Origin of the sequence: Streptomyces sp. NBC_00076 (assembly GCF_045041235.1) — a bacterium.
Taxonomy (GTDB): Bacteria; Actinomycetota; Actinomycetes; order Streptomycetales; family Streptomycetaceae; genus Streptomyces.
On the sequence record NZ_CP108242.1, the window covers coordinates 1,378,510 to 1,609,195 of the forward strand.

The 230,686-nt window shown below is 71.0% G+C and carries 195 protein-coding genes, 8 pseudogenes and 1 riboswitch (2 of these 204 running past the window's edge); of the genes and pseudogenes, 85 read left to right on the forward strand and 118 right to left on the reverse strand.

The genetic code is table 11. The features are described from left to right. From OHA64_RS06360 to OHA64_RS06375, 4 genes are all read left to right on the forward strand, one after another. Positions 1-956, forward strand: the 3' portion of a protein-coding gene (locus OHA64_RS06360; protein WP_405609158.1) for an amidase. The gene continues 469 nt to the left of window position 1, outside the view; only the last 956 of its 1,425 coding nucleotides appear in the window; the start codon falls outside the window, past its left edge; its stop codon occupies positions 954-956. A gap of 26 nt (positions 957-982) precedes the next feature. Next, a complete protein-coding gene (locus OHA64_RS06365) occupies positions 983-1,201 on the forward strand; it encodes a hypothetical protein (protein ID WP_405609161.1) in 219 nt (72 codons plus the stop codon). 155 nt (positions 1,202-1,356) lie between these two features. Then, on the forward strand, positions 1,357-2,859 hold the full coding sequence (locus tag OHA64_RS06370) for a flotillin family protein (protein WP_405609164.1): 1,503 nt from the start codon (positions 1,357-1,359) through the stop codon (positions 2,857-2,859). A 117-nt stretch (positions 2,860-2,976) separates the two neighbouring features. Further along, positions 2,977-3,423, forward strand: coding sequence for a type II toxin-antitoxin system PemK/MazF family toxin (locus OHA64_RS06375; RefSeq protein WP_405609167.1), 447 nt, complete (start codon positions 2,977-2,979; stop codon positions 3,421-3,423). Positions 3,424-3,552: 129 nt separating this feature from the next. Here the strand turns inward: OHA64_RS06375 and OHA64_RS06380 are convergent, their stop codons facing one another. Further along, a complete protein-coding gene (locus OHA64_RS06380; RefSeq protein ID WP_405609170.1) occupies positions 3,553-4,383 on the reverse strand; it encodes a TIGR02452 family protein in 831 nt (276 codons plus the stop codon). Between the two features lie 304 nt (positions 4,384-4,687). Here OHA64_RS06380 and egtA point away from each other — a divergent pair, with 304 nt between their 5' ends. The 4 genes from egtA to egtD are packed head-to-tail and all read left to right on the forward strand — an operon-like array spanning position 4,688 to position 9,157. Continuing rightward, positions 4,688-6,025 (forward strand): ergothioneine biosynthesis glutamate--cysteine ligase EgtA, encoded by a 1,338-nt coding sequence (gene egtA, locus OHA64_RS06385; protein ID WP_405609173.1) that lies wholly within the window; start codon positions 4,688-4,690, stop codon positions 6,023-6,025. Next, positions 6,022-7,371 (forward strand): ergothioneine biosynthesis protein EgtB, encoded by a 1,350-nt coding sequence (gene egtB / locus OHA64_RS06390; protein WP_405609176.1) that lies wholly within the window; start codon positions 6,022-6,024, stop codon positions 7,369-7,371. Before egtA ends, egtB begins: the two co-directional genes overlap by 4 nt. Further along, positions 7,371-8,198 carry an ergothioneine biosynthesis protein EgtC gene (gene egtC, locus OHA64_RS06395; protein WP_405609179.1) on the forward strand — a complete coding sequence of 276 codons (828 nt, stop codon included), beginning with the start codon at positions 7,371-7,373 and terminating at the stop codon, positions 8,196-8,198. The genes egtB and egtC overlap by 1 nt, the downstream gene beginning before the upstream one ends. Further along, positions 8,195-9,157, forward strand: coding sequence for an L-histidine N(alpha)-methyltransferase (gene egtD / locus OHA64_RS06400; RefSeq protein WP_405609182.1), 963 nt, complete (start codon positions 8,195-8,197; stop codon positions 9,155-9,157). Before egtC ends, egtD begins: the two co-directional genes overlap by 4 nt. A 74-nt stretch (positions 9,158-9,231) precedes the next feature. On the opposite strand, the gene OHA64_RS06405 is transcribed toward egtD, so the two are convergent. After that, positions 9,232-10,701, reverse strand: coding sequence for a glycosyl hydrolase family 28-related protein (locus tag OHA64_RS06405; protein WP_405609185.1), 1,470 nt, complete (start codon positions 10,699-10,701; stop codon positions 9,232-9,234). 62 nt (positions 10,702-10,763) lie between these two features. Here OHA64_RS06405 and OHA64_RS06410 point away from each other — a divergent pair, with 62 nt between their 5' ends. Then, positions 10,764-11,465, forward strand: a complete 702-nt coding sequence (locus OHA64_RS06410; protein ID WP_405609188.1) for a CDP-alcohol phosphatidyltransferase family protein — start codon at positions 10,764-10,766, stop codon at positions 11,463-11,465. A gap of 12 nt (positions 11,466-11,477) precedes the next feature. On the opposite strand, the pseudogene OHA64_RS06415 reads toward OHA64_RS06410, so the two are convergent. The 5 genes and pseudogenes from OHA64_RS06415 to OHA64_RS06435 form a co-directional block, all read right to left on the reverse strand. Further along, positions 11,478-11,894, reverse strand: a pseudogene (locus OHA64_RS06415) (adenylyltransferase/cytidyltransferase family protein); the annotation flags it as partial. A gap of 5 nt (positions 11,895-11,899) precedes the next feature. Further along, positions 11,900-13,387 (reverse strand): fibronectin type III domain-containing protein, encoded by a 1,488-nt coding sequence (locus OHA64_RS06420; protein WP_405609191.1) that lies wholly within the window; start codon positions 13,385-13,387, stop codon positions 11,900-11,902. Between the two features lie 142 nt (positions 13,388-13,529). After that, a complete protein-coding gene (locus OHA64_RS06425; RefSeq protein ID WP_405609194.1) occupies positions 13,530-15,071 on the reverse strand; it encodes a lipopolysaccharide biosynthesis protein in 1,542 nt (513 codons plus the stop codon). Continuing rightward, the gene (locus tag OHA64_RS06430; RefSeq protein WP_405609197.1) at positions 15,068-16,648 is read right to left on the reverse strand and encodes a hypothetical protein; all 1,581 of its coding nucleotides are present in this window, start codon (positions 16,646-16,648) and stop codon (positions 15,068-15,070) included. Before OHA64_RS06430 ends, OHA64_RS06425 begins: the two co-directional genes overlap by 4 nt. Then, positions 16,645-18,129 carry a hypothetical protein gene (locus OHA64_RS06435; protein WP_405609200.1) on the reverse strand — a complete coding sequence of 495 codons (1,485 nt, stop codon included), beginning with the start codon at positions 18,127-18,129 and terminating at the stop codon, positions 16,645-16,647. The genes OHA64_RS06430 and OHA64_RS06435 overlap by 4 nt, the downstream gene beginning before the upstream one ends. Before the next feature lie 296 nt (positions 18,130-18,425). Here OHA64_RS06435 and OHA64_RS06440 point away from each other — a divergent pair, with 296 nt between their 5' ends. After that, positions 18,426-19,406, forward strand: coding sequence for an NAD-dependent epimerase/dehydratase family protein (locus tag OHA64_RS06440; RefSeq protein ID WP_405609203.1), 981 nt, complete (start codon positions 18,426-18,428; stop codon positions 19,404-19,406). A gap of 32 nt (positions 19,407-19,438) precedes the next feature. Beyond that, on the forward strand, positions 19,439-20,638 hold the full coding sequence (locus OHA64_RS06445; protein ID WP_405609206.1) for a glycosyltransferase family 4 protein: 1,200 nt from the start codon (positions 19,439-19,441) through the stop codon (positions 20,636-20,638). 85 nt (positions 20,639-20,723) lie between these two features. On the opposite strand, the gene OHA64_RS06450 is transcribed toward OHA64_RS06445, so the two are convergent. From OHA64_RS06450 to OHA64_RS06460, 3 genes are all read right to left on the reverse strand, one after another. Then, a complete protein-coding gene (locus OHA64_RS06450; RefSeq protein ID WP_405609209.1) occupies positions 20,724-21,851 on the reverse strand; it encodes a glycosyltransferase in 1,128 nt (375 codons plus the stop codon). Continuing rightward, a complete protein-coding gene (locus OHA64_RS06455) occupies positions 21,848-22,474 on the reverse strand; it encodes a putative colanic acid biosynthesis acetyltransferase (protein WP_405623878.1) in 627 nt (208 codons plus the stop codon). The genes OHA64_RS06450 and OHA64_RS06455 overlap by 4 nt, the downstream gene beginning before the upstream one ends. A gap of 217 nt (positions 22,475-22,691) precedes the next feature. Next, a complete protein-coding gene (locus OHA64_RS06460; protein WP_405609212.1) occupies positions 22,692-24,119 on the reverse strand; it encodes a sugar transferase in 1,428 nt (475 codons plus the stop codon). A gap of 164 nt (positions 24,120-24,283) precedes the next feature. Between OHA64_RS06460 and OHA64_RS06465 the strand changes: the two genes are divergently transcribed. Both OHA64_RS06465 and OHA64_RS06470 read left to right on the forward strand, forming a co-directional pair. After that, positions 24,284-24,412, forward strand: a complete 129-nt coding sequence (locus OHA64_RS06465; protein ID WP_405609215.1) for a hypothetical protein — start codon at positions 24,284-24,286, stop codon at positions 24,410-24,412. Between the two features lie 58 nt (positions 24,413-24,470). After that, complete coding sequence (locus OHA64_RS06470; RefSeq protein ID WP_405609218.1) at positions 24,471-24,686, forward strand: dodecin; 216 nt, start codon at positions 24,471-24,473, stop codon at positions 24,684-24,686. Between the two features lie 24 nt (positions 24,687-24,710). On the opposite strand, the gene OHA64_RS06475 is transcribed toward OHA64_RS06470, so the two are convergent. Continuing rightward, complete coding sequence (locus OHA64_RS06475; RefSeq protein WP_405609221.1) at positions 24,711-25,202, reverse strand: hypothetical protein; 492 nt, start codon at positions 25,200-25,202, stop codon at positions 24,711-24,713. 43 nt (positions 25,203-25,245) lie between these two features. On the opposite strand from OHA64_RS06475, the gene OHA64_RS06480 reads away from it, so the two are divergent. From OHA64_RS06480 to rpmF, 3 genes are all read left to right on the forward strand, one after another. Then, positions 25,246-25,371 (forward strand): hypothetical protein, encoded by a 126-nt coding sequence (locus OHA64_RS06480; RefSeq protein WP_405609224.1) that lies wholly within the window; start codon positions 25,246-25,248, stop codon positions 25,369-25,371. A gap of 94 nt (positions 25,372-25,465) precedes the next feature. Beyond that, a complete protein-coding gene (locus OHA64_RS06485; protein WP_405609227.1) occupies positions 25,466-25,870 on the forward strand; it encodes a (2Fe-2S) ferredoxin domain-containing protein in 405 nt (134 codons plus the stop codon). A gap of 101 nt (positions 25,871-25,971) precedes the next feature. Beyond that, positions 25,972-26,142, forward strand: coding sequence for a 50S ribosomal protein L32 (gene rpmF / locus OHA64_RS06490; protein WP_405609230.1), 171 nt, complete (start codon positions 25,972-25,974; stop codon positions 26,140-26,142). Positions 26,143-26,179: 37 nt separating this feature from the next. On the opposite strand, the gene OHA64_RS06495 is transcribed toward rpmF, so the two are convergent. Further along, a complete protein-coding gene (locus OHA64_RS06495) occupies positions 26,180-26,911 on the reverse strand; it encodes a DNA polymerase beta superfamily protein (RefSeq protein WP_405609233.1) in 732 nt (243 codons plus the stop codon). 162 nt (positions 26,912-27,073) lie between these two features. Here OHA64_RS06495 and OHA64_RS06500 point away from each other — a divergent pair, with 162 nt between their 5' ends. Together OHA64_RS06500 and OHA64_RS06505 are read left to right on the forward strand one after the other, a co-directional pair. After that, complete coding sequence (locus tag OHA64_RS06500) at positions 27,074-28,072, forward strand: LLM class flavin-dependent oxidoreductase (RefSeq protein ID WP_405609236.1); 999 nt, start codon at positions 27,074-27,076, stop codon at positions 28,070-28,072. Between the two features lie 153 nt (positions 28,073-28,225). After that, entirely contained in the window at positions 28,226-30,592 is a 2,367-nt protein-coding gene (locus OHA64_RS06505; protein WP_405609239.1) for an ATP-binding cassette domain-containing protein, read from the forward strand. Here OHA64_RS06505 and OHA64_RS06510 read toward each other — a convergent pair. After that, entirely contained in the window at positions 30,549-31,565 is a 1,017-nt protein-coding gene (locus OHA64_RS06510) for a DMT family transporter (protein WP_405609242.1), read from the reverse strand. The genes OHA64_RS06505 and OHA64_RS06510 overlap by 44 nt on opposite strands. 86 nt (positions 31,566-31,651) lie before the next feature. Between OHA64_RS06510 and OHA64_RS06515 the strand changes: the two genes are divergently transcribed. Further along, on the forward strand, positions 31,652-32,248 hold the full coding sequence (locus tag OHA64_RS06515) for a TetR/AcrR family transcriptional regulator (protein ID WP_405609245.1): 597 nt from the start codon (positions 31,652-31,654) through the stop codon (positions 32,246-32,248). A 7-nt stretch (positions 32,249-32,255) separates the two neighbouring features. On the opposite strand, the gene OHA64_RS06520 is transcribed toward OHA64_RS06515, so the two are convergent. The 5 genes from OHA64_RS06520 to OHA64_RS06540 all read right to left on the reverse strand — a co-directional run bounded on the left by OHA64_RS06520 (position 32,256) and on the right by OHA64_RS06540 (position 37,426). Further along, the gene (locus tag OHA64_RS06520) at positions 32,256-33,065 is read right to left on the reverse strand and encodes a lysophospholipid acyltransferase family protein (RefSeq protein WP_405609248.1); all 810 of its coding nucleotides are present in this window, start codon (positions 33,063-33,065) and stop codon (positions 32,256-32,258) included. Then, positions 33,065-33,835, reverse strand: coding sequence for a GNAT family N-acetyltransferase (locus tag OHA64_RS06525; RefSeq protein WP_405609251.1), 771 nt, complete (start codon positions 33,833-33,835; stop codon positions 33,065-33,067). The genes OHA64_RS06520 and OHA64_RS06525 overlap by 1 nt, the downstream gene beginning before the upstream one ends. A gap of 221 nt (positions 33,836-34,056) precedes the next feature. Further along, positions 34,057-34,803, reverse strand: a complete 747-nt coding sequence (locus OHA64_RS06530; RefSeq protein ID WP_405609254.1) for a succinate dehydrogenase/fumarate reductase iron-sulfur subunit — start codon at positions 34,801-34,803, stop codon at positions 34,057-34,059. Further along, positions 34,800-36,752: a fumarate reductase/succinate dehydrogenase flavoprotein subunit gene (locus OHA64_RS06535; RefSeq protein ID WP_405609257.1), complete on the reverse strand. Its 1,953-nt coding sequence runs from the start codon at positions 36,750-36,752 to the stop codon at positions 34,800-34,802. The genes OHA64_RS06530 and OHA64_RS06535 overlap by 4 nt, the downstream gene beginning before the upstream one ends. A 2-nt stretch (positions 36,753-36,754) precedes the next feature. After that, positions 36,755-37,426, reverse strand: a complete 672-nt coding sequence (locus tag OHA64_RS06540) for a succinate dehydrogenase (protein WP_405623879.1) — start codon at positions 37,424-37,426, stop codon at positions 36,755-36,757. 120 nt (positions 37,427-37,546) lie between these two features. Between OHA64_RS06540 and OHA64_RS06545 the strand changes: the two genes are divergently transcribed. Next, a complete protein-coding gene (locus OHA64_RS06545; RefSeq protein ID WP_405609260.1) occupies positions 37,547-38,431 on the forward strand; it encodes a LysR family transcriptional regulator in 885 nt (294 codons plus the stop codon). A gap of 7 nt (positions 38,432-38,438) precedes the next feature. Here OHA64_RS06545 and OHA64_RS06550 read toward each other — a convergent pair whose 3' ends face one another. Beyond that, positions 38,439-39,347 (reverse strand): NAD(P)H-binding protein, encoded by a 909-nt coding sequence (locus OHA64_RS06550; protein ID WP_405609263.1) that lies wholly within the window; start codon positions 39,345-39,347, stop codon positions 38,439-38,441. A 124-nt stretch (positions 39,348-39,471) separates the two neighbouring features. On the opposite strand from OHA64_RS06550, the gene OHA64_RS06555 reads away from it, so the two are divergent. After that, on the forward strand, positions 39,472-40,317 hold the full coding sequence (locus OHA64_RS06555) for a LysR family transcriptional regulator (RefSeq protein ID WP_405609266.1): 846 nt from the start codon (positions 39,472-39,474) through the stop codon (positions 40,315-40,317). 191 nt (positions 40,318-40,508) lie between these two features. On the opposite strand, the gene OHA64_RS06560 is transcribed toward OHA64_RS06555, so the two are convergent. The 3 genes from OHA64_RS06560 to OHA64_RS06570 all read right to left on the reverse strand — a co-directional run bounded on the left by OHA64_RS06560 (position 40,509) and on the right by OHA64_RS06570 (position 44,771). Then, the gene (locus OHA64_RS06560) at positions 40,509-42,644 is read right to left on the reverse strand and encodes a putative bifunctional diguanylate cyclase/phosphodiesterase (protein ID WP_405609269.1); all 2,136 of its coding nucleotides are present in this window, start codon (positions 42,642-42,644) and stop codon (positions 40,509-40,511) included. Continuing rightward, positions 42,641-43,453 carry an SAM-dependent methyltransferase gene (locus OHA64_RS06565; protein ID WP_405609272.1) on the reverse strand — a complete coding sequence of 271 codons (813 nt, stop codon included), beginning with the start codon at positions 43,451-43,453 and terminating at the stop codon, positions 42,641-42,643. Before OHA64_RS06565 ends, OHA64_RS06560 begins: the two co-directional genes overlap by 4 nt. 349 nt (positions 43,454-43,802) lie before the next feature. Beyond that, the gene (locus OHA64_RS06570; protein ID WP_405609275.1) at positions 43,803-44,771 is read right to left on the reverse strand and encodes an SCO0930 family lipoprotein; all 969 of its coding nucleotides are present in this window, start codon (positions 44,769-44,771) and stop codon (positions 43,803-43,805) included. 904 nt (positions 44,772-45,675) lie between these two features. Between OHA64_RS06570 and OHA64_RS06575 the strand changes: the two genes are divergently transcribed. Beyond that, positions 45,676-46,440 carry a hypothetical protein gene (locus tag OHA64_RS06575; protein WP_405609278.1) on the forward strand — a complete coding sequence of 255 codons (765 nt, stop codon included), beginning with the start codon at positions 45,676-45,678 and terminating at the stop codon, positions 46,438-46,440. 255 nt (positions 46,441-46,695) lie between these two features. After that, positions 46,696-47,211, forward strand: a complete 516-nt coding sequence (locus OHA64_RS06580) for a hypothetical protein (protein WP_405609281.1) — start codon at positions 46,696-46,698, stop codon at positions 47,209-47,211. 188 nt (positions 47,212-47,399) lie between these two features. On the opposite strand, the gene OHA64_RS06585 is transcribed toward OHA64_RS06580, so the two are convergent. Beyond that, a complete protein-coding gene (locus OHA64_RS06585; protein WP_405609284.1) occupies positions 47,400-47,915 on the reverse strand; it encodes a hypothetical protein in 516 nt (171 codons plus the stop codon). Positions 47,916-48,246: 331 nt separating this feature from the next. Here OHA64_RS06585 and OHA64_RS06590 point away from each other — a divergent pair, with 331 nt between their 5' ends. After that, complete coding sequence (locus OHA64_RS06590; protein WP_405609287.1) at positions 48,247-48,921, forward strand: class F sortase; 675 nt, start codon at positions 48,247-48,249, stop codon at positions 48,919-48,921. A 34-nt stretch (positions 48,922-48,955) separates the two neighbouring features. On the opposite strand, the gene OHA64_RS06595 is transcribed toward OHA64_RS06590, so the two are convergent. After that, on the reverse strand, positions 48,956-49,822 hold the full coding sequence (locus OHA64_RS06595) for a polysaccharide deacetylase family protein (protein ID WP_405609290.1): 867 nt from the start codon (positions 49,820-49,822) through the stop codon (positions 48,956-48,958). Between the two features lie 129 nt (positions 49,823-49,951). Continuing rightward, positions 49,952-50,239 carry a hypothetical protein gene (locus OHA64_RS06600; protein ID WP_405609293.1) on the reverse strand — a complete coding sequence of 96 codons (288 nt, stop codon included), beginning with the start codon at positions 50,237-50,239 and terminating at the stop codon, positions 49,952-49,954. A gap of 166 nt (positions 50,240-50,405) precedes the next feature. Between OHA64_RS06600 and OHA64_RS06605 the strand changes: the two genes are divergently transcribed. Both OHA64_RS06605 and OHA64_RS06610 read left to right on the forward strand, forming a co-directional pair. Then, positions 50,406-51,311, forward strand: coding sequence for a hypothetical protein (locus OHA64_RS06605; protein ID WP_405609296.1), 906 nt, complete (start codon positions 50,406-50,408; stop codon positions 51,309-51,311). A gap of 38 nt (positions 51,312-51,349) precedes the next feature. After that, entirely contained in the window at positions 51,350-51,811 is a 462-nt protein-coding gene (locus OHA64_RS06610; RefSeq protein WP_405609299.1) for a universal stress protein, read from the forward strand. A 10-nt stretch (positions 51,812-51,821) separates the two neighbouring features. Here OHA64_RS06610 and OHA64_RS06615 read toward each other — a convergent pair whose 3' ends face one another. After that, positions 51,822-52,970, reverse strand: a complete 1,149-nt coding sequence (locus tag OHA64_RS06615; protein WP_405609302.1) for a CapA family protein — start codon at positions 52,968-52,970, stop codon at positions 51,822-51,824. Positions 52,971-53,248: 278 nt separating this feature from the next. Here OHA64_RS06615 and OHA64_RS06620 point away from each other — a divergent pair, with 278 nt between their 5' ends. The 3 genes from OHA64_RS06620 to OHA64_RS06630 all read left to right on the forward strand — a co-directional run bounded on the left by OHA64_RS06620 (position 53,249) and on the right by OHA64_RS06630 (position 55,253). Beyond that, positions 53,249-53,794 (forward strand): sigma-70 family RNA polymerase sigma factor, encoded by a 546-nt coding sequence (locus tag OHA64_RS06620; protein ID WP_405623880.1) that lies wholly within the window; start codon positions 53,249-53,251, stop codon positions 53,792-53,794. Positions 53,795-53,930: 136 nt separating this feature from the next. Continuing rightward, entirely contained in the window at positions 53,931-54,446 is a 516-nt protein-coding gene (locus tag OHA64_RS06625; RefSeq protein WP_405609305.1) for a hypothetical protein, read from the forward strand. A 150-nt stretch (positions 54,447-54,596) separates the two neighbouring features. Beyond that, on the forward strand, positions 54,597-55,253 hold the full coding sequence (locus tag OHA64_RS06630) for a zf-HC2 domain-containing protein (RefSeq protein WP_405609308.1): 657 nt from the start codon (positions 54,597-54,599) through the stop codon (positions 55,251-55,253). Between the two features lie 10 nt (positions 55,254-55,263). Here the strand turns inward: OHA64_RS06630 and OHA64_RS06635 are convergent, their stop codons facing one another. Next, positions 55,264-56,127: an Fpg/Nei family DNA glycosylase gene (locus OHA64_RS06635; protein WP_405609311.1), complete on the reverse strand. Its 864-nt coding sequence runs from the start codon at positions 56,125-56,127 to the stop codon at positions 55,264-55,266. Positions 56,128-56,158: 31 nt separating this feature from the next. Continuing rightward, positions 56,159-58,246 carry a SpoIIE family protein phosphatase gene (locus OHA64_RS06640; protein ID WP_405609314.1) on the reverse strand — a complete coding sequence of 696 codons (2,088 nt, stop codon included), beginning with the start codon at positions 58,244-58,246 and terminating at the stop codon, positions 56,159-56,161. 305 nt (positions 58,247-58,551) lie between these two features. Here OHA64_RS06640 and OHA64_RS06645 point away from each other — a divergent pair, with 305 nt between their 5' ends. After that, positions 58,552-59,973, forward strand: coding sequence for a lipase maturation factor family protein (locus OHA64_RS06645; RefSeq protein ID WP_405609317.1), 1,422 nt, complete (start codon positions 58,552-58,554; stop codon positions 59,971-59,973). A 34-nt stretch (positions 59,974-60,007) separates the two neighbouring features. Here the strand turns inward: OHA64_RS06645 and OHA64_RS06650 are convergent, their stop codons facing one another. The 8 genes from OHA64_RS06650 to OHA64_RS06685 are packed head-to-tail and all read right to left on the reverse strand — an operon-like array spanning position 60,008 to position 67,950. Further along, a complete protein-coding gene (locus tag OHA64_RS06650) occupies positions 60,008-60,832 on the reverse strand; it encodes an amidohydrolase family protein (RefSeq protein WP_405609320.1) in 825 nt (274 codons plus the stop codon). Next, the gene (locus OHA64_RS06655; RefSeq protein ID WP_405609323.1) at positions 60,829-61,143 is read right to left on the reverse strand and encodes an L-rhamnose mutarotase; all 315 of its coding nucleotides are present in this window, start codon (positions 61,141-61,143) and stop codon (positions 60,829-60,831) included. The genes OHA64_RS06650 and OHA64_RS06655 overlap by 4 nt, the downstream gene beginning before the upstream one ends. Continuing rightward, entirely contained in the window at positions 61,140-62,126 is a 987-nt protein-coding gene (locus OHA64_RS06660) for an aldo/keto reductase (RefSeq protein ID WP_405609326.1), read from the reverse strand. Before OHA64_RS06660 ends, OHA64_RS06655 begins: the two co-directional genes overlap by 4 nt. Next, positions 62,123-62,878, reverse strand: a complete 756-nt coding sequence (locus OHA64_RS06665; protein WP_405609329.1) for an SDR family NAD(P)-dependent oxidoreductase — start codon at positions 62,876-62,878, stop codon at positions 62,123-62,125. The genes OHA64_RS06660 and OHA64_RS06665 overlap by 4 nt, the downstream gene beginning before the upstream one ends. Beyond that, positions 62,875-64,263, reverse strand: a complete 1,389-nt coding sequence (locus OHA64_RS06670) for an L-fuconate dehydratase (protein WP_405609332.1) — start codon at positions 64,261-64,263, stop codon at positions 62,875-62,877. Before OHA64_RS06670 ends, OHA64_RS06665 begins: the two co-directional genes overlap by 4 nt. Before the next feature lie 36 nt (positions 64,264-64,299). Continuing rightward, positions 64,300-65,325 (reverse strand): ABC transporter permease, encoded by a 1,026-nt coding sequence (locus OHA64_RS06675; protein WP_405609335.1) that lies wholly within the window; start codon positions 65,323-65,325, stop codon positions 64,300-64,302. Next, complete coding sequence (locus tag OHA64_RS06680; RefSeq protein WP_405609343.1) at positions 65,318-66,880, reverse strand: sugar ABC transporter ATP-binding protein; 1,563 nt, start codon at positions 66,878-66,880, stop codon at positions 65,318-65,320. Before OHA64_RS06680 ends, OHA64_RS06675 begins: the two co-directional genes overlap by 8 nt. Then, a complete protein-coding gene (locus OHA64_RS06685; protein ID WP_405609346.1) occupies positions 66,877-67,950 on the reverse strand; it encodes a sugar ABC transporter substrate-binding protein in 1,074 nt (357 codons plus the stop codon). Before OHA64_RS06685 ends, OHA64_RS06680 begins: the two co-directional genes overlap by 4 nt. 164 nt (positions 67,951-68,114) lie before the next feature. Here OHA64_RS06685 and OHA64_RS06690 point away from each other — a divergent pair, with 164 nt between their 5' ends. Then, complete coding sequence (locus OHA64_RS06690) at positions 68,115-68,816, forward strand: FadR/GntR family transcriptional regulator (protein WP_405609349.1); 702 nt, start codon at positions 68,115-68,117, stop codon at positions 68,814-68,816. Between the two features lie 75 nt (positions 68,817-68,891). Here the strand turns inward: OHA64_RS06690 and OHA64_RS06695 are convergent, their stop codons facing one another. After that, on the reverse strand, positions 68,892-70,427 hold the full coding sequence (locus OHA64_RS06695; protein WP_405609352.1) for an alpha-L-fucosidase: 1,536 nt from the start codon (positions 70,425-70,427) through the stop codon (positions 68,892-68,894). Positions 70,428-70,444: 17 nt separating this feature from the next. Continuing rightward, entirely contained in the window at positions 70,445-72,280 is a 1,836-nt protein-coding gene (locus OHA64_RS06700) for a family 20 glycosylhydrolase (RefSeq protein ID WP_405609355.1), read from the reverse strand. 248 nt (positions 72,281-72,528) lie between these two features. On the opposite strand from OHA64_RS06700, the gene OHA64_RS06705 reads away from it, so the two are divergent. After that, positions 72,529-73,872 (forward strand): amidase, encoded by a 1,344-nt coding sequence (locus OHA64_RS06705; protein WP_405609358.1) that lies wholly within the window; start codon positions 72,529-72,531, stop codon positions 73,870-73,872. Positions 73,873-73,891: 19 nt separating this feature from the next. On the opposite strand, the gene OHA64_RS06710 is transcribed toward OHA64_RS06705, so the two are convergent. Both OHA64_RS06710 and OHA64_RS06715 read right to left on the reverse strand, forming a co-directional pair. Then, entirely contained in the window at positions 73,892-74,374 is a 483-nt protein-coding gene (locus tag OHA64_RS06710) for a GNAT family N-acetyltransferase (protein ID WP_405609361.1), read from the reverse strand. A gap of 55 nt (positions 74,375-74,429) precedes the next feature. Then, positions 74,430-74,603 (reverse strand): hypothetical protein, encoded by a 174-nt coding sequence (locus OHA64_RS06715; protein ID WP_107122162.1) that lies wholly within the window; start codon positions 74,601-74,603, stop codon positions 74,430-74,432. 447 nt (positions 74,604-75,050) lie between these two features. Here OHA64_RS06715 and OHA64_RS06720 point away from each other — a divergent pair, with 447 nt between their 5' ends. Together OHA64_RS06720 and OHA64_RS06725 are read left to right on the forward strand one after the other, a co-directional pair. Continuing rightward, positions 75,051-75,503, forward strand: coding sequence for a hypothetical protein (locus OHA64_RS06720; RefSeq protein WP_405609364.1), 453 nt, complete (start codon positions 75,051-75,053; stop codon positions 75,501-75,503). A 25-nt stretch (positions 75,504-75,528) separates the two neighbouring features. Beyond that, positions 75,529-76,332, forward strand: a complete 804-nt coding sequence (locus OHA64_RS06725; RefSeq protein WP_405609367.1) for an SDR family oxidoreductase — start codon at positions 75,529-75,531, stop codon at positions 76,330-76,332. Between the two features lie 111 nt (positions 76,333-76,443). On the opposite strand, the gene OHA64_RS06730 is transcribed toward OHA64_RS06725, so the two are convergent. From OHA64_RS06730 to OHA64_RS06755, 6 genes are all read right to left on the reverse strand, one after another. After that, positions 76,444-77,937 (reverse strand): SDR family NAD(P)-dependent oxidoreductase, encoded by a 1,494-nt coding sequence (locus OHA64_RS06730; RefSeq protein WP_405609370.1) that lies wholly within the window; start codon positions 77,935-77,937, stop codon positions 76,444-76,446. Between the two features lie 104 nt (positions 77,938-78,041). Next, complete coding sequence (locus OHA64_RS06735; RefSeq protein WP_405609373.1) at positions 78,042-79,382, reverse strand: wax ester/triacylglycerol synthase family O-acyltransferase; 1,341 nt, start codon at positions 79,380-79,382, stop codon at positions 78,042-78,044. A 166-nt stretch (positions 79,383-79,548) separates the two neighbouring features. Continuing rightward, positions 79,549-82,152: a PA14 domain-containing protein gene (locus OHA64_RS06740; RefSeq protein WP_405609376.1), complete on the reverse strand. Its 2,604-nt coding sequence runs from the start codon at positions 82,150-82,152 to the stop codon at positions 79,549-79,551. 133 nt (positions 82,153-82,285) lie between these two features. Further along, positions 82,286-83,506 carry a glucose-1-phosphate adenylyltransferase gene (gene glgC / locus OHA64_RS06745; RefSeq protein WP_405609379.1) on the reverse strand — a complete coding sequence of 407 codons (1,221 nt, stop codon included), beginning with the start codon at positions 83,504-83,506 and terminating at the stop codon, positions 82,286-82,288. 52 nt (positions 83,507-83,558) lie between these two features. Beyond that, positions 83,559-84,710, reverse strand: a complete 1,152-nt coding sequence (gene glgA, locus OHA64_RS06750) for a glycogen synthase (RefSeq protein WP_405609382.1) — start codon at positions 84,708-84,710, stop codon at positions 83,559-83,561. A gap of 38 nt (positions 84,711-84,748) precedes the next feature. Beyond that, entirely contained in the window at positions 84,749-85,504 is a 756-nt protein-coding gene (locus OHA64_RS06755; RefSeq protein ID WP_405609385.1) for a (2Fe-2S)-binding protein, read from the reverse strand. Between the two features lie 210 nt (positions 85,505-85,714). Here OHA64_RS06755 and OHA64_RS06760 point away from each other — a divergent pair, with 210 nt between their 5' ends. Continuing rightward, positions 85,715-86,968 carry a DMT family transporter gene (locus OHA64_RS06760; RefSeq protein ID WP_405609388.1) on the forward strand — a complete coding sequence of 418 codons (1,254 nt, stop codon included), beginning with the start codon at positions 85,715-85,717 and terminating at the stop codon, positions 86,966-86,968. Here OHA64_RS06760 and OHA64_RS06765 read toward each other — a convergent pair. Together OHA64_RS06765 and OHA64_RS06770 are read right to left on the reverse strand one after the other, a co-directional pair. Beyond that, positions 86,958-87,734 (reverse strand): annotated as a pseudogene (locus OHA64_RS06765) (peptidoglycan DD-metalloendopeptidase family protein); the annotation flags it as partial. The gene OHA64_RS06760 and the pseudogene OHA64_RS06765 overlap by 11 nt on opposite strands. Before the next feature lie 216 nt (positions 87,735-87,950). Continuing rightward, positions 87,951-88,259 (reverse strand): annotated as a pseudogene (locus OHA64_RS06770) (transglycosylase family protein); the annotation flags it as partial. 275 nt (positions 88,260-88,534) lie between these two features. On the opposite strand from OHA64_RS06770, the gene gndA reads away from it, so the two are divergent. After that, complete coding sequence (gene gndA / locus OHA64_RS06775) at positions 88,535-89,974, forward strand: NADP-dependent phosphogluconate dehydrogenase (protein WP_405609391.1); 1,440 nt, start codon at positions 88,535-88,537, stop codon at positions 89,972-89,974. Positions 89,975-90,944: 970 nt separating this feature from the next. Here the strand turns inward: gndA and OHA64_RS06780 are convergent. From OHA64_RS06780 to OHA64_RS06875, 20 genes and pseudogenes are all read right to left on the reverse strand, one after another. Further along, positions 90,945-92,246: an MFS transporter gene (locus OHA64_RS06780; protein ID WP_405609394.1), complete on the reverse strand. Its 1,302-nt coding sequence runs from the start codon at positions 92,244-92,246 to the stop codon at positions 90,945-90,947. A gap of 285 nt (positions 92,247-92,531) precedes the next feature. Then, a complete protein-coding gene (locus OHA64_RS06785) occupies positions 92,532-95,009 on the reverse strand; it encodes a tyrosine-type recombinase/integrase (protein WP_405609397.1) in 2,478 nt (825 codons plus the stop codon). Continuing rightward, positions 95,006-96,253 carry a tyrosine-type recombinase/integrase gene (locus OHA64_RS06790; RefSeq protein WP_405609400.1) on the reverse strand — a complete coding sequence of 416 codons (1,248 nt, stop codon included), beginning with the start codon at positions 96,251-96,253 and terminating at the stop codon, positions 95,006-95,008. Before OHA64_RS06790 ends, OHA64_RS06785 begins: the two co-directional genes overlap by 4 nt. Before the next feature lie 218 nt (positions 96,254-96,471). Next, on the reverse strand, positions 96,472-97,143 hold the full coding sequence (locus tag OHA64_RS06795) for an aspartate/glutamate racemase family protein (protein ID WP_405609403.1): 672 nt from the start codon (positions 97,141-97,143) through the stop codon (positions 96,472-96,474). A 36-nt stretch (positions 97,144-97,179) separates the two neighbouring features. Next, complete coding sequence (locus OHA64_RS06800) at positions 97,180-97,524, reverse strand: GNAT family N-acetyltransferase (protein ID WP_405609406.1); 345 nt, start codon at positions 97,522-97,524, stop codon at positions 97,180-97,182. 28 nt (positions 97,525-97,552) lie between these two features. Further along, positions 97,553-97,972 carry an aspartate 1-decarboxylase gene (gene panD / locus OHA64_RS06805; protein WP_405609409.1) on the reverse strand — a complete coding sequence of 140 codons (420 nt, stop codon included), beginning with the start codon at positions 97,970-97,972 and terminating at the stop codon, positions 97,553-97,555. A 306-nt stretch (positions 97,973-98,278) separates the two neighbouring features. Then, the gene (locus OHA64_RS06810) at positions 98,279-98,896 is read right to left on the reverse strand and encodes an HNH endonuclease (protein WP_405609412.1); all 618 of its coding nucleotides are present in this window, start codon (positions 98,894-98,896) and stop codon (positions 98,279-98,281) included. 693 nt (positions 98,897-99,589) lie between these two features. Continuing rightward, positions 99,590-100,050: pseudogene (locus OHA64_RS06815) on the reverse strand (nucleotidyl transferase AbiEii/AbiGii toxin family protein); the annotation flags it as partial. Next, positions 100,047-100,409: a hypothetical protein gene (locus OHA64_RS06820; RefSeq protein WP_405609415.1), complete on the reverse strand. Its 363-nt coding sequence runs from the start codon at positions 100,407-100,409 to the stop codon at positions 100,047-100,049. The pseudogene OHA64_RS06815 and the gene OHA64_RS06820, both read right to left, overlap by 4 nt. Positions 100,410-100,538: 129 nt before the next feature. Continuing rightward, positions 100,539-100,793 carry a hypothetical protein gene (locus tag OHA64_RS06825; protein WP_405609418.1) on the reverse strand — a complete coding sequence of 85 codons (255 nt, stop codon included), beginning with the start codon at positions 100,791-100,793 and terminating at the stop codon, positions 100,539-100,541. A 537-nt stretch (positions 100,794-101,330) separates the two neighbouring features. After that, entirely contained in the window at positions 101,331-101,792 is a 462-nt protein-coding gene (locus tag OHA64_RS06830) for an SAVMC3_10250 family protein (protein WP_405609421.1), read from the reverse strand. A gap of 502 nt (positions 101,793-102,294) precedes the next feature. Then, positions 102,295-103,920, reverse strand: a complete 1,626-nt coding sequence (locus tag OHA64_RS06835; RefSeq protein WP_405609424.1) for a phytoene desaturase family protein — start codon at positions 103,918-103,920, stop codon at positions 102,295-102,297. Between the two features lie 51 nt (positions 103,921-103,971). Further along, a complete protein-coding gene (locus OHA64_RS06840) occupies positions 103,972-105,654 on the reverse strand; it encodes a class I adenylate-forming enzyme family protein (protein ID WP_405609427.1) in 1,683 nt (560 codons plus the stop codon). Beyond that, positions 105,651-107,471, reverse strand: coding sequence for a CoA transferase (locus tag OHA64_RS06845; protein WP_405609430.1), 1,821 nt, complete (start codon positions 107,469-107,471; stop codon positions 105,651-105,653). Before OHA64_RS06845 ends, OHA64_RS06840 begins: the two co-directional genes overlap by 4 nt. Continuing rightward, positions 107,468-108,289 carry a class I SAM-dependent methyltransferase gene (locus OHA64_RS06850; RefSeq protein WP_405609433.1) on the reverse strand — a complete coding sequence of 274 codons (822 nt, stop codon included), beginning with the start codon at positions 108,287-108,289 and terminating at the stop codon, positions 107,468-107,470. The genes OHA64_RS06845 and OHA64_RS06850 overlap by 4 nt, the downstream gene beginning before the upstream one ends. A gap of 252 nt (positions 108,290-108,541) precedes the next feature. Further along, entirely contained in the window at positions 108,542-110,125 is a 1,584-nt protein-coding gene (locus tag OHA64_RS06855) for a class I adenylate-forming enzyme family protein (RefSeq protein ID WP_405609436.1), read from the reverse strand. Next, complete coding sequence (locus OHA64_RS06860) at positions 110,112-111,482, reverse strand: FAD-dependent oxidoreductase (RefSeq protein WP_405609439.1); 1,371 nt, start codon at positions 111,480-111,482, stop codon at positions 110,112-110,114. The genes OHA64_RS06855 and OHA64_RS06860 overlap by 14 nt, the downstream gene beginning before the upstream one ends. Further along, entirely contained in the window at positions 111,479-112,453 is a 975-nt protein-coding gene (locus tag OHA64_RS06865; RefSeq protein ID WP_405609442.1) for a UbiA family prenyltransferase, read from the reverse strand. The genes OHA64_RS06860 and OHA64_RS06865 overlap by 4 nt, the downstream gene beginning before the upstream one ends. Before the next feature lie 114 nt (positions 112,454-112,567). Continuing rightward, the gene (locus OHA64_RS06870) at positions 112,568-113,710 is read right to left on the reverse strand and encodes a DegT/DnrJ/EryC1/StrS family aminotransferase (RefSeq protein WP_405609445.1); all 1,143 of its coding nucleotides are present in this window, start codon (positions 113,708-113,710) and stop codon (positions 112,568-112,570) included. Next, entirely contained in the window at positions 113,707-114,801 is a 1,095-nt protein-coding gene (locus tag OHA64_RS06875) for a DegT/DnrJ/EryC1/StrS family aminotransferase (protein ID WP_405609448.1), read from the reverse strand. Before OHA64_RS06875 ends, OHA64_RS06870 begins: the two co-directional genes overlap by 4 nt. Before the next feature lie 353 nt (positions 114,802-115,154). Here OHA64_RS06875 and OHA64_RS06880 point away from each other — a divergent pair, with 353 nt between their 5' ends. From OHA64_RS06880 to OHA64_RS06905, 6 genes are all read left to right on the forward strand, one after another. Then, entirely contained in the window at positions 115,155-116,231 is a 1,077-nt protein-coding gene (locus OHA64_RS06880) for a Gfo/Idh/MocA family protein (protein ID WP_405609451.1), read from the forward strand. A gap of 1 nt (position 116,232) precedes the next feature. Continuing rightward, positions 116,233-117,138: a sugar phosphate isomerase/epimerase family protein gene (locus OHA64_RS06885; protein WP_405609454.1), complete on the forward strand. Its 906-nt coding sequence runs from the start codon at positions 116,233-116,235 to the stop codon at positions 117,136-117,138. Further along, positions 117,135-118,427, forward strand: coding sequence for a M20/M25/M40 family metallo-hydrolase (locus OHA64_RS06890; RefSeq protein ID WP_405609457.1), 1,293 nt, complete (start codon positions 117,135-117,137; stop codon positions 118,425-118,427). The genes OHA64_RS06885 and OHA64_RS06890 overlap by 4 nt, the downstream gene beginning before the upstream one ends. Positions 118,428-118,490: 63 nt before the next feature. Further along, the gene (locus OHA64_RS06895; protein WP_405609460.1) at positions 118,491-119,618 is read left to right on the forward strand and encodes an Ldh family oxidoreductase; all 1,128 of its coding nucleotides are present in this window, start codon (positions 118,491-118,493) and stop codon (positions 119,616-119,618) included. Then, positions 119,615-120,580 carry a Gfo/Idh/MocA family protein gene (locus OHA64_RS06900; protein WP_405609463.1) on the forward strand — a complete coding sequence of 322 codons (966 nt, stop codon included), beginning with the start codon at positions 119,615-119,617 and terminating at the stop codon, positions 120,578-120,580. The genes OHA64_RS06895 and OHA64_RS06900 overlap by 4 nt, the downstream gene beginning before the upstream one ends. Beyond that, positions 120,577-121,023, forward strand: a complete 447-nt coding sequence (locus tag OHA64_RS06905) for a DUF6917 domain-containing protein (RefSeq protein ID WP_405609466.1) — start codon at positions 120,577-120,579, stop codon at positions 121,021-121,023. The genes OHA64_RS06900 and OHA64_RS06905 overlap by 4 nt, the downstream gene beginning before the upstream one ends. A 251-nt stretch (positions 121,024-121,274) precedes the next feature. Here the strand turns inward: OHA64_RS06905 and OHA64_RS06910 are convergent, their stop codons facing one another. The 3 genes from OHA64_RS06910 to OHA64_RS06920 all read right to left on the reverse strand — a co-directional run bounded on the left by OHA64_RS06910 (position 121,275) and on the right by OHA64_RS06920 (position 123,631). Then, a complete protein-coding gene (locus OHA64_RS06910) occupies positions 121,275-121,808 on the reverse strand; it encodes an EF-hand domain-containing protein (protein WP_405609469.1) in 534 nt (177 codons plus the stop codon). 206 nt (positions 121,809-122,014) lie between these two features. After that, a complete protein-coding gene (locus OHA64_RS06915) occupies positions 122,015-123,274 on the reverse strand; it encodes a nucleotide sugar dehydrogenase (protein ID WP_405609472.1) in 1,260 nt (419 codons plus the stop codon). A 48-nt stretch (positions 123,275-123,322) separates the two neighbouring features. Next, complete coding sequence (locus OHA64_RS06920) at positions 123,323-123,631, reverse strand: hypothetical protein (protein ID WP_405609475.1); 309 nt, start codon at positions 123,629-123,631, stop codon at positions 123,323-123,325. Positions 123,632-124,074: 443 nt separating this feature from the next. Between OHA64_RS06920 and OHA64_RS06925 the strand changes: the two genes are divergently transcribed. Next, positions 124,075-124,845 carry an SDR family NAD(P)-dependent oxidoreductase gene (locus tag OHA64_RS06925; RefSeq protein ID WP_405609478.1) on the forward strand — a complete coding sequence of 257 codons (771 nt, stop codon included), beginning with the start codon at positions 124,075-124,077 and terminating at the stop codon, positions 124,843-124,845. A 186-nt stretch (positions 124,846-125,031) separates the two neighbouring features. Next, complete coding sequence (locus OHA64_RS06930; protein ID WP_405609481.1) at positions 125,032-125,754, forward strand: response regulator; 723 nt, start codon at positions 125,032-125,034, stop codon at positions 125,752-125,754. A 116-nt stretch (positions 125,755-125,870) separates the two neighbouring features. Here the strand turns inward: OHA64_RS06930 and OHA64_RS06935 are convergent, their stop codons facing one another. From OHA64_RS06935 to OHA64_RS06945, 3 genes are read right to left on the reverse strand one after another with little or no spacing between them, the layout of a single operon-like run. Next, positions 125,871-127,886: an ABC transporter permease gene (locus OHA64_RS06935; RefSeq protein ID WP_405609484.1), complete on the reverse strand. Its 2,016-nt coding sequence runs from the start codon at positions 127,884-127,886 to the stop codon at positions 125,871-125,873. Positions 127,887-127,930: 44 nt separating this feature from the next. Beyond that, positions 127,931-128,614 carry an ABC transporter ATP-binding protein gene (locus OHA64_RS06940; RefSeq protein ID WP_405609487.1) on the reverse strand — a complete coding sequence of 228 codons (684 nt, stop codon included), beginning with the start codon at positions 128,612-128,614 and terminating at the stop codon, positions 127,931-127,933. Between the two features lie 19 nt (positions 128,615-128,633). After that, entirely contained in the window at positions 128,634-129,005 is a 372-nt protein-coding gene (locus OHA64_RS06945) for a DUF4333 domain-containing protein (RefSeq protein ID WP_405609490.1), read from the reverse strand. A gap of 151 nt (positions 129,006-129,156) precedes the next feature. On the opposite strand from OHA64_RS06945, the gene OHA64_RS06950 reads away from it, so the two are divergent. Beyond that, on the forward strand, positions 129,157-130,341 hold the full coding sequence (locus OHA64_RS06950) for a sensor histidine kinase (protein ID WP_405609493.1): 1,185 nt from the start codon (positions 129,157-129,159) through the stop codon (positions 130,339-130,341). A gap of 95 nt (positions 130,342-130,436) precedes the next feature. Here the strand turns inward: OHA64_RS06950 and OHA64_RS06955 are convergent, their stop codons facing one another. After that, positions 130,437-132,083 carry a glycoside hydrolase family 27 protein gene (locus OHA64_RS06955; RefSeq protein ID WP_405609496.1) on the reverse strand — a complete coding sequence of 549 codons (1,647 nt, stop codon included), beginning with the start codon at positions 132,081-132,083 and terminating at the stop codon, positions 130,437-130,439. A gap of 484 nt (positions 132,084-132,567) precedes the next feature. Here OHA64_RS06955 and OHA64_RS06960 point away from each other — a divergent pair, with 484 nt between their 5' ends. The 3 genes from OHA64_RS06960 (at position 132,568) to OHA64_RS06970 (ending at position 137,585) form a co-directional block, all read left to right on the forward strand. Continuing rightward, positions 132,568-134,217 (forward strand): glycoside hydrolase 43 family protein, encoded by a 1,650-nt coding sequence (locus tag OHA64_RS06960; protein ID WP_405609499.1) that lies wholly within the window; start codon positions 132,568-132,570, stop codon positions 134,215-134,217. 54 nt (positions 134,218-134,271) lie between these two features. Continuing rightward, on the forward strand, positions 134,272-136,308 hold the full coding sequence (locus tag OHA64_RS06965) for a non-reducing end alpha-L-arabinofuranosidase family hydrolase (protein WP_405609502.1): 2,037 nt from the start codon (positions 134,272-134,274) through the stop codon (positions 136,306-136,308). A gap of 311 nt (positions 136,309-136,619) precedes the next feature. Next, positions 136,620-137,585: a glycoside hydrolase family 6 protein gene (locus tag OHA64_RS06970; protein WP_405609505.1), complete on the forward strand. Its 966-nt coding sequence runs from the start codon at positions 136,620-136,622 to the stop codon at positions 137,583-137,585. Between the two features lie 72 nt (positions 137,586-137,657). Here OHA64_RS06970 and OHA64_RS06975 read toward each other — a convergent pair. Continuing rightward, positions 137,658-138,764, reverse strand: a pseudogene (locus OHA64_RS06975) (polysaccharide lyase family 1 protein); the annotation flags it as partial. Between the two features lie 382 nt (positions 138,765-139,146). Continuing rightward, positions 139,147-140,367, reverse strand: coding sequence for a right-handed parallel beta-helix repeat-containing protein (locus OHA64_RS06980; protein ID WP_405609508.1), 1,221 nt, complete (start codon positions 140,365-140,367; stop codon positions 139,147-139,149). A 631-nt stretch (positions 140,368-140,998) separates the two neighbouring features. Between OHA64_RS06980 and OHA64_RS06985 the strand changes: the two genes are divergently transcribed. After that, complete coding sequence (locus tag OHA64_RS06985; protein WP_405609511.1) at positions 140,999-142,186, forward strand: right-handed parallel beta-helix repeat-containing protein; 1,188 nt, start codon at positions 140,999-141,001, stop codon at positions 142,184-142,186. Positions 142,187-142,297: 111 nt separating this feature from the next. Here the strand turns inward: OHA64_RS06985 and OHA64_RS06990 are convergent, their stop codons facing one another. The 10 genes from OHA64_RS06990 to OHA64_RS07035 form a co-directional block, all read right to left on the reverse strand. Further along, positions 142,298-143,065, reverse strand: a complete 768-nt coding sequence (locus tag OHA64_RS06990; RefSeq protein ID WP_405609514.1) for an SDR family oxidoreductase — start codon at positions 143,063-143,065, stop codon at positions 142,298-142,300. 97 nt (positions 143,066-143,162) lie between these two features. Further along, positions 143,163-144,188 carry a sugar-binding transcriptional regulator gene (locus OHA64_RS06995; RefSeq protein WP_405609517.1) on the reverse strand — a complete coding sequence of 342 codons (1,026 nt, stop codon included), beginning with the start codon at positions 144,186-144,188 and terminating at the stop codon, positions 143,163-143,165. Between the two features lie 66 nt (positions 144,189-144,254). After that, on the reverse strand, positions 144,255-145,760 hold the full coding sequence (locus OHA64_RS07000; RefSeq protein WP_405609520.1) for a sugar ABC transporter ATP-binding protein: 1,506 nt from the start codon (positions 145,758-145,760) through the stop codon (positions 144,255-144,257). Between the two features lie 19 nt (positions 145,761-145,779). Then, positions 145,780-146,742, reverse strand: coding sequence for a substrate-binding domain-containing protein (locus OHA64_RS07005; RefSeq protein ID WP_405609523.1), 963 nt, complete (start codon positions 146,740-146,742; stop codon positions 145,780-145,782). A gap of 91 nt (positions 146,743-146,833) precedes the next feature. Next, positions 146,834-147,847: an ABC transporter permease gene (locus OHA64_RS07010; protein ID WP_405609526.1), complete on the reverse strand. Its 1,014-nt coding sequence runs from the start codon at positions 147,845-147,847 to the stop codon at positions 146,834-146,836. 130 nt (positions 147,848-147,977) lie between these two features. Further along, positions 147,978-148,844: an SDR family oxidoreductase gene (locus OHA64_RS07015; RefSeq protein ID WP_405609529.1), complete on the reverse strand. Its 867-nt coding sequence runs from the start codon at positions 148,842-148,844 to the stop codon at positions 147,978-147,980. Further along, positions 148,841-150,520: a glycerol kinase gene (locus tag OHA64_RS07020; RefSeq protein WP_405609532.1), complete on the reverse strand. Its 1,680-nt coding sequence runs from the start codon at positions 150,518-150,520 to the stop codon at positions 148,841-148,843. The genes OHA64_RS07015 and OHA64_RS07020 overlap by 4 nt, the downstream gene beginning before the upstream one ends. Continuing rightward, positions 150,513-151,499: a transketolase family protein gene (locus OHA64_RS07025; protein ID WP_405609535.1), complete on the reverse strand. Its 987-nt coding sequence runs from the start codon at positions 151,497-151,499 to the stop codon at positions 150,513-150,515. Before OHA64_RS07025 ends, OHA64_RS07020 begins: the two co-directional genes overlap by 8 nt. After that, complete coding sequence (locus tag OHA64_RS07030) at positions 151,496-152,377, reverse strand: transketolase (protein WP_405609538.1); 882 nt, start codon at positions 152,375-152,377, stop codon at positions 151,496-151,498. The genes OHA64_RS07025 and OHA64_RS07030 overlap by 4 nt, the downstream gene beginning before the upstream one ends. Before the next feature lie 519 nt (positions 152,378-152,896). Then, positions 152,897-153,934 carry a glycoside hydrolase family 5 protein gene (locus OHA64_RS07035; protein ID WP_405609541.1) on the reverse strand — a complete coding sequence of 346 codons (1,038 nt, stop codon included), beginning with the start codon at positions 153,932-153,934 and terminating at the stop codon, positions 152,897-152,899. 472 nt (positions 153,935-154,406) lie between these two features. On the opposite strand from OHA64_RS07035, the gene OHA64_RS07040 reads away from it, so the two are divergent. Next, complete coding sequence (locus OHA64_RS07040) at positions 154,407-155,891, forward strand: glycosyltransferase family 2 protein (RefSeq protein WP_405623881.1); 1,485 nt, start codon at positions 154,407-154,409, stop codon at positions 155,889-155,891. Between the two features lie 120 nt (positions 155,892-156,011). Here OHA64_RS07040 and OHA64_RS07045 read toward each other — a convergent pair whose 3' ends face one another. From OHA64_RS07045 to OHA64_RS07060, 4 genes are all read right to left on the reverse strand, one after another. Further along, positions 156,012-156,482, reverse strand: a complete 471-nt coding sequence (locus OHA64_RS07045) for an OsmC family protein (protein WP_405609544.1) — start codon at positions 156,480-156,482, stop codon at positions 156,012-156,014. A 79-nt stretch (positions 156,483-156,561) separates the two neighbouring features. Then, positions 156,562-157,353, reverse strand: coding sequence for an ABC transporter ATP-binding protein (locus tag OHA64_RS07050; RefSeq protein WP_405609547.1), 792 nt, complete (start codon positions 157,351-157,353; stop codon positions 156,562-156,564). Beyond that, the gene (locus OHA64_RS07055; protein ID WP_405623882.1) at positions 157,350-158,351 is read right to left on the reverse strand and encodes a FecCD family ABC transporter permease; all 1,002 of its coding nucleotides are present in this window, start codon (positions 158,349-158,351) and stop codon (positions 157,350-157,352) included. Before OHA64_RS07055 ends, OHA64_RS07050 begins: the two co-directional genes overlap by 4 nt. Positions 158,352-158,374: 23 nt before the next feature. After that, entirely contained in the window at positions 158,375-159,406 is a 1,032-nt protein-coding gene (locus OHA64_RS07060; RefSeq protein ID WP_405609550.1) for an ABC transporter substrate-binding protein, read from the reverse strand. Positions 159,407-159,443: 37 nt separating this feature from the next. Further along, a riboswitch (cobalamin riboswitch) is annotated at positions 159,444-159,626 on the reverse strand. Positions 159,627-159,784: 158 nt separating this feature from the next. Here OHA64_RS07060 and OHA64_RS07065 point away from each other — a divergent pair. The 11 genes from OHA64_RS07065 to OHA64_RS07115 all read left to right on the forward strand — a co-directional run bounded on the left by OHA64_RS07065 (position 159,785) and on the right by OHA64_RS07115 (position 176,608). Beyond that, on the forward strand, positions 159,785-161,593 hold the full coding sequence (locus OHA64_RS07065) for a methylmalonyl-CoA mutase family protein (protein WP_405609553.1): 1,809 nt from the start codon (positions 159,785-159,787) through the stop codon (positions 161,591-161,593). Beyond that, complete coding sequence (gene scpA / locus OHA64_RS07070; RefSeq protein ID WP_405609556.1) at positions 161,593-163,767, forward strand: methylmalonyl-CoA mutase; 2,175 nt, start codon at positions 161,593-161,595, stop codon at positions 163,765-163,767. Before OHA64_RS07065 ends, scpA begins: the two co-directional genes overlap by 1 nt. Then, positions 163,764-164,747 carry a methylmalonyl Co-A mutase-associated GTPase MeaB gene (gene meaB / locus OHA64_RS07075; RefSeq protein WP_405609559.1) on the forward strand — a complete coding sequence of 328 codons (984 nt, stop codon included), beginning with the start codon at positions 163,764-163,766 and terminating at the stop codon, positions 164,745-164,747. Before scpA ends, meaB begins: the two co-directional genes overlap by 4 nt. Positions 164,748-164,835: 88 nt before the next feature. Then, a complete protein-coding gene (locus OHA64_RS07080; RefSeq protein WP_405609562.1) occupies positions 164,836-166,224 on the forward strand; it encodes an aminotransferase class V-fold PLP-dependent enzyme in 1,389 nt (462 codons plus the stop codon). Between the two features lie 263 nt (positions 166,225-166,487). After that, positions 166,488-167,717, forward strand: a complete 1,230-nt coding sequence (locus OHA64_RS07085) for a PP2C family protein-serine/threonine phosphatase (RefSeq protein WP_405609565.1) — start codon at positions 166,488-166,490, stop codon at positions 167,715-167,717. Positions 167,718-168,168: 451 nt separating this feature from the next. After that, complete coding sequence (locus OHA64_RS07090; protein ID WP_405609568.1) at positions 168,169-169,587, forward strand: cytochrome P450; 1,419 nt, start codon at positions 168,169-168,171, stop codon at positions 169,585-169,587. Beyond that, positions 169,571-170,575, forward strand: coding sequence for a (-)-alpha-amorphene synthase (locus tag OHA64_RS07095; protein WP_405609571.1), 1,005 nt, complete (start codon positions 169,571-169,573; stop codon positions 170,573-170,575). The genes OHA64_RS07090 and OHA64_RS07095 overlap by 17 nt, the downstream gene beginning before the upstream one ends. Before the next feature lie 204 nt (positions 170,576-170,779). Continuing rightward, on the forward strand, positions 170,780-173,710 hold the full coding sequence (locus OHA64_RS07100; RefSeq protein WP_405609574.1) for an ATP-binding protein: 2,931 nt from the start codon (positions 170,780-170,782) through the stop codon (positions 173,708-173,710). Positions 173,711-173,784: 74 nt separating this feature from the next. Then, entirely contained in the window at positions 173,785-174,855 is a 1,071-nt protein-coding gene (locus OHA64_RS07105) for a bifunctional class I SAM-dependent methyltransferase/NUDIX hydrolase (protein WP_405609577.1), read from the forward strand. 55 nt (positions 174,856-174,910) lie between these two features. Beyond that, positions 174,911-175,294: a DUF779 domain-containing protein gene (locus OHA64_RS07110; protein WP_405609580.1), complete on the forward strand. Its 384-nt coding sequence runs from the start codon at positions 174,911-174,913 to the stop codon at positions 175,292-175,294. 75 nt (positions 175,295-175,369) lie between these two features. Then, complete coding sequence (locus tag OHA64_RS07115; protein ID WP_405609583.1) at positions 175,370-176,608, forward strand: phosphodiester glycosidase family protein; 1,239 nt, start codon at positions 175,370-175,372, stop codon at positions 176,606-176,608. Positions 176,609-176,611: 3 nt separating this feature from the next. On the opposite strand, the gene OHA64_RS07120 is transcribed toward OHA64_RS07115, so the two are convergent. The 6 genes from OHA64_RS07120 to OHA64_RS07145 all read right to left on the reverse strand — a co-directional run bounded on the left by OHA64_RS07120 (position 176,612) and on the right by OHA64_RS07145 (position 181,946). Next, positions 176,612-176,806, reverse strand: coding sequence for a hypothetical protein (locus OHA64_RS07120; protein WP_405609586.1), 195 nt, complete (start codon positions 176,804-176,806; stop codon positions 176,612-176,614). A gap of 151 nt (positions 176,807-176,957) precedes the next feature. Continuing rightward, entirely contained in the window at positions 176,958-177,821 is an 864-nt protein-coding gene (locus OHA64_RS07125; RefSeq protein ID WP_405609589.1) for a phosphatidylinositol-specific phospholipase C/glycerophosphodiester phosphodiesterase family protein, read from the reverse strand. Between the two features lie 174 nt (positions 177,822-177,995). Further along, a complete protein-coding gene (locus tag OHA64_RS07130) occupies positions 177,996-179,078 on the reverse strand; it encodes an acyl-CoA dehydrogenase family protein (protein ID WP_405609592.1) in 1,083 nt (360 codons plus the stop codon). Continuing rightward, entirely contained in the window at positions 179,075-180,253 is a 1,179-nt protein-coding gene (locus tag OHA64_RS07135; protein ID WP_405609595.1) for an acyl-CoA dehydrogenase family protein, read from the reverse strand. Before OHA64_RS07135 ends, OHA64_RS07130 begins: the two co-directional genes overlap by 4 nt. Beyond that, positions 180,250-181,227 carry an NADPH:quinone oxidoreductase family protein gene (locus OHA64_RS07140; RefSeq protein WP_405609598.1) on the reverse strand — a complete coding sequence of 326 codons (978 nt, stop codon included), beginning with the start codon at positions 181,225-181,227 and terminating at the stop codon, positions 180,250-180,252. The genes OHA64_RS07135 and OHA64_RS07140 overlap by 4 nt, the downstream gene beginning before the upstream one ends. Before the next feature lie 47 nt (positions 181,228-181,274). Continuing rightward, positions 181,275-181,946, reverse strand: coding sequence for a helix-turn-helix domain-containing protein (locus tag OHA64_RS07145; protein WP_405609601.1), 672 nt, complete (start codon positions 181,944-181,946; stop codon positions 181,275-181,277). Between the two features lie 78 nt (positions 181,947-182,024). On the opposite strand from OHA64_RS07145, the gene OHA64_RS07150 reads away from it, so the two are divergent. The 5 genes from OHA64_RS07150 to OHA64_RS07170 all read left to right on the forward strand — a co-directional run bounded on the left by OHA64_RS07150 (position 182,025) and on the right by OHA64_RS07170 (position 186,722). Beyond that, entirely contained in the window at positions 182,025-182,975 is a 951-nt protein-coding gene (locus OHA64_RS07150) for an NAD(P)/FAD-dependent oxidoreductase (RefSeq protein WP_405609604.1), read from the forward strand. Between the two features lie 29 nt (positions 182,976-183,004). After that, positions 183,005-184,543, forward strand: a complete 1,539-nt coding sequence (locus OHA64_RS07155) for an ATP-dependent DNA ligase (RefSeq protein ID WP_405609607.1) — start codon at positions 183,005-183,007, stop codon at positions 184,541-184,543. Continuing rightward, positions 184,540-184,998: an NUDIX domain-containing protein gene (locus OHA64_RS07160; RefSeq protein ID WP_405609610.1), complete on the forward strand. Its 459-nt coding sequence runs from the start codon at positions 184,540-184,542 to the stop codon at positions 184,996-184,998. The genes OHA64_RS07155 and OHA64_RS07160 overlap by 4 nt, the downstream gene beginning before the upstream one ends. Positions 184,999-185,074: 76 nt before the next feature. Beyond that, positions 185,075-186,460: an NADP-dependent succinic semialdehyde dehydrogenase gene (locus tag OHA64_RS07165; RefSeq protein WP_405609613.1), complete on the forward strand. Its 1,386-nt coding sequence runs from the start codon at positions 185,075-185,077 to the stop codon at positions 186,458-186,460. 25 nt (positions 186,461-186,485) lie between these two features. Beyond that, positions 186,486-186,722, forward strand: a complete 237-nt coding sequence (locus tag OHA64_RS07170) for a DUF6213 family protein (protein WP_030041549.1) — start codon at positions 186,486-186,488, stop codon at positions 186,720-186,722. A 131-nt stretch (positions 186,723-186,853) separates the two neighbouring features. Here OHA64_RS07170 and OHA64_RS07175 read toward each other — a convergent pair whose 3' ends face one another. Next, complete coding sequence (locus tag OHA64_RS07175) at positions 186,854-188,080, reverse strand: acyl-CoA dehydrogenase family protein (RefSeq protein WP_405609616.1); 1,227 nt, start codon at positions 188,078-188,080, stop codon at positions 186,854-186,856. Positions 188,081-188,253: 173 nt separating this feature from the next. Between OHA64_RS07175 and OHA64_RS07180 the strand changes: the two genes are divergently transcribed. Next, a complete protein-coding gene (locus tag OHA64_RS07180; protein ID WP_405609619.1) occupies positions 188,254-188,913 on the forward strand; it encodes a TetR family transcriptional regulator in 660 nt (219 codons plus the stop codon). Between the two features lie 39 nt (positions 188,914-188,952). Here the strand turns inward: OHA64_RS07180 and def are convergent, their stop codons facing one another. Continuing rightward, complete coding sequence (gene def / locus OHA64_RS07185) at positions 188,953-189,492, reverse strand: peptide deformylase (RefSeq protein WP_405609622.1); 540 nt, start codon at positions 189,490-189,492, stop codon at positions 188,953-188,955. A gap of 146 nt (positions 189,493-189,638) precedes the next feature. On the opposite strand from def, the gene OHA64_RS07190 reads away from it, so the two are divergent. From OHA64_RS07190 to OHA64_RS07220, 7 genes are all read left to right on the forward strand, one after another. Beyond that, positions 189,639-190,877, forward strand: a complete 1,239-nt coding sequence (locus OHA64_RS07190; protein ID WP_405609625.1) for a MurT ligase domain-containing protein — start codon at positions 189,639-189,641, stop codon at positions 190,875-190,877. Between the two features lie 23 nt (positions 190,878-190,900). Then, a complete protein-coding gene (locus OHA64_RS07195) occupies positions 190,901-191,629 on the forward strand; it encodes a type 1 glutamine amidotransferase (protein WP_405609628.1) in 729 nt (242 codons plus the stop codon). Positions 191,630-191,993: 364 nt separating this feature from the next. Beyond that, on the forward strand, positions 191,994-193,019 hold the full coding sequence (locus OHA64_RS07200; RefSeq protein ID WP_405609631.1) for a 6-phosphofructokinase: 1,026 nt from the start codon (positions 191,994-191,996) through the stop codon (positions 193,017-193,019). 113 nt (positions 193,020-193,132) lie between these two features. Next, on the forward strand, positions 193,133-194,083 hold the full coding sequence (locus OHA64_RS07205; protein ID WP_405609634.1) for a cytochrome c oxidase assembly protein: 951 nt from the start codon (positions 193,133-193,135) through the stop codon (positions 194,081-194,083). 159 nt (positions 194,084-194,242) lie between these two features. After that, positions 194,243-195,637: a DUF6777 domain-containing protein gene (locus tag OHA64_RS07210; protein WP_405623884.1), complete on the forward strand. Its 1,395-nt coding sequence runs from the start codon at positions 194,243-194,245 to the stop codon at positions 195,635-195,637. Between the two features lie 28 nt (positions 195,638-195,665). After that, a complete protein-coding gene (locus OHA64_RS07215) occupies positions 195,666-198,041 on the forward strand; it encodes a protein kinase domain-containing protein (RefSeq protein WP_405609637.1) in 2,376 nt (791 codons plus the stop codon). A gap of 13 nt (positions 198,042-198,054) precedes the next feature. Further along, entirely contained in the window at positions 198,055-198,225 is a 171-nt protein-coding gene (locus tag OHA64_RS07220) for a hypothetical protein (protein WP_362435681.1), read from the forward strand. Positions 198,226-198,228: 3 nt separating this feature from the next. Here the strand turns inward: OHA64_RS07220 and OHA64_RS07225 are convergent, their stop codons facing one another. The 4 genes from OHA64_RS07225 to OHA64_RS07240 are packed head-to-tail and all read right to left on the reverse strand — an operon-like array spanning position 198,229 to position 202,318. Next, positions 198,229-199,443 carry a sensor histidine kinase gene (locus tag OHA64_RS07225; RefSeq protein WP_405609641.1) on the reverse strand — a complete coding sequence of 405 codons (1,215 nt, stop codon included), beginning with the start codon at positions 199,441-199,443 and terminating at the stop codon, positions 198,229-198,231. 40 nt (positions 199,444-199,483) lie between these two features. Then, positions 199,484-201,196 carry a cation acetate symporter gene (locus tag OHA64_RS07230; RefSeq protein ID WP_405609644.1) on the reverse strand — a complete coding sequence of 571 codons (1,713 nt, stop codon included), beginning with the start codon at positions 201,194-201,196 and terminating at the stop codon, positions 199,484-199,486. A gap of 10 nt (positions 201,197-201,206) precedes the next feature. Beyond that, positions 201,207-201,566 (reverse strand): hypothetical protein, encoded by a 360-nt coding sequence (locus tag OHA64_RS07235; protein ID WP_405609647.1) that lies wholly within the window; start codon positions 201,564-201,566, stop codon positions 201,207-201,209. A 2-nt stretch (positions 201,567-201,568) separates the two neighbouring features. Next, positions 201,569-202,318, reverse strand: a complete 750-nt coding sequence (locus OHA64_RS07240) for a LytR/AlgR family response regulator transcription factor (RefSeq protein WP_405609650.1) — start codon at positions 202,316-202,318, stop codon at positions 201,569-201,571. Between the two features lie 101 nt (positions 202,319-202,419). Between OHA64_RS07240 and OHA64_RS07245 the strand changes: the two genes are divergently transcribed. The 7 genes from OHA64_RS07245 to OHA64_RS07275 all read left to right on the forward strand — a co-directional run bounded on the left by OHA64_RS07245 (position 202,420) and on the right by OHA64_RS07275 (position 211,102). Next, the gene (locus tag OHA64_RS07245) at positions 202,420-202,935 is read left to right on the forward strand and encodes an Lrp/AsnC family transcriptional regulator (RefSeq protein ID WP_405609653.1); all 516 of its coding nucleotides are present in this window, start codon (positions 202,420-202,422) and stop codon (positions 202,933-202,935) included. 124 nt (positions 202,936-203,059) lie between these two features. After that, a complete protein-coding gene (gene ddaH / locus OHA64_RS07250) occupies positions 203,060-203,881 on the forward strand; it encodes a dimethylargininase (protein ID WP_405609656.1) in 822 nt (273 codons plus the stop codon). After that, on the forward strand, positions 203,878-205,101 hold the full coding sequence (gene rocD, locus OHA64_RS07255; protein WP_405609659.1) for an ornithine--oxo-acid transaminase: 1,224 nt from the start codon (positions 203,878-203,880) through the stop codon (positions 205,099-205,101). The genes ddaH and rocD overlap by 4 nt, the downstream gene beginning before the upstream one ends. A gap of 238 nt (positions 205,102-205,339) precedes the next feature. Beyond that, entirely contained in the window at positions 205,340-207,796 is a 2,457-nt protein-coding gene (locus OHA64_RS07260; protein ID WP_405609662.1) for a SpoIIE family protein phosphatase, read from the forward strand. Positions 207,797-207,852: 56 nt separating this feature from the next. Next, on the forward strand, positions 207,853-209,082 hold the full coding sequence (locus OHA64_RS07265) for a PP2C family protein-serine/threonine phosphatase (RefSeq protein ID WP_405609665.1): 1,230 nt from the start codon (positions 207,853-207,855) through the stop codon (positions 209,080-209,082). A gap of 201 nt (positions 209,083-209,283) precedes the next feature. Further along, positions 209,284-210,009, forward strand: a complete 726-nt coding sequence (locus tag OHA64_RS07270; protein ID WP_405609668.1) for a lysophospholipid acyltransferase family protein — start codon at positions 209,284-209,286, stop codon at positions 210,007-210,009. Between the two features lie 58 nt (positions 210,010-210,067). Next, positions 210,068-211,102: an NAD-dependent epimerase/dehydratase family protein gene (locus tag OHA64_RS07275; RefSeq protein ID WP_405609671.1), complete on the forward strand. Its 1,035-nt coding sequence runs from the start codon at positions 210,068-210,070 to the stop codon at positions 211,100-211,102. 43 nt (positions 211,103-211,145) lie between these two features. Here OHA64_RS07275 and OHA64_RS07280 read toward each other — a convergent pair whose 3' ends face one another. From OHA64_RS07280 to OHA64_RS07315, 8 genes are all read right to left on the reverse strand, one after another. Continuing rightward, the gene (locus tag OHA64_RS07280) at positions 211,146-212,750 is read right to left on the reverse strand and encodes an alpha/beta hydrolase (protein ID WP_405609674.1); all 1,605 of its coding nucleotides are present in this window, start codon (positions 212,748-212,750) and stop codon (positions 211,146-211,148) included. 124 nt (positions 212,751-212,874) lie between these two features. Next, the gene (locus OHA64_RS07285; RefSeq protein WP_405623886.1) at positions 212,875-213,687 is read right to left on the reverse strand and encodes an urease accessory protein UreD; all 813 of its coding nucleotides are present in this window, start codon (positions 213,685-213,687) and stop codon (positions 212,875-212,877) included. Beyond that, complete coding sequence (gene ureG / locus OHA64_RS07290) at positions 213,684-214,361, reverse strand: urease accessory protein UreG (RefSeq protein ID WP_405609677.1); 678 nt, start codon at positions 214,359-214,361, stop codon at positions 213,684-213,686. Before ureG ends, OHA64_RS07285 begins: the two co-directional genes overlap by 4 nt. Before the next feature lie 222 nt (positions 214,362-214,583). Beyond that, positions 214,584-215,258, reverse strand: a complete 675-nt coding sequence (locus OHA64_RS07295; RefSeq protein WP_405609680.1) for an urease accessory protein UreF — start codon at positions 215,256-215,258, stop codon at positions 214,584-214,586. A gap of 15 nt (positions 215,259-215,273) precedes the next feature. Further along, positions 215,274-216,995, reverse strand: a complete 1,722-nt coding sequence (locus tag OHA64_RS07300; protein WP_405609683.1) for an urease subunit alpha — start codon at positions 216,993-216,995, stop codon at positions 215,274-215,276. Continuing rightward, positions 216,988-217,299 carry an urease subunit beta gene (locus OHA64_RS07305; RefSeq protein WP_405609686.1) on the reverse strand — a complete coding sequence of 104 codons (312 nt, stop codon included), beginning with the start codon at positions 217,297-217,299 and terminating at the stop codon, positions 216,988-216,990. The genes OHA64_RS07300 and OHA64_RS07305 overlap by 8 nt, the downstream gene beginning before the upstream one ends. 14 nt (positions 217,300-217,313) lie before the next feature. Continuing rightward, a complete protein-coding gene (locus OHA64_RS07310; protein WP_356770408.1) occupies positions 217,314-217,616 on the reverse strand; it encodes an urease subunit gamma in 303 nt (100 codons plus the stop codon). Between the two features lie 717 nt (positions 217,617-218,333). Beyond that, positions 218,334-218,612: a type II toxin-antitoxin system Phd/YefM family antitoxin gene (locus OHA64_RS07315; protein WP_405609690.1), complete on the reverse strand. Its 279-nt coding sequence runs from the start codon at positions 218,610-218,612 to the stop codon at positions 218,334-218,336. Positions 218,613-219,798: 1,186 nt separating this feature from the next. Here OHA64_RS07315 and OHA64_RS07320 point away from each other — a divergent pair. From OHA64_RS07320 to OHA64_RS07335, 4 genes and pseudogenes are all read left to right on the forward strand, one after another. Continuing rightward, a pseudogene (locus tag OHA64_RS07320) lies at positions 219,799-220,032 on the forward strand (sodium:proton antiporter); the annotation flags it as partial. 2 nt (positions 220,033-220,034) lie between these two features. Then, positions 220,035-220,235, forward strand: a pseudogene (locus OHA64_RS07325) (hypothetical protein); the annotation flags it as partial. Between the two features lie 269 nt (positions 220,236-220,504). After that, positions 220,505-221,020, forward strand: a complete 516-nt coding sequence (locus OHA64_RS07330) for a hypothetical protein (RefSeq protein ID WP_405609693.1) — start codon at positions 220,505-220,507, stop codon at positions 221,018-221,020. Positions 221,021-221,097: 77 nt separating this feature from the next. After that, positions 221,098-222,530, forward strand: a pseudogene (locus OHA64_RS07335) (flotillin family protein). Here the strand turns inward: OHA64_RS07335 and OHA64_RS07340 are convergent. The 7 genes from OHA64_RS07340 to kdpB form a co-directional block, all read right to left on the reverse strand. After that, positions 222,520-223,323 carry a DUF4118 domain-containing protein gene (locus OHA64_RS07340; RefSeq protein WP_405609696.1) on the reverse strand — a complete coding sequence of 268 codons (804 nt, stop codon included), beginning with the start codon at positions 223,321-223,323 and terminating at the stop codon, positions 222,520-222,522. The pseudogene OHA64_RS07335 and the gene OHA64_RS07340 overlap by 11 nt on opposite strands. A 598-nt stretch (positions 223,324-223,921) precedes the next feature. After that, complete coding sequence (locus tag OHA64_RS07345) at positions 223,922-225,226, reverse strand: SLC13 family permease (RefSeq protein WP_405609699.1); 1,305 nt, start codon at positions 225,224-225,226, stop codon at positions 223,922-223,924. After that, a complete protein-coding gene (locus OHA64_RS07350) occupies positions 225,223-226,467 on the reverse strand; it encodes a cation:proton antiporter (protein ID WP_405609702.1) in 1,245 nt (414 codons plus the stop codon). The genes OHA64_RS07345 and OHA64_RS07350 overlap by 4 nt, the downstream gene beginning before the upstream one ends. 169 nt (positions 226,468-226,636) lie before the next feature. Further along, positions 226,637-229,189, reverse strand: coding sequence for an ATP-binding protein (locus tag OHA64_RS07355; RefSeq protein ID WP_405623887.1), 2,553 nt, complete (start codon positions 229,187-229,189; stop codon positions 226,637-226,639). 46 nt (positions 229,190-229,235) lie between these two features. Further along, a complete protein-coding gene (locus OHA64_RS07360; protein ID WP_405609705.1) occupies positions 229,236-229,919 on the reverse strand; it encodes a response regulator in 684 nt (227 codons plus the stop codon). Positions 229,920-230,034: 115 nt separating this feature from the next. Continuing rightward, on the reverse strand, positions 230,035-230,646 hold the full coding sequence (kdpC, locus tag OHA64_RS07365; RefSeq protein WP_405609708.1) for a potassium-transporting ATPase subunit KdpC: 612 nt from the start codon (positions 230,644-230,646) through the stop codon (positions 230,035-230,037). 5 nt (positions 230,647-230,651) lie between these two features. Next, positions 230,652-230,686, reverse strand: partial view of a potassium-transporting ATPase subunit KdpB gene (gene kdpB / locus OHA64_RS07370; protein WP_405609711.1) — the 3' portion only. The gene runs 2,113 nt beyond the window's last position; the window shows 35 of its 2,148 coding nt (coding positions 2,114-2,148); its start codon lies off the right edge, out of view; its stop codon occupies positions 230,652-230,654.

The window sequence follows — 230,686 nt, forward strand, 5'->3', positions numbered from 1 at the left end:
CGGCCGCCGCCGTCGCCGCCGGTCTGGTGCCCGCCGCGCTCGGCTCGGACGGGGCCGGATCGGTCCGCATCCCCGCCTCCTGGACCCACCTGATCGGCATCAAACCGCAGCGCGGCCGGATCTCCACCTGGCCGCGCGGCGAGTCCTTCCAGGGCATCACGGTCAACGGCACGCTCGCCCGTACGGTCGCCGACGCGGCCCTGCTGCTGGACGCGGCGAGCGGCAACCACGAGCGGGATCCGCACCGGCCGCCGGCCGTGCGCGCCGCCGAGGCCGTCGGCCGCGACCCCGGACGGCTGCGCATCGCGCTCGCTCTCAAACCGCCGTTCACCGCCGTACCCGCCCGGCTGCGGCCGGAGGTGCGCGCCCAGGTCGTCCAACTCGCCGAGCTGCTCGCCGACTTGGGGCATCACGTCGAGGAGGCCGACCCGCCGTACGGCCAGATCGGGCTGACCTTCGTCCCCCGCGCCACAGCCGGCATCGCCGAACGCGTCCGCGAGGCGCCCTTCCCGGCACTCCTGGACCCCCGGACCCTGGGGTCCGCACGGCTGGGCGGGCTGCTCGGCGGGGCACCACTGCGGGCGGCCCGGCGCGCCGAGGCGGTGCTGCACCGTCGTATCGGACGGTTCTTCACCTCGTACGACGTGGTCCTCGCGCCGACCACGGCCGCTCCCCCGCCGCGCATCGGGGCCATGCAGAACCTGAGCGGTCTGGCCACCGACCGTGCGATCATCGCCGCCTGCCCCTACGCCTGGCCGTGGAACGTCCTGGGCTGGCCCGGGATCAACGTGCCCGCGGGGTTCGTCATGGGCGGCCTGCCGGTGGGCGCCCAGTTGCTCGGGCCGGCGAACAGCGAGCCGTTGCTGATCTCCCTCGCCTCGCAGTTGGAGGCGCGGGCGCGCTGGCACGAGGCCTGGCCGCCGCCGGTGACGGCCACCGACTCACCGGTCGTATAGGGGCGTTCCGCGCTTACCCTGTGACCATGGACGACGCGTCGATGGTCGGGCTGATGGGGCGGGTCACCGGGACGATCGGGCCGGGGCTGGTCGGCGAGGTGATCGTCCGCGTGCGCGGGGGCGCCGAGCACTTCCTCGCCTACCCCGCCTCCGGCAGGGACCGCATCGAGCCGGGCACCGTGGTGATGGTCGTGGAGTACCTGGCGCCCAGGACGGTCTACGTCTCGGCGGCGTACGACAGTTGAGGGACTGGGCGTACGACAGGTGAGCCCACCGCGTCGCAGGTGAGAGCCGTCGCGTCAAGGTTTCGACAAGGATGCGTCAGCGTCTTCACCCGCGGCTCACACGGGCGCACACTCCCTTCGTTCGGTGCCGAAAGGGCACCATCCAAAGGGGGCGTATGCCGATGGTTGTCGGCGTCGTTGCGGGAGCGGCGGTTCTCGCCGTTCTCGTTCTGATCGGTCTGTTCAAGATGATGTGGCGGGTCGCCGAACCCAACGAGGCTCTGATCATCTCCGGGTCCAAGCACCGCACGGAGGGCCTCGAGGAGGGCATGGGATTCCGCATCGTCACCGGGCGCGGCACGCTGGTGCTGCCCGGTGTCCAGGCGGTGCGCAAGCTCTCACTCGACCTGAACGAGACCGAACTGCATGTGGACTGCGTGACCCACCAGGGCATTCCGCTCAAGGTGCGGGGCGTGGTCATCTTCAAGGTGGGCGACGACTTCGTGTCGATCGCCAACGCGGGCCGTCGTTTCCTCGACCAGCAGAAGCTGATGGCGGAGCGGGTGCACAACGTCTTCGCCGGTCATCTGCGCTCCATCGTGGGCGGGTTGACGGTCGAGGACATGATCCGCGACCGGGAGAAGCTCACCGGGCAGACCCGGGCCGCCTGCGGCACGGAGATGGAGAAGCTGGGGCTGATCGTGGACTCGTTGCAGATCCACGAGATCGAGGACCCGACCGGGTACATCCGGAACCTGGCGATGCCGCACGCCGCGGCCGTGCAGCGGGACGCGCGGATCGCGCAGGCGGAGGCGAACCGGCTGGCCACCGAGGCCGAGCAGCAGTCGTTCGCCCGGATGGCGCAGGCCACCCGGGACAGCGAGATCCTGCAGGCCGGGTATCAGGCCGAGCGCGACAAGGCGGGCGCCAAGGCCCGCCAGGCCGGGCCGCTCGCCGACGCCGCCGCCCGGCAGGAGGTCGTCGTACAGGAAACCCGGGTCGCCGAGCTGGAAGCACAACGGCGTGAGCAGCAGCTCCAGGCGGACGTCCGCAAGCCCGCGGACGCGAAGGCGTACGAGAAGCGCACGCTGGCCGAGGCCGAGCGCGACGCGCGGATCTCGGGAGCCGAGGCGAAGGCGAAGGAGACGGAGTTGGCCGCCGCGGCCGAGGCGACGCGGGTCAAGACGGCAGCGAGTGCCGAGGCCGAGGCGACGAAGGCCAGGGGTGTGGCCACGGCGGCGTCGACACGGGCCACCGGTGAGGCCGAGGCCGCCGCGGCGCAGGCCAAGGGTCTCGCGGAGGCAGAGGCGACCAAGGCCCAGGGTCTCGCCGAGGCGGAGACCATCAAGGCGCGCGCCGCCGCTCTCGCGGAGAACCAGGAGGCGGTCGTCGCCCAGCAACTCGCCGAGAACTGGCCGGAGATCGTGAAGGCCGGCGCGTCCGCGTTCGGCAGCGTGGACAACATGGTGGTGCTCAACGGCGCCGACGGTATGGCGGACATGCTCGCCAAGGCGCTCACCATGGGCGGTACGGGGCTTGGTCTCGCCCGTCAGCTGCTGTCCTCGATGAACCAGAACGGGCAGACCACGAACGGGACTTCGTCCCTCAACGGGGTCGTGCCGCCTCCGGTGCAGACGGTTCCGGTGCAGAAGGTCCCGGTGGAGAAGGACGCAGGGTGACAGTCGGGGCGTGACGGGCGGAAGGGCGACGGGCGGGCAGTGACCGGACCGGAGGTGCCGGCGGAGGGCGAGGGGCGCGTGCGACTGGTCCGGAGGCCTGGCTCTAACGTTGCCTCCGTGACTGCGTCTACCGATGAGAACGTCCCCGGCCGATTCGGCCCCACCGCCACCGTCGAGGCCGACCCCCGTGAGGTGGGCCGGGTGCGCACGGAGTACTCGCCCGCGCACGACGGGGACCCGGATCCCGGCGAGATCGTCTGGACCTGGGTCCCCTTCGAGGAGAACGACGGCCGGGGCAAGGACCGCCCCGTCCTCGTCGTCGCCCGCGAGCCCGGCGGCACCGTCCTCGCCGTCCAGCTGTCGAGCAAGCGGCACGACGGGGACCGGGAGTGGGTGCCGATCGGCAGCGGTCCCTGGGACCGGTCGGGGCGGGACTCGTGGGTCGCCGTGGACCGGGTCCTGCGGCTGCACGAGGACGGCATGCGCCGTGAGGCGTGCGCCCTGGACCGGATGCGGTTCAACCTGGTCCGCCACCGGCTCGGGGAACGCTACGGCTGGAGCTGACGGGGCCGACGCCCTACCGGCGCCGCTCCCCCGGCCGTGGCCACCTCGGCCACGCCCACCGGATGCCAGGTCACCGGCCGCAGCTGACACCCGGGACCAGCACCGACACCCCGTTCCGGCCCGCCGACATCACCCCTGTGGCCGAAGCCGACGCTCTGGAAACGCCCGTACGAACGCCTCTCGCACCACCGCGCCCTGCGTGCGGTCGAGGACGCCGAACACCACGTGCTCGAAGACCCCTGCGAACCGGCCGCCGGGGCCGAGCAGAGTCCGGAAGGCGCCCGCGACCCGCGCCGGGTCGTTGCGGAAAACGCCGCAGCCCCACGCACCCAGCACCAGTCGTCGGTAGCCGTGCGCGGCGGCGGTCTCCAGTACCCGTTCGGCACGGACCGCGAGGGCCCGCGGCAGCTCGGCCGCCCGCTCCGGTGCCGTCCGCAGCACCACGCCCGCGTTCGGCGCGGCCGCCGTCAGGAAACCGGCGGTGTACGGCTCGTCAAGGAGACGACCTCGGTCGTCACGGAAGACGGGCACGGCCGGCGCGTGGATGACCCGGTCCGTGTAGAACGGGTCACGGTGGGCGCGGTGATGGTCGTAGAACTCCCGGACCCCGACCAGGCAGGCGTACAGCGCCGAGGCCCGGCACAGGGCCTCCTCCTGGGCCTGGGCACCGTTGCGGAACCCGCCGCCGGGGTTCCGGGCCGAGGCGAAGTTCAGCACGGCCACAGGTCCGGCGATCCGGCGGGCCGCCTCCAGGCTGCTCTCGCCGGTGACCTCGACCAACGTGTCGGCCGACGGGAGCGACGGCACCGCAACCGGCCCCGGCCCGTGCATCCGCGTGGCGTCGCGGGCGGTGTCGACGGCCGCGGCCACGGACACCTCGTGCCCGGCCGGCGCGCGGTAGGCCCCCGCCGCCACGATCTGCTCGGTCTCCCGTGCGATGCCGCGCAGCCGCGCGCTCATGGCGCCACCCCCGTGCGCGCCATGACCGCGTGCCGCGCGGCATCCCCCGGCCTGGTCTCCCCCGTCGTGCCCATGCAGGCATCGTGAGCGATTCTGGTCATGCGGTGCAATGAGTTTTCCCGGCCCCGGGCCCATCCGGAAAACTCCTCGACAACATCCCGGAAACGGAGATCACCGGCCACGAGGACGACGATTTGCCCCCTTGTGCTGATCGGCGCGAGGGTCTTGGGTAGTACGGATGATGTCGGCCCGGCCCATCAGAAACCGGGTCGGCGGCATGGTGGAATCTCAGGAGGATCCCGACATGTCCGATTCGATAGGTGACTGTACGGAGGCCCGTACGGCAGTCACGGAACCCGAGGTGGAGGCCCTGGTCAAGGGCATCTGCTTCAAGACCGGCCCGCCCCGCACCGTCGGGGTCGAGGTGGAATGGCTCGTCCGGGAACTGCGCGACCCGCAGCTCCCCGTCACACCCGAACGACTCGAAGCGGCCTATGCCGCAGCACGTACCGTGCCCCTGAGGTCGGCGCTCACCGTGGAGCCCGGCGGCCAGCTGGAACTGAGCTCGCCGCCCGCCGCCTCCCTGATGGAGTGCATCGGTACCGTCTCCGCCGACCTGGCCGCCGTCCGCGCGGCCCTGGCCGCCGAGGGTCTCGGTCTCCTCGGCGTCGGCCAGGATCCCTGGCACCCTCCCCGCCGGTTCCTGCGCGAACCGCGCTATGACGCCATGGAGGCCTGTCTCGACCGCACCGGCCCGGCCGGCCGCGCCATGATGTGCACCTCGGCCTCCGTCCAGGTGTGCCTGGACGCCGGGTACGAGGAGCCGGGCCCGCTGGGGCTCGGGCGGCGCTGGTGGCTGGCACACCAGCTGGGCGCGGTGCTGGTGGCCGCGTTCGCCAACTCCCCCCTGGCCGGATCCGAGCCCACCGGTTGGCTCTCGACCCGGCAGCTGCTGTGGATGGAGATCGGCGCCGGCCGCGCGGGCGCGCCCACCCTGGACACAGACCCGCGGACGGCCTGGACCCGGCACGTCCTGGACGCCCCGGTGATGTGCGTACGACAGGACGAAGGCCCGTGGGCCGTGCCCCAGGGCCTGACGTTCCGGGAGTGGACCCACTCGCGGGAGCCGAGGCCGCCGACCCGGGAGGACCTCGACTATCACGTCACGACGCTGTTCCCGCCGATCAGGCCGCGCGGTCACCTGGAACTGCGCATGATCGACGCGCAGCCCGGGGACGACGGGTGGATCGTGCCGCTCGCCGTCACGACGGCCCTGTTCGACGACCCGGAGGCCGCCGAGACCGTGTACCGGATCGTGAAGCCGCTGGCCGAACGGGGCGGACCGCTGCCCGCGCCGCACAACCCGCTGTGGATCGACGCGGCCCGGCAGGGCCTGAGAGACCCGGAGCTGCACGAGGCGGCGGTGGCGTGCTTCGCGGCGGCCCTGGGGGCCCTGCCCCGGCTCGGCGCCACCCGCGAGGTGACGGACGCCGTCGCGGCCTACCGGGACCGCCATGTCGTCCCGGGCCGCTGTCCCGCCGAGGACCTGCTCGACAGCCTGCGCGGCACCGACCTCTCCGGATCCCGGCTTCCCTCGGCCGGAGAGATCCCCACCACTCACGGGAAGGACATCCGCACATGACCGACGCCGCCATCGACACCGATGCCGCCGACTCCGCCTCCGTTCTCGATGCCGAGGCGTTCCGCGACCGGGCGCTGAACACCCTCGTCACCGCGAGGGACCGCACCACACTCCTCACCAGCTGCGTGGAGGGGCCCGACCTGACCGCCCAGCACTCGCCGCTCATGTCGCCGCTCGTGTGGGACCTCGCCCACATCGGCAACCAGGAGGAGCAGTGGCTGCTGCGGACCGTCGCGGGACAGGAGGCGATACGGCCCGAGATCGACAGCATCTACGACGCCTTCGAGCACCCGCGTTCCGAACGCCCCACCCTGCCCCTGCTGGCGCCCGCGGAGGCCCGCGGCTACGCGGCGGACGTCCGAGGCCGGGTGCTGGACGTGCTGGAGCGCGCCGCGTTCCACGGCACTCGGCTGACGGAGGCCGGCTTCGCCTTCGGGATGATCGCGCAGCACGAACAGCAGCACGACGAGACGATGCTGATCACCCATCAGCTCCGTAAGGGCCCGCAGGCCCTGACCGCCCCCGACCCGGACCCGGTACCGCTGTTCACCGGTCCGGCCGAAGTCCTCGTCCCCGGTGGCCCGTTCACGATGGGCACCTCGACCGAGCCGTGGGCCCTGGACAACGAACGCCCCGCGCACCGGCGTGAGGTGGCGCCGTTCCACATCGACACCACCCCGGTGACCAACGCCGCGTACCAGGCGTTCATCGAGGACGGCGGCTACGACGACGAGCGCTGGTGGGAACCGGCGGGCTGGGCGCACATCCGCCGGAACTCCATCCACGCCCCGCTGTACTGGCACCGGGACGGAAAGCAGTGGCTGCGGCGCCGCTTCGGTGTCACCGAGGTCGTGCCGCCCGACGAGCCCGTGCTGCACGTGTGCTGGTACGAGTCCGACGCGTACGCCCGCTGGGCCGGACGCCGGCTGCCCACCGAGGCCGAGTGGGAGAGGGCGGCCCGCCACGACCCCGCCGGCGACCGTTCGGCCCGCTACCCGTGGGGCGACGCCGACCCGGCGCCCGAGCACGCCAACCTGGGACAGCGGCATCTGCGCCCGGCGCCGGCCGGGAGCTATCCGGAGGGCGAATCCCCCCTCGGTGTGCGGCAGTTGATCGGTGACGTGTGGGAGTGGACGTCGAGCGACTTCCTGCCGTATCCGGGGTTCCAGGCGTTTCCGTACAAGGAGTACTCGGAGGTCTTCTTCGGCCCGGACCACAAGGTGCTGCGCGGCGGTTCGTTCGCCGTGGACGCGGTGGCCTGCCGGGGAACGTTCCGCAACTGGGACTATCCGATCCGGCGGCAGATCTTCTCCGGGTTCCGCACCGCCCGCTCCGGGGCCGTCTGATGTGCCGTCACCTGGCCTGGCTGGGCCCGACGGAACCGGTCGGTCACGTCCTGATCGATCCGCCGCACAGTCTGTACCGGCAGTCGTGGGCGCCCCGGCGGCAGCGGTACGGGACGGTCAACGCCGATGGTTTCGGCGTCGGTTGGTACGCCGACGGCGATCCCGTGCCGGCCCGCTACCGCCGCGCCGGGCCCATCTGGGCGGACCAGTCGCTCGCCGACCTGGCCCGGGTCGTGCGCTCGGGGGCGGTGCTCGCTGCCGTACGGGACGCGACCCTGGCGGGCGCGGACGCGGAGGCCGCGGCGGCGCCGTTCGCCGCGGGGCCCTGGCTCTTCAGCCACAACGGCGCGGTCGCCGGCTGGCCGGGGTCGCTGGCGCCACTCGTGGCGAGCCTGCCCCCCGCCGAGGTGCTGTCGCTGGAGGCGCGCAACGACTCCGCGTTCGTGTGGGCCCTGGCCCTTGCTCGGCTGCGAGGAGGCGACACGGAGGGCCAGGCCCTCGCCGACACGGTCCTGGAGGTCGCCGCGGCGGCCCCCGCCTCCCGGCTCAACCTGTTGCTGACCAACGGGGAGACGATCACCGCGACCGCCTGGGGCGACACCCTCTGGTACCTCTCGGAGCCCGGCCGTCGCACCGTCGTGGCCTCCGAACCGTACGACGACGACCCGCACTGGCGGGAGGTCCCCGACCGCACCCTGCTCGCGGCGAGCCGCACGGAGGTGCTGCTCACCCCGCTCAAGGACCCGGGCGACGACCTGGCGCCCTCCCCCACGCCCGGTCCCGCCCGGGCGGGGGAATCCCCATCCCCGAAGGAGCCCAGCACGTGAGTCCGTTCCTTCTCACCCGCACCCTGCCCGAGGACGCCACCGAGGCCGCCCTGCGCGCCGACGTCCTCCGAGGCCTGACCGACTCCCCCAAGGCACTGCCGCCCAAGTGGTTCTACGACGCCCGCGGCAGCGACCTGTTCGAGCAGATCACCGAGCTCCCCGAGTACTACCCGACGCGCGCCGAACGGGAGATCCTTATCGCCCGCTCCGGCGAGATCGCGGCGGCGACCGGCGCCCGCACCCTGGTCGAACTGGGATCGGGCTCCTCGGAGAAGACGCGGCATCTGATCGAAGCGCTCACGGACCTGCACACGTACGTCCCCGTCGACGTCAGTGAGAGCGCGCTCACCCAGGCCGGGCACGCGCTCATCGCCGAGCGCCCCGCTCTGCACGTCCACGCGCTCATCGCCGACTTCACCGCGCGGCTGGCCCTGCCCGAGACCCCGGGTCCCCGCCTGGTGGCCTTCCTCGGCGGCACGATCGGCAATCTGCTCCCGGCCGAGCGGGCCGCGTTCCTGTCCTCCGTCCGCGCGCTGCTCTCCCCGGGGGATGCCCTGTTGCTCGGCACGGACCTGGTCAAGGACGAGCAGGTTCTGGTGCGGGCGTACGACGACGCGGCCGGGGTGACGGCCGCGTTCAACAAGAACGTCCTGACCGTCGTCAATCGCGAGCTGGGCGCCGACTTCGATGCCGGGGCCTTCGACCATGTGGCCCTGTGGGACGCCGAGAACGACTGGATCGAGATGCGGCTGCGGTCCCGAACGGCCCAGACGGTGAAGGTCCCCGCGCTCGATCTCGCCGTCGACTTCGAGGACGGCGAGGAACTGCGCACGGAGATCTCGGCGAAGTTCCGGGAGGGCGGAGTCCGCACCGAACTGGCCCGATCCGGGCTGGAGTTGACGCACTGGTGGACCGACCGGGAGGACCGTTTCGCGCTGTCGCTGAGCGTGGCGCGCTGATCGCGGGGCTCACCGCGGGCCGGCGTCCGGCACCTGTGTGCCGACGCCGGCCCTGGTGAGTTCCTGCTGTGCGATCACCTGCCCGCCACTGACGGGGCGGTTTCACCGACAGGTGGCGGCGGACTCGCGGGCACGGCCGGGCCGGTGGGCGCGGCCTCCGCGGGTGCTTCCGGGCCGGTGGGCGCGGACTCCGCCGGTACGTCCGGGCCAGTGGGCGCGGACTCCGCGGGCGTACCGTCGGCGGACCCGTCCAGGCAGTCGACGAAACTGACGAGTTCGGGCTGATCGGCACCTTCGAAAACCACGAACTCGCTCTCCGGATGACTGCGGAGCAGACACATGTCGTAGCGGGCGACGGTCGGGAGGGGGCCCTGCTGAGCGGTCGTCCGGTACTCGTGGCGGCCCACCAACTGGCAGGAGTCGTAGCGGATCAGCGGTCCTCGCGGCCCCACCGTGTAGCGGTGCGGACGTACTTCGGCCGCGTAGTCCTTGAAGGCGAGTCCGGTGTCGTCGCAGTCGCTGAAGTGGATCGTTCCGCTCTTCCACGTGCTGTCGATGATCCGCACGTCCGGGTTGCGCACCTCGAACCGGATGTCCTCCGCGTGGAACCGCTGCACCGAGTCGTGGTGCTGGGCGACGGGGAAGCGGAAGAACGTACTGGTGGTGCCGTACTCCTCGGTGCTCTGGGGGCGGGTGCCGGTGATGATGTACGAGCCACCCCGACAGGAGATCGATCCTCCGTAGGGGAACTCGAGGAAGTTGCCCCACCCGTACTCGACCTTCATGTCGTTGAACCAGTAGTTGAGGAACTGGTCCTGGTCGTTGGGGTCGGACTGCTTGCGCCCCGTGAGACCCGAGTACAGGAAGGCCCGGCGGTAGCTGCCACCGACCCGGCACGCCTCCCACAGCATCTCCGAGTTGGTGTCCGTGCCGTCCAGGGCGAACCCGAACTCCCACTCCCCCATCCACTCGCACTCCGAGAACCGGTAGTCCTGCGCCTGCCCGGTGGAGAACGAGCTGAAGAAGGAGGCGCCCGGCGTGGCCGAGCGGAACTGCATGCGCTCGAAGGAGAGATTGGCCCAGATGTTCTCGTTGCGGCACATGTAGGAGCCCGGGCCGACGTCCGGACGGAACACCAGGGTGGTCATGCGCTTGCCCGCACCGGAGAAGCGCAGCCCGTTGGTCGGCTGCGTCGGAGCGACACCGTTCATCAGCGCGTACGGACGGGTGATGAGGAACTCCCCGGCCGGAATCTCGATCACCGTGCGCCCGACCCCGCGAAGAACCCGGTCGGCCGCGAGCTGGTAGGCGCGTTCGAACGCCCAACTGTCGTCGGCCCGTCCGTCGCCCACCGCTCCGAGGTCGGCCACATTGACCACGAACGTCCTGAGACCGGTGAAGGGACGGCCCAGCCCGGGGCCGACCGGGGCCACGGAACCGTCCCCCGGGCCTACGGCGGCGGACGCGCTGTGGCCTGTCAGGGCCGTCGCGGCCAGCACCGAGGCTCCGCCACGCAGAATCTGCCGACGGCTGACACGAGGCATCCAGCCTGCCCTTTCTGCCATAATCGCCTTCTTTCCAGCAATTTCTCCAGCTAAGGAGGAAAGTGTCCGAATTTGCCGAGGTACTGAGACAACTGTCAACGGCGCAGAAGCCCTCGAAGGGGGCATCGCTCTACACCCTGTTCGTCAATCGTCCGGCCGGCCGTGTACTGGCTGCCGTGGCCTACCGAGTGGGCGCGACGCCCAATCAGCTGACCGTTCTGGGCGCCCTGTTCACCTTTCCGGCCCTGGCGGCGGTCGCCCTGCTCCCGCCCGGACCGACGATGGCCGTCTGCGTCGGCGCGGCTCTGGCAGTGGGGTTCGCCCTGGACGCGGCGGACGGTCAGCTCGCGCGCGGCCAGCGCTCGGGGAGCCCGTCCGGCGAATGGCTCGATCACGTCCTGGACTGCATCAAGATCGTCGCCCTCCACCTGGTGGTACTGGTGTCGTTCTACCGTTTCTTCTCCTTGCCCAGCCCGGCCTTCCTGCTGGCACCGATGGTGTTCCAGCTGGCGGCCGTGGTGATCTTCTTCGGCGGGATCCTGACGGAGAAACTCAAGCTGCGGACACCGGGCCGAGGCCAGGCCGGGTCGACGGCGGGATTGCGGTCCGTGCTGCTCCTGCCGGTCGACTACGGCCTGACCTGCATCAGCTTCCTATTCCTGGGGAGTCAGCACGTCTTCCTTTCGGTGTACTGCGCGCTGCTGCTGGCCCATGTCCTGTTCATGGCCGTCTTTCTGGTCAAGTGGTTCCGCGAGTTGAGCTGAGCGGATCTCCGGCGGCTCGTGCCCGGACAGCATTTTCAGGGCGCCGCTCAGCAGGGTGCTGGAGGTGTGCCTGGTGTACGGGAAATAGACGACTTCGACGCCCACCTTCGCGAAACGGCGCTCGAACTCTTCCCACTTGGGTGTTCCCCGCCAGTCGTCGCCCTTGAAGATGACGTGGAAACCGACCCGTTTCCAAGTGTTCAGCTTGTCGACCTCCGACTCCACGACGGCCTCGTCGACGTAGCGAACACTGCGGACGATGTCCAGGCGCTCGGCGAGCGGGATGACCGGAACCTTGCCCTTCAAGCGCACGGTCAGGTCGTCGGTGGTCACTCCCGCGACGAGCCGGTCGCAGCGCTGGCGGGCCTCGCGCAGGATGTTGAGGTGTCCGATGTGGAACAGGTCGTAGACGCCGGGTGCGAATCCGATGCGTGTCACGGTCGGCCACCCGCCGTTCTCGAGGGGGCCTTCGGCGGCGCGGTCACGGTCAGGGCGGCGGACTTGCGCGAGGTGTTCGTCCCGTCCGTCACCTCGATCGTGTACCGGTGGCGCGAGCCGGCCTTCACGGAGTCCGTGTAGCGCATCTGCGGGCGGTCCCAGTAGGTGGAGGACTCCGTCTGGCGTGCCACGAGCTTGCCGTCCCGGTAGATCTTGTAGGTCAGCGACGCGTCGTCACGGTCCCACGAGGCGCGCCAGGCGATGGTGACCTTGCCGGCCTCGGTGGCTGCGAGCGAGAGGGCGGGAACCTTCGGCGCTCCGGTGTCACGACTTCCGAAGCGGGTGATGCCCTGCTGCGGCTTCTCGTTGACCTGGGTGAACTCGCCGCCCACCCACAGGACCCCTTGCGCGACCGCCAGGGCGCGGGGCCCCACGTGCTCGCCGAGTCCGTCGTTGGTGTCGGGGAACCAGTGCAGGATCCTCCGGTCCGCCATCGACTGGGCCAGCAGGTGCTGCCGGTCCCCCCTGTCGGGGAACCCGCCGGGCGTCTCGGCGCAGTCGTGCGCGTGTGAGGCGCTGTAGAGGACGCCCTGGAAGGGCACGAGGGCCTGGGTGGCGCCTCGGCAGGTGTCCTTCCACACCATGGTGCCGTTGGTGAGACGGCCCGCGATGCGGCCGTCGAAGATGCCCGGCCCGTGGCCCTCGGCGCCCACGTAGAAACGAGTGGTGTCACGCGCGATCGCCTTCACCGACGACTGGGGTGGGAACCAGCCCGGGTAGGACAGCAGCGTCGAGCCGCTGGTGGCGTTGAGGGTGACCAGCGCGCGGTCGTTCTTGCCGTTGGCCGACTCGAAGTCGCCGCCGACGAAGACCCTGCCGTGCGAGGCCGCGGCCGACAGGGCGCGCACCGGGTGGTCGAGATCCGCCTTGAAGGGCAGCAGGGAGCCCTTGGGGGCGAAGGCGGCGACGCGATTCCTGACCTGACCGCTGACGCGGCCGAAATCGCCTCCGAGGTATACCGCGCTGTCCGTCGTGTCGATGGCCCGGACGGTGGCGGAGACAGAGGGGTGGAAGTCCTTGCTCAGTGAGCAGTCGGCGGTCTTGAGGGCGACCACGTTCGCCGCCCGGGTGGATCCGACGGTGTTGAAGGAACCGCCCACGTACAGCGTCCGGCCGTCGGGCGAGGCCTTCATGGCCCGCACGGTGTGGTTCAGGCCGGTGAACGACGGCGCACAGGGCAGCAGTTTGCCGGTCGTGGCGTCGAACGCGGCGAAGTTGGTGCGCTTCACCGTCCGTTGGCCGGGCGCGGCACCCGGCGGGCGGACGGTGCCGAAGGTTCCTCCGACATAGACGACGCCGTTCGCCGAAGCCAGCGACCAGACGATGCCGTCCGTCTGCCAGGTGCTCAGCGGATCGGCTGCGAGCGGACCGGAGCCGTCGGCGGCCGCGGCGAGGGAGGCGTCGAGCAGGGCTGCGGTGCACACGAGGGTTGTGACGGCAGCCCTCGTGACCGACTTGGTACGGAGCTTTTTCAGGCGCAATGGACACCCCGGATGGCAGTGGCGTGAGTGGAACGAAGGAAGTGACGCCGGCTGAGTGGGCCCGGACGGTCGACCGTGTCCGGTCTCATGCGGCGCGACGGCGCAGCACTCCGACCAGCTCGCTCACCCTCAGCGACGTCCGATATCGCCACAAAGTAATAGCAAATACACACATTCCCAAAGCCATTCCCACGGCGAGTCCTGATGGCGTGTCACCTTCCAGCGCGCGGCAGGCCGCCAGCACGACCGAGACGGCCAGCCCGAGTCCGAGGGCGTTCACATAGCCGCCGTCCACGGACGTGAAGCCGAGGCGCAGCCGGATGAGCGCGGCCGCCGCGAGGTTCTCCACGATGACGGCCGCGCCCCAGGACACGGCGGCGCCGAGCACGCCCCAGGCCGGTACGGCGAAGACGCCGACGGTCAGCTGGACCGTGCACGCCGCGCCGGTGACGGCCAGATGCCAGGAGCTCTTGCCGGCCATGAGGAGCACGGTCTGGGCGTTGCCGACCGCGACGTTGACCATCGAGGCGACGCACAACACCGTCAGGGCGGGCGCACCGTGGACGAACTCCGGTCCGAAGACCGACAGCACGGTCCGGGGGAACCCCGTGACGAGGACGAACAGGGGCCAGGAGAAGAGCACGATCCAGCAGGTCGAGACGCGGTGCAGCTCGTGCGCCTCGCGGACCTTGTCGACCGCGAGCAGACGGCTGAGCTCCGGTGCGACGGCGAGCCGGACGGCGAGCTGGATGAGGGTGCCCGCGGTGACGACGCGGCCGATGGCGGTGTACACGCCCGCCTCGTCGGCCGTGGCCAGGACCGACAGCAGGATGACGCCGATCCAGGCCGCGCTGATGTCGAAGACGGAGGAGACAGCGCGAGGCGCGGAGAAGCCCCAGAAGGTCCGCCAGGGCAGTGACCCGCTTCCCGTGGGGTACGTCGTTCCGTGGCCGGCGCGGCAGCGGCGCAGGGCGATCCAGGCGGCCACGGAGCCGGCCAGAGTGGGCAGCAGCCAAGCCGAGGCCAGGGACAGCAGTCCGGGCGCGTAGCAGGCCACGGGGACGGCGATCAGCACGCGCAGGACCGGTTTGCCGATCTGCTCCACGCCGACGAACGGCACCACCGTCCCATAGCCCCGGGCCGCGCCGAGCAGGATCGCGCCCACGGTGGCGGCGGGCAGGAAGAGTCCGAAGAGCCGGACCAGGGCAACGGCGTCCGCGGGGGGCAGCTGAGGGAGGAGCGTGGTGGCCACCGAGGGGAACAGGATCAGGGGCACGGCGGCCGCGGTGGCGACGACGGCCGCCGGAAGGACGGCCATGCGAAGCAGCGCGCCCACCGAGCGGCCGTCGTCGACGGCGAGGTCGCGCGGGACGAAGCGGACAAGCCCGGTATCGGCACCGAGCTTGCAGGCGTTGCTGAGAATGGTGAACAGGGCGACGCCCGTGAAGATCGCTCCCGCCCCGCTCGCTCCGACGCCACGGGTGATCAGACCGACGAGAAGAAAGGAGAAGGCGGCGTTCGCGACGGAACCCGCCATCCCCCACCACCCGCCCCGGGCGGCCACGGCCACCGCGCTCGGGGCGGTGGCCTCGGCGCGGCGGCGAGCGGTCGCTTCGGGTGCGGTCATCGACGCGATGCCGTCAACAGGTCGTCCTGCAGGGGGAGATCCATGGACGATGCGTCGACGTGCGACGGGCGACGGTGCTTGGGACGGCGGAACAGGGCGCGGAGGCGACGGCGCGGGCGCCCGGCGTCGAGCACCGCCCCGAGGAGGCGTCCGCCGGCACAGCCGATCAGTTCCTGCACCTGCCTGAGGTCGTCCCGCCGGGTCCCGTCGAGGCCGGCGACCACGAGGATGCCGTCGACGCGCTGAGCGACCGCCAGGGCGTCGGCGTGCGCGAGGAAGGGCCCCGAGACGACGACTGTGGACGAGTTGGTTTCGGAGGCCGTCCCGTCGGCCTCGGAGGCGGTCGTCCGGGTGAACGGCCCGGCGCCGCCGCTCGACGCGAAGGCGAACCGACCGGCGGCGCCGGCGTCGACGAAGACGCCGCCGTCGGTGGGGTACCCCTCCCCCGTGGCGGAGGCTCCGTACGGAACCAACGGCAGCCGGGCGGCAAGGCCGGAGGTGTCGGGAGCGCCGTCCACCAGCCGCACATCGCCCCCCTCCTCCACGAGGGCCGCGGCCAGGTTGGCCGCGACCTCCTCGGCGGCGCCGCCCTTCCGGGGGGCCACGACGAGTAGCTGGCCGGGGCCGGAGACGCCGCCGATCTGCCGCAGCCGGAAGGCCAGGGCCTTGTACGCCTCCGTGCGAGGACTGTCCGTGTGACCGACCGTCAGCAGATTGTCGTCGCCCCCGTCGTCGGAGGGCAGGATGCCGAGCACCGGCGCGCGCAGGGCGGCACGTACCTCGCCGACCGACCGGACCCGGGTGTCCAGGGCGGAGCGCACCCAGGCCAGCACGATGCCGAGGAGGAGACCGCACGCCAGCCCGAGGGCGAGCAACGTGCGCAGGCCCGGCCCCACCGGCAGGGCGGGGGCCTGGGCCGCGCGGACGATGTCACCACCGTCGGTGTCGCGGGACCTGATGTCGAGGACGCGTTTTTGCAGGTTGTAGAGCTGGTTCTGCGCGGCGGGCTTGGCGGTCGCACGCTCCAGCTGGTCCTGGGCCAGCCGCTGGTTCAGCACGGCGATCTGCTGCTCCAGGGCGCGGGTGGCCCGCTGCACGGTGGCGTTGTTACGGATCTTGCGGTCGGCGAGATAGGCCTGGGCGAAGGCGTTGGCGCCACGCGCCGCGCGCTGGGGCGCACGGGCGGTGAACTCGAAGCGGAGCACCTGGGACTTGTTCGGGTTGGAGACCCGTACCCGGACCCCGAGCGTGCCGGCCTGGTGGTCGGGCCGGCCCAGGAGGCGCGCCGCCTGGTGGGCGACGGCCGCGCTGCCCGCGATCCGCTGCTCGGTGCTCATGCTGACCTGGTTGTCGGCGGAGACGCCGACCGCCCCGAAGGGATCGGTGGTGGAGCGCACGAGGACTTCGCTGGTGGCCGTGTAGGTGTGGGCTCGCTGCACGGACAGAGCCAGCCCGCCGAGCAGTCCCAGAAGGATGCCCAGCGTGATGAGGACACGATGGCGCAGGAGCCGGCGCAGTTGGTCGCGTAGCTGGTCCGGCTCGTCGTACCGGTCGTCGAATGGAGTGGGGCCGGTCACGGGTGCCCTCCTGTTCCGGAGATCGATGCATGACGGATGGGTCCGGTCGGCACCGCCGATGAGGGGAACCGGGATGCCCTGCCGGTAGGGGTGCTGATGAGCAGCGGGATGGTCACCAGCAGCGTCAGCGGGCCCGCGATGCCTAGCAGGCTGCCGCGCAGGAAGACCATCTGGTAGAAGGCGAAGGCCGGGACCAACAGCGCCGCCAGGGTGCCCGGCCGGTCCCGGAGCCGGTGGTGTACGTCGTCCATACGCCGTCCGGCGGCGCCGAACAGGCAGAACACGACGCCCACCGCCCACGGGCCGGCCCACAGGTAACTCTCGATCCACAGGGGTGCGGAAAGGTTGAGGAACTCGTATCCCGCGTACTCGGCGAGGGTGATGCCGGTGTCGTCCGGCTTCTCCGGCCACATCGAGCGCGGCACCATGAACAGCGGGGGGCCGAGCGCGTCCTGGGGGGAGTATCCGTATTCCCGCGCGTAGTCGAGGCCGGTCTGCACCTGCTGGAACGCGTCGTAGTCCCCGTTGTCGGTGAACTGGTCGGCGAGCGAGACGACGGTGACGTCCTCCCGGTCGCTGTAGCGGAAGTAGTCGCTGTACGGGAAGACGAGCAGGAGCGCCGCGATGAGACCGGCCGCCGCGACGCGGAAGACGCGGGGCCGGCACAACCGGGGCATGGTGAACAGCAGGGTGAGCAGGATCGTGCCGACCCAGAACCTCGGCTTGCTGATGGGGTTGTTGACGACGATGTTCAGCGCGAGGAGCACCGGCAGCAGCAGCCACCGGACACCGCGCAGCCACCGGTCGCCGCCGGGCAGGCGCGGCACCCGCAGCAGCCCCAGCAGCGCCCAGAACGCGGGCACCGACAGCGACCAGCTGAGCAACACCTGCAGGAAGGCGTCTTCCGCGTTGTCCGCGGCGCCGACCTTGATGATGGCCTGGCGACTGGTGAAGTACGCGCCCAGTCGGCCGGGCTGGCCCGAGATCAACAGCACCGCGAGCACGAGGGCGAGACCGCAGAGTGCCAGCAGGCGCCAGGGCGCGAGACGACGGGCGAGCAGTCGTTCCATGAGTCCCGGCGCGGTGGGGGTCTTGCTGGTGCGCCCCCGACGGCCGGCGAGGGCCGCTCCGGCGCTGTACGCGACGAGTCCGAGTTCGACGACTGCCACCGCCCCGAAGGTCGTCACCTCAGTGGTCCGATAGGGCCATGGGTACGTGTCAGTGGCGAGCATCGTGAGGGGCGCGAGGCCGAGCCAGATGTAGGCGAAGACCCAGAAGCCGAAAGCGACGAACCGCACCGTGGTCGCGGAGAGCACCCGGGCGAGCGCACCACCGGTGTGCGCCACGACGACACCTTGCAGAGCGAGTGCGGCCGATACGTGCAGGCCGTGCGACTGGAGGATCAGCCCCGGTAGCAAGACGGTCAGCACCACGGCCCAGACAGAGACCGCAGCCACACTGCGGACGCGCGCGTCCTGCATCCCGACCTCTCTGCCGAACGAGTATTCAGGCTGAATCTTCACTGAAAGATATATAGCGTCTTTAATTCGCAAATCATCCCAGGCGCGCATGAATCACCCTCTTCGACGTGGTCATACCCGGACAGAGTCATCGGGTGATCTTGCATATCGGGCGGCGTGCCTTTTACCTCAAATCATGACAAATCTGCATAGCTTATCGCGCAGGTCTCCGCGCAGCCGGTGCCGGAACGGCGTCACACGCGGCGGTGGACCGGCTGACCGCACATCAGATCTCCGGATTCCCAGAGGAGTTGCGCATGAGCAAGCAGGTCGACGTCGTCGTCGCCGGAGGCGGGGGATTCATCGGTGGGCACCTGGTGGGCGACCTGCTTGCCCAGGGACTGACCGTCCGCTCCATCGACATCAAGCCGCGGCACGAGTGGTACCAGGTCCACCAGGACGCCGAGAACGTGATCGCCGACCTGTCGCTCCCCGACAGTGCTCGTGAGGGGGTCCGGGGCGCCCGGCAGGTGTACATGCTGGCCGCGGACATGGGGGGCATGGGGTTCATCGAGAACAACAAGGCCGCGTGCATGATGTCGGTGCTGACCAGCACCCACATGCTCAAGGAGGCGCACGAGGCCGGCGTGGAGCGCTACTTCTACTCCTCCTCCGCGTGCGTGTATGCCGCCGACAAGCAGACCGACCCGAACGTCACCGCCCTCAGGGAGGAGGACGCCTATCCGGCGCAACCGGAGGACGGCTACGGCTGGGAGAAGCTCTTCTCCGAGCGCATGTGCCGCCACTACGCCGAGGACTACGGGTTCGTCACCCGCGTCGCGCGGTACCACAACGTGTACGGTCCGCACGGCACCTGGACCGGCGGCCGGGAGAAGGCTCCGGCCGCGGTGTGCCGGAAGGTGGCCGAGGCGGTCTTCTCGGGTGACCACCAGATCGAGATCTGGGGTGACGGGGAGCAGAGCCGCTCCTTCATGTACATCGACGACTGCCTCCACGGCAGCCAGATGATCATGGCCGGGGACAGTGGCGTACCGGTCAACCTCGGATCGTCGGAGCTGGTGACCATCAACCAGCTCGTCGACCTCGTCGAGCAGATCGCGGGCATCCGCTGCAAGCGCAGCTACCGGCTCGATGCCCCGCAGGGGGTGCGCGGACGCAACTCGGACAACGCCCTGATCCGTGAGATCCACGGCTGGGAACCCTCGATCTCCCTGGCCGACGGTCTGGAGAGGACCTACGCCTGGGTCTACGACCAGGTCAAGCGCTCCCACCAGTGACACCCGACCGAGTATCAGGACACAGAGAACCGATGAGGATCCTCGTCCACGACTACAGCGGCCACCCGTTCCAGGCCCAACTGAGCCGGGAACTGGCGCGACGTGGCCACGATGTCGTCCACTCGACCTGTACGGCGTACGTCTCCGGCAAGGGCAACCTCGCCTCCGACGTCCCCGGCCTCCGTTTCGTCACCATCGGGGACAGCACCGCGCTGCGGAAGGAGGCCTACTTCCACCGGCTCCGCCAGGAGACGCTGCTGGGCCTCGAACTCGCCCGCCAGGTGCGGCGCGAGAGGCCCGATGTGGCGCTGCTGTCCAACCTGCCCATTCCGGTGCTGGTCGTGGCGGCGGCCGTGCTGCGGCGGCTGTGCATCCCGTGGGTGCTGTGGCACCAGGACGTGACCGCCGTCGCGCTGAAGAGCTTCGCCGCCGCCGACGTCGCGAAGTCGATGGGCGTCGCCGCCAGGGTCTTCGGGGCGGGCGAGAAGTGGTCGACGCGCCGGGCATCGGCCATCGTGGTGATCGCCGAGTCCTTCGTGCGGATCCACCGGGAGTGGGGCACCTCCGACAAGGTCACCGTCATTCCCAACTGGGCGCCGCTGGACGAGATCGTCCCGGTGGCCCGGGCCAACGCCTGGTCGGACGAGCAGGGCCTGAGCGGCGTACGGACCCTGCTGTACTCCGGCACCCTGGGCCTGAAGCACAACCCGGTGCTGCTGGTGCGGTTGGCCGAGCGGTTGCGTGACCGCGGTACTGCGGTACGTCTCGTCGTCGTCAACGACGGCCCGGCCGTGCCCGTCCTCAGGGAGGCCGCGGCCACCCGCGGCGTCGAGCTGACGCTGCTGCCCTTCCAGCCCTACGAGCGACTGCCCGAGGTGCTGGGCTCGGGCGATCTCCTCGTCGTTCTCCTGGCGGCGGACGCGGGGGAGTTCTCGGTCCCGTCCAAGACCCTGTCCTATCTGTGCGCCGGACGCCCCGTCCTCGGGCTGATGCCCGCCGACAACCTGGCCTCGCAGCTGCTCCATCAGGCCGGGTCGGCTGTCTTCCCGCCGGAGGAGTCCTCACTCGACGACGCCTCCGCCTGGGTCCAGCAGATCCTTTCCGACCCGGCGCGGGCCGAGTCGCTGGGCAAGGAGAGCCGTGCCCTGGCCGAGCGGGAGTTCGCCCTGGAGGACTGTGCCTCCCGCTTCGAGGACATCCTGCGGGCGGTGAGCCGGGCCCCCGCGCGCTGAGGGAGTGCGTTCGTGTGGGTGCCGGCCACCTCGGGCTCGCCGTCGATCGGGCGGGTCCGGGGTGGCCGGCACCCTCAGCGCCCCGTCACCCGTGTCCAGGTCGGTCCCGGTAGATGTTCTCCAGCTGATCCACGACCGCGCGGATGGAGAAGACCTCGTCGATCGCGCGGCGGCCGGCCTCGGCAAGCCTGAGGCGCAGCGCCTCGTCGACGAGCAGGGCGGACACCCCGTCGGCCATGGCCTCCGGGCTCCCGTCGGTGACCAGTGCGGCTTGTCGGCGGGCGAGTTCGGCAGCGATGCCGCTGCTGTCCGTGCAGACGACCGGTGTTCCCTCGGCCAGTGCCTCCAGGACCGTCATCGGGAACGGCTCGTGCACGCTCGGAAGGACGTACACGGTGGCTCTCCGGTAGGCCTCCAGCGCCGCGGAGTGCGCCAGCGCGCCGCCGTAGGAGACCACATCGGTCAGCCCGCGGTCCGCGATGAGCCGGTTCACCGCCGGGAGGGACCCCTCGTCCGCTCCGTAGAGCGTGAACCGCGCCTCGGGGATCTCCTTGTGGACCAGGGCCGCCATCTCGACGAACGCCTCGGGGCGTTTGCGCGGGTGCAGCCGGGCGAGGAAGATCACTTCGTGGTCGTCCCTCGGCCGGGTGCCCGGCCCGTCACCGGCCGTGCGCAGACCGTTGGGCAGTGACACCAGCGGTGGCCCGTCCGGGCCCAGCACCTCGGTCAGGGCCCGCCGCTCGCGCTCGGTGAGCACCAGGCAGCAGCGTGCGCGGCGCAGCAGAGGAACGTACAGACGATCGAAGACACGCGCGACGACACCGGTACGGGGCTCGACCATGCCGTGCGTCTGGGTGACGAAGTCCTTGCGCCGCAACCGGGCGACGGCGAGCGCGGCGAGCGAGACCAGGTCCCGGCCCGCATGGAGGTGGACGACGTCGGCGCGCCCCATGGCCCGCCACAGGTCACGCACCAGCAGGGGATGCATGAGTCCGAGACATCCCCGGCCCGGGACGAAGCGCCACGCCGGGCGGGAGACGAAACCGACGGCCCCGATGCGCCGCGAAGCCCGTGTCCGGCCTCGCCACAGCGACACCAGCGTCACGTCGTGACCGCGTTCGGCGCACTCCTCCAGTTGGGCGACGGCGACGCTCGTCGGGCCGCCGAAGGCCCCGTCGTCGCTGACCAGCGTGACCACATGGACCAGTCTCATGCCCTGTCCCCCTTCGCGGACGCGGACGAAGCCGTGGCCGGCGTACCGCGCACGGTCAGGACGGAGCCCGGTGCGAGGTCCTGGTGGGCGACGGCGCCCGCGCCGACCACCGCGCCCCGGCCGACGGTGACGCCGCGCAGCACGACCGCGCGGGCCGCGACCCAGCTGCCCGGCTCCAGCCGGATGGGGCCGTTGTCGAACTCGAACGTGGCGCACCGACGAAGATGGCTGCCGGTGCACAGCAGCGCGCTCTGCGATACGCAGCAGTCGCTGCCGATCGTGACCGGTTCGAGGTTGAGGATCCAGGCGTCCTCGCCGACCCACACGTCGTCGCCGACGTCGAGCTTCCACGGCCAGTGGATCCGCACCCCTCGCCGGATCAGTACCCGCTGTCCGACGCGGGCGCCGAAGGCGCGCAACAGGACCGGCCGCAGGCGGGCCGGGAACCACCACTTGACGAAGAACAGATGGAGAGCGGCGAACCAGGCCGCCTGCACCAGCAGGGGGCGCCCCTTGTCGTACCCGGCACCGGTGAAGCCCCGAAGGGTTCGCGCCACGACGGGTCGGTGCGTCGTCTCCCCTACGGCGTCATCCGGGTGCGGGGCGACTGCGGGGTGTGCCACAGCGGGCTGTTCGGCTGTGGTCTGTGCGGCTGCGGTCTGTGCCATGACGGTGTCCCTTCCCGGGGCCCAAGACGTCCACGTCCGGGATCCTTCACGTCCCCGGGGACGGATCACCCGCGATCACTGCGTGTTGGCGGCAGACCTGCCCGGATGGAGGATCTACGCCGAGGGGCGTGCCGTCCGGCCGACGGCACGCCCCTCGGGGACACCTCCGCACTCAGTAGGCTCCTTGACCGTCCAGGACCGCGCGTACGGTGCGGACCATGACGTTCATGTCGCCGGCCAGCGACCAGTTGTCGACGTAGCGCAGGTCGAGCGCGACGGTTTCCCGCCAGGACAGATCCGACCGTCCGCTCACCTGCCACAACCCGGTCAGGCCCGGTTTGACGTTGAGCCGGCGCATCTCCATCCCGTTGTACTTGACGACCTCCTCGGGCACCGGGGGGCGTGGGCCGACCAGGGACATGTGGCCGAACAGGATGTTGAACAGCTGGGGCAGTTCGTCCAGCGAGAAGCGGCGCAGGACGCGCCCCACGGGGGTGACCCGAGGGTCCCGGCGCATCTTGAACATGTGCCCGTCGTTCTCGTTCTGCGCCTCCAGCCCGCTCTTGAGCCGGTCCGCGTCGACCACCATCGTGCGGAACTTCCACATGGCGAACGGCGTCATGTTCCAGCCGACCCGGGTCTGGCGGTAGAGAGCGGGGCCTGGTGAGCCGAGCCGGACCGCCAGCGCCAACCCGAGCAGCAGCGGCGAGAGCATGACGATCAACACCAGGGCGCACACCCGGTCCACCGCGGACTTCGCCAGCGTGTGCACACCGCGTTGCGGCGGCGGTGCGATGTGCAGCAGGGTGAGACCGGCCGCCGAGGTCAGCTGCACCCGTCGACGTGCCACGTCGACGATGCCGGGCAGCACCATGAGCGAGCGGCCCCTGTCGTGCAGCATCCAGGACAGCCGGCGCACCCGCTCGCCGGACATGTACCGACCCGGAGCCACGAAGACCAGGTCGGCCGCCAGTTCGTCGGCAGCCCCGAGCACGGCCGTGGCGTCCTCCTCGGGCGTCTCGGGCTCCTCGCAGGGCAGCCGCACGCACACCGGAACCCCGGAGCGCACGTCACCCTCGCCCACCGGGCAGGATCCGACGATCACGTACTCGTGGTCGGTGCGCTGGGCCAGCTGCTCGACCACGGCGTCCACCGTCGTGGGCTCACCCACGACGACCACGTGGCGCAGTGCGCGGGCTTCCCGGCGCGCTGCCAGCAGATGACGGTGAATCATCTTCTGGCAGACGCCCGTGAGGACCAGTGCGGGGATCAGTGCCGTGAACGCCTCGGCCGGCACGCTGTTCAGTCCGCAGACCACACGGAGCGTCGCCAGGGCGCCGACCAGGACCAGCCAGTCCCGTACGACGGCCCTCAGACCGCCATTGTCGCCCCAGGCCAAGGACGTGTACCGCTTGCTCATCACTCCGATCAGCGGCCACAGCAGGGCCGCGGCGGCCGCCAGGCGCAACGGGTGGGGTTCGTGGACCTCCACGATCGCCGCCCCGACCGGCAGGGCCGCGGCAAGCAGGTCCACACACACCGAGAAGGGGCAGTACCAACGTGCCCGGGTCTCCGCACGGTAGACGGGGCGGCGCGCCATGGAAACTGGCGCCTGCCGGGACATCGCGATTTTGAACCGCCGCATGGTCGCCTCTCGACCCCCAATCACAGATCACGGGCGCACCGCGTGCACGACAGTCGCGCGCGGTCACGCCCTTCGATGTGATTCTTATATCATTAGATGGGTAGCAATATCGTACTTTTATGCCGCTCGACGTGTGGCTATCCGCATCACCGCAGGACGAGATCTCCCGCCCGGACGAGGAGGCCGCGGACACGGCAAGGCAGGCCGACGCCTCGCGCTCCACCACGGTTTGGGGCACGGTGGACTGAGGCGCGCAGACGCGCCCGACACAGGTGACGCCGCCGTCACCGCGGAGAGGAGCCCCGCATGTCGAACCACACGTATCGGGTCACGGAGATCGTCGGCACCTCGCCCGACGGCGTCGACCAGGCCGTCCGCAACGGCATCGCTCGTGCGTCACAGACCCTCCGCAACCTCGACTGGTTCGAGATCACCCAGGTACGGGGCCAGATCGAGGACGGGCAGGTGGCGCACTGGCAGGTCGGCCTGAAGGTCGGTTTCCGGCTGGACGAGTCGGACTGACGCCGCCCGCGTACCGACGGCGCCTCAGGTCCGCCCCTCCCGCTCCTGCGCCACCTTGAGCTCCGCGGACTGGGCCGCCCAGCGTGCTCGTACGACCCGGAAGCCCGCCCGTTCGGCGTCCTCACACACCAGCTCGTCGTCGTCCACGAGCACCCGGACCTCCCGGGTGGCGGCGAGCCGGCGGAGAATCTCCAGCTTGGTGCGCCGGGCGGGCCTGCGGTCGTTGTCGCGCCGCATGTACACGCGCCCTTCGGGCAGGCCCTGTGCGGCGAGCCAGGCCAGCGTGTCGCGCCGACAGCGCTCGGGCCGTCCGGTGAGGTAGACGACCTCGCACTCCCGAGCGCTCTCCAGGGCCAGCGCGACGCCCTCGGCGATCGGCGGATCCTGCGGCGCGGCGCCGAAGAAGCCGTCCCAGTCGCGCGGCTTTCGCTCCAGGAACCGCTGCCGGTGGGCCGTGTCGGCAAGGGTGTTGTCCAGGTCGAACACGGCGAGCGGAAGACTGCGGCTGTCGGTCACGGGTTCCACCCTAGACACCCCGGCGACGGCTTCAAGCTCGGTGGTGGCAGCCGGGTCGCCCACGGTGGCCCACGCCCCGCGAAACAGCGTGTCGTCCAAGAGCACGGCGCCCGGCGTCACGGACAACGGCGACGCGGGCACACTCGCCCTGACCCGCAACTCCACGTAGGGCAAAGGGCGTACGGGCCTCGATGCCGACATGTCAGGCGGCGGTGGGCACCCCGGCATCACCGCGTGATCACCGCAGGCCGCATGCTTCTCCCATGCCTTCGACGCCCCGAACGCCACTGACCGGCTCCGCCTCCTGCACGCTCGTCGTCTGCCGGGGCTGCTGCTGCGGCAACGCCCGCAAGCAGCCCGGCACCGACCCGGCCTGGCAACTGGAGCTGCTGCGGGCCGGCGCGGCCGAACACGGCTTCCGGGTCCGTACGACCGACTGCCTGGGCCCCTGCGACCAGGCCAACGTGATCGTGGTCCGCCCGTCGGCGGCCGGACGCCGGGCCGGCGGGCGGGCCGTGTGGATCGGGTTCGTCATCGACGACGACAGCACCGAGGAGGTCGTCCGGTGGGCGGCGGCCGGCGGCCCAGGTGTCGCCGAGCCGCCGCTCACGCTGGAGATGCAGTTCATCCGGCCACCCCGGGACGCGCGCGTCCGGTCCCGGCGTTGAGAATCCTCCAGTTGAGGAACCTCCTACCGGGAAGCCACCAATTGTTAATGGGATCCATTTTCATGTAGCGTCTCGGTGCTCACCCACCGAGGAGGTTCGTCATGGCTGTCCCCAAGCGGAAGATGTCCCGCAGCAACACCCGCCACCGCCGCGCGCAGTGGAAGGCCACCACGCCCGCACTGGCGCCCGTCACGATCGAGGGCGTCCGTCACCTCGTACCGCAGAACCTGGTCAGGGCGTACGAGCGCGGGCTGCTGCGGCCCGAGGGCTGAGCCGGAGGGCGGCCGATCCGATCCCCGCCCGGCGCACCTACTGCGCCGACGGGGCCTGCGAGCACGAGCACGAGGTGGCGGCCTCAGTGGGGTAGAAGTGGCGGCGGACCCGGCGCAGCCACGCCTGAGCCGGCGCCTCGTCGGGCTCCTGCGGCAGCACGCTACGGGTCTCGTCGAAGGCGGACTCGTAGCGGCGGAGCAGGGGCAGCGCGGCCGACGGGTCGGCGGCCACCCGGTCACCGAAGGCGTGGTACTCCTCGGGGTCCTCGACGCGGATCTCCAGCCGGCCGGTGGTGTACAGCTCCAGACCCTGGTGGCACAGCCGCTTCAGGTGCCGGGCGTGCTTCGCCGTACGCCTCCGCGAATCCGCCGGGAACGAGCCGTCGCCGCGGTTCTCCAGCCGGCGGAACTGCTGGGTGGCGTAACCGAGATAGGCGTCCCGGACGCGCTTCGCGCACAGGAACGACGTACGGATGCCGATGAGTTCCTCGCCCAGCGGGGTCCGAAGCTCGTACAGCTCGTCCGGGAGCCACACCAGCTCCATCACGGTCGGGTTGCCGCCGAGGGCGAGCCGGCACCACTTCGCGGCCTCGTGCAGGGTGCGGTCCGGTGCCGTGGTGACGTGGGACTCCTTCGGGCCGCGCAGACCGTGCAGGTCGGTGGTGGGCGCGGCGAAGAGGCCGAGGCGGTCGACATCGGAGCCGGCGTGGGCGAGTCCGTACGCGGTGGAGCCGACGACGCCGGACAGCAGGACGTTCGGGACGGTCACGGTCGGCCGCCTTCCTTGGGTGTGACGAGATGGACGTGCGGCCGCCGCGGAGGGTGTGTCCCATTGTGCTGACCAGCGATGTCACGGTCACCCGGTTTTCCTGGGCCCCGTCGGGTCGGCGGCGGACGGGAATGCCTCCGCCCGCCACGCGTTGAACCCCGTGTGAGCTCCGTGATCGCCGCCACCCGTTTCTCCGTCCTCGACCGTTCCCGGACCCGACAGGGCCATACGAACGCCGAGGCACTGCGCGACACCGTGCGCATGGCACGGGAGCTGGAGGCGCTGGGCTACCACCGGTTCTGGGTGTCGGAGCACCACGGGGTGCCCGGGGTCGCCGGGTCCGCGCCGACCGTGCTGGCCGCCGCGGTGGCCGCCGCGACCGAGCGGATCCGGGTCGGCACCGGCGGGGTGATGCTGCCCAACCACCAACCCCTGGTGGTGGCCGAGCAGTTCGGAGTGCTGGAGTCCCTCTTCCCCGGGCGGATCGACATGGGGCTCGGCCGTTCCGTGGGCTTCACGGACGGGGTCCGCAGGGCGCTGGGGCGCGACAAGGACGTGGCCGACGATTTCGCGGCCCAGCTCGACGACCTGCTCGGCTGGTTCCTGGGCACGTCCCCCACGGGCGTGCACGCGCGCCCCGCCGAGGGGCTGACCGTGCCGCCGTTCGTCCTGGCCATGGGCGAGGGCGCGACGATCGCGGCCCGCGCCGGGCTGCCCATGGTCATCGGCGACCTGCGCGACCGCGAGAAGATGCGGCGCGGCATCGACCAGTACCGCACGCGGTTTCGCCCCTCGCCCTGGGCGCGGGAGCCGTACGTCGTCATCTCGGGCACCATCGCGGTGTCCGCCACGCCCGAGGAGGCCCGGCGGCTGCTGATCCCCGAGGCCTGGTCGATGGCGTACTCGCGCACCCGCGGCACCTTCCCGCCGCTGCCGCCCGCCGAGAGCGTCGAGGCACTGACGATGACCGGGAAGGAGCGCGGCTTCTACGAGTCCGGGCTGACCGGGCACATCGCCGGCACCGAGGAGCAGGTCGCGCACGAGCTGGAGACGGTGCTGAAGGAGACGGGAGCCCAGGAGGTCCTGGTAACCACCAGCGGCTACGACCGCGCGGCCCTGCTGGACTCCTATCGGCGGCTGGCCCGGATCACCGCCGGCTGAGCACTGGAACGTCCATGCCGCCCGGGTCGCCCTGCCTCGCACGCGGGCGGCCCCTCGCACCGCGCCGCCCGCCGGGCGACCGGCCACTGGTTCGCATAGGATCGCGGGGTTTGTCCTCGGCTCGGCCAGAAGATCCGTACGGAGTGCCCCCTCATGCCCGACTCGCACGGCCCCTACGTGCCCCACTCGCACGACCCGTACGTCCGCGTTCGCGGTGCCCGTGAGCACAACCTCCAGGACGTGGACGTCGACATCCCGCGGGACGTGCTGGCCGTGTTCACGGGCGTGTCGGGCTCGGGGAAGTCGTCGCTGGCGTTCGGCACGATCTACGCCGAGGCGCAGCGGCGCTACTTCGAGTCGGTCGCGCCGTACGCGCGCCGGCTGATCCACCAGGTCGGGGCGCCGAAGGTCGGTGAGATCAGCGGTCTGCCGCCCGCCGTGTCGCTCCAGCAGCGCCGGTCGGCGCCGACGTCCCGTTCCTCGGTCGGCACGGTGACCAATCTGTCGAACTCCCTGCGGATGCTGTACTCCCGGGCCGGTGACTACCCGCCGGGCGCAGAGCGGCTGGACTCGGACTCCTTCTCCCCCAACACGGCTGTCGGGGCCTGTCCCGAGTGTCACGGGCTGGGCCGCATGCACCGTACGACGGAGAAGTCGCTGGTCCCCGACCCGTCGTTGTCGATCCGCGAGGGCGCCATCGCCGCCTGGCCCGGTGCCTGGCAGGGCAAGAACCTGCGGGACATCCTCGACGCGCTCGGGTACGACGTCGACCGGCCCTGGCGGGAGCTGCCCGCCGAGCAGCGGGAGTGGATCCTGTTCACGGACGAACAGCCGGTCGTCACCGTGCACCCGGTCCGGGACGCCGAGCGCATCCAACGGCCCTACCAGGGCACGTACATGAGCGCCCGGCGGTACGTGATGAAGACGTTCGCGGACTCGAAGAGCCCCACGCTGCGGGCCAGAGCCGAGCGTTTCCTCACCAGCGCACCCTGCGCGGCCTGCGGCGGCAGCAGACTGCGTCCCGAGGCGATGGCGGTGACCTTCACGGGCCGCACGATCGCCGACCTGGCGGCCCTGCCGTTGGTGGAACTGGCGGCGGCTCTCGAAGCGGGCGCCTCGGAGGCGGCCCGGGTGCTCACCGCCGACCTCAGGTCCCGCATCGCACCCGTGGTCGAGCTCGGCCTCGGCTACCTCAGCCTCGACCGGGCCACGCCCACCCTCTCGGCGGGCGAACTGCAACGGCTGCGCCTGGCCACCCAGTTGCGGTCCGGACTCTTCGGAGTCGTGTACGTCCTCGACGAACCGTCCGCCGGACTGCACCCGGCGGACACGGAGGCGCTGCTGACGGTTCTCTCGCGACTGAAGGCGGCGGGGAACTCGGTGTTCGTGGTGGAGCACCACCTCGATGTCGTGCGGGGCGCCGACTGGCTGGTGGACGTGGGGCCGCACGCCGGCGAGCACGGCGGGCGGGTGCTGCACAGCGGGCCGGTGGCGGAGCTGGCCGGGGTCGCGGAGTCGGCGACGGCCCGCTTCCTGTTCGACCGGTCCCCCGCGCCCGACCGTGAAGTGCGCGCGGCACGCGGCGAGTTGAAGGTCGGTCCGGTCACCCGGCACAACCTGCGCGGCGTGACGGCCGGCTTCCCGCTCGGCGTGCTCACCGCGGTCACGGGCGTCTCCGGGTCAGGCAAGTCCACGCTCATCGGGGAGATCACGGAGGACCTGCCGGGCGTGCGGCGGCTGGTGTCGGTCGACCAGAAACCCATCGGACGCACCCCGCGCTCCAACCTGGCCACGTACACGGGCCTGTTCGACGTGGTACGGAAGGTCTTCGCGGCCACCGACGAGGCCCGCTCCAGGGGTTACGGCGTCGGCCGCTTCTCCTTCAACGTGCCCGGCGGGCGTTGCGAGACCTGCCAGGGCGAGGGATACGTGACCGTCGAGCTGTTGTTCCTGCCGAGCACCTACGCCCCCTGCCCGGACTGCGGCGGGGCGCGCTACAACCCCAAGACGCTCGAAGTGACGTACCGGGAACGGAACATCGCGCAGGTGCTCGACCTCACCGTCGAGGCGGCGGCGGAGTTCTTCGCCGACACCCCGGCCGTGGCCCGCAGCCTCGGCGCGCTGCTGGACGTCGGTCTCGGCTATCCACGCCTGGGCCAGCCCGCGACCGAGCTGTCCGGCGGGGAGGCCCAACGCATCAAGCTGGCCAGCGAGTTGCAGCGTGGGCGCCGCGGCCACACCCTCTACCTCCTCGACGAGCCGACGAGCGGTCTGCACCCGGCCGACATCGAGGTCCTGATGGGCCGGCTGCACGCGCTCGTCGACGCCGGGCACACGGTGGTCGTCGTCGAGCACGACATGGCGGTCGTCGCGGGCGCGGACTGGGTGATCGACCTCGGGCCGGGTGGCGGTGAGGCGGGCGGACGGATCGTGGCGACGGGGCCGCCGGCGGAGGTGGCGCGGACGGAGGGGAGCACTACGGCCACGTATCTGAGGCGGGCGCTTTCCCGGCAGGGCTGAGGCGCCCGATACGACTGACAGGAGAGCTTGCCTCTCCCGCACTGCGGCCGACGGCCTCGCCCCCGCCGCGACTTGCCTCTCGCCCGCCGCGGCTCGCCTCTCCCGCGCGAGGGTTCGCCCAGTGCACGACGGCGACGGCCGAGAGCGCGACCGCGAGGCCGAGGGCGGTCTGCGCGGTGAACGGTTCGTCGAACATGGCGGCGCCCCAGACGGTCGTGACGGGCGCCATCAGGAACATCAGCGTGTTGACCCGGGTGACTCCGGACCGCCGCAGCACCAGCCAGTAGAGCCCGTATCCGCCGAAGGTCGAGAGCGTGACGAGCCACCCGATCGCGATCCAGAAGGACGAGGCGGAGGGCGGTTCGGCCACCCCGGTCGCGAGGGCGGCGCCGGTGAAGACGAGGGCGCTGGTGGCGCAGTGGACGGTCATCGACACGGTGGGCGTGACCCGCGTACGGGAACGCTGTTCGAGGAACGTGGCCGCGACCAGCGACAGCATCCCCGCGAACGGCACCAGGTAGGTCCACCACGCCACGTCGCTGCTGGCCCCGGCGTCGGCCGTGGTGACCAGGGCGACACCGGCGAGGCCCAGGCACAGGCCGAGCCACTGCCTGCCCGAGACGTACTGCCGCAGGAGCGGGCCGGCGAGCGCCCCGGCGACGAGGGGCTGGGTGCCGTCGATCAGGGCTGTCGTGCCGCTCGACACGCCGAGTTGGATCGCCCAGTAGACGGTGAGCAGATAGCCGCTCTGGGAGAGCAGCCCGATCACGGCCTGCCGCCCGACGTCGCGCGCGGTAAGCCCCCGCCAGGATGCCCGCCCGCGTGCGACGGCCGCCGCGGCCAGGACGAGCGCCAGCGGCAGGAACCGCCACATCAGGATCGTCACCGCGCCGGCGTCCTGCGTGCTGAGCCTGGCTCCCACGAACCCCGAGCTCCAGCACAGCACGAAGGCGACGGAGAGAAGGAAGTTCACGACACACCACCCACCAACGAGTTACTAAACAGATCGGTATACCTTTTCGACTCGGCCGAGTATACAGATCGGTATAGTCTTGGGGCATGGGCACCAGGCGGATCACCATGACCCCCGGGGCGCGCCGTGTTCTCACGGCCGCGTCCCGGCTCTTCTACGCGCACGGCATCCACGCGGTCGGGGTGGACCTGATCGCCTCCGAGGCCGGGGTCACGAAGAAGACGCTCTACGACCGGTTCGGCTCCAAGGAGCAGATCGTCGTCGAGTACCTCGCCGACCGCGACGAGCGCTGGCGGGCGTTCGTCGCGGAGCGGCTCGCTCAGGTGGAGCCGGGCTCCGTCGACCGCGTCCTGGCGGTCTTCGACGCCTCGCGGGCCTGGATGACCGAGAGCAGCCCCAAGGGGTGCAGCATGGTCAACGCGCACGCCGAGATCAGCGATCCATCCCATCCGGCCCACGCGATCATCACGGGCCAGAAGGAGTGGATGCTCGCGCTCTTCGCCGACCTGGTCCGGGAATTCGCCCCCGCCCGGGCCGACGGGTCGGCCCGCACGCTGACGCTGCTCCACGAGGGCGCGATGGTCGCCCACGGCCTGCGTGTCTTCCCGGACCCGATCGGCCACGCGCGCGCCCTGGCGGCCGAACTGCTCGCCGACGCCGACGGGAGTCGCGCGCCGGGCTAGGACGGTCCTACGACAGGGAGACCGTGTGGACGGGGTCCGGCTCGGGCAGGGCGTCCAGTTGTGCGGCCCGGGCCAGTGCGCGGCGGTCGGGGTGGCTGCCCGGCGCGATCACCTCACGTACCTCGACCTCGGCCACCAGCCCCCGTGCCGACACCACCCGCCACACCGAGGCGAGCAGGGAGTCGTCGCCGACGAAGGCGGGCGCGGTGCTGGCCGCTCCCCCGGCGAGCCGGTAGCGGATGCGCACCGGCAGCACCGGGACGCCCGCGTCGAGCGCCGCCTGGAACACGGCTCGGCGGAAGTGGCCCTGGGCGCGCCCGCACCAGGTGCTGCCCTCGGGGAACACCGCGACGGCCCGGCCGGCCCGCAGGACGCCCGCGACGTGGGCGACCGTGCCGGGCAGGGCACGCAGCCGGTCCCGGTCGATGAACAGGACGCCCCCGCCCGCCACGAGCGGCCCCGCCACCGGCCATCGCCGGATCTCCGCCTTGGCGAGCATCCTGGCGGGGCGGACGGCGGCGAGCAGCGGGATGTCCAGCCAGGAGATGTGGTTGGCGACCAGGAGCAGCCCTCCGGCGGGCGGCGCGGTGCCGGTGATCCGGACGTGGACCCCTGCGGCCCGTACGATCCACCGGCACCACCGCCTCACCGGTCCGGCGGGGACGAGCCCACCGAGCGGCGACAGCACGACCCCGGCCAGCACCAGGGCCGCGACCACCGCCAGCCGCAGCACGGCCCGTGGTACGGCCGCGGCCGCTCCCGTCCGTTCCACGCACGCCCTCGGGGTGCAGGGCGCGCCGGGCAGCCAGACGCTCATCAGGCCGGGACGAGGGAGAGGAAGTGCCGCAGATAGCGCGGGTCGACCCGGCGCATCGACAGCAGCACATACAGGTCGGCGACCCCGAAGTCCGGGTCGTGGGCGGGCTGCGCGCAGACCCAGGCGCCAAGCCGCAGATAGCCGCGCAGCAGCGCGGGGAGTTCGGTGCGCGCCGGGACGCTCACGTTCTGCGGCACCCAGGGGAGCAGCGGCCGTACCCGGAACTCCTCCGGGGCCAGGTGCTTGTCCCGCACCCGGTCCCAGGTGCCGGCCGCGAGGGCGCCGCCGTCCGTGAGCGGGATCGAGCAGCAGCCGGCGAGCCACTCGTGGCCCTGGTCGACCATGTAGCGGGCTATGCCGGCCCAGATGAGCCCGATGACCGCGCCGTCCCGGTGGTCGGGGTGCACGCAGGAGCGGCCGACCTCGACGAGCCCGGGGCGGATCGGGTCGAGCGGGGTGAGGTCGAACTCGCCCTCCGAGTAGAGGCGTCCGGCGACCGCGGCCCGCTCCGGCGGCAGCAGCCGGTACGTGCCGACGACCTGGCCGGTCGTCGTGTCGCGCACGAGCAGGTGGTCGCAGTACGCGTCGAAGGGGTCGACGTCGAGGCCGGGCTGCGGGGAGCTCAGCAGGGCGCCCATCTCCCCGGCGAAGACCTCGTGGCGCAGCCGCTGCGCGGCCCGCACGTCGGCCTCGTCGCGGGCCAGGGTGACGGTGTAGCGGACGGGAGCGCTCGACTGCGGGGGACGGTCGAGGGTGGAAACGCCGGTCATGGCTCTCTCCAGGGCACGGGCCAACTCGGGGACGGTGGCGGTACACCCTGTTTCTTCCGACACCGGTTGGCGCGCACGTGACCTGGGCCAGGAGTGCGGATGTGAGGTTGTTGAATGCCAGGGGCGCCGCCCGGAGAAGGCGAGACGGGGCCGGGGATGAGCACCACTCCCGGCCCCGCCCGTCCGCACCCTCGGCGAACGCTCTTCACCAGCGGAGCGCGCTACCGCTTGACCTTCCGCGTAGCCCGCAGCCACTCCTTGTTCATCCCGGTGATGGACACGAGCGGGATCCCCTTGGGGCAGGCGGTCGCGCACTCTCCCGTGAGCGTGCACCCCCCGAACCCCTCCTCGTCCATCTGCGCCACCATGTCCAGCACCCGTGTCTCCCGCTCGGGCGCCCCCTGCGGCAGCACGTTCAGGTGATTGACCTTGGCGGACGTGAACAGCATCGCCGCCCCGTTGGGGCAGGCGGCCACACAGGCACCGCACCCGATGCACTCCGCGTGCTCGAACGCGAAGTCCGCGTCCGGCTTGGGTACCGGCGTCGCGTGTGCCTCGGGTGCGGCGCCCGTCGGCGCGGTGACGTACCCGCCGGCCTGGATGATCCGGTCGAAGGCGGTCCGGTCGACGACCAGATCCTTGATCACCGGGAACGCGGACGCCCGCCACGGCTCGATGTCGATCGTGTCGCCGTCCTGGAAGGACCGCATGTGCAGCTGGCAGGTGGTCGTGCGCTCGGGTCCGTGCGCGTCGCCGTTGATGACGAGCGAGCACGCTCCGCAGATGCCCTCACGGCAGTCGTGGTCGAAGGCGACCGGGTCCTCGCCCCTGAGGATGAGCTCCTCGTTGAGGGTGTCCAGCATCTCCAGGAAGGACATGTCGGAGGAGATTCCGTCCACCTCGTACATGGACATGGCGCCTTCGGCGTCGGCGTTCTTCTGTCGCCAGACGCGCAGGGTGAGCTTCATGCGTAGCTCCGCTGAGTGGGGTGGACGTACTCGAAGACCAGGTCTTCCTTGTGCAGGACGGGCGCGTCGCCGGTACCGGTGAACTCCCAGGCGGCCGCGTACCCGAACTCGTCGTCCAGGCGGGCCGCCTCGCCGTCGGGGGTCTGGGACTCCTCGCGGAAGTGGCCGCCGCAGGACTCGGCCCGGTGCAGGGCGTCGAGGCACATCAGCTCGGCGAGTTCCAGGTAGTCGACGACTCGGTTGGCCTTCTCCAGCGACTGGTTGAACTCCTCGCCGACGCCCGGGACCTTGATGCGCCGCCAGAACTCCTCGCGGATCTGCGGGATCCGCTCCAGCGCCTTGCGCAGCCCGCTGTCGGTGCGGGCCATGCCGCAGAACTCCCACATGAGTTCGCCGAGTTCACGGTGGAAGGAGTCGGGGGTACGGTCGCCGTCCACGGCCAGCAGCAGATGCAGCCGGTCCTCGGTCTCCGCCAACGCCTCTTGCACGACGGGGTGTTCGGCGGTGACGCCCTGGTGGTGCGGGTTGCGGGCGAGGTAGTCGTTGATGGTCGCCGGGAGCACGAAGTAGCCGTCGGCCAGGCCCTGCATGAGGGCGGACGCGCCCAGCCGGTTCGCGCCGTGGTCGGAGAAGTTGGCCTCGCCGATCGCGAACAGGCCGGGGACGGTGGTCTGGAGGTCGTAGTCCACCCACAGTCCGCCCATGGTGTAGTGCACGGCGGGATAGATCCGCATCGGCACCTCGTAGGGATCCTCGTCGGTGATCCGCTGGTACATGTCGAAGAGGTTGCCGTACTTCGCCTCGACGGCCTTGCGTCCCATCCGCTCGACGGCGTCCGCGAAGTCGAGGTAGACACCCTGTCCGCCGGGCCCGACGCCCCGCCCCTCGTCGCAGACGTTCTTCGCGGCCCGGGAGGCGATGTCACGCGGGACCAGGTTGCCGAAGGACGGGTAGATCCGCTCCAGGTAGTAGTCGCGCTCGTCCTCGGGGATCCTGTTCGGCGGCCGGTCGTCGCCCTTGGCCCTGGGCACCCAGATCCGGCCGTCGTTGCGCAGCGACTCGCTCATCAGCGTCAGCTTGGACTGGTGGTCGCCGGTGCGCGGGATGCAGGTGGGGTGGATCTGCGTGAAGCACGGGTTGGCGAAGTAGGCGCCGCGGCGGTGGGCCCGCCAGACGGCGGTGGCGTTGGAGTTCATGGCGTTCGTCGACAGGTAGAAGACGTTGCCGTAGCCGCCGCTCGCCAGGACGACGGCGTCCGCGAAGTAGGTGTCGACGCGGCCGGTGATCAGGTCCCGCGCCACAATCCCGCGCGCCTTCCCGTCGACGACGATCAGGTCGAGCATCTCGGTACGCGGATGCATCTCGACGTTCCCCGCGGCGATCTGCCTGCTGAGGGCCTGGTAGGCACCGAGCAGCAGTTGCTGGCCCGTCTGGCCGCGGGCGTAGAAGGTCCGCGAGACCTGGACGCCGCCGAAGGAGCGGGTGTCGAGCAGGCCGCCGTACTCACGGGCGAACGGCACACCCTGCGCCACGCACTGGTCGATGATCTCGACGGAGATCTGCGCGAGCCGGTGGACGTTGGACTCCCTTGCCCGGAAGTCGCCGCCCTTGACGGTGTCGTAGAAGAGCCGGTGGATCGAGTCGCCGTCGTTGCGGTAGTTCTTCGCCGCGTTGATGCCGCCCTGCGCGGCGATGGAGTGGGCGCGGCGCGGGGAGTCCTGGTAGCAGAACTGGACGACGTGGTAGCCCTGTTCGGCGAGCGTGGCGCCGGCGGAGCCGCCCGCGAGGCCGGTGCCGACGACGATCACGGTGTGCTTGCGCCGGTTGGCCGGGTTGACCAGCTTGGCCTCGAAACGGCGCTTGTCCCAGCGCTCGTCGACGGGTCCGGTCGGGGCCTTGGTGTCGACGACCGGCTCACCGGTCGCGTAGTCCACGTACTCAGCAGTCATGTTCAGCTCACCACTCCGGTCATGACGCCCACGGGCACGGCGACGAAGCCTGCCGTGAGCAGCAATGCGAGAACGTCGGCGACGGTCTTCAGGGCGCGGTCGCGGGTGCGGCTGCCGACGCCGAGGGTCTGAGCGGCGCTCCAGAAGCCGTGCCGGATGTGCAGGCCGAGGGCGAGCATCGCGACGATGTAGATGACGTTGCCGTACCAGGTGGAGAAGGTGTCCACGACGTTCTGGTACGGGTGGCCCTCCTGGAAGCCGCCGGAGTGCACGGTGCCGGTCGTCAGGTCGAGGACGTGCCACACGATGAACAGGCCAAGAATGGTCCCGCCCCAGCGCATGGTGCGGGTCGCGTAGCTCGCCCGCGGCTTCTTGTGGACGTACTTGCTCGGGCGCGCCCTGATGTCGCGGCGACTGAGCTGGTACGCGGAGGTGGCATGGGCGACCACGGCGACCACCAGGACGACCCGGACGAGCCACAGCGTCCACTCGTAGTGCATGAACGGCTCACCGACGGTGCGCAGCCAGTGGGCGTAGTGGTTGAACTCGCCCGCCCCGAAGAAGATCTTCAGGTTTCCGATCATGTGGACGACCAGGTACAGCAGCATGATCAGGCCGCTGACGGCCATCACGGTCTTCTTGCCGACGGTGGAGTCCCACACGGTGCGTGCCATGGACGGCCGTCGGTCCGTCCGCGTTGCCAGAGCCATGTGTCAGGACGTTACGGGCGTCAGGCCCGATCGGTCCAAGACATGGCCCGGCTTGATTCCATAGCCTGGGGCTATCGTACGGGTATGCAGTTCCAGCAGCTCCAGTACTTCGTGGCCGTGGCCGAGACCCGGCACTTCACCCGGGCCGCCGAGCTGGTCCATGTCGCCCAGCCGTCCCTGTCGCAACAGATCAAGGCGCTGGAGCGGGAGTTGGGCGCGGATCTGTTCCTGCGGGCGCGGGGCAACATCACGCTCACCGACGCGGGCGAGGCGCTGCTGCCGCTGGCCCGGCGGATCCTGGCCGACGCGGACACCGCCCGGCACGAGGTCCTGGAGCTGGTGCAGCTGCGCGGGGGCCGGATCCGGCTGGGCGCGACACCGAGCGTGTGCACCGGTCTGCTGCCGGACGTGCTGCGCGCCTTCCACGACCGCTATCCCGGTATCCGGCTGCTGATCGAGGAGGGCGGCTCGCACGACCTCGTACGCGAGCTCGCCCGCGGCGCCCTCGACCTGGCCCTGGTCGTCCTCCCGCTGCCGACGCCCTCCCCCGCGCTGACCACGGTGGAACTGCTCCGTGAGGACCTGGTGGTGGTGTCGTCGCCGGAGGCCCCCGCGCCCGGCCGGGGCCGGCGGACCGTCCGCGTCGCCGACCTGGAGGGCGAACGCCTGGTCATGTTCCGGCACGGCTACGACCTGCGGGAGCTGACCGTCGCCGCCTGCCGCGGCGAGGGCTTCGAGCCGGACTTCGCGGTGGAGGGCGGGGAGATGGACGCGGTGCTGGGATTCGTGCGGGCAGGGCTGGGTGTGGCCGTCGTACCGCGCATGGTGGCGACGCGGTCGGGGCGGGGGCTGCGGGTCACTCCGCTCGCGCGGCCCGGGCTGCACCGGACGATCGCCCTCGCTCACCGCAGCGACGTGGCGCCGCCCCGGGCCGCCCGGGAGCTGCAGCGGATGCTGCTGGAGCGATGAGCGCGGCTCAGTTCTGGGACTGGAGGACCGCCGGCTTGAGGACCTCCTCGCACCACTGGCGGAAGGTGGTGGGGGCGAGGTCGGGTGTGGTCGGCTGGGAGGCCCCGTAGAAGCCCTGGGCGTTCTGCGCGTCCACCATGTCGGCATACCCTCGCGCCCACGCCTCGGTCGCCCCGAAACGGATCAGCTTCGCCTTCTGCTCCGCGATGGAGGCGAACTCGGCGCGGACGGACCGGCCGAGCACCTCGGAGAGGACGCCGGCCATGCCCTCCGGGGTCAGGTGGTCGGAGCTGACCAGGGGAACGTCCTCCTGGCCGGCCCAGGAACCGTCGAGGAGCAGGCGGGCGGCTGCGGCGGCGACATCGCGGGTGGCGCACAGGCGCAGTACGCGATCGAGGACGAGCGTCGTGGAGAACACGCCCTCGTCGCGGATCGACGCCACCTGGCGGAGTTCGTTCTCCATCAGGGACGGAGGGCACAGCGCCCGGTAGTGGACGCCCGTGGAGGCGATCGCCTCGTCCATCGCCAGCGACGCCGAGACCAGCCCGGCGTTCCTGGCGACGCCTCGGCCCAGAGTGGAGACGGACACGACCCGCTCCAGGCCCTGCGCCGCGATGATCTCGCACAGCGGCTCGGTGAAGGCCCGGAAGTGTCCCTCGACGCTGTCGGCGCCGGGGGTCGGCGGGACCAGCCAGAACACGCGGTCGGCGCCCTGGCAGGCCTCCTTCAGTACGGCGGGGTCGGCATGCGATCCCTGGACGACCTCCACACGGTCGCGCACCCGCGCGGAGAGCGCGGCCGGGTCGCGGGCGATCACCCGGAGCCGGGCCAAGGCGCCGGAGGCGTCGTGGGCATCGAGAAGACGGGTGACGACCTGGCGGCCGATCTGGCCGGTCGGGGTGGTGACGACAATCATGAACGGCTCCTGCAGACAGGCTGGTTGGGATGTCCATGAGCCTCGTTCCTGGCTGTCCGGAACTGAAGGACCGGTTCGCTCGCGCTTGTTACCCTCAGGGCAATACCGATCGGAGGACCGGTCCATGGAGTCCCGTCCGCTGCGCTACTTCGTCGCCGTCGCCGAGGAGCTCAACTTCGCCCGCGCCGCTGAACGGTTGGGCATCTCGCCGCCGCCGCTCTCGCGGGCGATCCGCCAACTGGAGTCGGAGCTTGGGGCCGTCCTCTTCGAGCGGACCACCCACAGCGTGACGCTGACCCCGGCCGGGGAAGTCCTCCTGGCGGAGGCCCCGTTCGCGCTGGAGGCGTTGGAGGCCGCCGGGCGACGAGCGCGCCGCGCGGCCGCCGCCGAGCCGAAGCTGGCCTTGGCCGTGAAGGCCGACGGTGACGCGGGGCTGCTGGAGGCCATCCTCGCGCGCTACGCGGCCGACCCCGCGGCGCTGCCGGTCTCCGTCCGGCTGTGCGCCTGGCACGAGCAGTCCCGGCTCCTGCGCCAGGGCGAGGCCGATGTCGCCCTGGCGTACGAGCCGTACGACCGCACCGGCCTCGACGCGGAGTACCTGACCGCCGAACCGCGCGTCGCCGCCCTCGCGGCGCGTCATCCGCTCGCGGCCCGGGCCGGGCTGAGCCTCGCCGACCTGGGGCTGCGCCCCGACGAGGTACACCGGTACATCGACGAGATACGCGGCAAGGGCCAGGACCTGGCCCAGCTGCTCACCCTCGTCGGCCTGGGCGAGGTCGTCCCCCTGCTCCCCGCGTCCGTGGCCGACCGCTATCCCCGCCCGGGCGTCGTCTACCGTCCCGTCCTGGACGCACCCCCTGCCGTCCTGGCCGTCGCCTGGCCGCAGCAGTCCCGCTCGACGGCCACCGCGGCACTGGTCCGTGCGGCCGTGGAGGTGGCGGAAACCGCACGGGAGCGGCAGGCGAGCTGAACGCTCCGCCGAGCGACGCGGTGACACATCCGCACGCCGGTGGGAGCTGGTCGCGCCCCGGTCGGCGGAGCGACATGCCGACACGGCACGCGCCGCTCCACACGGGCGCGTCGCCCAGGCCGCTCAGAGGCCCGCGCGCCCTGCGCGAGGCCCACGCCCAGTAGGCCCGCCCCGCCTCACCCCGCCCCGCCTCACCCCGTCGCGTCCACCAGCGCCAGCTCGTGCAGCCGCTCCGGCGGGCCGGGGCGGGCGTAGTACCAGCCCTGTGCGGTGTCGCAGCCCAGTATCCGCAGCTGCTCGGCCTGCGCGCCGGTCTCCACGCCCTCCACCGTCACCGCGAGGTTCAGGCCATGGGCGAGCGAGACGATCCCCTCGACGATCTTGAGGTCGACGGGGTCCGCCGGGAACTGCTGCATGCTCTGCGTGAAGGAACGGTCGAGCTTGAGGATGCTCACCGGCAGACGGCGCAGGTTCGCGAGGTTCGAGTAGCCCGTGCCGAAGTCGTCCAGGGCGATGTCGACGCCCATCTCGGCGAGCTGCCGCAGCGGCTTCAGCAGGTCGTCGTCCGCGCCGATCAGCGCCGACTCGGTCACCTCCAGGCAGAGGACGTCGGGTTGTACGCCCGCACGCTCCAGGATGTCCACGGTGTCCTGGACCAGTCCGGGGTGGGTGAGCTGGCAGGGCGAGAGGTTGACGTTGATCCGCAGCGGGCCGGCCTCGTCGTGGCGCTCCTGCCAGGCGCGGGCCTGGCGCACCGACTGTTCGAGGACCCAGCGGCCCAGCGGCACGATCAGTCCGGTGTGCTCGGCGAGCGGGATGAACTGGTCGGGGCCGAGGACGCCGTGCTGCGGGTGCAGCCAGCGCACCAGCGCCTCCGCGCCGCGCACACTGCCGTCACCGAGGTGGACCAGCGGCTGGTACTCGATGAAGAACTCGCCCCGGTCCAGGGCCGTCGGCAGGGCCGTGGTCAGTCCGTGCCGGGTGATGGCCCGGGCGTCGGCCTCGGCGTCGGCGAGCTCGAAGCGGTTACCGCCGGCCGACTTGGCCCGGTACATCGTGATGTCGGCGCTGCGCAGCACCTCCGCCGGGCTGTGCTCACCCGCCGGGCCCTCGACGATGCCGATGCTGCCGCGCACGGTCAGCTCACGGCCGTCGATGCCGACCGGAGCGAGCAGCGCGTTCATGATGCGCGCGGCGAGTTCGTCGACCTCGTGCTGGGTGTCCGGTCCGGTGGTCAGGGCCACGAACTCGTCGCCGCCGAGCCGGGCGACCATCTCGCCGGGCGCGGTCGCGCAGGACTGCAGCCGGTCGGCGATCTCGACGAGCAGCCGGTCGCCGGCCGCGTGGCCGAGGCTGTCGTTGATGGTCTTGAAGCCGTCCAGGTCGAGGTAGCACAGCCCGAACCGCTGGCCCGGACCGGCGCCCAGCGCCTTCTCCAGGCGTTCGAAGAAGAAGGTGCGGTTGGGCAGGCCGGTGAGCGCGTCGTGGGTGGCCTCGTAGCGCAGCCGGAGGTTGAGCAGCCGGCGCTCGGTGGTGTCCTCCATGAGCGCCAACTGGTACTGCGGGTTGCCGTCGGCGTCGCGCAGCAGGGAGACCGTGAGGTTGGTCCACAGGACCGTTCCGTCGGGGCGGTAGAAGGCCTTTTCGACGTGGTAGTGCTCGCGCTCGCCACGGACCAGTTCGTCGTAGAGCCGCCAGATCTGGGGCCCGTCGTCGGGGTGGGTCCACTCCTGGACCCGGCGGCTGCGCAGCGCCTGGTCGGAGAGCCCGAACATGCGCAGCAGGGCCCCGTTGACCTGGAGGACGTGGCCGTCCAGGTCGGCGATGCCGATGCCTATGGCGGCGCCCTCGAAGACCGCGCGGAAGCGCGCCTCGCTCGCGTGCAGCGCCTGCGCCACCACCCCCTGGGCCCGCAACGCCGCCTGGGCGATGGCCTCCTGCTCGGCGAGCGTCCGCTCCCGCAGCGCCGTCGCGAACCCGGCGGCCATGGCGTGCTGGATCCGGGCCGCGCGCGCCCGCAGATCCTCCTGGACGCCGTCCGCGCCGCAGTAGAGCACCAGATAGGCCTCGACGCAGTCCAGGGTGCAGGTCAGCGCGTCGGGGTCGGTGCAGTGCGCGTCGACCAGGGCGGCGCCCACCGCCCTCGCCTCGTCCGCGTCGAAGATCCTGGCACTGAGGGCCTCACTCAACCGTCGCGCCAGCGGCAGCAGCTGCTCCTCGAACTCCGGCCGGGTCGCGGACGTCGAGGTCACCGGGAAGACCGCCCGGCTCCAGATCGTCGCGAACCGCCGCAGTCTGTCCTCGGGCCCGTCCTGTTCCGCGCTCACGCCGTACGCCCCACGCCGGCGAAACCGGAGAACGCATAGGGATCCTCGTCCTCAGGCGCGGTGTCCGGCCGCCAGCGCGGCATCGGCACCAGTCCGGGTTCCACCATGTCGTACCCCTCGAAGAACCGCGCGATCTCGTCGCGCGAACGCATGATCAGCGGGTTGCGAATGTCCTTGTACACGTCCACCGCACCCTCGGCCCGCTGTGTCGGCAGCGGGATTCCCTCGTACGAGGCGTGTGTGAGCAGCAGCAGGCTGCCGGGCGCGAGCGCGTCGCGCAACTCTGCCACCGCCTCGTACGGGTCGTCCGTGTCCTCCACGAAATGCAGTATGGCAACGAGAAGCAGGGCCACCGGCCGGTTCAGGTCGATCAGGCCCCGGACTTCGGGGCTGGAGAGGATCTCCTGGGGCTTGCGGAGGTCGGCGGCGACGACGCCCGTGTCCGCGTTGCCGGCCAGGACCGCCTCGCTGTGCGCGACCGCGACCGGGTCGTGGTCCACGTACACCACACGGGCGCCGGGACGGGCCGCCTGGGCCACTTCGTGGACGTTTCCGAAGGTGGGGATGCCGGAGCCGATGTCGAGGAACTGGGTGACGCCCTCGTCGACGGCGTAGCGCACCGCGCGACGGGTGAACGCCCGGTTCGCCTGCATGATCTTGGGAAGTCCCGGCAGGAACTCCATGGCCCTGCGGGCAGCTTCCCGGTCGACCTCGAAGTTGTGCGAACCGCCCAGGTAGTAGTCGTAGATGCGCGAAACGCTCGGCACCGAAATGTCGATGCTGCGTGGGGCCCAGGCGGGACGCTCCATCTATCTCTCCAGGCGTAGGCGATCCGGTGTTCGAGCTGAGGCTACTGATCGCCCGCCAAAGGAGCGAGCAGAAACGGAAATTGACCGTCCGTTCCCGGTCACTGCCTGCGGCACGTGCCCAAGTGATTCCCCCGTACACCGACCGTGAAGCCCCTCCGCTTCCGTCACGGCAAAACGCTACGAAAAGTACGCGCGGCGTTCCGGAGCGTTCCGGGACGGACGGCGAATCGCGGCGAATTACGGCTAACCGCGCTGAATCGCAATGAATTACGGTGAACGACGACAAACCGGTCCGCCCCCTCCGTGCGGCGCGGAGGGGGCGGGACCGGTGGACCGGATGGCGTCGGTGTTACTTCTCCGGCGCTCCGATCGGCTTTCCGTCGGGTGCCGCGGCGTACCACGTGCCGCCGACGCCCTGACCGTTGGTGTCACCCGGGGCCTTGTCGCCCGCGAAGGTGTAGATCGGCCAGCAGTTGATGGTCTGCTGCTCGACGCCGTCGGGCCGGGTGAACTTCATGTAGCCCTTCTTCTGGATCCCCTTGGTGTCGTTGATGTCGACGGGGGCCACGGCCGGCCACTTCTTCAGGCAGGCACCGGTGCACGCGGAGATCGGGTCGGGCCAGGCCGTGTCCTTGAGGAACCGGTAGACCGTGTGGCCGTTCTTGTCCACGACGACCTCACCCAGTTCGGGGTCGTTACGCGTGGAGAGCCCGGCCTCGGCGGCCAGGTCGGCCTTCTTCGCCTTCTTGCCGTCCGGAGCGAGCGCGTACCACTTGCCGCCCACGCCCTGGCCGGCGACGTCCCCGGCCTTGGTGTCCTTCGCGTAGCGGTAGGCCGGCCAGCCGCCGATGGTCAGCTGCTTGCTGCCGTCCGTGCGGGTCACCTCGCCGAGCAGCGCCTTGTCGACGCCCTCGCCCGCCGCGGCGTCGTCCGCCGGGACCGGCGGCCAGGCCGTGGCGCAGTCGCCGTCACAGTTCGACTTCGGCGGCTCGGCCGTGTCCGCGTCGAAGCGGTAGAGGGTGAGGCCGCCGCTGTCGGTGAGGACGTTGCCGAGTTCCGCGTTGGTGGACACGGCCAGCTCACCCGCACCCGCCGTCTGGGTCGCGGGGCTCGTGGTGGACTGCGCCTCCCCGCCCGCCCCGACTCCGGTGTCGGTCCCGAGACCGGCGCCGGCACTGCCGTAGTCGCCCGCCGCAGCCGTCGCGCCGACGTTCTGACTGCCGGTGGACGGGGCGCTTTCCTGGCCGCACGCCGTCGTCAGCACCAGTACCGCCGCGGCGCTTGCCACGAGTGAGGCGCTCCGCCAGGAGGTGTTCATCGTCAACTCCCCATACATTCGTAGGGTGTTGCAGCGCCCTGCTGCGCCGCCGCACGACCATGAGTACGCAGGGCGGGCCCGCTTGTGTTCAACGACGTCGAAGATTTCTTTCCGAAACCTGTGTCACCGACGTTCCCTCTTTCGGGCCAATCCCCCCGTACCGGGGCGCACGGCGCCGCGTGAAGCCTCATGATCTCCGTCGTGCATCGACCCGAACCGACCCAATCCGCCCCTGCCATAAGGGCGTTCGCTCTGTTGGCACTCACCTGGCTGCTCGTGGGCGCGCCGGCCGGCACGGCGCAGGCCGACGCGTGCGCCTACGTGTCGACCGGGCCGGGCGGCACAGAGGTGGTGGCGGTCGCCGGCGGCCTCACCTGGCCGACCCCCCCGGTCTGCCCACCGCCCCCTCCCCCACCGTGCCCGACCCCGGCCCCGACCCCCACGCCTCCACCTCCACCGCCGCCCCCTCCACCCCCGCCGCCTCCGACGCCTACACCGACGCCACCGCCTCCGCCTCCGCCTCCGCCTCCGCCTCCGCCGAAGCCCACCCCCACTCCGGAGCCCCCGCCGCCGCACAAACCCACGCCGAAGCCGACGCCTCCGCCGAAGCCGACACCCCCGCCACCCCCGGCGCCGCAGCCGGCCCCGCCCCGAATGCGGCCGACCCCGCCACCCGCACCCGCACCTCCCCCGCCCCCGTCACCCACCCCGACCCCGTCGGCGAAGCCCACCCCAAGTCCCTCCGCCGCCCCGGTCACGTACCCGAGGTACAGGGCGCAGCCCCGCAAACGGACGCCCCACGGCACCACGTCACCTGTCACCTACGTCCTGCTCATCACCGCGCCCGCGGTGATCGCCGTCGCCGCACTGCGGCCGCGCTAACGCCTGATCCTGGAGGCACCCCTTGCCGGAATGGCTTGTTCTCACCCTCGCGATGCTGGCCGCCTGTGTCGTGGTGGTCGCCATCACCCTCCTACGGCACCGCAGGGCGCCCGAGGACGAGGACCCCAACGAGACGCCGGACGTCATCGAGTACATGACGATGTGGATCGGCGTGGTGTACGCCATCGTCCTGGGCCTGGCCATCGCCGGGGTCTGGGAGGCGCGCAGCGGCGCCCAGGACCATGTCCAGGCCGAGGCCCAGGCGCTGCACGAGATCTCGGAGCGGGTCCGGGTCTACCCGGCCGACGTCCGCGACCGCATTCGGGACGATGTCAACGCCTATGTCGGACACGTCGTCGACGGCGAGTGGAAGCACATGGCGGACACCGGCGAGGTCACGGAGCGGGGCACCGAGCTCCTCGGCCAGGTCCGCGCGGACGTCACCGACTACCAGCCGAAGACGGATTTCGAGGCCCAGGCCTACCAGCCGGTCCTCGACCAGATGGCCGCCGCGGACCAGGCGCGCAACGCCCGGGCGGACTCGGCCTCGCCGACCATGCCGGGCGTGGTGTGGTTCGGACTGCTGGCCGGAGCCGCCGCCACCATCGGGATGATCTTCGCGTTGCAGATCCGGCGTACACCGCGCGAGCTGATCCTCGCCGGGCTGTTCTCCGCGCTGATCGCGTTCCTGCTCTTCCTGATCTGGGACTTCGACGCGCCCTACAGTCGGGGCATCACCGCGTCGGCGGACCCGTTCCTGAGCCTCTTCCCGCACATCAAGGGCTGACGCTTCCCCGCCCGAGGCCGCGACCCGGCCGCTGAGAGCCCCTCACTCAAGGGGTCGCCGGGGGACACCCGCCACGCCGGTCCCGTCCCCCGGCCGCAGCAACGTCATCGCCCGACTGGCGCACATATGTACCCCATTCGCACGAGTGCGATCGCGCAGACGTACGCGTGTTCTTAGCGTTTCGGTCATCGAGGTGCACTTACGGCACAAGCGGAAAAAGTCCGCACCTGCTCCTCGGGGACCGGAGGAACCACCATGCGCGCGATACGCGTCGCTTCGGCCGCCCTGCTGGGCGCCTGTGCCCTGGCCCTCGCCACACCCGCCGCGTACGCGAGCAGCGAGAGCCGGGGCTTCCGCGTCAGTGTCCTGCCCGAGACGGTCGCGCCCGGAGGGCAGGTGACCCTCCATGCCACGGGCTGCGACAAGGACGTGTTCGTCTCCTCGAGCGTCTTCGACGACGTGACCATCCGCCAGGGCCGGTCCCGGGCCGTCGCCCATGTCGACTGGGACGCGAGACCGGGCAGGTTGTACGAGGTGACGTTCCGCTGCGGGACCTTCTGGCAGACCGCGGGCCTCACCATCGCCGGTGGTCGGCCGGTCGACCCCACGCCGGTGCCGGTGCAGCCATCCGGGGGCGCCCATGCCGGTGCGGGCGGCAGCCTCGCCGGGTTCGACCTCAAGGAGATCGTTCTCGGGGCCGCGCTCGTAGCGGGGTCGGTCGGGACGGCGTACCGCTTCTCCCGTCGGCGCACCGACGAGGAGAGCGGCTGACCGCGCCGCCCGCCCGCACATGACCTTCGCCCCGGGTCCCTGAAGGGCCGGGGGAAGGCCGGCGCACGGGCGGCCGGGGCTCCGAAATGCGATCCGAATGAACCCAAACGAATCCGAAACGAATCCGAACGAAGGGGTTCCGAACCGAAGGAGGTTCGGAAGGAGATTCGGACCCGCTCCTCGGACGTTCAGAGCGGTCGCTCGGATCCGATCTGCTTCTCGGAGCGGCGGCGCATCCAGAACAGCCCGCCGCCGACGAGGGCCGCGGCCAACAGCCCGCCGCCGATCGCCATGTCGGTCGGGGTCGCACCGGTGGAGCTGCCGCCGCCGAGGCCACCCTGGACGCCTCCGATGACGGTGAAGGCGGCCGGGTTCGTCAGGGTCCTGCCGGAGCAGTTGACCGTGATGCTGTGCGAACCGGGGCTCGCGTTGTTGTTGACCGTCGCGGTGCCTCTCGACGTCCCGTTGGTGCCGGGAACCGGCCTCAGGTTCGCGCTCGGGAACGCGTCCGAGGTCATGTGGCCGCCGTTGGGGCAGCCGTCGACGGTGACGGTCAGCTGACCGCCGCGGGCGATGACGCTGGGCAGAGCGACGATGTTGCTCGGGTGGACGTTCATGCCGTCCCGTGCGACGGCTGTGGGGGTGGCGAGCCCGAAGACGGCGACTGCGGCTCCGGCGGCCGCCAGGGCACGAGTAGTACGCATGTGATCCTCCGCGGAAGACGCCCCGGGAACCGTCCCCGGTGGATCGGCGAGAAAGCGCCTCCCAGAAAGACCCTCAGATGCCTTGGGCGCGGGCGCATTTCGGGAATGGTCCGTCCTGGTGAGGGGACACGCCGAACGAAAAGCACACAATCGGATATTGTCGCAGGTCACGGGCCGTCAGAAAATTCCTGTCCACGGCAACTCGGATGGCGCACCGAGGGAATCGGGGCCACCCGTTCGCTTCCGTCCCGTCGCCGCTTTTTCGCACAAGGCATAGCGTTTCCGTATGCGCGAATGACGTGGCGACGGCCGCGTCGAGAGGGGAAGTCGAATGTATGCGTCCGAATTGGCCGACCTGGCCGACGAGGAGGAGCCGCCGCGGCGGAAGCGCGCTCCCTGGGGCGTGATAGCGCTTGTTCTGCTGACCGGCCTCGCGCTCATTCGGAACGGTTCGGGAGAGTTCGACGTCGGGCCGCCGCAACCCGCGTCGGCGGCCGCCGCCCGGAGCAGCCTCGCGCCCGGCACCCTCCCGGGCACCCCCAGCCCGCTGCCGTACTCCGCACCGAACCGGGTCAGCATTCCGACGATCCGGGTCGCCGCGCCGGTCATGGCCGTCGGCCTGGCCGCGGACGGCTGGGTCGCCGCGCCGCCGCCGGAGGACCCGAACCTGGCCGGCTGGTTCACCGGGGCGGTCACTCCGGGCGAGAAGGGCACCGCGGTCATCGTGGGTCACGTCGACAACAGACAGGGCCCCGCGGTGTTCTACGGCCTCGGGGCCCTGAAACAGGGAAGTCGCGTCGAGGTCGGACGCGAGGACGGAAAGACCGCCGTCTTCGAGGTGTACGGCGTCGAGGTCTTCGAGAAGAACAACTTCCCCGGCGACCGCGTCTACGCCTCCAAGGGCGCCCCCGAACTGCGGGTCATCACCTGCGGGGGCGGTTTCTCCAAGCAGAACGGTTACGACGGCAACGTCGTCGCCTTCGCCCGCCTGGTCGAGGTGCGCTGAGCGTTCCCCGACCGGGCGGGCGGCACGGCCGCGGTTATGCGCGGCGCCGTCGCGGGACGGTGATGTGGTAGCCGGAATCCAGCAGTTGCGGCAGATAGGCGCGCAGCGCCCGGACACTCTGGGTGCGGTCTCCCCCGGCGTCGTGCGAGAGCACTACGACGCCGGGGGCGGCGTTGTGCTCCACCCGGCCGATGATGGTGCGGGTGCCGGGGGTGGTCCAGTCGAGGGTGTCGACCGTCCAGCCCAGCGGTTCCATGCCGAGTTCGGCGCCGATCTGGAAGGCGGCACGGTTCCAGGCCCCGTAGGGCGCGCGGAACCACAGCGGGCGTTCGCCGCACGCCTCCTCGATGACGTCGCTGGTGCGTTCCATCTCGGAGCGGATCCGTCTGCGGCTGAGACCGGTCAGCAGCGGGTGCGACCAGGTGTGGTTGCCGACGACGTGTCCCTCGTCGGCGATCAAGGCCACCAGGTCCTGGTGGCGTTCAGCCATCGAGCCGCACACGAAGAACATCGCGCGGACGTCGTACTCCGCGAGGGTGTACAGGATCTCGGGGGTGTAGCGGGGGTCGGGTCCGTCGTCGAAGGTCAGCACCATGGTCCGGCCGTGTCCGGACAGGCGCAGGAACGGTTCGTGCCGGACCAGGGAGTGGAGGGGCCCGGTCCGGGGCGAGCCGTACCCGGTCAGGGGCTGGAGACGGTAGGCGGAGGGATTGGGCGCGCGGTGCGCGCGGGGGCCGGCGGCGGGGAGGGCGGGCGGGACCTGCTCGCCGCCCGAGCCCAGCGCCAGCAGGCCGGCCGTGCCGGCCGCCGCGCAGGCCGCGGTGCCGGCGAGCAGCGCCCGGCGCCGTGTGAACGACGCCGCGGTCGACGACAGCCGTGTGAGCAACTGATCCTTCGTCATGACTCATGAGTCGCCCGCGGCGCCCCCGACGCACCACAGCGGCACCGGAGCGGACGCACGAAGACACCCGCTCGGCGCAGCACTCCGGGTCGGCGGCGCACCAGGGGAACAGGAGAGTCTCACCGATCGTCAGGCCGGGATCCGGCCAGCGACGGTGACCTGCTCGCCGTCCTTGACGTCGGCGAGGGCGTGGGTGCGCTCGGGGAAGCCGACGGGGTAGGGGTCGGTGCCGGCCGTTCGCAGCCGGTCGAGGGTGCGGTGCCGGACGCGGACCCGTTCGGGCAGGTCCGCGTCCGGTTCTCCGGCCCCGGCCTCCTCCCCTCCGTCGAGGCCGAGCGCCGAGAGCGACGGCAGACCGGCCGTGGTGGCCGGCCGGTGCCCGCCCTTCGAGTGCCCCTTTCTCCAGAGTTTGCGCAAGGGTCCGGTCGTCCGCGGTGCGCTGGGGGTGTTCTCTGCTGCCAAGGGGTGTTCTGCGCTTCGCCCGCCTGTGGGGAACGGGAGTTCCTGAGTCGAATGGGTGACCTTTGTGGGTGGTGCTCGTTGACTGCGGTGACGGGGTCTTCGGCCGGGTGGGGGTGAACGGATGGGTGGGCTGCGGGAGTTGGCGGCATCGTTCGTGGTGCCCGGCCCGGCTGGGGTGGCGATCAGGGACCGGCTGCGGGTGAGCGAGTCGGACGCGGCGGTCCTCGCAGAGGTGGGGATGTTCCTGAGTTCGCTGTTGGCGGGTGATCTCGCGGAGCGCTCACGGCAGGGTGTGACGCATGATGCGGCCGGGTGGGCGGTGCGTAAGCGGGAGCTGACGGGGAGGTCGTCGGCGCGTTGGGCGGGCAGTATCACCAAGGCCACGCATGACCAGTGGGCGCTGGCGAGGCGTGGGCAGGGCGCCCACATGGCCTGGCTGCGTACTCAGATCGCGGTAGTGGAGGCGCGGTTGGGCCGGCCGCTGGGCGCCAAGGCCAACAAGCGGGCCGGGCTGCTGCGCGGGGATGCCTCGCGCGGTGTGTGGCATGCCAAGTCCCGCCGCCTGCAGACCCTGAAGGACCGCCTCGCGAGAGTGGAGGCGGACTGGGTGGCGGGTCGGGTTCGGGTGGTGCGCTACACGAGCCGGTGGGGTGCCCAGCACTGGCAGAGACCACTGACCACACCGACTCGTAAGGTTTCCCGGCACGATGCCGCGAGCATCGCGGTCGGACGACGCGCCCTCGGACACCCGATCAGGCTGGGGGCACCTCCCAGGCCCTTAAGGCACTGGGGGAGGACGGCACCGCCCCACGACGACCAGAGTGATCGTCGTGGGCATCGAGCCGCCCAGGCCCGACCGGAAGCCCGGCGGCGTGAGGAAACCCGCCCCCACCTTCCCGGACCGCGCACCGGATGCGCGCCGCCGGACCGTGGAGCGAAAGCGGGCGACCAGGGTGCCCAACACCGTTCGGAGCACCCGGCTGAGCACGAGTCCTGGCAACAGAACCCACTCCCGCTCAGTCTTTAGGAACGGTGGGACCTGCGCTTTCCGATAGCCTCGCTGCCGTGATGGAACAGCACTCGCACCAGTTCGAGCGGGGCACCGACGGGCCCAAGGTCATCGTGGTCGGCGTCGACGGATCCGACTCCTCGTTCCGGGCCGCGGCGTACGCCGGTGGTCTGGCCCGGCGCCAGCACGCCCTGCTCGCCGTCGTGTACGTGCAGCCGGTGCTCGCCTCGGGCGCGGCGCTCGGCGCCCCGGTGGCCGCGACCACGGACGAGATCGCCGAGGACCTCGTGACGCAGATCCGGGAGGCGGCCGAGCGGACCCGGGGGATATTCGACGTCCGCTGGGAGTTCCACACCTTCCGCGGCGACCCCTACAACGGCCTGGTGAAGGCGGCGGACGAGTTGACGGCGGACGCGGTGGTGGTGGGCGCCTCCGAGCAGGCCGGCCACCGGATCGTCGGCTCGGTCGCGGTGCGGCTCGTGAAGGCGGGGCGGTGGCCGGTGACGGTGGTGCCGTAGTGGGCAAGGCCTACCGGCCCATCGCGAGCCCGTCCTGCGCGGCGCCCCGGCTCAGGACCACGGTCCGGATGCGGTCGCGCACGGCGCGCACGTCGGCGCCGGTGGCGAGCGCCTCGTTGAGGTTCACCACCCGCCCCGCGTCGACGTCGAACAACTGCGGGACGAACTCCGCCTTCGTGACCCGCCAGCGCTGCCCCTTCCGCTCGGGCGGCGCGAAGGTGAAACGGCCGAGGGTGGACTGGTTGCCGCGCGGGTCCTGCGCGCCCTCGTGGTTGTACGTCGCTCCGGCGATCTGGTCGCCCATCCCGTAGACGACCCAGGTGCCGTTGACTTTCTCGTACGCCTGCGGCACGTGCGCGTGGGTGCCGAGGATCAGGTCGATGTCGGGGCGTTGGCCGGTGCGGGCCGCGGTGAGCGCACGGGCCAGGGACAGTTGCCGTTCGTCGGGCGTGTCCTGCCATTCGGTGCCCCAGTGCACGGACACGACGACCACGTCGGCGCCGGCCTTCCGGGCCGCCCGGGCGTCGGCCACGATCCGTTTCTCGTCGATCAGGTTGACGGCCCAGGGCTGTCCCTGCGGGAGCGGGAAGCCGTTCGTGTCGTAGGTGTAGGAGAGATGGGCGACCTGCGCCCGGTCGGCGCGCAGCACGGTGACCGTACGGGCCTCGACCTCGGCGCGGGCCGTGCCGGCGTGCCGGACACCGGCGCGGTCGAGGGCGTCCAGGGTGCGGCGGATGCCGTCGGCACCGTCGTCGAGGCTGTGGTTGGAGGCGGTGGAGCAGCCGTCGTAGCCGGTGGTGGCGAGGGCCTTCGCCACTTGGGGCGGGGACTTGAAGGTCGGGTAGCCGGTGTAGTCGCCGTTCGCGCCGTAGACGGTCTCCATGTGACACAGCGCCAGATCGGCGCGGGAGACGACCGGTTGGATCCCGGCGAGCATCGGGCGGAAGTCGTAGCCGGTGCCGCCCGCGTCGGAGCGTGCCCGGTCGATGATGGAGCTGTGCGGGAGGACGTCGCCGGAGGCGACGAGTGTGAAGCCGCGGCCGGCGGCGGACGGCGCCGGATGTCCGGCGGACGGGGCGTGGCCCTCGGCCTGGCAGGCGGCGCCCGCCGTGAGCAGGGCCGTCAGGGCCAGGGCAACCTGTTGTCTGCGTGCAATCATCGGCTCACCCCACTGTGATCATATTTACCTACGAATAGGTACGAAGGTGGAGTCGCCCGCAAACAGCCCGCCCGCCCTCTTAGCCCGTCCGGAGCGCGCGAACGGCGGGGAGGGGCCCACCCGGGCGATACGGAGGACCGTGGCGACGCGCGGAGAGGACCGCGCGGTCCATGCGGAGGGAACCGTTCATCGAACCGTTCGTCGACGCGATCGACCGTCCGCCGCAGACCTGTGCGCCCGCCCTGTCCAGAAACGGCCCCCTGCTGTGCCATACGGCCATGACGGCCGGAATCACACTCATGAACGGGACGACCGCCGAGCACGAGCTCGCCGCACTGCAGCGGGAGCACGGCCGGCCCCTCTTCGCGCTGTTGCTCCGGCTCTGTGACGGCGACCGACAGCGCGCCGAGGACCTCGTCCAGGAAACCCTCGTACGCGCCTGGCAGCATCCCGAGGCGCTGCGCGCCGACGATTTCGAGTCCGTACGGCCCTGGCTGCTCACGGTGGGCAGGCGGCTCGCGATCGACGCACGGCGGGCCCGGCAGGCGCGGCCGCCCGAGGTCGGCGACGCCGTCCTGGAGAACGCGCGGGTGTGTGCCGACCACGCCGAGCGGGCGGCAGCGACTCTCGATGTCCGCGAGGCTGTGAAGACACTCACTCCGGAGCACCGTGAAGTCCTGGTGCTGGTGTATTTCCAGGGGGCGAGTGTGGCGGAAACAGCCGAAGTCCTCGGAATTCCACCCGGTACGGTGAAGTCCCGCGCGTACTACGCGCTGCGCGCCCTGCGCCGGGTGCTTCCGGGATACGCGACCGACCTGCGGTGAAACCAATGGCTGAGTCAAACCTCCGTAAAGCGCCTTGCCGCTGACCCCGGTTGAGTAATCGAGTGTCCCTATCCGTGTTCCGGACTGAGGACCCGGCAACGGGCGACGCGCACGCACCGGAGGAAGGCAGGAAGGGATGCTGCACAGAGGTCAAGAGAGCACGGACGGCGCCGGCGAGGGCGAACTCACCGTCCCCATGGCCTGGTTGTACGCCGAGTACATCGCCGACGAGCTGCTGCGCTCCGGCGATCTGATGCCACCGACGTCCTTCGAGTTCCGTGCCGGACGGGACGCGCTGGCGCTGACCATCTACCTGTCCGACACCGACCGTGAGCTGTCCGGCATCCAGGTCGTCTCCCAGTTGGAGAACTGGCTGTCACTGACGGCGTACGACCAGCCGTGGCAGGACTGGGTGAGCGAGCGGATGGCCGCAGTCACCGCCGAGGTGGTCGCCGTGGGCGGTCCGGCGCCGGACCTGGAACTGGCGCGGGCGGCCTGGCGCTGGCTGGAGGAGACCGAGCTGCTCGCGCCCGATCTGAACGCGGTGCCGGGCGGCGGTGCGGTGGCCGGAGAGGACGAAGGGCCTAAGGTATGGACGCCCGCGTGGCAGCTCGGGTTGCCTCTGGGACACCTCGCGATCCATCTTTTTTAATTCGTTTCGACTTGGACCAATCCTCGGGCCCGGCCGCTCCGAACCCCTTGGTTACGATTCGGTAAGCGCCTTGAATGATTCGGCTGGCTGGTGCGTACGGATGGGAGCACGGAGTAACCCCACCCGCACCCAACGGCACGAGGATTCGGCATGAGGTCCCTGGAGAGGCATCGCGACGTCGGCGCGTACGCGCTCGGCGTGCTGGACGAGGCGGACGCCTTCCGCTTCGAGGACCACCTCATGGAGTGCCCCCGCTGTGCGGCACACGTGACGGAGTTCGGGCCCATCACCCGCCAGATGATGCTCTACCGGCGGGCGACCCCGCGTGTCGTCCATCCCATGGCCCAGCCGGGCCCCCGGTTGCTGGACCGGCTGCTCGGCGAGGTCGCGGCCCGGCACCGGGCACGGCGTCGGCGCGTGCTGTACGCGGTGGCCGCGTCGGTGGTGTTCGCGGTGGCCGGGTCCGGGATCGCGATGATGGCGAGCGGCGCCGCCCGGGACAGCGGCGTGCGGGTGACCGCGACCGACGAGCGGTCGGGCGTCTGGGCGCAGGTCACCACCGAGGACGAGGCCTGGGGCAGCGACGTGGAGCTGAAGATCAAGGACGGTGCGGGGCCCCGCTCCTGCCGCCTGATCGCCATCGGCGTGGACGGCTCGGAACAGACCGTGACCACCTGGAGCGTCCCTCGCCACGACGCCAGGCCGAACACCATGCACGGCGGCTCGTCCATGCACAGCGACCAGATCGACCACTACGAGGTGCGCACAAGCGCCGGGGAGCACCTGGTGACGCTCAAATCCCCCTGACCTCTCCTCCCTACTTCAGCAGCCTGGACAGCCGGCGGTCGGCAAGGGGTTTGCCGCCGGTCTGGCAGGTGGGGCAGTACTGGAGAGAGGAGTCGCTGAAGGAGACCTCGCGGATGGTCTCGCCGCACACCGGGCAGGGCTCGCCGGTACGGCCGTGGACGCGCAGGCCGCTCTTCTTCTCGGACTTCAGGCGGCCGGCCGCCACCCCGCGGGAACGCTCGATCGCCTCGGTGAGGGTGGTGCGCAGGGCCTCGTACAGCCTCGTGGTCTCCTGTGGGGTGAGCGATGAGGTCGGTTTGAAGGGGGACATCTTCGCCGCGTGCAGGATCTCGTCGCTGTACGCGTTGCCGACGCCGGCGATCAGACCCTGGTCGCGCAGCGCGCCCTTGAGCTGGCGCCGCTCGCCCTTCAGCAGCGCGGCGAGGCGGGCCTCGTCGAAGTCGTCGGCGAGCGGGTCCGGGCCGAGACGGGCCACCCCGGGTACCTCCTGCGGGTCCTGGACGACGTACACCGCGAGACGCTTCTGGGTGCCCGCCTCGGTCAGGTCGAAGCCGGCACCGGTCTCCAGGGCGACACGCAGGGCCAGGGGGCCTTTGCCGGGGCGGGGCGGGCCGTCCGGGAGCTTGTCCTTCCAGTGCAGCCAGCCCGCGCGGGCCAGGTGGGTGACGAGGTGCGGGCCGCCGTCGGTGACGAGGTCGAGGAACTTGCCGTACCGGTGCACGGCGGTGACCTCGTGGCCCTCGACCGCGGTGAGCGGAGGGTCGTAGGTCTTCAGGACGCTGATCGCGACGGGCAGCGCCCGGACGATCTCGTGGCCGACCACGTGCTCGGTCAGGAAGTCCTTGAGCGCTTCGACCTCGGGAAGTTCCGGCATACGTCCAGAGTGCCACCCGACACCGGAGTGCTCAGGTCAGCTCCGGCATCACGAACTCGCACCACACGCATTTGCCGCCGCCGCGTGCCTCCACACCCCACACGTCGGTGAGCAGGTCGACGAGGAGCAGACCCCGCCCGGAGACACCCGACTCGCCCGCCTCACGGCGGCGGGGCAGGGCGCTGGAGGAGTCCTCGACCTCGACGCGCAGACAGCGGTCGCTGCCGGTGTAGGCCCTGAGGGTGACGATCGCCGAACCCTCGGTGTGCATCAGGGCGTTGGTGATCAGTTCGTCGGCGACGAGTTCGATCTCGTCGGACCGGTCACGGGCGCCCCAGGCGGCGACGGCCGCGCGGACCATGTGCCGGGCCTCGGCCAGCGCCTCGGGGTCGCCGGGCGCCACATGCTGCCGGAGCCGACCGCCGGACCGGGGCGTTTCCAGGCCGCGGCGGCGCAGCAGGAGCAGCGCGACGTCGTCGTCGCCGCGGCGGTCCTCGACCACGTCGATGAGCCGGTCGGCGAGGTCCTGGACGTCCTGCGGGCCGGTGGCGATGAGGGCCGCGAGGGTCCGCATGCCGTCGTCCAGGTCGGCGCCGGGCTGTTCGACGAGGCCGTCGGTGCACAGCAGCAGGGTGTGACCGGGGTCGAGTTCGACGGTGGCCACCGGGTATTCGAGGCGTTGGAACTCCGCGGACAGGCCAAGGGGCAGACCGCCCTCGACCGGGACGCGGCGGCAACTGCCGTCGGAATGCCGGATCAGCGGGTCGATGTGGCCGGCCCGGACCACCTGGACCACGCCGGTGGCCAGGTCGGCCTCGGCGTACAGGCAGGTCGCGAAGCGGTCCGTGTCGAGTTCGTGCAGGAAGACCGAGGCGCGGGCCATCACGGTGGCCGGGGGGTGGCCCTCGGCGGCGTAGGCCCTGAGGACGATGCGCAGCTGGCCCATGACGGCGGCGGCGTGCGTGTCGTGGCCCTGGACGTCACCGATGACGGCGCCGACGCGGCCGCCCGGCAGCGGGATGAGGTCGTACCAGTCGCCGCCGATGTCCCGGCCGGGTGAACCTCCGGCGGTCGCGGCGCGGTAGCGGACGGCCAGGTCGGCGCCGGGGACGCTGGGGATGGTGCGCGGCAGCATGGCCTGCTGGAGGCCGGTGGCGAGGTCCTTCTCCTGCTCGAAGAGCATGGCCCGTTGCAGGCTCTGGGCGATGCTGCTGCCGAGGGCGACGAGGACGTTGCGGTCCTCCGGCGAGAAGCCGCGCCGGTCGCTGTAGAGCAGGCCCATGGCACCGATCGGGCGGGCCTCGGCGATGAGCGGCAGATAGGCGGCCGCGGAGATGTTCAGGCCGGTGAGGTGCGGCCAGAGGATCGGATAGCGCTCGGCGAACTCCTCCGGCGATTCGATGAAGCGGGGGCTGAGGGTGCGGACGACCTCGCTCATCGGGTACGGCTCGTCGATCCGGGTGATGTCGGTGCCGGGGACGAAGCTGCCCTCGGGGCCCTCGGCCACCATACGGATCCGGCCGGCCTCGACCAGTCCGAAGACCAGGCTGGTGGCGCCGAGGTGGGTGAGTCCGTGGGTGTCCCTGAGGACGTCGATCACGTCGTCGACCGTGCGGGCGTGCGCCAGTGCGGCGGTGGCCAGCTGCACGACGCTGGTCCGGTGGCGCCGCGCCTCGTCCTGGGCTGCCCGGTCGCGGCGGGCCTCGAGCTCGCTGAGCTCCTGGGTCGCTTCCCGGACGATGCCGACGATGCGGCGCGGACGGCCCGTCGGGTCCCGCCGGATGTAGCCCTGGGTGTGGGTCCAGCGCAGTGAGCCGTCCCGGCAGCGGAGCCGGAAGTAGGCGCCGTAGTTCTCGCTGCCGTCCTTCATGGCCTGCGCGACCACGGCGTCGATTCGGTGGGCCTCCGCGCGCGGGACCCGGATCAGGAGGGAGGCGGGGAAGCCGTCGTATTCGTCGGGGCGCAGGTCGAAGACCTCGTGGGCCTGAGCGTCCATGTGGAACAGACCCGTGTCCAGATCCCAGTCGAAACTGCCCATGCGGTTGAGCGCCAGGATCGGATCCGGGTGGGCGGGCCAGTCGTCCGGGAGTGACAGGGCGCTCGCTCCCCGATCAACCATGGGGCCACCTTGCCAGCATTTGCCCGATTCTTCGACCGAGGTGGGGTGCCGGTTTCAAGGTCTGTTCGTCAGCTGCCGAAGACCCCGGTGGGGCTGTGGAGGGCGCTTGCCCCCGGGGAGGTGCCGGGCCCGTCCGGGAGTGGCTCCTGCGCTCGGGGGCGCTTGCGGGTCGGTCAGGTCGGCCTGTCGGGGAGCCTCTGCTTCACTCGATCGGGGTACGCGAGCACAAGAGAGGTACACGGGGCGTCACGCAGACGTTCGGCGCGTGGGTGTTCGGCGCGAGATGGAGAGGAGAGCGCACATCCGTGGACTGGTTCACCGCACCGGAGTACTGGATGAGCCGGCTGGTCTTCCAGCGGGCTCTGGCCGGGGTGTACCTCGTGGCGTTCCTGACGGCGGCCCTGCAGTTCCGGGCGCTGATCGGGGAGCGCGGGATGCTGCCGGTGCCCCGGTATCTGGAGCGGGTGCCGTTCAGACGGGCTCCGGCGCTCTTCCACCTGCACTACTCGGACCGCTTCTTCGCGGCCTCGGCCTGGGCGGGCTGCGCGGTGTCCGCGGCGCTGCTGGCGGGCTTGGACTCCCGGCTGCCGTTGGGGGCCGCGATGGCCCTGTGGGCGCTCCCCTGGGCGCTGTACCTGTCGATCGTGAACGTCGGCCAGACCTGGTACGGCTTCGGGTGGGAGTCCCTGCTTCTGGAGGTCGGCTTCCTCTCCGTCTTCCTCGGCAACGACGAGGTGGCCCCACCGATCGTCGTGCTGTTCCTGCTGCGCTGGATCCTGTTCCGGGTGGAGTTCGGCGCGGGTCTGATCAAGATGCGCGGTGACGCGTGCTGGCGCAAGCTGACCTGCCTCGACTTCCACCACGAGACACAGCCGATGCCGGGGCCGTTGAGCTGGTTCTTCCACCGACTGCCCCGCCCCCTGCACCGGGTGGAGGTGGCCGCGAACCATGTCACCCAACTCGTCGTGCCCGTGCTGCTGTTCACCCCGCAGCCGATCGCCACGGCGGCGGCCTCGCTGATGGTCCTGACGCAGCTGTGGCTGGTGCTGTCGGGCAACTTCTCGTGGCTGAACTGGATCACCATCGTGCTGGCGCTGTCGGCGGTGGAGTTTCCCGCCGATCCGCCGTCGGTGGCGGGGCCGCCCGTCTGGTACGAGGTGGTGGTGCTCGCCGTCGCCGCGCTGCTGGTGGGCCTGAGCTACCAGCCGGTCCGCAACATGCTCTCCCGGCGCCAGGTCATGAACCGCTCCTTCGACCCGCTCCATCTGGTCAACACCTACGGGGCGTTCGGCAGCGTCAGCCGGATCCGCTACGAGGTGGTCGTCGAGGGCACGGCGGACGACGCACCGCGCGAGGACTCCGACTGGCTGGAGTACGAGTTCAAGGGCAAGCCGGGCGATCCCCGGCGCTGGCCGCGCCAGTTCGCGCCGTACCATCTGCGGCTCGACTGGATGATGTGGTTCGCCGCGCTGTCGCCCGCCTACGCCGGGACCTGGTTCGGGGCCATGGTGGAACGGCTGCTGGAGAACGACCGCGACACCCTGAGGCTGCTGCGCCGCTCCCCGTTCCCGTCCGACGCCCCGCCCCGCTACGTCCGCGCCCGCCTCTTCCGCTACCGCTTCACGACCTGGCGTGAGCTGCGGGAGACGGGCGCGTGCTGGGAGCGGACGTACGTACGCGAGTACCTGCCGCCGACCCGGCTGACGGGGGTGTCCCACAGGTCGTAGCCGCGCGGGGCTCGCAGGTTCTGGAGCGGGTGTCTCAGAGGCCGTAGACGCGGGTGGCGGTGGTCTCGAAGATCCGGGTGCGATCGGCGGGGTCGGTCAACCGGACCGCCACGTCCAGCACTTCGCCGTAGGTCGCCGCGAGCGTGCACACCGGCCAGTCCGAGCCGAACATCAGCCGGTGGGGGCCGAAGGCGTTCAACACCACCTCGGCGTACGGGCGCAGGTCGGCGGCGGTCCACGAGTCGGCGTCCGCCTCGGTGACCATGCCGGAGAGCTTGCAGACGGTGTTCGGCAGGGCGGCGAGGGCGCGGACGTCACCCGCCCAGGGTTCGAGGGCGCCGGAGGCGATGGGCGGTTTGCCCAAGTGGTCGAGGACGAAGGTGAGTTCGGGCAGGGCGGCCGCCGCCTTGGCGCAGGCCGGGAGCTGGTGGGGCAGCACCACGAGGTCGTAGACGAGTCCGGCGTCGGCGACGGCCGCGAGGCCTCGCCGTACGTCCGCCCGCAGCAGCCACTCCGGGTCCGGCTCGCCCTGGACCTGGTGCCGGATGCCCTTGAGGTACTGCCCGCCGGGGAGTTCCCGCAGCCGGGCCAGCTCGTCGGCGACGTCGGGGCGGGTGAGGTCGGTCCAGCCGACGACGGCCGCGATCAGCTCGTGGTCGGCCGCGAGGGCGAGGAACTCCGGGGTCTCCTCGGCGACGGTGACGGTCTGGACGAGGACGGTGCGGTCGACTCCGGCCGCACCGGTCTCGGGCCGGAGGTCCGCCACCGTGAAGTCCCGCCGCAGCGGGCTGTGTTCCTCGATCCAGTCCTGGTCCCGTACGGACAGGTCCCACACGTGGTGGTGCGCGTCCACGGTCACGGCAGCTCCCACACGACGGGCAGGCCGGCGTCGGCGCCGTCGCCGGAGTAGTCGTGCACCACGTCCAGCAGCCGGCCCATGCGGGTCTGCCAGGCGACGTTGACCGGGAGCTTCTCCAGTTCGGCCAGGAGGCGGGCGTAGTCCTCGCACTCCAGGACGTGGAAGAGGTCGGTGCCGCTGCGCCAGATCGTCCAGGAGGTGGCTCCGGCGGCGCGGATCGCGTCGGTCAGTTCGACCGGGACCTCGCGGTGGGCGGCCTCGTACTCGTCGATCCGGTCGGCGCGGACCTTGGTGTGCAGGGCGACTCTCATGACGGTTCTCCGGCGGGGACGGGGGCGTCGGCGGGCAGGAGGCCGGTGTCACGCAGTTCCTGCCAGAAGGCGGTGGGCACCTGGGCCGCGAACTGGTCGGCGCAGTCGTGGACCTCGGCCGCCGAGCGGACACCGACGAGGACGCTCGCGACCGCCTCGGGGGCGGCGCAGAAGGCCAGGGCGGCGGCCCGCAGGGTGGTGCCGTGGCGGTCGGCGACGGATTTCAGGCGCAGGGCCCGGTCCAGCACTTCGGCCGGTGCCTGGGCGTAGTTGTACGTCGCCCCGGGCCTGGGGCCCGCCAGGAGCCCGGAGTTGAAGGCGCCGCCGATGACGACGGAGGTGCCGCGTGCCACGGCGGCCGGGAGCAGTTCGGCGAGCGCGTGCTGGTCGAGCAGGGTGTAGCGGCCGGCGCACAGCACCACGTCGACGTCGGTGTCACGGACGAAGCGGGTGAGCATCCCGGCCTGGTTCATGCCCACGCCGATCGCGCCGACCACACCGTCCGAACGGAGCTTCTCCAGGGCCGGATAGCCCTCCCGGAAGGCCTGTTCGGCATGGTCGTCGGGGTCGTGCAGGTAGACGAGGTCGACGCGGTCGAGGCCGAGCCGCTCCAGGCTCGCCTCCAGGGTGCGTCGTACACCGTCGGCGGTGAAGTCCCAGACGCGGCGGTGGGTGGCGGGGACCGCGAAGCCGTTGGCGAGGTCGTCGCCCGGTGCCGACGACGGTTCCAGACGGCGGCCCACCTTCGTCGAGACCGTGTACCGCGCGCGGGGGTACGCGCGCAGGGCCGCTCCGAGCCGGCGTTCGGACAGGCCGAGGCCGTAGTGCGGGGCGGTGTCGAAGTAGCGCACCCCGCGCTGCCAGGCGGCGGTCACGGCCTCGTGCGCCTGCTCCTCGCCGACCTCGGTGAAGAGGTTGCCGATGGCGGCGGCGCCGAAGGCCAGGGCGCTGACCTCGACACCGCTTCGGCCTAGCGTGCTCACTGGCCCGCCGGTCGCAGCCGCAGGCCCTGCATGCCACCGTCCACGGCGAGCGACGTACCGGTGGTGGCGCCGGACAGCGGACTCGCCAGGTAGGCGATCGCGCTCGCGACCTCGTCGGCGCTCACCAGGCGGCCGGAGGGCTGGCGGGCCTCCAGGGCGGCGCGTTCGGCGGCCGGGTCGGCGGCCTTGGACAGCAGCCGGCCGATCCACGGGGTGTCCGCCGTGCCGGGGTTGACGCAGTTGACGCGGATGCCCTCGCGGACGTGGTCGGCGGCCATCGCGAGGGTGAGGGAGTACACGGCTCCCTTGGTCGCGCTGTACAGCGCCCGCTGCGGCAGGCCCGCGGTGGCCGCGATGGAGCACGTGTTGACGATCGCCGCGTGTGTGGATTCCCGCAGGTGGGGCAGGGCGGCACGGGCCACCCGGACCATCCCGACGACGTTGACGTCCAGGACCCGGTGCCACTCCTCGTCGTCGTTGTCCTCGACGGTGCCCTGGGCGCCGATGCCCGCGTTGTTGACCACGACGTCCAGTCCGCCGAGGTCGGCGACGGCTGCCGTCACCGCCGCCCGTACGGAGGCGTCGTCGGTGACGTCGGCGCGGTGGGCGAACAGCGGCTTGTCGACCGACGACGGGTCCAGGTCGAGTACGGCGACCTGTGCGCCACGGGAGGCCAGGAGTTCGGCCGTCGCCCGGCCGATGCCGGAGGCACCGCCCGTCACCAGGGCCTTGAGGCCCTCGAAGTCGCTCATGCCGCCTGTCCCTTCTTGTCGGGGGTGTTGCCGGATGCGTTGTCCGCGTTCTGCTGCGTCTTGAGGTCGGCCGCCCAGAAGGCGCCGTCGGGAAAGGTGTACCGCGCCAGGGACTCCGGTCGCATGGCGGCCGAGAAACCCGGAGTGGTGGGTGCCGTGTAGTGACCTTCGCGGATCACCACCGGGTCGAGGAAGTGGTCGTGCAGATGGTCCACGTACTCGATCACACGGTCCTCGGTGGTGCCGGACAGCGACACGTAGTCGAACATCGACAGATGCTGGACGAGTTCGCACAGGCCGACACCGCCCGCGTGCGGGCAGACCGGCACGCCGAACTTGGCCGCGAGCAGCAGGACGGCGAGGTTCTCGTTGACGCCCGCGACCCGGGCCGCGTCGATCTGGACGACGTCGACGGCGCCGGCCTGGAGGAGCTGCTTGAAGACGACCCGGTTCTGCACGTGCTCGCCGGTGGCGACCTTGACCGGTGCCACGGCCTGGCGGATGGCGGCGTGGCCCAGGATGTCGTCGGGGCTGGTGGGCTCCTCGACCCAGTACGGGTCGAACTCGGCGAGGGCTTTGGTCCAGCGGATCGCCTCGGCGACGTCCCAGCGCTGGTTGGCGTCGATCGCCATGCGGATGTCGGGGCCGACGACATGGCGGGCGACCCGGCAGCGCCGTATGTCGTCGTCGAGGTCCGCGCCGACCTTCAGTTTGATCTGCCGGAAGCCCTCGGCCACGGCCTGGGCGGCGAGGCGGGTGAGTTTCTCGTCGCTGTAGCCGAGCCAGCCCGGGGAGGTGGTGTAGGCGGGGAAGCCGGTGGCGAGCAGGTTCGTGGTGCGCTCGGCGGCGCCTTCCCGGCCTCTGCGCAGCAGTTCCAGCGCCTCCTCGGGCGTGAGGGCGTCGGTGAGGTAGCGGAAGTCGACCTGGCTGACCAGCCATTCGGGGTCGGCCTCGGCGAGCAACCGCCACAGCGGCTTGTCGGCGCGCTTGGCCGCCAGGTCCCACACGGCGTTGGTGACCGCGCCGATCGCCATGTGCATCACGCCCTTCTCGGGGCCGAGCCACCGCAGCTGGCTGTCTCCGATCAGGTCCCGGAACAGCGACCCCGGGTCGTCACACAGCTCGTCGACGGACCGTCCGATCACGTGGTGGCGCAGTGCCTGGATCGCGGCGACCTGGACGTCGTTGCCCCGCCCGATGGTGAAGGTGAAGCCGTGCCCCTGCGGCCCGCCGTCCGCGTCCTCGCTGTCCGTGCGCAGCACGACGTACGCCGCCGAGTAGTCGGGGTCGGGATTCATCGCGTCGGAGCCGTCGAGCTCGCGCGAGGTGGGGAAACGGATGTCGTAGGTGTCGACCGCGGTGATACGGACGGGCGTCGGGGACACGGAGGGCCTTTCGGTCGTGGTCAGGGTCGGGGCGGGTCAGTCCTGGGCGCGGCCCGTCGTGACGCGGGCGATCATGAGGGCGACGAGGATGATCCCTCCGTAGATGGCCTGGATCCAGAAGGACGGCACCTGGGCGAGGGTCAGCAGGTTCTGTACGACGCCGAGGAGGAGTACGCCGGTGAGCGCGCCGAACATGGTGCCCTTGCCGCCGTCGAGGCTGATGCCGCCGATCACCGCGGCCGCGAACACCGTGAAGATCATGTTCTGGCCCTGGTTGGCGCTGATCGCGCCGACGTAACCGGTCTGCAGCAGTCCGCCCACCGAGGCGAGAACGCCCGCGACGACGAACACCCCGAGCATCACCCGGTCGACGCGGATTCCCGCCGCGCGGGCCGCGTCCGCGTTGCCGCCGATCGCGTAGAGGGCGCGCCCCACGCGGTGGTACTTCAGCACGAACCCGGCGATCGCGAAGGCGGCGGCGGCGAGCCACACCGACATCGGGACGTTCAGGAAGGTGGTGGTGGCGAGGGAGTAGAAGCTGTCGGGCATGCCGAACAGGGTCTTGCCCTTGGTGGCGCCGACGAGCAGGCCGCGCAGGACGATCAGCATCGCGAGCGTCACGATGAACGCGTTCAGCTTGAACTTGACGACCAGGATCCCGTTGAAGGCACCGATCACCGCGCCGACGACGAGGATCGCCAGCAGCGCGAGCGCGGCCGGGAACTCGGTGCCCCAACCGGACTGGGCGGCGGGCAGCACCAGGAGCGCTCCGATGGCGGGCGCGATCCCGACCATCGACTCCAGGGACAGGTCGAACTTGCCCGTGATGAGGACGAGCGACTCGGCCAGCACCACCATCGCCAGGGCGGCGGAGGCGCCGAGGATCGAGATCAGGTTGCGTTCGGTGAGGAACGAGTCGTTGACCACCGCGCCGAGCACCATGAGCAGCAACAGGGCGGGAACAAGGGCGAGTTCACGGGCCCGCCGCAGCAGTACCGTCCTGGCCGAACGTGCCGCGGGTGTGTCGAGCGGGGCGAGCGGCTGGGCCTTCGTCTCAGTCACCCCGGCTCCCCCCTTCCCGGCCGGGGGTACGGGGGTTGTCCCCCGAGGAGACGCTGTAGCCATGGTCCACTCCTTCGATGGAGGCGATCAGCTCGTGGTCGCGCCAGCCCGCCATGTGTTCGGCGACGACGCTGCCGTGGAAGAGGACGAGGACGCGGTCGCAGCGTCTGAGGTCGTCGATCTCGTCGGAGACGACCAGTACCGCGGTGCCGTCCTCGCGGGCACTGTCCACGCGGGCCAGCAGGGACTCCTTGGACTTCACGTCCACGCCCGCGGTGGGGTTGATCAGGACCAGCAGGTGCGGGTCGGAGGCCAGCGCGCGCGCCATGACGACCTTCTGCGCGTTGCCGCCGGACAGGTCGGAGACGGGCTGGTCGGGGCCCTCGGTGTGGATGTCGAGGCGTTCGATCAGCTCGGTGGCGAAGCCGCGCCGGCGGTCGGTGCCGACGAAGCCGTAGCGGCCGAGCCGGTCGAGGACGCTCAGGGTGGCGTTGTCGCCGACGGTCATCCCCACCACGAGCCCCTGGACGTGCCGGTCCCGGGGCACACAGCCGACACCGGCCTTCAGCGCGGCCGGGACATCGCCGAACCGGAGCTGCTTCCCGTCCAGTTGGGCCGTGCCGCTCTGCGGGCTGTGCAGTCCGGTCAGCGTCTCGGCGAGCTCGATCTTGCCGCTGGCGCTGGACCCGGCGAGACCGACGACCTCGCCGCGGCGGACGGTCAGGTCGATGTTCTCGTACGACTGAGAGGTGAGGCCGCGTACGTCCAGCAGGACGGGGGCGCTCTCGTCGACCACCCTCTCCTGTACGGCCTGTTCGGCGAGCGTCTCGATGCTCTCCCCCGCCATGGCCTCCACCAGGGCGGTCTTCGGCAGGTCGGCGACCGGGGCCGTGGTGATCCAGCGGGCGTCGCGGAGCACGGTCACGGTCTGGCAGACCTCGTACACCTCCTGGAGGTGGTGCGAGATGAACAGGAAGGTGACGCCGGAGTCCTGGAGCGTCCGCATGCGGGCGAAGAGCCGCTCGATCTCCCGGTTGTCGAGCTGGGCGGTCGGTTCGTCGAGGACGATGAAGCGGGCGCCGAAGCTCAACGCCCGTGCGATCTCGACCATTTGGCGGTCCTCGACCTTGAGGTCGGCGGTGCGCGCCTCCGGGTCGACGTGCACGTCCCAGGCGTCGAGCAGCTCGGTGGCCTGCGTCTTGAGCCGCCGCCAGCTGATGAACCCGCGGTGCAGCGGCTGCCGGTTGATGAACAGGTTCTCGGCGACCGTCAGCTCCGGGACGACCGTGGGCTTCTGGTAGACACAGGCGACCTTGCGGCGCCAGGCGTCCCGGTCGGCCAGCGGGGGCGCGGGCTCGCCGTCGAAGCTGACGGTGCCCTCGTCCGGTGCCTGGAGGCCGGTGAGGAGGGTGACGAGGGTGGACTTGCCGGCGCCGTTGCGGCCGACGAGGGCGTGGGACTCGCCAGGCAGGACGGTGAGCCTGCCGTCGGCGAGGGCGGTGGTGGGGCCGTAGCGTTTGACGACCCCACGCGCTTCAACCAGTGGCGTGCTCATTTGACCGAATTACCCCAGAGCTTGGAGTCGTCGACGTTGTCCTTGGTGACCAGGGGTGCGGGCAGCTGGTCCTCGAGGATGCCGTTGGGCAGCTTGACGATGGTCGAGTCATGGTCGGTCGGACCGGGCTTGAACGTCTTCCCCTCCATCGCCGCCTTGATGTAGTACATGCCGTACTTGGCGTAGGCGTCGGCGGGCTGGGAGACGGTCGCGTCGATCTCACCCTTGCGGATGGCGTCGAACTCCTGCGAGATGCCGTCGTTCGAGACGATGGTGATGTGGCCCGACTCTCCGGCCTTCTTCAGCATCCCCTTCGACTTGAGGGTCTGCAGGGTCGGCGCGAGGTAGACACCGCCGGCCTGCATGTAGATGCCCTTGAGGTCGGGGTTGGCATTGAGCAGGGTGTCGAGCTTGGAGGCGGCGGTGTCGGACTCCCACTTGGCCGGGATCTCCAGAACCTTCAGCTTCGGGAAGTTCTTCTTCACGCAGGCGCGGAACGCCTCGGAGCGGTCACGGCCGTTGACCGAGGCGAGGTCGCCCATGATCTGCACGACCTTGCCGGAGGGAATCTGCTTGCCCAAGTACTGGCAGGCCTTCTCGCCGTAGGCGACATTGTCGGCGCGCACCACCATGGCGACCTTGCCCTTGTCGGGGGCCACGTCCACCGCGACCACGGGCACGCCCTTGCGTTCCGCCTGGTCGAGGCCGGCCTCGATGGCGGCGCTGTCCAGCGGGGCTACGACCAGGCCCTTGACGCCCTGGTTGAGTTCGTTGTTGATGTCGGTGATCTGCTGGGACGGGTCACTGTTGGAGTTGACCGTCTTCAGCGCGTCGACGCCCTCGGACTTCGCCATCTTCGGCACGTAGTCGTTGTACGACTGCCAGAACGGCGAGGTCAGCAGGGGCAGGATCACCCCGACCTTGCCGTCCTTGTCGCCTCCCGCGCTGGAGGCGCCACCGGTGTCCTTGGTGCTGCCGCAGGCGGCGAGCGCGAGTGAGGCGCCGACGGCCACGACCACCGCACCGACACTTCGTATGTTGTTCCGCTTCCCCACTGTTCTGCCGGGCATCTGGTGGCTCCTCGTCGAGCGTGTTCGAGCAGATGACCGCATACTTATCAGACCACTCGGCCCAAAGAACACCCTCCGGCGGCATTTTTTCGGGAGTTGAGGCCATAGTGGTATGACCACTCTCGTGGTTAGACTGCGGCGCACCTGGTGAGTGGAGGAGTGGCGTGGACGAGACAGCCCCGCAGAAGGGCACCGTGACGCAGCGCGCCATCGAGCGGATCAAGGCGATGATCGGCGAGGGGCGGCTGGAGCCGGGCCAGCGGCTGCCCACGGAACGCGACCTGGCGGTCCAGCTCGGCATCTCCCGCAGCTCGATGCGGGAGGCGATCCGCGCGCTCACGGTGCTGGGCGTGCTGGAGGCCCGGCACGGGTCGGGCATCTACGTGACCCAGCTGGAGGCCGGGGACCTGCTGGAGACCTTCGGTGTGGTCGCCGACCTGTCCCGCGGCCCGCGCCTGGTGGAGCTGCTGGAGGTGCGCCGCATCCTGGAGTCGACGGCGACCGCGCTGGCGGCGGCCCGGATCACCCCGGATCAGCTCGCCGAGGTCGAGAAGCATCTGACGGCCATGAACGCCACCGAGGATCCCGAGGTGATCCTCGCCCACGATCTGGCCTTCCACCGCGAGATCGCCACGGCCGCCGCCAACGAGACGATGGCCGCGATCCTGGACGGCCTGTCCTCGCGCACCTTCCGCGCCCGGGTCTGGCGCGGCTACCAGGAGGAGGGCGCCTTCGCCCGCACCCGCCGCGAGCACGCCGCCATCCACCGCGCCCTGGTCGCCCGCGACCCGGAGGCGGCACGGGCGGCGGCCGCCGCACACGTGGGAGAGGTCGAACAGTGGCTGCGGGCGCAGATCGAGAGCTGAGGCTCCGGCGGGGCGCGGACCGGGAGGCGAGCATTCCGGCCGCGCCCAGACCCGCACCCGCTACAGCCACCCGCCTCAGACCCGCGACCGATACAGCCCGAACTCCGCGACCCGCACGACGCTCCGGGCCCCGGTCACCCGCACCCGCCACTGTCCGGCCCGTACCGCGGCCGGCAACGTCAGGATCCGGCTCAGGCCGATGGTCCCGGCCCTCGTCACCTCCGTCCACGCGCCGTCCACCCGGGCCTCGACCACGAAGCTCTCGACCTGCTGCCCGTACCGCACGTCCTCGGCCAGTCTGATCCGGTCCACCTCCCGTTCGCTGCCGAGGTCGATGGTCACCCGGTCCGGCCCGGTGGTGGTCCGGGCGCCGCGCGCCAGGTCCTGAGGCAGTTCGTCGTCCACGCGGTCGCGGAACTCCCGCAGCCGGACGACGTCGGCGGCGGGCAGCAACCCGTCCGTGTCGGGCGGGATGTTGAGCAGCAGGACCGAGTTGCGGCCCACGGACCGGAAGTAGATGTCGGTCAACTCGTCGACCGTCTTGGGTTGTTGGTCGGCGTGGTAGAACCATCCGTCCCGGATCGACACATCGCACTCGGCCGGCCACCACTGCAGGTAATCGGCCACCGGCTGGGCCTTGACGAGCGCGTCCCGGCTGCCCATGTCGGCGGCGTCGTAGGCGAGGGCGTAGTCGGTACGGCCGTAGTCCTTCTCCTGGACGGGGACCACGCTCCACTCGTCCTCGCGGGCCAGCCCGCCCTCGTTGCCGACCCAGCGCACGTCGGGACCGGAGACGGCGATCGCGGCGTCCGGTGCGAGCGAGCGCACGAGGGTGTACCAGCTGTCCCAGTCGTACTTCTCGACCTTGTCCGGCGGGATCCGGCCCTGGGCGCCGTCGAACCACACCTCGTCGATCGGGCCGTACTCGGTGAGGACCTCGTAGAGCTGGTTGAGCATGTGGGCGCCGTAGTCGGTGGCGGGCAGGGCGTACGACCGGCGCGGTGAGCGGTCGTCGCCAGGGACGGGCGTGGGGATGACGTGCTCGGCGCGGGCGCTGCCGTTGGCGTACACGCCGTGCAGGTACTGGTTCTCGTCGGCGGGCGAGACGTAGACGCCGACCTTGATGCCGTGGCGCCGCATGGAGTCCGCGAACGAGCGCAGTACGTCGCCCCGTCCGTCCCGCCAGCTGCTGGACCGGACGGAGTGGTCGGTGTAGCGCGAGGGGTAGAGGACGAAGCCGTCGTGGTGCTTGACGGTGAGGATGGCGAGCTCGAAACCGCCGTCGCGCAGGGCCCTGGCCCACTGGTCGGTGTCGAGGCCGACCGGCTGGAACACCTCGGGGTCCTCGTCGCCGGTGCCCCATTCCAGGCCGGTGAAGGTGTTCACGCCGAAGTGCAGGAACGCGGTCCGTTCCAGGCGCTGCCAGGCGATCTGCCGTGCGGTGGGCCGGACTTGGGAGGCCTTGCGGACCAGGTCGGCCTCGGTGTCGTCCGGGGAGACGGGGATGCGGTAGCGGGGATCGGCCGGGGCGGCGGAGGCCGGCAGGGCAGGCGGTCCGGTCACCGCGAGTGCGGTGGCGGCGGTGACGAAGAGGCGGCGGGAGACTGCCATGGGGTGGGGCTCCTACGTCAGTGGACGGTCAGTTGCCAGACGGCGGGCGGGTGCTGGTCGGGCGGGTACTGCACTAGTCGGCCCCCGTCGGTCACGCTCAGGGCCATCTGTGTGATCGCGTTGACCAGTCGGTAGCCGTCGGCGTCGCGGACCAGCTGCCAGCGCTGCAGGGTGTTCGCCGAGTCGCAGCTCTGCCAGGTCGCCTCGACGCCGGGCTGGAGCGGCACGTTGAGGGTGAGCTTGCCGCCGCGTATCTCCAGGCAGCCGTCCTGGGTCCGCAGGCTCGCGTAGCCGTCCGCCGTGCGCCGCACCTGGGCGTCGATCGTGCGGCCCGCCGCGGTGAGGGTGTACGTCCCGTCCGGCACCGGCACCCGGGTCAGGTCCCGCCATCCGGGCGCGTGTCCCACGGCCGTCCCGCGCGCGGTGAACCCCGCGTACGTGGCGTCGGGGTGCGGGTCGCCCCAGGTCGCCTGGGCGATGTGCCGCAGGGCGGGCCACAGTTCGCCGGAGACCTCGTTCTCGGTCTCGCCGCGCCCGTTGTCGGGCCAGAGGCTGATCTTCGCGCCGGTGACGCCGTCGGCGGAGGCGAGCTTCTCGCCCTCGAAGCTTCTTGGATCCCAGCTCTGCTCGTACAGGCCCTTGGTGTCACTGTGGAAGCCGCCGCGGACGAGGTACAGCGAGTACGCCGCGTTCATCAACGGATAGCCCTGAGCCTGGAGTCGACTGGGTTTCGTGGCCACGTCCAGCCAGTGCTCGACCGTCGTGCCCGCCGCGACCGGCACGGTGTTGGCTCCGGTGAGTCCGTCGTTCCAGATCCGCAGCTTCTTGCCCTTGGCGGACGCGTAGGCGTGGACGCGGTTGACGAAGTCGATGAAGGCGTCCTGCGGTGTGGCGTTCGCGCCGTACCTGTCCTGGGCGTACCGCAGGATCTGCGGGTACTTGGCGAAGTCGGAGCCGAGCATGTACTCGTCGGCTCCCATGTGCCAGGAGGGGGAGGTGAAGACCTGCGCGTACTCGTCGATCAGGCTCGTGTAGTAGGTGAAGGCGGCCGGCTGGGTGATGTCCAGGCGCGAGGGCTGCTTCGCGCCGTCGGAGTCGGTGAGCTGGAGGTCCGGCCGGTTCTCGATCCAGGGGTCCATGTGGCCCGGGGAGTTGATCTCCGGGATGATCTCCACGTGGTACCGCTCGCCGAGGGCGACCAGGCGGCGGATCTCGTCCTTGGTGTAGTAGCCCCAGGTGTTGGCCTCGGGGTGGGTGTCGCTCTTCACCTTGAGTTCGAGGAGCAGCTGGTTGAGCTTGTTGTACGCCATCTCGCGGACGAGGTTCTCCAGCCAGGGCAGCGAGATGTGGACGTAGCAGGCACAGACACCGACGCCGCGTTCCTTGTATCGCGGCACGTCGACGGTGCGTCCGGCGGGGACGCGGTCGCCCTGCGCGAGGAGCTGGAGCAGGGTGCGGGTGCCGTGGAAGACGCCGGTCTCGGTCGCGCCGGTCACCGACAGGTTCCGGCCGGCGTGCAGTTCGTAGCCCTCGGTGCCGAGGGCGGTCCTTGCGGGCTGGACGTCGATGACGATGTCACCGGTGCGGGCGCCGCCTCGCACCACCGGCACCCTGCCGTGGCCCGCCGCCCGGAGATCGTCGGCGAGGGTGTCCGCGACCCGGCGTTCGTCCGGACCGTCCGCCACCAGACGCGCGCCGCTCCGGTAGACGTAGCTGCCGGATTCGGGCGTCCAGTCGCTCAGGGCGGGCACGGTGACCGGCGGGCTCTGCTGCTGCCGCGCGATCGCCGGAGCCGGTGCCAGGAGCAGCGTCAGCACCGCCAGGACACCGGCCAGTTTCAGCCGTTTTCTCATCAGCGACTCCCCATTCATCGGAGGCCTGATCCTTGGCTTGGCGTCTCAGCCTGTCAATGGGGTGCAGTGAGGCTGGAGTTGGACCATTGATCGGATGACCTGCGGATCAGTCGACCGAGGCGCCTGTCCCACCGCGAAAAGTCCAACAAGACCTGTCCGAATGTCCAAGCGCGAGTGCTCTCGACTCGGGCCCGGCTCCGGGGCAGAGTTCTCTCGACATACCCACCAGTAGCCTCCAGGGAGCGCCCGTGACCAGCTGGGTCGGCCGGACCGCCGCCGAGATCGCCGCCGCCGTACGTGAGAAGCGGGCCACGCCGCGCGAGGTGGTGGCCGAGCACCTTGCCCGGATCGACCGGCTCGACGGTCGTGTCGGAGCCTTCCGCGTGGTGCGGGCCGAGGCGGCGCTCGCCGAGGCCGACGAGGTCGCCGCGCGGGGCGACCTGGACTCACTCCCGCTGGCCGGGGTTCCCGTGGCCGTCAAGGACAACCTCGCCGTGCGGGGCGAGGCCAGACGCGTCGGTTCGGCCGCCACCCCGGACACGCCCTCCGAAGCCGACCATGTCACCGTGGCCCGGCTGCGGGCGGCGGGCGCGGTGGTCGTGGGGCTGACCAACGTGCCGGAGCTGTGTGTCTTCGGCACCACGGAGGGTGTCCACGGCACGGCCCGCAACCCGTGGGACACCTCCCGCACGGCGGGCGGTTCGTCCGGCGGCAGCGCGGCCGCGGTCGCCGCGGGCCTGGTGCCGATCGCCCTGGGCAACGACGGCATGGGCTCCCTGCGCATCCCGGCGGCCAACTGCGGCCTGGTCACCCTCAAGCCGGGCCCCGGTGTGGTGCCCGCCGGCGTCAGTGACGGCGACTGGTTCGGCATGTCCGAGAACGGGCCCCTGGCGACGACGGTGGAGGACGCGCGTCTGATGCTGTCGGTCCTCGCCGACACCACGTTCGTACGCCGGGACGCGGACGCGACACACCGGGTCGCCGTCTCCCTGCGCAGCCCGCTCGCGGGCGTCGTCGTCACCACGCCGTACACGACGGCGGTCCGGGAGGCGGCCGGCGTGCTGATGAAGGCGGGTCACCAGGTACGCCGGGCCGATCCGCCGTATCCGATGTCGCTGAGCTTCACCTCGCTCGCCCACTGGACGGCCGGCACGGCCGTGGACGCGCAGGGTCTCGACCGCAAGCGGCTGGCCCGGCGCACCCGGGTGCACGCGGCCGTCGGGCGCCGCTTCGTGAACTCCGTGCGCACCGGCGGGGGACGCGAGGCGCTGCGCCGGCGCCTGGAGCCGTTCTTCGAGGAGTACGACGTGCTGCTCATGCCGGCGCTCGCCCGCCGCTCCCCCAAGTCCGCGCCCTGGCACGAGCGGGGCTGGCTGCGCAATGTACTGGCGAACACGAACTACTCGCCCCTGACCCCGCCGTGGAACCTGACCGGCTGGCCCGCGATGTCCGTCCCGTTCAACACCCTGCCCTCGGGTGCCCCGTGCGCCGTCCAGTTGGTGGCGCGGCCGGGATCGGAGGCGGATCTGCTGGAGGTGGCGGCCCAGTTGGAGGAGCGGCACCCGTGGGAGCGGACGGCGCCGCTGGAGTAGCGGGGCAACCCGTGTGCGCCTAGAGCGACTTGTACATGATGTGCAGGCCGACCGGTCCGTGCCGGGGGTGGTCGTACGCGTCCGGGACCGTGCCGAGGATGGTGAAGCCGAGGGATGTCCAGAGCTTCACCGCGGGGTTGGTCTCGACGACGGCGTTGAAGACCATGCCCCGGTATCCGGCTGCCTGGGCGGCGGACAGGAGGTGCTCGGCGAGGGCGTGGCCGTAGCCGCGGCCTCCCTGCTCGGGGTCGACCATGAAGCCGGCGTTGGCGATACCGGCCGCGGGGCCGCCGTAGTTGGGGGTGAGGTAGGCGGAGGCGACCACGGCGCCGTCGTCGTTCTCGACGACGTAGACGCGTTTGGCCGGAGCCATCCACAGGGCGCGGGCCGCTTCCTCGGAGGTGTCCGGCGCCCAGGCGTAGGTCTCGGCGGCGGCGACGATCCGGTGCCAGAAAGGCCAGATCCGTGGCCAGTCGTCGGCCACGGCTTCTCTGATCAGCATGGGCGTGAGTTTCGCACGCCCATGCGGTCGGCGATCGCGACGGGTTGCCCCGGGGTCAGTCCACGCTGGGCAGGATGTGGTCCTCGGCGAGGTCGTCCTCGTAGCCCGCGAGGCGGATCGGGGCGGACCGGGCCCACACGTCGAGGCTGCCGATCTCTCCGGGCCGGCGGCCTGCACGCTCCGTGCGTTCCTTGGGGCGTTGATCGCGATTCGTCTTCTCCGGTGTCACCGCGCACTCCTTATGTGTCGGGTCACCCTCGGGCGTAGTGCCCAGTGTGCGACCTGGTTCCCGACGCCCGCTTGGGTATGGCTAGAGGCACTTCGGACGCGGTGGCGCCGGTTTCTCGAACGAGAGCAGGCCGTGGTGAACGGGCGAGTCCCATGACGGACCATGGGTGTGGGTTGGACCCCGTACTGCTGTCCGTCCGCTACAGACTAACCAAATGAGCGACAGTCCGCTCGATAGGGCTGAAAACAAAGGGTAACTATCCGAAGTCAACGCGTGCACGGCCAGGGACAGTCTGCCCCGTTCTGTTGAGTTACGCCCCTTTTGCGGGTCCCCCATTCGGCCTACGGACGCGAACAGGCGACGCAGTTCAGATCCCGTTGGCCGAATCGCAAGCCGCCCATGATCTGCTGGCGCCCGGCAAGGCTCGTCCGGCGGGAGGACTGGCGCATGGAGCTGCGCGGTGTCGAAGAGCTGATGGATCTGCTGTACGCCTGCCGGGGCACGTTCGGCGCGCCCGGCTTCCCAGGAGGCCCCCCGGTCGACCTCCACCAACACGCCCTGCGGACGGCCGCGCTGCTGCGCCGGTCCCGTCCCGCCGACAAGGAACTCCAGCTGGCGGGCCTGGCGCACGTGATCGGCCCGCTGCTGCGGCCCGGCGACCGGACCGCACACCCGGACTGCGCCGCCGACGCGGTCCGCTCCCTCCTCGGCGAGCGGGTCGCCGGCCTGGTCCGCGGCCACCGGCCCGACGGCGGCCTGGCCGACGACGACCTCCTGCGCCTGCGCCAGGCCGCCGAGGAGGGCCGTTGCGCCGGGTTCGACGCGGGCGTCCTGGAGGACTGGCGCACGGTGCTGGAGCTGGTGGCCGCACGCAACTCACGCCTGGGGGCTGTCGACTGACGACCCGTCATGAGACGGTACGGCGATGACGTCATCGTACGGATTCCAGGGCAGGGCAGCCGTCGTCACCGGGGCGACGCGGGGGATCGGACGGGCCGTCGCCGCACAACTGGCCGCGGCCGGTGCGCTGGTGTGCGTGACCGCTCGTGACGGCGACGACGTGCGCCGGACCGCCGAGGAACTGGGCGGCATCGGGCTGGCGGGCGGCGTCGCCGACCCGGACCATCCGGCGCGGGTCACCGAGCTGGTGCTGCGCGAGTTCGGCCGGTTCGACGTCCTGGTCAACAACGCGGCGACCAACCAGCCGTACGGACCGCTCATGGATGCCGACCCGGACCTGTGGCGCACGGCGTTCACCGTCAACGTCGAGGCACCCCTGCGACTCGTCCAGCAGGCGTGGCGGGGATGGATGTGCGAACACGGGGGCTCCGTGGTCAACGTCTGCACGGAGGGAGCCGAGCACGTCGGTCCGCACGTGGGCGCGTACGGCACCAGCAAGGCGGCGTTGCTCCACCTCACCCGGCAACTCGCGGGCGAGCTCGCGCCGAAGGTACGCGTCAACTCCGTCTCCCCCGGGCTGGTGCGGACCGAGATGGCCCGGTTCGTGTGGGAGCCGGCGGAGACGGTGATCGCGGCCGGGCTGCCGCTCGGGCGGATCGGGGAGCCCGAGGACGTGGCCCGAGCGGTGCTGTGGCTGGCGTCGGACGCGGCGGAGTGGGTCACCGGGGCTGATCTGCTGGTGGACGGTGGGACCAGGGTCCGACCCGCCCACGCGGCACCCGTGGGGCGCGGGGAACCGGGCGACCGGCCCCGTACGCCCCGCGGTTGACCCCCGGCGCGACCGGCCCCGTACGCCCGCGGTCGACTCCCGGCCCAAGCGGCCCGTACGCGCCGCGGTCGACCCGACGCGCCCCGCCCCGTCACGCCCGGCGCGCGACCGTTACCACTTGCCCGGCGCGTAGTCCTTCAGGAAGACGCCGTACACGTCCTCGCCCTCCTCGCCGCGCACGATCGGGTCGTAGACGCGGGCGGCGCCGTCGACCAGGTCGAGCGGGGCGTGGAAGCCCTCCTCGGCGAGGCGCAGCTTGTCGTAGTGGGGGCGTTCGTCGGTGATCCAGCCGGTGTCGACCGAGGTCATGAGGATGCCGTCGGTCTGGAACATCTCCTGGGCGCTGGTTCGCGTCACCATGTTCATCGCGGCCTTGGCGGCGTTCGTGTTCGGGTGGCCCGCTCCCTTGTAGCCGCGGCCGAAGACGCCTTCCATCGCCGAGACGTTGACCACGTACGCACGTCCGCTCGTCGTCTTCCTGGCGGCCTCGGCCATGACCGGGCGGAGCTTGCTGATCAGGATGAACGGCGACGTGTAGTTGCACAGCTGGGTCTCGAGGAGCTCCACCGGGGAGATCTGCTCGATCGTCTGCACCCAGGTGTTGCTGTCGACGACGTCGGGGACGAGGCCGCCCGCGTCGATGGCGGTGCCGTCGAGGTGCCGGGCGACGCTGGCGTTGCCCGCGACCAGGGCGAGGTCGGCCACCTGCTGTGCGTCCATGCCGGAGATCCCGGCGGGCAGCGAGGCCAGGCCGTCCACCGCGCCTGAGCCGAAGGCGCCGATGACGTGGTGGGCGGGCAGCTCACCCGCGGGCAGCGGGGCGCTCTCGCCCTCGACCAGCGCGGCGTAGGCGGAGGGCAGGCGGCGCACGGTCTGGGTCGCGTTGTTGATGAGGATGTCGAGGTGGCCCGCCTCGGCGACCTGGTCGGCGAGGGCCACGGCCTGCGCCGGATCACGCAGGTCGATGCCGACGACCTCCAGGCGGTGCATCCAGTCCGCCGAGTCGTCCATGGCCTTGAAACGGCGGATGGCGTCCTTCGGGAAGCGCGTGGTGATCGTCGTGTGGGCGCCGTCGCGCAGCAGCCGCAGCGCGATGTACATGCCGATCTTGGCGCGTCCGCCGGTGAGCAGGGCGCGCTTGCCGGTGAGGTCGGCGCGGGCGTCGCGCTTGCCGCGGTTCAGGCGGGCGCAGTCGGGACACAGCTGGTGGTAGAAGTAGTCGACCTCCACGAACCGGGCCTTGCAGGTGTAGCAGGAGCGGGGTCGCTGGAGGATCCCCGCGATCCTGCCCTCCTCGGTGACCGACGACGGCAGGATGCCCTCCGTCTCGTCGTCGATGCGCTGGGCGGAGCCGGTCGCGGTGGCCTCCGTGACCGACTTGTCGTGGGCGGTCTTGGCGGCCCGGCGCTCCTGGCGGCGGCGCTGCTTCACGGTGCGGTAGACGCCCGCGGTGGCCCGGCGCACCGCGACCGCGTCGGGGTGGTCGACGTCCAGCTTGTCGAGTTCGTCGAGCACGCTCAGGCAGACGGCCAGCCGCTCCGGGTCGATGCCGGGCCCGTACACCACCTCGTCCGTGGTCGCCGAGCCGTTGTCTGTCACCGTCATGGCCGCTGCCGTTCCCTGGGTCTTCCGCGCGGCGCTCCGACGGCGTCCGCTTTCGAACAGCGAATTTTACGACAGCCTCGGGCCGCGGCGCCAAACCGCGAGGATCACGCCTCGCAGGCGGTGATCAGCGTCTCGACCTCCTCGGCGACGGCCCGGGCCAGTCGGTCCAGGTCGGGGACGGCTCGGGCGTCGGCGACGAGGCCGTAGTGGACGCGTCCGCGGTAGGTCGAGATGGCGACGGCGAGGGACTGGCCGCGGGCCAGCGGGGCGAAGGGGTAGACCGCGGTGACCGGGTTGCCGCCGAGCTTCAGTCCGATGCTCGGAAGCGGCACGCTGGTCACCAGGATGTCGAACCAGAGCCGGGCTGCCTGGCCGACCAGCGGTCCGCCGAGCCGGTGGCCGAGCGCCGGCACATGGTCGGCGAGCAGGGCGACGGCGCCGGGGCCCCGGTTGGGGCCGGCGTCCTTGTTGCGGTTCATGGCCGCACGGACCGTGGCGAGGCGCCGCAGCGGGTCCGGGTCGGCGACGGGCAGCCGCATCAGGTAGCCGGAGAGCCGGTTGCCCTGCGGGTGGGCGGTGCGCGGGCGGCGCTTGGAGACCGGGATCAGCGCTCGGGGCGCGACGCCCTCGCTGCCGTCGCCGCGTTCGTCGAGCCAGCGGCGCAGGGCGCCCGCGACGACCGCGATCAGGACGTCGTTGACGGTGCCGCCGACGACCTTGCGGACGCGGTGCACGTCGTCGAGGTCGATGACCACTCCGGCGGTGCGGCGGGTGCCGGTGGACTCGGCAGTGAGGGCCGCGGAGGAACGCACGTCCATGGTGGAGAGGGCGACGGAGGCCCCGATGTCGAGGGCGCGGCCCACGTCCGACAGGGCAGAGGACAAGGCGCCGCGCAGCACGTCCGGCAGCCTGCGGACGTCCGGGACCAGACCGCGTGGCGGCTCGACGGGACGGGGGCGCGGCGCGGGCATGTCCATCGGGTCCAGGACGGCGGCGGCGAGCGTCAGTGCGCGCAGTCCGTCGGCCAGGGCGTGGTGGAACTTGAACAGCACGGCGAACGAGACGCCGTCCTCCCCCGGCAGCACATGCGCCTCCCACGGCGGGCGCCCGCGCTCCAGCGGGCGCTGCATGAGGCGGCCGGCCTCGGCCTGGAAGTCCGCGGTAGGGGCGCGCAGGGTGACGTGGTCGAGCGGGTCGAAGTCGGGAGCGGGCTCCCGCGCGGCCCCGCCGAACGCCGTCGGGAAGCCCAGGGGCCACACGTCCCGGATCCGCATCCGCAGCCCGGGTACCGCGGCCGCCCGGGCGGCGAGCAGGTCCGCGGCGTGGGCGCCGGCGGTGGGCGACTGGGCCGCGAACACGCCGAGTGCGCCCAGGTGCATCGGGTGCTCGGCGGATTCCATGTTCCAGAACGCCAGGTCGAGTGGGGCGAGCAGGTGGGAAGTCAATGGCTTGCCTCGCTTCGACGACGGGTGAGTCAGCAGTCAACCGCCCGCAGGCGATTACGGTCAAGCACGGTCATGCTACGCACAGTTAAAAGCAGATTAAGTCCCGCCCCTCGAAAGGGGCGGGACTCATGGGCCGTCTGTGGTCACATCCGTTTCCGCGCGGCCCTCAGGTCGCCGGGCAGCCGGTCGGCGTGTCCCGGGAAGCGTCCCGGATCAGCGCCTCGTGAGCGGCCCTCAGCCGCGCCACGTCCGGCTTCAGCACCTTCCGGTCGTAGGTCAGCAGACCGTTCAGCTCACCCTCCACGTCCGAGATCTGCGTGTAGACGGCGCCGTTGCCGCCCCGGCAGGCCAGGGCGCGCACCTCGTCGAGTTTCGCCAGGTAGTCGTCGGTGTAGGTCGCCGGATCGACGTCGACGTACGACTGCTGGACCGACCAGGCGTGTCCCGGCACCGCCAGCCCGAGTCCGCCGTACTCACCACTGACCAGCGCACGTCTGCCGTCCGGGCGGGGCGGCAGGGCGGGGCTGGGGTAGCCGTGCTCGTCCATGATGTCGCCCGCGTTGCCGTCGGCGCCGAGGTTGAGGCCCGACTGGTTGTTGACCAGCCGGGTCGGGTCCCAGGCCTTGGCCTGCTCGGCGACGCGCCCGACGTCGTACTGGCCCCAGCCCTCGTTGAAGGTCACCCACATGACCACCGACGGGCTGCTGATGTGCTCGTCGATCAGCTCCTTCATCTCCCGCTCGTACTCGGCGCGGGCGGCGGCGCTCGGGTTCACGCCCGCGGTCATCGCGGGCATGTCCTGCCACACCATCAGACCCAGCCGGTCGGCCCAGTAGAACCAGCGGTCGGGCTCGACCTTGATGTGCTTGCGGACCGAGTTGAAGCCCAGCTTCTTGTGGACCTTGAGGTCGTACGCGAGGGCCTCGTCGGTCGGCGCGGTGTGCAGTCCGTCCGGCCAGAAGCCCTGGTCGAGGGTGGCCATCATGAAGACCGGCTTGCCGTTGAGGACCGTGCGCGGGACACCGTTCACCTGTTCCACGGCGATGGAGCGCATGCCGAAGTAGCTGCCGACGCGGTCGGCGCCGACGGTCACCTTCAGGCCGTAGAGGAACGGATCGTCGGGCGACCACAGGTGCGGGTCGTCGATGGTCAGGGTCAGCGGACCGCCGGTCCGGCCGCGCGCCGTGGCGACCTTGCGCCCGCCGTCGTACGCCGTCGCGGTGATCGGTACGCCCGGACGGACCCCCTGTGCCTCGACGGTGAGCCGGCCGCCGTCGACGTCCGGGGTCAGCTTGAGCGAGTCGACGTGGTCGGGCGCGACCGGCTCCATCCACACCGTCTGCCAGATGCCCGAGCTCGGCGTGTACCAGATCCCGCTCGGGTCCAGGCGCTGCTTGCCCAGGGGCGGGTTCTCGCCGTTCGCCGCGTCCGTCGGGTCGTATACACCGACGACCAGCTCCTGGGTACGGCCGGGCTTGAGCGCGTCGGTGATGTCGGCGCCGAACTTGTCGTAGCCGCCCTGGTGCTCGACGACCTTCGTGCCGTTGACGTACACCTCGGACCGCCAGTCGACCGCGCCGAAGTTGAGCCGCAGGCGCTTGCCCGAGCCGATGTGCCAGTCGGCGGGGACCGTGAAGGTACGCCGGTACCACATCCGGTCCTCGTGCCGCTCGATGCCGGAGAGCTGGGACTCGACGGGGTACGGGACGAGGACCCGCTCCGCCAGGTTCCTGCCGACGGGCGGCCGCTCACCCGCCTGTGCGGCGGCGAACTGCCAGCGCCCGTTCAGATTGCGCCAGGCGTCACGGGTCAGCTGCGGGCGCGGGTACTCGGGGCGGGCGTTGCCCGGCCCGACCTCGTCGGCCCAGCGGGTGCGCAGTTGGTACGTGGAGTGGTTGGAGCCGCTGCTCCAGAACGCCCCGACAACGTTGCCCTCGGTGTCGGTGAGGCCGCCGCCCCCGTCGTAGCGGAGGTCGGCCGTGCCGCGCGCGGTGCCGGTCTTGTTGCCGACGACGGGTTCGTCGAGGGCGACGAGCAGGGCACTCGGGTCCGCGGGGTCGGGCCTCGCGGTGCCGAGCGGCCACTCGGCGCCGCCGATCACCGCTTGGAGGTGGTCGGTCAGGCCGGCCGGTGGCGGGGCGAGGCGCTGGGCGAAGTCGAGCCTCAGGGTGCGGCCGTCACCGAGGACGGTGGTCGCGATCGGCCCGTCGTAGTCGAATCCGGCGGGCAGCCGGAACGCCGACTGCGGCACGGCCTCCTTGCTGCCGCCGGGCTCGGTCCAGCGCAGATGGAGGTTGGAGCCGCCGTAGTGCTCGAAGTACTCGATCTTGATGTCGTAGGCGGTGCCGGCGGTCAGCTCGATCGGGGCGGCGGTCTGTTCGCGGTCCCAGTCGTCGACCCAGTGGTCGATGAGGAGCCGGCCGTCGATCCACAGCCGGAAGCCGTTGTCACCGATGACCGAGAAGGTGTGCGGACCGGTTTGCTCCGGCACGATCCGGCCGGTCCAGCGGACGCTGACGTCGTCCGCGCGGCCGGTGGCGGCGGCGAGGCGCGGCTCCAGGGTGTCGAAGTCGATGGTCGGGTCGAAGGTGGTGGCCTTGAGCTCGTGGAAGTCGAAGGCGCCCGGGGCGGACTGGGTGTAGTACTCGCCCTTCAGGCCGCGGGCCTCCGCGGAATCGTCGGCCAGGGCGGGTGCCGCGGTCAGCCCGGCGAGGCCGAGAAGCGCGGCGAACAGTAAGGAGAGTCGGTTTCTGAGGCGGGTGCGGTGCACGGAACCCCCATAACAACGTTGTCATGGACCGGAGTTGGCATGACAACACGGATTCCACTTGCCGTCCAGGGACATGACAACGTGACATCACGACGGCCCCGGTGCGCTCGGGGCACCGGGGCCGTCGGAGGGGTCAGGGCACCCGCTGTCCCTTCCCGAGGGCGATCACTCCGCCCCTGGAGACCGTGTAGAGCTCCGCGTCCCGCTCCGGGTTGACGCCGATCGTCGCGCCCGGCGGCACCTCGACGTTCTTGTCCAGCACCGCGCCCCGCACCACCGCGCCCCGCCCGATGTGCACGTTGTCGTGCAGCACCGAACCCTGGACGACGGCGCCCGGATCGACCACGACCCCCGGCGAGAGCACCGACCGGGTGACCTGGCCCCGGATCAGGGAGCCCGCGCTGATGATGGACTCGCTGGCGATGCCGCCGGCGTTGAAACGGGCCGGGGAGAGCTGGCCGGAGTGGGTGTAGATGGGCCACTGCCGGTTGTAGAGGTTGAACGCGGGCCGCTCGGCGATGAGGTCCATGTGGGCCTCGTAGTACGCGTCCAGGGTGCCCACGTCCCGCCAGTAGCCCCGGTCGCGGGTGGTCTCGCCGGGGACGTGGTTGGCGCTGAAGTCGTACAGGTGGGCCTCGCCGCGTTCGGTGAGCTGGGGCAGGATCGAGCCGCCCATGTCGTGCACGGACTGCGGGTCCTCGGCGTCCCGCTGCAGCGCCTCGATGAGGGCCTTGGTGGTGAAGACGTAGTTGCCCATGGAGGCGAACACGGACTCCGGGTCGTCGGCAAGGCCCGGCGGATCGGCGGGCTTCTCCAGGAACCCCTCGACCGTCTGGCCGTCCGAGCCCGGGGTGATCACGCCGAACGAGGACGACTCACCGCGCGGGACACGTATGCCGGCCACCGTCACGCCCGCGCCGCTCTCGATGTGCTGGTTGACCATCTGGCGCGGGTCCATGCGGTAGACGTGGTCGGCACCGAAGACGGCGACGTACTCGGGGCGTTCGTCGTAGATGAGGTTCAGGGACTGCAGGATCGCGTCCGCACTGCCCAGGTACCACCGGGGGCCGAGTCGCTGCTGGGCCGGGACCGGCGTGATGTAGTTGCCGAGCAGACTGGACATCCGCCAGGTGGTGGTGATGTGCCGGTCCAGCGAGTGCGACTTGTACTGCGTCAGCACGCAGATGCGCAGGATGTCGCCGTTGACAAGGTTGGACAGGACGAAGTCGACCAGGCGATATGTGCCGCCGAAGGTGACCGCGGGTTTCGCGCGGTCCGCCGTCAGCGGCATCAGCCGCTTGCCTTCTCCGCCCGCCAGTACGATGCCGAGCACCGAAGGACCACCACGACGCATGGCCGCTCCCCTCACGCTGGTTTGACCCATGCCTGCCCTCGCACAGGGCGGCCTACGCCTGCTTGACGATCTCCTCGTAGAGCCGGACCGTGCGACGGGCGACCGCGTCCCATCCGAATTCGCCCACCGCGCGCTCCCGCCCGGCCTCACCCATCTCCCGCGCGGCCGCCGGATCGCCGAGAACCGCGTCCAGCGCCTGCGCGAGGCCCGCCTCGAAGTCGTCGTCCACCGGGACGAGTACCCCGGTCCTGCCGTCGTCCACGACCTCGGGGATCCCGCCGACCCGGGACGCCACGACGGGAGTCCCGCAGGCCATCGCCTCGAGGTTGACGATCCCGAGGGGTTCGTACACCGAAGGGCAGACGAAGACGGCGGCGTGCGTGAGCAGTTGGATCACCTCGGGACGCGGCAGCATCTGCGGGATCCAGTGCACGCCCTCGCGGACCCGGCTGAGCTCCCGGAAGAGGTCACGGAACTCCTGGTCGATCTCCGGCGTGTCGGGTGCGCCCGCGCACAGCACGACCTGGGCCGCCGGGTCGATCTTCCGCACCGCGCGCAGCAGATGGGGCACGCCCTTCTGTCGGGTGATACGGCCGACGAAGAGGACGTACGGGCGGGCCGGGTCGAGGCCGATGCGGCGCAGCGCGTCGGTGCCGGGGTCGGGCCGGTACAGGGCGGTGTCGATGCCGTTGTGCACGATGTGGACCTTGGCCGGATCCAGCGCCGGGTAGCAGCCCAGAATGTCCTCGCGCATGGCGCCCGAGACGGCGACCACCGCGTCGGCGCTCTCGATCGCGGTGCGCTCCGCCCAGCTGGACAGGGCGTAGCCACCGCCGAGCTGCTCGGCCTTCCAGGGCCGCAGGGGCTCCAGCGAGTGCGCGGTCATCACATGCGGGATGCCGTACAGAAGCTTGCCGAGATGGCCGGCCAGGTTGGCGTACCAGGTGTGGGAGTGGACCAGATCGCGGCCTTCGAGGCCGGCGGTCATGGCGAGGTCCACGGAGAAGGTGCGCAGCGCGTCGTTGGCGGTGTCCAGCGCCGACCAGGGGCGATGCCGGATCACACCCTCCGTGCGGCCCTCGCCCCAGCAGTGCACGTCCAGGTCGACGAGGGACCTCAGCTCCCGGGCGAGGAACTCGACATGGACGCCCGCGCCGCCGTACACATCCGGCGGGTACTCCCGGGTCAGCAGTCCCACTCGCACCCGGAACCCCCTGTCTCAGCCGTTGATGACCTTCATCGTCACCCAGATGTGGCGTGTGGGGAAGAGCGCGGGGGTCGTGGGAAGCAACAGTCACCGCAGACCCCGCCGCCGGGGACGCGGTAGTAGAGGCAGCAACTGCGGCGCCGGAACGCGGTTCCGGTGAGGGTGCCGGTGTCGGCGAGGAGAGGGTGGGCGAGGAGTCCCGCCGTGAGTTCCCGGGCCCGGTCGCCGACGTCCGTACGACCCTGTGCCCGGGCCCAGCCGTCCAGCTGACGGCCGGCGCCCGCCAGCGCGGAGGCCGCGTTGCCCCACAGCAGCCCCTCGGCGAGGCGGTGGCGGGAGCGCAGGATGTCGGCCAGCGGTCGCAGGTGGGCGTTGAGGACAACCTCCGTGAGGGTCTCCGTGTCGGCGGGCAGGGGCCGTAGGGCGGTCAGCCACAGGTCGTCGGGGGCGGTGCCGTCCGGGTCCCAGTGCAGCAGCCGCGGGTCGAGGTCGGGGACCCGCTCGTAGAGGGCGGCGCAGCCGAGGGCCGTCGACCAGAGGCGGGCCGCCAGTCCCTGGTGGGCCACCGAGGCCGCGATCCGCGTCTCGGGGGCACGGAGAGCTTTCGCCACCTTGTTGACGCGGAAAGTTATAGAATGTCCGTAAACATCCGACGATCTTTCCTCATACACGTGTGCGAGCGTCGGCAGCGGTGGCCGCCGCCCTCCGGTGGTGCGTAGGGCGAAGAAGCCGCCGAGCGGGCGGAGTGCGGCGAGATCGGGGTCGAGGTCCACGAAGAGCAGTAGTACCAAGGCCCCTAGGGGTCGCAACCAGGAGGACCCCGTCCCGGGTTCCCCACCTTGGGGATGATGGGGACCGTTTCGTACTCCATCGGCAGTAGGACCCATTGCCTGCTCAGGGACGACGACGGGAAGAACTTTTCACGGGATCGTGTTGCGTATGGAAGCCGACCGTTCGTCGCGCCGGGCGTCCCGCCCCCGCCTCACGCAGAGGAGCAGCGCATGAGTGCCCTCGCGTTGTCCGTGCTGCTGTCGCTCGTCTCCGCCGTCGCCTACGCGGCCGGAGCGATCGTGCAGGAGCAGGTCGCGGTGTCCTCCCCCGACGAACAGTACGCGCCGCTGCGCCGTCCGGGCTGGTGGGCGGCGGTCGCCCTGAACGGCCTCGGCGGACTGCTGCACGTGGTGGCGCTCGCCTACGGCCCGCTGAGCCTGGTCCAGCCGCTGGGCGCGCTGACCATCGTGTTCGCCCTGCCGATGGCCGCCCTGTTCGTGGGCCGCAGGGCCGGGGCGACCGCCTGGCGGGGCGCGATCATGGCGACGGTGGGTCTGGCCGGTCTGCTGTCCCTGGTCGGCGCTTCCGAGGCGCAGTCGTTGGACACCACCCAGCGGGTGGTCGTGGCCGTGGTCACCGCCTGCGCGGTGGTCACGCTGATGATCGCGGGCCGGGCCGCCCACCGGCACCCGGCGGTCCGCAGCATCCTGCTCGCGACCGCGTCCGGCATAGCCTTCGGCATGTCCTCGGTGTTCACGAAGACGGTCGCCGTCGACTGGACCGGCGGCGTCTCCGCGGCCGACGTGCCGTCCCTGGCCGTGATAGGCGTGCTGGCCACGACCGGCATGATGCTGTCGCAGGCCTCCTACCGGGGCGCCGGTCTCGCGGCCCCGCTGGCGACGCTCACGGTCGTCAACCCGGTGGTCGCGGCCGCGGTCGGCATCACGATGTTCGGCGAAACCTTCCGCTACGGCACGACGGGCACCGCGCTCGCGCTGGGATGCGGTGTGGTCGCGGCGGGCGGTCTGATCCTCCTGACCACGGAGCGGCTCGCGCGCACCCACGCCGAGGAGGCGGCATCGCCGACGCTTCCCGAGCCCGCCACCACGGCCGCCGAGTCCGTCCCCACCGAGTCTGTCCCCTCCGGGTCCGTCCCTGCCGGGCGCACCGGGGAACTGGCCGAGGGGCTCCTGGCCCTGCTTCCGGAACAGCAGGTCGCGGCACTGCGGGGCAGCGTGCTCGTCCCGTCGCTCGCGCCCGCTGATCTCGTCCCGGAACTGACGACACGGGACATGGTCGTCCCGGCCCCGGCCGACGCCCCGGAGGGCGTGATCATCCCGGCGCCCGCCGCCCTGAGCGGCGGGCCCGAGGAGCCGGAGCCGTCGGTGCCGGACAACGCCCTGAACGTCTACGGTCCCTTCTACGGCGGCCCGTACATCCCGCTGCCCGTCCCGGACCGGCACCGTACGCGGGTTAAATCCTGACCCCGCCGGACCTGAGATAGGCCACCGGGTCGATGTCCGTTCCGAAGCCGGGCCCCGTCCGCACCTCGAAGTGCAGATGCGGGCCCGAGCTGTTGCCGGTGGACCCCGAGCGTCCGATGCGCTGGCCGCCGCCCACCGTCTGCCCGCTCTTCACGGAGATGGCCGACAGGTGGGCGTACTGGCTGTAACGGCCGTCGGAGTGCCGGATCACCACCTGGTACCCGAAGGAGCCCTCCCAGCCGGCGCTCACGACCGTGCCCGCCCCGACCGACTTCACGGACGTGCCGGTGGGCACCGGGAAGTCGACGCCGGTGTGGTAGCCCTTCGACCAGGAGGAGCCGGCCTTGTGGTACGGCGTTCCGGTGCCGGCGCCGACCGGCGAGACCATGGAACCGCTCCGCGTGGCCTTCTCTTCGGTGTCGTGGTTGTCCCGGGTGCGGGACTGTTTGTCCTGGGTGCGGGGCTGTTTGTCGCGGGTGCCGCGGGACGGTTTGTCCTTGGCGCGGGAGGACTTCTTCTCGGCTGCCTCGCCGCCCGGGCGGGTCGTGGTGGTGGCGGAGTCCTGGCCCCGCAGCGTGAGCCGCTGCCCGGGCAGGATCAGGTCCGGGTCAGGCCCGATGGTCTTCCGGTTGGCCGTGTACAGCCCTTTCCAGCCGCCCCGGACGCGCTGGTCGTCGGCGATGCCGGAGAGCGAGTCGCCGCGGACCACCGTGTACATCTGCGCGGTCCCGGCCCGTGACTGGGGCGTGGTCTGCGGCTGCACGTCCGGCGCGGAAGCGCCCGACTTCCTGGCGGTGGCGCCGTCCGACTTCTTGGCGGTGACGTCGTCCGACTTCTTGGCGGTGGCGCTTCGGGAAACGCGCTCGCCGGCGGGACGGATGTCAGGGCTGTTCCCACCCCGGGTCAACCCGGCCCGCACCGAGCACTGCGGCCAGGCGCCGGGCCCCTGCCCGTCGAGCACCTTCTCCGCCACGGCGATCTGCTGGTCCCTGGTGGCCAGATCCGCCCGGGGCGCGTACCGCGTGCCGCCGTACGCCTCCCAGGTGGACTGGGTGAACTGGAGCCCGCCGTAGTAGCCGTTGCCGGTGTTGATGCTCCAGTCGTTGGTCGACTCGCAGGCGGCGACCTTGTTCCAGGTGTCCACGTCGGCGGCCTGGGCCACCCCGGTGCCGATGAGCGGGATCGCCATCCCCGCGCCGCCCGCCGTGACGGTGAGTGAGGCGCGGTTGATCCTGCTTGGCTGATACCGGCGGTGCCGGCCACGTAAGGCCATCGAAAGCCCCCTCCACATGCGTCAGGAGGGGCAAAAGTAAGGGCTGCGAACAGGCCATGACAAGGCGGCAATCGGCCGCGCTTGCGACGAAGCGAACCGGGAGCAAACGGCAGTTGTGAAAGATCTGAGGAAGGTGGGGCCTCCTGTGCGTATCTGCCTTCGGAACGCCGGACGACCCGGATGTGCGGACGGCGTACCGGCACGTCACGATGGTCGGTGGGGCAGACTGGCGGGCACGACCGACACCCCCGACGACCGGAATCCTTCACCGGATCCTTTAGGAGCCAAACCGCATGAGCACTTCAGCCCAGATCGGCGTCACAGGACTCGCGGTCATGGGCCGCAATCTCGCCCGCAACTTCGCGCGGAACGGCTACACGGTCGCGCTGCACAACCGGACGGCGTCCCGTACGCACGCCCTGGTCGAGGAGTTCGGCGGCGAGGGCGACTTCGTCGCGGCCGAGACCGCCAAGGAGTTCGTCGCCGCGCTGGAACGGCCGCGCCGTCTGGTCATCATGGTGAAGGCCGGCGACCCCACCGACGCGGTGATCCAGGAGTTCGCCCCGCTGCTGGAGCCCGGCGACATGATCATCGACGGTGGCAACGCGCACTTCGCGGACACCCGGCGCCGTGAGCGCGAACTGCGCGAGCAGGGCATCCACTTCGTCGGCATGGGCGTCTCCGGCGGCGAGGAGGGCGCGCTGAACGGCCCGAGCATCATGCCGGGCGGCCCCGTCGAGTCGTACGACTCCCTCGGCCCGATGCTGGAGAAGATCTCCGCGAAGGCGGCGGACGGGTCGCCCTGTGTGACGCACGTCGGTCCCGACGGCGCGGGGCACTTCGTGAAGATGGTGCACAACGGCATCGAGTACGCCGACATGCAGCTGATCGGCGAGGCGTACCAACTGCTGCGCGATGTCGCCGGGTACGAGCCCGCGCAGATCGCGGAGATCTTCCGCACCTGGAACACCGGCCGGCTGGACTCCTACCTCATCGAGATCACGGCCGAGGTGCTGTCCCACGTGGACGCGGCGACCGGCAAGCCCTTCGTGGACGTGCTGGTGGACCAGGCCGAGCAGAAGGGCACCGGCCGCTGGACCGTCCAGATCGCCCTGGACCTCGGCGTCCCGGTCTCCGGCATCGCGGAAGCGGTGTTCGCCCGCTCCCTCTCCGGCCACGCGGCGCTGCGCGAGGCCTCCCGCGGGCTGGCCGGGCCGAAGGCGACCGCGCTGAGCGAGGCGGAGGCGGGTGCCTTCGCCGACCGGGTGGAGCAGGCGCTGTACGCCTCGAAGATCGTCTCGTACACGCAGGGCTTCCACGAGATCTCGGCGGGCAGCGAGGAGTACGACTGGAACATCGACCTGGGTTCCGTCTCCGCGATCTGGCGGGGTGGCTGCATCATCCGCGCCGCCTTCCTGGACCGCATCCGCGCGGCCTACGACACCCGCGCCGACCTGCCCAGCCTGCTGTCCGACGACACGTTCGCCCAGGAGATCGCGGCCGCCCAGGACGACTGGCGCGAGGTCATCATCGCCGCGACCCGCCAGGGCGTCCCGACCCCGGGCTTCGCCGCGGCCCTCGCCTACTACGACGCCCTGCGCGCCGAGCGTCTGCCCGCCGCGCTCACCCAGGGGCAGCGGGACTTCTTCGGTGCCCACACCTACCGCCGGACCGACCAGGACGGCTCGTTCCACACGCTCTGGGGCGGGGACCGCTCGGAGGTGTCCGCCTAGGCGGAACGCCGGAACGCCGGAACGGCTGAAAACGGCCAGGCGAGGCTGAACACGGCACAGCGGCGGTGGGCGACCCGAGGGTCGCCCACCGCCGCTGTGCCGTGTGGTGTCATCGCCGACCGCTTGTGCCGGGGGCGCGCCTTCGGCCGGGCCGACGACATCAGGACGGCGGCACGCCCTGCGCGAGGGGAGCGCCGGGCGGCCTCAGGACAGCGGCGGGCCCGGTTCCGGCTGGGGGACGGGTTCCGGGCCCGGCGGGATCGGGGACGGGGAGGGCTCGGGCGTCGGACGGGGGTCCGGAGTGGGGCCAGGGGCCGGCGGGTGTGTGGGGTCCGGAGCCGGGGGCGGTGAGGGGTCAGGTACGGGATCGGGGTGCGGCGGTTGGGGATCCGGGCCCGGTGTGGGTCCGGGAGGTACGGGGTCCGGGGGCCCGGGAGGAACGGGGTCCGGGGGCCCGGGGTGCACGGGGTCCGAGTACGGGTTCGTCATGGCGTCCTCCGGCCAGTCGGTCGACGTCGGCACTGGACTACTCCCCCGCGTACCCGGCGGCGGCGCCACCACTCACTCCCCCGCGTGAACCACCTGGCCCGGGTGGGCCGCCCGACGTGCGTCCAGCCATTGCTCCTTGGGGACCTTCCGCCGTGCCCGGCGGCCCACGCCGGGAGAAGCCGGACACATTCGGCGTGGCTCACGCCGCAGACGTCGGCGCGCGGTGGGGCGGCGTTCAGGGCGGGCAGGCCGCACGGGGCGCGGCTCAGGGCGCTTGGGGCACGGTTCACGGGCACTCGGTGCGGGCGCGGGGCACGGGGCCCGCGGGGCGCGGTACACGGGTACTCGGTGCGGGGCACTCGGCCCTCGGCACACGGCCCTCTTTTCCGGACTAAGAAGGCCGGGCCCCCGCTTGAGTACCGCGACGGGGAGCACCGGCATCAGGTGTTCGTGAGCAGTGCCGAAACGGCTGTCTCCGTGACTACACCCGTTTCGCCCCCGAATCCTGCGGCAGTGAGCCCTCCGCCCTGTCGTGGGGAGAACCGGTATGGTCCATCTGCCTCCAGGCCGGGAAGATCACCGGGCACAGCGTGGCGAGCAGATACGCACCGCCGACCGCCAGCAGCGAGAAGGGCAGGCCGGCCGAATCCACGAGGAAGCCCGCGGCCAGTCCGCCCAGCGGGGTGACCAGCTGGACCGAGGCCGTGGTCGCGCTCAGCACGCGGCTGCGCAGGTCCTCCGGCACCGTCTCATAGGTCACGGTGGCCATGATGGGGTTGAGAACACCGAAGGCGAGACCCTCAACCGCCATGATCACGGCCAGCGGGGTGAAGGTGTCGGTGAAGGCGGCCACCACGAAGCGCGGCAGGCCCCCGATGAGAAAAGCGATCGTGAACACGGGCCACCGCCGAAAGCGGCTGCCCACCGCCCCGTAGACCAGCGCCCCTGTGAGTGCGCAAACCCCGAACGCCGCGTTCAGCAGACCGAGATCGACGGCACCATCAAGCTCCTCACGGGCATGCACGGGCAGGAGCACGGCGCTCCACCCCTGGTCGAGGCCCCTGGTGACCAGCGTCATCAGGCACAGGCCGAGCAGCAGCGGCGTGGCCGCCAGGAAGCGATAGCCGTCCGCGAGTTCACGACGGTAGGCCCGCAGCGACGCCGGCTCGGCCCGTCGTTGGGGCTGTGCCTCGGGCAGGCCGCGCACTCCGAACGCGAACAGTGGCGCGGCCACGGCGAAGGTCGCGGCATCCACCAACAGGACGTTGTCGGCTCCGAGTACGGCGATCAGCACGCCTCCGAGGGCGGATGCCGTCAGCGCCGCGCAGCGTGCCGCACCGTCATACAGCCCGGCAGCCCTGGTCAGCGGCATGCCGGCGCGTTTGGCGAGCGTGGGCAACAGCACGCCGCGAGCGGTGTCACCCGGCGCACGGAACAGCCCTGTCATCGCCATCAGCACGCACAGCATCCAGAACTGCAGGATGCCGGCGAGCTGCAGCAGCGGGATCGCCGCAACGGCGACTGCGCAGGCGAGATCCGAGGCGACACTCACCCGCCGTCGGCCGATCCGGTCGATGACCGGACCGCTGACGAGCGCAGCGAGCACGGCGGGCAGCAGTGTGCAGAACGCGACGATCCCGGCCCTGGCGGCGCTGCCCGTGCTCTGCAGCACGAACCACGGCACGCCCATGTATGTAAGGCAATTCCCTGCGATCGAAACGAGGTTGGCGGCAAGAACCGTTGCCAGAGGACGGCGATCAACCGTCCCGAAGTTTTCGGACACTACGGTGGTCTCCCATAAGGGGAAGCGCCCACCGTGAACGAAGCAGGTCAGCCGGTGGGCGAAGCGAAGTGGTCAGCGTCTGGCGCGCATGACGAGGCGCACCGCGATGCGGTGTTCACAAGCAGCGCCTCCTACACTTCGCCGGGATGACCACCCGGCACCTCCACGCATTGTGGCCTCGGGCACCAGCTCTCCGCAACGACGATCCGTCGCAATGAGCAAGCTCGATCTGCTGACCAGCTGGATCTCGGAGCGCCGTGTTCAACGCGCTAGGAAGAAAAGCACCTACTCATCTGGCTGAGGCGGTGGTGCGTCGTCAGTGAAGACGGGCATGCCGAGGTCAACCAGTTGAGGGCGTCCGTCGGTGGGGACGTCCTTGAGGCTCTTGAGTTTGGCCATCGCGGCGTCGAAGCTGACCTGAAGTCCCTCGACCTCGCCGAGCCAGCCGTTGGCGCGGGCCTCGCGGATGCGTTCACGGAGGTTCTGGATGATCTCGATGAGGCGGGGCTTCTGGCGGGGGTCCATTTGGAGAACTGGGCAGCGGATGCAGGCGTGCTCGTGCTTGCAGGGGGTTCCGTAGGGACGCCCGCAGGTGCCGAGCGAGACCTTGCGGAGTTCGAAGTGCTGCTGGAAGTCGCGCCATTCCTGCGGAGTGGGCTCCCGGTACTCCTCCTGGGGACGCGCTGCGCGACGACGGTCGAGGAAGCCGCGGTAGGTCCTGATCAAGTCGTCCTGGAAGACCGCGAGATATGCCTGAGTGGTGGTCAGCGTCTTGTGTCCGAGGATGCGTGCGGCGATGTGGACGGGCAGGCCACCAGTGACAGCTTCGGTCGCGAACATCCTCCGGAAGTCGTGGGGTGTGTAGCGCAGCGGCTCGCCCGCCTGGTCCCGCAGGCCGGTGCATTCCAGTGTGCGGTCCAGGAGACGCTTGACGGCGGCCTCACTCATGACCTGCGGCTGCCAGTAGGGCCGGCGCTGGAAGAGGTGCGGGAGCTGGGGGCCTGTGACGCGCTCGTGGGAGTCATAGCGAGCAACGAGCGGGATCTTGCCACCGTTCGCGTCACGCAAGCGCTTGATGATCGTGGCCAGGACGCTGGCCAGCTCGGGGCTGACCAGCAGCAGTCGCTCCTCGTTGCTCTTGGACGGCACGATCTGCAGCAGCGGCACGACCTCGCCCTTCTCAGGCGGCTGGTCGGGGATTTTGTAGGAGACCAGCGCCAGGTGGGTCAGCTCGGTGAGTTCTTCGGCCCGGACGCCGGTCTGCCGCAGGGTCTCGATGACGGCCCAGGACCAGAAGGCGTCGTCCTCGACGACGCTCTGGTTGATCCGCCGACCGGTGCTGCCGACTTCCTTGATGTAGACATGCGGCGAGCCGTGGTCGAGGCGGCTGCGCACTTGGTTGACCTTGGGCAGCACCCGCAGGTAGCGCTTGCCGTCGTGCTCAAAGACCTCGTTGAACGGCGTGGCTCGGGCCGCGTCCAGCAGTGCGACGGCCTCGCGGCGTACTCGCTCCGCGGTCTCGACCAGCACCGGCAGGTGCGGCAACCGTTCCCGAACCCGCTGGTGCATCCGCGCGGTGGTCTGCTTGATCATCTTGTGGTTTCCGGCGCCGTCGCCCCGGGTGATGGGGCTGGGGACGGCCCATTGGGCCCAGTAGGGGTCTTCGTGTGCCCATTCCTGGATGTCAAGGTAGAAACCGCGGATGCGCATCATGACGTCGATGCGTGAGCGTCGTTCTCGGACCTGGCCGCTCTTGTCGGTGTAGGTCATCAGGCGCTGCTTCCAGCCGTCGATGACGTCGTCGGGAATCCGGAGGGTGTCGATGCCGGGATGGTGCGTTTCGATGTCCGCCCAGAAGACGCCGGCCAGCTCGCTCACGAGTCCGCGGAAGGTGCCGTAGTCGACGCCAGGTCGGCGTTCTTCGAGGTAGCGCACCAGCACGTTGCGGATCTGGGTGGACTGGATGTTGTAGGAATCGACCAGCTCGGCGGTCGGCCGCTGACCGTGGCGGAGCGCGTCCTTGAGCGTGTCCCTGGACTGGACGACGCCAGCCCCGCGTAGCAGGTCCCAGGCACTGTGGGTGCCGACGTATGCCTCGCCGTTCTCGCGCCTGGCGCGGGCCCGGAGGTAGAAGATGTCCTCCGCGGTGAGTTGGTCGAGGTCACGGCCGGTGTGCAGGATGATCGACGAGATCAGCCGCAGGCCCTCGTCGATGTGGCGGGCCGTCATGCCGATGTCGGCCCCGTAGCGGCGCATCTGTTCCAGCTTGCCGTCGGGGAAGAGCTGCTGGACGTTCTTGAAGAGCCGCATGGCCTTGTAGCCGCGCAGGAAGCCGTAGCCCGGCAACACGATCCGGTTGGACATCAGCAGGTTCATGCCCGAGATCACGCCGTTGCGCTGGGACTCCCGTTGGTCGTCGCCCAGGACTCCGGCATGCACGATCTCCTTGCTCTGGTCGGCGCCGGCCGCGTGCCAGCGGGCCTGCCAGCCGTCTCCCGGGTGACACTCGAGCCAGTCCAGGATCCGGCCGGTGAAGCCCAGGAGCCTCACGCCGGGATCGACGCAGCCGCGGTACTTCCTGCGCGGCCAGAGCGGGGAGGCGGGCAACAGTGCCAGCACTTCGTCGCGGGTGCGCTGGTCGTGCGGGCCGACGCGGTTCTTGTCGGCCTTGAGGTCGTGTTCGACAAACAGCGGCCGTGGCGGCGTCGTGCCGGTTCCGGCGAGCCGAGTCCGGTTAGCGCGTCGCCCTCCTGCGTAGCTCATGCTTGAGCACCCCCGAACAGCACCGCCAGGTCGCTCGCCTCGTAGCCCGAGGCGACAGCGGTTGGTGACGCGGGGTGCTTCGCACGTTCCTCCCGGTCGGCCAGATACTCCTGGACCCGGGCGATGACCTGCTCTTCTTCTTCGACCAGGTAGATGTCTGCGGTGGTGCTCAAGTGCGCGTGCCCGAGGATGGTCTGCACGTCGCGCAAGGTCAGGCGCTTGTCCCGAGCCATCCTCAACGCGGCGGTGTGCCGCAGGTCGTGCATCGACCAGTTCGTGCCCAGCAAGGCGTTGGCCCGGCGGAACACCGCGCGCAGGGCCTCGTAGTTCATCGGCTGATAGGCCAGACCCTCACCGTGATCACGTCGGCGCAGCGTCCACCACAACGGAGCCTGCGGATCCAGCGGCGGTCCCTCGCTCTGGTAGAGCCGCAGCCAGATGAACGACTCCGGGCTGGAGGGCAGCCACTGCTCGGCCTGGGAGCCCTTGCGTTCGACGCGTACCAGCTGGTCGCCCCAGTCGACGTCGACGCCGCGGACTCCGAGAAGCTCGGAGGCGCGGGCGGCATTGCTGATTCCGAGGGCGAGGATCGCCCGGTCCCGGTTGGAGCGCAGGGCCGCGAACAGTTCGTTCCATCGCTCGTCCGGCATCTGTCGTGGTCGTCGGCGCGGGACCTTTGGGTTGTAGCGCAGCCGCCCCTCGCTGCCATACCGATCCAGCGGATTGTGATGAGCGTGCGGGCGCCGCCTCGCGCTCCGGGCCAGCGGCACCGGGTTGACCAGCGGACCGCTGCCCGACTCGATCCAGAACTCGTAGAAGCTGCGGATCACGGCGTTGCTGTGCCGGATCGTGCGCGGCTTGTAGAGGTCGTCCAGGTACGGCTTCTTCGTGATCGTGTTGGTCGTCCCCGCAGTCGCCGCCGACTGCGTACGCGCCGACGTCCGCGGCTTCGTCGCGATGCGCAGCCAAAGCACGAAGTCGCGGACCTCCGCTGAGGTTGCGCGGTCCCACTCGACCTGGACCACCCGCAGCCATCGCCACCAGCGCAGCAGGTCGAAGGCGTAGCTGCGGACGCTGCCAGGCCGGTTGTCACGAGCGACGAAGTCGACCAGAAACCTTCGGATCGGCTCCACCGCCTCTCCCTCTTCATTGAAGACCAGCCAGGGCACCGCCCCTATGCCTTCAGCCACCCGCCCCCAACGCGGCAGGGTGATCAACTGGATGTCACGAGATGCTGCGTCCAACTCTGTTGCGCTCCTTCATCGTTCGGATGCGCAACGTCTACCGACTAGGCCATGCGGGGGATGCACTCACACCCGGCGTGTCGCCCGCTAGTCCGGTCAACAACTCGGTGCGTACCAACTCGGCACTCGGTACTCAGCACCCAGCACGCGGCCGACCGAGATGAGTCGTGTCCCGCCGTCGCTACTCCCCCGACGCCGCTGCTCCCCCGCCCCGGCGGTTACTCCCCTGCGCCCCGCCCGGAACTCGAACGACCCACGGCCATCGCCTCCGCGCCGGCCGCCAGTCCCAGCCGGGGGCTGGACAGGACCGGGATCGTGGTCGCCATCAGGTGCTGGGCCGAAGCGGTCGACACCTGGGCCAGCACGATCACGTCCGCGTCGGCCTCCTCGTCGGCGGCTGCCGCGACCAGGCTCAGCGAGCCCTCCATGTCACCCGCCTCGAAGCACTGCCAGGCACCGGCGACCAGACGGCCGCGTACGGCGACGGGGCGGCCGGCGCGGCGGGCCTCCTCCTCGATCAGAGCGGCCGTGGGGCCGAGGGTGCTTTCGACGGTGGCGAGGACGACGATCCGCGGGCCGACGGCCACCGCAGCCGAGGCCATCGGCCGGTCCACCCGCAGCACCGGCACCCCGACCGCGGGGGCGGCGGCCTCGGCGACGCCGCCGATGGACGAGCAGGTGCACAGCACAACCCTCGCGCCGAGAGCGACGGCACGCTCCAGAGCGGCGCGTACGTCGCCCCGGGCTGCTTCCGGCCCCTCGGCGCGGGCCCGGCTCAGCAGCTCCTCGTCGACGAAGTGCCGCAGTTCCAGGCCCTGGTGGTCCGCGTCACGCAGGGCGTCGAAGACCGGAACGTGGCGGGGCGAGGTGTGCAGAAGGGCGAGCGACACGAGTTCTCCTCTACTGCTCCTCCCTTCCCTATGGGCTCAGAAACGGCCCGGGTGGGCCGCCAGCCACTGCTTCGCGGCGCGCAGCAGTTCCGGATCGGCGGCCGGAGCCTCGTCGGGGTGGCGTTCGGCCCACTTGACGACGTACGGGCACAGCGGGGCTACGACGATTCCCTCGCGCAGCGCGAGGGCGTACAGCTCCCGCGCCAGCGAACCCGCGATGCCCTTCCCCTCGTGGGCCGGCTCGACGATCGTGTGAACGGGGACGAGCGCGCCGGCGGGCGACTCCAGGACGAAGTACTCGATGCGACCGACCACTTCACCTCCGCCGAGCGCCTCCAGACGGCCCGCCGTCCGGTCGTCGCGGATCTCGATCTCGCTCATGGGCGCGCTCCTGGTCCAAACGTCGGGGTCAGGCCACGACGGCCTGCGGGCTGCGTTCCTGGTCCGAGCCAGGCACCGGCTCGGACGGGTCGGCCCCCAGGGCCACGACGCGATTGTCGCGGTCCACGTGCACGACCCGGGGTACGAACTCCCGCGCCTCGGCATCGGTCATCTGAGCGTAACTGATGATGATCACCAGATCCCCGGGGTGCACCAGATGGGCCGCGGCCCCGTTGATCCCGACCACCCCGGAGCCACGCTCCCCCTCGATGACGTACGTCTCCAGCCGGGCCCCGTTGGTGATGTCGACGATGTGCACGAGCTCACCGGGCAGCAGATCGGCGGCGTCGAGCAGGTCCGCATCGATGGTCACCGATCCCACGTAGTGCAGGTCGGCCTGGGTGACGGTGGCTCTGTGGATCTTGGACTTGAATAGAGTACGCAGCACTTTGGACTCCTGGAGGACGGCTCCCTGCCTGCTTTCTGCAGGTCAAGGGCGGTCTTCACTGTACACCGGCACGCGTTCGACTCGAAGATTGTGAGGAACATCGATTTCACTCGGGCAAGAAGGCTCGTCGCCTGCGCTTCCGCGTAAACCAGGCTGTTGCACCATCGCCGGCCAAGCACCCGCTCGAGCACCTGTCTCGGAGTGTGCGAGAACTAATACTGACCACATGCTGACTTACCTGACGATGCGCCAGGTAAGCACTTCGTCGATCACGGAGCCGTCCTGCGCATCGACCTGGAAGTCGGTTCAACGCCCACGGTTGAGGTGGCGCTCATGGAGCATCTCTCGGAACGGTCCCAAGGCCGGAAGCGAGCTCATTTTCTGAACAGGCTGGGAGCCTGTTCCCCAGTCCTTCAGTAACCGCAGCAGATCAGGCGCGAAGAGACGGTCCGCGAAGTCCTCAGTTTCGGCGTCCGCCAAGGATAGTGGGGGTAGCCTTGCAGCGATCGAGGATCTCGAACAGCTCGGCCCTTTTCCGGTGCTTGTCACTGCCGTAGTACAGCTGGAACCACTCGCGCCGGTCCATGTCGGCCATCTCTCGCTACACACGCTCCACACGTCTTGCGATGCTGGCGCACACATCCCTCGAGTTGCGAAGCCTGCCTCCGGATACCTGTGATGGAGATCCATGTCCACCACCCAGCGCCGCGCGGTACGGCCCTTCTTCCAGCGATTGCAGTCTTCGCAGGCTGGAACGAAGTTCCACCAGACGTCTGCTCCGGTATCGGCGATGGGCTTCTCGTGGTCAATCATGGTGGCCGCGGAACAACCACAGTAGACGCACAGGCCCCGATGCGCCGTCAGGACCATGAGCCACTGCCAGGTCTTCTGCTTGCCTCGCTCGCCGCGACGGATCTCGTCCATCACCCTCCGTTGCTGCAGGCTGATCAACGGCGATCGTAGGAGGCGGCACTGGCAATCGAAGAGCGAGCCGGACGTCGCGGTGGACGTCCCCGCTCCCCCGCCTCCGAGGCGGCGCGCAGGCAACTTTTTCAGAGCCAACCTCAGCACCGCCGCGACTCGATACCGTGTCGCTCCAGTCGGCTGGAGGGGGCTCACATGAAGTATGGAGATGCGGACTATTTGGCTGCCCGGGACGCCACGGTAGCGATTCTGAAGGAGTGGGCCCGAGAGAGCCGGACCGACACCTACAAGGCGCTGAGCGAGGCCGTGGCACCGGAGCACCGGGTGCACTACCACGGCCGGATGATGTCGCTTCTGCTGGCAGACGTCTGCCGCCGGGACAGCACCGGTCCCGAGCCGATGCTGTCAGCACTGGTAGTCAATGGATCCAGCCGGAAGCCTTCCGACCAATTCTTCGAGCTGGCCGTTGCCGAGTTCCACCGTCGGGACCCGGACTGGACCTGGGAGCGAGAGCGGGATGCAGTGTTTGACCGTTACCGCAGCCCAGTTTCGCCGTGAGTCCACTGCAAGGTATCGCTCAGCTGCCCTGCACATCCGCCGTGCACAGCCACCACCGTGGACGGCTCCGGGTTGGAACCTGCTGGCTACACCGCATCCTCTCGTTGCAACGGCGGTAGAGGGGATGGAAGCTATTACGTCGGCGGTGGAGCGGTGGCGGGAGGCAGCCTGCACGCCGATGAGGTCGCGGACGGTGCCGCGGTCGGCGAGGGCACGGACCTTGGTGCCGATCACATCGTCGAGGGAAAGAACGGGGCCATAGGGGGTCTGGGCGGGCGGAGCCCAGAACGCCTCCTTGAGGACGTCGACCTCGCACTCCTCGCCGGTGTCCGGATCGGTGACGAGGAACCGGCCGCTGAGCGGATCGGTCTGGACGTGCGTGGTCCGCCATCCGCGCGCGATGAGGCCTGTTGTGAGTGAGGCGACGATCTCCTGCATCGGAGCGGGGTTTCGGTGGCGACGTCGAGGTCACGGCTGAAGCGTTCGACCAGGCCGTGGGCCTGCACGGCGTATCCGCCGGTGAGGACCAGAGGGTAGGGGGAGCCGAGGTCGAGGATGTCGGCGAGGAGACGCTCGTGGAGCGGAGTGAGCTTCACGCGGCGGTCGTGTCGGCCGGAGCGGCGCGGAGCAACTCGGGGAAAGCGTCCTCCCAGACCTCGCGGATGTAGGGACTGATCAAGCGCCGCAGCACAGGCCACTGCTCGGTGAGCAGCCGGTGGTGCAGGAGGGCTACCAGGTCCTCACTCAGTCCTTCGGCGAGGACGGTCCGGTAGAGCGTCATGCGGGATTTCGGCCGGTCCAGGCTGTAGCTCGTCCGCCCGGACCAGACGATGTGGAGCGGCAGGTCCACGTTGCCCTCGACGGGGCCAGCCAGTTCCTGCAAGTGCTCGGGCAGTCGGCTGCGGTAACGGTCCCGCAGCACCTCGGCGCGGGGGGCGGTGATCGTCGTGTCCATGCATCCAGTATCGCTGCTGGGAGGCGGCGGCATGGCGGATACGGGGCTCCCCCTGTCGTACGTACGGGGCGGGCGCCGCCCGCCCCTCCCTCGGACATCTCACCCGGTGGGCGCTCAGCGCATCATGGCCTACCCGTGCAGCCCCCAGGTGGCGCGGCAACCGGCTGCCCTGCCGACCCAGGACCAGCCCCGGTAGCAGGCTCGGGTGATCATGACGCAGCAGGTCAGGCGGAGGGCCGCCGCGGTGGAGTCGACTACGGCTTCGGTCCCGGTGTCGGGGATGACGACGGTGCCGAAGCCGAAGCCCATGGCGCCGGCGCAGTGGACGAGAAGGACACCGGGGCGGGCAAGGTGGCCGTAGCGGCCGGAGGGGGCAGGCGGCATCCATGAGGCACGCCGTTTCGGCCCCGAACGCAGCCCACTCGCTCAGGACCCATGCCGCGGACGAGCTGTCGAGTCACGGAGCGAACCTCCCAAGCGGGAGCCAGGCACCTGTGTCCAGGTCCCCGCCATGGCGGTCACCAGGTCAGCAAGCGTTAGGCGCAGGACGTCTGGTTACGCGCTTAGCGCGGGCCTCTCACCCGCGCTCAACCTGGGCATGCTGCGCTGGCTGTGTCGCCGGACTCATGCAGAACTCTGCTCAGCAACGGCTGTCGCGTACTCCACGACGAGAGGACTCGCTATCAGGCATCGGGAGGCGGCCTCGGCGCTGGGAAGAAGCCCTGTGACGTGTGCGTATCCGGTCATCATCGTTGAAGTGTCGATGCCAGTGTCTTCTTCGTCCAGGGCGTGCAGCAATGCCTGCACGCCGCGCCCGGCAGGTCCTCGGGCAGTGGCTCGCAGTGCCGGGTGAGTGCCTCGACGACCTGTCCGGCCCGAGTGACGAAAGAGGCGCCCAGACTGGATGGGGAGTTCACCACCTCAAGCTCGGGGCCGTCCACCGGCATCGGCGTCCAACCCCTCAGATGCCGGGCTGACCCGTGCATCAGCAGTCGGCAGCCTCCGGCAGTCGCGTCCGTCTGGGTTCCGTCTCCGTACCGAGTCCACGAAAAGCACGAGATCCTGGTGTGCGCCGCTGAGCGTCACGCACCGCAGCGGGGCTTCGAACTGTACCCACTGGCCGGCACGCAGCTCGGGTGTGGTGTACCACTCCCCAACGAGCTCCAAGTGCCGGTATACATCCCGCAAGTGCCGCAGTTGCCCGAGTTCGCCGTCCGTGGTCGGCGCGTCCATGTCGATGCCGCCGAGTGGCGTGGTCAGGCGAAGGCCACTCGTGCGCGGCATACGCCGGGGCTCAGGCACGAACTGCCGCAGCTTCCCCTCGGATAGATAAGCGATCTCACGCAAGGCGCATCCCCGTTTGGCGTGCTGCTTCCGTGACACGCCATACCGCCACGCCGCTCCGACACCAGCCGACGGTACCCAACCTGCATCAGGTTCGCCACGGGGGAAGGCTGGACTCCGTTGAGGATGGTCTGCAGGGTGTACGCGCCAAGGTCGTCCAATTGCGCGGTGACGTCACCCAGGTCCGCCAGGACGTCGCGGGACTGGAGAGTACGGTCAGCGACACCCACGAGGTCTTGGACGCGTTCATCGAGCAGTACGGCCGCGACCGTGAGGTGGCTCGGGCCCAGCATCAGTCCCCGAACATTCCGAGACGGGTGTTCGGGCAGGCGCTTGGTCGACGATGGCAACAGCCTGGTTCGCACGGAAGCGCAGGCAAGGAGGGTTGGCCCCACTAGTGGCGCGATGGGTGATGTGTGGACAGCCGAGGACGTCTCCCGTTCGAACATTCTCGCGGTCGCCTCGGCGAACTCCGTAGGGGCGCCCTGCTGCATGAGGCGGCGCTGCGCGAGGAATTTCACAGCCACACTGCGGCCCAGCCTCACGGGGGTCGCACGCCATGGCGCATCAGCCCTGCCCACAGGCGGGCCCGGCCGGCCCGGTCCAGGGCCTCGTGGGCGGCCAGCAGGCCGCTGGTGACCGCGCCGAGGAAGCCGCCGGCGAGGCAGTCCTGGCCCGAGAGGTACAGGCCCTTGACCTCGGTTCGTGGGCGCAGCCAGTCCGCCAGGCCGGGGCGGTGGCCGTCGCCGAAGGCGGCCACGTCCTTGGCCAGCCCGTACAAGCTGCCGCCGGGCCAGCCGGCGAAGTGCTCGGCCGTCAGCGGGGTGCCGAGCTCGTGGTAGACCACCCGGCCTGTGGTGCGGGGCAGTTGGCGGTGGAGTTGGTCAAGGAGCTGTGCGGTGAGCTCGGCTTTCAGGGCCAGGTAGGCAGGGTCCCGGTGCCGCCATCGTGAGCCGTGGAATGGCTCGAACAGCTCTGGCCGTACGTAGGTCAGGATCTCTCCGGTCGACCGTCCGGGGTGGCGTGCGGTCCAGGTCGGGTCTTTGGCGCAGGAGAACGAGAAGAAGTAGCCGCTGGTCCGCCCGCCCGTGCCGTCGAAGAGGGCGTCGCAGTCCTCGTCGGTCACCATCAGGTTGTGCCGCGGGAGCCCGAGTTCCGCAGGGTCGCCGTCCAGTCCGAGGAAGAGCACCACGAACGGGAATCCGCGCCGCATGCCGTCCAGCCGGTCTGCGGTGCGGTCGGGTTGGCGCGGCAGCAGGGTGCGGTACGTGTTCTGGGCGCCTGCCGCGCTCACCACCACCGGAGCCCGCACGCGGGTGCCGTTCGCCAGCACCACGCCCGTCGCGCGCGACCCGTCCAGCTCGATCCGAGCCACCGGCGCCCGCACGAAGACCTCACCGCCGGCGGCGCGGATCGGTTCGAGCATCGCGCGTGCGATCGCGGCACTGCCGCCCACCGGGTACCAGGCGCCGGTCCGGAAGTGCTCGAACAGCACCGCGAGGAGGAAGAACGGCAGCCTTGCCGTGGAATCGGCCAGCAGCAGCGCGCTCGGAGTGAGCACAGCCTGCCGCAGCCCCTCGTCGCGAACGAGCCCTTCCACCACCTCCCGGGCCGGCCGCAGCGCCTGGGGTGGCACGGCCGTCGCCCGCAGGACCCGCGCCAGCCGCCGCACCACCGGGCCTGTCAGCCGTCCCAGTGCGAGCGTGGGCAGGACCGCCCGGCACCGCCCGATCAGCCGGAACAGCGCCTCGATGCCCGCTTGTTCGGCCGGGAAGCGCGCGATCAGACCGGCCTGGTAGGCCGAGAAGCCGACCGGCGCCTGGTACACCTGCCCCGCCAGGCGGTACTCGTCGTACGGGTCCCCCAGCGGGGCCCATTGCAGCGTGCCGCCGGTCAGATAGTCCGAGAGCACGCGGACCGGCTCTCGCTCCGTCAGCTGTCCCACGTAGTGGATTCCGACGTCCCACTCCCAGCCGCGCCGCCGGTAGGCGTGGGTGTAGCCGCCCGCGGTGTAGTGCTGCTCGAACACCGCCACCCGCCGGCCCTGGCGCGCCAGGCATACCGCGGTGGTCAGCCCGCCGGCCCCGGACCCGACCACCACCGCGTCGTACTCGTCCGTGACCCCGCCCGCCGCCAACGGCCGGCCCACCAGCACGCGACCCGTCACATCCACCACCTTCGCCGCAGTTCTACAGGCCCCGGGAAAAGCACCCTGTGGTCATTCCCGAGCGGGGCCCCTGGTCGCTCGGGACATCAGGGTGCGGTAGCAGACCTTTCCGCTGGGGCCGAGGGGCATCTCGTCCAGGACCAGGAGACGTTCGGGGTGTTTCCGGCGGGCCAGGCCACGGCCCCCCAAGTGGGTCGTGAGGTCGGACAGCGTGGGAACGGGTGTGCCCGGGACCGGGCGGATGCAGGCGCACAGTCGTTCCCCGAGGTCCGGGTCGGCCACCGGGACGCAGACCGCCTCGGCCACCGCCGGATGGGTGCCCAGTTCGCGTTCGACCTCGGCGAGACTGATGTTGATACCGCCGCGCACGGCGATGCGTTTGAGCCGGCCCAGGACGTGCAGCCTTCCGCGCTCGTCCAGCCGACCGAGGTCGCCCGAGCGCACCCAGCCGTCGGAGGTGCGGTAACGGGTGTCCAGTTCAGGCGCGTTGACGTAGCACAGCGGCGTCATGGGGCCCAGGGCCTCGATCTGACCGGTCCGCCCGGTGGGGAGCGGCGCGCCGTCGGGTCCGGTGATCCGGATGCGGGCCACCGCGGGGTCCGGGGTGCCGACGCTGTCGCCCGGCGGGTGGCGTTCTCCGGCCGTGTGGCAGTTCACGCCGTCCGACGAGCCGTACACGGTCACCACCGGGCGGCCGAACCGTTCGCGGCAGGCCTGGGCGGTGGCCGCCGGCAGCGGGGCGCCGCTGGAGACGACGGCACGCAACGACGATGTGTCCTCGTCCGGCCGCGCCGGGAGGTCGGCGATGCGCCGGAGCATGGTGGGCACCGCGAAGAGGTGGGTGGGACGCTGCTCGGCGACCATCCGCAGCGCTCCGGCCGGGTCGAAGGGCGACTGCACGATGAGGGTGCCACCGAGGGCGGCGAGGGTGACCGGTGTGCCCAGGGAACCGAAAGAGGAGGCCAGCGGGACGAGGACCAGGTGGCGGGGCGGCACCGTGGTGTCGGAGTGCAGGCTCCCGACGTACCGGCTACGGCCGCCGGCCAGGGCGTGATGGCTGTAGGCGACCATCTTCGGCTCGGCTTCGGAACCGGACGACACCAGGATGCGGGCGGGTCCGTACGGGTCGGCCTGCCGCGGCCGCCAGGGACGCCGGGCCGGGGTCGGCGGGGAGTGCAGCCCGTGGGTCTTTTCGTCGCCCGGGCCGGGGACGAACACGGTGCGCAGATGCGGAAGATCCGCGACGGCCTGCGTCTGGCGGGCCGATGTGAGGACGGCGCCGCGGGCCCGCGAGCGGGCGAGCAGCGCCCGGACGTCCCGGTCGTCGCCGCCCGGAGGGATCGGGAGGGCCACCGAGCCGATCGCGTAGACGGCGAGTTCCGCGGCCACGGCGTCGCGTCCGTTGGGCAGCAGGAGCGCCACCACGTCCCCGTCTCCCAGGTCCTCCTGGGCGAACAGGGCTGCGATCCGGCGTACTTCGGCGTCCAGCGCCGCGTAGGACAGCACTCCGGCGTCGTCCACCAGCGCCTGGCGGTCCGGGTGTTCGCGGACCCGGCCGGTGAACAGTGCGTAGAGGTCGGTGTCCGGGCACAGGCCCGCCGTCACCCAGGCCTGTCGTTGGGCGCGGGGCACCAGATCCGGGAAGCGCACTCCGGCGCGTGAGGTCCACACCGGTTGCCCGCCCCGGCTCGCGGGCGGGGCGGTACCGTGCCGGGTCGCGGGGGCGGCGGTCATGCGAACTCCCAGGGCGCGTACGGGCGTGCGTGGCCGGTGGACGGATCAGGTGGTGCGACGGCCGCCCGGAAGGCCTGGTCGCGGGCCAGAGCCGTCAGGTCGGTGAGTACGGGGGTCGCGGTCAGACCGGCCTCGGCCAGCCGTACCGTCCACTCCTCGGTGGTGCGGCGGGCGATGCGGGCCGCGAGGCCCTCGGCGGCCGTGGGGCCGGCGCCGTCCAGCAGGCGGAGCACCGCCTCGGGACGCGTCCGGGCCTCGGGACCTAGGCACAGATGACCGTCCGCGGTGCGCAGCGGCCGGTCCAGTGCCGTCCAGCGGGGCCGGTGGGCGGGGCGGGGGACGAGAGCGGCCGCGGAGACCAGGGAGGAGTCGACACGGCTGCTGCGGCCGGTCGCCTCCCGAGCAGCCAGCGCGGCCAGCACCCCCTGGGCGCACACCAGCCCGCCGAGCACGTCGGTGAGGGTCATCAGGGAGGGGGCCGGGGGCTGGTCGGCCGGCCGTACCGCCGCGGCGAGTCCGCTGTGCACCTGGGCGAGGTAGTCGGTGCCCACGGGCGGCCGGTCGCCGAAGGCGTCCCCGAAGCCGGACGCCCAGGCGTACACCAGGGCAGGGTTGCCGGGCAGCAGGTCGGACGCGTCGAGGCCGAGCCCTGCGGCTTTCCCGGGGGCCCAGTTGTGCAGGAAGACGTCGGCCTCGGCGGCCAGCGCGCGGACCGTGTCCCGGCCCTGCCCGGTGGTGAGGTCGGCCTCGACCACCGGCTTGCCCGCGTTGAGAGCCGAGAACCGGGCCGAGCAGTCTCCCGCCAGCGGAGGGATCCAGCGCATCGGGTCGCCGCCGGGCGGTTCGATCCGGACCACCTCGGCACCCAGCATCCGCAGGACGTGCCCGGCGAGCGGGCCCTGCACCCTGCGGGTGGACTCCACCACCCGCAGGCCCGTCAGGGGCAGGACGGCACCGGAGACCGGGATCGCCGGGCGTGGGCCGGGCACGGCGGTGTCCGGGTGCGCCCGGGCGTCGGGGAACGGTGCCGGTCCCGGAGTGAGGCACCAGGCGGCCGGGCGGACGGCGGGGGCCGGGTCGGAGCCGACCGTGAGGAGACTGACTCCGGCGTGGTGGGCGGCGGCCCGCAGCTCCGCCGGCGTTCGGCGGCGGGCGGCCTGGCGCAGTTCGTCGGGCAGCGGGCAGACGGCGGTGGCGAACCGCTGCTGGAAGGGCAGCCAGCCGCGGCCGGCGAGCGCGGGGGCCACGCCGAGCCGGGCCCAGAACTCCCGCCACGCCAGGGGGTCGAGGGTCTCGACCTCCACGCGGGCGTCGTCATCCGTCTCCAGGGTCGCCAGGCCACCTGCCTGAGGCACGTCGGAGGCGGCCACCGGCGCGTGCGGCGCACCCGGCTCGGGCGAACCGGAGTTGTCGCCGGCCGTCTCGGCGGCAAGGTACTGGCCGACCGCCAGCAGTGCCCCCTGCGCCACCGACGTCCGCACCTCGCGCAGGTCCAGGCCGCGGGCCCGCGCGACGCGGAGAGCGGTGGCGCCCTGGGCGGCGAGCACCCCCGCCACCACCGAGGCGTAGTCGACGGCCAGTGGGAGCGGCCCGCCCGTCGCCCGGCCGTGGACCTGCATGAGACCGCAGGCAGCCTGTACGGCGCGCTCGTCCGGCAGGTCGGCGTCGACCGGACCCGCCCAGTCGACGGTGTACCGCGGCGTTTCCCGGCCTGGGCCGCTCATCTCCCGCAGGTCCGGCGCGGCGTGCCGCAGCAGCCGGCCGGCGATTGAGGCGGCGACGGCCGGCCGGGCCGCGGCGCGCAGGCGCGGTGTCACGATCGCGCCCGCCCGGGTCGGCGGCCCTGCACCGAGTACAGGACGCTGGATGCGGCGCGGAAGGACGGGTCCCGCATCAGCCGCCCCACCCGGTCCAGGTCCTCCTGGGTCATGCCCTGTTCCGTCAGCCGGTTCCGGAGGTTGCGGGTGTGGTTCAACTGGAGTCCGAGGCCGGGGTCCTGGGAGTGCCGTACGCCGATGTGGAGGTGGACGTCGACGGCGGTCAGCCCCGCCGCCCGCAGGGCAGCCGGCACTTTCCGCCCCCAGTGCGGATCACCGCCGGCGGCGCGCAGCGCGGCCGTCTTGGCCCGCAGGAACCGGACATAGAGCGCCTCCGCCTCCGCGTCCGGGGTAAGCAGCGGCGGCTCGTAGGAGGCGTCGATCTCGTCGATCTGCAGCAGACCGCCGGGCTTGAGAGCACGTACCAGCTTGTGCAGGACGGCGTCGCGGGTGGGCACGTGCTGCAGGACCAGGCGGGCCACCACCAGGTCGTAGGCCGCCTCCGGGAGCGGGTCGCGGGCCACGTCGAGGACGGCGACCTCCAGGCCCGGGGCGGGTGCCAGGTCGCGCGGGTCGAGGTCGGTGGCGAGCACCGAGCCGCCCGGTGCCACCCGGCCCGCCAGCCAGTGCGCGATGCTGCCGCCGCCTGCGCCGACCTCCAGGCAGTGCCAGCCCGGGCCGACACCGGCGGCGGCCAGGCGCGGCAGGGTCACCGGGTCGTAGGCGGCGGCCAGGCAGCGGTGCTGGTCGCGGCTGTGCGCGGTGCCGTTGCCGAAGACCGCGTGGGTGCCCTCCCGGGCGGGAGCGGGCTGGGACACGGTGTGGATCCTCTCGTCAGAACGCGGCCCGGACGGGCCGGCGGCGTCAGGTGCGGCCCGGACAGGCCCGGCGGCCGACGCCGAGAACGACGGGCTCGATGCCACCGCCATGCACCCTGCGGCGCGGGCGCGCACCCGGGCGGAAGGCCGGCCGCGCCACGGTGAGACTCCTCTCGCCGGGGACCGGCCCGGACAGCCCGGCGCCGTCCAACGGCGGCCCGCACAGGCCGGCCTCGTCGACCGGCGACCCGGTCACGTCCACCGGCCGGCGCCGGCGGGCGCGGTGCCGGTGAGCCGGTGTGCCAGGGCCGCGCGGCGGACCTTGCCGGTGCCGGTGCGGGGCACCTCGCCCCAGGTGAGAACGGCCGGGTCGCGCAGCGCCGGCAGTCCGTGCGTGGCCTGTTTCCAGGCGTCCGGGTCCAGTCGGCCGTCGGCGGTGACCACGACGGGCAGTGGATCGCCGAGCGGGGCGCCGAGGATGACGCATTCCAGGGCTTGCGGCAGTCGCTGCTCCAGTACGTCTTCGGTCCGCAGGCAGCTCATACCGGGCAGGGCGTCGGCGGCGCGGTCCAGGATGCTGACGCTGCCGTCGCGGTGGTGAACGCCCATGTCGCCCGTGGACCACCAGTCGCCGACGCGTTTGGCGTCCCAGCGGTCCTCTTCGCCGACGTAGCCCAGAGCGAGGGCGGGGGTGCGGACGAGGAGCAGCCCAAGGCGGCCGCGCGGCACCGGGCGCAGCGTGTCCGGGTCCACCGCGCGCAGCCGGGTCCGGCCCGGCACGGGCCGGCCGAGCCGACGCGCCGTGGTCTCCGCGTCCGGTGCGAGCGCGGAGCGCCGCGTGTGGAAGCGGAAGGTCAGCGGTCCGGTCTCGGTCTGGCCCCAGCCCTGCATCCACAGCGGGCGGGCGCGGCGACTGGCGGTCAGGTACGCGCGCAGGGCGGGCGGGTGCACGGCGTCGTAGGTGCTGATGTACAGGCGGACGTCCCGGAAGGGGTTGTCCAGCCGGGTGGTGAGCGGCCGCAGCCGGATGTAGGAGGCGGGCAGGGCCTCGACGACGGTGGGCGGGTGGGCCCGCAGGAGCGGGTCGGCGGTTTCCGGGTCGCCGCTGCTGAGGACCACGATCCCGGTGGGCGCGAGTGACACGACGACGGCCGTCCAGCAGAAGGTGCGTCCGTGTCCGTAGGCGCTGGCGTTGGCCAGGACGTCGTCCGGGCGGATGCCGATGCCCGGGTAGCGCACCGCTTCGAAGCGGGCCAGCTTGTGCACGAGTGTCCGCGTGGAGTGGACCACCAGCTTGGGCACGCCGGTCGTCCCTGACGTGTGATGGATGACCAGGGGTTCGTCGTCGTGGCGCCGCACCGGTACGCGGGGGCGGGACGCGTCCAGCGCGGCCAGGTGGATCGCGCCGGGCGCGGCGGAGTCGACGGTGACGAGGATCCGGGCCGGTTCACAGGCGGCGGTGTCCCGGCAGCGGGCCAGCACCCCTGAGGTGGTGACCAGCGCGGCAGGTCGCAGCCGCTCCAGCAGGGTGACGAGGTCCGCGGTGTCGAGCCGGGCGGACAGTTGCGCGGGTACGGCGCCGAGGCGGACCACGGCGCAGGCGAGCAGGTCGTAGTCCCAGTGGTTGTCCTTCACGATCGCCACGCGGTCCCCGGGCCTGACTCCGGCGTCGGCGAGGCGGGCCGCGGTGGCGCGGACCAGGCCGGCGAGTTCGGTGATGGTCCACCGGGTGCCTGCCCGCGCGGCGATGTCGAACGGCCGGTCCAGGTGGACCACCGTCCGGGCGCCGCCCGCCGCCGCCTCGTCGAACAGTGTGCCCATGTCATGCGGTCGCACGGATCTCCTCCGCTCGGTCGTGGCCGGCCGGAGTGTTCCGTCCGAGCCTGCTCAGGACGCGGGACGCGGCCAGCGCGCCCGCCCGGACGGCGCCCTCGGAGGCGGGCCGCAGCATGAGCCAGTCGCCGGCGTACTCCACGGCGCGCACCGGCCGGGAGAGGAAGCCGGCGCGTTCACGCAGGGCCTGGGGTGTGGCTTCCGGCAGGCCGTGGCGGAAGGCGTGCACGAGACGGTGGCGGCAGGCGTCGCCGATGCCAGGGACATAGCGTTCCGCCGCGCGGACGAGGAGGTCGGCGGCCTCGTCGGGAGGGCCGTCCAGCAGCTCGGGGACCCGGTGCGGACCGGCCACGAGGGTGACCAGGCCCCGGCCTGCGGGGGCCCGGCCGGGGTGCTTGGCGTGGTCGACGACGACGCCGGAGAGCACGTCCTCCTCGGCGGCCGGGGTGAGCAGGATGTGCACCGGCCGCCGGGCGGCTGGGGCGAGGGGGCGGTCCAGCAGGCAGCTGACCTTCATCATGGGCGTGAAGGTGCAGGAGGTGAGGAACGGCTGCTCGTCGGCGGGGGCGCCCGGGCGGAGGGCAGCCGCGGCGGGCGCCGGTACGGCGAGCACGGCGGCCCGCGCGGTGACCTGCCCGTCGTCGAAGCGCAGTACGGCGTGCCCGCCCGCGTCGGTGACCTCGCGTACGGCCCGGTCGGTGACGACCTCGGTGCCGGTGGCCAGCCGGCGGGCCAGGAAGTCCATGCCGTCGCGGTAGGTGCGCCAGGCGGCGGTGGAACCGGCCTCCAGCAGCAGGCTGACCATGGGGGCGGCCGTCGACCGGGCGGTGTCCCAGCCGAAGAAGCAGCCGGCGACCGGCTGGAAGAGGTAGTCGTGCAGGTCGCGGTGGTAGCGGGCTGCCACCTCCCGCACGGTGGCGGCGCCCAGCGGACTGTGCTCGGGACGGTCGCCGTCGAATCCGGCGCGGCGGCGGCCGGTCCAGGCGGAGAAGGCGGCCAGGTCCAGCCGCGCCCGGGGGGACAGGCCCGCTCCGGTGACCACGGCCGTGCTCTCGCCGACGCCCAGGTGGGCGCGTCCGCCGCGCCAGACGGCCACCCCGCCGCCGACCCGGGGCACGTCCGCGGGGGTGACGCGCAACCGGCGCAGCAGCTCCCAGGTCGCGCGGTAGCCGCGGGACGGGACCTGCTCGGCGCCCGTGTCCACCGTCCAGCCCTCCTGGCGGATGCTGCGCATCCGGCCGCCGACGTCCGGCAGTTGCTCGTACACCCGGATGGCCAGCCCGGCGCGGCGCAGTTCGTGGGCGGCGGTCAGACCGGCGATGCCCGCGCCGACGACGGCGACATCGAGTTCGGGCTTCATCGGGCGGCTCCCGTTCCGACGACGACGTTGGCCACGGTCATCAGCACCACGCTGAGCCGGTGCACCGCGAAGCCCGTCCGGCGGGCGGTCATGATGTCGCCGCGGACGAACCCGGTCAGGTACTGACGGGCCCGCAGCGCGGTCGCCGGCAGCATCAGCGGCACGAACCACCAGGGGGCCGCCCCGGTGGCCGAGGCGACCGCGCCGATGAGGAACTCGGCGGCCGACAGGGCTCCGATGAAGACGGCGTTGCCCCGCTCGGAGACCAGGGCGGCCACGGTCGGACGGCCCACGGCCCGGTCGCCGGCCACGTCGTTGGTGTTGGAGTAGACGCCGAACATCAGCGGCCCGAACCCGAACAGCACCGCCTGCACCATCAGGAATCCGGAGAAGCCCCCCGTCACCAGGCCGTACGGAACGATCACCAGCACGGCGCCGAGGGCGACCAGGAACACCTCCTGGAAGCCGTGGTAACTGATCTTCAGGCCGTACGAGTACTGCAGCGACACCACGAACAGCGCGCCCGCCGTCACCAGCGCCCACAGCGGGTGGTGCGGCGCGAGCACGGCGGCGCCCGCCCAGAGCACCGCCCCTGCCGCCGCGCAGGCCCTGGCGAAGCGCAGCGCCTGGGGCACCGTCAGTGCCCCGGCGACCAGGGGTTTGCGTGCCTTGTTGCGCAGCGGGTTGTCAGGGGCGTAGTTGGCGAGGTCGCTGCCGTCCCGGAACCCGGTGACGTCGTCCAGGGCGACCATCGCCATGAGGACCGCGACTTCGCCGGCCAGGAACATCGCCATCACCAGTGCCTGCCGGGCGGTGAAGACACCGGCCGGGAACAGCGCGGCGGTCAGGGCGAGGAAGATGCCGAGGTAGTAGTCGTACACGTCCAGCTTGCCGAGCCGCGCGTAGGTGCGCAGCCGGCTGTGGCCGTGGGCGGTCGCGGCGGGACGGCCGGCCGCGATGCTGTCCGTCATGGGTGACCTCTTGGGGGGTGTCTGCGTCCGAAGGGGGGTGCCGCTCGCCCGGGCAGCGGGATGGGCGAGGCGGGCGGTCGCGGGTCAACGGTGTGCGAGGCGAGCGGGCACACGTCAGCGGTGCTCGGTGGCGAAGGCGCACACGAGGTCGGCGACGTGCTGGACCTGTGCGTCGGTCAGCAAGTGGTGCACCGGCAGGGCAAGATGGCGGCGGGCGGCCTGTTCGGCGCGCGGCCAGCGGGCACCGGGCGGCGCGTAGGGAGCGAAGGCACGGTGGGCGGGCAGGGGGTGCGGATAGTAGACGTGCGTGGCCACCCCCCACTCGGCCAGGTGGGCGCCGAGAGTCTCCCGGTCCTCGGCGAGGACCGTGTACACGTAGAAGCACCGGCCGTCCGGACCGGGCGGCGGCGGTGCCACACCACGATCGGCCAACGGCGTGAAGCGTTCGGTGTAGTACGCGGCGATCTCCGCCCGCCGCGCCAGCCGCGCCGGGAAACCGGAGTAGCGATGCGTCTGGAAGGCGGCCTGGATCTCGTCGAAGCGGCTGTTGAGTCCGACGGCGTGGTGGACGAACCGCCGCCCGGCGTACTGACCGTGGTTGCGCAGCATCCGCACCTTCTCGCCCAGTGCCGGGTCCCGGGTGACGACCACGCCGCCCTCGCCGGGCATGCCGCATGTCTTGACCTGTACGAAGGAGTAGATCCCCGCCTCGCCCCACAGCCCGGCCGGGACACCCCGCAGCACGCCGCCCTGGGCAACCGCGGAGTCCTCCAGCAGGCGCAGTCCGTGCCGCTGGGCCAGTTCGGCGAGGCGTGGCATGTCGGCCATCACCGAGAACATGTGGGCCGGCATCACCGCCTTGGTCCGCTCGGTGACGAGCCGCTCCGCCTCGTCCGGGTCCAAGGTCATGGTGTCCGGCCGGATGTCGGCGAAGACCGGTGTGGCCCCGACATCGACCACCGAGGCGGCCAGGGGCGCGCAGCCGAACGCGGGCACGATCACCTCGTCGCCGGGACCGACGTCCATGGCCCGCAGCACCAGCGAGAGCGCCGAGGTGCCGCTGGAACAGGCGACCACGTCGGCTGCCCCCAGGTCCTCGCGCAGCAGGTCCTCGAAGGCGGCGGTGCGCCTGCCCAGGATGAACCGCTGCTCCGGGTCGAGGCCCACCTCGCGGACCAGCCCGATCAGTGCGGGGCGGTCGGCTTCGAAGAGGGCGGGAGGGAAGAACGGGACGGCGGGAGGGAGCGATGCGGTCATGCGGTCGTCCTCGTTCCGGCGAGGAAGGAGCCGATGGTGTCGCAGACGCGGTCCAGGCCGTCGGACCGGAGATCGGGGTGGAAGGGCAGGGCGACGGCGTGCCGGGCCGCCGCCTCGGCGTGGGGGAACTCGCCCTGTCGGTGGCCCAGGTGCGCGAGGGCGGGCTGGTGGGGCAGGGGCACCGGGTAGTAGACCTCGGTGCCGATGCCGTGCCGGTCGAGGTGGTCGACGAGGGCGTCCCGGTGCTCGGTCTCGATCAGGTAGACGTAGTACACGTCGCGGTCGTCCGGTTTCCCCGCGGTGGTCCGCGGCAGGCGGACGATCCCCGGCGCGTCCCGCAGACGGGCGGTGTACGCGTCCGCCAGTTCGGCCCGGCGCGCGATGTGCTCCTCCAGGAGGGACAGCTTGGCGAGCAGGACGGCCGCCTGCATGTCGTCCATCTTGCTGTTCGCGCCGGGCAGGGCGCTCTCGGTGGAGATGGCCGGGAAGTTGTTCAGCGTGCGGCCCGTCCTGCCGTGGTGGCGCAGCGCCGCGACGGTGGCCGCCACCTCCGGGTCGTCGGTGAGCACGGCTCCCGCGTCGCCGAGCGCGCCAAGCGTCTTGGAGGGGAAGAAGGACAGGACGCCGCCGACCCCGTGCAGGCCCGCGTGTACTCCGCGCCGGCGCATGCCGATCGCCTCGGCGCTGTCCTCGACGACTGTCAGGCCGTGCTGCCGGGCGACGACGGTGACGGCCGCCATGTCGGCCATCGTGTGGAACAGATGCACCGGCATCACGAACCGGCTCCGCGGAGTGACGGCCGCCTCCAGCGCCGCGGGGTCCATCGCGTACGTCTCCGGGTCGATGTCGACGAACTGCGGTGTGCCGCCTGCCAGTACGACGGCCGAGGCGGTGGCGAAGAACGAGTACGCCGGCACCAGGACACCGTCGCCGGGGCGCACTCCGCAGGCGCGCAGCAGCAACACCAGCGCGTCGGTGCCGCTGTTGACGCCGATCACATGCCGGGCGCCGGTGTAGTCCGCGAGCGCCGCCTCGAGCTGCCCGACCTGTTTTCCGTGGGAGAACTTGCCACTGAGGAAAACCTCGTCCAACGCCTTTTCGACGGAAGGCCACAGTCGTTCGAAAGTCGCGGCCTGAGAGAAGAAGGGAATTCGATCGGCCGTTCCCCGCGCAGTCGGTAATGCGCCCTCGGCGCGCGCAGGAATCTGTCCACTGGAACGCAATCTCTCACCTGTCCCCGTCATGTCTGCGGAATGCCCACGCTAAGCGAACTTCCCGTCGACGGAGAAAGGAAAGGATCATCTTCACACGTTCTGGGTAATGGCGTTCCGGACGTCTTGACCATTTCCGCACGGGGCCGCAACAGTGGTGCGGCGCACCGGAGTTGTGCTCGGCGCAGCGAATTGAGCGCCCGTTTCCTTCCCGTTCCCTCTCAGGAGGCCCTGTGCTGCAGCCCCTCGTGGTCGGGCTCGGCCGGTCCGGATCAGGACTGCACCTGAACACGCTCGTCCGTCTGGCCCGGCGGACCGCGGCCACGGGAGATCCGCTCGTCGCCCTGCCCGCGGTCGGCTGCGATCCGCGCGCCGGCAGTCTGCGGCCCCTGGGCGTGCCCGGCGAGGTCACGGCCGTCGCCACGCTGGAACAGGCCCTGCGGTACGTGGACCCCGCCACCGCGGTGGTACACGTGTGTACACCGCCCCGGCTGCGCTACGACGTCCTCGCGGAACTGGTCGGACACGGCTTCCGCCGGATGATCGTGGAGAAACCCCTCGCCGCGTCCGTGGACGAACTCGACGCCCTCATCCGGCTCCGTCAGGAGGCCGGGCTCGATCTCGTGGCCGTCGCCCACTGGATCACCTCCAGGCTGGCCGGCCGACTGCGCCGCCTGGTGGGCGGCGGACAACTCGGCTCCCTGCGCCGTATCACCGTCGACCAGCACAAGCCCCGCTTCCTGCGGTCCCTGGCGACCGACGGGCATCCGTCCGCCCTGGACGTGGAGATCCCCCACTCCCTGGCGCTCGCCCTCGATCTGGCCGGTCCGGCCGAACTCCGCGCCGCGCGCTGCTGGGACCTGCGCTGCGAGGACCGCGACCTGCCCCGCCTGGGCGGGGCGCACGTCGAACTGGAGCACCGTTCGGGGGTGGTGACGTTGCTGCGCTCCGACCTCGGTGCACCCGTCCGGCAACGCAGCGTCGTCTGCGAGTTCGAGGGCGGGACTGCCACGGCCCACTTCCCGCTCAGCGAGGGCGACGACCACGCGCAGTTGGTCGTCGCCCCCTTCGACCCCGGTACGGCGGCCCCGCCGGCCGGTGTCATCGACGCGGACGGGGTGCCCGGGATCGGACACCACGTCTTCCGGGACGACGCCCTGACCGACTTCCTGGACGGCGTCTACCGCGGCTTCGCCTCCGGCGCGGCAGGCGTCGGGAACTTCCCGCTCGCCTGCGCGACCGCCCGGCTGCTGTGCGCGGCCCGGGAGCACTGCGCCGTCACACCGCGCGCCCGCGCCGGGAGCCGCTGACATGTCCCGGCACTGTGCCGCCGGACCTCGCGTCCGGGGGTTCGGGCCGCTCACCGGCATCGGCGACGAGGCGGCGCCCGGCACCGACGGGCAGTTGGCAGCGCTGCGACGGCTGGGCTGGAACGCCATCGAACTACGCACGGTCGACGGCACGGCCCTCGCCGACCTCTCCGCGGCCGCCTTCGGCACGCTGACCCGACAGCTTACGGAGGCCGGCGTCACCGTGACCGCCGTCGCGTCCCGGATCGGCAACTGGTCCCGCCCCATCACCGGCGACCTCGGCCAGGACCTGGCGGAACTGGACGTCCTGGCCGAGCGTTGCGCCACCCTCGGCTGCCGTCTGGTTCGGATCATGTCGTACCCCAACGACGGTCTGGCGGAGACCGAGTGGGCCGACCGCGTGCTGGCCCGCACCGCCGTCCTGGCGGACCGCGCCGAGCGGGCGGGCCTTGTGCTGGTGCACGAGAACTGCGCGGGCTGGGCCGGTGACCGGGCCGACCGCGCGCTACGACTGCTGCGCGCCGTGGAGAGCCCGGCCCTGCGGCTGCTGTTCGACACCGGCAACGGCGTCCCGTACGGCTACCGCGCCCCGGACATGCTCCGTGACCTCGCCCCGTACGTCGCCCACGTCCACATCAAGGACGCCGTCCGCACCCCGGACGGCGGCACCGCCTACACCCTGCCCGGCGAGGGCGAAGCCGGGGTGGTGGAATGCCTGGAGTTGCTGGCCGCCCACGGCTACACCGGAGCGCTCTCCCTGGAACCCCATCTCGCCGTACGCCCCCACGAGGGGCTGGCCCGGGCCGGTGAGGACGCCGCCGACCTGTTCGTACGGGCCGGACAGGCGCTGGCCGGGCTGTTGGGCGCCGGGTTGCCGGTCACCGGCCCGCTGGACGGCTCTCTGTGAGCGGCCTGTTCACCAACCGGCACCGGGAGTTGCTGCTGGACCTGCTGCGCCTGCCCAGCGTCAACCCCTTGGAGGCCGGCCCGGACGATCCGCCGTCCCGGCTGCCCGAGATCCTCCAGCGGTACGCGAAGGCGGCCGCCGAAGCGGAGTTTCGCACTGTCCGCCTCGCCAGTCCGCCCGCAGCCTGCGTGGACCGTCCGGGCGTGCCGTCCACGGTCCGCGCCGCCGCCCGCGATCCGCGCTTCCTCGCGGACCAGCCCAGCCTGCTGCTGCGACTGGGACCCGAGGGTTCCCGAGCGCACACCGTGATGTTCAACGTCCATCTGGACACCGTCGCCGGACACACCCCGCCCGCCTTCGACGGCGTGCGGTTCACCGGCCGGGGCGCGGTCGACGCCAAGGGGCCCGCCGTGGCCCTCCTCGCCGGGCTGCGGGCCGCCGCGTCCCACCCCGCCGTCGGACGGGACGTCACCGTCCTGCTCCAGGCCGTCGCCGGGGAGGAGGGCGGCGCCCTGGGCACCTATGGCACCCGCCCGCTGCTGGAGGCCGGGCACCACGGCCGACTCAACGTGTTCTGCGAGCCGACCGGGCTGCGCGCGCTGCCCCGGGCCACCGCCGCGATGACCGCGCGGATCACCGTGGCGGGCGAGGACGCGGTGGACGACCATCCGGACGCCGGTCACAACGCCACCGTGCTGCTGGGATTCCTGGCACAGCACCTCGCCGCCGGCCTGGACGGGGCCGTACCCGGTACACGGGTGTGCGTCGCCGGACTGCACACGGGCCGCACGCACAACCGCGTCCATGGCACCGGCACCCTGCTGATGAACCTGTCGTACCGCCGCACCTCCGACGGCGACCGACTGAAGACCGAGGTCACCCGGCACGTCGCCGAAGCCCTGCGCCACTTCACCGAACGGTTCGCTCACACCCGGGAGTTCGCCCGCACGGCGCGGGACGCCGAACGGATCACCCGACTCGGCTGGGACAAACAGGGCCTGCCCGCGCTGGACGACTCCGATCCGTGGGCCGAGGAACTCCTGGCCCGCGCGGGAGCCCGGCCGCCGGCCGACGACCCCGGCTTCACCTGCGACGCCATCTGGGCGGCCGGCCTGGACGACGCCTTCACCACCGTCCTCGGACCCGGCTGTCTCGCCGCCAATCGCGCCCACGCTCCTGGCGAGTTCGTCGACCTCGCCGACCTGGAGGAGTTCGCCGGCGTGGTCCGCCGGCTCGTCACGTTCTTCGCCGAAGCGGTGTCGGCGGCGTCGACGCAGCGACCTCCGTAGCGCACCACACCCCCAACCGAACGACCTATGAAGACAACTGGCCCGCCCTGTAAGGAATCTCGTATGACGGCACCCACCGCCCCGCGAGCGGCGGTCGAGCGCGCATCCGTCCTCGTCGACCACGCGGAGCTGCATGCCGCGCTCACCGGCCTGTTCACCGGCCACGGCATCCCTGACGCGCGGGCCCGGCTCGCCGCGGACGCGCTGTGCCACGGCGACCTGACGGGACTCGACTCGCACGGCGTGTTCAACCTCACCCGGCTCTACCTGCCGTTGCTGGAGTCCGGTCGCTGCGACCCCCGCGCCGAACCAGAGACGCTCACCGACCTGGGCGCCTGCGCGGTCGTCGACGCCCGCCGCGCCCTGGGCCTGTGGGCCGCCGCCGAGGCCATGGACGACGCCGTGGCACGGGCCGGCCGGCACGGGGTCGGGCTGGTGTCGGTGCGCGGGGCGACCCACTTCGGGTGCGCCGGCTTCCACGCGGTGCGCGCCGCGCACGCCGGGATGATCGGCGTGGTCGCGAGCAACTGCGGCGGCCAGCGCATCGCACGGCCTCCGGGCGGCGCGGTGGCGATGCTCGGCACCAACCCGCTGAGCGTCGCCGCGCCGGCCCTCGACGGACACCCGTTCCTGCTGGACATGAGCACCACCGTCGCACCCACCGGACGGGTCCGGGTCGCCGCCCGCCGCGGCACCCCGGTGCCCGCCGGCTGGCTGGAGGACGCGGCGGGCGACCCGGTGACCGACCCGTCCGCCTTCGACCGCGGCGAGGCCTTTCTGCGCTGGCTGGGCGGCGATGCCGAGACCGGCGTCCACAAGGGCTACGGGCTCGGCATCGCCGTGGAACTGCTGGCCGCAGTGGTGTCCGGCGCGGCCGTGGGGCCCGCGCCCGCCGCGCTGGAAGGGGACGGCCGGCCGCACGGCAGTGACGACGACATCGGCTTCTTCCTCCTCGCGATCGCCCCGGAGGTGCTGCGCCCCGGCGCGGACGTGGCCGCCGCGACCCGGTCCCTGTTCGGCGCGCTCGTCGACTGCCCGCCGGTGCCCGGCGGCGAGCCGGTGCGCTACCCGGGCCGGCGGGAGGCGGAACTCGCCGCCGAGCGCCGCCGCCACGGCATCCCCCTGCCCCCGCACCTCCACGCGGAACTGACCGCCCTCGGTCTCCTCGGCGGCCCCGGGAGCCCGCGATGACCCGGCCCTTGCGGCTCGGCGTCATCGGTCTCGGCGCCATCTCCCCCTACTACCTGGCCGCCGCGGAACGGCTGCCCGAGTGGCAGCTGACCGCCGTGTGCGACGCCCGTGCCCAGGCCTTGGAGCAGTTCCCCGGCCGCGCGGCACGCTTCAGCGACCTCCGCACACTGCTGGACCGGGCGCGACCGGACGCCCTCGTCGTGGCCGTGCCCAACGACGTGCATCTGCCCCTGTGCCGGGACGCCCTGGCCGTCGGCGTCCCGGTCTGCGTCGAGAAGCCCCTCGCCCTGACGGCGGCCGAGGGGTCCCTGCTGGTGGAGCTGGCGCAGCGCGGCGGGGTCCCGCTGATGACGGCGTTCCACCGCCGCTACAACGACGCCGTCCGCGCACTGGTGCGCCGGATGACGGGCCGGGAGATCCGCTCCGTCCGGGTGCGCTATCTGGAGCGCATCGAGGAGCATCTCGGCGGTGAGGACTGGTACCTGGACCCGGCCCGCTGCGGCGGCGGCTGTGTGTCCGACAACGGTCCCAACGCCCTCGACCTGGCGCGGCTGCTGCTCGGTGAACTCGCCGTCACCGGCTGCGAGATCCAGCGCGACGGCTCCGGCGTCGACCGTCAGGCGATGATCCGCCTGCGTGGCCGTACCGGCACCACGGCCTCGGTCGAGCTGGACTGGTCATATGCCGGAGAACGCAAGGACATCGAGGTGGAGCTGACCGGCGGAGAGGTGCTGCACGCAGACATGCTGGCCGGACACCCCGGCTTCAAGGCGTCGCTGTGGCACGAGTACGAGGCGATCCTCACCGAGTTCGCCGCGCTGGTCCGTACCGGTGGCCCGGCAGGCCCGGGGGCGCACGGCGGCCTGACCGCGCTGGAACTGGTGGAGGCGGCCTACCGCTGTGCCCGGCCCGCACGGGAGGCCACGGCAGCGGAGGCGACGGCCGTGGAGGCGGACCGGTGAATCCAGCAGAGGACGGCCCGAAGCGCGTGGTGCGCGGATCACTGGTCAAAGTGCTCGTGCACCGCCGCACGGATCGCGGCATGCGGCTGGAGGAGCACGCGGCACGCTGCGTACGCCGGGGCGAGGTGCACGAACTGGTCACCACCGACCAGTGGGACCCTCGCCCAGGCGCCCGGATCGACCGGGTGGGTTTCCTGGGCTTCGCCGAGCTGTTGTGCGGCGGTGTGATCGACCGGGGTGACCTGGTGCGGATCGGGGACACGACGGTCGGCACGGTGCTCGGCTTCGACGCCTGTCACCTTCCGAACCACTACAACATCCTGATCCACGCGGCGCGTCCGGTCAGCGGCCGGGACCTGGGCCTGCGGCCGGAGACCGTCGTCGTGTTCGTCCAGGGCCGGGCCGGGGACCAGGGCACGGTTCCCGCGCCGCCCGGTGCCTGAAGGGCAATCGGCGAAGCAGCTTCCGGAAGGGTCCGAAGAGCGGTTTCCGATGCGGGCATCCGCAGACGCGGGTTCTGCAGCGACCTCCGCGGAGGCGGTTCCGGACAGCGCATCCGCACAAACCGACGGGCAATTCCGCGGACAAGCGGTCGCGTACCGGATGGCGCCGGACCGCTGAACGGGCGGCGCCATCCGGTGGCCGTGGAACCCGGGTGGTCGCCCATCCGGGTCACAGCTGCCGCTCCGGCAGGTCAGCCGAGCAGGTCGACCTCCAGGCGGCCGAAGTGGAAGTCACGGACGACCTGCAGCAGTTCGTCCTCGGACAGCCTTCCGTCGCCGTTCGTGTCCACCTTCTGGAACATCTTCCCGGCCTGGGAGGCCGGCACGCCGACGGCGGACAGCCAGGCCTGGAACTCACGGGCGTCGATCTCGCCGTCGTGGTTGTCGTCGCACAGGCTGACCAGCGCCTTCACGATGGGAGAGAGCGCGCGGTTGAAGCTCGCCTCACCCTCCTTGAACAGCAACTCACCCGTGGCGTCGAGGAACTGCTCACGGCTGATGGCGCCACCGGCCGGGACGCCGGCCTTCTGGGCCAGGTGCTCGTACAGCCCCTGGAAGGCGCTGCGGAGCGCCTGGACTTCCGGGGAGTCGGCGCTCTTGCCGAGGTTCTGGGCGATCCGGGCGGCCTCGCCCTGGAAGTCGCTCGCCTCCAGGACGCCGTTGCCGTCGGTGTCCCACTTCTCGAAGCGCTTCACCAGGCGGTCGTTGGCGACAGCGGTGCTCATGTGTCTCTCCTTCTCTCGGACGGAGTCCGATGGTGTCGGGTGGTGCTTCTTGTTCCGGGTGGATCACGGACCGCGGCACCTGGGCAGGGCCGCGACCGCGCAGGGCGGTACCGCTGCGCGGGCTCTGGGGCCGGCGACGGCCGGCAGGGGGAGACGCCGGCTCAGGCCGGCGCGAGGAGGCACCAGCTCAGGCCGGCGCGCGGGGATCAGAGAAGGGTGACCCGGCTGCCCACGGCCTTGCCGCGGGTGTCGAGCAGGGCGCAGCCGGCCTGGCCCAGTGCTTCCCTCGCGTAACAGGCGTGGTCCTGCAACAGGATCGCCACATCGGCCTGGGCCATGGCTTCCTGGAGGTTTTCGGCGCGCGGCAATGACCGGCCGCCGACGGTGAACTCGGCTATGTACGGGTCGTGGTAGGACACCTCGGCACCGGCGGCGAGCAGTCCTGCCGCCACCGGGTGCGCCGGCGTCTCCCGGACATCGGCCACATCCGCTTTGTAGGTGATTCCGAGCAGCAGGGCGCGTGCGCCCTCAGGGCGGCCTCGGACCTCGGTGAGCAGGGCAAGCGCTCGGTCCACGACATGGCTGGGCATACGGGCGAGGACCTCGTGTGCGGCTGCCAGCGTACGGAAGGCGAAGCCCTGAGATTCGGCCCGCGCGGCGAGATAGCGGGGGTCGACGGGAACGCAGTGCCCGCCGACGCCGGGTCCGGGCCTGAAGGGTGCGAAGCCGAACGGCTTCGACGCGGCGCAGTGCAGCACGTCCCAGATGTCGATGCCGGTCTCGTGGCAGAACAGTGCCACTTCGTCGACCAGGGCCATGTTGACGTACCGGTAGGTGTTTTCGAGAAGTTTGGCCATCTCCGCCTCCCGCGTGCCGCGGGCGACCACGAGATGGTCCACGAACCGGGAGTAGAACGCGACGGCGTACTTGGCGCACAGAGCGCTGCAACCGCTCACGACCTTCGGCGTGTTGCGGATGGTCCACGTCTCGTTGCCGGGGTCGATGCGCTGCGGCGAATACGCCAGGTGGAAGTCCTCGCCCGCCCGCTGCCCGCTGCCGTGCTCCAGCAGCGGCCTCACGACGTCCTCCGTGGTGCCGGGATAGCTGGTGGACTCCAGGACGACGAGCGTGCCGGGACGCAGCCGGGCGGCGACGACCCGGGCTGCGTCCTCGACCGCGGACAGGTCGGGTAAGCCCTCCGGTGTGAGTCCGGTCGGCACACAGATCACCACGGTCTGCGCGCCGTCCAGGACCGCCGGGTCGGTCGCGGCATGAAATCCCGCGTCCAGCATGACCGCGACCTCGGAGTCGAGGACGCCGCCGACATGGGAGCGGCCTGCGGTGAGTCCGGACACCACCGTGCCGGACACGTCGTACCCCACGGTCGCCAAACCGGCCGAGACCGCGGCTCTGGAGAGCGGCAGCCCGACATGCCCCAGCCCGATGACGACGAGATCGGCGGCCATGTGCGTACGTTCTCCTGGGTGTGTGGGGGGAACGGGAACAGCGGTGGCTCAGGCGGAGAAACTGCCGCTGCCGGGCGCCACGTGCGAGCCGTATCCAGGCTGCACGGTAAGCCCGGGGGTCAGACAGAACGGGTCGGCGTAGATGGTGACCGGACGATCGGTGCGGTTCGTCAGCACATGCGCGTCGGGCGGAAGCTTCTGGCACCCGTGCGGGTCGTGATACACAGACAGTGGCGCAACTTCCGTACTGAACACCACAACGTCGCCCTCTTCCGCCGCGGCTGCAGTGCCGGTGGCGGCGCTTGCTGCGAGCAGCGCCCCGGCGGCAGCGAGCATGAACACACGGGCGCAGCGCATGAATTGTGGTCCTTTCGGCAGCGTATTGTCGAAATGATCCTTCTCTGGAGATGCACCGGCTAAGCACGGGCCCACCCTTGTGCGCCCGAACCAGTGATGCCGTCAAATTGAATTGACGTCTCGGTCGGTGATCCGCGCGCCCCGCCGGTATTGGACGCGCACGGGTTCACCGTCGCGGCGAGAAACCGGTTCCGGCCAAGGCGATCCCTCGTCGGCTGCCGACCAGCGGCCACCCGCGGAAGAACGCGCCGTCCCGCGATAGCGTTGCCTGCGAACTCGGGTGCGCGAGAAGGGCCTTTTCGGTGCGGCAGCGCTCACCGGTGTCGTGGACGCCCCCCTCGGTCAGCCAGTCGGTGGTCGAGGCGTAAAAGAGACCGGCAAGCCCTCGGCCATACCGCGCGGACGGTGTCGACGACCTCCAGGGCCAAGCGGAAAGGAATACCGTGGCAAGCATCACGGGCAGGACGGTTCTGATCGTCGGCGCCTCATCAGGGATCGGCGCGGAGGTCGCGCGCCGGCTCGGCCACGGTGGCAACCGTCTGGTCGTCACGGCACGACGAGCCCCCGAGCTGGCGGCCCTGGCGAAGGACGTGCGAGCGGCCGGCAGCGCCTGCCTGGACATCGCCGCCGACGCCCTGGACCCGCAGGCGGCCGCCGACGTGGTGGCGGCCGCCGTCGCCGAGTACGGCTCGATCGACATCGCCCTGCTCAACGCCGGCCAGGGACCGGACATGTCGATGGACGACGTCACCGTGGCAGACGTGGCACGGATCAGAGCGCTGAACTACGACGTCGTCGTCAACTACCTGATCCCGCTGATCGCACAGCTGGGAAACCAGACGCACGGCGGCCTGATCGCCCACACCAACTCGCTGGCCGGGCTCATGGGCATCCCCCGCCAAGGCCCCTACTCCGCCGCGAAGGCGGCCGCCCGCACGCTCATCGACGCCGCGCGCGTCGAACTGGCGCCCAAGGGGATCCGGTTCACCAGCATCCACCCCGGCTTCGTGGCGACCGACCGGGTCAACGCCGACAGCCTGCCCAAACCCTTCCAGGTCAGCACGGAGCGCGCGGCACGCCATGTCGTACGCGCTCTGGAGAGAGAACCGGCACAGGCGTACTTCCCCTGGGCGACAACCGCATTGGTTCGCACCCTGAGCGTCCTGCCCACTTCGGTCTCCTCAGCGGTCCTGCGGAGCCTGGCCTCCCAATAGAATCCCCGTCGGCGCCAGCACGGCTACTGTGCGATGCGATGCCGCGACGAGACTGTCGCTGCGGCTGACCGGCACACCGTTGCGAGCTTTGGACCAGGTCGGGGGTCCGCGAGATCGCCGGACCGAGGACGGAGAGCTGCCACCCAGCCGCCCCGAAAGTCCCCGCACCTGAGGCATGATCGAACCATGACCAGCCCCGCCCCGAGCACCCCGCCCATCCGGGTCCTGATCGCCGACGACCAGGCGATGGTGCGCACCGGTTTCCGGTTCTTCCTGGACGCCCAACCGGACATCACGGTCGTCGCCGAGGCCGCCGACGGGAAGGAGGCGGTGGCGCTGGCCCGCCGCCTGCGGCCGGACGTGTGCCTGCTGGACATCCGGATGCCGAGGCTGGACGGTCTGGCGGCGACCCGGCTGTTGGCCGGACCCGACGTGGCCGCCCCGCTCCGGGTTGTCGTGGTCACCACCTTCGACCTGGACGAGTACGTGTACGGGGCGCTGCGCGGCGGCGCGTGCGGTTTCCTCCTGAAGGACTCCGGGCCGACCCTCCTCGCGGAGGCGGTCCGAGCCGCGGCGAACGGCGACTCCCTGGTCTCGCCCTCGGTCACCGTCCGGCTGCTGAGGCACCTGACCGCGCCGGAGCGCAGCGCCTCCGCCGAGCCGCCGGCCGAGGAGCGCAGAGCCTCCCCCGAGCCGTCGGCCGCGCTGACCGACCGCGAACTGGATGTCGTGCGGCTGGTCGCGGTCGGCAGGACCAACGCCGAGATCGCCGCCGAACTGTACGTCAGCCTGTCCACCGTCAAGACGCACCTTTCCAGCGCCCAGCTCAAGTTGGGCGTCCGAAACCGCGTAGAGATCGCCGCCTGGGCGTGGCAGAACGGGCAGCTGCGGCCGACACCCCGGACCTGACATGCGCAGTCGGCGCTGGCGGCGCGGCGGCCATGGCTGGTCGGGGTGTCCGTCTCGGTACGGCGTCAGTCCGCCGTCTGCTTCAGAGCGCCGTCTGCGTCAGAGCGCCGTCTGCGTCAGTCCGCCGTCTGTGCCGGGCCCGCCGTCACCTTCCGCAGCAGCGGCCTGCTGCCGGCGATCGCGGCGAACATGGCAAGTGCGCCGACGGCCGAGCAGAGCACCAGTTGCGCGGCACCAGAGGTGTTGATCGTGGTGCCGGCCGCCTTGTTGAGCTGCATGGCCCCGAAGGCGCCCATCGTGGTGGTGCCGCCGGCCAGGACGGCCAGCGGGATGACGGTCTCGCGGACTCGAGCCCGGTCCAGCACCTTCAGCGGGGTGCCGGCCAGCCGCAGCAGGCCGTACACCCGGCGCCGGTCGAGGACGTTCGCGGCCGCCGTGAGGCCGGCGGAGGCGGCTGCGACAAGGAAGCTCAGCACCAGGGTGGCGGTGCTGACGGTGGCAACGCGGGCGATGACCGTGTCGTCCGGCGCGGACACGTACTCCTGCGTGAACGGATACCTGCCCGAGCCCACGGGTGTCAGGGCGGTGACAGCGGTGTCGATGCTCTCCTGGCCGCCGGAGACATGGGCGATCACTCCGGTGGCACCACCCAGCAGGCTGTCGTAGTCATCCTCGCTCGTGACGGTGACGGACGCGGTGACGCCCGCCCGGCGCAGCGCCGTACGGGCCTCGGCGGCGGCGTGTCGGGCGTCGGCGGCGTTCGCGGTGACCACCGCCACCTGGCCCTCGTGGCCCGGGCCCACGAAATCCAGGGTGCTGACGGAGAAGAACCCGGCCACGAACCCCGCGAGCACCAGACCGCTGACGGTCCGCCAGGATCCGCGCGGATCGTCGCTGAGCCGGCGCGCGGCCAGTAGCGTGGCCGGGCGGTTGGCGCAGCGGCCCACGATCCGGCCCAGCCGGTCCACGACCCAGGGACCCAGCAGCCAGAACGCGCCGTAGAAGAGCACCAACAGGGCGATCAACTGCCGGGGCTTCAGCTGGCCGCCGGCGCTCGTGGTCGCCCAGATGTAACCCAGGACCGCGATGAACAGCAGCAGGCGGATCGCGCGGGTGCGGCGCGGGTTGGCCTGCTGGGCCACGCCCAGGGGCGAGGTGGCCACCTGGCGCAGCATGGTCACCGCGCTCACGGTGATGAGGGCGGTGACCGCCGCCACGACCGCTGCCAGCCACGGCAGTCCCACCCACAGCTGACCGGTGTACCAGGCGCCGACGCCGTACGGGAGCTCGGCGAGCGCGGGCAGCAGCGCCGTGTAGGCGAGCGCGCCCGCCAGGGCACCGGCCCCGCCGACTCCCGCCGCCTCGACGGCGGTCATGGCGAGGATCTGCCGCGGGGTCGCCCCTGCCAGCCGCAGCGCGGCGAGCCGCTGCTCACGCCGGGCCGCGCCCAGCCGTCCGGCGGCCGAGGCCAGCACGACGACCGGAACGACCAGAAGCACCACACCCAGCAGCACGGTCCCCCGGTCGAAGCCGGTGAACACGCTCGCCTCGGTGCCCGAGAACCCGGAGACCGGTGCGCGCTCACTCATCCCCTCGTCGTAGTAGCTCTGCTCCCCGGCGGTCTTGGAGACGGCCGTGTCGCCGGGCTCCCGTCCGACCACCGCGACCAGTTCGTCGGGCGAGGCGAGACCGGCGGCGCCGATCGTGCCGTACGACTTCGTCTTCGGGAAGCGGTCGGCGAGTTGGCTCGCGGGCAGCTTGTGCGACAGCGCGGCCAAGGCCGGGGAGACGTACACCTCGCCCTGCTTCGGGAAGCCGGTCAGGCCGGGCGGCGCGGGGGCCGGCGGACGGCCGGGAAGCTGGGCCAGGTTCACGACGGTGAGCGGTTCTCGGCGGACGTACGTGGTGGTCGTGGCCTGGACGGCCGTCGCCCGCTTGACCGGTACGGCGTCGGGGGTGCGCCATGTGGTGTGGTCGGCGCGGGCGCCGGCTGCGAGGGCGGCGGCGATCATCAGCAGCAGGAGGAACGAGCCGACGGCGCCGGCGCCGGCCGCGAGCAGCTGGGACTGCAGGCCGCGGCGGCCGGAGGACCTGGCGAGGTGCCAGGTCAGGGGCAGGACGGGGGAACGCATCAGGGACTCCGGAAGATCTTCGGGCGCGGGCGACTCGGGGCGTCTCAGGCGACGGTGAACTGGCTGTGGCCGCTGATCCGGCCGTCCCGGACCTGGAGGATCCGGTCGCAGTGGGCGGCGACGTCGGCGTCGTGGGTGACCATCACCAGGGCGGCGCCCGTGTTCCAGGTCGCGAACGTCAGGAGCTGGACGACCTCCGTGCTGGTGCCCTGGTCCAGGGCGCCGGTGGGCTCGTCGGCGAAGACGACGTCCGGTTCGACGACCAGCGCGCGGGCGATGGCGACCCGTTGGGCCTGGCCGCCGGAGAGCTGTCCGGGGCGACGGTGCTCCAACCCCTCCAGGCCCAGCGGCGCGAACCAGCCGCGGGCGCGCTCGACGGCTGCCTTGCGCGGGACGCCCTCCAGCATCAGCGACAGCGCCACGTTCTCCTCCGCCGGCAGCTCCGGCAGCAACTGGCCGAACTGGAAGACGAACCCGAACCGCTTGCGGCGCAGCGCGCTCAGCCTGTTCTCGCCCAGGTTGTCGATGCGCTCGCCACGCAGCAGCACCTGGCCGCCGTCGGGCCGGATGATCCCGGCGAGGGTGTGCAGCAGGGTCGACTTGCCGGACCCCGACGGGCCCATGATCGCCAGTGTGTCGTGTTCGCGGACCTCGACGTCCACGTCGGCCAGCGCGGTGGTGGAGCCGTACTTCTTGACGAGGCCGTGTCCGGCCAGGACGGTGCTCATGGCGTGTTGTGGGCCCTTCTCAGCGCTCGAACTTCCAGGTGACGCTCTTGGCGTCGGCCTTGGTCACACGGACGGGGATGTTGACGGTCGCGCCGTCGCCCTTCTTGCCGGTGCAGGTGAGGGTTGCTCCGGTCATGGCCTTGAGGCCGGTCGGGCAGGTGACGCCGGAGAGCTTGTCGCCGACCCAGGGCAGCGGGTGGTACTTGCTCTCGGTACGGCCCGCGACGATGTTCGCCGTGAGCGCCTTGTGACCGTCCACCGATGCCGTGCTGTACTCGTCCAGACGGCTGGTCGACTCGGTGCCGGCGAGCAGATGCGTGCCGAGTCCGCCGAGCGCGACGACGGCGGTCACGCCACCGACGACGCCGACGAGAAACTTGTTGCGCTGCATCGCGTACTCCTGGTGTCCGTGGTGAGGATGCGGCTCCACATTCGCCCGCGGGCCCGGGCGCGCGCCTCGGCCGAACGGCCGGAATCAGCGGCCGGCTCCCTCGACCGTTCGGCCGATCCCGCTGCCGAAGGTCTGGCCTACGGTGATCGGCATGAAGTCCGTCTCCGGCCGGGGCTGCGCCCATGGCCTCGCCGTCGGCGTCCTGCTCGCCGCGTCCGTCGTCGACGTCCTCTTCGCGGGCTCCGACGGTACGAGCGTCCTGCCGACGGCAGGCCCGGTCTGGCCGACCCTGGCCGTGGTGCTCGTCGGACTGGCCGCAGTGCTGTGGCCCGCCGGGCGGCGGCCCGAGCAGCTGACACCGCAGGTGCGCACCGCCGTGCCCGCTCTCGCCTCGGCCCTCCTCACAGCCGCTTCACTGCTGGCCGGAGAGGAGGTCGTGCCCGGCCCGGGCGAGATCATGATCCTTCTGAGCCTGCTCTTCATCGCGGTACGGCACTGTCCGCCGCGCTCGGCCCTGGTGTGCGGCGCCCTCGACGCGGGCGCGCTGCTCATCCTGCCGCTACGCGGCGACGTGACGCAGAGCGGTGACGAGCTGGTGGCCCTGGAGATGATCGGCCTGGTCCTGGTCGGCCTCGTCGTAGGGTTCGCGGCCTATCTGCGCTCGATGGACTACCGCCGCACCGTCGCCGTGAGCGAGACCCGCCGCAGCGAACGCCTGGCCATCGCGGCCGACCTGCACGACTTCGTCGCCCACCACGTCACCGGCATCCTCGTGCAGACACAGGTGGCCCGCATGATGGTGGCCACCACGCCACAGGACCTGGACCCCGTCCTGGTCGGCATCGAGCGCGCCGCGACCGAGGCCCTCGCCTCGATGCGCCGCACGGTCGGCGTGCTGCGGGACACCGGTCCCGATGCGGCCGGCCACCGCCCGGTCGGCGACCTCGCGGGAATCACCGAACTGATCGAGGGCTTCGCCACCCCGGGCCAGCGGGTCCTCCTGCACCGCGACCCCGCCGTGCCCCATGATCTTCCCCACGAGATCCAGGCCGCGGCCTTCCGGGTCGTCCAGGAGGCACTGACCAACATCCGCCGGCACGCGGCCGACGCGACGCACATCGAGGTCCGCCTACTGGACGGCACCGGCCGGCTGGAGGTGTCGGTGGCGGACGACGGCCGCGGCGGCACCCAACTCCCGGCGGCCGCCCACGGCGGCGGCTTCGGCCTGGTCGGCCTCAAGGAGCGGGTGACCGCGCTGGGCGGCGAACTGGACGCCGGGCCGTGGGACGGCGGGGGGTGGGAGGTGCGGGCGGTGTTCCCGGCGCGGCAGCCCTGAAGGGAACGCCCCTCCCTTCGGACAGCTGCCGGTTCTCCATCTGGCGCCCCGACGCCATTGGACGGGTGATCGTCGCGAACGGCGCGCACCGCTCGTCACACGCGGGTCCACTTCTGGTTGGCCTGGCCGTTGCAGGACCAGAGGACCAAGGGAGTCCCGTTGGCGGTGCCGGCCCGGTCCACGTCGAGGCAGAGCCCGGCGTGAACGTTGCGGATCGACCCGTCGGAGCCGATGGTCCACTTCTGGTTGTCCTGGCCGTTGCAGGACCAGGTGACGACACGGGTGCCGTTGGTGGTGCCGCGGTCGTAGGCGTCCAGGCACTTGTCGCCGAAGACACGGATCTCGCCGCCTGCCCACGTGGTCCACAGCTGGTTGGCGGCCGTGTGGCAGTCCCAGATCAGTGCCGTGGCCCCGGCAGCGGTGGAGGCGTTGTCCACGTCCAGGCAGCGGCCGGAGCCGTTGCCGCGCAGCCGCGAGGTGGTGGCGGCGAGCGGGCTGCCACCGCTTACCCGGAACACGGCCACCCCGTGCGCGGGGACGCTCGCCGAGATCGCTCCGGACGTGCTGGACGTACCGCCGGTCCACAGGTCGGTGAGGGTGAACGACCCGCCGGACAGGCCGACTTGTGCCGCTGTCGTGGTGATCGTCGCGGTGCCGCCTCCCCGGTTGAACAGGCCCACCGCGACGGAACCGTCGGACAGGGGTTTGGCGAACACCTCGGTGTTGCCGTCGTCGCGCACCCTGCGCCCGCCCGCGCCCAGCGCATCCTGGTTCACCGCCAGCAGACGCGGGTTGCGCAGGATCGCGCTCACGTCGGCGGACATGGTGCGGATGTCGTTGCCGGCCATGAGCGGGGCACTCAGCAGTGCCCACAGGGCGAAATGGGAGCGGGACTCGGTCAGTGACAGGCCGGGACGACCGACGACCAGCATGTCGGGGTCGTTCCAGTGTCCCGGGCCGGACTGCGCCGCCAGCGGAGCGGTGACGTCCAGGACGTTGCCGACGCCCATCGGATAGCTGTTGGTGTTGCCGTTCTGCCAGATGTCGAGCAGGTCCTCGGTCGTCCGCCACAGGTCGGCGACCTCGCCCCAGTTGTACGTGGAGCCGGTGATGGCGTGGAAGCTGTTGGGGTTGATGCTGTAGACGATCGGCCGCCCGGTGGCACGCAGGGCGTCGCGCATGAGCGTGAACCGCGCGACCTGCTCGTCACGGGTACCGCTGGAGGAACACCAGTCGTACTTGAGGTAGTCGACGCCCCACGAGGCGAACGCGGCGGCGTCCTGGGTCTCGTGCCCCCTGCTGCCCGTCGACCCGGGATAGCCACCGCTGGTCTGCGCGCAGGTGCGTTCGCCCGGCACCTGGTAGATGCCGAACTTCAGGCCCTTGCTGTGGATGTAGTCCCCCAGGGCCTTCATCCCGCTCGGGAACTTGGTCGGGTTGGACCGCAGGTTGCCCGCCGCGTCACGCTGTGGGTCGAACCAGCAGTCGTCGACCACCACGTACCGGTAGCCGGCCTCCCGCATGCCCGAGGACACCATGGCATCGGCGGCCTGGCGGACCTGCGCCTCGGTGACCCCGCATCCGAAGCTGTTCCAGCTGTTCCAGCCGAGCGGTGGAGTGAGTGCCGGGCTGCCGGGCGCGGCCGAAGCGGTGGAGTGGACCGAGGCCGTGAGGGACGCGGTGACCGTCAGCGCGGCGGCCGCGAAGAGACGGAGCAGTCGTCTGCCTGATCGTCTGGGCACCGTGGGCTCCTTTTTCCGGGACTGGCGCCGTGGGCTGCACACCTACGGCGCTCGCGAAGGGCTCTGCGGGCGATGCGATCGTCGCCAGGTCGACAGACAGGGGATGAATGCCGCACTGCGGTCGACTCACATCATGCACATGACATTTATGATGGTTCGAAATTTCGGTCCGATTTCGGATCGCTGACGTCACGGACGTTAGAGCAGTTTCCGAGCATGTCAACACCACTCGTACGCTCACATCGCGTATGCCGACGCCCTCTTCGTGGCTGACGGCGGGACAGCGGAAGACCGCAGCGGTGCTCCATGAGAACCCTCAGATGGCGAAATATTTCGATGGAAACAACGAATCATGCGAGACGTATTGACGGGAGCTCTCGTTTTCCTATCATCCAGGATGCTCAATGAGTCGCCGAGTGTTCGCGATCTCGAACATCACGAGGTCGACCCGCCACGAAGCACTTCCTCACAGAGAGAACGACACATGGATATGTCATGCTCTCATCAATCATTGGGCCGCCGCCGTGCGCTGGCCGCCGCCACAGGCCTCGTCACGGGTGCCTTCCTGCCTCTGGCCAGAGCCCCCCGGGCCGCGGCGGCCGCTCCCGCTCGCGAGTCGACCCCCGCGGCCGCCCCGGCGTACACGAACCCGGTCATCTGGCAGGACTTCGCGGATATCGATGTCATCCGCGTCGGCGCCACCTATTACGCCTCCGCCTCGACGATGCACTACTCGCCGGGCGCACCCGTCCTGCGTTCGTACGACCTGGTGAACTGGGAGATCGCCGGTCACTCGGTGCCCGTCCTCGACTTCGGCGCCAAGTACGACCTGAACGGTGGCCGTGGCTACGTACGCGGCGTCTGGGCGTCGTCGCTGGCCTACCGGCCGAGCAACAGGACCTTCTACTGGCTCGGCCAGATCGACTTCGCCAGGACGTACATCTACACCGCCACCGCTGCCGAGGGGCCGTGGAGCAGACTCACGACGATCAGCACGCCGTACTACGACGCGGGGTTGCTCGTGGACAGCGACGACACCCTGTACGTGGCGTACGGGAACACCACCATCAGCGTGGCCCAGCTCTCGCCCGACGGGCGCAACCAGGTCCGCACGCAGCAGGTCTTCACCGCGCCGTCGAGTGTCGGCACCCTCGAGGGCTCCCGCTTCTACAAGATCAACGGGCAGTACTACATCTTCCTGACCCGCCCCGCGAACGGCCAGTACATCCTGAAGTCATCGAGCGGCCCCTTCGGTCCCTACACGATGCGCCAGGTCCTCCTCGACCTGCGCGGGCCGATCGCCGGCGGCGGGGTCCCGCACCAGGGCGGGCTGGTGCAGACGCAGGGCGGTGCCTGGTACTACATGGCCTTCGTGGACGCGTACCCCGGCGGCCGGATGCCTGTCCTCGCACCGGTCACCTGGACTCCGGACGGCTGGCCCGTCGTGCAGCTCGTGAACGGCGCATGGGGCGCCTCGTATCCCAGCCCGGCCGTCCCCACTCCACCCCGCCAGGTCACCTCCATGATCGGCGTCGACACATTCGACGGCACGAGCCTCAAGCCGAGGTGGGAGTGGAACCACAACCCGGACACCACCAAGTGGTCGGTCAGCAACGGACTGACCCTGCGGACCGCCACCGTCACCAACGACCTGTACTGGGCCCGCAACACCCTCACCCACCGCATCCAGGGCCCCTCCTCCACGGCCACCGTCGAACTCGACTTCTCGGCGATGCGGGACGGCGACCGGGCCGGACTCGCGCTGCTGCGTGACTCCTCCGCCTGGATCGGTGTCAGACGCGACGGCGGCGCGACGCGGGTGGTGATGGTCAACGGGCTGACCATGGACGGCAATTGGAACACCACCGGCACCGGTACCGAGGTGGCGAGCGCGCCCCTGACCGGCAGCCGCGTCAGGCTGCGCGCGGCCGCGGACATCCGTCCCGGCGCGGCACGCCCCGCAACCTTCTCCTACAGCACCGACGGCAACAACTTCACCCGCCTCGGGCCCGCCTTCTCCATGGGCAACGACTGGCGGTTCTTCATGGGCTACCGATTCGCCCTCTTCAACCACGCCACCCAGGCACTCGGCGGCGCGGTCCGCATCCCGCGGTTCGAGCTGTCGACGCCCTGATCCGATCCCACCGACCGCACCACCCAACCCCCCGCCAACCGTACGAGGAGAACCATGAACCCGCTGAAACGGCTCGGCCGACGCCGAGCGTCGGTCTTATCCCTGCTGGCCTTGGCCGCCCTGGTGACGCCAGAGGCCGCGGCCGCCGCGCCCGACGCGCCCGCTGCGCCGGACGCCGTCCGGGCCTCCACTCTCGGGGCCCAAGCGGCCCAGTCCGGACGGTACTTCGGGACCGCCGTGGCCTCCGGACGGCTCGGCGACGGCACGTACACCGGCATCCTGGGTCGCGAGTTCAACTCGGTCACACCCGAGAACGAGATGAAGTGGGACGCGACCGAGCGCAACCGCGGACAGTTCACCTTCGGTGCCGCCGACCAGATCGTGAACGGCGCGACGTCCCACAGTCAGCGCGTACGGGGCCACACCCTGGTGTGGCACAACCAGCTGCCCGGCTGGGTCAGCTCCATCAGGGACGCGAACACGCTGCGCGGCGTGATGAACAACCACATCACCACGGTGATGAACCACTACAAGGGCCGGATCCACTCCTGGGACGTGGTCAACGAGGCCTTCGAGGACGGCGGCAGCGGCCAGCTGCGCAGCTCGGTCTTCCGGGACGTCCTGGGCGCCGGCTTCCTCGAGCAGGCCTTCCGCACCGCACGGTCGGCCGACCCGGCGGCCAAGCTCTGCTACAACGACTACAACATCGAGAACTGGAGCGACGCCAAGACCCAGGGTGTCTACCGCCTGGTGCGCGACTTCAAGTCGCGGGGCGTGCCCATCGACTGCGTCGGCTTCCAGTCCCACTTCGGTGCCGGCGGCCCGCCGTCGAGCTTCCAGACGACGCTGTCGAACTTCGCCGCTCTCGGCGTGGACGTCCAGATCACCGAGCTGGACATCGCTCAGGCGCCGCCGAACGCGTACGCGAACACGGTCAGGGCCTGCATGAACGTGGGGCGCTGTACCGGCATCACCGTCTGGGGCATCCGCGACAGCGACTCCTGGCGCAGCGGGGAGAACCCGTTGCTGTTCGACCGCAACGGCAACAAGAAGGCGGCCTATCAGTCGACGCTCACCGCGTTGGGCGGCAGTGTCGCGGCGCAGCGGACGGACGCCCGCTCGGCCCGGTCCGCCGCCGCGCTTCCCTCCTCCTTCCGCTGGAGTTCGAGCGGCGCGCTGATCGCGCCCAAGCCGGACGCGACCCACAGGATCGCCGGGATCAAGGACCCGTCGGTCGTCTACTACAACGGCAAGTACCACGTGTTCGCGAGCACCGCGAGCTCCGCCGGGTACAACCTGGTGTACCTGAGCTTCAGTGACTGGTCGCAGGCGGGTTCGGCCACACACCACTACCTCGACCGCACCGCCATCGGCGCGGGGTACCGGGCCGCGCCCCAGGTCTTCTACAACACACAGCAGCGCCTGTGGTATCTCGTCTACCAGACCGGCAACGCCTCGTACTCCACCAACCCCGACATCAGCAACCCCAACGGGTGGAGCGCACCGCGCAACTTCTACTCGTCGATGCCGGACATCATTCGGCAGAACATCGGCAACGGCTACTGGGTCGACATGTGGGTGATCTGCGACAGCGCCAACTGCTACCTGTTCTCCTCCGACGACAACGGGCATCTGTACCGCTCCCAGACGACCGTCGGGCAGTTCCCGAACGGCTTCACCAACACCGTCATCGCGGCCCAGGACTCCAAGTTCGCCATGTTCGAAGCGAGCAACGTGTACAAGGTGCAGGGCAGCAACCAGTACCTGCTCCTCGTCGAGGCCATCGGATCGGACGGCCGGCGCTACTTCCGCTCCTGGACCGCGAGCAGCCTCGCCGGCTCGTGGTCACCTCTGGCCGCGTCCGAGGGCAACCCGTTCGCCAAGTCGAGCAACGTGACGTTGCCCGCCGGAACCTGGACCCGGGACATCAGTCACGGCGAGATGATCCGCGCGGGCTACGACCAGACGCTCACGATCCCGGCCTGCAAGCTGCAGTACCTGTACCAGGGCAAGGACCCCAACGCCGGCGGTGACTACAACAACCTGCCGTGGCGGCTCGGCCTCCTCACCCAGACCAACTCGACCTGCTGACCGTCTCCGGGCCCCCGGCACGAGCCGGGGGCCCGTCCAGGCAGGTCGGCGGGTCGAACGATCGGCAACGACGCCGGTCGGCTCGAGCAGCCCACCACACGGTACGGGCCACACCCGAACGCGTTCCACGGTGTTGAAACCGCTTCCTTTGGGAGCGCTCCCACTCGCACTGTCAGGCCTTCGAGAAGCACAACGCCCCCGCGACGGAGCCGCCCGTACGGGGGACGTCATTCCACCGCACCACCTCAGCGCGTCGCGCGCTCGGGACGAGAGCGTGCGACGCATCCCTGCCAGGAAACCGAGGTACCGTCATGCGCCGCAGACTCCGCACCTTCGCGGCAGCGCTCTTCGCTCTGCCGCTGGCGCTCGCCGTCGCACCGTCCGCCCACGCCGCCGACCCGACCACCATGACCAACGGGTTCTACGCGGACCCCGACTCCAGCGCGAAGAGGTGGGCCACCGCCAACCCCGGCGACGGCCGGGCGCCCGCGATCAACGCCTCCATCGCCAACACTCCGATGGCCCGCTGGTTCGGCTCCTGGAGCGGCACCATCGGCACCGCCACTGGCGGGTACGCCGGGGCGGCGGACTCCGTGGACAAACTGCCCGTCCTCGTCGCCTACAACATCTACAACCGCGACTACTGCGGCGGACACTCCGCCGGCGGAGCCGCCTCGCCCTCCGCTTACGCGACCTGGATCTCCCAGTTCGCCGGCGGGATCGCCAACCGACCGGCCGTCGTACTCCTGGAGCCGGACTCCCTCGGGGACTACGGCTGCATGACGCAGGCTCAGATCAGCGAACGCCAGGGCATGCTCACCGGGGCCCTCGCCCAGTTCGGCCGCCAGGCCCCCAACACCTGGGTCTACCTCGATGCCGGCAACCCGGGCTGGGAAAGCCCGGCGACCATGGCCCAGCGTCTCCATGAGGCCGGCCTCCGACAGGCCCACGGCTTCTCACTCAACATCTCCAACTACTTCACCACGGCGGAGAACACCTCCTACGGCAACGCCGTGAACAGCCAACTGGCGTCCCGTTACGGCTACACCAAGCCGTTCGTCGTGGACACCAGCCGCAACGGCAACGGCTCCAACGGCCAGTGGTGCAATCCCTCAGGCCGCCGCATCGGCACCCCCACCCGGCTGGGCGGAGGCGCCGAGATGCTTTTGTGGATCAAGACCCCGGGCGAGTCCGACGGCAACTGCGGTGTCGGATCCGGCTCCTCGGCCGGGCAGTTCCTCCCCGAGGCCGCCTACAAGATGATCTACGGCTTCTGATCCAGGACCCCCGTGGCCCCGGTCCATCCACGCCCTGCGGCCGAGCCACGGGCACCGCCCGCCGCATGTCTACGGCGAGCAGCTGCCGTCCGACACCCGCATACCCTTGTTGGCGCCCGCCGTCCGGCTCACGATGCTCGGCACGCAACTGGCCGCGTCGAGGCTGAAGGAGTAGGGGATGCTGACCGTGGTGTTGGACTTCGGGTCGGGGCCGGCGGGGCGGTTCTCGCTGCCGGGGGCGGACCAGGTCACGTTGTCGAAGACGTTGCCGCTGACCTGCCAGTAACCGGCCTTGTCGGTGTAGAAGGTGCCCAGGACGTCCTTGCTGTCCTTGAAGTAGTTGTTGTCCACCTTGGCGTGGGCTCCGGCCCGGGAGTTGATGCCGGACTCGTTCAGGTGTACGTAGGAGTTGTTGTAGATGTGGGCCGTGCCGCCACGCAGCAGGGGCGCACGGGAGTCGAGGTTCTCGTACAGGTTGTGGTGGTACGTGACGAAGCTGCTCGAGAGGTCGCTGTCACTGTGCCCCACGAGTCCTCCGCGGCCGGAGTTGCGCAGGGTGCTGTAGGACAAGGTCACGTACTGGGAGTTGTCCTTCAGGTCGAAGAGGCTGTCGTAGCCCTCCGACTCCCCGCCCGACGCCTCGAGTGTGGTGTGGTCGACCCAGACGTTGTGGACGTCACGCTCCATGCCGATGGCGTCTCCGCCGTTGGACGTGGGGGAGCCGGACTTCTTGACGTTCCGGACGGTGACGTTCTGGATGATGATGTTGCCGGCCTCGCGGACGTGAATGCCCACCTGGTCGAAGACGGCACCGCTGCCGACCCCGATGATCGTGACGTTGCTGACCTTCTTGAGCTCGATCACGCCGTCGGCTGTGCTGCAGCTCTTGCCCGACACCTTCTTGGTGTTGCCGTGGTTGATGGTCCCCTGGACCTCGATGGTGATCGGGGTGCTGCTGCTGGCCCTGCCGCACAGGGCCGCGTGGATCGCGGTTCCCGTGGTGGCCCGGACCGTCTGCCCGCCCGCGCCTCCGGTCGTGCCGCCGTTCTGGGTCGCGTAGCCGGTGGCGCCGCTGGTCGCCGCCGACGCCTCGGGTATCGACAGAACCGCGCCCGCCGCGGACGCGAGAGCCATCGTGGCCAGCGCCGCACGGAGTCGCAGTGCGACCGGCCTCCGCATCCTTGTCTTCTCGTTCGTCATCCTCGTCTCCTCGTTCGTCTTCGAGTGCCGGGGGGTGCTTTCGCCGACCCCCTGGGGAAGCAGGGGGTCGGGGATCGGCGACGGTTGTTCGGCGCCCTTCCACGCAAGGTGGCGTGCGGATGGGCAGCGCGAGCAGGTGGCCATGTGCGGCGTGGAGAGAACCAGTTGTCGTGTCTTGCCGGTGCCCGACGCGGTCGGGAGACTTCGAGTCCTTCAAGACCTGGGCTTCTGCCGGTGGCACGCCCTCGACGGTCCTCCCGACCGTCGGCACGTGCCCCGCCGCCGACCGGGGCCCATCCGAACCGGACAGGCCCCGGTCCTCACCGCATCCGGGCGACAGGGTCGCTCACGGCTTCACCACCTAGCCACCGAAGGTCACGACCAGGCTTCCGTTCGAGGCGAAGGACCACTTCAGGGCGCCGGAGTACGAGGAGCACCGGGACCCGTTCGAGCCGGACCAGAACTGGTTCGAGGTGTCGGCGTTACCGACGACCTTGTCGTTCGATCCGCCGCTGCTGAATCGGCACGAGGTGTCGTTCTTGAACACCGAGGTGCCCTCGTCGAACGAGAAGTTGCGGGTGCCGTTGTCGATGCTGACGTTGTTCGACATCGTCAGCGTGCCCGGGTTGCTGTTGTAGGTGAACCCGTGCTTGCCGTTGCGGTAGGCGATGCTGTTGCGGACGACGTGGTTGACCTTGATGTCCTCGCCGCCGAGCTTGTAGCCGTTGCGGTCGCCGTTCTTGTTCTGGGTGCCGTTGCTCAGCGTGCCGTTGTTGTAGGAGAGGGAGTTCTCGATGGTCACGGGGCCGATGGCGCCGGTGTCGGTCTTGGTGTAGAGGTCCCAGCCGTCGTCGATGTTGTGGTGGGAGACGTCGTAGCGGAAGACGTTGCCCGTGCCGGTGGTGAGCTTCGCTGCGAAGCCGTCGGCGTCCTCTCCGTCGGAGTCGGAGTTGTCGTGCGACTCCGAGCTGACGATCAGGTTGTTCGCCGGCCACTGGGCCTTGGGGGTGCTGGAGGCGATCCGGCCGAGCTGCAGGCCCGTGTCGCGGTTGTACGCCGTCACCACACGCTCGATGACGTTGTTGCTGCCCCCGACGGCGATGCCGTTGTCGCCCGCGTGCTGGACGGTCAGGCCGTACAGGCGCCAGTAGTTGGCGTTCAGCTGGATGCCCCGGTTGGACGAACTCTCGCTCTGCGCCGAGAAGTCCAGCACCGGCTTCTCGCCCGAGTAGGCGGAGAGGGTGGTGAGGGCGCCGGAGGTGCCGTTGCTGCCGACCGGGATGGTGACCGTCGAGGAGTACTTGTAGGTGCCGCCGCGCAGGTAGATCGTGCCGCCGGAGGCGATGCGGCTGATCGCCGAGGTGAGCGTCGTCGGGTCGGCCTGTGTTCCGGCCGCGCTGTCCTTGCCGCTCGGCGCGACGTAGAGGACGGTGCTCGCCGCCCTCAGACCGGCGCCCGCTGTGGGCACGGTGTCGCTGTGGTCGCCACGAGCGGAAACGGCCTGTGCCGTGTTGACGGACAGTGTGAGGAGGGCGGCGCCGGCCAGCAGGCTGACCGATGCTATTGCGGCTCTCGATTGCATCGCCTGTCTCCAGATTCCTCGGTTGTGGGGGTGTGCGAGGGCTGTGGTCCGTGTCGTCGGGGCGGGGTGGGGCAGTTGGCCCTGGGCCCTGGGTCCGGCGACAGAACAGCAGTGCATGAGCTGGTTCTCGTGCTGATCCCCTGCTGCGACTCCGCGTGCTGAGGGGGTTGATACGGCTGACACAGACGGGGAAAGCGCTTTCTCGGACCGTAGGGACTTGCCGTGGCCGCGTCAATAGCGTTGCCTGCAATTCGTTCATGTAGGTGAACCAGTGGCGGTGTCGCGGCACCACACGCAGCACGTCTCAAGTCTGCGAGGCGCCGCCTGGAGGGGCGCTTGGCGGCGGAGGTCCACGGCAAGTGGCGGCCACAGAGCAAGGGCCTACGATGCGCCCGCGCCTGCCAGGCCGTACCGCGATCGCCCGGCGACCAACGATCGGCTCGACCCTCGCCGCCGATGCTCAGCCCTCGCATCCCCTGCGGCCGGGGCGTCGCAACAACCTCGGACAAATTCATGCACGCAAACAAGAATCACGTACGCGTCTATTGACGTGTCTAGGGCATGACCCTAGCTTCGCACCCTGGAAAGCGCTTCCCGTCATCCGTGCAAGGCCGCATCCTGGAGACGAATCTTGCGCCTGAAACACATCACCGTGCCCGCCGCCCTCTCCGGCCTGCTGGCCGGCCTGCTCACCCTGGCCTCCGCCGGCGGTGCGCATGCCGCGACCGACCTGTACGTGGCGTCGAACGGCAGCGACAGCAACCCGGGGACGCTCGCCGCCCCGTTGAAGACGATCCAGCGCGCCGTGGATCTGGCGCAGGCGGGGACCACTATCCAGATCCGGGACGGAACGTACGCGCCGAGCACGAACATTCAGTTGCTCAAAAGCGGCACCTCGAGCCAACCTCTCACCCTGCGCGGCTACAACGGCGAGCGTGTGGTCATCGACGGTGAGAACATGCCGTACACACCGGGCGCGGTGGACTCGTCCATCCCCCGCCCCCAGCGCGGCGCGGTCCACATCGAGGGCGAGTACTGGCGGCTGGTCGGCCTCGAGATCGTCCACGGTCCCTACGGCGTGTTCGGCCTGGACACCAGCAACAACACGTTCGACCGGCTCGTCACCCGGGACAACTACGAGTCCGGGTTCCACCTCCAGGGCTCTTCGAGCAACAACCAGATCCTGAACCTGGACAGTTACGGCAACCGTGATCCGCGGAACAACGGCGAGAGCGCCGACGGGCTGGCCATCAAGGAAGGCTCCGGCAGCGGCAACGTGGTGCGCGGCGCCCGGCTGTGGAACAACTCCGACGACGGCCTGGACTTCTGGGAGTTCGACAACTCACCGATCCTCGTCGAGAACGCGCTCGCCTGGGGCAACGGGTTCAATCGGTGGAACCTGCCCGACTATCAGGGCGACGGCAACGGCTTCAAGATGGGCGGCAACGGCGTGGCCGCCAACCACACCGTCCGCAACAGCATGGCGTGGGACAACTCCGCCGGCGGCTTCGTCGACAACAACAACCCGGGCAAGATGAAGATCGAACGCTGCACCGCGTGGGACAACCCGAAGACCGGCTTCGCCTTCAACCGTTCCTCCAGCACGCTGACAAAGAACCTCGCGGTGGCCAACGGCACCAACGTCTCGCTGGGCTCGACGTCTACCGGAAGCGGCAACTCCTGGAATCTCGGCGGCAGTTGGTCGTTCGTCAGCACCAACGCGAGCACGATCACGGGACCCCGGGCGGCCGACGGCGCCATCCCGTCCGCCACGTTCCTGCGCCCCGGCAACGGCGCGGACGTCGGGGCACGGTTCTGAGCGGCTTGCCCGACCTTTTGTTCGGATCGCGGGGGTCGGTGAACTCCTGGTCCAAGTCGCCGTAGCAGCCGGTGAACAGCCGTCGTCGCCGGGAACGCTACGAGTCGTCCCCTACCAGCACGTCACGCCACCGTCGACGATCAGATCCGTGCCGGTGACGAAGCTCGCGGCGTCGCTCAGCAAGAAGACGACGGGACCGACCATCTCGTCGACCGTCGCCATCCGTCCGAGCGGGGTGTCGGACTCGAACTGCTTGACGCGTTCCGCGACTTCGGCTCGCTGGTTCATGGGCGTCGCGGTGTAGCCGGGGCTGACGCTGTTGACCCGGATGCCGCGGCCGCACCACTCCGTGGCCAGGCTCTTCGACAGGTGCATCACGCCCGCCTTGGACGCGTTGTAGTGCGCCTGCGTCAGTCCTCGGTTGGCGATGGTGCCCGACATCGACGCGATGTTGACGATGGAACCGCCACCGCCGGCGAGCATGGCGCGCCCCTCGGCCTGGCAGGACAGGAACACGCCCGTGAGGTTCACGTCGATGACCTTGTTCCACTGTTCGAGGGGCATGTCCTCGGCAGGGGTGGCGTTGGCGATGCCCGCGGCGTTGACGGCCAGCCGCAACGGTCCGAGGTCCCTTTGCACCAGGGCCACGATCTCGGCCAGCTCGTCGGGCCGGGTGACGTCGGCGGGCGCGGCGACCGCTCGCCGTCCGGTCTCCTCGACGGCCTTCACGGTGCCGGCCAGGTCACTCCCGGGCAGGTCGACGCACCCGACGTCCGCGCCCATCTCGGCCAGGCCGATCGCCAGCCGGCGGCCGATGCCGCTGCCGGCTCCCGTGACGAGGGCGACGCGGTCGTCGATACGAAAAGACGGTGCGGCCATGAGTTCTTCCTCCACGGGGTGGTCGGACAGCCGGTCCTCGGCCGTCCTCGGTGTGCGGACGTTCCACGGGCTGCCGCCGGGCGCACGCCTTCGGCCGCTACGGAAGCTGTGCCTCCGGCCGGTCGGCGAGGCGTCTGGCCACACCCAGGTCGGTGATCAGCACATCGACCCATCCGCCGAGCACGGCCGCGCGTATGGCGGCGTACTTGCGGTCTCCCCCGGCCACCGCGACGCGCCGCGGGACGGCGCGGTAGGTGTCGGGGTCGATGCCGATGACGCGATCGTTGAGCTCGGTGTCGAGCAGGGTGCCGTTCTCGTCGAAGAAGTGCAGGCAGATGTCGCCCACGGCGCCGAGGCCGCGGAGCCTGTCCTGGTCCTCCAGCGAGAAGATGTTGCCGCTGCGGCGCAGCAGCGGCGAGGGTTCGAGGCTGCCGATGCCGACGACGGCGATGGTGAGGTGCTTCCACACGTCGGCCACGCTGCTGACCTTCGGGTCGCCGAGGATGGCGTCCCGGATCGCCGGGCTCGCGACGACTCCGGGCGCCGACATGAAGACCGGTTCGGCGCCGGTCGTCTCGGCGAGCCGTCCCATCAGACGGGTCGCCTGCACCTGGACCTGAGGGTCGCCCACGCCGCCCATCAGCTGGACTACCTCTTCCAGGGACCGTTTGCCGGGGCGGGACCTCATGGCCTCGACGGCCGCCAGAAGAGTGGCGCTCCAGGAGGAGATGCCGAGCCGGTCGCCCTCCATGAGCGTGGTCTCCAGGTAGACGGCGGTCGCCGCACCGAGGGCCGGGATGACCTCGTCCCCTTCTCCCTCGACATCGACGACCACGACGTCACGCAGCCCGTAACGGGTCGCGATCAGATCTTCCAGGTCGGCGAAGACGCCCTCCGGCGGCACCACGATGGTCCGGACGATCCCCAGCTTTGTGGCCTGGGCGAGCAGCCGGGAGACGCGCGCCTGGGAGATGTGCAGCTCCTCGACGATCTGCGGCTGCCGCATGCCCTGCTCGTGGTAGAGGCGTGCGACCCGCGTCATCAGGCGTAGTTGCTCGTCGGTGGTCGCCATGCGCGTGGTACGGCGGTTCACCGGCTGACCGGTGCGGCTGCGGGGGTCCATCGTGTCCTTTCAGCAGGCCTGTGATGCTTCGGGGCCGCCACGGGCCAGGCGACGGCACCCGTTGCATCATGCCGTGGCGAGACGCATCACGGCGACGTCCGTCGCCTCCTCCGAGGGCAGAACGCCCTGCTGGCGTCCCCGGCTGAGGACGAGCACACGGTGGGACAGTCCGAGGACCTCGTCGAGATCGGAGCTGACCACGACGACCGCCATACCGGACCGGGCCAGCTCGGCTATCACCTCGTAGATCGCGGCGCGGGCGCCCACGTCGATGCCGCGGGTCGGCTCGTCGAGGATGACGACCTTCGGTTTGCGTTCCAGCCACTTGGCGATGACGACCTTCTGCTGGTTCCCGCCGGACAGCGTCCGCACCGGCTGGCCCGCCCGCCCCTTCACCGTCATGAGCTTGATGGCGTCGGTGGCGACCTCGCTGACGCGCTGGGGAGTCAGCCAGCCCCTGCGGGCGACCCGGTCGAGGTTGGGCAGCGCCACGTTGTCGCCGATCGACATGTCGAGCACGGCGCCCTGGCCCTTGCGGTCCTCGGGTACGAGGGCCACTCCCGCCTCGATGGCGTCCCGCGGTCCGCGCAGCCGCAGCACCCGGCCGCCGACGGCCACCGTTCCGGCGGTCACCGGGTCGACGCCCGCGATGGCCCGCACCAGTTCGGTACGGCCGGCGCCGACGATGCCCGCGATACCGAACACCTCGCCCTCGTGCACGCTGAAGGACACGTCGTGGAAGGAGGGGTTGGTGAGCCCCTCCACCCGTAGGACCTCGCTGGGCCCGGGGGCTCCGGTGTCGGGGAAGATGCGCTCGATGCTGCGCCCCACCATCTCCTCGACGAGCTGCGGCACCGGCACCTGCGCGGTCTGATGGGTGGCGACGCACTGTCCGTCCCGCATCACCACGATGCGGTCGCAGATCCGGGCGATCTCTTCCAGTCGGTGGCTGACGTAGACGAACGACACGCCCTCGTTGCGGAGCGCGTCGATCCGCTCGAAGAGGTGGTCGGTCTCGTCGCCGCCGAGTGCGGCCGTGGGTTCGTCGAGGATCAGCAGCCGCGCGTCGAGCGTCAGGGCCTTGGCGATCTCGACCTGCTGCTGGGCGGCGACCCGCAGCGTACGGACCGGCACGGTCGGGGAGATGTCGAGGCCGAGCCGCCGCAGTTGTTGTTCCGCCCGCCGGTTCATCTCGGCACGGTCGACGCGTCCGCCGCGTACCGGCAGTCGGCCGAGGAAGACGTTCTCGGCGACCGAGAGGTCCGGAAGCAGACGCATCTCCTGGTGGATGAGCCCGATCCCGTGGTTGATGGCGTCCCCCGGCGACCTCGGCTCGTAGGGCCGTCCCTGCCAGGCCATGTGGCCGGTGTCGGAGGGGAACGTACCGGCGACGATGTTGGACAGGGTGGACTTTCCCGCGCCGTTCTCGCCGAGCAGCGCCACCACTTCTCCGGGGCGTACGTCGAGGTCGATCCGGTCGAGGGCCTGGGTCACGCCGAAGCGCTTGGACACTCCCCGGACGACGAGGCCCTGGTGGGCCTCGTCCCCCGGGAGGCGGCTGACGTCCGTCATGGTGACGTTCCTCCCGCGCTCAGGGGTGGCTCTTGATGTACTCGGCGGCCTTCGCCTGGTCGTCCTTGGTGAGGAGGAAGGCGGGCTGGAGCTGCTGGGCCGGGACCTTCTCGCCGTTCAGGATGTCCAGTGCGGTGTCCACGGACATCCGGCCCATCTTCTGCGTCTGCTGGACCATGGTGGCGTCGACGGTGCCCTTGGCGACCGCCTTGATGCCCGCGTAGTCACCGTCGAAGCCGACGATCAGGGGCTTCTTCCCGGCGCCCTTGGCGGCCTGTGCCGCACCCAGCGCCATCGCGTCGGCCTGGCCCCACATGATGTCGATGCCGGGGTGGGCCTGGAGCATGTCCTGGGCGACCGAGTACGCCTTGTCCTGCGCCCAGTCGGCGGTCTGCTGGGAGACCACCTTGACGCCGGGTGCGGCGGCGAGCGCCTGCTCGAACCCCTTCTGCCGGTCCACCTGCGGGGTGGTACCGATCTGGCCCTGAAGGATGGCCAGTTGCCCCTTTCCGCCCTTCTGCTTGATCACCCAGTCGCCGAGCGTCTTGGCGGCGGCGACGCTGTCGGTGGCGATGAAGGACTTGCCCGGCACGTCCGGTGGGTTGCGGTCGACCGTGACGACGGGGATCTTCGCGCGGTTCGCGGCCTTCACCGGGACACCGGCCGCCGTGGCGCCGGCCGGGATGTAGACGATCGCGCTGACCTGACGGCTGATGAAGTCCTGGATCTGGTTGACCTGGGTGGCCGCGTCGCCTCGGGCATCGGAGACGATGACCTTGATGCCCTTCTTCTTGGCCTCGGCTTCGACGGACTGCTTGATCTGGTTGAAGAAGTCGGCCTGGAGATTGGCCACGGACAGGCCGATCGTCACCGGCTTGCCGTCGGCCGTGGCCGCTCCGGCGTCCCCGCCTCGTCCACAGGCGGTGGCGCTCAGCGCCAGGGTGGCCACGATGCTGACCGCTATCGCAGGTTGGGTCTTCATGAGAACGGCTCCTTCGAGCAGAGCGGAGGGTGGTGCAGGGGTGAGCGATGGGTGAGGCCGGGGAGAGCGAAGGGAGTGGGTCGTACGGTGGTCAGCGCGTCTCGCGTCGCCGCAGTACGTCGAGCATCACGGCCAGCGCGATCACCACGCCGATGACGATCTGCTGGACGAACGGGGAAACACCCAGCAGGTTCAGGCCGTTGCGCAGCACGCCGATGATCAGGACGCCGAACAGCGTTCCGGTGATGGAGCCGACGCCGCCGCTGAGGCTCGCGCCGCCGATCACCACGGCGGCGATCGTGTCGAGTTCGTAGCCCGTACCGGCGCTCGGCTGCGAGGAGTCCAGGCGCATGGCCAGGAAGACCCCGGCCACACCGGCGAGCAGACCGGTCACGGTGTACACGAGCACCGTCCGCTTCCGCACGCTGATACCGGCGAGCCGCGCGACCTCGGAGCTGCCCCCGATCGCGTACAGCTCGCGACCGCCGGCCCGGTAACGCATGTACGCCCACCCGGCCGCGTACAACACCACGAGTACGAAGGTGGTGAAGGTGAAGATGCCGAGGTAGCGGGTGGTGGAGAGGTTGTCGAACCAGTCGGGGAAGCCGACGATCTGCTGTCCGTCGGTGATCACGTTGGCCAGGCCGCGGGCGACCGACATCATCGCCAGGGTCGCGATGAACGGCGGGAGCTTGGTGAAGGTGATGCCCAGCCCGTTGGCCAGACCGCACGCTCCGGCGACCCCGATCGCGGCGACGGCGCTGATCCACAGGGGCCATCCCTGGTCGTGGGAGAGCCAGCCGAGCACCATGGTCGCAAGGGCGAGGACCGCGCCGACCGACAGGTCGATGCCGCCCATGACGATCACCGCGGTCATACCGAGGGCCAGCAGGCCCAGGATCGCCGTCTGGTCGACGATGTTGAGCAGGTTGCTCTGGGTGAGGAAGTACGGCGTCGCTATGTAGAAGACGAGACACATGGCCAGCAGGCCGACGGCGGGGCCGCGTGATCCCGTCAGCAGTCCGGTCGCCCAGGTGTGTGCCCGCAGGCGCCGTTCGCCCGGTGGTTTGTCAACGGCCCTGGCCGCATCGCTGGTTGTGCTCATCGAAACCTCCGAATATCGACATTCCACGTATATACGACTCTTGAGGATGTCCTGGGCCGCGCGTCCGGTCTACCGGCGAGGTCGTCGCACCCGACGCCGTCGCATCGACGCCGCCGCGCCGGGCGGCGCGCTAGTTCATGAACATCCCGCCGTCGACATTGATCGCCTGACCGGTGATGTACTCCGCCTCCTCGGAGGCGAGAAAGAGCAGCAGGTTGGCGATGTCGTCGTGGGTGCCGGCGCGCCCCAGTGGGATGCCGGCGACCCATTCGGCCATGAGCTCACCCGGCTTGTAGTCGCCGAGCAGTCGGCCCCATTCGCGGTCGTTGTAGTCCCACATGTCGCTGCCGACGATGCCGGGGCAGTAGGCGTTCACCGTGATCCGGTCCTTCGCGAGCTCCTTCGCGAGGCTCTGGGTGAGTCCCACGACCCCGAACTTGCTCGCCGCGTAGTGCGGTGTGTAGACGAACCCCTGGCGGGCCTGTCCCGAGGCGGCGTTGAGGATGCGCCCTCCGCGTCCGTGCCGGCGCATGATGCCGGCTGCCGCCTGTGCGCACAGGAACGTACCGGTGGTGTTGACGGCCAGCACCTTCTGCCAGTCGGAGAGAGTCAGGTCCTCCAGTCGGCTGATCGTGATGACGCCGGCGTTGTTCACCAGAACGTCGAGGCCGCCCCATGTCTCGTCGGCCAGCGCGAAGGCGCGGGCGACGTCGTCGGCGGATGTCACGTCCGCGCGGACACCGAGCACACGGTCGGCGGCGCTCTGGGCGGCGGCGCTCTGGTCCGCAGCCTTCTCGGCCACAAGCTCGGCCAGCCGCTGGGCCGCCTCCTCGACGGCCGGCGACGCGTCGAGCATCAGCACGTCGGCGCCCTCCGCGGCGAACCGCGTCGCGACGCCGAGGCCGATGCCGCCTGCGGCTCCGGTGACGACGACGCTCTTCCCCTTGAACCGGCGTCCTTGGAAGCGGCTTCCTTCGAACCGGCCGGTCCCGGTCATGATCCGTCCCCGATGACCGAGGGGTGCGGCCGCGGCCCGGATGCGGGGTCGCCCCACGTCGAGCCTGCGGCGGCGAGAGGACGCTCCCGCGGCGGCGCGGGCAACGTCCCGGCCCCGGGGACGGAGGCGGGTTCCGAAGCGGCCGCGGCCTGGGATATGCCCTCGTCGTCCGAGGTCCGCAGGCGGGAGCGCCGTACCGCCGCGTACCAGTGCGCTCGCCGGGCCGCCCTGCTGTCGGGATCCTCGTCCGGTGTGTACGCATCCCGTGGGCGGTGCAGCCGCTCCAGGTCCGCCCGGCTCCACACACCGCCGCCGAGCCCCGCGAGATGGGCGGCACCCAGCGCCGACAGATCGCGGGCCCGGGCCCGTTCGACGACGCGTCCGCTGGTGTCCGCCTGCAACTGCATCAGCAGCGGGTTGCCGGTGGGGCCGCCGTCCGCGAGCAGTCGGACCACGGGGCCGATGTCCCGCTCCACCGCGGCCACGACATCCTCCACCTGGAACGCGATCGACTCCAGCGCGGCCCGCGCGAGCTGCGGTGTCTCCGTGCCGAACGTGACGCCACTGATCAGGCCGACGGCCTCCTCGTCCCACCAGGGCGCACCGAGTCCCCCGAACGCCGGGACGATGACGACGCCTTCGCTGCTGTCCGCGGCCAGGGAGGCCAACGTGGAGGGGTCGGTGCCGAGCAACTTGGCCAGCCAGGTGAGGGTGGCTCCGGTGGACCGGATGTTGCCCTCCACGGCCCAGGCCGGCCCGTCGACGTCCCAGGCGACGGTCAGGCACATTCCGGGGGAAGGACGGGTCGAGGAAGAGGTGACCGCCATGACCGACGATCCGGTTCCGTAGGTCGCCTTGACCGTCCCGCGCTGCCATCCGGCGTGGGCGAACAGGGCCGCGTGCGAGTCGCCGAGCACCGCGGTGACGGGGACGCCGTCCGGCAGGGGCGCGAGGCCGCGTGCCTGGGGGAAGGGGCCCTGCGAGGACACCACGCGGGGAAGGACGCCGGGCGGCACGTCGAACAGCCGCATGAGCCGTTCGTCCCAGGTGAGGCGGTGCACGTCGAACAGTTGGGTGCGGGCCGCGTTGCCCACCTCGATGAGGTGTTCACCGCCCAGCTTGTACAGCAGCCAGGAGTCGACCGTGCCGAGGCAGAGTTCGCCGGCGCGGCTGCGACGGCGCTCGGGGTCGTGGTGGTCCAGGAGCCATGCGGCCTTGGGGGCCGAGAACATGGGGTCGAGCGGCAGGCCGCTGACGTCGCGGACCAGCTCGGCGGAGTCCAGGGCCCGCAACAGGGACGCGTCCCCCACGGTGCGCTTGTCGAGCCAACTCACCAGGGGACTCAGTGGAGTTCCGGTGGCACGCTCCCACAGCAGCAGCGACTCGCGCTGCGTGCTGAGGCCGACGGCGGCGACACGTGTGGCGTCCTGGCCGTCCAGGCACTGCTCGACCGCTCGGCGGCAGCTCCGCCAGATGTCCTCGGCCGACTGTTCCACCCAGCCGGGTGCCGGGGTGGCCAGGGACACGGGCACGGATCCGCGCGCGACGATGTCTCCTCGTACGTCGACCAGGATCGCCTTGGTCGCGCTGGTGCCCTGGTCCAGGGCCAGCACGAGCGGACCGTCCGTCCCGGCCGTGGTGCCGACGCCTTCGGCGGCACCCGTCGAATCAGCCATGGTCATGCGCTCCGTCCGGGTTCTGGGCCATCAGCTCGCGAGCGGCGGCGGCGATGCCGTCGGCGGTCAGCCCGAAGTGCTCCAGCAGGAAGGCGGCGCTCCCGGTCGGCGCGAACTGCCGGTGCACGCCCAGGATCCGCATGGGCACGGGACGGTTCTGCGCCACGACACTGGCCACCGCCGCGCCGAGCCCGCCCGTGGTCGTCGCCTCCTCGGCCGTGACGATGCCCCGGGTCTCCCGGGCCGCCCGCAGTACCGCTTCCAGGTCGAGCGGCTCCACGAAGGTCATGTTCAGCACGCGTACGCCGATGCCCTCGGCCCGCAGTTTCCCGGCCGCCACGACGGCTCGGGAGACCATCGTCCCCACGGCCATGACGGTGATGTCGTTCCCGTCGGTGAGTTCGACACTGCGCCCGGGTGCGAACGGTGCGCCCTCCGGCGTGACCGAGGGGACCTTGAACCGCGGGACGCGCAGATAGGTCGGACCGTCCTGCGCGGCGGCCCAGCGCACGGCGGCGCGGGTCTGGGCCGGGTCCGCCGGCACGGCGACGGTCAGGTCGGCGATGGCCCGCATCCACGACAGGTCCTCGATCGAGTGGTGGGTCGGCCCCAGTTCCCCGTAGGCCATGCCGGGGCTCTGACCGCAGAGCACCAACGGCAGGCCGTTGTATGCGGCGTCCGTCTTGATCTGTTCGGTGGCCCGGCCGGTGAGGAACGGCCCCGCCGCGCTGACGAACGGGATGAACCCGCCGATCGCCAGTCCCGCGCCGACGCCGACGAGGTCCTGCTCGGCGATCCCGACGTTGATGAGCCGGTCCGGGTAGAGCTCCCGGAAACGTACGAGGTTGCTCGACCCGACGGAGTCGTTGCAGACGGCGACGATCCGCTCGTCCTCGGAGGCCAGGGCTATGAGTTCGTCCGCGAACGCCTGCCGGCAGTCGTAGGTCTGAGCTGTCTCGGGCATGAGTTCGGCAGTCATCGGCTGAGCTCCTCCAGCGCGGCGTGGACCTGTACGGCGTCCGGCACCTTGTGGTGCCACTCCACGCGGTCCTCGATGAACGACACGCCCTTGCCCTTGATGGTGTGGGCCACCACGGCGACCGGCTTGCCGGTCGTGGATGGGCGCAGGGCGGACAGCAGGTGTGCGTGGTCGTGTCCGTCGACGTCGCGCACCTCCCACCCGAAGCTCGCCCACTTGTCCGCGAGCGGCTCCAGGCGCTTGGTCTCCTCGGTTCGGTCGCCCTGTTGGAGGCGGTTGCGGTCGACGATCGTCGTGAGGGAGCCGAGGGAGTAGTGGGCGGCCGTCATCGCCGCCTCCCAGTTGCTGCCTTCCTGCAGTTCGCCGTCGCCGAGCACGACGAAGGTGCGGTACGAGGCCCCCGAAAGCCTGGCCGCCAGCGCACAGCCGACGCCGACGGGGAAGCCGTGCCCGAGCGGGCCGGTGTTCGTCTCGACGCCCGGGACCTTGCGCCGGTTCGGGTGACCGTTGAGCGGGGACAGCGGCGCCATGAACGTGTCCAGCTCGCGCGTCGGGAAGAAGCCGCTGTGGGCGAGGGTCGCGTACAGGGCCGCCGCGCAGTGCCCCTTGCTGAGGATGAACCGGTCGCGGTCGGGCTTGCGCGGGTTCTCGGGGTCGACGTCGAGGACTCCCCCGAACAGGGTGACGAGGATGTCGGTCACCGACAGGTCGCCGCCGATGTGGCCGAGTTGAGCGCGGTCGATCATCTGCACGATGCTGCGCCGCACCTCTGTCGACAGGTGCCGGAGGTCGCCGAGAAGGGGCTCCGGATCTCCTTCGGCGATACGCCGGCGCCGGGCCCGGAACCGGGTGACGCCATCTGGGTCTGTGCTGAGCATCTGAGTGTCCTTGATCGCTGACTCTTCGGGGGGTGACGGGCCTTCATGTGCCGAGCGGAGCGTCGGCCGGAGACCCGGCAGAGCGGGAGCGGGGCCGATGGGGTGGGGCTGCGACGGAGAGGCGGAGAGGATCCAGAAAGCTGCGAATATATATTCACTAGTGAATCGTGACGCCACTGATACTGGTGGCGTTTCAGCCATGTGTCAATAGGGATGAATCCAGGCGCCGGAGCCCCTCCTCAAGCGACACGGGTCGGTGTGACAGCAGCGCGCGGGCGCACCAAAAAGGCGACTGACCTGGATCGATACCCGTCAGACGCCTTTCGAGGATGTCGCTGCCACCGCGTCAGCCATCCCCACATGTTCATTCCAGGACTCACACACGCTCGCCGGCCGGACGGCGGTCGGCTCACGTCCCCTCGGAGGGCGATCCGCGTGAAACGGTCGTGGTACCCGAGGGGACGTCGGCCTGGGGAACGGGAGTCGGTGACGACGTCCGGCGTGCGGACGGTCAGGCGCTCAGCCTCTCGTCTTCTGCCTGACCCAGACACCGTTGGCCGTGAGAGGGGCGGTGCCGGCGAACTTGCCGGCGCTGCAGGCGCCCTTCTTGAAGACCGAGATGTCCTTGTGGTTGTCGGAGAGACTCCAGTTCGTCCAGCCGATCTTCTTCTTGGCCATGAGATCGATGAATTTCTGCGCCATGGCGTAGTCCTTGCCCCAGCCGTTCCAGGACGCGACGGCCCACTCCGAGACAAAGATCGGGAGCTTGTCCGAGGCCCGGTCCAGGCGCTTCAGGAACTGCTCTCGACCCGCCGTCGCGTAGAAGTGATACGTGTACATGACGTTCTTGGCACGTACGGGGTTGGCGATGATCTCCTGTTCCCTGGACGCCTCTGCCAGGCCGAGCGTGGCCCAGCCTCTCGTCGGGACCAGAACCACGCTGCCCGGAGCGCGGGAACGGATCACCGGAATGATCTTCTCCGAGTAGCTCTTGATCGTCGCCCAGCTCACACCGTTGGGCTCGTTGGCGATCTCGTAGATCACGTTGCGCTTGTGCTTGTGGCGCTCGGCGATCTGCTTGAAGAAGGTGCGCGCGTTGTCGAGGTCCTGGTGCGGGTCACCCGGGTGGATCGTGTGCCAGTCGACGATGACGTACATTCCGCGGGCGCTCGCCATGTCGACGAGCCGGCTCGCCATTTCGGTGTACTTCTTCGGATCCTTGACGTACGCGCCCTCCCGCGCATACGTCGAAACACGCAGAACGCTCGCCTTCCAGTCGTACGCCTGGGCGTCCAGCGCCGCTCCGGTCAGGCATTGCGGGTACCACTGGGTGCCGTGCGTGCTCATTCCCCGTAGCTGGACCGGCTTGCCGGATTCGGAGCACAGCTGCGTGCCGCAGACGTGGAGCTGGCCGTATCGCTGCACCGGGGTCTTGGCCTTGGGCGCCGGTGCGCTTTCCCCTGCGTGTGCCTGGGTCGCGGGAATGAGGCCCAGCGTCCCCGCGAGAGCCAATGAGGTCCATGCCGCGCGACGGCTGCGGGAAGTCAGTGAATGCATTTCTGCCTCCAGTTCCTTGGAGAAGGTGCCGATGCGCAAATATGACGAAAAGACACGTCACATTTGGCGAGGCGCCACCGCGATTCGTCCAAGCGGCAGGGAATGTTCACCTCTGTGGGGGCACGGTCAGCCATCCGAGGGCACCGCACCGGGCACCGCGTCGCCGGACACCTCACGCCGCGTCGCAGCAACCGCAGGGAGAAGCTCTCTGCGGCAACCGCCCCTCAGTTCTTCGGTGGGTGCCACTCCGAAGAATCCTTCCTTCGAGCGACCCGTACAGCAATCAGCCCATCCGAACGCACAGGGCACACTCGGTGTGGCTAGTGGTTTGGAGGTGACCACTACATTCAAGGAGCCCCCTCGGTCCGAGCAGGCGGCCACCTGCGTACTCCCCCAGCCACCGGATGACAAGGAGAAGTACTCCTACGCAAGGCGTCATCTGTGGGTACTCACGGCGGCCTCGCTCATCAGCATGGGCTGTCTCGTCTTCAGCCAGTTCAGGCTGATCCAGTCGTCACCGTGGCTGTTCGTCCTGCTGCCGTGCCTGGGCTTCAGCGTCCTGTATTACTTCGCCTCACTGCGCGTCAACGGCTTCACAGCCGACTTCGACCTCAGGGGCCACCGCCAACTGGTCCAGAACTGGCGCCCCGAGGAGTATCCGACGGTCGCCGTGTTCCTGCCGGTGTGCGGCGAGCCCGTCGACGTTCTGGAAAACACCTGGAGGCATGTGCGCCGACTCGCCGACCGCTATCCCGGAAGGGCCACCGCATACGTACTCGACGACTCCGCCAATCCGGAGCTCGCCGACATGGCCACGGAGCTCGGCTTCGTCTACGGGAGCCGGCCCAACCCCGGCTGGTTCAAGAAGGCAGGCAACCTGCACTACGGCCTGGGCATCTCCGACGAGGAGTACGTCCTCATCCTCGACGCCGACTTCGCCCCCCGGGCGGATCTGCTGGAGGAACTGCTGCCGTACATGGAGAGTGACCCGGAAATCGGCATCGTCCAGTCACCGCAGTACTTCCGCGTGACCGACCGCCAGACGTGGATCGAGCGTGGCGCGGGTTCCGTTCAGGAGCTGTTCTACCGGGCGATCCAGGTTTCTCGTCAGCGCCATGGCGGCGCCATCTGTGTGGGCAGTTGCGCCGTGTACCGGAGGAAAGCCCTGGAGGCCAACGGCGGTACGACTCTGATCGAGCATTCGGAGGACGTGCACACCGGTTTCGACCTGGGGCGTCTTGGCTGGGGCCTGCGCTATGTGCCGATTCCCCTCGCCACCGGGAATTGCCCGGACAACGTGAGCGCCTTCTACCATCAGCAATACCGTTGGTGCTCGGGTTCCATGAGTCTGCTGGGAAGCAAGAAGTTCTGGACCACGAAGCTCAGGTTCACCACCCGGCTCTGCTATTTCTCCGGCTTCCTCTACTACCTCCACACGGCGCTCTTCACCTTCCTGGCACCGCTGCTCCCGGTCGTGCTGCTGTTGGTCATGCCCGAAAAACTCAAGGTCGAGTACATGCTGCTGGTCCTTCCCAGCGTCATCTACACGGTGTTGATCTTCCCGTTGTGGCACAAGTGCCCCTACCGGATCGAAGCATGGGCCGTGCGTCTGTTGTACGGCTGGGCACACCTGTTCGCCATCTGGGACATCGCACGCGGCAGGAGACAGGCCTGGCGGCCCACCGGCTCGGCGGCCGCGGGCAGGAACACCAACCGGCGGTTCCGGGTCGGTGTCCGGGTCTGGAGCGGCGGTACGGCCCTGCTGTGGGTGGGCATCGCGGTCTGGCGCATGCTCACTCTGTACCCGCCCGATTTCGCCCTGGTGCTGGCCTCCGGCCTGTTCTACGCCGTGATCGTGGGCCGCGTCATCGTTCCGCACCGTGGCGCCGCGGAGGAATCCGTTTCCGGGGTCGCGCGCCGAAAGCTGGAGCCCGCTGAGAATCTCGGAGGGCTTTGAAGCAACGCGAGCAAGCAGAGGTCCTCAGAGTCCGGATCGGGGCGGCTCTGAGGACCTCTGCGTGCTCGTGTTCGGCCGAGGACTGGCCGTACCGACGGGAGGGCCCGGCGTCGGGTGAGGTCAGCCTTCCTCGATCGTCGCGGTGACGGGCGTGCCGAGCTCCACCGTGCGGCTGACCGTGCACAGCCGGTCGTGCGAGGTCCTGACCGCTCGCGGGAGGATCGCCCGGGCACGGTCCGCGCCCTCGCCCTTGCCGTCGCCGTCGCCGTCGCCGTCGCCGTCCGGGAAGGTGACGGAAAAGGTGACCGTCAGGTCGGTCATCCGGTTGCCGAGCTCGTCACTGACCTTGTCGCCGGTCACCGCGACGGAGAACCTGGTGGGCTCCGCGTGGCGACTGGTGGCGACATCGACGTCCGCCGCCGAGCACCCTCCGATCGCGGCGAGCAACAGCTCGACCGGGGTGAACGCGGTGTCACCGTGAGCGGAGGAACTCGTACCGAAGGTGATCGCGGCGCCGCGAGCGTTCGTCGCGACGAAATGGCCGGTGCTGATTCGCTCGACGGTGACGGAGCGCAGGGAGTCTTCGGTCATACCGCCGACCCTAGCGCCGGGGGGCAGGCGTGCGGGCTGTGGGCGTGCGGGCCACAAGGTCGCCGTGACGGCCGCACGGTCACGGCAACCGCACGATGTCTCGCCGGAGCGTGCCGAGGAACCGTACGTGTGGCCGGTCGCCCGGGGCGTCGGGGGTGACGGCGGCGCGCACGCCGTACACCTCGGCGATGAGTTCCTCGGTCACCACCTCCGCCGGACTGCCCGCCGCCACCACCCGGCCCTCGTTCAGCACCACGAGCACGTCGCAGTACATCGCCGCCAGGTTCAGGTCGTGCAGGGCGATGACGGTGGTGACGGGGAGTTCCGTGACGAGGGTCAGCAGGTCGAGCTGATGCTGGATGTCGAGGTGGTTGGTGGGTTCGTCGAGAAGGAGTTCGCGTGGTTCCTGGGCGAGGGCGCGGGCGATCTGGACACGCTGGCGTTCGCCGCCGGACAGGGTGTGCCAGAGGCGGTCGGCCCGCTCGGTGAGGCCGGTGCGGTCCAGAGCGGCACGTACGGCCTGCTCGTCGGCCGGGGTGCTGGGGGTCCAGGCGCGACGGTGCGGAACGCGGCCGAGGCGTACGACGTCCAGAACGGTCAACTCGGTCTGGGTGTCCGCCTGTTGTTCGACGACCGCCAGTCGACGGGCGACCGCTCGGCGGCTGAACTCGCGCAGCGGTCGGCCGTCGAGGGTGACGACGCCGGAGGCGGGGGTGAGAACGCCGGCGAGCAGGCGCAGGAGGGTGGACTTGCCGGAGCCGTTGGGGCCGAGCAGACCCGTGACGGATCCGGGGGCCGGGGTGAAGCTGACCCCGTCCAGGATCAGCTGTCCGGCGGCGGTGCGGGAGACGCGGTCGGCACTGAGGGTCATCGGGGTCCCCTCCGGGTGCGGTAGAGGACGAGGACGAAGGCCGGTACGCCGATCAGGGAGGTGACGACGCCGACCGGTATCTCCTGCGGGTCGAGGACCGTACGGGCCAGGGTGTCGACCCACACCAGGAACACCGCTCCGGCGAGCGCGGTCACCGGCAGCAGCCGAGTGTGCCCGGGGCCGGTGAGGGCGCGGGCGGCGTGCGGCAGGACGAGACCGACGAAACCGATGGCGCCGGCCGAGCTGACCAGAGCGGCGGTCAACAGGGCCGTGACGCACAGCAGCACCAGCCGGGTCCGGGCGACGGAGACCCCGAGCGAGGCCGCCGCGTCCTGTCCGAAGGCGAAGGCGTCCAGCGTCCGCGCGGAGCCGAGGCACACGACGAGGGCGATCGCCAGCGCGGTCAGGCACAGCCACACGTCGTTCCAGCCGGCGCCGCCGAGCGAGCCGAGGAGCCAGAACAGGACGCCCTGGGTGGTCTGGGCGTCGGCGGCCGTCAGCACGACGAAGGAGGTGAGCGCGGAGAACAGTTGCATGGCGGCGACTCCGGCCAGCACGACCCGGTCCGTCGTGGCGCCGAGGGTGTGGCTGAGCAGCAGCACCAGGGCGAAGGAGCAGACGGCTCCGACGAAGGCGCCGCCGGAGACGGACAGCGCGCCGCCGCCCGCGCCGAGGACGACCACCACGACCGCGCCCGTGGAGGCCCCGGAGGAGACGCCGAGGACGAAGGGGTCGGCGAGCGGGTTGCGCAGCAGGGACTGCATGACCGCTCCGCACACCGCGAGCCCGGCGCCGCAGACGGCGGCGAGCAGGGTGCGGGGCAGTCGCAGGTTCCACACGATGCCGTCCCGGATCGGGCTCAACTGCGAGGGCCCGCCGCCGAGATGGGCGGCCACCGCCGACCACACGTCGCCGACGCCGATGTCCGCGGGGCCGATGGTGATGGCCACGGCGAGGGACCCGGCCAGGGTCACGAGGCCGGCCACCGTCCGCAGCACCGTGGCCGTGACGGACGAGGTCGTCACCCGGCGAGCCCGTCGGCGCGCAGGGCCGCGGCCACCTTCTCGACGCCTTCGACGGTGCGGATCGTGGGGTTCATGGCCTGGCCGCTGAGCAGGACGTACCTCTTGTTCCTCACCGCGTCCATGTTTCTGGTCGCCGGATTGGACTCCAGGAAGGCGATCTTCTTCGCGGCGGTCTCGGCGGTCTGCGACTCGCGGGTGAGATCACCGATCACCAGGACGTCGGGGTCGCGGTCCGCGACGGTCTCCCAGTTGATCTGCGGCCATTCCTGCTTCGTGTCGTCGAAGACGTTCTTCGCGCCGAGTGCGTCGGTGATGATGCCGGGGGCTCCGCAGCAGCCCGCCATGTAGGGGGACTCCTGGTTCGCGAACCAGTACAGGACCGAGGTGCGGGAGGCGTCGATCCCGGAGGTGGCCTTCGCGACCCGGGCCTTCAGCGCCGCGACGAGCTTCTCGCCCCGCGTCTCGACGCCGAAGATCTTCGCCAGGTCTCGTATCTCGCCGTAGACCGACTCCATGGTCAGCGGCTTGGTACGGGCTCCGTCGCCGTCCCCGCTGTTGTCCTTGCCCTCGCAGTCGGCGGGAGAGAGGTACGTCGGCACGCCCAGCTCCTCGAACTTCTCGCGGGGGGCCACGCCGCCCTCTCGCAGGGTGGAGGCGAAGGAGGCGGCGACGAAGTCGGGTTCGGTGTCCAGAACCTTCTCGAAGGCGGGCTGGTTGTCGGAGAGCCGGGGCACGCGGGCGTTGGCCTTGGCGAGTCCCTTCATGACCGGATCGGTCCAGGTGGCGGTGCCCGCCATCCGGTCGGCGAGGCCGAGGGAGAGCATGATCTCGGTCGTGCCCTGGTTCAGGGACACGGCTCGCTTCGGCGGTGACGGGATCCGGGTCTGCTGCCCGCAGTTGTCCAGGGTGAGGTCTTTCGAGGTGGCGGCCGGGTCGGAGGACCCGGTGGACGAGCCGCCGCAGGCCGTCAGGAGGAGCGCCCCGGAGAGGAGCAGGGTGGAGCGGCGAACTGCACGGGTGACGGGCACACAACATCCTCTGGCGTCGAGGGCCCGGTCGCGGGGCCCGTTCGTACGGGTCGCCAGCAGGTCTTCGGACTCGGGATCACCCGGTCGGAGCGCCTTCCCGGACCCTGGTCACGTGTGACCGTCGTCCAGTGGCTCGTGTTGCCCCGCCCGTCACCCTCACCGCTGCGCGTCAGTTCCGGATTCGCACCGGATTCCCTTGACTGGCCTGGGCAAATTATCACGTCATCACACAGACCCGACGGGCGGCGGACGGTGGGGCCGTCGGCCGCCACACAGCGACCGAGGTCGGCAGGGCAATGCAGGTCACAGCGGCAGGGAGTGCAAGGTCACAGCGGTGTCCTCTGCCGCTCCTTTGTCGGTCTGGCCTAGCATCCGAGCATGACGGTCCTGCCTGACGACGGGCTCTCGCTGGCCGCCGAGTTCCCTGACGCGACGCACGAGCAGTGGCAACGCCTGGTGGCGGGCGTCCTGCAGAAGTCGGGTAAGGAAGTCTCGGGGGAGGCAGCGGAAGACGCCCTGTCCACCGCGTTGGAGGACGGGTTGCGCACCCGCCCCCTGTACACCGCGAACCATGTGACGCCCGAGCCCGGCCTTCCCGGTTTCCCACCGTTCGTGAGGGGCGGCCGGGCCGAGGGAAGCATCACCGGCGGCTGGGACGTCAGACAACGGCACGCCGTGGCCAGCGGCGACGTGGTGCTCGGGGATCTGGAGAACGGCGTCACCTCGCTGTGGCTGGTCGTCGGGGCGGGCGGCCTCCCGCTCGGCTCCCTCGGCCGGGTCCTCGACGGCGTCCTTCTCGACCTCGCGCCGGTGGTCCTGGACGCGGGCAGCGATCTCGACTCCGCCGCACGGGAGTTGCTGGGTCTGTACGAGGAGCGGGGCGTCGCCAGGCACGCGGCGCGCGGCAACCTGGGCGCCGACCCGCTGGCCCACGAGGCCCGTACGGGCGACGCGTTGGACTTCGCGCCGGTCGCCTCTCTCGCGCGGCTGTGCGCGGACGAGTACCCGGGGCTGCGTGCGCTGACCGTGGACGCCCTGCCGTACCACGAGGCCGGCGGCTCGGCCGCGCAGGAACTGGGCGCCTCCCTGGCGACCGGCGTCGCCTACCTCCGTGGGCTGACCGAGGCGGGTCTCTCCGTCGAACAGGCCTGTGCGCAGCTGGAGTTCCGTTACGCGGCCACCGCCGACCAGTTCCTCACCGTAGCCAAGCTGCGCGCGGCCCGCCGGCTGTGGGCGCGGGTCGCCGAGGTGTGCGGGGCGCCGGGTGCCGGGGCGCAGGTGCAGCACGCCGTGACGTCGCCGGTGATGATGACGCGCCGCGACCCGTGGGTGAACATGCTGCGCACGACCATCGCGACGCTCGCCGCCGGGGTCGGCGGCGCCGACTCCGTCACCGTGCTCCCCTTCGATCACGCCCTGGGCCTGCCGGACGCGTTCGCGCGCCGCATCGCCCGCAACACCTCGACGATCCTGGTCGAGGAGTCCCATCTGTCGCGGGTGATCGACCCGGCGGGCGGGTCCTGGTACGTGGAGGGGCTGACGGACGAACTCGCCCAGGCGGGCTGGGAGTTCTTCCAACGGATCGAGGGCGTCGGCGGTCAGGCCGCCGCCCTGCGCTCGGGCCGTCTCGGCCAGGACCTCGCGGACACCTGGGAGGCGCGCAGCGCGAAGCTCGCCAAGCGGCGCGAACCCATCACCGGTGTCAGCGAGTTCCCGAACCTCGCCGAACCTCCCGTGGAGCGTGAAGCGGCGCCCGAGCCGCCGTCCGGCGGGCTTCCGCGGGTGCGGCGCGACGAGGCGTACGAAGCGCTGCGGGCCCGCTCCGACGCCCGTCTCGACGCCACCGGAACCAGGCCGCGCGTCTATCTGGCCACGATCGGCCCCGCGGCCGCGCACACCGCGCGCACGACCTTCGCCGCCAACCTCTTCCAGGCCGGCGGCATCGAGCCCGTCACCGAGGGCACCTTCGAGGACAGTGGTGCCACCGAGGTCTGCCTCTGCTCCAGCGACACGCTGTACGAGGAGCAGGCCGAGAGCACCGCCCAAGACCTCAGGGCGGCAGGTGCCCGCCATGTGTTCCTGGCCGGCCGCCCCGGGCAGTACACCGGTGTCGACGCCTATGTCTTCGCGGGCTGTGACGCCGTCGCCGTGCTCTCCGCCACCCTCGACCGCATGGGAGTGTCCTGATGGGAATCCCCGACTTCACCGGGATCGAACTGGGGACGCCCACCACCGACGGCAGTGCCGACGAGTGGCGCAAGGCCCTCGAGAAGGCGACCGGCGGGGACGAGGCGTTCTGGGAGACCCCGGAAGGCATCGCGGTCAAGCCGCTGTACACGGGCCGTGACCTGGAGGGCCTTGACTTCCTGGGCACCTACCCGGGCGTCGCCCCGTACCTGCGCGGCCCCTATCCGACGATGTACGTCAACCAGCCGTGGACGATCCGCCAGTACGCGGGTTTCTCCACCGCCGAGGAGTCCAACGCCTTCTACCGCCGCAACCTCGCGGCCGGCCAGAAGGGCCTGTCGGTCGCCTTCGACCTGCCCACCCACCGCGGCTACGACAGCGACCACCCGCGGGTGACCGGCGACGTCGGCATGGCGGGCGTGGCGATCGACTCGATCTACGACATGCGGCAGCTCTTCGACGGCATCCCGCTGGACAGGATGTCCGTGTCGATGACGATGAACGGCGCGGTGCTGCCGGTGCTGGCGCTGTACATCGTGGCGGCGGAGGAACAGGGCGTAGCGCCTCAGAAGCTGGCCGGGACCATCCAGAACGACATCCTCAAGGAGTTCATGGTCCGCAACACGTACATCTATCCGCCGAAGCCGTCGATGCGGATCATCTCCGACATCTTCGCGTTCACCTCGCAGCGGATGCCGCGCTACAACTCCATCTCCATCTCGGGCTACCACATCCAGGAGGCGGGTGCGACGGCCGACCTGGAGCTGGCGTACACGCTCGCGGACGGTGTGGAGTACATCCGCGCGGGCCGTGAGGTCGGCCTGGACGTGGACGCGTTCGCGCCCCGGCTCTCCTTCTTCTGGGCGATCGGCATGAACTTCTTCATGGAGATCGCCAAGTTGCGGGCGGCCCGGCTGCTCTGGGCCAAACTGGTCCGGCAGTTCGACCCGCAGAACGCCAAGTCCCTTTCCCTGCGCACCCATTCGCAGACCTCGGGCTGGTCGCTGACCGCGCAGGACGTGTTCAACAACGTGACGCGAACGTGTGTGGAGGCGATGGCCGCGACCCAGGGCCACACTCAGTCGCTGCACACCAACGCCCTCGACGAGGCGCTCGCGCTGCCCACCGACTTCTCGGCGCGCATCGCCCGCAACACGCAGCTGCTGCTCCAGCAGGAGTCGGGCACCAACCGGGTCATCGACCCGTGGGGCGGCAGCGCCTACGTGGAGAAGCTGACGTACGACCTCGCCCGCCGGGCCTGGCAGCACATCGAGGAGGTCGAGGCGGCGGGCGGCATGGCCAAGGCCATCGACGCCGGCATCCCCAAGCTGCGCATCGAGGAGGCCGCGGCCCGCACCCAGGCCCGTATCGACTCCGGCCGTCAGCCGGTGATCGGCGTGAACAAGTACCGCGTCGAGACCGACGAGAAGATCGACGTCCTCAAGGTCGACAACTCCTCCGTCCGCACCCAGCAGATCGAGAAGCTGCGGCGGCTGCGGGCGGAGCGCGACGAACGGGCCTGCCAGGACTCGCTGGACGCGCTGACCCGGGCGGCCGGGGGCGAGGGCAACCTGCTGGAGCTGGCGGTGCGCGCGGCCCGCGCGAAGGCCACCGTGGGGGAGATCTCCGACGCCCTGGAGAAGGTGTACGGCCGGCACGCGAGCCAGATCCGTACCATCTCCGGCGTGTACCGAAACGAAGCAGGCGAGTCCCCGTCCGTGGACCGCACCAGGGCCTTGGTGGACACCTTCGCCGAGAACGAGGGGCGGCGGCCCCGCATCCTGGTCGCCAAGATGGGCCAGGACGGTCACGACCGCGGCCAGAAGGTGATCGCCACCGCCTTCGCCGACCTCGGTTTCGACGTGGACGTCGGCCCGCTGTTCCAGACCCCGGCCGAGGTGGCCCGCCAGGCCGTAGAGGCGGACGTGCACATCGTCGGGGTCTCCTCGCTGGCCGCGGGCCATCTGACCCTCGTACCGGCGCTGCGTGAGCAACTCGCCGAGGAGGGCCGCGAGGACATCATGATCGTCGTCGGGGGTGTCATCCCGCCGCAGGACGTGCCGACCCTGCTGGAGATGGGCGCCGCGGCCGTGTTCCCGCCCGGGACGGTGATTCCGGACGCGGCCCACGACCTGGTGACGCGACTGTCGGCCGGCCTCGGGCATCCGCAGTGATCGATCTCGACGCGTATGTGAAGGGCGTGCTCGACGGGAAGCGGGCGATCGTGGCCCGTGCCATCACGCTCGTCGAGTCCACCCGCCCCCAACACCGGGCGCTGGCACAGGAGTTGCTGACGGAGCTGCTTCCGCACAGCGGCCGGGCGCGGCGGATCGGGATCAGTGGGGTCCCGGGCGTGGGCAAGTCGACCTTCATCGACACGTTCGGCACCATGCTGACCTCGCTGGGGCACCGGGTGGCCGTGCTGGCGGTCGACCCCTCATCCACCCGGACCGGCGGCTCGATCCTGGGCGACAAGACCCGTATGGAGCGGCTGGCCGTCGACCCGGCGGCCTTCGTCCGCCCCTCCCCGAGCGCGGGCACTCTCGGCGGGGTCGCCAAGGCCACCCGCGAGTCGATGGTGGTGATGGAGGCGGCGGGCTACGACGTCGTGGTGGTCGAGACGGTCGGCGTCGGCCAGTCCGAGACCGCCGTCGCCGACATGGTCGACTCGTTCCTCCTGCTCACCCTGGCCCGCACCGGGGACCAGTTGCAGGGCATCAAGAAGGGCGTCCTGGAGCTGGCCGACGTCATCGCCGTCAACAAGGCGGACGGCCCGCACGAGCGCGACGCCCGCGCGGCGGCACGGGAGTTGACGGGTGCGCTGCGCCTCATGCACGGCAAGGACGCCGCCTGGACCCCGCCGGTCCTCAGTTGCAGCGCCCGTGAGTCGACCGGCCTGGACACCGTCTGGGAGCGCCTGGAGCAGCACCGCACCCTGCTGGACTCCACCGGGCGGCTCTCCGCCAAGCGCAGCGAACAGCAGGTCGACTGGGCGTGGTCGATGGTCCGCGACGAGTTGCTCGGCCGGTTGCACGCCGACCCCGCCGTGCGGGACATCGCTCCCGGTCTCGAACAGCAGGTGCGCGACGGCGCGTTGACGGCGACGCTGGCCGCGGAGCGCATCCTGAAGGCGTTCGGCGGGCCGGGCCGCTGACGGCGCGGCCCGGCCCTGGGCCCGCTGGGGGATGACCGGCCGTCGTGACCGCTGCCGCGCTCCGTCCAGCCCTGCCTAAGCTGTACAGATGTTCGATACATCTTCGCCGGCCGAGTTACGCGCCACCGAGTACGGCTACCTGGACGAGAACAAGCACATCTACCTGGACCACACGGGCGCCGCTCTGCCCGCCAGGCGACAACTGCGCGCCCACGCCGACCGGATCACCGCCAACGCCTTCGGCAACCCGCACTCGGAGAACCCCACGAGCGCTGCGTCCGAGGCCCTGGTACGCAGCGCGAGGCACGCTGTGCTGCGGTTCCTCAACGCCGACCCGCGCGAATACGCCGTCGTCTTCACACCCAACGCGACCGGCGCCATACGACTGGTCGGAGAGGCGTATCCGTTCACCGGGCTCAGCCGTCTGCTGCTCACCGCCGACAACCACAACTCCGTCAACGGCCTTCGCGAATACGCCCGTTCACGCGGCGCCGACACCAACTACGTACCGTTGGACGAGCCCGAGCTGAGGATTTCCGACGACGCGCTCGACCGGGCGCTCACCGCCGCCGGCGGCGACAACAGCGGGCTGTTCGCGTTCCCCGCGCAGAGCAACTTCTCCGGGGTCCAGCACCCGTTGGCGTGGATCGAACGCGCTCAGGCCCACGGCTACGAGGTCCTGCTCGACGCCGCGGCCTTCGCGCCCGCCAACCGGCTGGACCTGAGCGTGATACGGCCCGACTTCACCGCGATCAGCTGGTACAAGGTCTTCGGCTACCCCACCGGCATCGGCTCCCTCGTCGCGCGCCGTGCGGCCCTGAACCGGCTTCGCCGCCCGTGGTTCTCCGGCGGGACGATCCAGGTCGCCAGCGCCGGGGGCCGGTGGCACCGCATGGCCGACGACGAGACCGCCTTCGAGGACGGCACCCTGGACTTCCTTTCCATACCCGACGTCGAGGTGGGCCTGGACTGGATCCGCTCGATAGGCATCGACACCGTCCACGACCACGTCACCGGCCTGGCCCGGTCCCTCCTCGACGGCCTGCGCGCCCTGCGGCACGCGAACGGCGAACCCATGGCCCGCCTCTACGGCCCCCTCGGCTCGGACATGCGCGGCGCGACCATCAGCCTCAACCTCTTCGACCCGCGAGGGCAGGTCATCGACGAACGCGCGGTCAGCCGCGACAGCACCGCCCGCGGGATCTCCCTGCGCACCGGCTGCTTCTGCAACCCGGGCGCCGGCGAGGCCGCCTTCGCCATCGACCCGTCGGCCCTTGGCGGAGTGACGCTCACCGTCACCGGCACCGTCGACGACTACCTCGTCGGCCTCGGCCTCCCCTCCGGCGGCGCCGTCCGTGTCTCCCTCGGCCTGTCCTCCAACCAGGCCGACGTCGACTCCTTCCTCGAATTCGTCACCGACACCTACCGCGACCGCACTCCCCGAACCGACGGCCTCGAGCCCCGACTTCATTGCTGAGTCACGCCGGCCCGGCGCGGCAAAAGACAGTGACCCGCCATTTTTCCTCTTTGCCTCCGCCAATTGATCGCCCCCTTTGATCAAGTCCTGACCCCGATCGCCTGAGGGCACGGCTCCAGGTCAGACAGCCCTCAGCAGCGTCGGCCGACCGCGGCGCGCCGCCGACGAGGCCGAGCGTCACCGCGATCCGTGCCTCGCCCGTGGCTCATTCCGTCTATCGTGGAAAATCAGTTAATGACGACCCGTGTCGAGGCAGACAGCACATGAGGAAACCGCAGATCGACTACGCGGCGGTCTTCCGGGCCCTGCCCGGCATGGTGGCACTGCTCACCCCTGAGCTGGTGTACGCCGACGCCAACGACGACTTCCTGCGGCTGGCCCGCCGCACCCGCGAGCAACTGCTGGGCCGCTACATCTTCGACGTCTTCCCCGAGAACCCGAACGACCCGGCCGCGGCGGGCATGCAGGAGACACAGGCATCGATGCTGCGGGTGGTGCAGACCGGCGAGCGCGACACGATGGCGCTGATCCGCTACGACATCGAGGATCCCGCCCGCCCGGGATACTGGCGGGAGCACTACTGGAGCCCGGTCAACGCGCCCGTCCTCGGCCCCGACGGCAAGGTGGCGCTGGTCGTGCACCGGGTGGAGGAGGTCACGGAACTCATCCGCGCCCGCGGCGGGCCGGTCGGCGACGACCGGGCCCGCGTGCTGGAGGCCGAGCTGTACACCCGCGCCCGGGAACTGCAGGACATCAACGAACGGTTGCGCCAGGCGCACGCCCGAGAGCGCGAGGTCGCCCTGGCACTGCAGGCGGCGATGCTGCCCGCGCCCGGCCCGATCGGTCCGCACGAGGCGGCCGTGCGCTACCGGCCCGCCATCGGCGCCCTGAACGTGTGCGGCGACTGGTACGACCTGGTCGACCTGCCCGGCGACAACCTCGCGGTCGCGGTCGGCGACGTCGTCGGCCACGGCCTCGCGGCCGCCTGTGCCATGGGACAGCTGCGCAGCGCACTGAGCGCGGCCTGCCGCGTCGCCGACGGCCCGGCCCGGGCCCTGGAGGCGCTCGGCCTGTACGCCCGCTTCGTCGAGGGCGCCGAGTCGACCACCGTCGTGACGACCTTCATCGACTGGGCCAGTCACACCGTCACCTACTCCTGCGCCGGACACCCACCACCCGTGCTCGTGGACCCCGACGGCAACATCACCTTCCTGGACCAGGCCACCGATCCCCCGCTCGCCGCCCGCCCCGAACACCTCCCCCGCCCCCAGGCCCGTGCCCCGTTCACCGCGGGTTCCACCCTGGTCCTGTACACGGACGGCCTCATCGAACGCCGCGACGAGGACATCGACACCGGCCTGGCCCGCCTCGCCGACTCCCTGATCCGCCACCGGCATGCCGACCCCGAGCCCCTGTCCGACGCCCTCCTGGCCGACCTGCTTCCCGTCGGCGGCAACACCGACGACACGGCGCTCATCGCCATCCGCCTGTGACCATTTCTTTCGCCCGAAACCGAGGGTGAGCGGACGATTTCATTCCGGCTGAATTCCGCATGGCGGCCATCCGGGCAGGTCGCTGCATGAGGAAAAGGGTTACGAAAGACAACAGAAGCCAACCGAGGGACAGAAGAACACCGACAGTCGGGTCGTAGGCGCGAACCGCGATTCTCCGCAGTGCTCCCCCCGCGCTCCTGTGCGCCCCCTCAAGGGGTGGGGTCTGCACGTCGGGCGGCAGGTGGACTGGGCAGGACATGCTGCAAGCGCCGAGTCGGTGAAACATCACCGAATTGCGCATTCCGCATTCTGGCCGAGACGGTGGTATTCGATGAACGCCTTTGTCCCCGAACCAGAGCGAAAATGGACAGTGGGTACTGCGCCCAGCATATTCCCCTCCATCGCTCACGGTATCGCGTTGTTCCGTCACCCGCTGGAGTTTCTGAATTCTTTGCCCGCACACGGCGATCTGGTGCAGATACGGCTGGGGCCCCTGCGCGCCTGGGTGGTGTGCCATCCGGACCTGGTCCACGAGATGCTCAGGGAGACCCGCACGTTCGACAGGGGAGGCACGCAGTACGACAGGCTACGGCTTCTGATGGGCGACGGCGTCGTCACCTGCCCGCACGCGGACCACCGCAGGCAGCGCAGGCTGGTCCAGCCCGCGTTCCGCCCGTCCCGGGTGGCCGAGCACACCCGACTGATGCTGGACGAGGCCGAGTTGCTGTGCCGTGAGTGGCGCGCCGGCCAGGAGGTCGACGTCAGCGCGGTCATGATGGCCATGACCACCCGGGTGATCAGCCGCCTCCTCTTCTCCGACTCACTCGACGCCGCGACGGCCGCCGAGGTGCGGCACTGTCTCACCGACGTCGTGCGGGGGCTGTTCCTGCGCACGGTCGTATCCGTCGACGCCGTCTTCCGCCTCCCCACACCCGCGAACCGCCGCTATCGGCACGCGGTCGCCCGTCTGCACACGATCATCGACGGCGTGATCGCGGAGCGTAGGCGACGCTCCGCGGACGCCCCCCGCGACGATCTGCTGGAGACACTGCTGGAAGCCGCGCGGGACGACGGCGACGGAGTACCGGCGGTCAGCGCACAGGAGATCCACGACCAGCTCATCACCCTTCTGTTGACCGGAGTGGAGACCACCGCCCTGTGCCTGGCCTCAGCCTTCGACCTGCTGGCCCGGAACCCGGAGGCTGCGGAACGGCTGCACGCCGAGATCGACACCGTCCTCGCCGGGCGCCCGAGCCTGGCCCCCGAGGATCTCCCGCGCCTCGCACAGACCCGCGCCGTCATCACCGAGACACTGCGCCACTCCCCGCCGGGCTGGCTCTTCACCCGCGTCACGACCCGGGACACGACGCTCGCCGGGCGCCGTCTCCCCAAGGGTTCGACCGTTCTGTACAGCCCCTACCTCCTGCATCACGACCCCGCGTCGTTCCCCGAGCCCGACCGGTTCCTGCCCGAGCGATGGCTGCCCGCACCGGAACCGGCCGGGTCACGGGCCGCGCCGGAACCACCGGCCACGCGCGGGCCCCAGCCCACACCCCGATCGCAGGCCGCGTTGCTCCCGTTCGCCGCGGGGAGCCGTAAGTGCGTGGGCGACACGTTCGCCGTCACGGAGGCGATCGCGGTCGTCGCGGTCGTCGCGAGCCGCTGGCGACTGCGGCAGCTGCCCGGTCCCGTCGGAAAGCAGCGCCCGGTGGTGACGTTGGGGCCGAGGTCGCTGGTGATGACCTGTGAACCACGTGCGCGTCGTACGACGGACGCACCGGCTGGGGACGCGCCCGCGCTCAGGGCCGCCGTCGCACTTCTGGCCCCGGACACCCGAACGGCAGGTGACAACGGTGTCGACGACACATGAGGAGAGCATGATCGCCCCGCACGGCTCACCGCACGCCGCCACCCTCAAGGAACTGGTCGACACCCATCTCCGCATGCCCTTCGCGCTCCTCAGGAATCCGCACGAGTCGGTGGCGGTGGCAGGCGTCGAGGAGTGGCTCCGCGCGCAGGGACTGAGCGGCGAACCGGGCGTGCCGGAGATGCTCCGCTCCACCCGCCCCGCCGAGCTCGCGTCCTGCACCAGCCCGGGCGTGGACGCGGACATCCTGCAGATCGTGGCGAACCAGATCGCGTATCAGTTCGTCTTCGACGACCAGGCGGAGGAGGTCGGCCGTCGGTGGCCGGACCGGTTGCTGCCCATGCTCTGCGAGAGCGTGGCGATTCTGCGCGACGGTCAGCCGCCCACCACCGCCCTCGGGGCGGCCCTGGCCGACCTGTACCGCCAGGTCCAGGAGCGGTGCACCCCGGCCCAGGCGGAGCGCTGGGCCTGGACGAGCCGGGAGTACGTGCATGGGCTGCTGTACGAATCCGTGGCCCAGAACGGCGCCTTCCCCCTGCCGACCGGACTGTGCACCTCCATACGTTCGTTGACCGCCGGGGTCGAGCCCTTCTACCCGCTGTACGAGGCCGCGCGGCGCGGCGAGTCGGCCCCGGAGGAGCTTCATCATCCGGTCATGCGGCGCATGCGGCGCCTGTCGGTCGACGCGGCCGTGTGGACGGCGGATCTGTTCTCCGCGGTGAAGGAACAACGAGCGGGGGGCGTGATCAATCTGGCCCTGGCCCACCAGCGCGCCCGTGGGTGCCCCCTGCCGGTCGCCGTCACCCTGGCCATCCGGCAGATCAACAGCGCCGTCAACGAGTTCGAGAGGCTCCGCGCGCAGATCGAACCGGTCCTCAGTCCCGCGGGACTCGACTGTGTGGAGGGCATGATCGGCTGGATCGGCGGGTGCTACCACTGGTCCCGTACCGTGCCGCGCTACGCGGACACGGCGACGGAGCCCGCGTCTTGAGACCTTCCGGCACCGCGGGTGCGGTCCTTCCGGGCAAGGCACATTTGGTCGACCGTACCCACGAGGCGAACGCGCCAAGCCACGAGAGCGGGTGATTCATCCGTACTTGGCCTGCTCGTGCGCGAATTCGCCCATACCGCATGTCGTGGGGCGTACGCTCCTGCCTGCCTCCCGGTGGTCGAACGACAGGAAACGGTAGGGCACATGGCGCATGGGTCACGGCAACCGAGCATCCCGCCCCGGCAGTTGCTCGAACGCACACAGGAGCTCGGTGCGCTCGACGCGGCCCTGTCGGATCTGCGGGCCGTCGCCGACGGCGGCCCGTGCACCCGGCACAGCGGGCTGCTCGCGTTCACGGGACCTGCGGGGCTGGGCAAGACGGCACTCATGACCGAGGCCCGCGCCCGCGCCACGGCCGAGGGGTTCAGGGTGCTCTCGAGCCGGGGCGGCGAGGCGGACCAGGAGCTGGCGTTCCACGTGGTCCGCCAGCTCGTCCAACCCGCCCTGGCCACGATGGACGAGGCGGAACGGGTGGCCTTCCTGGGCAGTTGGTACGCCATCGTCGCCGCCACGCTCGGCCTGGAGGCGGCGGAGACCTCGCACGTACCGGACCCGACGGGTGTGCGCGACGGGCTCGACTGGGTCATGACGCGCCTGACGGTGATGAAGAGGACGCCCGTCGTGCTGCTCCTGGACGACCTGCACTGGGCCGACATCGAGTCCCTCGGCTGGCTCGCCTCCTTCGCTCCCCGGGCCGCGGACCTGCCGCTGCTGATCGTGGTCGCCTACCGGCCCGACGAACTGCCGCACGAGGCGACCGCGTTCCGCGCGCTGGTCGACGGTCACGGCAGCCGCCCGCACCCCCTCGCACCGCTGACGACCGCGGGTGTGGCGTGCATCGTGCGGGAGCAGGTGGGGGACGGCGCCGAGGACGAGTTCTGCGAGGAGTGCCGCACGGTCACCGGCGGCAGCCCGTTCGAGACCGTGGAACTCGCCATCCGGCTCCGCCAGCGCCATCTCAAGGGCACCCAGGACGAGCTGCCGACGATGCGGGCCCTGGCCACCGCCGTGAAGGGACCCGGACTGATCGAGCGCCTCCAGCGGCTCGGCACGAGCACCGTCCGCTTCACGTACGCGGGAGCCGTCCTGGGTGCGCCGTTCTCCCCCGACCTCGCCGCCACCATCGCGGCGATCGGCCGCGAGGCCGCCGTCGAGGCGACCGAGAAGCTGCGCGCCGCCCGCATCCTGGCCGACGACGACGGAGCGGGCGGCGGCCTGGGTTTCGTCCATCCGCTGATCGCCACCACGATCTACCAGTCGATCCCGCCGGGTCTGCGGGTCGGCATGCACAACGCGGCCGCCGAGTCCCTCCGCGCGGCCGGGTTCGGCCCGACCGCGTCCGCCCGGCATCTGTTGGAGGTCCCCTGCGACGGCAAGTCCGAAGCGGTCGACTGCCTCCGAGAAGCGGCTCGTGAATCCCTGCGGGCCGGCGCTCCGGAAGCGGCCCGCCGCCTGCTGACCCGGGCGTTGCAGGAGCCTCCCCTGCCGGAGGACCGCGCCGCCCTCCTGCACGAACTCGCGGGCTCGACCTTCCTCATCGAACCCACGGCCACCGTGAAACACCTCCGGGCGGCCCTGGCGGAGCCCGGGATCGACCCCGCCCTGCGCGCCTCCATCGTCTACCGGCTCACCCAGGCGCTCGCTCACACCGACCGGCTGGCCGAGGCCGCGCAGGTGGCCGCCGAGGAGGCCCGGCTGACCACCAACGCCCGTGTCCGGCTTCGGATGCAGGCCGACCACGTCGTCTGGAGCATGAACCGCACCGACGAACCCGACTCGTCCGCCCGCTCCCGCACACTGACCCGGCTGGCCGCCAGGGTGGCGGCCCGGGGGCGGCCGGCCGAGCGCGGCCTGGAGGAACGCTGCATCCTGGGCCTGCGCTCGTGGGACGCCCTGCTGCGTGGTGAGCCCCGGCGGACCGTCCTCGAACACGCCGAGGACGCCCTGCGCGGCGGAATGAGCTGGACCGACGAGAACCGTGGCTTCGAGGTCCCGGTCTCCGTGGCCCTGGCCTACATGTACTGCGACCAGCCGGGACGGGCCGAGGAACTGTTCACCAAGGGGATGGCCGAGTGCGAGTCCAAGGGGTGGCGGGGCTCGCATCTGGCCGTCGGCCAGACCCTGTTCGCCTACATCCGCTACCGCCGGGGCTGCCTGGCGGAGGCGGAGCACTGGGTGCGTGAAGGCCTGCGCACGGCGCAGCGGGTCGAAGGGGCGGTGCCCGCGCAGTGGTTCGCCATCGGCATCCTCACCCAGACACTGCTGGCCCGCGGGCGAACCCGTGACGCGCGCCGACTGGCCGACCGTCACGACTACGGCGAGGACGTTCCCAATGCCGTCATCTATCCCGATCCCCGCACGGTGTACGCCGAGTTGCTCCTCGCGGAGGGACGCCTTCGCGAGGCGGAGCACCTCTTGACCGAGGTCGGGAACTGGCTGGACGGACGGGACTGGCGCAACCCCGCATGGTGTCCCTGGCAGCTGCATCTCGCGTCCGCCCTGGCCCGTTCCGCCCCCGACCGCGCCGTCCGGCACGCCCAGGACGCCCTCGACCGTGCCCGGCACTTCGGTGCGGCGTCCGCGATCGGGCAGGCGCTGCACACCCTGGCCGAGGTGACCGGCGGAAGGGCGGCGCTCGATCTGCACGCGGACGCCGTGGAGCACCTGGAACGGTCGCCGGCCGCCTACGACCTGGCACGCGCGCTGATCGGCCACGGTGCCTCGCTCGCCCGATACGGTCGGCTCCACGACGCCGCGGACCGGCTCTACCAGGGCCTGGAAGGGGCCGTGCACTGCGGCGCCGACGCGCTGGCCGCCCGGGCCAGGGCGGAACTCTCCGCGGCCGGAATGCGCCCGCTGCCCCTGCGGTACCCGCAGACGGACACGCTCACGGCCCACGAACGGAAAGCGGCCGAGATGACGGCTCAGGGCCACCCGGCGGCCGTGGTCGCGAAGGACCTCCGCCTCAAGGAACAGGGTGTACGGCAGCTGCTCTCCTCCGTGTACCGCAAGGTCGGCACCGATCCGGCGGGCCTGGCCGAGGCCCTGGAGACCTTCCCGCGTCCCCGGACGTGATCCCACCTCCCAGGTGCTGATTGCATCATGGGGAGGTCACATGAACCCTCGGCCCCTCGTACACAGGAGGCACCTTGCGGCCGCAGCCCTTCCGTCCCGACGACGCCGGAGCGCGGTTCGACTGGGGCTTCCCGGGCGCCGACCCGGGGGCCGAAATCCTCGGCGACATCTCCGGCCGGCGGGTGCTCGCCTTCGGATACGACGCCGCCCGGCACGCCGCCCACCTCGTCCGCGCGTACGGCGCCACGGTGGACGCGGTCGACCCGGGGCCCTACGAGCGGGTTCCCGCCGAGCTCGGCTCACTGCCGGGACTGCGCCTGGTGCGGGCCGACGCCGTGGAGTTCCTGAGCAGCACGGAGCCGTACGACGTCATCTACTCCGTCGACGCCGTCGCCTCCATCGATCCCCGCCGTCTGCTGCCCGTCCTTGCCTCGGCGCTCCGGCCCGGCGGGACGCTGTGCTTCGGCGTACCGCACACCAACTCCCGCGGCGGCGGCCCCTCGTCGTCCGTCGAGCCGCGCCACGCCGACGGTGTCCGGACGTGGGTGATCACACCGGACCTCTGGACCGACCTGCTCGCCGAGCAGGGGCTGCGCGTCGAACACGTCGAGGTCCTCGACACACCGGACGAGGCCGACCACGCCTCCCGCCGGATCCTCCGCGTCACCCGGCCCCTGCGGGTCTCCTCCCGTCCACGCGGCGCCGGGCCGCCGGTCCCGCACGGGGCACTCGGCGTGGGCGCCATCCTCTACGGCCCCCGGGGCCTGCTGCTGGGCCGGCACCGCCGCGGCACCTGGGAGCTGCCCGGCGGCACGGTGGAACCCGGTGAGTCGCTCCAGGAGACGGTGGTGCGCGAGCTCGCCGAGGAGACCGGGATCGAGGCGAGCCCCGCCGACGTACACCTCCTGGGCACGCTCCTCGACCATGTCGGCGACGTCGTACGGGTGACCGTACCCGCGCGGGTCACGGCGTGGCGGGGCGAGCCGGCCGACCAGCCCGGCGAACGCGTCGGCGACTGGCGCTGGTTCGCCCTGGACCGGCTGCCGGAGAACCTGTTCGTGTGCAGCGCCCAGGGCCTCACCGCATGGCGCCCCGACCTGCCGATCGACCATACCTCTGCCCACTTCACCCCGTACGCCCCCTGACCGCGGGGGCGCGTGCAACCCTCTCGCAACCTTGCCCGTGCTGCACTCGGGGACCATGGACGAGGAATCCGCACGCGCCCTGCACGACGAGGTCCCGCGGGTCGAGCTGACCCCCGCGGCCGCCGACCTGTTGCGCCGACTGCGCGAGACGCACGGCCCGCTGATGTTCCACCAGTCCGGCGGCTGTTGCGACGGCAGCGCGCCGATGTGCTTCCCGGCGGGCGAGTTCCGTACCGGTGACTCGGACGTGCTGCTCGCGGAGCTGGTCGTGGAGGGGGTCGAGGAGCCGGTGACGTTCTGGATGTCGCGCAGCCAGTACGAGGTGTGGAGCCACACCCGGCTGATCGTCGACGTCGTCGAGGGCCGGGGCGGTGGCTTCTCGCTGGAGGCACCCGAGGGGGTTCGTTTCCTCACCCGTTCGCGGGTCGTCGGCGCATAGACACCGCGCCGCTCACGGTCGTCTGGTGCACTTCCCCCGGGTCCTGGGACAGTTGACGAGACATCAGGGGGGACTGTGACGCGTCGTCAAGGACGGTTCGGAGCGGGCAAAAACGTACTGGCGTTGCTCGCGGCGCTCGGCACGCTGGCCGGTGCGGCCCTGGTGGGGGCGGCACCGGCCGGCGCCGTACCGGACGGGAAAGCGCTCGCGCCGGGGGTCGGGTACCGGGAGCTCGACGTCCCGGCGGCCCATGGGGTGGCGCACGCCCATGTGCTGACCGTCGACCTGCGCGATCCCCGGGTCCGCCTGGACCTGCTGTATCCGGGGGCGGTGGCCGCGCGTGCCCCCGTCTCCGGCATGGCCGACGCGGCCGGGGCCGTGGCGGGGATCAACGGCGACTTCTTCAACATCACCGAGACTCAGCACCCGGGCGTCGAGGCCACCGGCGCGACCGTGGGCCCGGCGATCACCGGGGGCCATGTACTCAAAGCGGCGGTGCCGAACGGCCAGCGCTTCGGCCCCGCGCTGCCGCCCGGCACCGGCACCGAGGACGTGTTCGGCGTGGGTGTGGACCGGCGGGCCCGGCTGGACGCCCTCGCTCTCGACGGTTCGATCCGCACGCCGGTGGGACGACTGCCACTTGGCGGGCTGAACCAGTACGCGTTGCCGGAGGGATCCATCGGCGCGTTCACCTCCGACTGGGGCAGCGCTTCCCGGGTGCGGGCCACCTGCGGCACGGACACGGACCGGGCCGCTGCGTGCAGCACGGACACCTACGAGGTGACGGTGCGTCATCGTCGGGTCGTGTCGCTGTCCGACACCCCCGGCCGTGGCCCGATCGCCGCGGGGACCACCGTGCTGGTCGGACGGGAGGCGGGCGCGCGGCAGCTGCGGACGTTCTTCCAGGGCGAGCCGGTGACGGTGCGACACCGGCTGGTGTCGTCCTCGACCCGGATCGCGTACCGCTTCGCGCTTGGCGGCTACCCGGTCCTGCGGGGCGGGCTGCCACTGCCCGGCCTCGACACCACAGCCTCCGCCGTGCGGACCGCCGTGGGTGTCGCGGACGGCGGGCGGCGCCTGCTGCTGCTCGCGCTGGACGGCGCGCCCCAGTACCGCGGCGGGCTCACCGTCGCCGAAGTCGCCGACACCATGCGGGAGTTGGGCTCGGACGACGCCTTCAGCCTGGACGGCGGAGGCTCCACGACCCTGGCCGCCCGGGCGCCGGGCGCGAGCACCGTCACCGTACGCAACCATCCCTCCGGGGGCGCGGAACGGCCCGTCCCGAACGGCATCGGGATCTTCACGACCCCGTGACGCTCACGGTCTGAGGCCGCTGACGATGTCCGCCGTCGCCATCAGACCGCTGTTGATGCTGGGCGCGATGTTCGTGCCGGCCAGGTAGAAGCCGAGCAGCAGGCACACCAGCGCGTGGGAGACCTTCAGCCCGCCACTGCGCAGGAAGACCGTCGCCAGGATCACCAGCAGCAGCACCACCGAGATGGAAATCGCCATCGTCAACCTCCTCCGCCACGCCGCCATGTCTGGTTCGCGGCGTTCGGCCGCAAGTGTGGCGTAGCGGAGGGTTCGTCCGGGCGGCTGACCTGTCCGCCGAACGTGTGATGTCCGGCGGGTGGTGGCTGCGTCGTGTGGCTGCGTCGTGTGGCTACGTCGCCCGGTGGGCGTCGAGGAACGCCTCCAGTCCGGCCAGGTCGTCGGTGTTGATGTGGTCGACGCCAGCAGCGAGCAGTTCGCTCCACACGGCGTCCCGTGCCGGGCCCGCCACGTCCGGCGTGGCCCACAGCCGCACCTTCTGACCGCGCCGGTGGGCCGTGCGGACGATGCCGCGCAGCTTCTGCCGTTCGGTGTCGGGGAAGGCGCCGACGCCCGCCCAGGCGAAGTTGAGCGTCCAGTTGTCGCTGATCAGCGGGATGATGGAGGCGGGCGCCGCACTGCCGAGGTCGGCGAGCCGGCCGTCGTAGAAGGCCCGGCGGACGGTCTGGGCCTCCATCGGGGTACGGGCCGCTCGGTCGCCGGAGATGACAGCCGTGACCGCGCCCGGGCGCACCCGGCCATGGGCGTACGTCGTGAACAGGTGCTGCTGGCGCCGCAGATGACGGTCGAGTTCGAGGTAGGTCGACGCACCCTCCGTCTTGATGTCGATCAGCAGTTGCAGCGGCGCGCGGCACCCCCGGTACACGGAACCGTGGTTGGCCCTGACACGGGCGGCCAGCGGGTCGAGGTAGAGGGATTCGAGGGTGCGGGTCGGGTCGAGGTCGACGGGGTCGTGGGCGACGAGAAGCTGGTCGCCGACGAGGTAGATGTCGGCCTCGACGCTGCCGAAGCGGTGGTCGAGGGCGTCGAGAAGGGGCCGCGGATGCTCGTAGTCGTTGTGCGCGTGGGCACGCCACAACGGGCGCGGCCGGTGCTTGTGTTCGGCCGCGAACGCGTCGGCCGCGGGCCGGGCGACCGCACCCGCCAGGGCGGCGCCGAGGGTGGTGAGGGCTCTGCGTCGGGTGGTGAGGGCCATGCTCTGCCTCCCTGGTCGGCCTTACGGGGTCGCTGCTGCGAGTATGCGATCCGTAGGGCCCCAAGGTGCAGTGCCGGGAGAGGAGTTGGCCGGACTGCCGCTGTCCGTTCATCTCGTCCGTGGGGGCTCGCGGAAAAGCCCGCCCCAGCTCGGGCGGGCTTTTCCCGGTGGACGTCAGGGTGCCTGGAGGTCGACCAGTTCGGCCAGGGTCGCGCGGTGGGCGCCCGCGGTGCCGTAGGCGATCGAGTCGGCCTTGGCTCGCTTCAGGTTCAGGTGGATCGGGTGTTCCCAGGTCATCCCGAGGCCGCCGTGCAGTTGCAGGGCCTCCTCGGCGGCGCGGACCGCGACGGGGGCCGCGTAGGCCTGGGCGACGGCGACCGCCACGTCCACGTTCTCACCGGTCGCGAGGGCGTCCGCCGCGCCGCGGGCCGCCGCCCGCAGGCTGACGACCTCCAGCCACAGCTGGGCGAGCCGGTGCTTGAGGGCCTGGAAGCCGCCGACGGGCCGGTTGAACTGCTTGCGTTCCTTCAGGTAGCGGACCGTCTCCGTCAACGCCCATTCCGCCAGCCCGAGTTGCTCGGAGGCCAGCAGCCCTGCCGCGGTGCGCAGAGCACGGCGTACGGCGGGTTCGGCGTCGCCGATCCGGCGGGCCGACGCGCCGTCCAGGGTGACCGTCGCGAGGGGTCGGGTCAGATCCAGCGCCACCTGCGGGGTGACGGTCACGGCGTCCGCGTCGACGGCGTACAGCCCGCCGTCCTCGACCGGGACGAGCAGCACGTCGGCGACGGCCGCGTCGGCGATCCCGGTCAGCTCCCCGTGCAGCGTGCCGTTCTCCCGTCGTACGGACGGGAAGGCGGCGTCCGGTGCCGTGTGCAGCGCGACGGCGAGGACACCGATCGTCCGGCCGGAGGCCAGCTGGGCGAGCAGGTCGTCGGCCGCGCACGCCAGCAGCGCCTCGGTGGCGACGACGGCACTGGTCAGGTAGGGCACGGGAGCCACTGCCCGCCCCAACTCCTCAAGAACGACGGCGACTTCACGGTGGGTGGCGCCCTGGCCGCCGAGCGCCTCGGGCACCAACAGCCCGGCGAGGCCCATGCCGTCGGTGAGGGCCTTCCATGTCTCGCGGTCGTGGGGCGTGGCCGACTCGGTCCGCACGATCACGCCCGCCGGGTCGCAGTGGTCGGTGAGCAGGTCGCGGACGGCGGCGCGCAGCGCCTCTTCCTCCTCCGAGTACAGCAGGTCGGGCTCGGTACTCATCGGGCGAGGTCCTTCCAGGCGACGTCCTTGTCGTTGCGCGGCTCGCTGGGCAGGCCCAGGACGCGCTCGGCGACGATGTTCAGCAGGACCTCGCTGGTCCCGCCCTCGATGCTGTTGCCCTTGGAGCGGAGGTAGCGGTAGCCGGCGTCGCGGCCGGTGAAGTCGACCAGCTCCGGTCGGCGCATGGTCCAGTCCTCGTACAACAGGCCTTCCTCGCCGAGGAGTTCGACCTCCAGGCCGCTGATCTCCTGGTTGAGGCGGGCGAACGCCAGCTTCATGCCGGCGCCTTCCGGGCCGGGCTGGCCGACGACCATCTGCTGGCGCAGGCGTTCGCCGGTGAGACGGGCGACCTCGGCCTCGACCCACAGCTTCAGCAGGCGCTGGTGCAGGTCGTGGGTGCGCAGGTCGGGGCGTTCGCGCCAGGTCCTGGAGACCGGGCCGATCATGCCGCCCTCGCGGGGCAGCCGCATGCCGCCGATGGCGACGCGTTCGTTGTTCAGCGTGGTCTGGGCGACCCGCCAGCCGTCGCCGACCTCGCCGAGCCGACGCGAGTCGGGGATGCGGACGTCGGTGAGGAAGACCTCGTTGAACTCGGCCTCGCCGGTGATCTGGCGCAACGGCCGGACCTCGACGCCCGGGTCGGTCATGTCGCAGATGAAGTACGTGATGCCCCGGTGCTTGGGCACGTCCGGGTCGGTGCGGGCGATGAGGATGGCCCAGCGGGCGAGGTGCGCGCTGGACGTCCACACCTTCTGCCCGTTGACGACCCAGTCGCCGCCCTGCCGGACGGCTCGCGTCCCGAGCGCCGCGAGGTCGGATCCGGCGCCGGGCTCGCTGAAGAGCTGACACCAGACCTCCTCGCCCACCCACAGCGGCCGCAGGAGCTGCTTCTGCTCGTCGGTGCCGTACTTCAGGATCGTCGGCGCGGCCATCCCCAGGCCGATGCCGATGCGCCGCGGGTCGTTGTCGGGGGCATCGGCGGCCTCCAGCTCCGCGTCCACGACGGCCTGGAGGGAGCGTGGGGCTCCGAGGCCGCCAAGACCCTCGGGGTAGTGCACCCAGGCGAGTCCGGCGTCGAACCGGGCCTTGAGGAAGTCGAGCCGGTCGGTTTCGGCGGGCGGGAAGTCGGCCAGCAACTGGGCGGTGCGGCGCTTGAGTTCGGCTGCGTCGGTCATGCCGCCGCCCCTTGCGTGAGGCCGGGAACGACGACGACCCGTCCGGTCGTCACACCGTCCCCCACCCGCTGCACGGCGGCCGCGGCACCGCCCAGCGGCACCCGCTCGCTGATCAGCGGCTTGATCGCGCCCCGGGCGGCCAGCTCGGTGAGCTGCTCGTGGCAGTGCTGGACCAGCTTCGGGTTCTTGGTGTTGTACAGGCCCCAGTGCAGGCCGAGGATCGTGTAGTTCTTCACCAGGGCATGGTTGAGCGACGGGCTGGGGATGGTGCCGCTCGTGAAGCCGACGACGACGATCCGGCCCTCGAAGGCGACGACCTTGGTCGACTGGGTGTAGGCCTCGCCGCCGACGGGGTCGTAGATCACGTCGGCGCCCCGGCCCCCGGTGGCCTCCTTCACCGCGGCGATGACGTCCTCGGCGCGCCGGTCGATCACCACGTCACAGCCCAGCTGCCGGGCGACGGCGGCCTTGTCGGCGCCGCCGACGACACCGATCACCGTCGCTCCGGCAGCCTTGCCGAGCTGCACGGCCGCGCTGCCGACCCCTCCTGCGGCAGCGTGGACGAGCAGCGTCTCGCCGGCTTCCAGCCCGGCCCGCCGGTGCAGGCCGAACCAGCCGGTCTGGTACCCGATGTGCAGGGCGGCCGCCTCGGCGTCGTCCAGCGATTCGGGAGCGGGCAGGACAGCGGCGGCGTCCGCGACGGCGTACTCGGCGAAACCGCCGTACGGCAGGGCGGGGTTGGCGATGACCCGGCGCCCGTCCTCCGTCTCGCCGCAGATCTCCACGCCGGGCGTGAACGGCAGCGGCGGCCTGACCTGGTAGTGACCCCGCGCCATCAGCACGTCCGGGAAGTTGATGTTCGCCGCGCGCACCTTCAGCAGGACCTGGCCGTCACCGGGCGTGGGCCGCGCCACGTCCGCGAGGCGCATCACCTCGCCCGGCTCGCCGTTCTCGTGCACTTGCCATGCCTGCATGCGGTGCCTCCACGGGACTGCTTCGTCTGACCGGGGTCCCTCGCATACTAAGCGGTCGCTTGCCGATCAGGGAACAGCTCCCGCCCGTCGTCTTCGGTCGTTCGTCGGTGGCCCTCGCCACCCTCGCGCGCCGTCCGTTTCGACTGCTTCGGCCGGGCCCGTACGTGGATCCGCTCCCCCTGCGGTCCGAAGAGGCTGAGGAACTCCGCCGGCCCCTCCCCGGTCGACCCGAACCAGTGCGGCACCCGGGTGTCGAACTCGACGACCTCCCCGGCCGTCAGGACGGCGTCATGGCCGCCCAGCACCAGCCGGAGCCGCCCGGACAGCACGTACAGCCACTCGTAGCCCTCGTGGGTCCGCGGCTCCGGTTCCTCGTTCCCCTGTGGCACCAGCACCTTGAAGGCCTGGAGTCCGCCGGGCTGGCGGGTGAGCGGCCAGTAGGTGCGCCCGTGCCGGGAGATGGGCGCGGCCCGCACCCGTGGGTCGCGCACCGAGGGGGCGCCCACCAGTTCGTCGAGCGCCACCTCGTGCGCCCGCGCGATCGGCAGCAGCAGCTCCAGGCTGGGCTTGCGCAGACCCGACTCCAGCCGGGAGAGCGTGCTCACCGAGATGCCGGTCGCCCCGGACAACCCGGCCAGCGTCGCCCCGCGCTCCTTGCGGATCCGTCGCAGTCGCGGGCCCACTTCCGCGAGAACCTCGCCCATGTCGTCGTCACTCATGCCATCCATTGCAGTTTCGGCAAACATGTTTGTCAATGTGGCAGTGACCGAGCGACGGTCGGGGTGGAGGTGGTCACCATGACCGAGAAGTACAGCGACACCTACGAGGTGGTCGTCGTCGGAGGCGGCGCGGCCGGGCTGTCCGCCGCGCTGGTCCTGGGCCGGGCCCGGCGCCGGACGCTGGTCGTCGACGCCGGCGAGCCGCGCAACGCGCCCGCCGCGCACATGCAGGGTTATCTGACCCGGGACGGCATGTCCCCCGCCGACTTCCTGGCGAAGGGCCGCGAGGAGATCGCGCGGTACGGGGTGGAGCTGGTCCGGGACCGGGCGGTGGACGTGACCAGGGACGGGGACTTCGCCGTGGTCCTGGCGGGTGGCCGGACCGTGCGTGCCCGGCGCCTGGTGATCGCCACCGGCCTCCGGGACGAGCTGCCGGACGTCGAGGGCCTGGCCGAACGCTTCGGGCGGGATGTGCTGCACTGCCCGTACTGCCACGGCTGGGAGGTACGGGACCAGGCCTTCGGCGTCCTCGCCACGACCCCGATGAGTGTGCACCAGGCGCTGATCGTCTCCCAGTGGTCCAAGGACGTGACGTTCTTCCTGCACACGGTCGCCGAGGAGGAGCTGTCGGACGACGACCTGCGCAGGCTGGCCGCGGCCGGGGTGAAGGTGGTGCCCGGTGAGGTCGCGGAGGTGGTTGCCGAGGACGACCGGCTCACCGGGGTCCGGCTCACGGACGGCACGGCCCACGCGCGGGATGTGCTGTTCGTGGCGCCCCGTGCCGTCCCGCGGACCGGTCTGCTCCGTCGGCTGGGTGCCGAACTGCGGGAGACCCCGTTCGGTGCGTATCCCGTGGTGGACGAGACGGGTCTGACGACCGTGCCCGGCGTGTGGGCGGCGGGCAACGCGATGGGCTTCGCGGAACAGGTCGTCAACGCGGCGGCGGGCGGGTACCGGGCGGGCGCCACGATCAACGGGGAAATGCTGATGGCGGACCTGGATGCGGCTGTCGCGGCCGTCCGGGTGTAGACCGTCCGTCTCCGGTGCACCATGGCTGCATGCTGCTGACCCGGCTGGCCCAGGTGTCCCAGGAGGTGGCCGCCACCTCGGCGCGCTCCCGGAAGATCGCGCTCCTCGCCGAGCTGTTCCGGGACGCCGAGGCTCAGGACGTGCCGATCGTCATCCCGTACCTCGCCGGGCGGCTGCCCCAGGGGCGGCTCGGCGTCGGCTGGAAGGTGCTGAGCCGGCCCGTCGCCCCGGCCGCCGAACCGAGCCTGACCGTACGCGGGACGCACGACCGGCTGAGCGCGCTGGGCGAGGTCTCGGGCGCCGGATCGCAGGCCGAGCGGGCTCGCCTGGTCGGCGAGCTGATGGGCGCGGCCACGGAGCACGAGCAGCGGTTCCTGCTCGGACTGATCAGCGGCGAGGTGCGTCAGGGCGCGCTGGACGCCGTCGCGATCGAGGGCCTCGCCCAGGCCACGCAGGCGCCACCGGCGGACGTACGACGGGCCGTGATGCTCGCGGGCTCGCTCCAGACGGTGGCCGAGGCCCTGCTCTCGGACGGTCCGGGCGCCCTCGACCGCTTCCGGCTCACCGTCGGCCGCCCGGTCCTGCCGATGCTGGCGCACAGCGCCTCCTCGGTGTCCGAGGCGGTCGACAAGCTCGGCGCGTGCGCGGTGGAGGAGAAGCTGGACGGCATCCGCGTCCAGGTGCACCGGGACGGCGACGCCGTACGGCTGTACACCCGCACCCTCGACGACATCACCGACCGGCTGCCCGAACTGACCGCGGCGGCACTGGAGTTGAGGGGTGAACGTTTCATCCTGGACGGCGAGGTCATCGCCTTCGACGCCGCCGGACGCCCCCGGTCGTTCCAGGAGACCGCCGGGCGGGTCGGCTCCCGGGTGGACGTGACGACGGCCGCGCGGACGGTCCCCGTCTCCCCCGTCTTCTTCGACGTGCTGTCCGTCGACGACCGTGACCTGCTGGACCTGCCGTTCGCCGAGCGGCACGCGGAGCTGGCCCGGCTGGTACCGGAGCCGATGCGGGTCCGGCGGGCCCTGGTGTCCGGCCCGCAGCAGGTGGGGACGGCCGAGGAGTTCCTCGCCGAGACCCTGAAGCGCGGCCACGAGGGTGTGGTCGCGAAGTCCCTCGACGCCTCCTACAGCGCGGGCCGGCGGGGTGCCTCCTGGCTGAAGGTCAAGCCCGTCCACACGCTCGACCTGGTGGTCCTGGCCGCCGAGTGGGGCCACGGCCGCCGCACCGGGAAGCTGTCCAACCTGCACCTCGGGGCCCGCGCCGCGGACGGTTCGTACGCGATGCTCGGCAAGACCTTCAAGGGCATGACCGACGCGATGCTGGCCTGGCAGACCGGGCGGCTCCAGGAGCTGGCCGTGGACACCGACGGATACGTGGTGAGCGTACGTCCCGAACTCGTCGTCGAGATCGCCTACGACGGTCTGCAGAAGTCCACCCGCTACCCGGCCGGCGTCACCCTCCGCTTCGCCCGCGTGGTCCGCTACCGCGAGGACAAACGCCCCGAGGACGCCGACACGGTCGAGACGCTCCTCGCCGCCCATCCCGAGGTGAGGCCGTGAAACGCAGCGCGGGCCTGCTGTTGTTCCGGCACACCGATCACGGGCTGGAGGTGTTGCTCGGCCATATGGGCGGCCCCTTCTTCGCGCGGCGCGAGGCCGGGGCCTGGACGGTGCCGAAGGGCGAGTACGAACCCGACGAGCCGGCCTGGGACGCGGCCCGGCGCGAGTTCCAGGAGGAGCTGGGGCTGGCGCCGCCCGACGGCGAGGCCGTACCGCTGGGCGAGGTGCGGCAGACCAACGGCAAGATCGTCACGGCGTGGGCGGTGGCGGCGGACCTCGATCCGGCGACGATCAGGCCGGGCACGTTCCGCATGGAGTGGCCGCCGAGGTCCGGGCAGATCCAGGAGTTCCCGGAGCTGGACCGCGTGGCATGGTTCGGCCTCGACGCGGCCCGGGCGGTGATCGTGAAGGCGCAGGCCGCGTTTCTCGACCGCCTGACGGAGCACTCGGCCTGAGCGGACCCACACGCGTTGCGGTCCCCGCCGCCGCGCGGGAAGGTCGGAAACACAGCCCGTCCCAGGGAGGTCAGCCATGCCCATCGCAACGGTCAACCCGGCGAACGGCGAGACGTTCAAGACGTACGAGGCCATGGGCGAGGAGGAGATCGAGCGCAGGCTCCAGCTCGCGGAGGCCACGTTCCGCACGTACCGGACGACGACCTTCGCCGAGCGCGCCCGGCTCCTGCACCGGGCCGCCGACCTCCTCGAAGAGGACCAGAACGACATCGCCCGCGTGATGACGACCGAGATGGGCAAGCCGGTCAAGCAGGCCCGCGCGGAGGCCGCGAAGTGCGCCAAGGCGATGCGCTGGTACGCGGACCACGCCGAGGAACTGCTCGCCGACGAGGAGCCCGCCGCCGACGACGTGAAGGACTCCGGCGCCTCCCGCGCTCTGGTCCGCTACCGGCCGATGGGCCCGGTCCTCGCGGTGATGCCGTGGAACTTCCCGCTGTGGCAGGTGGTCCGCTTCGCGGCCCCGGCCCTGATGGCGGGCAACGTGGGCCTGCTCAAGCACGCCTCCAACGTTCCGCAGACCGCGCTGTACCTGGAGGACCTCTTCCACCGCGCGGGGTTCACCGAGGGCACCTTCCAGACCCTCCTGGTCGGGTCCGGCGCGGTCGACGAGATCCTGCGTGACGACCGCGTCAAGGCGGCCACCCTCACGGGCAGCGAGCCCGCGGGACGGGCGGTCGCGTCCACCGCCGGGGAGATGATCAAGAAGACGGTGCTGGAGCTGGGCGGCAGCGACCCGTACGTGGTGATGCCCTCCGCCGACATCGACCGGGCCGCCCAGGTGGCGGTGACCGCGCGGGTGCAGAACAACGGGCAGTCCTGCATCGCCGCCAAGCGGTTCATCGTCCACACGGACGTGTACGACGCGTTCGCCGAGCGGTTCGTCGCGGGCATGGAGGCGCTGAAGGTCGGCGATCCGCTGAAGGAGGACACCGAGGTCGGGCCCCTGTCCAGCGAGCAGGGACGGGCCGACCTGGAGGAACTCGTCGACGACGCAAGGCGCAGCGGCGCGAATGTGCTGTGCGGGGGCGAACGGCCCGACGGGGACGGCTGGTACTACCCGCCGACCGTCCTGGCCGGCATCACCCGCGAGATGCGCATCCACCGGGAGGAGGCCTTCGGACCGGTCGCCACGCTGTATCGCGCGGCCGACCTGGACGAGGCGGTGCTCATCGCCAACGACTCGCCGTTCGGCCTGAGTTCGAATGTGTGGACGCGGGACGAGACGGACGTCGACCGGTTCGTACGCGACCTGGAGGCGGGCGGTGTGTACGTCAACGGGATGACCGCGTCCCACCCGGCGTTCCCGTTCGGCGGAGTGAAGAGGTCCGGATACGGGCGAGAGCTGTCCGGGCACGGAATCCGGGAGTTCTGCAACATCACCACCGTATGGCACGGAGCGTGACGCTTCCGCGGCTACGATCCCCTTTGTGAACCGCGAAGTGACTCTGCCTCTGATCGTCGACGACCGCGGGACCTTGCAGGTGGCTGCCGCCGACGTCAGCAAGTTGTTGCGGACGGTGGGTGGTCGCTGGCTGCACCTGGTCGAGGCCGGGGAGGACGGGCTCGACGAGGACACGGTGGCGGCCCTGACGATCGAGCTCGCGAAGCTCGCCGACCGGATCGACGTGGCGTGTATCGCGCACAGCAGCGGGAGTACGCCGTAGAGGCCTGCTGGGGGTGATGGGGTTCCCTGCAACGGGGGCGTGGGTGTATCGCCATGCGGCTGCGCCGCGTGCGTGGGAATACCAGCCACGGACGGCCGTCGGACCACGACGTACCCACACCCCCGACGGCGTCACCGGATCGGCATCCCCGACAGGGTCCGGGCGATCACGAGCCGCTGGATCTCGCTCGTTCCCTCGAAGATCGTGTAGATCGCCGCGTCGCGGTGCATCCGCTCCACCGGGTACTCCCGCGTGTAGCCGTTCCCGCCCAGGATCTGAACCGCCTGCGCCGTCACCTTCTTCGCGGTCTCGCTCGCGAACAGCTTCGACATCGACCCCTCGGCCGCCGTGAACTGCTTGCCGTTGACCGCCATCCAGGACGCCCGCCAGACCAGCAGCCGGGCCGCGTCGACGGATGTCCGCATGTCCGCGAGCTGGAAGGCCACACCCTGGTTGTCGATGATGGGCCGGCCGAACTGCTCACGGGTCTTGGCGTATTCGAGGGCCTCCTCGTACGCGGCACGGGCCGTACCGACGGCCATCGCGCCGACGGCCGGACGCGAGGCTTCGAAGGTGGCCATCGCGGCGTTCTTGACCCTCTCGCCGCCCGTCCTGGCCCGCTCCCGGGCCCGCGCCAGACGCTCGTCCAGCTTCTCCTTGCCGCCGAGCAGGCAGGACCCGGGGACGCGCACGTTGTCGAGGACGACCTCGGCGGTGTGCGAGGCACGGATCCCGTGCTTCTTGAACTTCTGGCCCTGCGCGAGACCGGGCGTGCCCGGCGGGACGATGAAGGAGGCGTGGCCCTTCGAGCCCAGCTCCGTGTCGACGACCGCGACGACGACATGGACGTTGGCGATCCCGCCGTTGGTCGCCCAGGTCTTCGTGCCGTTGAGCACCCACTCGTCCTTGGCCTCGTCGTACACCGCGCGGGTACGCATCGAGGCGACGTCCGAGCCGGCGTCGGGCTCGGAGGAGCAGAAGGCGGCGACCTTGACATCGTTGGCGTCGCCGTACATCTGCGGGATCCAGGTGCCGATCTGCTCCTCGGTGCCGTTGGCGAGGACGCCGACGGCGGCGAGGCCGGTGCCGACGATGGACAGGGCGATGCCCGCGTCGCCCCAGAACAGTTCCTCCATGGCCATCGGAATGCCGAGGCCAGTGGGGTCGAAGTACTGCTGGGCGTAGAAGTCGAGGGAGTAGATCCCGACCTTGGCGGCCTCCTGGATCACCGGCCAGGGGGTCTCCTCGCGCTCGTCCCATTCGGCTGCCGCGGGGCGGATGACGTCGGCCGCGAAGCCGTGCAGCCAGTCCCTGACCTCCTTCTGCTCGTCATTGAGCTCCATGGTGAACTCGGCCATGTCCCCTCCAGCAGCGAAGCACGTGCGTGTTACTTACGGTAACACCGAGTCTGTTACCGGCGGGTAGGAAAAGTCAACTCCCGATGACTGCCCGGCCGCCCGTTCGATGTGCGGTGCATGCTGGGTGTTAGTTTGCGCAGGTGTTACCTAATCAGCACGGGTGGGGAGAGCACATGGACACCACGCAGCGGACCGATCAACAACGGTCCGCCGACCGCCGCCGACGCGAGCTACTGGAGGCCGCGGACAGGGTGGTGCTGCGCGACGGCCCTCAGGCCTCGATGAACGCGATCGCCGCGGAAGCCGGCATCACCAAGCCGATTCTCTACCGCCACTTCGGCGACAAGGGCGGACTTTACGCCGCGTTGGCCAAGCGGCACACCGACGCCCTGCTCAATTCGCTGCGGGCGGCGCTCGACGCCCCCGCGGAACGGCGGGAGCGGGTCGAGGCCACGTTGGACACGTACCTCGCGGCGATCGAGGCCCGGCCCCAGGTGTACCGGTTCCTGATGCATCCGGCGGACGGCGGCCAGGCCGACGGGGGGCAGGCCGGGGACCCGGGGTTCGACGTCGGCAAGCATTCCATTCCGCTGCTGCGACGGATGGGCGAGGAGTTGGCCCAGGTCATCGAGGACCGGCTGGATCTCGGGCCGGGGGGGCAACAGCTGGCCCGGGTGTGGGGCCACGGGATCGTCGGCATGATGCACGCGGCCGGTGACTGGTGGCTCGGAGAGCGGCCGTGCTCGCGGGCCGAGTTGGTGCGGAGCCTGGCGGATCTGCTGTGGGGGCGGCTGGCCGCGGCCGGGGACAAGGTCGGCAGTCCGGGCTTCTGACGGTCGATTGCGGCCCCGCGCCCCTTCGGGCAGGTCCGCTCACCGGTGCCATGACGATCGCGTCACCTGCCGCATCAGGCGGCGGTGGCGCCAGCCCTTGAGGTGGTCGGCGTAGACCCGGCCCTCCAGGTGGTCGTGCTCGTGCTGCAGGCATCGGGCGAAGAAGCCCGTCCCGTGCACGGTGATCGGCTCCCCGGTCACCGTGAAGCCCTCGACCACCGCGTGGTCGTGGCGTTCCGTTCCGGCTTCCAGACCCGGCAGGGACAGGCAGCCCTCGGGCCCCCGCAGCACCACCCCGTCCGCTTCCACCAGGCGCGGATTCACCAGGTGGCCCAGGTGACGGACCTCCTCGTCGTCCGGGCAGTCGTAGACGAACACCCGTAGCGGCTCGCCGATCTGGTTGGCCGCCAGGCCCACGCCCTGGGCCGCGTACATGGTCGCGAACAAGTCCTCGACGAGTTGCGCCAGTTCGGGGCCGAAGTCGGTGACCTCCTCGCAGGGGGTGTGGAGTGCCGGGTCGCCGAGCAGGGCGAGGGGCCGGACGCGCCCTCGGGCGCCCGGGATGGAGCCGTTTCGCATGGCGGCAAGGGTACGGTCCTCACTGTCCGGCGATGGTCGTACGGGCGCCGCGATTCGGGAGTGCGAATGGATCTCGATAGGCTGAGGTCCACACCACGTTGCCGGAGGCAGGAGCGCGGCGCGTACGCAAGGAGGATCGAGAACTGATGGCAGGCAACTCGGACCCGCTTTCGCCGCGGGCCAAGATCGCCGTTACCGCGGGCAAGGCGGTCGCGGCGGCGTCGCGCGCCGCTGGGCGCGGCAGCGGTTCCGTGATCGGCGGCCGGGTGGCACTCAAACTCGACCCCGACCTTCTCGCCCGGCTCGCCCAGCACCTGGACGTCGTGCTGGTGTCGGCGACCAACGGCAAGACCACGACGACCCGGCTGATCGCCGAGGCGTTGCGGGCCGCGGGGCCGGTCGTCTCCAACGCTCTCGGCGCCAACATGCCGGCCGGCATCACCTCGGCGCTGGCGGGCAGCTCGGACGCGCGCTACGGCGTCATCGAGGTCGACGAGAAGTACCTGGCCGGTGTCGCCCGGGACACCGACCCGAAGTGCATCGCGCTGCTCAACCTCTCCCGCGACCAGCTCGACCGCGCCGCCGAGACCCGCATGCTCGCCGAGAACTGGCGGGAGGGCCTGGCCGGCTCCAAGGCCGTGATCGTGGCCAACGCGGACGACCCGCTGGTCGTGTGGGCCGCGTCCTCCTCCCCCAACGTGATCTGGGTCGCAGCCGGACAGATGTGGAAGGACGACGCCTGGTCCTGCCCGTCCTGCGGCGGCGTGATGCAGCGGCCGGGCGACGACTGGTTCTGCGGCGAGTGCGGATTCCGCCGGCCGACGCCCAGCTGGGCCCTGTCCGGGGACCATGTCCTCGATCCGCACGGGTCCGCCTGGCCGATCCACCTCCAGCTGCCGGGCCGCGCCAACAAGGCCAACGCCGCCTCCTCTGCCGCCGTCGCCGCCGTCTTCGGGGTGCCGCCGCAGGTCGCCCTGGAGCGCATGTACCAGGTACAGGCGGTGGCCGGACGGTACGACGTCGTCCAGTTCATGGAGCGCGACCTGCGACTCCTGCTCGCGAAGAACCCGGCCGGCTGGCTCGAGACGTTCAGCCTGATCGACCCGCCGCCGACGCCGGTGATCCTCTCGGTGAACGCGCGCGGCGCCGACGGCACCGACACCTCCTGGCTGTGGGACGTCGACTACACGCGTCTGACCGGCCACCCCATCTGCGTGGTCGGCGACCGGAAGCTGGACCTCGCGGTGCGTCTGGAGGTGGCCAACCAGCACTTCCAGGTCTGCGAGAACCTCGACCAGGCGGTGCAGCTGAGCCCGCCGGGTCGCATCGAGGTCATCGCCAACTACACCGCCTTCCAGGACCTGCGCCGCCGCGTCGGCAACTGAGCACCGGACTTCAGGGGACTTTTGTGAGCGACAACCAACTGCGGGTCGTCTGGATCTATCCCGACCTGCTCAGCACCTACGGCGACCAGGGCAACGTCCTCGTGGTGGAGCGCCGGGCCCGGCAGCGCCGCCTCGACGTCGCCCGTCTCGACGTGCGCAGTGACCAGCCGATCCCGACCTCCGGCGACATCTACCTGATCGGCGGCGGTGAGGACCGGCCGCAGCGGCTCGCGGCCGAGCGGCTGCGCCGGGACGGCGGTCTGCAGCGGGCAGTGGAGAACGGTGCCATCGTGTTCTCGGTGTGCGCCGGGTACCAGATCCTGGGCCACGAGTTCATCAACGACCTCGGCCAGCGCGAGCCCGGCCTCGGCCTGCTCGACGTGGTGTCGGTACGCGGCGAGGGCGACCGGTGCGTGGGTGACGTCCTCGGGGACATCGACCCCCGCCTGGGGCTGCCCCCGCTGACCGGCTTCGAGAACCACCAGGGCGTCACGCACCTCGGCCCCACCGCCCGCCCGCTCGCCCAGGTCCGCTTCGGCAACGGCAACGGCGCGGGCGACGGCACCGAGGGCGCGTTCAACGACACGGTCTTCGGTACGTACATGCACGGCCCGGTGTTGGCACGCAACCCGCTCATCGCCGACCTGCTGCTGAAGCTGGCCCTCGACGTGAACGCGCTGCCGCCGACCGACGACCGGTGGTACGAGGCGCTCCGCAACGAGCGCATCGCGGCTGCGCAGCAGCCTGCGTGAGAACAGTTGCGCAGCAGCCTGCGTGAGAACCGTTGCGCAGCAGCCTGCGTAAGGACTGCCGCCCCGCGTGAGGAGAGCCGCACGGCGACCCACGTGAGGGCTCCGGCCGGTTTCGCCACGGGCGCGTGCGAGGGACACCTCGGGCGCGCCCGTCGTGCGTTCCAGGGGAAGTCCAGGCGGCCGCTGGTACCGTCCGGCATCGTCTTCGTCGAGCCCGCCTGACGCGTCGTCCGCTCACTTGTGCGGCTGCGTCCATCAGGCGGACGCCTGCTACGGAGCCACCCCCAGACGCCGATAAGGTGGCCGGAATCCAGCCGGACGACGTGGTCCGGACCCGGCCCACGTTGAGAAGGTATTTCGGGCTATGCGCATTGGTGTCCTGACGTCCGGCGGCGACTGCCCCGGCCTGAACGCGGTCATTCGGTCCGTCGTGCACCGTGCCGTCGCCGACCACGGCGACGAGGTCATCGGTTTCCGGGACGGCTGGAAGGGCCTCCTGGAGTGCGACTACCTCAAACTCGACCTCGACGCGGTGAGCGGCATTCTGGCTCGCGGCGGCACGATTCTCGGCTCCTCCCGGGTCCAGCCCTCGCATCTGCGGGACGGTGTGGAGCGGGCCCGGGGCCATCTGGAGGAGCTCGGGCTCGACGCGGTCATCCCGATCGGGGGCGAGGGCACGCTCAAGGCGGCCCGGCTGATGTCGGACGGCGGTCTGCCCATCGTGGGTGTGCCGAAGACGATCGACAACGACATCGCGGTCACCGACGTCACCTTCGGCTTCGACACGGCCGTGGGCGTCGCGACGGACGCCCTCGACCGGCTCAAGACCACCGCCGAGTCCCACCAGCGTGTCCTGGTCGTCGAGGTCATGGGCCGGCACACCGGCTGGATAGCGCTGCAGTCCGGTATGGCGGCCGGCGCCCACGCCATCGTCGTACCGGAACGGCCCTTCGACATCGAGGAGTTGGCCCGCAGGGTCGGCGAGCGGTTCGAGGCGGGCAAGCGGTTCGCGATCGTCGTCGCGGCGGAGGGAGCCAAGCCGGCGCCGGGCACCATGACCTTCGACGAGGGCGGCAAGGACATCTACGGGCACGAGCGGTTCGCCGGGATCGCGCGACAGTTGTCGATCGAGCTGGAGCAGCGGCTCGGCAAGGAAGCGCGGCCGGTGATCCTCGGGCATGTGCAGCGGGGCGGCACGCCCACCGCGTACGACCGGGTGCTGGCGACCCGGTTCGGGTGGCACGCGGTGGAGGCGGTGCACCGCGGGGAGTTCGGGAAGATGACGGCCCTGCGGGGGACGGACATCGCGATGGTGCCGCTGGCGGACGCGGTGGAGACGTTGAAGACGGTTCCGGCGGAGCGGTACGCGGAAGCGGAGTGCGTGTTGTGACGTGCCGCTCATGAATGGGTTGTCCCGCCCCCGGTCACATCAGTGGCCGGGGGCGGTTCTAGTCTTGGGGCGGACAGAAACCGTACAACCCCCACGAATCAGGAGCCGGCGGAATGGATCACAGCGGGCACGGCATGACCATGGATCTGCCGCCGTTCACGCTGGGGCGGGGTCTTCAGTGGTCGGCCGACCCGTTCTTTCTGGTGGCCTGCCTGGTGGGCCTCGGCCTGTACGGGTGGGGGGTCGTGCGGCTGCGGCGGCGTGGGGACGCGTGGTCGGCGGGGCGGACGGTCGCGTTTGTCGCCGGTGTGCTGACCGTCGCCCTCGTGATGTGCACCGGGCTGAACGACTACGGCATGGTCATGTTCAGCGTGCACATGGTGCAGCACATGGTGATCAGCATGCTGTCGCCGATCCTGATCCTGCTCGGCGCCCCCATCACGCTGGCGCTGCGCGCGCTGCCGCCCGCGGGGCGCGGCCGCAAGGGTCCGCGGGAAGTGCTGCTGATGTTCCTGCACAGCCGCTACATGCGGATCATCACGCATCCCGCGTTCACCATCCCGCTGTTCATCGCGAGCCTGTACGCGCTGTACTTCACCCCGATGTTCGACTTCCTGATGGGGTCCAAGACCGGGCACATCGCGATGATGGTGCACTTCTTCGCCGTCGGCGTGGTCTTCTTCTGGCCGATCATGGGAGTCGACCCGGGCCCGAGCCGCCCCGGCTATCTGATGCGGATGCTGGAGCTGTTCGCCGGGATGCCCTTCCACGCCTTCTTCGGCATCGCGCTCATGATGGCGTCGACGCCGATGGTCAAGACGTTCGAGAACCCGCCCGCCTCGCTCGGTATCGACGCGCTGTCGGACCAGAACGCGGCCGGCGGAATCGCGTGGGCGTTCAGTGAGATTCCGTCCGTACTCGTACTGGTCGCACTGCTGTTCCAGTGGTACGGATCCGAGCAGCGCCAGTCCAAGCGCCAGGACCGGGCCGCCGACCGGGACGGCGACAAGGAACTCGAGGCATACAACGCCTATTTGGCCTCATTGAACGCACGCGGGCGTTGAGGGGCCGCTCATTCAGTAGCATGAAGCGCGACGGGGGGACCGCCGGGGGGAGCGGTGATGACACTTCGCGCATTGATGCAAAGGCTCGCGAAAAAAATTGCGGGTCCATTGGTTCTCGTTCTCGCACTGAGCGGATGCGACAGAGACACGTCCTTGTCGGTGGTGAAGGCCGTCGCCGTGGGAGTGCCCTCCCTGGCGCCGTTCTTCGACGAGCACAGCGGACTCGGCCAGGACGCCCAGGTCCGGTCGCTTCCCGCACACGGCGGGTTGCAGCAGGGCGACACACCAGGACTGTACGGGGGCTCGAAACAACCGACGGTCTGTGAAGTCGAACGGCTCGAACAGTTTCTCGCGGAGCCCGCGAACGGGCACAAGTCCCAGGCGTGGGCACGGGCGCTGGGGATCACCAGGGAAGAGATCCCGGATTATCTGGAACGACTCACACCTGTTCTGTTGCGTCACGACACTCTTGTGAAGAACCACGACTACAAAAAGGGAAAAGCTGCCCCCTACGACTCCCTGCTCCAGGCGGGAATCGCGATTCTCGTCGATCAGCGTGGACTTCCCGCCGTGAAGTGCTCGTGCGGAAATCCCCTACGGCCTTTCCAGGGGGACACGAGCCGGATCTCCGTCACGTTCGGGGACGGCAACAAGAAGTGGCGGGGATACGAGCGTTCGTCGGTGGTCGGCGTACGGCCCGCCTCCCGGAAGCTGGATCACATCGCCCTCGTCGACGTCCACACGCCCGCGCGGGGCATCAGCCGGCCGGTCGGCACGACGGGCGAGGACGACTCCGCCTTCGACACCCACCGGCGGCGCGCGGTGCCGAACCTCACCGGGACGACGTTCGGGCAGGCGAGCCGGCAGCTGGCCGACACGGGGCTGGCGGCCGGCTACGACGGGCAGGGGCTGCCGCCGGAGGCCGCCAGGGTCACGGCCACCGATCCGCCGGCGGGGACCGAGCTGCGGTTCGGGGAGTACGTGACGCTGAGCGTGGCCGGGGGTGCGTCGGGACGCGGGCAGGGGGGCACGGGCACGTCCGAGGCCCCTTCCGAGAACTCCTCCAAGGACCCCTCCGAAGGCACGCACCAAGGCACGCACGGGGGCGCGTCCGGTAGGACGACCGCTCCCCCGCCGTCCGGGGCCCCCGGTGCGACGACGACACCACCGCCGCCGCCGTCCAGCAGTGGGCCGGAGGCCCCCACGTCCGGTACATCGGGTGCGTCTGGCACCTCCGGTACCTCGCCCGGCTCGCAGACTCCGCCGCCCGACCACCTGCCGTCCGACCCCCCGCCCGGCTCCGGGCCACCGTCCTCGAACCCGCCACCCGCTTCCGCGCCCGCCGCCTCACCCCGGCCGAGTGCGCCGCCCGCGTCCGTTCCCGCGGCCACGTCGCCGCCGCAGGTGACGAGCGCACCCCCGCCCGCTGATCCGCCCCCGCCCAGCGTCCCGGTCACCACAAGCGCCCCACCCCCGATGAGCGCCCCCGTCACCGGCGTACCCGCCGGCAGTGAACCGGCGAGCGCCGAGCCGACCGTCGGCGTGTTCACGTAGCGCCTCCGTAGAACCCGGGAGTCACCGGATGCCCCAAGGACCATCGACGTCGGGAGTGGGCCGGGTCATCGCCGGCCGCTATGAGCTGCTGAACCGGCTCGGCAGTGGCGGTATGGGCCGTGTGTGGCTGGCCCACGACCGGAGACTCGCCTGCGAGGTCGCGCTCAAGGAGATCGTGTTCCGCGACCCGGCCGAGGCGAGTCTCGAGCGGGAGGCGCGGGTGGCTCGGGCCCGCGCCGAGGCCCGGTACGCGGCCGGGCTGCGCGGCCATCCGCACGTGGTGACCGTGCACGACGTGCTGGAGCACGACGGGCTGCCGTGGATCGTCATGGAGTACGTGGCGGGCGCCGTCGACCTGCGGGACCTGGTCGAGACGCGGGGGCCGCTCGCCCCCGCCGAGTGCGCCCGGGTCGGCCTGGCCGTGCTCGACGCGCTGACCGCGGGGCACGAACGGGGCGTGCTGCACCGGGACGTGAAACCGGCGAACATCCTGCTGGCGCCGGATCGCTCGGGAGCTCCGTACGGACGTGTCCTGCTCATGGACTACGGCATCTCCGTGCAGCCGGACACCGATCAGACGCGGTACACACTGGCGTCCGTGCTCGTGGGCACGGCCGGCTATCTGGCACCCGAGCGGGCCACGGGCGAGGCGCCCACCCCGGCCGCCGACCTGTTCTCACTGGGGTGCACGCTCTACCACGCCGTCGAAGGCGAGGGGCCGTTCGAGCGCGAGTCGCATCTCGCCGAGATCACCGCGGTGGTCATGGAGGAGCCACGGCCGGCCGTGCGGGCCGGGGCGCTGGCGCCCGTGCTGCGGGCCCTGCTCGCGAAGGACCCGGCCCAGCGGCTGACGGCGCCGGAGACCGAGGCGGCGCTGTCGCGGATCGTCACCCCGCAGCCGGAGGCGTACGCCCGCACCCGGACCGACCTGGGGTCGCAGCCGCCGTGGGCGGGCCCGCCCGCGCCGCCGCCAGATCCGCAGGGATACGGGCCGCCGCCCGCCGGGTCACTGGAGCCCGGCCCGACACCGGGGCCGCACGGGCGCGGGGCGGCTGCGGGGCAGCGCGGGCACGGATCAGTCGCAGAGCCGATCGGGCACGAGGCACCCGCGGAATCACCGGAGCCCGGAGGACCGCCGCCCGCAGGGACACCTGCGCCCTGCTCGCCCGCAGGACCACACAGGCACGTGGCACCCACAGGACCACCGGGACACAGCACGCCACCCGCAGGGACACCGAAGCCCGGCTCGCCCGCAGGACGACACGCACACAAGGAGCCCGCGGGACCACCGGAACACGGACCGCCACCCGCAGGGACACCGGAGCCCGGGCCGGCCGCAGGGCCACACGCGCATGGATCAATCGCGGAGCCGCACGGGCACAGGTCACCCGCAGGGGCGGACGGCCGCCGGGTGTCGGCGGCCGGGCCGGACGGGGCCGGGCCGGCGTGGCCCTGGCCGGCCATGGGGCCCGAGGGGTACGGGAGGGGCGCGGGTCCGCAGGGGTACCGGCCGGACTCGGCCGGGTTCGGGGCGGTGGTGCCGCCCGCTGCCGAACCCGGTCGGCGGCGGCGTGAGCGCTCGCACGCTCTGCGGGCCGCCCTCGCCTGCGGACTGGGGCTGACGCTCGCGCTGGGCGGTGTCTGGTACGCCATGGCCGACCGATCGGGTGGCGGCTCCGAGAGTGGGACCGGGCCGCCGTACGGCGAGACCGTCGGGCTGGCCGGGCCACTGCGCGAGGGCGACTGTGTCCTCGCCGAGTGGGCGGGCGGCGCCCGTTTCCAGGGTGTGCCCCGGCTGACCCCGGACCCCACCTGTGGGGGCGCGGCGGCGCCGGACGGGCAGGTGCTGGCCCTCGTGGCGGCGGCGTCGGTGGAGGAGGCACGGCGGCTGGGGCCGGTCCGGTGCGAGGAGCGGACGCGGGAGATCCGGGACAAGCTCGCCGATGTGCGCAGTCTCGCCGTCGTGCCGTCGCAGGACGGTTTCCGGGCCGCCGGGCGGCGCAGCGCCTGTCTGGTGGTGGGCGCGCACGGGCCGGTGTACGGGCCGCTGGGCGGCCACCGCCTGCCCGGCTCGGGCTTCGCGGACACGGCGACCATGCAGAAGCGGGACTGTCTGGACGTCCGCTCGAACCGGGACGCGCGGCTGGTGTCCTGCGGCGGACCGCACGACGAGCAGGTGCTCGGGTTCACCCGGCTCGGCGCGGAGGTCACGCTCCGCGAGGCGCGCACCGAGTCGGACGTGGCGTGCGGGCGGGAGGTGCCGCCGGGCGACTACGGATTCGACCCTTCGGCCTACACGGCGGGCTCCTGGACCAGCGAGGGGCCCTGGAAGAACGGCACACATTTCGTCGTCTGCACCGTCCGGAGGCAGAACGGGGGCACCATGGAGGGAGACGAACCATGAGGAGGGTGTTGCGATGCCCGGTTCCCCGGACGGCTCGACCAGAACGATGGGGGTGCTCACCGTAGGCGGACTCGTCGCGGTGACCGCCTACACGGTGGCTCTCGGCAGTAACGGCTGGCTGTGGTTCGGCTGGGTCGTGCTGGGCCTGATCACCCTCGGGATGGTGGCCACGCGCAGCACCTGACCGTCAGCCGTCGCTGAGGCGGCTCGCGGAGTGCACCCCCGGCTGGTATTTCGGCACCCGGGCGGTGATTTTCATGCCCGCTCCCACGGCGGTCTCGATGACCAGGCCGTAGCCGTCGCCGTAGACCTGGCGGAGCCGGTCGTCCACGTTGGACAGGCCGATGCCGCCGGACGGGCTGATCTCACCCGCCAGGATGCGGCGCAGCAGGACGGGGTCCATTCCGGCGCCGTCGTCCTCGATGACGACCAGGGCCTCGGCCCCGGAGTCCTGTGCGGTGATGGTGATGTGGCTCTTGCCCGCGGACACCGCCTTGCCCTCCAGGCCGTGCTTGACGGCGTTCTCGACGAGGGGCTGGAGGCAGAGGAACGGCAGGGCGACCGGCAGCACCTCCGGGGCGATCTGCAGGGTCACCGAGAGGCGGTCACCGAAGCGTGCCCGTACGAGCGCCAAGTAGTGGTCGATGGCGTGCAGTTCGTCGGCCAGGGTGGTGAAGTCGCCGTGTCTGCGGAACGAGTAGCGGGTGAAGTCGGCGAATTCCAGGAGCAGTTCGCGGGCCCGCTCGGGGTCGGTGCGCACGAACGAGGCGATCACCGCGAGCGAGTTGAAGATGAAGTGCGGGGATATCTGCGCGCGCAGGGCCTTGATCTCGGCCTCGATGAGGCGGGTGCGGGACTGGTCGAGGTCGGCGAGTTCCAGCTGTACGGAGACCCAGCGGGCGACCTCGCCGGCGGCCCTGACGAGGATGGCGGACTCGCGGGGCGCGCAGGCCACCAGGGCGCCGTGGACCCGGTCGTCGACGGTGAGGGGGGCGACGACCGCCCAGCGCACCGGGCAGTCGGGGGTGTCGCAGGTGAGCCGGAACGCCTCTCCGCGACCGGTCTCCAAGGGGCCCGCGAGACGCTCCATGATCTCGGAGCGGTGGTGGGCGCCCACGCCGTCCCAGACCAGGACCTCCCGCTGGTCGGTCAGACACAGCGCGTCCGTGCCGAGCAGTGTGCGCAGTCGGCGGGCCGACTTGCGGGCGGTCTCCTCGGTCAGGCCGGCCCGCAGCGGGGGTGCGGCGAGGGAGGCGGTGTGCAGGGTCTCGAAGGTGGCGTGCTCGACGGGCGTGCCGAGTCCGCCGAGGTTCTGCGGGCGCGCCGTACGCCGGCCGAGCCAGAAACCGGCGGCCAGCAGCGGCAGGATCGCCACGCACAGCCCGGCGAGGAATCCGCTCATGCTCTCACCGCCACCGCCACCGCCACCGTGTGGGGCACGCTCATGCCTTCACCTCCGCACGCAGTTCCTCCGGCAGATGGAAGCGCGCCAGGATCGCCGCCGTCCCCGCCGGTACCCGTCCCGCCGTCGCCAGGGACACCAGCACCATGGTGAGGAAGCCCAGTGGCACCGACCAGAGCGCGGGCCAGGCGAGCAGGGCGTGCAGCGGGCCGGGGCCCGGGAAGCCCGCCATGGTCGCGGCCACGGCGACGAACGCGGAACCGCCGCCGACCAGCATCCCGGCGGCGGCGCCCGGCGGGGTCAGCCTGCGCCACCAGATGCCGAGGACGAGCAGCGGGCAGAACGACGACGCCGACACGGCGAAGGCCAGGCCCACCGCGTCCGCGACGGGCAGTCCGCCGGCCAGGACGCTCGCGGCGAGCGGGACGGCCATGGCGAGGACCGTGCCGAGCCGGAAGTGCCGTACACCGCGCGAGGGCAGGACGTCCTGGGTGAGGACGCCCGCGACGGCCATGGTCAGCCCGGAGGCCGTGGACAGGAACGCGGCGAAGGCGCCGCCCGCCACCAGCGCGCCGAGGAGGTCGCCGCCGACGCCGCCGATCATGCGGTCGGGCAGCAGCAGGACGGCGGCGTCCGCGTTGCCGGTGAGGGTGAGTTCGGGGGTGTAGAGCCGGCCGAGGGCGCCGTAGACCGGCGGCAGGAGGTAGAAGACGCCGATGAGGGCGAGCACGGCCACCGTGGTGCGCCGGGCGGCGACACCGTGCGGGCTGGTGTAGAAGCGGACGACGACGTGCGGCAGGCCCATGGTGCCGAGGAAGGTGGCGAGGATCAGTCCGTACGTCGCGTACAGCGGGCGTTCCTCGCGGCTCGCGGCCAGGGAGGTCGACATGCCGCCGTTGGTGCCGCGGTCGGCGGCCGGGACGGTGGCGCCCTTGGCGAAGGTGAGCCGGGTGCCCTGCTCGATGTGATGGGTGCCGGCCGGGAGCCGGAGCCGCTGCCGGTCGTGCGGGCGGCCGTCGACCGTGCCGGTGACCGTGACGGTCAGGGGTCGGTCGAGCTTGAGGTCGAGGCTGTCGTCGACCCGGACGACCCGCTGCTCGCGGAGGGTCACCGGTTCCTCGAAGGCGTGCCGGGGCGCTCCGTCGCCCTGCCAGGCGAGGAACAGGAAGAGGGCGGGGACCAGCAGGGCGGTGAGCTTGAGCCAGTACTGGAAGGCCTGTACGAAGGTGATGCTGCGCATGCCGCCGGCGGCGACGGTGGCCACCACGACGACCGCGACGATCACTCCCCCGAGCCATTCGGGCGCCCCCGTCAGCACGGTCAACGTCAGCCCGGCGCCCTGGAGTTGAGGCAGCAGGTACAGCCAGCCGACCCCGACGACGAAGGCGCCCGCCAGCCGCCGTACGGCCTGGGAGGCGAGCCTGGCCTCGGCGAAGTCGGGCAGCGTGTAGGCGCCGGAGCGGCGCAGCGGGGCGGCGACGAACAGGAGGAGGACCAGATACCCGGCGGTGTAGCCGACGGGGTACCAGAGCATGTCCGGCCCCTGGACGAGGACCAGTCCGGCGATGCCGAGGAAGGAGGCGGCGGAGAGGTACTCGCCGCTGATGGCGGTCGCGTTCAGGCGGGGGCCGACGGTGCGGGAGGCCACGTAGAAGTCGGAGGTGGTGCGGGAGATGCGCAGGCCGAAGGCGCCGACGAGGACGGTCGCGACGACGACGAGGGCGACGGCGGGGACGGCGTAGTTCGAGTTCATCCGGGTCGGTTCAGCGGTCTTCGACGAGGCGCACGAAGTCCCGCTCGTTGCGTTCGGCGCGCCGCACGTACCAGCGGGCGAGCAGCACCAGCGGGGCGTAGAGGCCGAAGCCGAGGACGGCCCACTCGAGGCCGCGGGCGTCCGGCATCGCCGCGAAGAGCAGCGGCAGCGGGCCCACCAGCAGGCCGAGGACCGCGAACACGGTGAGGGCGGCGCGCAGTTGGCTGCGCATCAGGGAGCGGACGTAGGTGTGGCCGAGGGTGGTCTGTTCGTCGATCTCGGTGCGCGGCCGGTAGTAGCCGAGGACGCGGCGTTCGCGCCGGGGTGGGCCGGTGACGACGACTCGGCGTTCGGTGGGGTGCTGGGGCACCGTCACGGCCTCCTCATCAGCAGGTCCCGCAGTTCACGGGTGTGGCGTCGGCTGACCTGGAGTTCCTCGGAGCCGACCAGGACGCTCACCGTACCCGCGTCCAGGCGGAGTTCGCCGATGTGGCGCAGGGCGACCAGGTGGCGGCGGTGGATGCGGAGGAAGCCTCTGGAGCGCCAGCGTTCCTCCAGGGCCGACAGCGGGATCCGTACGAGATGGCTGCCCTTGTGGGTGTGCAGCCGGGCGTAGTCGCCCTGCGCCTCGACGTGCGTGATGTCGTCGACGGAGACGAAGCGGATCACACCGCCGAGCTCCACGGGTATGTGGTCCGGGTCGGGTTCGTGCACGGGGATGCGGGGGCCGGAGTCACTGCGCTCGGCGGCCCGCCGGACGGCCTCCGCGAGACGTTCCTTGCGGACGGGTTTGAGGACGTAGTCGACGGCCTTGAGGTCGAAGGCCTGGACGGCGAAGTCCTCGTGCGCGGTGACGAACACGACCAGTGGTGGTTCGGCGAACCCGGTCAGCAGGCGGGCGAGGTCCAGGCCGTCGAGGCCGGGCAGGTTGATGTCGAGGAAGACCACGTCGATCGCCTCCGGCCCGTGCGGCCCGGACTCCAGCGCCCGGTTGATCCGGCGCAGCGCCTCGGTCGCGTCACCGGCGCCCTCCGCACTGCCGATGCGGGGGTCGGCGTTCAGGAGGTAGAGCAGCTCCTCCAGGGAGGGGTGTTCGTCGTCGACAGCCAGGGCGCGCAGCATGAGGGTGGAGTGTAGGAGCAATTCGTACGACAGGACATGTGCCGGGGTGTGGACGTGCGCGCTGACCGGGGTGCCCTTCGGGTGCTGGATACAGTGCCCGCATGAACAGCAGGCCCACACCGTTCGACGAGCTGGACCGGAAGATCCTCACCGCGCTGATGGCGAACGCCAGGACCAGTTTCGCCGAGATCGGCACGGTGGTCGGGCTGTCCGCGACGGCGGTGAAGCGGCGGGTGGACCGGCTGCGCGACACCGGTGTGATCACCGGGTTCACGGCGACGGTGCGGCCGTCGGCTCTGGGCTGGCTCACGGAGGCCTACGTCGAGGTGTACTGCGAGGGCGCGGCCCCGCCCCGGCGGCTCGCGGAGATGGTCCGCCACCATCCGGAGATCACCGCGGCCATGACGGTGACGGGCGGGGCGGACGCGTTGCTGCATGTGCGGGCGCGGGACGTGGACCACTTCGAGGAGGTGCTGGAGCGGATCCGGACGGAGCCGTTCATCCGGAAGACGATCAGTGTGATGGTGCTGTCCCACCTCCTTCCGGAGAGCCCGGAGGCGGGTGCCAGCCAGCCCGTGCCGGAGGAAAAACCCGGGAACGCAACAGACGTGCGCTGAACCGGCAAAAGACGCAGCATTCCTGCGCAGACACGCAATTCTTGTTCCTTGTCGGGTGTATCCGCCACTTCCTACCTTGGTGTCAACCCTCAGTCGACACCGCAGGAAGCGGAGGAACCCCTCTGTGACCGATACCCGTGTGCCGCGCCGACGGCGCTTCCTCGTCTGCGAACCCAGACACTTCGCCGTGCAGTACGCGATCAACCCCTGGATGCATCCCGACACCCGAGTCGACGCCGATCTGGCCCACGAGCAGTGGCAGGAGCTGATCCGCGTCTACCGGACCCATGGCCACGAGGTCGACACCCTGGAGCCGGTCCCCGGCCTCCCGGACATGGTCTTCGCCGCCAACTCGGCGGTCGTGGTCGGCGGCCGGGTCTTCGGCTCGCTCTTCCACGCGCCCGAACGCCGTCCCGAGTCCACGCACTACGACACCTGGTTCAAGGCGGCGGGCTACGACGTCCACCGCCCGACGTCCGTCTGTGAGGGCGAGGGGGACCTGGTGTGGACGGGCCGGTACCTGCTGGCCGGCACCGGCTTCCGCACGACCCGCGAGGCCCACCGCGAGGTGCAGGAGTTCTTCGGCCACCCGGTGATCAGCCTGACGCTGGTGGACCCGTACTTCTACCACCTGGACACGGCCCTGTTCGTCCTGGACGGCGGCCGCGACGGAAACATCGTCTACTACCCGGAGGCCTTCTCCCACGGCAGTCGCGCGGTCCTCGCGGGGCTGTACCCGGACGCGGTGCTCGCCACCCGCGACGACGCGATGACGTTCGGACTGAACTCCGTCTCCGACGGCCGGAACGTCTTCATCGCACCACAGGCCGAGGCGCTGGCCACCCGCCTCGCCGACCGCGGTTATGTCCCCGTCCCCGTCGACCTCTCGGAGTTCCAGAAGGCCGGCGGTGGCATCAAGTGCTGCACCCAGGAGATCCGCTCATGACCGCTCCCGTCCGCACCCGTTCGTCCGCCGATCTGATCATCGCCGAGGAGCCGGTGCTGGCGCACAACTACCATCCGCTGCCCGTGGTCGTCGCGCGTGCGGAGGGCACCTGGGTGGAGGACGTGGAGGGCCGCCGTTACCTCGACCTGCTGGCCGGCTACTCGGCCCTCAACTTCGGTCACCGGCATCCCGCGCTGATCGAGGCGGCACACCGCCAGCTGGACCGGCTGACGCTCACCTCGCGCGCCTTCCACAACGACCGGCTCGCCGAATTCGCCGAGCGGCTGGCGGAGTTGACCGGTCTCGACATGGTGCTGCCCATGAACACCGGCGCCGAGGCGGTGGAGAGCGCGATCAAGGTGGCCCGCAAGTGGGCGTACGAGGTGAAGGGCGTTCCGGCGGACCGGGCCACGATCGTGGTGGCGGCGGACAACTTCCACGGCCGTACCACGACGATCGTGTCGTTCTCCACGGACGAGACCGCCCGGGCGGGCTTCGGCCCGTTCACGCCGGGCTTCCGTGTGGTGCCGTACAACGACCTGGCCGCGCTGGAGGCGGCGGTCGACGAGACGACGGCGGCGGTGCTGATCGAGCCCATCCAGGGCGAGGCGGGCGTGGTCATCCCGGACGAGGGCTACCTGACCGGCGTACGCGAACTGACCCGTCGGCGGGACTGTCTCTTCGTGGCCGACGAGATCCAGTCGGGGCTCGGCCGCACGGGCCGCACGCTCGCCGTGGAGCACGAGGGCGTGGTTCCGGACGTACTGCTGCTGGGCAAGGCGCTGGGCGGCGGAATCGTCCCGGTGTCCGCTGTCGTCGCCCGCCGGGACGTGCTCGGCGTGCTGCGGCCGGGCGAGCACGGATCGACGTTCGGCGGCAATCCGCTCTCCGCCGCGGTCGGCACGGCGGTGGTCGAGTTGCTGGAGACGGGCGAGTTCCAGCGCCGCGCCGCCGACCTGGGCACGGTGCTGCGCGACGGGCTCACGGGTCTGGTCGGCAAGGGCGTCGTCGGCTTCCGCGCGCGCGGACTGTGGGCGGGCGTCGACGTGGACCCGGCCGTGGGCACCGGCCGTGAGATCGGCGAGCGGCTGCTCCGGGAGGGCGTCCTGGTCAAGGACACCCACGGTTCGACCATCCGCATGGCCCCGCCCCTGACGATCACCGGGGAGGAGCTCGCCATGGCGCTCGAGGCTCTGGAGAGGGTGCTGGGGACGGGGTGACCCGGCAGGGCGCCCGGTGCGGTGGTGCCGTACGGGGGACGGGCGCCCTGACCCCGGACGCCGGCCCGTCCCGCCCCCGGCGCGCGACGCGATCCGCGACCGTGTGGCCGGCCGGTGCGGCGCCGCCTGTCCGCTCGATCCTCCCGGGCGGACGCCGGCCGACCGCACGATTCCTCCTTAAAGGGGCAAGATTGAGTCAAGTAGTGGTAGACCACTCTCAGCGACAGAGAGGTCGGCCGTGGGCACAGACGAGGAGAGCGACGTCGCCCGTCGGCGGTTCGACGTGGCGGATGCCGCACCCCTGCTTCTCGACGCCGCGGGGGTGGTGACGAGCTGGAGCGCGCAGGCGCAGCGGCTGCTGGACCACCCTGCTTCCGAGGTGGTGGGTACGAGCCTGGCGGGGCTGGTGTCCGCCGAGGACGCCGGGCGGGTGCCGGGCCTGATCGAGCGATGGCACCGGGACGGCGGCTGGGCGGGGCTGCTGACGGTCCGGCGCGGCGACGGACGGCCGGTCAGGGTCATGGCGCGGGTCGCCTCCGCCGAGGAGGCCCACGGACCCTCGCGGTGGTTGATGCTGCTGTCGGAGCTGGCCGGTGCCTCCGGTTGGGACATGCACCGCACCGTGCTGGAGCAGATGGTCGCCCGCTCACCCATCGGGATCGCCGTCGTCGACACCGACCTGCGGTTCGTCTGGTCGAACGACGCCATGGCGAGGTTCGGTGGCGGGCCGCCCGAGCGGCGGCTGGGGCTGCGGCTGCGGGACGTACAGCCGGGCGTGGACGCCGACGAGGCCGAGGCGCACATGCGACACGTCCTGGCGACCGGGGAGTCGGTCGTGGGATACGAGCAGCTCGGCAACCTGCGGTCCTCGCCGCACCGGGAGACCGCGCAGATGCTGTCGTTCACCCGGCTCGACGACGAGCTGGGTCACCCGATGGGCGTCTACTACACCGTCGTGGACATCACCGGGCACCACCGCGCCCGGCAGCGGCTGGCCCTGCTGGACCGGGCCGGTGAGCGGATCGGCCGCGGTCTGGACGTCGTGAGGACCGCGCAGGAGCTGGCCGACGTTGCGGTCCCGGCGTTCGCCGACCTCGTCGTCGTGGACCTGCTGGAGTCGGTGCTGCGGGGCGCGGAACCGACCCCCGGGCCGTTGGACGGGGTCTCTCCGGTGCGTCTGCGCCGGGCCGGACGGCGGTCCGGGGACGCCGCGATCGCGTGGACCGTCGGCATCGGCGAGGACGTCGTCCACCCGCCCGGGTCGCCACCGAACCGCTGTCTTGCCACCGGCCGGTCCTTCCGCCAGGAGCGGCTCGACCCCCTCGCCCCGGAGTGGGACACCGACTCCCTCAGGGGGCCCGAGGCGACCTCTCCGGAGCTCGGCCCGCACAGCGTCCTGGTGGTGCCGGTCCGGGCGCGGGGCGTCACCCTGGGTGTCACCACGTTCTTCCGGCGGCGGCACCAGGAGCCCTTCGACGAGGACGACCTGCACCTCGCCGAGGATCTCGTCTCGCGGGCGGCCGTGTGCGTGGACAACGCCCGACGCTACACACGCGAACGGGACGCCGCCCTGGTCCTGCAGCGCAACCTGCTGCCGCACCGACTGCCCGAACAGTTCGCGGTGGAGGTCGCCGCCTGCTACCGCCCCGCCGACGAGCTGACCGGCCTGGGCGGCGACTGGTACGACCTGATCCCGCTGTCCGGCGCGCGGGTCGCGCTCGTGGTGGGCGAGGTGCCCGGGCACGGCATCGACGCCGCCGCCGCGATGGGGCGCCTGCGGACCGCCGTACGGACCCTCGCGGCGCTGGAACTGCCGCCCCAGGAGGTGCTCGGCCACCTGGACGACCTGGTGGCGCGTACCGCCCGCGAGGAGGGCCTCGAGTCGGACCCGGTCGGCGACGACAGCACCCAGGCAGTGGGCTCCGGGTGCGTCTACGTCGTCTACGACCCCGCCGACGGACAGTGCACGATGGCCGCCGCGGGCCATCCCGCGCCCGCCGTCGTGCTGCCCGACGGGAGCGTCACCTTCGTCGATCTTCCGCAGGGGCCGCCGCTCGGCGCGGGCGGGCCGCCCTTCGAGGCGGTCGAGCTGGCCCTGGCGGAGGGCAGCACCCTGGCCCTGCACACCGACGGTCTGCTGGCCGGCGGGCCGGAGCGGGCCGTGGACACGGACCGGGACCGGCTGCGGCGGGCCCTGGAGCGGGAGGCGACCTCGCTGGACGTGCGCTGCCGAAGCGTGATCGACGCGCTGGTGCCGGATCATCCGGACGACGACGTGGCCCTGCTGATGGCACGGACCCGGCTCCTCGGTGCTCACCAGGTCGCGGACTGGGACCTGCCCGGTGACCCGGCCGTCGTCGCCGAGGCCCGCAAGGCGGCCACCCGGCAACTCACCGAGTGGAACCTGGAGGAGTTGGCCTTCACCACGGAGCTGGTCGTCAGCGAACTGGTCACCAACGCCATCCGGCACGCCACCGGCCCCATCCGGCTGCGTCTGATCAAGGAGCGGGCGCTGATCTGCGAGGTGCTCGACGGCGGTGCCAGCGCACCGCACCTGCGGCACCCGCGCACCACGGACGAGGGCGGGCGCGGGCTGCTGCTGGTCTCCCAGTTCACCCAGCGGTGGGGAACCCGGTTCGCCCCCGAGGGGAAGATCATCTGGGCGGAGCAGTCCCTGATGGAGTCCTCGGCATGACGTAACCAGAACATATCGTGCGAAACTGGATGATCCCGGTGGCGAGAGCGGGAGCCATGGACGATACGGCGGTCGACTACGCGGCGGCGTTCCAGGCCCTGCCCGGAATGGTGGCCCTGCTCACGCCCGACCTGGTGTACGTGGACGTCAACGAGGAGTTCCTGCGCACGGCGGGTCGCAAGCGGGAACAGATGATCGGCCGCCACCTGTTCGAAGTCTTCCCGGACAACCCCAACGACCCCGCCGCGACGGGCATGCGCAACCTGGAGGCCTCACTGCGGCGCGTGCTGGCCACCGGTGAACGCGACGCGATGGCGCTTCAGCGGTATGACGTCGAGGACCCGGAGCGGCCCGGGCACTGGCAGGAGCGGTACTGGAGCCCGGTCAACGCGCCGGTCCTCGCCCCGGACGGCGAGGTGGTGCTGCTGGTGCACCGGGTCGAGGAGGTCACCGAGCTGATCCGAGCCCGCGGCGGACCGCAATCCGGCAGGCCCCGGGTGCTGGAGGCCGAGCTGTACACCCGCGCCCGTGAGCTCCAGGAGCTCAACGAGCGGCTGCGGCGCGCGCACGCCCGTGAGCGCGAGGTGGCGCTGGCCCTGCAGGAGGCGATGCTGCCCGCCGTCCGACAGCTGAGTGACCACCGGGCGGCGGTGCGCTACCGGCCCGCGGTCGGCGCGCTGAACGTGTGCGGCGACTGGTACGACCTGGTCGACCTGGTGGGCGGCCGCCGGCTCGGGGTGTCCGTGGGCGACGTGGTCGGCCACGGACTGCCGGCCGCGGGCGTCATGGGCCAGCTGCGCAGCGCCCTCAGCGCCGCCTCCCGGGTGGCCGAGGGCCCGGCCGAGGCACTGGACGTGCTGGGGCGCTACGCCCACGTGGTCGACGGTGCCGAGTCGGCGACCGCCGTCACCACGTTCATCGACTTCGACCGGCACACCATCTCCTACAGCAGCGCCGGGCATCCACCGCCGGTGCTGGTGCATCCCGACGGCCGGACGGAGTTCCTCGACCGGGCCACCGACCCGCCGCTCGACGCGCGTCCCGACCCGATCCCGAGACCCCAGGCCAGCACGGTGTTCAGCGACGGCGCCACGCTCGTGCTGTACACCGACGGCCTGATCGAGCGGCGTCACGAGGACGTCTACACGGGCCTCACCCGGCTCGCCGCCTCGCTCACCCGGCATCGCGGGGCGGACCCCGAGGTCCTCGCGGACGCCGTCCTGCTGGAACTGCTGCCGCCGGGAGGTGCCACCGACGACACGGCGCTCATCATCGTGCGGCTGTGAGGCAGATCCCCGGGACCGGACGGGGAAGCCCGGCGGATCGTGCGGGCAAGCCCCAACGGGCGCTTGCCCGGGCAGGGGTGGCAGATCGGGCGCGGTTCCGCCGCTCCCCTCCTGCCCCTACACTTGGCACCCCCACAGCACGCCGGTTGACCTGCTGGAACACGGCGGCCCGGCCCGTCCGCCGGAGTGAGGAGCGACCCGTTGTTCTACTACGTGCTCAAGTACGTGTTGCTGGGCCCCCTGCTGAGACTGGTCTTCCGGCCCCGAATAGAGGGCCTCGAACACGTACCGGATACGGGTGCCGCGATCATCGCGGGCAACCATCTGTCCTTCTCGGACCATTTCCTGATGCCCGCCGTCCTGAAGCGGCGCATCACCTTCCTCGCCAAGGCGGAGTACTTCACCGGGCCCGGTCTGAAGGGCCGTCTGACCGCGGCCTTCTTCCGCAGCGCCGGGCAGATCCCGGTGGACCGCTCGGGCAAGGAGGCCGGCCAGGCGGCGATCCGCGAGGGACTCGGCGTGCTGAGCAAGGACGAGCTGCTCGGCATCTATCCCGAGGGCACGCGCTCCCATGACGGACGGCTCTACAAGGGCAAGGTCGGCGTCGCGGTGATGGCGCTCAGGGCCGAGGTCCCGGTGATCCCGTGCGCGATGATCGGCACGTTCGAGGCTCAGCCGCCCGGCAAGGTCGTGCCGAACCTGCACCCGGTGGTGATCCGCTTCGGCAAGCCCCTCGACTTCTCCCGCTACGCCGGCATGGAGAACGAGAAGGCCGTCCTGCGTGCGATCACCGACGAGATCATGTACGCGATCCTCTCGCTGTCCGAGCAGGAGTACGTCGACAAGTACGCGTCCGTGGCGAAGGCGGAGGACACCGCCGCGCGCTCGGACAAGGAGCGCAGGTTCCGCAAACTGCCGCTGAGTTGACCTCTGCTGTCGGCAGAGAACCCCGGGGCGAGGGCCACTCGGACCATACGGTCATGGCATGAGACGTGCTGTGGTGATCGGAGCGACGGGACAGATCGGGCGGGTGGCCGTGGGCGCCCTGGCCCGCGACGGCTGGGAGGTGACCGCCCTCTCGCGGGGCGGCGGACGGGATGAGGGCTGGCCCGAGGGCGTGCGGGTGGCACGGGTCGACCGGGAGGACGAGGCGGCCCTGGCCGGGGCGGTCGGCGACGGCTGCGACGTGCTGGTCGACATGGTGGCCTTCGGGCCCGGGCACGCACGGCAGTTGACCTCGCTGGCCGACCGGGTGGGCTCGGCCGTGGTGATCTCCACCGTCTCCGTGTACGAGGACGACAAGGGCCGCAACTTCGACACCCAGGGCGAGCCGGACGGCTTTCCCGAGTACCCGCTGCCGATCCCGGAGGACCAGCGGACCGTCCAACCGGGTGACGCCTCGTACAGCACCCGCAAGGCCTCACTGGAGCGCGAACTCCTCGCCGCGGGCTCAAAGTTGCCCACCACGCTGCTGCGGGCCGGCGCGGTCCACGGACCGCGCTGCATGACCCCGCGCGAGCTCTACTTCGTCAAGCGCAACCTGGACGGCCGGCCCCGGCGGGTCCTCCCGTACGGGGGCGAGAGCCGGTTCCATCCGGCGAGCGTCCACAACCTCGCCGAGCTGATCCGGCTGGCGGCCTCGCGGCCGGGCACCCGCGTCCTCAACGCCGTGGACCCTCAGGCGCCGACGGTGGCGGAGATCGCCCGGGCGATCGACACGGTCATGGGCGTCGAGCGGGAGAGCGTCCTGGTGGACGGCCCGCCGCCCGCCCCCACCGTGGGCGACACCCCGTGGTCGGTCCCGGTGCCGGTGGTCTGCGACATGACCGCCGCCGAACGGGAGTTGGGCTACCGCCCGGTCGCCCGGTACGCCGAGACGCTGCCGGACACCGTCGCCTGGATCGAACAGCACCTGGCCGGACGGGACTGGCGGGAGGCGTACCCGAAGATGTTCCAGAATTACGGCGACCTCTTCGACTACGCGGCGGAGGACGCGTTCCTCGACGCGCTCGGCACATGACAAGGGGGGCGGCCGCCGGCCGCCCCCCTTGTCGGCGTGGGACTTACGGCTTCGGCGTCTCGTGCGGTGCGCAGGTGACGTCGGAGCGGTCCAGCTTGCCGGTGAGCAGGTAGGTGTCCACCCGCGGGTTGATGCACGGGTTGACCAGGCTGGTCACACCGTGGGAGCCCGCGTCCTTCTCGGTGATCAGACGGGAGCCCTTGAAGCGCTTGTGCAGTTCGACGGCGCCCTCGTACGGGGTGGCGGCGTCCCGCTCGGACTGCACGATCAGCACGCCCGGCAGGCCCTTGCCGGTCTTGACGTTCACCGGGGTCTGCTGCTTGACCGGCCAGGTCGCGCAGGGCAGGTTCATCCAGGCGTTGGACCAGGTCAGGAAGGGGTGATCCTGGTGCAGCCGGGTGTTGTCCCGGTCCCACTTCTTCCAGCTGGTGGGCCACTTGGCGTCGGTGCACTCGACGGCGGTGTAGACGGCGTTGCCGTTCTCCGAGGCGATGTTGCCCGCGGTGTCCGACAGGTCCGGGGCGGCCGCGTCGACGAGCGCCTGGGTGTCGCCGGCGACGTACTTGCTGAAGACCGTGGCGACCGGCACCCACGAGGAGTCGTAGTACGGGGCGCCCTGGAAGAAGCCGAGCAGTTCGGCCGGTCCGACGACCCCACCGATCGGGCTCTTCTTCGCGGTGGCCCTCAACTCCAGCCACTTCGCCTGGACTTCGGCCCGGGTGTCGCCCAGGTGGAAGGTGGCGTCGTTGGCGGCGACCCAGTCCTCCCAGTCCTTCCAGCGGCCCTCGAAGGCGACGTCCTGGTCGAGGTTGGCCTCGTACCAGATCTTGTCGCGGGACGGGTTGACGACGCTGTCGACGACCATCCGGCGGACATGGCCCGGGAACAGCGTGCCGTAGACCGCGCCGAGGTAGGTGCCGTAGGAGACGCCCAGGTAGTTGAGCTTCTTCTCGCCGAGCGCGGCACGGATCACGTCCAGGTCGCGCGCGGTGTTCGGCGTGGTCATGTGCGGCAGCATCTCGCCGCTGCGCTCGTAGCAGCCGTCGGCGTACTCCCGGGCGAGCTTACGCTGGGTGCGCTTGTCGGCCTCGGAGTCCGGCACCGGGTCCAGCTTGGGCGCCTTCACGAACTCCTGCGGGTCGACGCAGGAGATGGGCGCGGAGTGGCCGACACCACGCGGGTCGAAGCCCACGAAGTCGTACGCCTTGGCCGTGTTGGCCCACACCGGGGCCTTGGTGGTGACCCGGCGCGGGAAGCGCAGGCCGGAGCCGCCAGGCCCGCCGGGGTTGTAGATGAGCGCCCCCTGACGCTCCTTCTTGGTGCCGGTGTTGCCGATGCGGTCGACGGCGAGCTTGATCTGCTTGCCGTACGGCTTGGCGTAGTCGAGCGGCACGGTGACGTAGCCGCACTGGATGGGCTTCTCCAGGCCCCAGTCGGCCGGGCAGTCCTGCCAGTCGACACCGGCCTTCGCGGCCTTGGCGGCGGCTGTCGCGGCGCCGCGCGCCTCACGGTCCTGGCCGCCGTGGCGGGAGTCCGCGCTGGCGTTCGCCGTGGGCGCGGCCACGGCGCCGGCTATCAGCGTCGCCGTGACGAGCACTCCGGCGGATCCGAACGCTGCCGTGCGCCGCGTCACTCTCTTGTCCCTCAAGGGGGCCCTCCCCGTACGTTGTTGATGAGTACGGGGATCCTCTCGGCTGTGAGTCGCCTGAGAACAGGGGTGGTCGGCCTTCTTTGCCAATCCGATAAGCGGACGACACCGTTCGCTCGGCGGACTACCCGTCCCGGCCGAGTTCCTTCATGGCCCCGTCCAGCAGTCGCCGCAGCCGGAGCGCGTCCGGCGCCACGGCGGTCACCAGGGCGGCGGGCCCGGCGAGCGGCAGCACCGCGGCGCCGTCCCCCAGCACCCGCGCGGGAACCGGATCACTCCCGAACTCCGGCCGTACGACGACGATCTGCCCGACGGCCCGATGGCCGGCGAGAACGGCGGGGCCGTCCCAGCCGCCCGGGGCCCCGGGGCCGCAGGCCAACTCCTGGTCGAGCAGGGTCCGTCCCGCGACGCGCAGGACCAACCGGCTGCCGAGCCGCCCGGGCTCCTCTCCGGTCCGGCCGAGCACCTGCTCCTCGCGCAGGACCAGTCGGGCCGTCGCCCCGAGGTCGACGCGGGTCGTGACGGACAAGTCACTGCCCCGGACACAGATCAACTGCTCGGGCAGCCAGTGCAGTTCACCGCCGTCGGCGACGGTGAGCCGGACGTCGTAGCGGGCCTCGCCCTTGGCCTGGCCCGGCAGGGCGATGGTGGCGGCGGCCGATCCGACGCGCAGCCGGGCCCCGGTCTCCACGCCGGCCTCCACGGTGAAGTGGTCGCCGCCGAGCGGCCCGCTCATCGCGCCGACGAGCATGACCCGCGCCTCGTCGCCGCTCCCCCGGGTCCGCCGCAGAGCCAGCGGCCCGTCGCCCTCCAGTACGGGCAGGGACGTCCCGCCCCGGCCGTCGTCCCGCGCGACCATCCGCGCGGTCGCCCGCACTCCGGTCACGCCCGCGGTCATGCCGTCCACATGTTGACCGGCGCCCACACCCGCGGTCATGCCGTCCACGCGGCGAGCCGCGCTCGCACCCAGCCGACGACGTCCGTCACACCGGGTTCGCTCCTGAGTGACTGGAACACGACCGGCAGTTCGGCCCGCTGTGCCTTGGCGTCCGCCGCCATCCGCCCGAGGTCGGAGCCGACGTACGGCGCGAGGTCGGTCTTGTTGACGACGAGCAGGTCCGCGGTGGTGACACCGGGCCCGCCCTTACGCGGGATGTCGTCTCCGCCGGCCACGTCGATGACGAAGATCTGTGCGTCGACGAGCCCCTTGGAGAAGGTCGCCGTGAGGTTGTCCCCACCGGACTCGACGAGGATCAGATCCAGCGGCCCGACCTCGTCCTCCAGGTCCTCCACCGCTTCCAGGTTGGCGGAGATGTCGTCCCGGATCGCGGTGTGCGGGCACGCCCCCGTCTCCACGGCGGTGATCCGCTCGGGCGGCAGCACGGCCTCCCGCAACAGGAACTCGGCGTCCTCACGCGTATAGATGTCGTTGGTCACGACGGCCAGCGACAGCTCGTCCCGCAGAACTCGGCAGAGCGCGGCGACGGTAGCGGTCTTACCCGACCCGACGGGCCCCCCGAGCCCGATCCGCAGCGCCCGCCGCCTGCCATCAGGACGACGAAGGTCAGCACTGACAGCGGCGGGGCCGTCGTGGGAGTGGTCGAGATGCATGTACGGCTCCTATGCGGCTGGTCCGAGGTCCGGGTCCGAGGTCCGGGTCCGAGGTCCGGGTCCGGGGTCCGGGTCCGGGGTCCGGGTGGTCTGGGGTCTGGGGTCTGGGGTCTGGTGAACACAGTTCCCGGGGAGGGGTGCAGGGGACGGAGTCCCCGCCGGGGTCGAAGGGGCGGAGCCCCTGGGGATGGGACGGGTAGGGGCGGCGGGGGCGAACCCCTCCTAGGACGCGAACAGACGTACCGGCCACGCCGCATGCACCTCAGCCGAGATCTCCAGCAACGGCGCGGCCCCCGCAGGCAACGCCTCCACCCCTTCGTCGAGAACCGACCGCGCCACCTCCACCGCCGCACCCGCGACCCGATCCAGCTCCGGCGCCAACCGGGCCAACACCCCCGTCGCATCGAAGGGATCCAGACTCAGCAACCGCACCGTCGCCGTCGCCGGCCCGCTCACACTCTCGTACACCGCGCAGTACGCCGCATCGACAGGCCCCATCCCCGCCGCCCGAGCCACGAGCCCGAGTACCACCGGCTGATGCGCCCCCTTGGGAAACGCCCGCGCCAGTGCGTCGAGTTCCGAGGACGGCCAGGTCGCCCGCGCAGCCCGCATCAGCTGACGGCCCAGCTTCCGCGCGGCACCCCGCAACGCGGGCGACGGCGTCCGCGCGTCCGCCGCCGCGTCCAACTCCACTGGATCCACGCCGAGTACGGCCGCCGCGGCCAGCGCCGCGGCGACCCGCCCCGTCGTGTGCAACCTCCCCCGGCAGAAGTCCTCAAGGCTCGCCGCCCCGGTGACCCGGCCCGCCTTGACGGCGGCCTCGGCCCCGCCGGAGTGCGCGTGGCCCCCGGCGGGGAAGCGGCCGTCGGCCAGGACGAGAAGTGCTGATCGTGACATGGGAGATCCGTGCCGTCAGAAGAGGAAGTAGCGCTGGGCCATGGGCAGTTCGGCGGCCGGAGTCGCCTCGACGAGCTCCCCGTCGATGTGCACGGCGAAGCTGTCGGGATCGACCCGCACCCGGGGCCGGGCGTCGTTCTCGCGCATGTCCGCCTTGGTCACGCCCCGCGTCGACTCGATGGCGACGAAGCGCTTGCCCAACTGCAACCGCTCCGGTAGCCCGTCCTCGATCGCCAGCGGTGCCACGAAGTTGAACGAGTTGGAGGCGGGCGCCCGCCCGATCGCTCCGTACATCGGACGCGGCAGGATCGGCTGCGGGGTCGGGATGGAGGCGTTCGCGTCGCCCATCTGCGCGTACGCGATCTGCCCGCCCTTGATCACCAGGTGCGGCTTGACGCCGAAGAACGCGGGCTCCCACAGCACCAGGTCGGCGAGCTTGCCGGACTCGACGGAGCCGATCTCGTGGGCGAGGCCCTGGGCGACGGCAGGGTTGATCGTGTACTTGGCCACGTACCGCCGTACCCGGTGGTTGTCCGCGCGTCCGTCACCCGGCAGCGCCCCCCGCCGTCGCTTCATCACGTGCGCGGTCTGCCAGGTCCGCAGGACGACCTCGCCCACCCGCCCCATCGCCTGCGCGTCGGAGGAGATGATCGAGATGGCGCCCAGGTCGTGGAGGATGTCCTCCGCGCCGATGGTGGAGGGCCGGATGCGGGACTCGGCGAAGGCGAGGTCCTCCGGGACGGCCGGGTTGAGGTGGTGGCACACCATCAGCATGTCGAGGTGTTCCTCGGCGGTGTTGACGGTGAACGGCCGGGTCGGATTGGTCGAGCTCGGCAGCACGTGCGGCTCGGAGACCACGGTCATGATGTCGGGGGCGTGCCCGCCGCCGGCGCCCTCGGTGTGGTACGCGTGGATCCCGCGGCCGGCGATCGCCGCGAGGGTGTCCCCCACGAACCCGGCCTCGTTCAGGGTGTCCGTGTGGATCGCGACCTGGATACCGGTCCGGTCGGCGACGGTCAGCGAGGCGTCGATGACGGCCGGGGTGGAGCCCCAGTCCTCGTGCAGCTTCAGACCGAGCGCGCCGCCGCGGATCTGGGACAGCATCGCCTCGTGGGAGACGGTGTTGCCCTTGCCGAGGAAGCCGATGTTCAGGGGGTACTGCTCCATCGCCTCCAGCATCCGGGCCAGATGCCACGGACCGGGCGTGACGGTGGTCGCCTTGGAGCCCTCGGCCGGTCCGGTGCCGCCGCCGACCAGCGTGGTGACGCCCGCGGACAGCGCCTCGTCGGCGATCTGCGGACAGATGAAGTGGACGTGCGCGTCGACCGCTCCCGCGGTCAGGATCCGGCCGTTGCCCGCGATGATCTCGGTCTCCGGGCCGATGACCAGGTCGGGGTGCACCCCGTCCATGGTGTCGGGGTTGCCCGCCTTGCCGATCCCGGTGATCCGCCCGTCGCGGATGCCGACGTCGGCCTTGACGATGCCCCAGTGGTCGACGATCACGACACCGGTGATGACGGTGTCGGGGGTGCCCTCCGCGCGGGTGGCCCGCGACTGGCCCATGGATTCGCGGATGACCTTGCCGCCGCCGAACACGGCCTCGTCACCGGCCCGTCCCGGCCCGCCGGAACGATCCTCCTCGATCTCGATCAGCAGATCGGTGTCGGCGAGCCGAACGCGGTCGCCGGTCGTCGGGCCGAACAGGTCGGCGTACGCGGCACGCGAGATCTCAGGCATCGAGGGCACCTCCGGTCTCCCCGCGCAGGCCGGGCACCACACGGGCGCCGGCCAGCGGGACGAGTTGGACGTCGACGGGGATGCCGGGCTCGAAGCGCACGGCGGTGCCGGCGGCGATGTCGAGGCGCTTGCCCCGGGCGGCCCCGCGGTCGAAGTCCAGCCCGGGGTTGGCCTCGGCGAAGTGGTAGTGGGAGCCGACCTGGACGGGCCGGTCGGCGGCGTTGAGGACGGTCAGCCGGGTGGCCTCGCGGCCCTCGTTGTAGACGATCGGGTCGTCCGCGAACAGGAACTCTCCGGGAATCATGGCGGCCGCTCCGGTCAGACGATCGGGTCGTGGACGGTGACTAGCTTGGTGCCGTCCGGGAAGGTCGCCTCGACCTGGACGTCGTGGATCATCTCGGGGATGCCCTCCATGACGTCGTCCCGGGTGAGCAGCTTGCGCCCGGACGCCATGAGTTCGGCCACGGTACGACCGTCACGGGCACCTTCGAGGATGTGCGACGTGATGAGGGCGACGACCTCGGGGTGGTTCAGCTTGAGTCCGCGGGCCCGGCGCTTCTCGGCCACGTCGGCCGCCACATGGATGAGCAGCCTCTCTTGCTCGTGCGGGGTCAGTTGCACGTCCCACCTCACAGTCCTCGCTCCGGACCGTGCGGGGTCCGATTGCCGCTGCCCCGGGGCAAAGTCCCTGGTGGCGTGGAGGGGCAGGCTAGTTGGACCGGGTTTCAATCGCGTTAACCGCGCCGTGATCCATTACCGCCCGGACGACCGGGCGCGGCATGGCGGGGACCGCCTCGAGGGTGAGGCTCGCCCACAGGGCGAGGGTCCGGCTCGGGACAGCGGCCTCGCAGGCCACGCGCACGTACCCGAGCACCTCACCGACCATCGCCGAAACGGAGGGGAGGACGATGATGACATACCTGAACAAACGTTTGAAATCCGCCGCGCGCACCTCGCCTGGCCGCGACCGAGAGCCCCCTCCCGCCCCCGGCTCACCTCCCTCACCCTGCGGGCCTTCGCCCGGCCCGCGACCCGCGCCGCCCCACAAAGACCGGCCGGCCGCCGCGACAGCTCGGGGGAAGCGACAGCTTGGACAGCAGGAGGGCGCTTTCGAGATCCGCCCCTACGCCGACGAGGCGGCCGCACAGAACGCCGCCGAAGAGCGGACCGTATACGGCGCGGTCGCCAACACCGCCGAGGGTCCCGATTCGTTCACCGCGGCGACTGCGAGCCCCGTTCGCCGCACAGCTGCTCCAGCAGTCGGTGACGCACACAGGGGCTGCCGAGGCGGTCCAGGTCAGGCCGGTGGACCACCGGCCCCACGCACGACCTCGTCGTTCAGGAGGGCCCAGTCCCCCGGTGATGTGCCGCGATACCGAACCGCTGCTGTTCGCGCGGGGCGGAAGCGACCTCGCGGACGCTGGAGACCGCGCTGATCACCTGCTCCTCCGCGGGCTCCTGGAGTTTCTCCAGCCGTTCGAGGTCGGCGGCGGACACCAGGGCGACGAGGGGTTTGCCGTGCCGTGTCACGACCACCCGCTCCCCGCCGTACACCACCTTGTTGATCAGGTCGGCGAGCTCAGCCCTGGCTTGCGTCACCGGAATCTCGTAGGCCATACCCCTAGCTTACGGGGCGTCCATCTGGTTCAGCGTGGCCTGTGACGACATCAAAGTTCCAGGTCAGGGGCTCTCGCGTGGTCCCGATCGCTCTCGTCTGTGAGAAATGTGTGAGACGAGGTGAGACGAAGAGCTGTTCTGTCGCACTGAATCCTGGCAGGTCTCCGGTGCGGCGGAACACCCCGCTCCGACCGGCCCTGCACAGAACTCCGGCCGGGCGGGTGCTTGCCCGTCGACGCACCGGAGGCTGGGCGGATCTCCACCCAGCCTCCATATCGGCAAGCCGTGGTGGGCATCATGCGTGCGGCCTGATCCCGGCCGTTTGCCTCGCCCATCGTCTCCGAGGTAGAGCCGGGTGATCGTCACAGCGCCGGCGGCCTCGGGGTGCCTGCGCAGGCGGCCTTGGTGCGCCGCCGGGAGGACGGGCGGGCATGGGCAGGGCCACCCGCCCGAGCGCGACGGACAGCATGGTCTTGCCGACCCCGGGTGGCTTGCGCAAGTGACTGGTGGTACCTCGCATGGAACGTGCAGCGGGTGCGGGCGAAGCAGATGCAGGAGGCCGCTGTGAGGAAGGCGCTGAAGGCCCAGCGGCGTGAGGAGAACGAGTGGAACCAGCTGGCCAGGGAAGCGCGCCGAGGTAACTCATCGGGACACGCGGGGGACGCGACGGGGACACGTATAAGACGCCGACTGATGCCTGTGTACCTCTTGGAGTACTGCGCACGTCCTCACGGCGTCTCGCGCGCGCCCCGGCAGTGCCGCACTGGCGTCGCACACAGAGCCTTCGGAGGACTCACCTGCGCAGGGGTGCCGGGTGGCGTCTCCCAGGAGACACCACCGGGGCACCACAGGGACGCCGTTCGTACTTCGCTGCGCCTCTTCTGGAAGGGCCCGGTTGGCGCTCCCGCCGGAGGAGCGGCTGGTGACGCGGGCCGCGAGTATCGAGGCGAAGTGGGTCATGCACCCCGCGGAGGTCTCGGCCGAGGAGGTCAAGGCCGCGGAGCGGCCGCGATGACTCGCATCGATGTGGTGGAGGCCGTCCGGGAGATCACCGTGGGGGTGCCGGGCCGCCAGGGCTTGCCGTGATTGCGGTCCTCAGGGGTCGGCACCCGCGGCACCTTCTTCAGACGGGGCACCTGGGTGCACCTGGTGGTGAGCGAGCTGGTCACCAACGCCCGCAAATACGCGCCCGGCCTCGCTGCTCATCTCGCTGCTCGGCACGAGTGTCATTTCGCGCAAGGAGAAGCTGGCAGCGGCCTGGTTCGGGCCGAAGGGCTTCGCCTCGGTCGTCTACGGCCTGCTGGTGCTGCAGGCCGGGATCCCGCAAGGCGAGGAGGCGTTCACGCTCATCGCCGTGTGCATCGCCTTCTCGATCATCGCTCACAGCTCCACCGACGTTCCGATCGCCCGCCTCTTCGACGGGCCCTGGCCATCGGCGCGGACCTCGGCGGCAACGCCACCGCGATCGGCGCGAGTGCCAACGTGGTCGTCCTGGGCATCGCCGAACGCAACCGGCAGCCCATCTCGTTCTGGCAGTTCACCAAGTACGGCCTGGTCGTCACCGTCGTCACCGTGGCCCTGTCGGCCGGGTACGTGTGGCTGCGCTACTTCGCCCTCGCCTGACCTTGAGGGAGACGCACGGCATGCTCATGTGCGGCAGCTCCACCCGGCTACGTATGGCACCCAGGGCCGTGTGAGACTCCCAGCGGCCCGCCGGCGGCCTGGCCGCGCTCCTCGGCCATCAGCCGCTCCTCGGCGACGCGGTCCACAGACGTGTGGAGCAGGCATAAAAAGCGCGTAAAGACTGCCGGAGTCCGGCAATGACCGCAGTAGTCGCCGCATGGGACCATCCCCGTGGCGCGGCGCGGACGACAGCGGGGAGGTGAGGTTCCGTGGCTCTGTTTATGGGTCTCGGCATCGCGGGTCTCGTCCTGCTGGTGCTCGCGCTCGTCTTCGACGGTCTCCTCGAAGGGCTCGTCGACGGCGTCGGCGCACTGGAGGGGCTCTTCAACGGACTGCTGTCGCTTCCGGTGATCGCCGGATTCGTCTCGATGCTCGGCTTCGGCGGGGCGATCGTGCTCGGCACCACGGGCCTCGGGACCGGTGCCGCGGCGGTGGTGGGGGCGGGCGCGGGCGTCGGGACGGGCTGGCTGACCTGGCGCCTCAGCCGGGCCCTGATGCAGGAGGAGCCGGCCACGAGCCCGCGCGGTACGGACCTGGTGGGCACGTCCGGCTCCGTGGTCACGCCGATCCCGGCCGACGGCTACGGCGAGGTGCTGGTGTACCTGGCGGGCCAGCCGGTGAAGTACGCGGCGAAAAGCGCCGGCCCCGTCGAGCGCGGTACCGAGGTGTGGGTCGAACAAGCCCTCTCGGCGACCTCCGTGGCGGTACGCCCGGTCGACCGCTGAGTCTTCGTCCGTTCGTCGTTGTTGTTTTTCGTTCCGCCCCGCACACAGGGGGCTGGGTTTCAAAGAGGGGCATTGTCATGAGTGTTGTCCTCGTCGCGGTCGTGGGAATCGTCGTACTCCTGGTCCTGCTGGCTCTGGTCGTGGTCACGCGTTACAAGGTGGCCGGCCCCAGCGAGGCGTTCATCGTCACCGGGCGGCGCGGCAAGACGGCCACCGACCCGGAGACCGGCCGGATCTTCACCGACAACAGCGGGCAGAAGGTCGTGGTCGGCGGCGGCGTGTTCGTCGTGCCGTTCGTCCAGCAGAAGTTCACCCTCGACCTCTCCTCACGGCACATCCCCGTCGCGGTGCGCGGCGCCGTCACCCTGCGCGGGGTCAAGGCCCACCTGGAAGGCGTGGCCATCGTCAAGGTCGGCGGCAGCGAGGACTCCATCCGCGCCGCGGCCCAGCGGTTCCTGATGCAGCAGGACGGCATCGTCGGCTTCACCCAGGAAGTGCTCTCCGGCGCGCTGCGCGCCATCGTCGGCCGGATGTCGGTGGAGGACATCATCCGCGACCGCGCGGCATTCGCGGGTCAGGTGGCCGAGGAGGCGGAGGCTAGCCTGTCCGGGCAGGGCCTGGTCCTGGACGCCTTCCAGATCCAGGACATCAGCACCGAAGGCTCCTACTGGAGGACCTCGGCCGCCCGGAGGCCGCCCGCGCCAAGCAGGAGGCCGACATCGCCGAGGCCGTCGCCCGCCGCGCGGCCGAGCAGGCCCGGCTGAAGGCCGAGGAGGAGATCGCCATCGCGCAGCGGACGTTCGCGCTGAAGCAGGCCGAGATCAAGGCCGAGACGGACGAGGCCGCCGCCCGCGCCGCTGCCGCAGGCCCGCTGGCCGAAGCCGCGCGATCGCAGGAGGTCCTCGCAGAGCAGGAGAAGGTCGCCCAGCGGCAGGCCGCTCTGACCGACCGCGAACTGGACACCAAGGTCCGCAAGCCCGCCGACGCGGCCCGCTACCAGGCCGAACAGGAGGCCGAGGCCCGCCGCATCGCCCTGGTCAAGCAGGCCGAGGCGGACGCCCAGCGCTCACGGCTGACCGGTGAGGGCGAGAAGGCGCACCGCGCCGCGCTCGCCGACGCGGTCCGTATCGAGGGCGAGGCCGAGGCCGCCGCGATCGGCGCGAAGGGCGCCGCCGAGGCCGAGGCGATGCAGAAGAAGGCCGACGCGTTCGCCCAGTACGGCGACGCCGCCGTGCTCCAGATGCTCGTCGAGGTCCTGCCCCAGGTCGTCGCCAAGGCGTCCGAGCCGCTCAGCGCCATCGACAAGATGACCGTCATCTCCACCGACGGCGCCAGCCAGCTGTCGCGGACGGTCGCCGACAACGTCGCCCAGGGCGTCGAACTCCTCAGCTCCACGACCGGAGTCGACCTCGCCGAACTTCTGAAGAACATCACCCAGCGAAACAGCGGCCCGCAGCCCGAGGCCGCGGCGTCCGCCGAAGCCAACGGCAAGGTCGAAATCACCGGCTGACGTCGCTACCGGCAGTGGAGTGAGTCCGGTCGGTTGCAAACCGCCCGGGCTCCACGGACAGAGGCCGGGGCGCGCTGGTCGACGGCCGAGCGGCCGCGAACATCTTGCGGCCGCTCGGCCGTCGCGAAGAAGGAGTGTGGGACGTGTTCCTGTGGGCATGGCTGATCGGCTGGTCCGCCTTCGTACTGCCCCTGCCGATCGCCTTACCGCGGGGCTGGGCACCCAAGCGGGTCCGCAGCCGTACGACCCCATAGGGCATCCGTGTCCGGGGCGTCGCCCTGCTGGTGATGTGGGTCGCGAGCAGCGTCCCGTGCTCGAAGCGGCAGCTGCGTAGTCCCAGGATCTCGACGAGCTGCTGCCGCACCTGATCGACCACGGCATACGGGGAGGCCCCTGCCTGGACCAGGCTCGCCGTGTCGTGGATCCGCGCCAGGTGAGCCGCGTCGGTGACGGTGACCAGCTTCAAGGTGCGGGCGCGGGCCGACAGTTGGGAAACGGCCACGCCTACCGCAAGCAGCAGCAGCGTGGTGGTGATGTCGTCGCCGTGGGAAATGGTGAACCGCTGGTAGGGGTGGGTGAGGAAGAAGTCGAACCAGGCCGCCGCCGACAGCGCGGCCAGCACCCCGGCGGCCCGGCTGCCCAGGGCCGCGACCGCCACGACTACCACGACCAGGATCAGGGCCAGGTTCGCGGACGTCATGTGCGTACGGAAGGGCACCAGGACGAGCGCGATGACGAGCGGCGCGAGCAGAGCAGCCGCCAGGGCGATCCGGTCACGCAGGGGCATCCGCATGGTCCACCACCTCACGGGAGCGAGGAGCGGCCCCTTGTCCAAGGGGCCGCCCGTACGGGGGTCGACGCGATACGACGGTCGACAAGGCAAGAATCCCGCTGCCGCTCCCGCCCCGCTACTGGGACGGGCACGCTCTTGATGCAATCCTGACGCCTCTCTCACCACGGTGGACGTGCGGTCGGGACCATCCCGCGCCGGACTCGCACCCACCATCACGTCAGCCGGTCTTCCCGCCCCATCCATCCGGCCGCAGCCCCACACCGTCCCGGCCGCGCCCGAGCCGACCAGAGCGCCCGTCAGCACCGCGCGGAACGTCCCGTCCCCTCCCGCGCTCACCAGGCCCGCAGCACAGCGCCTGCTACGGCGAGCGCCCAGGCAAATGATCATGAGCCAGGCTTCGGCGACATCGCTGCGTCGCCGTGGGGGTCCCCCGCTCGCGCGAAGCCGGGAGTGGGGAGGGTTGCGCCGCCACCGCCACCACCGGACCGCTGTACGAGAGGTACTCGCCACCGCCGACACCCCCTTGTGAGAGGACAGACGGCACCCGTCTCCAGTGTGCTCCCGACGGCCTTGCCCAGATCCCCGCGCGCAGGCCGGCTCAGGCGAGCACGAAGTACCGCAGCCACAAGTACAGCGCACTGATAGCGACCGTGACGAGCGTGACGACGAGTCCGTACCTGGTGAACTGCCAGAAGGAGATGGGCTGCCGGTTGCGCTCGGCGATGCCGAGGACGACCACGTTCGCGCTGGCGCCGATCGCGGTGGCGTTGCCACCCAGGTCGGCGCCGAGGGCCAGGGCCCACCACAGCACGTGGTGGCCGCCGGCCGCGCCGCCCATGTCCTTGACCAGGTCTGCGGTGATGGGCGCCATGGTGGCCACGTAGGGGATGTTGTCCACGATGCCGGACAGCACGGCCGAGCCGCCCAGGAGGGTGAGGGTGGTGCCGAGTTCGTTGCCGCCGGTGGCGTCCGCGAGGGCGCTGGAGAGGTCGCCGATGACGCCGGTCTCGATCAGCGCGCCGACCATGACGAACAGGCCGGCGAAGAAGGCGAGGGTGGGCCACTCAACTTCGCCCAGGACCTGCCGGGTCTCCACCCGGGAGACGGCGACGAGCAGGCCGGCGCCGAGCAGGGCGACCACGCTCGGCTCGTAGTGCAGCACCGGGTGCAGGACGAACCCGGCGACGACGAGGGCCAGGACGGCCAGGCCCTGCCACAGCAGCCGAGGGTCACGGATGGCCTCGCGCTCGGTCAGCGTCATGACCTGCGCGGCGCGCTCCTCGTCGTAGACGAACGCCGTGCGGAACATCACCCGGCACAGCACCAGCAGCACCGCCGTCAGCAGGGCGGCGATCGGGGCAAGGTGGACCAGGAAGTCGTTGAAGGTCAGCCCGGCCCGGCTGGCGATGATGATGTTGGGCGGGTCACCGACCAGGGTCGCGGTGCCGCCGATGTTGGAGGCGAACACCTCGGCGATCAGGAACGGCGCGGAGGCCAGGCCGAGCCGTTCGCACACCAGCAGGGTGACCGGGGCGATCAGCAGCACGGTGGTCACATTGTCGAGCAGCGCGGAGGCGACCGCGGTGATGACGACGAGCATCGCCATCACCCGGAAGGGCTTGCCGCGGGCCCGCTTCACCGACCAGATCGCCAGGTACTCGAACAGGCCGGTCTGCCGCAGCACCCCGACGATCGCCATCATCCCCAGCAGCAGGAAGATGACGTTCCAGTCGATGCCGGTGTGCTCGGAGTAGAACGCCGCCTTGTCGTCGGTGGCGCTGATCACGAGCATGAACCCGGCGCCGCCGAGGGCCGCGGCCGTGCGGTGGACGCGCTCGCTGATGATCAGTACGTACGCGCCGACGAACACGGCCACGGCCGCCCAGCTGTGCCAATCACTCATACGACGGTCTTTCTCTCCTGCCCGACGTCGATGCTCTCCTGGCCGTCCTCGTCCTCGGGGATGCCGACCAGGTCCTCGACGTCGAACATGCGGGCGATGGGCACGTCGGTGCTGGAATGCGCGACGATCGAGAACGCGATGCACACCGCGATCAGCGTGTACGCCTTCTCCGCCTGCGGGATGCCGGACTGCAGCACCAACAGCCCATACACCACCGACGCGAAGCCCTTCGGTCCGAACCACGCCGCGGTCAGCTTCTCGCGCCGCTCAAACCGCGTACCGACCAGCGAGATCAGCAGCGAGGCCGGGCGGATAAGGAAGATCGCCAGGACCACCGCCACGTACCCCTGCCACGTAAGGTCCGCGAACAGACGTGGCGTCAGCATCGCGCCGAACACCAGCAGTGCGGCGAATTTCGCCAGCTCCGCCAGCGCCTCGCCCAGCGGTTCGAACGCCTCCTTCGCCTCCGGTGCGGCGGCGGTGAGCACGGCGCCGGCGGAGAACGCGGCCAAGTAAGGGTTGGCTTGGGTGAGGTGGCACAGGCCGTACAGGATGATCCCGGTCGCCAGCGGCAGGAGCTGCTGCAGCTTGGGCTCGGCGCCCAGCAGCCGGAACCGTACGAGGCCGTTGACGGTCAGCGGCAGCAGGATGCCGAAGGCGAGGCCGAGGGCCAGCTCCAGCGCGATCGTCCCGAGCGACGCCTCGCTCGTGTGACCGGCGACCGGGCCTGCGGCCGCGATCAGCAGCACCACCACCGGCAGCGCGAGGCCGTCGTTGATGCCGCTCTCGACATTCAGCAGTTCCCGCAGCTTGGCCGGGACCTCCTTGCGGCCCACGATCGCTGACGCGAACACCGGGTCGGTGGGTGCCAGTACCGCGCCGACCAGGAACGACGTCGTCCAGTCCAGGCCGACCAGGTAGTGGGCGACCAATGCCATGAACACGAACGCCAGCGGCATGCCCAGGCCCAACGCCCTTGCGGGGTTACGCCAGTTGGCGCGCAGCTTGGCGAAGGAGACGTGCTGGCCGTCGGTGAACAGCACCGCGAACAGCGCCAGGTCGGCCGTGACCGACACGATCTCGCTGTCCGGGGTGATGTGGATCAGCCCGAGGAAGCCGTCGCTGACCAATGCGCCGCCGGCGAGGAAGAGGAGAGAGGTGGACAGCACGGTGCGGGCGGCGAGCCCGGACAGCAGCACCGCGATCAGCAGAGCCACCCCGAAGACAGCAACGAGTACCACCGGAAACGCCCCCGATCGGAAGAGAGATCACACCTCTGCTTGCCGACCAGGCTTCCCGGCACACCGTTGGGAACCTTACCTGCTCTTGATACGTCTTTGACAGATCGCTGATGCGCACCACCCGGGCGTACAGGTTGCCGGGTTCCGGCAAGGAACACCGTCTACGGAGTTACGACGTGGCCGTCGCCGACAGGTCGGTGGGGGTGGGCGCGTGCCTGGGGGCGGCCGGGAGGGTGAGGACCATGGTGAGGCCGCCGCCGGGGGTGTCCTCGGCGGTGAGGGTGCCGCCCATGGCCTCGGCGAAGCCGCGGGCGACCGCGAGGCCGAGGCCGACGCCGTTGCCGCGGGGGGCGTCGCCGTGGCGCTGGAAGGGCGCGAAGATGCGGTCCTTGGCCTCGTCCGGTACGCCTGGGCCCCGGTCGACGACGCGTACTTCCACGCGGTCGGCGAGCGCGCTGGCCGATACGATGACCGGCTCGCCGTCCGGGCTGTACTTGACCGCGTTCTCCACGACGTTGGCGACGGAGCGCTCCAGCAGCCCCTTGTCGACGGCGACCATCGGCAGCGTTTCGGGGATGTCCAGGGCCACGGCCGACTCGGGGTCGGGGATGCCGACGAGTGCCAGGGGGACGACCTCGTCCAGGTCCACCTCGCGGATCAGCGGCTCGACGGTTCCGGTCTGCAGGCGGGACATGTCCAGCAGGTTCCCGACCAGGTGGTCGAGGCGGTCGGCGCCCTCCTCGATCGCGGCGAGGAGTTCGGCCTGGTCCTCCTCGGACCACTCCACGTCGTCGGAGCGGAGGGAGGTGACGGAGGCTTTGATCCCGGCGAGCGGGGTGCGCAGGTCGTGGCTGACGGCGGCGAGCAGGGCGGTGCGGATGCGGTTGCCCTCGGCCAGTTCCTTGGCCTGGTCCGCTTCGGACTGCAGGCGCTGGCGGTCCAGGACGACGGCGGCCTGGGCGGCGAAGGCGGCCAGTACGCGGCGGTCCTCGGCGGGCAGGACGCGGCCGGACAGGGCGAGCGACATGTGGTCGCCGACCGGCATGTCCACGTCGGCGTCCTCCGGCCGCTTCACCGGCTGCCCGGGGCCGACCCGGGCCGCGCAGGTCCACGGCTCGACGTCGCTCGTGCGCTCCAGCAGGGCCGCCGATTCCATGATGAAGGTCTCGCGGACCCGCTCCAGCAGCTCCTCCAGGCCGGTCTCACCGCGCAGCACGTTGCCCGCGAGGAAGGAAAGGATCTCCGACTCGGCGCGCAGCCGGGCCGCCTGGTGGGTGCGGCGGGCGGCCAGGTCCACGACGGAGGCCACGGAGACCGCCACCGCCACGAAGATCACCAGAGCCAGGATGTTCTTGGGGTCGGCGATCGTGATGCGGTGCACCGGCGGCGTGAAGTACCAGTTCAGCAGCATCGTGCCGACCGCCGCGGAGGCGAGCGCCGGGAAGAGGCCGCCGAGCAGGGCGGATGCCACCGTCAGCGTCAGGAACAGCAGCATGTCGTTCGTGAGACCGAGGTTCGCGTCGACGTGGGTGAGCAGCAGCGTGAGCAGTGCGGGGCCGCCGATTCCGGTGAGCCAGCCCCACAGGACACGGGAGCGGCCAAGGTGTGCGCGCCGGGCCACCGGCAGGCCGCGTCCCTTGCCCGCCTCGTCGTGCGTGATCAGGTGGACGTCCAGGTCCGGCCCCGAATCGCGAGCCACCGTGGCACCGACGCCGGGGCCGAAGACGTACTGCCAGCTCTTGCGGCGGGACACACCGAGGACGATCTGGGTGGCGTTGACGCCCCGTGCGAAGTCGAGTAGCGCGACGGGGATGTCGTCGCCGACGACCTGATGGAAGGTGCCGCCCAGGTCCTCCACCAGGGTGCGCTGCACGGCCAGTTCCTTGGGTGAGGCGGAGGTCAGGCCGTCGCTACGGGAGATGTAGACGGCCAGGACCTCGCCGCCGGCGCCCTTCTCCGCCAGCCGTACCGCGCGGCGGATCAACGTGCGGCCCTCCGGGCCGCCGGTCAGACCGACCACGATCCGCTCGCGCGAGCCCCAGATCTTCGAGACTCGGTGCTGGCTGCGGTACTCGTTCAGGTACTCGTCGACGCGGTCGGCCACCCACAGCAGCGCCAGCTCGCGCAGCGCGGTCAGGTTGCCGGGGCGGAAGTAGTTGGACAGGGCCGCATCCACCTTGTCCGGCTTGTAGATGTTTCCGTGCGCCATGCGGCGGCGCAGCGCGGGCGGTGACATGTCGACCAGTTCGATCTGGTCCGCGCGGCGCACCACCTCGTCCGGGACGGTCTCCTTCTGCCGCACGCCGGTTATCGACTCGACGACGTCACCGAGGGACTCCAGGTGCTGGATGTTGACCGTCGAGACGACGTCGATCCCGGCCGCGAGCAGCTCTTCGACGTCCTGCCACCGCTTGGCGTTCCGCGAGCCGGGGATGTTGGTGTGGGGCAGCTCATCGACGAGGGCCACCGCGGGGTGCCGGGCGAGCACGGCGTCCACGTCCATCTCGGTGAAGACGCTGCCGCGGTATGCGAGCTCCTTGCGCGGCACCTCTTCCAGGCCGTGCAGCATCACCTCGGTGCGGGGCCGGTTGTGGTGCTCGACGAAGGCCACGACGCAGTCGGTGCCCCGCTCGATACGGCGGTGCGCCTCGGACAGCATCGCGTACGTCTTGCCGACGCCCGGTGCCGCGCCGAGATAAATCCGTAGCTTGCCGCGTGCCATCGTCTTGCCTCTGCGGTCGTGTGCGGTCAGGAGCATGGAGAGCGCGTCATGACTCGAAGCGGTAGCCCATTCCCGGCTCGGTGATCAGATAGCGCGGGTGAGCGGGGTCAGCTTCGAGCTTGCGCCTCAGCTGCGCCATGTAGACCCGAAGATAGTTGGTCTTGCTTCCGTAGGAGGGGCCCCAGACTTCCTGGAGCAGCTGCTTCTGTGTGACGAGGCGCCCGGGGCTGCAGACCAGGATTTCCAGCAGATGCCACTCCGTGGGGGTGAGGCGTACGTCGTGTCCGTCGCGGGTCGCCTTCTTGGCCAGCAGGTCGACCGTGAAGCCGTCCGTGGCGACCATGGTCGTCTCGGGGGCCAGCGGCAGGGCCTCGGTGCGACGCACGGCGGCGCGCAGCCGGGCCAGGAGTTCGTCCATGCTGAACGGCTTGGTGATGTAGTCGTCGGCGCCCGCGTCGAGGGCTGCGACTTTCTCCTCGGACGCGCGACGTGCGGACAGGACCAGGACGGGCACCCGAGTCCAGCCGCGCAGCGCTTTGATCACCTCGACGCCGTCCATGTCGGGCAGACCGAGGTCGAGCACCACCACGTCGGGCTGGCGCGCGGCGGCCAGCCGGAGCGCGGTGGCACCGTCCGGCGCCGCGTCCACTCCGTAATGCCGGGCCTGCATGTTGATCACAAGGGCTCGTACGAGCTGTGGATCGTCCTCCACCACCAGCACCCGGGTCATCGGCGTGCGGCCTTCCTGTCATCGGTGGGGTCAGGGCTTTCGAGACGGCGGCGGGAGCCGGCGGGGCGGGGATTCCCAGCCCGCCGACTCCCAGTCGTCTCTGCCGCTAAGGCCATCAGTTCCTGGCCAGTTCCTTGAGCGCGATGTTGAGTTCGAGGACGTTGACCGTCGGCTCGCCGAGGAACCCGGCCGTACGGCCGTCGGTGTGGTCCTTCACCAGCTTTCGGACCTGCGCGACCGTCAGACCGTTATGCTCGGCCACCCGCTTGACCTGGATGTCCGCGTACTCCTTGGAGATGTCCGGGTCGATTGCCGAGGCGGAGCCGGTGACCGCGTCCTTGGGGACCTCGGACTGCGGTACGTCGTTGAACTCGGCGACCTGTTTCCTGGCCGCCTTGACGTTCTTGACGAGGGTCGGGTCACTGGCGCCGAGCTGGCTGGAGCCGGTGGACAGCGGGTCGTAGCCGCTGTTGGAGGGGCGGCCCTGGAACCACTTCGGGTCCGGCTTGTCGGTTCCCTTGATGTTCCAGCTCTGGCCGATCAGCTTGGAGCCGACTTCCTTGCCGTCGACCTTGACGATCGAACCGTTGGCCTTGTCGTGGAAGGCCAGCTGTCCGATGCCGGTGACCACCAGCGGATAGATGACACCGGTTACGACCGTGAGGACGAGCAGCATGCGCAGCGCCGCCCACACCATGCGCCCGGTGTTGACTACGGAGTTGTTCATGCTGATCAGCCGATTCCGGGGATGAGGGAGATGAGCAGGT

Bases quoted from the DNA above. Each gene is read 5' to 3' on its own strand.
- OHA64_RS06840 (WP_405609427.1), bottom strand. From the start codon at position 105,654: ATGACCGCCGCCCCCGCGACCCGGCACGGTACCGCCCCGCCCGCGAGC.
- OHA64_RS06860 (WP_405609439.1), bottom strand. From the start codon at position 111,482: ATGAAGCCCGAACTCGATGTCGCCGTCGTCGGCGCGGGCATCGCCGGT.
- OHA64_RS06570 (WP_405609275.1), bottom strand. From the start codon at position 44,771: ATGAACACCTCCTGGCGGAGCGCCTCACTCGTGGCAAGCGCCGCGGCG.
- OHA64_RS07295 (WP_405609680.1), bottom strand. From the start codon at position 215,258: ATGTCACGATCAGCACTTCTCGTCCTGGCCGACGGCCGCTTCCCCGCC.
- OHA64_RS07175 (WP_405609616.1), bottom strand. From the start codon at position 188,080: ATGGCCGAGTTCACCATGGAGCTCAATGACGAGCAGAAGGAGGTCAGG.
- OHA64_RS07205 (WP_405609634.1), top strand. From the start codon at position 193,133: ATGGATCACAGCGGGCACGGCATGACCATGGATCTGCCGCCGTTCACG.
- OHA64_RS07345 (WP_405609699.1), bottom strand. From the start codon at position 225,226: ATGAGTGATTGGCACAGCTGGGCGGCCGTGGCCGTGTTCGTCGGCGCG.
- OHA64_RS07030 (WP_405609538.1), bottom strand. From the start codon at position 152,377: ATGCTCAGCACAGACCCAGATGGCGTCACCCGGTTCCGGGCCCGGCGC.
- OHA64_RS06485 (WP_405609227.1), top strand. From the start codon at position 25,466: ATGCCTTCGACGCCCCGAACGCCACTGACCGGCTCCGCCTCCTGCACG.
- OHA64_RS06525 (WP_405609251.1), bottom strand. From the start codon at position 33,835: ATGACCGGCGTTTCCACCCTCGACCGTCCCCCGCAGTCGAGCGCTCCC.
- OHA64_RS07165 (WP_405609613.1), top strand. From the start codon at position 185,075: ATGCCCATCGCAACGGTCAACCCGGCGAACGGCGAGACGTTCAAGACG.
- OHA64_RS07050 (WP_405609547.1), bottom strand. From the start codon at position 157,353: ATGACCCTCAGTGCCGACCGCGTCTCCCGCACCGCCGCCGGACAGCTG.
- def (WP_405609622.1), bottom strand. From the start codon at position 189,492: ATGCGAAACGGCTCCATCCCGGGCGCCCGAGGGCGCGTCCGGCCCCTC.
- OHA64_RS06950 (WP_405609493.1), top strand. From the start codon at position 129,157: ATGAAGTCCGTCTCCGGCCGGGGCTGCGCCCATGGCCTCGCCGTCGGC.
- OHA64_RS07135 (WP_405609595.1), bottom strand. From the start codon at position 180,253: ATGACCGACGCAGCCGAACTCAAGCGCCGCACCGCCCAGTTGCTGGCC.
- OHA64_RS07125 (WP_405609589.1), bottom strand. From the start codon at position 177,821: ATGGCCCTCACCACCCGACGCAGAGCCCTCACCACCCTCGGCGCCGCC.
- OHA64_RS07355 (WP_405623887.1), bottom strand. From the start codon at position 229,189: ATGGCACGCGGCAAGCTACGGATTTATCTCGGCGCGGCACCGGGCGTC.
- OHA64_RS06445 (WP_405609206.1), top strand. From the start codon at position 19,439: ATGAGGATCCTCGTCCACGACTACAGCGGCCACCCGTTCCAGGCCCAA.
- OHA64_RS06760 (WP_405609388.1), top strand. From the start codon at position 85,715: ATGAGTGCCCTCGCGTTGTCCGTGCTGCTGTCGCTCGTCTCCGCCGTC.
- OHA64_RS06965 (WP_405609502.1), top strand. From the start codon at position 134,272: ATGAACCCGCTGAAACGGCTCGGCCGACGCCGAGCGTCGGTCTTATCC.
- OHA64_RS07035 (WP_405609541.1), bottom strand. From the start codon at position 153,934: ATGCATTCACTGACTTCCCGCAGCCGTCGCGCGGCATGGACCTCATTG.
- OHA64_RS06605 (WP_405609296.1), top strand. From the start codon at position 50,406: ATGGGTGGGCTGCGGGAGTTGGCGGCATCGTTCGTGGTGCCCGGCCCG.
- OHA64_RS07220 (WP_362435681.1), top strand. From the start codon at position 198,055: ATGCCCGGTTCCCCGGACGGCTCGACCAGAACGATGGGGGTGCTCACC.
- egtA (WP_405609173.1), top strand. From the start codon at position 4,688: ATGTCCGATTCGATAGGTGACTGTACGGAGGCCCGTACGGCAGTCACG.
- OHA64_RS07085 (WP_405609565.1), top strand. From the start codon at position 166,488: ATGAGGAAACCGCAGATCGACTACGCGGCGGTCTTCCGGGCCCTGCCC.
- OHA64_RS07340 (WP_405609696.1), bottom strand. From the start codon at position 223,323: ATGCGGATGCCCCTGCGTGACCGGATCGCCCTGGCGGCTGCTCTGCTC.
- gndA (WP_405609391.1), top strand. From the start codon at position 88,535: ATGAGCACTTCAGCCCAGATCGGCGTCACAGGACTCGCGGTCATGGGC.
- glgC (WP_405609379.1), bottom strand. From the start codon at position 83,506: ATGCGTCGTGGTGGTCCTTCGGTGCTCGGCATCGTACTGGCGGGCGGA.
- OHA64_RS06980 (WP_405609508.1), bottom strand. From the start codon at position 140,367: ATGCAATCGAGAGCCGCAATAGCATCGGTCAGCCTGCTGGCCGGCGCC.
- OHA64_RS06725 (WP_405609367.1), top strand. From the start codon at position 75,529: ATGACGTCATCGTACGGATTCCAGGGCAGGGCAGCCGTCGTCACCGGG.
- OHA64_RS06550 (WP_405609263.1), bottom strand. From the start codon at position 39,347: ATGATTGTCGTCACCACCCCGACCGGCCAGATCGGCCGCCAGGTCGTC.
- OHA64_RS07015 (WP_405609529.1), bottom strand. From the start codon at position 148,844: ATGACCGGGACCGGCCGGTTCGAAGGAAGCCGCTTCCAAGGACGCCGG.
- OHA64_RS07025 (WP_405609535.1), bottom strand. From the start codon at position 151,499: ATGACTGCCGAACTCATGCCCGAGACAGCTCAGACCTACGACTGCCGG.
- OHA64_RS06470 (WP_405609218.1), top strand. From the start codon at position 24,471: ATGTCGAACCACACGTATCGGGTCACGGAGATCGTCGGCACCTCGCCC.
- OHA64_RS06655 (WP_405609323.1), bottom strand. From the start codon at position 61,143: ATGAGAGTCGCCCTGCACACCAAGGTCCGCGCCGACCGGATCGACGAG.
- OHA64_RS06915 (WP_405609472.1), bottom strand. From the start codon at position 123,274: ATGGCCGCCGATCTCGTCGTCATCGGGCTGGGGCATGTCGGGCTGCCG.
- OHA64_RS06995 (WP_405609517.1), bottom strand. From the start codon at position 144,188: ATGGACCCCCGCAGCCGCACCGGTCAGCCGGTGAACCGCCGTACCACG.
- OHA64_RS07300 (WP_405609683.1), bottom strand. From the start codon at position 216,995: ATGCCTGAGATCTCGCGTGCCGCGTACGCCGACCTGTTCGGCCCGACG.
- egtB (WP_405609176.1), top strand. From the start codon at position 6,022: ATGACCGACGCCGCCATCGACACCGATGCCGCCGACTCCGCCTCCGTT.
- OHA64_RS06635 (WP_405609311.1), bottom strand. From the start codon at position 56,127: ATGCCGGAACTTCCCGAGGTCGAAGCGCTCAAGGACTTCCTGACCGAG.
- OHA64_RS07230 (WP_405609644.1), bottom strand. From the start codon at position 201,196: ATGAACTCGAACTACGCCGTCCCCGCCGTCGCCCTCGTCGTCGTCGCG.
- OHA64_RS06825 (WP_405609418.1), bottom strand. From the start codon at position 100,793: ATGCCGCCTGCCCCCTCCGGCCGCTACGGCCACCTTGCCCGCCCCGGT.
- OHA64_RS07010 (WP_405609526.1), bottom strand. From the start codon at position 147,847: ATGAGCACAACCAGCGATGCGGCCAGGGCCGTTGACAAACCACCGGGC.
- OHA64_RS06895 (WP_405609460.1), top strand. From the start codon at position 118,491: ATGACGGCACCCACCGCCCCGCGAGCGGCGGTCGAGCGCGCATCCGTC.
- OHA64_RS07150 (WP_405609604.1), top strand. From the start codon at position 182,025: ATGACCGAGAAGTACAGCGACACCTACGAGGTGGTCGTCGTCGGAGGC.
- OHA64_RS07080 (WP_405609562.1), top strand. From the start codon at position 164,836: ATGTTCGATACATCTTCGCCGGCCGAGTTACGCGCCACCGAGTACGGC.
- OHA64_RS06820 (WP_405609415.1), bottom strand. From the start codon at position 100,409: ATGGACACGACGATCACCGCCCCCCGCGCCGAGGTGCTGCGGGACCGT.
- OHA64_RS07315 (WP_405609690.1), bottom strand. From the start codon at position 218,612: ATGGCCTACGAGATTCCGGTGACGCAAGCCAGGGCTGAGCTCGCCGAC.
- OHA64_RS07020 (WP_405609532.1), bottom strand. From the start codon at position 150,520: ATGGCTGATTCGACGGGTGCCGCCGAAGGCGTCGGCACCACGGCCGGG.
- OHA64_RS07225 (WP_405609641.1), bottom strand. From the start codon at position 199,443: ATGAGCGGATTCCTCGCCGGGCTGTGCGTGGCGATCCTGCCGCTGCTG.
- OHA64_RS07285 (WP_405623886.1), bottom strand. From the start codon at position 213,687: ATGACCGCGGGTGTGGGCGCCGGTCAACATGTGGACGGCATGACCGCG.
- OHA64_RS07100 (WP_405609574.1), top strand. From the start codon at position 170,780: ATGGCGCATGGGTCACGGCAACCGAGCATCCCGCCCCGGCAGTTGCTC.
- OHA64_RS06785 (WP_405609397.1), bottom strand. From the start codon at position 95,009: ATGAGCTACGCAGGAGGGCGACGCGCTAACCGGACTCGGCTCGCCGGA.
- OHA64_RS06920 (WP_405609475.1), bottom strand. From the start codon at position 123,631: ATGCGCTGCGCCCGTGTGTTCATGCTCGCTGCCGCCGGGGCGCTGCTC.
- OHA64_RS06940 (WP_405609487.1), bottom strand. From the start codon at position 128,614: ATGAGCACCGTCCTGGCCGGACACGGCCTCGTCAAGAAGTACGGCTCC.
- OHA64_RS06460 (WP_405609212.1), bottom strand. From the start codon at position 24,119: ATGGCGCGCCGCCCCGTCTACCGTGCGGAGACCCGGGCACGTTGGTAC.
- OHA64_RS07120 (WP_405609586.1), bottom strand. From the start codon at position 176,806: ATGGCGATTTCCATCTCGGTGGTGCTGCTGCTGGTGATCCTGGCGACG.
- OHA64_RS06865 (WP_405609442.1), bottom strand. From the start codon at position 112,453: ATGACGGACAGCATCGCGGCCGGCCGTCCCGCCGCGACCGCCCACGGC.
- OHA64_RS06630 (WP_405609308.1), top strand. From the start codon at position 54,597: ATGAGGTCCCTGGAGAGGCATCGCGACGTCGGCGCGTACGCGCTCGGC.
- OHA64_RS07040 (WP_405623881.1), top strand. From the start codon at position 154,407: ATGGGCTGTCTCGTCTTCAGCCAGTTCAGGCTGATCCAGTCGTCACCG.
- OHA64_RS06515 (WP_405609245.1), top strand. From the start codon at position 31,652: ATGGGCACCAGGCGGATCACCATGACCCCCGGGGCGCGCCGTGTTCTC.
- OHA64_RS06365 (WP_405609161.1), top strand. From the start codon at position 983: ATGGACGACGCGTCGATGGTCGGGCTGATGGGGCGGGTCACCGGGACG.
- OHA64_RS06435 (WP_405609200.1), bottom strand. From the start codon at position 18,129: ATGCAGGACGCGCGCGTCCGCAGTGTGGCTGCGGTCTCTGTCTGGGCC.
- kdpC (WP_405609708.1), bottom strand. From the start codon at position 230,646: ATGAACAACTCCGTAGTCAACACCGGGCGCATGGTGTGGGCGGCGCTG.
- OHA64_RS07190 (WP_405609625.1), top strand. From the start codon at position 189,639: ATGGCAGGCAACTCGGACCCGCTTTCGCCGCGGGCCAAGATCGCCGTT.
- OHA64_RS06680 (WP_405609343.1), bottom strand. From the start codon at position 66,880: ATGAGCACGCCACTGGTTGAAGCGCGTGGGGTCGTCAAACGCTACGGC.
- OHA64_RS06580 (WP_405609281.1), top strand. From the start codon at position 46,696: ATGCGCGCGATACGCGTCGCTTCGGCCGCCCTGCTGGGCGCCTGTGCC.
- OHA64_RS06930 (WP_405609481.1), top strand. From the start codon at position 125,032: ATGACCAGCCCCGCCCCGAGCACCCCGCCCATCCGGGTCCTGATCGCC.
- OHA64_RS06585 (WP_405609284.1), bottom strand. From the start codon at position 47,915: ATGCGTACTACTCGTGCCCTGGCGGCCGCCGGAGCCGCAGTCGCCGTC.
- OHA64_RS07130 (WP_405609592.1), bottom strand. From the start codon at position 179,078: ATGAGTACCGAGCCCGACCTGCTGTACTCGGAGGAGGAAGAGGCGCTG.
- OHA64_RS06935 (WP_405609484.1), bottom strand. From the start codon at position 127,886: ATGCGTTCCCCCGTCCTGCCCCTGACCTGGCACCTCGCCAGGTCCTCC.
- OHA64_RS06530 (WP_405609254.1), bottom strand. From the start codon at position 34,803: ATGAAGCTCACCCTGCGCGTCTGGCGACAGAAGAACGCCGACGCCGAA.
- OHA64_RS06370 (WP_405609164.1), top strand. From the start codon at position 1,357: ATGCCGATGGTTGTCGGCGTCGTTGCGGGAGCGGCGGTTCTCGCCGTT.
- OHA64_RS07110 (WP_405609580.1), top strand. From the start codon at position 174,911: ATGGACGAGGAATCCGCACGCGCCCTGCACGACGAGGTCCCGCGGGTC.
- OHA64_RS06450 (WP_405609209.1), bottom strand. From the start codon at position 21,851: ATGAGACTGGTCCATGTGGTCACGCTGGTCAGCGACGACGGGGCCTTC.
- rocD (WP_405609659.1), top strand. From the start codon at position 203,878: ATGACCGCTCCCGTCCGCACCCGTTCGTCCGCCGATCTGATCATCGCC.
- OHA64_RS06970 (WP_405609505.1), top strand. From the start codon at position 136,620: ATGCGCCGCAGACTCCGCACCTTCGCGGCAGCGCTCTTCGCTCTGCCG.
- OHA64_RS06720 (WP_405609364.1), top strand. From the start codon at position 75,051: ATGGAGCTGCGCGGTGTCGAAGAGCTGATGGATCTGCTGTACGCCTGC.
- OHA64_RS06465 (WP_405609215.1), top strand. From the start codon at position 24,284: ATGCCGCTCGACGTGTGGCTATCCGCATCACCGCAGGACGAGATCTCC.
- OHA64_RS06440 (WP_405609203.1), top strand. From the start codon at position 18,426: ATGAGCAAGCAGGTCGACGTCGTCGTCGCCGGAGGCGGGGGATTCATC.
- OHA64_RS06380 (WP_405609170.1), bottom strand. From the start codon at position 4,383: ATGAGCGCGCGGCTGCGCGGCATCGCACGGGAGACCGAGCAGATCGTG.
- OHA64_RS07275 (WP_405609671.1), top strand. From the start codon at position 210,068: ATGAGACGTGCTGTGGTGATCGGAGCGACGGGACAGATCGGGCGGGTG.
- scpA (WP_405609556.1), top strand. From the start codon at position 161,593: ATGGGAATCCCCGACTTCACCGGGATCGAACTGGGGACGCCCACCACC.
- OHA64_RS06520 (WP_405609248.1), bottom strand. From the start codon at position 33,065: ATGAGCGTCTGGCTGCCCGGCGCGCCCTGCACCCCGAGGGCGTGCGTG.
- OHA64_RS06615 (WP_405609302.1), bottom strand. From the start codon at position 52,970: ATGATTGCACGCAGACAACAGGTTGCCCTGGCCCTGACGGCCCTGCTC.
- OHA64_RS06505 (WP_405609239.1), top strand. From the start codon at position 28,226: ATGCCCGACTCGCACGGCCCCTACGTGCCCCACTCGCACGACCCGTAC.
- OHA64_RS06625 (WP_405609305.1), top strand. From the start codon at position 53,931: ATGCTGCACAGAGGTCAAGAGAGCACGGACGGCGCCGGCGAGGGCGAA.
- OHA64_RS06545 (WP_405609260.1), top strand. From the start codon at position 37,547: ATGCAGTTCCAGCAGCTCCAGTACTTCGTGGCCGTGGCCGAGACCCGG.
- ureG (WP_405609677.1), bottom strand. From the start codon at position 214,361: ATGCATCTCGACCACTCCCACGACGGCCCCGCCGCTGTCAGTGCTGAC.
- OHA64_RS06685 (WP_405609346.1), bottom strand. From the start codon at position 67,950: ATGCCCGGCAGAACAGTGGGGAAGCGGAACAACATACGAAGTGTCGGT.
- OHA64_RS06590 (WP_405609287.1), top strand. From the start codon at position 48,247: ATGTATGCGTCCGAATTGGCCGACCTGGCCGACGAGGAGGAGCCGCCG.
- OHA64_RS06700 (WP_405609355.1), bottom strand. From the start codon at position 72,280: ATGAGAAAACGGCTGAAACTGGCCGGTGTCCTGGCGGTGCTGACGCTG.
- rpmF (WP_405609230.1), top strand. From the start codon at position 25,972: ATGGCTGTCCCCAAGCGGAAGATGTCCCGCAGCAACACCCGCCACCGC.
- OHA64_RS07065 (WP_405609553.1), top strand. From the start codon at position 159,785: ATGACGGTCCTGCCTGACGACGGGCTCTCGCTGGCCGCCGAGTTCCCT.
- OHA64_RS06945 (WP_405609490.1), bottom strand. From the start codon at position 129,005: ATGCAGCGCAACAAGTTTCTCGTCGGCGTCGTCGGTGGCGTGACCGCC.
- OHA64_RS06910 (WP_405609469.1), bottom strand. From the start codon at position 121,808: ATGAGCACCGCTGTCGCCAACGACCGCCTGGTGAAGCGCTTCGAGAAG.
- OHA64_RS06695 (WP_405609352.1), bottom strand. From the start codon at position 70,427: ATGGCAGTCTCCCGCCGCCTCTTCGTCACCGCCGCCACCGCACTCGCG.
- OHA64_RS07005 (WP_405609523.1), bottom strand. From the start codon at position 146,742: ATGAAGACCCAACCTGCGATAGCGGTCAGCATCGTGGCCACCCTGGCG.
- OHA64_RS06565 (WP_405609272.1), bottom strand. From the start codon at position 43,453: ATGGAGCGTCCCGCCTGGGCCCCACGCAGCATCGACATTTCGGTGCCG.
- OHA64_RS06665 (WP_405609329.1), bottom strand. From the start codon at position 62,878: ATGAGCGACTTCGAGGGCCTCAAGGCCCTGGTGACGGGCGGTGCCTCC.
- OHA64_RS07265 (WP_405609665.1), top strand. From the start codon at position 207,853: ATGGACGATACGGCGGTCGACTACGCGGCGGCGTTCCAGGCCCTGCCC.
- OHA64_RS06620 (WP_405623880.1), top strand. From the start codon at position 53,249: ATGACGGCCGGAATCACACTCATGAACGGGACGACCGCCGAGCACGAG.
- OHA64_RS07155 (WP_405609607.1), top strand. From the start codon at position 183,005: ATGCTGCTGACCCGGCTGGCCCAGGTGTCCCAGGAGGTGGCCGCCACC.
- OHA64_RS06730 (WP_405609370.1), bottom strand. From the start codon at position 77,937: ATGACGGTGACAGACAACGGCTCGGCGACCACGGACGAGGTGGTGTAC.
- OHA64_RS07140 (WP_405609598.1), bottom strand. From the start codon at position 181,227: ATGCAGGCATGGCAAGTGCACGAGAACGGCGAGCCGGGCGAGGTGATG.
- OHA64_RS06885 (WP_405609454.1), top strand. From the start codon at position 116,233: ATGTCCCGGCACTGTGCCGCCGGACCTCGCGTCCGGGGGTTCGGGCCG.
- OHA64_RS06595 (WP_405609290.1), bottom strand. From the start codon at position 49,822: ATGACGAAGGATCAGTTGCTCACACGGCTGTCGTCGACCGCGGCGTCG.
- egtC (WP_405609179.1), top strand. From the start codon at position 7,371: ATGTGCCGTCACCTGGCCTGGCTGGGCCCGACGGAACCGGTCGGTCAC.
- OHA64_RS06535 (WP_405609257.1), bottom strand. From the start codon at position 36,752: ATGACTGCTGAGTACGTGGACTACGCGACCGGTGAGCCGGTCGTCGAC.
- OHA64_RS07200 (WP_405609631.1), top strand. From the start codon at position 191,994: ATGCGCATTGGTGTCCTGACGTCCGGCGGCGACTGCCCCGGCCTGAAC.
- OHA64_RS07240 (WP_405609650.1), bottom strand. From the start codon at position 202,318: ATGCTGCGCGCCCTGGCTGTCGACGACGAACACCCCTCCCTGGAGGAG.
- OHA64_RS06870 (WP_405609445.1), bottom strand. From the start codon at position 113,710: ATGACCGCATCGCTCCCTCCCGCCGTCCCGTTCTTCCCTCCCGCCCTC.
- OHA64_RS06405 (WP_405609185.1), bottom strand. From the start codon at position 10,701: ATGCCTCGTGTCAGCCGTCGGCAGATTCTGCGTGGCGGAGCCTCGGTG.
- OHA64_RS06990 (WP_405609514.1), bottom strand. From the start codon at position 143,065: ATGGCCGCACCGTCTTTTCGTATCGACGACCGCGTCGCCCTCGTCACG.
- OHA64_RS07245 (WP_405609653.1), top strand. From the start codon at position 202,420: ATGAACAGCAGGCCCACACCGTTCGACGAGCTGGACCGGAAGATCCTC.
- OHA64_RS06800 (WP_405609406.1), bottom strand. From the start codon at position 97,524: ATGAGCGAGATCGAGATCCGCGACGACCGGACGGCGGGCCGTCTGGAG.
- OHA64_RS06900 (WP_405609463.1), top strand. From the start codon at position 119,615: ATGACCCGGCCCTTGCGGCTCGGCGTCATCGGTCTCGGCGCCATCTCC.
- OHA64_RS07145 (WP_405609601.1), bottom strand. From the start codon at position 181,946: ATGAGTGACGACGACATGGGCGAGGTTCTCGCGGAAGTGGGCCCGCGA.
- OHA64_RS07305 (WP_405609686.1), bottom strand. From the start codon at position 217,299: ATGATTCCCGGAGAGTTCCTGTTCGCGGACGACCCGATCGTCTACAAC.
- OHA64_RS06710 (WP_405609361.1), bottom strand. From the start codon at position 74,374: ATGCTGATCAGAGAAGCCGTGGCCGACGACTGGCCACGGATCTGGCCT.
- OHA64_RS07180 (WP_405609619.1), top strand. From the start codon at position 188,254: ATGGACACCACGCAGCGGACCGATCAACAACGGTCCGCCGACCGCCGC.
- OHA64_RS07360 (WP_405609705.1), bottom strand. From the start codon at position 229,919: ATGACCCGGGTGCTGGTGGTGGAGGACGATCCACAGCTCGTACGAGCC.
- OHA64_RS06640 (WP_405609314.1), bottom strand. From the start codon at position 58,246: ATGGTTGATCGGGGAGCGAGCGCCCTGTCACTCCCGGACGACTGGCCC.
- OHA64_RS06555 (WP_405609266.1), top strand. From the start codon at position 39,472: ATGGAGTCCCGTCCGCTGCGCTACTTCGTCGCCGTCGCCGAGGAGCTC.
- OHA64_RS06960 (WP_405609499.1), top strand. From the start codon at position 132,568: ATGGATATGTCATGCTCTCATCAATCATTGGGCCGCCGCCGTGCGCTG.
- OHA64_RS06810 (WP_405609412.1), bottom strand. From the start codon at position 98,896: ATGGACGAGATCCGTCGCGGCGAGCGAGGCAAGCAGAAGACCTGGCAG.
- OHA64_RS07045 (WP_405609544.1), bottom strand. From the start codon at position 156,482: ATGACCGAAGACTCCCTGCGCTCCGTCACCGTCGAGCGAATCAGCACC.
- OHA64_RS06425 (WP_405609194.1), bottom strand. From the start codon at position 15,071: ATGACCGCACCCGAAGCGACCGCTCGCCGCCGCGCCGAGGCCACCGCC.
- OHA64_RS07215 (WP_405609637.1), top strand. From the start codon at position 195,666: ATGCCCCAAGGACCATCGACGTCGGGAGTGGGCCGGGTCATCGCCGGC.
- OHA64_RS07000 (WP_405609520.1), bottom strand. From the start codon at position 145,760: ATGACGGACGTCAGCCGCCTCCCGGGGGACGAGGCCCACCAGGGCCTC.
- OHA64_RS06540 (WP_405623879.1), bottom strand. From the start codon at position 37,426: ATGGCACGCACCGTGTGGGACTCCACCGTCGGCAAGAAGACCGTGATG.